Annotated in this window: 167 protein-coding genes, 2 tRNA genes, 1 pseudogene and 1 riboswitch (2 of these 171 only partly in view); of the genes and pseudogenes, 66 read left to right on the top strand and 104 right to left on the bottom strand. The window is 60.2% G+C overall.

The window, feature by feature from the left end:
• From BW967_RS05570 to BW967_RS05590, 5 genes are all read left to right on the top strand, one after another.
• Positions 1–372, top strand: partial view of a TFIIB-type zinc ribbon-containing protein gene (locus tag BW967_RS05570; protein ID WP_076484076.1) — the end only. Its footprint begins 756 nt before the window's first position; 372 of the gene's 1128 nt are visible here — the last part of the coding sequence; its start codon lies off the left edge, out of view; the stop codon is at positions 370–372.
• A gap of 54 nt (positions 373–426) precedes the next feature.
• A complete protein-coding gene (locus BW967_RS05575; RefSeq protein WP_076484077.1) occupies positions 427–1350 on the top strand; it encodes a carbohydrate kinase family protein in 924 nt (307 codons plus the stop codon).
• Positions 1347–1796: a D-aminoacyl-tRNA deacylase gene (gene dtd / locus BW967_RS05580; protein ID WP_076484078.1), complete on the top strand. Its 450-nt coding sequence runs from the start codon at positions 1347–1349 to the stop codon at positions 1794–1796. Before BW967_RS05575 ends, dtd begins: the two co-directional genes overlap by 4 nt.
• A 255-nt stretch (positions 1797–2051) precedes the next feature.
• Entirely contained in the window at positions 2052–3413 is a 1362-nt protein-coding gene (locus BW967_RS05585; protein WP_076484259.1) for a DEAD/DEAH box helicase, read from the top strand.
• A 74-nt stretch (positions 3414–3487) separates the two neighbouring features.
• Positions 3488–4081, top strand: coding sequence for a thymidine kinase (locus tag BW967_RS05590; RefSeq protein WP_076484079.1), 594 nt, complete (start codon positions 3488–3490; stop codon positions 4079–4081).
• A gap of 15 nt (positions 4082–4096) precedes the next feature.
• Here the strand turns inward: BW967_RS05590 and BW967_RS18490 are convergent, their stop codons facing one another.
• On the bottom strand, positions 4097–4279 hold the full coding sequence (locus BW967_RS18490) for a hypothetical protein (protein WP_139327799.1): 183 nt from the start codon (positions 4277–4279) through the stop codon (positions 4097–4099).
• 70 nt (positions 4280–4349) lie between these two features.
• Here BW967_RS18490 and trxC point away from each other — a divergent pair, with 70 nt between their 5' ends.
• The 3 genes and pseudogenes from trxC to BW967_RS05620 all read left to right on the top strand — a co-directional run.
• Complete coding sequence (gene trxC / locus BW967_RS05595) at positions 4350–4817, top strand: thioredoxin TrxC (RefSeq protein WP_076484260.1); 468 nt, start codon at positions 4350–4352, stop codon at positions 4815–4817.
• Between the two features lie 97 nt (positions 4818–4914).
• Positions 4915–4990: transfer RNA gene (locus tag BW967_RS05600), tRNA-Ala, on the top strand.
• A gap of 2511 nt (positions 4991–7501) precedes the next feature.
• A pseudogene (locus BW967_RS05620) lies at positions 7502–7669 on the top strand (IS3 family transposase); the annotation flags it as partial.
• A gap of 177 nt (positions 7670–7846) precedes the next feature.
• On the opposite strand, the gene BW967_RS05625 reads toward BW967_RS05620, so the two are convergent.
• The 8 genes from BW967_RS05625 to BW967_RS05660 form a co-directional block, all read right to left on the bottom strand.
• A complete protein-coding gene (locus BW967_RS05625) occupies positions 7847–8569 on the bottom strand; it encodes an efflux RND transporter periplasmic adaptor subunit (protein WP_083951974.1) in 723 nt (240 codons plus the stop codon).
• Complete coding sequence (locus BW967_RS05630) at positions 8538–10373, bottom strand: preprotein translocase subunit SecA (RefSeq protein ID WP_175610419.1); 1836 nt, start codon at positions 10371–10373, stop codon at positions 8538–8540. The genes BW967_RS05625 and BW967_RS05630 overlap by 32 nt, the downstream gene beginning before the upstream one ends.
• A gap of 133 nt (positions 10374–10506) precedes the next feature.
• Entirely contained in the window at positions 10507–12669 is a 2163-nt protein-coding gene (locus tag BW967_RS05635) for a hypothetical protein (protein WP_139327800.1), read from the bottom strand.
• Entirely contained in the window at positions 12669–14381 is a 1713-nt protein-coding gene (locus tag BW967_RS05640; RefSeq protein ID WP_175610420.1) for an efflux RND transporter periplasmic adaptor subunit, read from the bottom strand. The genes BW967_RS05635 and BW967_RS05640 overlap by 1 nt, the downstream gene beginning before the upstream one ends.
• 146 nt (positions 14382–14527) lie before the next feature.
• On the bottom strand, positions 14528–14854 hold the full coding sequence (locus BW967_RS05645) for a DUF3467 domain-containing protein (RefSeq protein ID WP_076484087.1): 327 nt from the start codon (positions 14852–14854) through the stop codon (positions 14528–14530).
• A gap of 61 nt (positions 14855–14915) precedes the next feature.
• Positions 14916–57467: a DUF4347 domain-containing protein gene (locus BW967_RS05650; protein ID WP_076484088.1), complete on the bottom strand. Its 42552-nt coding sequence runs from the start codon at positions 57465–57467 to the stop codon at positions 14916–14918.
• Between the two features lie 24 nt (positions 57468–57491).
• A complete protein-coding gene (locus tag BW967_RS05655) occupies positions 57492–58997 on the bottom strand; it encodes a TolC family protein (RefSeq protein WP_083951978.1) in 1506 nt (501 codons plus the stop codon).
• A 9-nt stretch (positions 58998–59006) separates the two neighbouring features.
• The gene (locus BW967_RS05660; RefSeq protein WP_076484090.1) at positions 59007–60020 is read right to left on the bottom strand and encodes a BamA/TamA family outer membrane protein; all 1014 of its coding nucleotides are present in this window, start codon (positions 60018–60020) and stop codon (positions 59007–59009) included.
• Positions 60021–60870: 850 nt separating this feature from the next.
• Here BW967_RS05660 and BW967_RS05665 point away from each other — a divergent pair.
• Genes BW967_RS05665 through BW967_RS05685 form a run of 5 tightly spaced genes read left to right on the top strand, consistent with a single transcriptional unit; the run spans position 60871 to position 64667 of the window.
• Positions 60871–61374, top strand: coding sequence for a type III secretion system chaperone family protein (locus BW967_RS05665; protein WP_076484091.1), 504 nt, complete (start codon positions 60871–60873; stop codon positions 61372–61374).
• A 26-nt stretch (positions 61375–61400) separates the two neighbouring features.
• Complete coding sequence (gene proC, locus BW967_RS05670) at positions 61401–62213, top strand: pyrroline-5-carboxylate reductase (protein ID WP_076484092.1); 813 nt, start codon at positions 61401–61403, stop codon at positions 62211–62213.
• Positions 62210–62551: a tRNA-binding protein gene (locus BW967_RS05675; RefSeq protein ID WP_076484093.1), complete on the top strand. Its 342-nt coding sequence runs from the start codon at positions 62210–62212 to the stop codon at positions 62549–62551. The genes proC and BW967_RS05675 overlap by 4 nt, the downstream gene beginning before the upstream one ends.
• Positions 62551–63492 (top strand): 2-hydroxyacid dehydrogenase, encoded by a 942-nt coding sequence (locus tag BW967_RS05680; protein WP_076484094.1) that lies wholly within the window; start codon positions 62551–62553, stop codon positions 63490–63492. Before BW967_RS05675 ends, BW967_RS05680 begins: the two co-directional genes overlap by 1 nt.
• A gap of 56 nt (positions 63493–63548) precedes the next feature.
• Positions 63549–64667: a beta-ketoacyl-ACP synthase III gene (locus tag BW967_RS05685; protein ID WP_076484095.1), complete on the top strand. Its 1119-nt coding sequence runs from the start codon at positions 63549–63551 to the stop codon at positions 64665–64667.
• A gap of 43 nt (positions 64668–64710) precedes the next feature.
• On the opposite strand, the gene gcvP is transcribed toward BW967_RS05685, so the two are convergent.
• The 4 genes from gcvP to gltX form a co-directional block, all read right to left on the bottom strand.
• Entirely contained in the window at positions 64711–67545 is a 2835-nt protein-coding gene (gene gcvP, locus BW967_RS05690) for an aminomethyl-transferring glycine dehydrogenase (protein ID WP_076484096.1), read from the bottom strand.
• A 4-nt stretch (positions 67546–67549) separates the two neighbouring features.
• Complete coding sequence (gene gcvH / locus BW967_RS05695) at positions 67550–67906, bottom strand: glycine cleavage system protein GcvH (protein ID WP_076484261.1); 357 nt, start codon at positions 67904–67906, stop codon at positions 67550–67552.
• 17 nt (positions 67907–67923) lie between these two features.
• A complete protein-coding gene (gcvT, locus tag BW967_RS05700; protein WP_076484097.1) occupies positions 67924–69033 on the bottom strand; it encodes a glycine cleavage system aminomethyltransferase GcvT in 1110 nt (369 codons plus the stop codon).
• A 143-nt stretch (positions 69034–69176) separates the two neighbouring features.
• Positions 69177–69267, bottom strand: a riboswitch (glycine riboswitch).
• Between the two features lie 157 nt (positions 69268–69424).
• Positions 69425–70753 carry a glutamate--tRNA ligase gene (gene gltX, locus BW967_RS05705; protein ID WP_076484098.1) on the bottom strand — a complete coding sequence of 443 codons (1329 nt, stop codon included), beginning with the start codon at positions 70751–70753 and terminating at the stop codon, positions 69425–69427.
• A 98-nt stretch (positions 70754–70851) separates the two neighbouring features.
• On the opposite strand from gltX, the gene BW967_RS05710 reads away from it, so the two are divergent.
• On the top strand, positions 70852–71256 hold the full coding sequence (locus tag BW967_RS05710) for a metallopeptidase family protein (RefSeq protein WP_076484099.1): 405 nt from the start codon (positions 70852–70854) through the stop codon (positions 71254–71256).
• Between the two features lie 69 nt (positions 71257–71325).
• Positions 71326–72246, top strand: a complete 921-nt coding sequence (locus BW967_RS05715; protein ID WP_076484100.1) for an MBL fold metallo-hydrolase — start codon at positions 71326–71328, stop codon at positions 72244–72246.
• A gap of 97 nt (positions 72247–72343) precedes the next feature.
• Here BW967_RS05715 and BW967_RS05720 read toward each other — a convergent pair whose 3' ends face one another.
• Entirely contained in the window at positions 72344–73333 is a 990-nt protein-coding gene (locus BW967_RS05720) for a DUF6976 family protein (RefSeq protein WP_076484101.1), read from the bottom strand.
• Between the two features lie 14 nt (positions 73334–73347).
• Positions 73348–73557: a hypothetical protein gene (locus BW967_RS05725; RefSeq protein WP_076484102.1), complete on the bottom strand. Its 210-nt coding sequence runs from the start codon at positions 73555–73557 to the stop codon at positions 73348–73350.
• A 157-nt stretch (positions 73558–73714) separates the two neighbouring features.
• Between BW967_RS05725 and BW967_RS05730 the strand changes: the two genes are divergently transcribed.
• Positions 73715–74662: a 1-phosphofructokinase family hexose kinase gene (locus BW967_RS05730; RefSeq protein WP_076484103.1), complete on the top strand. Its 948-nt coding sequence runs from the start codon at positions 73715–73717 to the stop codon at positions 74660–74662.
• A 123-nt stretch (positions 74663–74785) separates the two neighbouring features.
• Here BW967_RS05730 and BW967_RS05735 read toward each other — a convergent pair whose 3' ends face one another.
• Positions 74786–76444, bottom strand: a complete 1659-nt coding sequence (locus BW967_RS05735) for an NAD+ synthase (protein WP_076484262.1) — start codon at positions 76442–76444, stop codon at positions 74786–74788.
• A 146-nt stretch (positions 76445–76590) separates the two neighbouring features.
• On the opposite strand from BW967_RS05735, the gene BW967_RS05740 reads away from it, so the two are divergent.
• The 9 genes from BW967_RS05740 (at position 76591) to BW967_RS05780 (ending at position 88494) form a co-directional block, all read left to right on the top strand.
• A complete protein-coding gene (locus tag BW967_RS05740) occupies positions 76591–78027 on the top strand; it encodes an MORN repeat-containing protein (protein ID WP_076484104.1) in 1437 nt (478 codons plus the stop codon).
• A gap of 305 nt (positions 78028–78332) precedes the next feature.
• Entirely contained in the window at positions 78333–79832 is a 1500-nt protein-coding gene (locus BW967_RS05745; RefSeq protein ID WP_139327801.1) for a sensor histidine kinase, read from the top strand.
• Positions 79833–80103: 271 nt separating this feature from the next.
• Positions 80104–81663 carry a 2-isopropylmalate synthase gene (locus BW967_RS05750; protein ID WP_076484106.1) on the top strand — a complete coding sequence of 520 codons (1560 nt, stop codon included), beginning with the start codon at positions 80104–80106 and terminating at the stop codon, positions 81661–81663.
• Positions 81664–81947: 284 nt separating this feature from the next.
• The gene (locus tag BW967_RS05755; protein WP_076484107.1) at positions 81948–82982 is read left to right on the top strand and encodes a rod shape-determining protein; all 1035 of its coding nucleotides are present in this window, start codon (positions 81948–81950) and stop codon (positions 82980–82982) included.
• 41 nt (positions 82983–83023) lie between these two features.
• Positions 83024–83920 (top strand): rod shape-determining protein MreC, encoded by an 897-nt coding sequence (gene mreC / locus BW967_RS05760; RefSeq protein WP_076484108.1) that lies wholly within the window; start codon positions 83024–83026, stop codon positions 83918–83920.
• Entirely contained in the window at positions 83913–84452 is a 540-nt protein-coding gene (locus tag BW967_RS05765; RefSeq protein WP_076484109.1) for a hypothetical protein, read from the top strand. The genes mreC and BW967_RS05765 overlap by 8 nt, the downstream gene beginning before the upstream one ends.
• A 10-nt stretch (positions 84453–84462) precedes the next feature.
• Entirely contained in the window at positions 84463–86397 is a 1935-nt protein-coding gene (gene mrdA, locus BW967_RS05770; RefSeq protein WP_076484110.1) for a penicillin-binding protein 2, read from the top strand.
• A gap of 9 nt (positions 86398–86406) precedes the next feature.
• Positions 86407–87546, top strand: a complete 1140-nt coding sequence (gene rodA / locus BW967_RS05775; protein ID WP_076484111.1) for a rod shape-determining protein RodA — start codon at positions 86407–86409, stop codon at positions 87544–87546.
• Positions 87547–87555: 9 nt separating this feature from the next.
• Positions 87556–88494, top strand: coding sequence for a 2-hydroxyacid dehydrogenase (locus BW967_RS05780; protein ID WP_076484112.1), 939 nt, complete (start codon positions 87556–87558; stop codon positions 88492–88494).
• Here the strand turns inward: BW967_RS05780 and BW967_RS18850 are convergent.
• From BW967_RS18850 to BW967_RS05805, 5 genes are all read right to left on the bottom strand, one after another.
• On the bottom strand, positions 88491–89585 hold the full coding sequence (locus BW967_RS18850) for a lysophospholipase (RefSeq protein ID WP_217696372.1): 1095 nt from the start codon (positions 89583–89585) through the stop codon (positions 88491–88493). The two genes, BW967_RS05780 and BW967_RS18850, sit on opposite strands and share 4 nt — an antisense overlap.
• A gap of 99 nt (positions 89586–89684) precedes the next feature.
• Positions 89685–90392 carry an ATP phosphoribosyltransferase gene (gene hisG, locus BW967_RS05790; protein ID WP_076484113.1) on the bottom strand — a complete coding sequence of 236 codons (708 nt, stop codon included), beginning with the start codon at positions 90390–90392 and terminating at the stop codon, positions 89685–89687.
• Positions 90389–91462, bottom strand: coding sequence for an ATP phosphoribosyltransferase regulatory subunit (locus tag BW967_RS05795; RefSeq protein ID WP_076484114.1), 1074 nt, complete (start codon positions 91460–91462; stop codon positions 90389–90391). The genes hisG and BW967_RS05795 overlap by 4 nt, the downstream gene beginning before the upstream one ends.
• Positions 91462–92961: a histidine--tRNA ligase gene (gene hisS / locus BW967_RS05800; RefSeq protein WP_076484115.1), complete on the bottom strand. Its 1500-nt coding sequence runs from the start codon at positions 92959–92961 to the stop codon at positions 91462–91464. The genes BW967_RS05795 and hisS overlap by 1 nt, the downstream gene beginning before the upstream one ends.
• 70 nt (positions 92962–93031) lie before the next feature.
• Complete coding sequence (locus BW967_RS05805; protein ID WP_076484116.1) at positions 93032–93370, bottom strand: hypothetical protein; 339 nt, start codon at positions 93368–93370, stop codon at positions 93032–93034.
• 86 nt (positions 93371–93456) lie between these two features.
• Between BW967_RS05805 and BW967_RS05810 the strand changes: the two genes are divergently transcribed.
• Together BW967_RS05810 and BW967_RS05815 are read left to right on the top strand one after the other, a co-directional pair.
• Positions 93457–93663, top strand: coding sequence for a SlyX family protein (locus tag BW967_RS05810; RefSeq protein WP_076484117.1), 207 nt, complete (start codon positions 93457–93459; stop codon positions 93661–93663).
• A 45-nt stretch (positions 93664–93708) separates the two neighbouring features.
• Positions 93709–94782, top strand: coding sequence for an AbrB family transcriptional regulator (locus BW967_RS05815; RefSeq protein ID WP_175610421.1), 1074 nt, complete (start codon positions 93709–93711; stop codon positions 94780–94782).
• A gap of 2 nt (positions 94783–94784) precedes the next feature.
• Here BW967_RS05815 and dnaE read toward each other — a convergent pair whose 3' ends face one another.
• Positions 94785–98294 (bottom strand): DNA polymerase III subunit alpha, encoded by a 3510-nt coding sequence (gene dnaE, locus BW967_RS05820; RefSeq protein ID WP_076484118.1) that lies wholly within the window; start codon positions 98292–98294, stop codon positions 94785–94787.
• 204 nt (positions 98295–98498) lie between these two features.
• Here dnaE and xdhA point away from each other — a divergent pair, with 204 nt between their 5' ends.
• The 8 genes from xdhA to BW967_RS05860 all read left to right on the top strand — a co-directional run bounded on the left by xdhA (position 98499) and on the right by BW967_RS05860 (position 109234).
• Positions 98499–99887: a xanthine dehydrogenase small subunit gene (xdhA, locus tag BW967_RS05825; protein WP_076484119.1), complete on the top strand. Its 1389-nt coding sequence runs from the start codon at positions 98499–98501 to the stop codon at positions 99885–99887.
• On the top strand, positions 99884–102172 hold the full coding sequence (gene xdhB / locus BW967_RS05830; protein ID WP_076484120.1) for a xanthine dehydrogenase molybdopterin binding subunit: 2289 nt from the start codon (positions 99884–99886) through the stop codon (positions 102170–102172). Before xdhA ends, xdhB begins: the two co-directional genes overlap by 4 nt.
• Positions 102169–103107 carry a xanthine dehydrogenase accessory protein XdhC gene (xdhC, locus tag BW967_RS05835; protein WP_076484121.1) on the top strand — a complete coding sequence of 313 codons (939 nt, stop codon included), beginning with the start codon at positions 102169–102171 and terminating at the stop codon, positions 103105–103107. The genes xdhB and xdhC overlap by 4 nt, the downstream gene beginning before the upstream one ends.
• Complete coding sequence (locus BW967_RS05840) at positions 103104–104621, top strand: ABC transporter ATP-binding protein (protein WP_076484265.1); 1518 nt, start codon at positions 103104–103106, stop codon at positions 104619–104621. Before xdhC ends, BW967_RS05840 begins: the two co-directional genes overlap by 4 nt.
• On the top strand, positions 104618–105697 hold the full coding sequence (locus BW967_RS05845) for an ABC transporter permease (protein WP_076484122.1): 1080 nt from the start codon (positions 104618–104620) through the stop codon (positions 105695–105697). The genes BW967_RS05840 and BW967_RS05845 overlap by 4 nt, the downstream gene beginning before the upstream one ends.
• Positions 105694–106623, top strand: coding sequence for an ABC transporter permease (locus tag BW967_RS05850; RefSeq protein ID WP_076484123.1), 930 nt, complete (start codon positions 105694–105696; stop codon positions 106621–106623). Before BW967_RS05845 ends, BW967_RS05850 begins: the two co-directional genes overlap by 4 nt.
• A 66-nt stretch (positions 106624–106689) precedes the next feature.
• Positions 106690–107775, top strand: coding sequence for a BMP family ABC transporter substrate-binding protein (locus BW967_RS05855; RefSeq protein WP_076484124.1), 1086 nt, complete (start codon positions 106690–106692; stop codon positions 107773–107775).
• 175 nt (positions 107776–107950) lie between these two features.
• Entirely contained in the window at positions 107951–109234 is a 1284-nt protein-coding gene (locus BW967_RS05860) for an NAD(P)/FAD-dependent oxidoreductase (RefSeq protein ID WP_076484125.1), read from the top strand.
• Positions 109235–109290: 56 nt separating this feature from the next.
• On the opposite strand, the gene efeO is transcribed toward BW967_RS05860, so the two are convergent.
• The 37 genes from efeO to BW967_RS06045 all read right to left on the bottom strand — a co-directional run bounded on the left by efeO (position 109291) and on the right by BW967_RS06045 (position 149033).
• Positions 109291–110097 carry an iron uptake system protein EfeO gene (gene efeO / locus BW967_RS05865; protein ID WP_076484266.1) on the bottom strand — a complete coding sequence of 269 codons (807 nt, stop codon included), beginning with the start codon at positions 110095–110097 and terminating at the stop codon, positions 109291–109293.
• 15 nt (positions 110098–110112) lie between these two features.
• Positions 110113–111396: an iron uptake transporter deferrochelatase/peroxidase subunit gene (efeB, locus tag BW967_RS05870; RefSeq protein ID WP_076484126.1), complete on the bottom strand. Its 1284-nt coding sequence runs from the start codon at positions 111394–111396 to the stop codon at positions 110113–110115.
• Between the two features lies 1 nt (position 111397).
• Positions 111398–112537, bottom strand: a complete 1140-nt coding sequence (locus BW967_RS05875) for a cupredoxin domain-containing protein (protein WP_076484127.1) — start codon at positions 112535–112537, stop codon at positions 111398–111400.
• Positions 112538–112540: 3 nt separating this feature from the next.
• Positions 112541–113374, bottom strand: a complete 834-nt coding sequence (gene efeU, locus BW967_RS05880; RefSeq protein ID WP_076484128.1) for an iron uptake transporter permease EfeU — start codon at positions 113372–113374, stop codon at positions 112541–112543.
• Between the two features lie 178 nt (positions 113375–113552).
• A complete protein-coding gene (locus BW967_RS05885) occupies positions 113553–113987 on the bottom strand; it encodes a cupredoxin domain-containing protein (RefSeq protein WP_076484129.1) in 435 nt (144 codons plus the stop codon).
• A gap of 154 nt (positions 113988–114141) precedes the next feature.
• Positions 114142–116838, bottom strand: a complete 2697-nt coding sequence (locus tag BW967_RS05890) for an EAL domain-containing protein (protein WP_076484130.1) — start codon at positions 116836–116838, stop codon at positions 114142–114144.
• Positions 116835–119930, bottom strand: coding sequence for a CheR family methyltransferase (locus BW967_RS05895; protein ID WP_245826454.1), 3096 nt, complete (start codon positions 119928–119930; stop codon positions 116835–116837). The genes BW967_RS05890 and BW967_RS05895 overlap by 4 nt, the downstream gene beginning before the upstream one ends.
• Before the next feature lie 207 nt (positions 119931–120137).
• Positions 120138–121160 (bottom strand): hydrogenase expression/formation protein HypE, encoded by a 1023-nt coding sequence (gene hypE / locus BW967_RS05900; RefSeq protein WP_076484131.1) that lies wholly within the window; start codon positions 121158–121160, stop codon positions 120138–120140.
• A gap of 31 nt (positions 121161–121191) precedes the next feature.
• Positions 121192–122325 carry a hydrogenase formation protein HypD gene (hypD, locus tag BW967_RS05905; protein ID WP_076484132.1) on the bottom strand — a complete coding sequence of 378 codons (1134 nt, stop codon included), beginning with the start codon at positions 122323–122325 and terminating at the stop codon, positions 121192–121194.
• A complete protein-coding gene (gene hypC / locus BW967_RS05910) occupies positions 122322–122612 on the bottom strand; it encodes a HypC/HybG/HupF family hydrogenase formation chaperone (protein ID WP_076484133.1) in 291 nt (96 codons plus the stop codon). The genes hypD and hypC overlap by 4 nt, the downstream gene beginning before the upstream one ends.
• Positions 122612–124090: a sigma-54-dependent transcriptional regulator gene (locus tag BW967_RS05915; protein WP_076484134.1), complete on the bottom strand. Its 1479-nt coding sequence runs from the start codon at positions 124088–124090 to the stop codon at positions 122612–122614. Before BW967_RS05915 ends, hypC begins: the two co-directional genes overlap by 1 nt.
• A complete protein-coding gene (hypB, locus tag BW967_RS05920) occupies positions 124090–124995 on the bottom strand; it encodes a hydrogenase nickel incorporation protein HypB (RefSeq protein WP_083951986.1) in 906 nt (301 codons plus the stop codon). Before hypB ends, BW967_RS05915 begins: the two co-directional genes overlap by 1 nt.
• The gene (gene hypA / locus BW967_RS05925) at positions 124995–125336 is read right to left on the bottom strand and encodes a hydrogenase maturation nickel metallochaperone HypA (protein ID WP_076484135.1); all 342 of its coding nucleotides are present in this window, start codon (positions 125334–125336) and stop codon (positions 124995–124997) included. Before hypA ends, hypB begins: the two co-directional genes overlap by 1 nt.
• Positions 125329–126213 carry a hypothetical protein gene (locus tag BW967_RS05930; protein ID WP_076484136.1) on the bottom strand — a complete coding sequence of 295 codons (885 nt, stop codon included), beginning with the start codon at positions 126211–126213 and terminating at the stop codon, positions 125329–125331. The genes hypA and BW967_RS05930 overlap by 8 nt, the downstream gene beginning before the upstream one ends.
• Positions 126210–127046 (bottom strand): [NiFe]-hydrogenase assembly chaperone HybE, encoded by an 837-nt coding sequence (locus BW967_RS05935; RefSeq protein ID WP_076484137.1) that lies wholly within the window; start codon positions 127044–127046, stop codon positions 126210–126212. The genes BW967_RS05930 and BW967_RS05935 overlap by 4 nt, the downstream gene beginning before the upstream one ends.
• Positions 127043–127870, bottom strand: coding sequence for a hydrogenase expression/formation protein (locus BW967_RS05940; protein ID WP_076484138.1), 828 nt, complete (start codon positions 127868–127870; stop codon positions 127043–127045). Before BW967_RS05940 ends, BW967_RS05935 begins: the two co-directional genes overlap by 4 nt.
• 3 nt (positions 127871–127873) lie before the next feature.
• Entirely contained in the window at positions 127874–128290 is a 417-nt protein-coding gene (locus BW967_RS05945; protein ID WP_083951988.1) for a thioredoxin domain-containing protein, read from the bottom strand.
• Between the two features lie 7 nt (positions 128291–128297).
• Positions 128298–128618, bottom strand: a complete 321-nt coding sequence (locus tag BW967_RS05950) for a HypC/HybG/HupF family hydrogenase formation chaperone (RefSeq protein ID WP_076484139.1) — start codon at positions 128616–128618, stop codon at positions 128298–128300.
• Entirely contained in the window at positions 128618–129250 is a 633-nt protein-coding gene (locus tag BW967_RS05955) for a HyaD/HybD family hydrogenase maturation endopeptidase (protein ID WP_076484140.1), read from the bottom strand. The genes BW967_RS05950 and BW967_RS05955 overlap by 1 nt, the downstream gene beginning before the upstream one ends.
• Positions 129251–129511: 261 nt before the next feature.
• Entirely contained in the window at positions 129512–130300 is a 789-nt protein-coding gene (cybH, locus tag BW967_RS05960) for a Ni/Fe-hydrogenase, b-type cytochrome subunit (protein WP_076484141.1), read from the bottom strand.
• Positions 130301–130311: 11 nt separating this feature from the next.
• Positions 130312–132105, bottom strand: a complete 1794-nt coding sequence (locus tag BW967_RS05965) for a nickel-dependent hydrogenase large subunit (protein WP_076484142.1) — start codon at positions 132103–132105, stop codon at positions 130312–130314.
• A 3-nt stretch (positions 132106–132108) separates the two neighbouring features.
• Complete coding sequence (locus BW967_RS05970; protein ID WP_076484143.1) at positions 132109–133185, bottom strand: hydrogenase small subunit; 1077 nt, start codon at positions 133183–133185, stop codon at positions 132109–132111.
• A gap of 202 nt (positions 133186–133387) precedes the next feature.
• Positions 133388–135616, bottom strand: a complete 2229-nt coding sequence (hypF, locus tag BW967_RS05975; protein WP_076484144.1) for a carbamoyltransferase HypF — start codon at positions 135614–135616, stop codon at positions 133388–133390.
• A gap of 56 nt (positions 135617–135672) precedes the next feature.
• Positions 135673–137103, bottom strand: a complete 1431-nt coding sequence (locus BW967_RS05980) for a nickel-dependent hydrogenase large subunit (protein ID WP_076484145.1) — start codon at positions 137101–137103, stop codon at positions 135673–135675.
• Positions 137100–138098: an NADH-quinone oxidoreductase subunit B family protein gene (locus BW967_RS05985; protein WP_076484146.1), complete on the bottom strand. Its 999-nt coding sequence runs from the start codon at positions 138096–138098 to the stop codon at positions 137100–137102. Before BW967_RS05985 ends, BW967_RS05980 begins: the two co-directional genes overlap by 4 nt.
• Positions 138095–139501: a sensor histidine kinase gene (locus tag BW967_RS05990; RefSeq protein ID WP_083952002.1), complete on the bottom strand. Its 1407-nt coding sequence runs from the start codon at positions 139499–139501 to the stop codon at positions 138095–138097. The genes BW967_RS05985 and BW967_RS05990 overlap by 4 nt, the downstream gene beginning before the upstream one ends.
• A gap of 194 nt (positions 139502–139695) precedes the next feature.
• The gene (locus BW967_RS05995; RefSeq protein ID WP_076484147.1) at positions 139696–139929 is read right to left on the bottom strand and encodes a HypC/HybG/HupF family hydrogenase formation chaperone; all 234 of its coding nucleotides are present in this window, start codon (positions 139927–139929) and stop codon (positions 139696–139698) included.
• Between the two features lie 9 nt (positions 139930–139938).
• Positions 139939–140484, bottom strand: coding sequence for a hydrogenase maturation protease (locus tag BW967_RS06000; protein ID WP_076484148.1), 546 nt, complete (start codon positions 140482–140484; stop codon positions 139939–139941).
• Positions 140466–141968, bottom strand: a complete 1503-nt coding sequence (locus BW967_RS06005; protein WP_076484149.1) for a Ni/Fe hydrogenase subunit alpha — start codon at positions 141966–141968, stop codon at positions 140466–140468. Before BW967_RS06005 ends, BW967_RS06000 begins: the two co-directional genes overlap by 19 nt.
• A 10-nt stretch (positions 141969–141978) precedes the next feature.
• A complete protein-coding gene (locus tag BW967_RS06010) occupies positions 141979–142557 on the bottom strand; it encodes an NADH-quinone oxidoreductase subunit B family protein (protein ID WP_076484150.1) in 579 nt (192 codons plus the stop codon).
• A gap of 3 nt (positions 142558–142560) precedes the next feature.
• Entirely contained in the window at positions 142561–143286 is a 726-nt protein-coding gene (locus BW967_RS06015; protein ID WP_175610422.1) for a 2Fe-2S iron-sulfur cluster-binding protein, read from the bottom strand.
• Complete coding sequence (locus tag BW967_RS06020) at positions 143283–145070, bottom strand: NAD(P)H-dependent oxidoreductase subunit E (RefSeq protein WP_076484151.1); 1788 nt, start codon at positions 145068–145070, stop codon at positions 143283–143285. Before BW967_RS06020 ends, BW967_RS06015 begins: the two co-directional genes overlap by 4 nt.
• A gap of 572 nt (positions 145071–145642) precedes the next feature.
• The gene (locus BW967_RS06025; RefSeq protein WP_076484152.1) at positions 145643–146344 is read right to left on the bottom strand and encodes an energy-coupling factor ABC transporter ATP-binding protein; all 702 of its coding nucleotides are present in this window, start codon (positions 146342–146344) and stop codon (positions 145643–145645) included.
• Positions 146341–147054, bottom strand: a complete 714-nt coding sequence (gene cbiQ / locus BW967_RS06030) for a cobalt ECF transporter T component CbiQ (RefSeq protein WP_083952004.1) — start codon at positions 147052–147054, stop codon at positions 146341–146343. Before cbiQ ends, BW967_RS06025 begins: the two co-directional genes overlap by 4 nt.
• On the bottom strand, positions 147051–147620 hold the full coding sequence (locus BW967_RS06035; protein ID WP_076484154.1) for a cobalamin biosynthesis protein CbiL: 570 nt from the start codon (positions 147618–147620) through the stop codon (positions 147051–147053). Before BW967_RS06035 ends, cbiQ begins: the two co-directional genes overlap by 4 nt.
• Positions 147617–148252, bottom strand: coding sequence for a cobalt transporter CbiM (gene cbiM / locus BW967_RS06040; protein WP_076484155.1), 636 nt, complete (start codon positions 148250–148252; stop codon positions 147617–147619). The genes BW967_RS06035 and cbiM overlap by 4 nt, the downstream gene beginning before the upstream one ends.
• Before the next feature lies 1 nt (position 148253).
• Positions 148254–149033 (bottom strand): DUF4198 domain-containing protein, encoded by a 780-nt coding sequence (locus BW967_RS06045; RefSeq protein ID WP_076484156.1) that lies wholly within the window; start codon positions 149031–149033, stop codon positions 148254–148256.
• A gap of 139 nt (positions 149034–149172) precedes the next feature.
• On the opposite strand from BW967_RS06045, the gene nikR reads away from it, so the two are divergent.
• From nikR to BW967_RS06060, 3 genes are all read left to right on the top strand, one after another.
• Positions 149173–149691, top strand: a complete 519-nt coding sequence (nikR, locus tag BW967_RS06050) for a nickel-responsive transcriptional regulator NikR (protein ID WP_076484157.1) — start codon at positions 149173–149175, stop codon at positions 149689–149691.
• Between the two features lie 84 nt (positions 149692–149775).
• The gene (locus BW967_RS06055) at positions 149776–151572 is read left to right on the top strand and encodes a PhoX family protein (RefSeq protein ID WP_076484158.1); all 1797 of its coding nucleotides are present in this window, start codon (positions 149776–149778) and stop codon (positions 151570–151572) included.
• Positions 151573–151644: 72 nt separating this feature from the next.
• Positions 151645–153306 carry a hypothetical protein gene (locus BW967_RS06060; RefSeq protein WP_076484159.1) on the top strand — a complete coding sequence of 554 codons (1662 nt, stop codon included), beginning with the start codon at positions 151645–151647 and terminating at the stop codon, positions 153304–153306.
• Positions 153307–153324: 18 nt separating this feature from the next.
• On the opposite strand, the gene BW967_RS06065 is transcribed toward BW967_RS06060, so the two are convergent.
• The 3 genes from BW967_RS06065 to BW967_RS06075 all read right to left on the bottom strand — a co-directional run bounded on the left by BW967_RS06065 (position 153325) and on the right by BW967_RS06075 (position 155473).
• A complete protein-coding gene (locus tag BW967_RS06065) occupies positions 153325–153792 on the bottom strand; it encodes a threonine/serine exporter family protein (protein WP_076484160.1) in 468 nt (155 codons plus the stop codon).
• A 1-nt stretch (position 153793) separates the two neighbouring features.
• Entirely contained in the window at positions 153794–154591 is a 798-nt protein-coding gene (locus tag BW967_RS06070; RefSeq protein WP_083952006.1) for a threonine/serine exporter family protein, read from the bottom strand.
• A gap of 153 nt (positions 154592–154744) precedes the next feature.
• Positions 154745–155473 carry an NlpC/P60 family protein gene (locus BW967_RS06075; protein ID WP_076484162.1) on the bottom strand — a complete coding sequence of 243 codons (729 nt, stop codon included), beginning with the start codon at positions 155471–155473 and terminating at the stop codon, positions 154745–154747.
• Between the two features lie 420 nt (positions 155474–155893).
• On the opposite strand from BW967_RS06075, the gene BW967_RS06080 reads away from it, so the two are divergent.
• From BW967_RS06080 to BW967_RS06130, 11 genes are all read left to right on the top strand, one after another.
• Complete coding sequence (locus BW967_RS06080) at positions 155894–156883, top strand: hypothetical protein (RefSeq protein WP_139327802.1); 990 nt, start codon at positions 155894–155896, stop codon at positions 156881–156883.
• Positions 156883–157527 carry a hypothetical protein gene (locus BW967_RS06085; protein WP_212710037.1) on the top strand — a complete coding sequence of 215 codons (645 nt, stop codon included), beginning with the start codon at positions 156883–156885 and terminating at the stop codon, positions 157525–157527. The genes BW967_RS06080 and BW967_RS06085 overlap by 1 nt, the downstream gene beginning before the upstream one ends.
• Before the next feature lie 45 nt (positions 157528–157572).
• On the top strand, positions 157573–159321 hold the full coding sequence (locus BW967_RS06090; RefSeq protein ID WP_076484164.1) for an OmpA family protein: 1749 nt from the start codon (positions 157573–157575) through the stop codon (positions 159319–159321).
• Between the two features lie 3 nt (positions 159322–159324).
• Positions 159325–159792: a hypothetical protein gene (locus BW967_RS06095; RefSeq protein WP_076484165.1), complete on the top strand. Its 468-nt coding sequence runs from the start codon at positions 159325–159327 to the stop codon at positions 159790–159792.
• 38 nt (positions 159793–159830) lie between these two features.
• On the top strand, positions 159831–160655 hold the full coding sequence (locus BW967_RS06100) for a hypothetical protein (protein ID WP_217696373.1): 825 nt from the start codon (positions 159831–159833) through the stop codon (positions 160653–160655).
• A gap of 20 nt (positions 160656–160675) precedes the next feature.
• Positions 160676–161254 (top strand): hypothetical protein, encoded by a 579-nt coding sequence (locus BW967_RS06105; protein ID WP_076484166.1) that lies wholly within the window; start codon positions 160676–160678, stop codon positions 161252–161254.
• Entirely contained in the window at positions 161254–162378 is a 1125-nt protein-coding gene (locus BW967_RS06110) for a hypothetical protein (protein WP_076484167.1), read from the top strand. Before BW967_RS06105 ends, BW967_RS06110 begins: the two co-directional genes overlap by 1 nt.
• A complete protein-coding gene (locus BW967_RS06115; RefSeq protein WP_076484168.1) occupies positions 162375–163010 on the top strand; it encodes a hypothetical protein in 636 nt (211 codons plus the stop codon). Before BW967_RS06110 ends, BW967_RS06115 begins: the two co-directional genes overlap by 4 nt.
• A gap of 3 nt (positions 163011–163013) precedes the next feature.
• Complete coding sequence (locus BW967_RS06120) at positions 163014–164063, top strand: PASTA domain-containing protein (protein ID WP_076484169.1); 1050 nt, start codon at positions 163014–163016, stop codon at positions 164061–164063.
• A 13-nt stretch (positions 164064–164076) separates the two neighbouring features.
• Complete coding sequence (locus BW967_RS06125) at positions 164077–164760, top strand: PASTA domain-containing protein (RefSeq protein WP_076484170.1); 684 nt, start codon at positions 164077–164079, stop codon at positions 164758–164760.
• Between the two features lie 142 nt (positions 164761–164902).
• Positions 164903–166363, top strand: a complete 1461-nt coding sequence (locus tag BW967_RS06130; RefSeq protein ID WP_245826456.1) for an RsmB/NOP family class I SAM-dependent RNA methyltransferase — start codon at positions 164903–164905, stop codon at positions 166361–166363.
• A 12-nt stretch (positions 166364–166375) separates the two neighbouring features.
• Here the strand turns inward: BW967_RS06130 and BW967_RS06135 are convergent, their stop codons facing one another.
• The 10 genes from BW967_RS06135 to BW967_RS06180 all read right to left on the bottom strand — a co-directional run bounded on the left by BW967_RS06135 (position 166376) and on the right by BW967_RS06180 (position 179433).
• Complete coding sequence (locus BW967_RS06135; protein WP_076484171.1) at positions 166376–168406, bottom strand: YgiQ family radical SAM protein; 2031 nt, start codon at positions 168404–168406, stop codon at positions 166376–166378.
• Between the two features lie 154 nt (positions 168407–168560).
• Positions 168561–169913: an NAD(P)/FAD-dependent oxidoreductase gene (locus BW967_RS06140; protein WP_076484172.1), complete on the bottom strand. Its 1353-nt coding sequence runs from the start codon at positions 169911–169913 to the stop codon at positions 168561–168563.
• Positions 169914–169970: 57 nt separating this feature from the next.
• Positions 169971–171293, bottom strand: coding sequence for an NAD(P)/FAD-dependent oxidoreductase (locus BW967_RS06145; protein ID WP_076484173.1), 1323 nt, complete (start codon positions 171291–171293; stop codon positions 169971–169973).
• A gap of 4 nt (positions 171294–171297) precedes the next feature.
• On the bottom strand, positions 171298–172179 hold the full coding sequence (locus BW967_RS06150) for an ABC transporter permease (protein ID WP_076484174.1): 882 nt from the start codon (positions 172177–172179) through the stop codon (positions 171298–171300).
• Positions 172180–172193: 14 nt separating this feature from the next.
• Positions 172194–173144: an ABC transporter permease gene (locus tag BW967_RS06155; RefSeq protein WP_076484175.1), complete on the bottom strand. Its 951-nt coding sequence runs from the start codon at positions 173142–173144 to the stop codon at positions 172194–172196.
• Positions 173145–173279: 135 nt separating this feature from the next.
• Positions 173280–174944 carry a peptide ABC transporter substrate-binding protein gene (locus tag BW967_RS06160; protein WP_076484176.1) on the bottom strand — a complete coding sequence of 555 codons (1665 nt, stop codon included), beginning with the start codon at positions 174942–174944 and terminating at the stop codon, positions 173280–173282.
• A gap of 106 nt (positions 174945–175050) precedes the next feature.
• Positions 175051–176382 (bottom strand): NAD(P)/FAD-dependent oxidoreductase, encoded by a 1332-nt coding sequence (locus tag BW967_RS06165; RefSeq protein WP_076484177.1) that lies wholly within the window; start codon positions 176380–176382, stop codon positions 175051–175053.
• Between the two features lies 1 nt (position 176383).
• A complete protein-coding gene (locus BW967_RS06170; protein ID WP_108188612.1) occupies positions 176384–177094 on the bottom strand; it encodes an SDR family NAD(P)-dependent oxidoreductase in 711 nt (236 codons plus the stop codon).
• Positions 177085–177612, bottom strand: a complete 528-nt coding sequence (locus BW967_RS06175; protein ID WP_212710041.1) for a MarR family winged helix-turn-helix transcriptional regulator — start codon at positions 177610–177612, stop codon at positions 177085–177087. The genes BW967_RS06170 and BW967_RS06175 overlap by 10 nt, the downstream gene beginning before the upstream one ends.
• Positions 177613–177807: 195 nt before the next feature.
• The gene (locus BW967_RS06180; protein WP_076484178.1) at positions 177808–179433 is read right to left on the bottom strand and encodes an ABC transporter ATP-binding protein; all 1626 of its coding nucleotides are present in this window, start codon (positions 179431–179433) and stop codon (positions 177808–177810) included.
• Here BW967_RS06180 and BW967_RS18495 point away from each other — a divergent pair.
• Positions 179426–179824: a hypothetical protein gene (locus BW967_RS18495; protein WP_139327803.1), complete on the top strand. Its 399-nt coding sequence runs from the start codon at positions 179426–179428 to the stop codon at positions 179822–179824. The two genes, BW967_RS06180 and BW967_RS18495, sit on opposite strands and share 8 nt — an antisense overlap.
• A 13-nt stretch (positions 179825–179837) precedes the next feature.
• On the opposite strand, the gene BW967_RS06185 is transcribed toward BW967_RS18495, so the two are convergent.
• From BW967_RS06185 to BW967_RS06215, 7 genes are all read right to left on the bottom strand, one after another.
• The gene (locus BW967_RS06185) at positions 179838–180788 is read right to left on the bottom strand and encodes an ABC transporter permease (protein ID WP_076484179.1); all 951 of its coding nucleotides are present in this window, start codon (positions 180786–180788) and stop codon (positions 179838–179840) included.
• Positions 180789–180801: 13 nt separating this feature from the next.
• Positions 180802–182067, bottom strand: a complete 1266-nt coding sequence (locus BW967_RS06190) for an ABC transporter permease (protein ID WP_076484180.1) — start codon at positions 182065–182067, stop codon at positions 180802–180804.
• Between the two features lie 101 nt (positions 182068–182168).
• Positions 182169–183239, bottom strand: a complete 1071-nt coding sequence (locus BW967_RS06195) for an ABC transporter substrate-binding protein (RefSeq protein ID WP_076484181.1) — start codon at positions 183237–183239, stop codon at positions 182169–182171.
• Positions 183240–183356: 117 nt separating this feature from the next.
• On the bottom strand, positions 183357–184460 hold the full coding sequence (locus BW967_RS06200; protein ID WP_076484182.1) for an ABC transporter ATP-binding protein: 1104 nt from the start codon (positions 184458–184460) through the stop codon (positions 183357–183359).
• Between the two features lie 93 nt (positions 184461–184553).
• Positions 184554–188168: a Hint domain-containing protein gene (locus BW967_RS06205; RefSeq protein WP_076484183.1), complete on the bottom strand. Its 3615-nt coding sequence runs from the start codon at positions 188166–188168 to the stop codon at positions 184554–184556.
• 266 nt (positions 188169–188434) lie between these two features.
• Positions 188435–188521 (bottom strand) — tRNA-Leu (locus BW967_RS06210).
• Between the two features lie 184 nt (positions 188522–188705).
• Positions 188706–190532 carry a peptidoglycan-binding domain-containing protein gene (locus BW967_RS06215; protein WP_076484184.1) on the bottom strand — a complete coding sequence of 609 codons (1827 nt, stop codon included), beginning with the start codon at positions 190530–190532 and terminating at the stop codon, positions 188706–188708.
• Positions 190533–190671: 139 nt separating this feature from the next.
• On the opposite strand from BW967_RS06215, the gene lipB reads away from it, so the two are divergent.
• From lipB to BW967_RS06240, 4 genes are all read left to right on the top strand, one after another.
• Positions 190672–191349, top strand: a complete 678-nt coding sequence (gene lipB, locus BW967_RS06220; RefSeq protein ID WP_076484185.1) for a lipoyl(octanoyl) transferase LipB — start codon at positions 190672–190674, stop codon at positions 191347–191349.
• 283 nt (positions 191350–191632) lie between these two features.
• The gene (locus tag BW967_RS06225) at positions 191633–192049 is read left to right on the top strand and encodes a c-type cytochrome (RefSeq protein ID WP_076484186.1); all 417 of its coding nucleotides are present in this window, start codon (positions 191633–191635) and stop codon (positions 192047–192049) included.
• A gap of 322 nt (positions 192050–192371) precedes the next feature.
• Positions 192372–192812, top strand: coding sequence for a YeeE/YedE family protein (locus BW967_RS06235; RefSeq protein WP_076484188.1), 441 nt, complete (start codon positions 192372–192374; stop codon positions 192810–192812).
• Positions 192812–193243, top strand: a complete 432-nt coding sequence (locus BW967_RS06240; RefSeq protein ID WP_076484189.1) for a DUF6691 family protein — start codon at positions 192812–192814, stop codon at positions 193241–193243. Before BW967_RS06235 ends, BW967_RS06240 begins: the two co-directional genes overlap by 1 nt.
• Here BW967_RS06240 and BW967_RS06245 read toward each other — a convergent pair whose 3' ends face one another.
• The gene (locus tag BW967_RS06245) at positions 193244–193696 is read right to left on the bottom strand and encodes a GatB/YqeY domain-containing protein (protein ID WP_076484190.1); all 453 of its coding nucleotides are present in this window, start codon (positions 193694–193696) and stop codon (positions 193244–193246) included.
• Positions 193697–193865: 169 nt separating this feature from the next.
• Here BW967_RS06245 and carA point away from each other — a divergent pair, with 169 nt between their 5' ends.
• Both carA and BW967_RS06255 read left to right on the top strand, forming a co-directional pair.
• Positions 193866–195032 carry a glutamine-hydrolyzing carbamoyl-phosphate synthase small subunit gene (gene carA, locus BW967_RS06250; RefSeq protein WP_076484191.1) on the top strand — a complete coding sequence of 389 codons (1167 nt, stop codon included), beginning with the start codon at positions 193866–193868 and terminating at the stop codon, positions 195030–195032.
• A 193-nt stretch (positions 195033–195225) separates the two neighbouring features.
• Positions 195226–197304, top strand: coding sequence for a glycosyltransferase (locus BW967_RS06255; RefSeq protein WP_083951994.1), 2079 nt, complete (start codon positions 195226–195228; stop codon positions 197302–197304).
• An 18-nt stretch (positions 197305–197322) separates the two neighbouring features.
• Here BW967_RS06255 and BW967_RS06260 read toward each other — a convergent pair whose 3' ends face one another.
• On the bottom strand, positions 197323–197958 hold the full coding sequence (locus tag BW967_RS06260) for a GntR family transcriptional regulator (protein ID WP_076484192.1): 636 nt from the start codon (positions 197956–197958) through the stop codon (positions 197323–197325).
• Positions 197959–198115: 157 nt separating this feature from the next.
• Between BW967_RS06260 and BW967_RS06265 the strand changes: the two genes are divergently transcribed.
• The 4 genes from BW967_RS06265 (at position 198116) to BW967_RS06280 (ending at position 200791) form a co-directional block, all read left to right on the top strand.
• Positions 198116–198775 carry a pyrimidine 5'-nucleotidase gene (locus BW967_RS06265; RefSeq protein WP_076484193.1) on the top strand — a complete coding sequence of 220 codons (660 nt, stop codon included), beginning with the start codon at positions 198116–198118 and terminating at the stop codon, positions 198773–198775.
• A gap of 159 nt (positions 198776–198934) precedes the next feature.
• Positions 198935–199156, top strand: coding sequence for a hypothetical protein (locus tag BW967_RS06270; RefSeq protein ID WP_076484194.1), 222 nt, complete (start codon positions 198935–198937; stop codon positions 199154–199156).
• A 152-nt stretch (positions 199157–199308) separates the two neighbouring features.
• The gene (locus tag BW967_RS06275; RefSeq protein WP_076484195.1) at positions 199309–199491 is read left to right on the top strand and encodes a hypothetical protein; all 183 of its coding nucleotides are present in this window, start codon (positions 199309–199311) and stop codon (positions 199489–199491) included.
• A gap of 85 nt (positions 199492–199576) precedes the next feature.
• Positions 199577–200791 carry a UbiH/UbiF family hydroxylase gene (locus BW967_RS06280; RefSeq protein ID WP_076484196.1) on the top strand — a complete coding sequence of 405 codons (1215 nt, stop codon included), beginning with the start codon at positions 199577–199579 and terminating at the stop codon, positions 200789–200791.
• 25 nt (positions 200792–200816) lie between these two features.
• Here BW967_RS06280 and urtE read toward each other — a convergent pair whose 3' ends face one another.
• The 8 genes from urtE to BW967_RS06320 form a co-directional block, all read right to left on the bottom strand.
• A complete protein-coding gene (urtE, locus tag BW967_RS06285; RefSeq protein ID WP_076484197.1) occupies positions 200817–201512 on the bottom strand; it encodes an urea ABC transporter ATP-binding subunit UrtE in 696 nt (231 codons plus the stop codon).
• Position 201513: 1 nt separating this feature from the next.
• Positions 201514–202254: an urea ABC transporter ATP-binding protein UrtD gene (gene urtD, locus BW967_RS06290; protein ID WP_076484198.1), complete on the bottom strand. Its 741-nt coding sequence runs from the start codon at positions 202252–202254 to the stop codon at positions 201514–201516.
• Positions 202251–203477, bottom strand: a complete 1227-nt coding sequence (gene urtC, locus BW967_RS06295; protein ID WP_076484199.1) for an urea ABC transporter permease subunit UrtC — start codon at positions 203475–203477, stop codon at positions 202251–202253. The genes urtD and urtC overlap by 4 nt, the downstream gene beginning before the upstream one ends.
• Positions 203478–203565: 88 nt before the next feature.
• Complete coding sequence (urtB, locus tag BW967_RS06300; RefSeq protein WP_076484200.1) at positions 203566–205548, bottom strand: urea ABC transporter permease subunit UrtB; 1983 nt, start codon at positions 205546–205548, stop codon at positions 203566–203568.
• A gap of 62 nt (positions 205549–205610) precedes the next feature.
• Positions 205611–206903 carry an urea ABC transporter substrate-binding protein gene (urtA, locus tag BW967_RS06305; protein WP_076484201.1) on the bottom strand — a complete coding sequence of 431 codons (1293 nt, stop codon included), beginning with the start codon at positions 206901–206903 and terminating at the stop codon, positions 205611–205613.
• 233 nt (positions 206904–207136) lie between these two features.
• A complete protein-coding gene (gene ureG / locus BW967_RS06310) occupies positions 207137–207763 on the bottom strand; it encodes an urease accessory protein UreG (protein ID WP_076484202.1) in 627 nt (208 codons plus the stop codon).
• Entirely contained in the window at positions 207760–208407 is a 648-nt protein-coding gene (locus BW967_RS06315; RefSeq protein WP_076484203.1) for an urease accessory protein UreF, read from the bottom strand. The genes ureG and BW967_RS06315 overlap by 4 nt, the downstream gene beginning before the upstream one ends.
• On the bottom strand, positions 208394–208903 hold the full coding sequence (locus BW967_RS06320) for an urease accessory protein UreE (protein ID WP_076484204.1): 510 nt from the start codon (positions 208901–208903) through the stop codon (positions 208394–208396). The genes BW967_RS06315 and BW967_RS06320 overlap by 14 nt, the downstream gene beginning before the upstream one ends.
• Positions 208904–208981: 78 nt before the next feature.
• On the opposite strand from BW967_RS06320, the gene BW967_RS06325 reads away from it, so the two are divergent.
• Positions 208982–209323, top strand: a complete 342-nt coding sequence (locus tag BW967_RS06325) for a hypothetical protein (protein WP_076484205.1) — start codon at positions 208982–208984, stop codon at positions 209321–209323.
• Between the two features lie 5 nt (positions 209324–209328).
• Here BW967_RS06325 and ureC read toward each other — a convergent pair whose 3' ends face one another.
• The 6 genes from ureC to BW967_RS06355 all read right to left on the bottom strand — a co-directional run bounded on the left by ureC (position 209329) and on the right by BW967_RS06355 (position 213526).
• Positions 209329–211035, bottom strand: coding sequence for an urease subunit alpha (ureC, locus tag BW967_RS06330; RefSeq protein ID WP_076484206.1), 1707 nt, complete (start codon positions 211033–211035; stop codon positions 209329–209331).
• Entirely contained in the window at positions 211035–211340 is a 306-nt protein-coding gene (locus BW967_RS06335; RefSeq protein ID WP_076484207.1) for an urease subunit beta, read from the bottom strand. Before BW967_RS06335 ends, ureC begins: the two co-directional genes overlap by 1 nt.
• Positions 211341–211349: 9 nt before the next feature.
• Complete coding sequence (locus tag BW967_RS06340) at positions 211350–211652, bottom strand: urease subunit gamma (RefSeq protein ID WP_076484208.1); 303 nt, start codon at positions 211650–211652, stop codon at positions 211350–211352.
• 9 nt (positions 211653–211661) lie between these two features.
• On the bottom strand, positions 211662–212474 hold the full coding sequence (locus tag BW967_RS06345) for an urease accessory protein UreD (RefSeq protein ID WP_076484277.1): 813 nt from the start codon (positions 212472–212474) through the stop codon (positions 211662–211664).
• A 138-nt stretch (positions 212475–212612) separates the two neighbouring features.
• The gene (locus BW967_RS06350) at positions 212613–213071 is read right to left on the bottom strand and encodes an Lrp/AsnC family transcriptional regulator (RefSeq protein WP_076484209.1); all 459 of its coding nucleotides are present in this window, start codon (positions 213069–213071) and stop codon (positions 212613–212615) included.
• Positions 213068–213526 (bottom strand): Lrp/AsnC family transcriptional regulator, encoded by a 459-nt coding sequence (locus tag BW967_RS06355; protein WP_076484278.1) that lies wholly within the window; start codon positions 213524–213526, stop codon positions 213068–213070. The genes BW967_RS06350 and BW967_RS06355 overlap by 4 nt, the downstream gene beginning before the upstream one ends.
• A gap of 126 nt (positions 213527–213652) precedes the next feature.
• On the opposite strand from BW967_RS06355, the gene ilvC reads away from it, so the two are divergent.
• Positions 213653–214675, top strand: coding sequence for a ketol-acid reductoisomerase (gene ilvC, locus BW967_RS06360; protein ID WP_076484210.1), 1023 nt, complete (start codon positions 213653–213655; stop codon positions 214673–214675).
• Between the two features lie 62 nt (positions 214676–214737).
• On the opposite strand, the gene BW967_RS06365 is transcribed toward ilvC, so the two are convergent.
• The gene (locus tag BW967_RS06365) at positions 214738–215358 is read right to left on the bottom strand and encodes a hypothetical protein (RefSeq protein WP_076484211.1); all 621 of its coding nucleotides are present in this window, start codon (positions 215356–215358) and stop codon (positions 214738–214740) included.
• A gap of 256 nt (positions 215359–215614) precedes the next feature.
• On the opposite strand from BW967_RS06365, the gene BW967_RS06370 reads away from it, so the two are divergent.
• A complete protein-coding gene (locus tag BW967_RS06370; protein WP_076484212.1) occupies positions 215615–216901 on the top strand; it encodes a DUF2254 domain-containing protein in 1287 nt (428 codons plus the stop codon).
• Between the two features lie 59 nt (positions 216902–216960).
• The gene (locus tag BW967_RS06375; RefSeq protein WP_076484213.1) at positions 216961–217329 is read left to right on the top strand and encodes a hypothetical protein; all 369 of its coding nucleotides are present in this window, start codon (positions 216961–216963) and stop codon (positions 217327–217329) included.
• A 3-nt stretch (positions 217330–217332) separates the two neighbouring features.
• Here the strand turns inward: BW967_RS06375 and glmM are convergent, their stop codons facing one another.
• The 8 genes from glmM to BW967_RS06415 form a co-directional block, all read right to left on the bottom strand.
• Positions 217333–218679 carry a phosphoglucosamine mutase gene (glmM, locus tag BW967_RS06380; protein WP_076484214.1) on the bottom strand — a complete coding sequence of 449 codons (1347 nt, stop codon included), beginning with the start codon at positions 218677–218679 and terminating at the stop codon, positions 217333–217335.
• Positions 218676–219692: a dihydropteroate synthase gene (gene folP / locus BW967_RS06385; protein ID WP_076484215.1), complete on the bottom strand. Its 1017-nt coding sequence runs from the start codon at positions 219690–219692 to the stop codon at positions 218676–218678. The genes glmM and folP overlap by 4 nt, the downstream gene beginning before the upstream one ends.
• Before the next feature lie 48 nt (positions 219693–219740).
• Positions 219741–220655, bottom strand: a complete 915-nt coding sequence (locus tag BW967_RS06390) for a dihydroneopterin aldolase (RefSeq protein WP_076484216.1) — start codon at positions 220653–220655, stop codon at positions 219741–219743.
• 90 nt (positions 220656–220745) lie between these two features.
• The gene (locus BW967_RS06395) at positions 220746–221420 is read right to left on the bottom strand and encodes a cell wall hydrolase (protein ID WP_245826460.1); all 675 of its coding nucleotides are present in this window, start codon (positions 221418–221420) and stop codon (positions 220746–220748) included.
• A 274-nt stretch (positions 221421–221694) separates the two neighbouring features.
• Positions 221695–224232 (bottom strand): putative PEP-binding protein, encoded by a 2538-nt coding sequence (locus BW967_RS06400; RefSeq protein WP_076484218.1) that lies wholly within the window; start codon positions 224230–224232, stop codon positions 221695–221697.
• A 102-nt stretch (positions 224233–224334) separates the two neighbouring features.
• The gene (gene glyS, locus BW967_RS06405; RefSeq protein ID WP_076484219.1) at positions 224335–226467 is read right to left on the bottom strand and encodes a glycine--tRNA ligase subunit beta; all 2133 of its coding nucleotides are present in this window, start codon (positions 226465–226467) and stop codon (positions 224335–224337) included.
• A complete protein-coding gene (locus tag BW967_RS06410) occupies positions 226468–226896 on the bottom strand; it encodes a DUF6446 family protein (RefSeq protein ID WP_245826462.1) in 429 nt (142 codons plus the stop codon).
• Positions 226893–227822, bottom strand: a complete 930-nt coding sequence (locus BW967_RS06415) for a glycine--tRNA ligase subunit alpha (protein WP_076484220.1) — start codon at positions 227820–227822, stop codon at positions 226893–226895. The genes BW967_RS06410 and BW967_RS06415 overlap by 4 nt, the downstream gene beginning before the upstream one ends.
• Before the next feature lie 182 nt (positions 227823–228004).
• Here BW967_RS06415 and BW967_RS06420 point away from each other — a divergent pair, with 182 nt between their 5' ends.
• Both BW967_RS06420 and BW967_RS06425 read left to right on the top strand, forming a co-directional pair.
• Positions 228005–229834, top strand: a complete 1830-nt coding sequence (locus tag BW967_RS06420) for a trypsin-like peptidase domain-containing protein (RefSeq protein WP_076484221.1) — start codon at positions 228005–228007, stop codon at positions 229832–229834.
• Between the two features lie 148 nt (positions 229835–229982).
• A protein-coding gene (locus BW967_RS06425) for a pyruvate carboxylase (RefSeq protein WP_076484222.1) crosses the window boundary here: on the top strand, positions 229983–230686 show its beginning. The gene runs 2731 nt beyond the window's last position; the window shows 704 of its 3435 coding nt (coding positions 1–704); it begins with the start codon at positions 229983–229985; its stop codon lies beyond the right edge, outside the window.

Here is a 230686-nt window from a genome sequence, read left to right on the forward strand (position 1 = left end):
CGCCCCGATTATCTCGCGGGGTTTGAGGCCGAAGGCTATACGGTGGAACTCGCCCAAGGCCACGCCGAGGGACGCGCCGAGATGGCAAAAGTGATCGCCTCGGATGTGCGTCGCGATATTGGCGGCGATGAGCAGCGCATCCACAGCATTGATACCGCCTTCTCGGAAGAGACCTTCAAACACATCCTGCTGCCCATCTGGACCGCCGCCTATAAATATCGCAACAAGTCCTATCGCTTTGTTGTGAATGCACAAACCGGCGAAGTGCGGGGGGACAGACCGTGGTCGGCATGGAAGATCGCCTTTGCCGTTTTGGCTGCGGCCGTGGTGATTGGCTTGGGCATCTGGATCGGAAATCTTCAACAATACTGAATTATTGCACCCCTCCCCGCTTGGCGCTATGGATCGAAAAAACGGGAGGGCAAAATGATCCTGAGTTGTGGCGAAGCGCTGATCGACATGTTGCCGCGAGTAAGCACCGAGGGTGAGCCTGCTTTCGCCCCCCATGCGGGCGGCGCGGTTTTCAATACGGCGATTGCACTTGGTCGGCTTGGCGCGCCTGCGGGGTTTCTGTCCGGCATCTCTACAGACATGTTTGGCGAGGTGCTGATTGAGACCCTGGCCGCCTCGGGCGTCAATGCCGATCTGGCAATCCGCTCTGACCGGCCAACGACGCTTGCCTTTGTGAAGCTGGTCGATGGCCATGCAAGCTATGCGTTTTACGATGAAAACACCGCTGGGCGGATGCTGGTACCTGATGATCTGCCGGACATTCCGCGCAATGTGCAAGCGCTGTTCTTCGGCGGGATTTCCTTGCCGGTCGACCCTTGCGGCGGTGCTTATGAAGCGCTGTTGATCCGTGAAGCCGCGCTGCGTGTTACGATGATAGACCCGAATATTCGCCCCGGTTTCATCCGCGACGAGACGGCCTATCGCGCGCGCCTCGGACGGATGATGGCGCTCTGCGATATTGTCAAAGTCTCCGACGAAGACCTGCGTTGGCTGGAAGGCCCGGGCGAGATTGAGCTACTTGCTCGGCAACTTTTGGTCCGCGGGCCGAAGGTGGTGTTCGTTACCGAAGGCGCAAAAGGCGCGCATGCGTTTACCGCCGATCTTTCCCTTTTCGAACCAGCACGCAAAGTGACAGTGGTGGACACTGTTGGTGCGGGCGACACGTTCAATGCTGGCGTTTTGGCCGCGCTGGACCTGGCCGGTGCGCTTGACAAAACCGCCCTTGCGGCCGCAGATGCGCCCATCTTGCAAGCCTGTTTGCAACTTGGTGTGGCAAGTGCCGCGATCACCGTAAGCCGCGCAGGCGCCAACCCGCCTTGGGCAAAGGAATTGGAATGAGAGCGCTTATCCAACGCGTCAGCCAAGCAAAAGTTGAAATCGGCGAGCGCCTTACGGGCAAAATCGGCAACGGCATGCTTATCCTTGTGTGTGCCATGCAAGGCGATACAGAGGCAGAAGCCGAGAAACTGGCCGCCCGCATTTCCAAGCTGCGCATTTTCAAAGATGAGGCGGGTAAAATGAACCGCGCGATCGGCGATATTGGCGGGGCTTGCTTGGTGGTCAGCCAATTCACCTTGGCCGCAGATACCTCGCGCGGGAACCGCCCCGGCTTCTCCACCGCCGCCGCCCCCGAAGACGGCAACCGGCTTTACGAGCACTTTTCGAACGCGCTGCGCGGGCAGGGCCTTGCCGTTGAAAACGGAGAATTCGGCGCCGATATGGCGGTGAGCTTGGTCAATGACGGCCCTGTCACGATCTGGATGGACACGCAAGACCGCGCTTAAATCGCGACGATTTGTCAGATTTCCTTGACTTTGGGGCGCAAAAGCCCCACCTCGCAACCATCCCGTGTTCGCTGCCGCGTGAGCAGCCGCGCCGATCAGGCGCCTGAACCGGGTCATTGGCCTCACATTCACGCGGGGGGCCGGGTGCAGGTTGCACCACCCGCCCGCCTTCCCCCGGTTATCCGGGGGCTTGATCCCGTGCGCTTGCGCGCACCCTGCCCTTTTGCGCTTTGGCGCATCACGAAAGACAAACCTTTGGAAAACTTCAACGACCTCGGCCTTGCGCCGATGCTTTTGCAAAATCTGGACGGCTTGGGGCTGCACAAGCCCACGCCGATTCAGGCAAAATCCATCCCCCATATCGTGCGTGGGCGCGATATTTTGGGTCTTGCGCAAACCGGCACCGGCAAAACCGCCGCCTTTGGTCTGCCAATGCTGACCCGCATCATCGCCTATGGCAAACGCCCCACGCCCAAAACCGTTCGCGCGCTGGTGCTTGCGCCAACGCGCGAACTGGCGAGCCAAATCCATGACAACCTCGCCGCTTATGCCAAAGACGCGCCGGTGCGGATTCAACGTGTGGTGGGCGGTGCCTCGCTGAATGTGCAGGCCGAACGGCTTGCCAAGGGCTGCGATGTGCTGATCGCCACGCCGGGCCGCTTGATTGACCTGATCGAGCGCCGTGCCGTCGTCTTGAGCGAAACGAAATATCTGGTGCTGGATGAGGCCGACCAGATGCTCGACATCGGGTTTATCCATGCGCTACGCCGCATCGCCAAGCTGATCCCGGCAAAACGGCAAACGCTGCTGTTTTCCGCGACAATGCCGAAGCTGATGGATGAGCTTGCGCAAAGCTACCTCAACGACCCCGTCCGGATCGAGGTTGCAACCGCTGGCAAGGCCGCAGATAAAATCGACCAAGGCATCCATTTCACCACCCAGGGCGAAAAGGCGGCCCTTCTGGCGGAATATGTTTCGCGCCATCCGGGCGAATTAGCAGTGGTGTTCAACCGCACCAAACATGGCTCAGACAAGCTCGCCAAGCTTTTGGAAAAATGGGGCTTTTCAGTTACGGCCATTCACGGAAACAAAAGCCAAGGGCAACGGGAACGGGCGCTGGCCTCGTTCCGCGCGGGTGAGGTGCAGGTGCTCGTGGCAACGGATGTGGCTGCGCGCGGGCTCGATATTCCGCAGGTTGCGCATGTCTATAACTATGACCTGCCGAATGTGCCGGAAAACTACGTGCACCGGATTGGCCGCACAGCGCGCGCGGGCCGTGATGGCCGGGCCGTCGCCTTCTGTGGCCCGATGGAAATGAGCGATTTGCGCGCGATTGAGGCCGCGATGGGTGCGCGTATTCCGGTGATTGGGGGCGAAGTGCACCCCGAGGGCGGCACACGCCCGCCGCCGGGCCAACAAAACCGGGGCAAGAAACCGCATCGCGGCCAAGGGCCGAAACCGGCGCGCCCCGCGCAAGAGAAGCCCGCTGCAACTGATGCAAAACCCGCACAGAAACCCACGCAAAAACGCCGTGGTCCGCCGCGGGGCAAAGGGAAACCTGCGCAAGGTGGAGGGGATGCCCCGAAGCGCCCGGCCCGCGCGCAACGCGGCCATTGATCTAGCGCGCCGGGCAGCCCTCTGCTCGGCGCCTGCCCTCTTGCCACAGCGGCGCGGCATTGCCATAAGCCCGCATGGCCAAGCTTTACTTCCACTTTTCGACGATGAACGCAGGCAAAAGCACGCTTTTGCTGCAAGCCTCTTACAACTATATCGAACGCGGCATGGACACGCTGCTGATCACCGCACGCCTTGATGGCCGCGCGGGGGAAGGACAGATCGCCAGCCGCATCGGCATTGGCGCGAAGGCAAGCTGCTTCAGCGAAACAACTGATATGTTCGATTTGATCAAGCGCAGGCTCGATCAAGGCGCTTGCGCCTGCGTTTTTGTTGATGAAGCACAATTCCTGACCGAAGCGCAGGTCTGGCAATTGGCCCGTGCAGTGGATGATCTAGGCGTGCCCGTGATGTGCTACGGGCTACGGGTAGACTTTCGCGGCCAACTCTTTCCCGGCTCGGCAGCGCTTCTGGCCCTCGCCGATGAAATGCGCGAGGTCCGCACGATATGCCATTGCGGGAAGAAAGCGACGATGGTTGTGCGCCTTGGCCCCGATGGCAAAGCGCTGCATGACGGCGCGCAGGTGCAGATCGGCGGCAACGAAACCTATGTCTCGCTCTGCCGCCGCCATTGGCGCGAAGCCATGGGCGAGGACTTACCCAAATGCTGATCAAGGCGCCCCGCCCTATCGGCCACGTGTTGGCCAATCCTCAAGCGCAAAGCTGATCCCTTGCGGGGCAAGCCATGCCGCGAACCGCGTGATTTTCTCATGCATCTCGCAGGTGTGTGTGTGACGTGCCATCTCTGCCGCATAAGCGATTTGCAGCGCCACCTGACGTTCCTTGGGAAGGCCTCGCCATCGTGTCACGCCGGGGCTCCTTGTAATTCCTGCAATGCGCTCCGATATATTCCATAACACGAATGCAATGGAGACCAAGATGACAGAAGGGCTGCGCATGACCTGTCTGGACTGCGGGCAGGCGAACCGGGTTCCGGCCGACAAGCTGGGCGCGGGTCCGAAATGCGGTGTTTGCGGCGCGGCATTGATGACCGGGAAGGTCAGCGCGATTGACGCCGATGTGCTTAGCAAAGCCGCGCGTGATGACGTGCCGCTCATGGTGGATTTCTGGGCGCCGTGGTGCGGCCCCTGCCGGCAAATGGCGCCGCAATTTCAAACGGCTGCAGCGCAATTGGCTGGGCAGGTTCGGTTAGCGAAGATCGACACGCAAGCGCATCCGGAAGCGGCGCAACGCTATCGCATCCAAGGCATCCCAGCCTTCATCTTGTTCGCGAAAGGCCGCGAAGTGGCCCGCGCCGCAGGCGCCCGCCCTGCCGCTGATCTGGTGTCTTTCGCACGCGCCAAACTCAGCGCAAAGAGCAACGGCAAGCAAGGCGCCCGCGCCTGAAGCCCTTTCCCAAGGCGCGATGAAAAAATTGTTCAAGAACTTCACGAGAGCCGCTTGACAATACCCGCGCCTTGGGCGAAACACCCCCACACGGCGAGGGGCTGTAGCTCAGTTGGGAGAGCGCATCGTTCGCAATGATGAGGTCAGGGGTTCGATTCCCCTCAGCTCCACCAAGCCGTCCAACACCTGAAAAGCAGCTGCAAAATCAGTGACTTAAAAAAAGTTGCTGACCATGCTGACACCACCATGCTGACCAACTATGTTTGAAGCCTCCCTGATCAGTGGACAGTTCTTCCCGAGACCGCAGACGCGTCCACGACTCACGCTAGATCGCACCTGATTACCCGCTGTGCGAGGCTCTACGCCGCCCGAGATGCGCGGAGCGAGAGACCAAAGACCCAGCCCCAGAGAAGCGCACAGGGTGTCCAAATTGGCCATGTCAGGGTGGACAGATGGTGCCACCTTTGCGCCCGTTCAGGTTCACCCAAGAGGCTCCGGCAGGTCGAGGCGCAGGCAAGAGTTCCCCCCCGTCCCGCGCCGCTGCTGCGACAACTTTACGTTGCGCATTTCCCGACTTCCTCATTAGGCTTCTTCGCATTGGCACTCTTCGCATGCGCCCTCGTTTCGCGCCGCGTTGGAAGGAGTTCGTTTGTAATGACGATCAAGTTTATCCCGCCGGAACGCCATCGCGATTATATCGGTGCCCTCACCGCTGTCCTGAGTGCCGCTGCGGGGGTCTACACGCTGAACCCTTTCAGCACATCCGCCCAAGCCTCCAATATCTGGAAGGCGTTCAAGGGCGTCGAAACGGCCACGCCCGAGAACCTCGCTTGGGTCTGGTTGAATGCAACGATCACCCTTGCGGCGAACGAGTTCCTAGCCTTCATCGCGCGCGAGAATGAACTGATGCTGCAGGCGCGGGATGGCGCGGTGGAAGCCTTCCTGAAAGCCGCAATTCCCGAAGAGATCACCGCAGAATTCAACGATGGCGCACTCCGCAGCCCGGTGACGCATGAGGCGTTCCAGCCTGCCCGCAAGGCGATCATCGCCTTCGTGTTGGCCCTGACGCGCATCACCCTGTTCGACGAAGAAACCAGCCAGAAGGAACGCTATCAGCGCGAGTTCGACCGCCACCTGAACCGCGCTTCGGCCTATGTCTTCTCGGCCCATTATGATCGGCTAAAGCCGCTCGAGACTGCGGTTACCGGCCCCGCAACCGAAGCCATGCGCCGCGAGGCGGCTTGGGCGCGGCACTACGACTGGATTCACCGCAAGGTCGATACCGAGCCTGTGTTCTCTCCCGACGGCACCGTGACGACCCCCTTGAAACCCCTTTACCTGCGCCCACGGGCCTATTGGCACGAACTGCTGCGCGAAGATGACGAGGCTGGAGACAAATCCCGCTACCGCGCACATCTTGGCGATCTGCACCAAACGCTCGAAGACTGGCTCGCCACCGACGATGCGAAGGGGATGAACACTTTGCGCCTCATCGCGGGCGGCCCCGGCTCGGGCAAATCCTCTTTCGCCAAAGTCTTCGCTTCCGAGTCCATCCTGCGTGAGCGTTATAGGGTTATCTTCGTCGAGCTACAGCACATGCGCTCGATGACAGGGGAACTCCTGAGCGACCTCACGAGCTACCTGAAAAGGCGGCCCCCTTCAAAGGTGACAGAAGGGACGCCGGGGCTCCCCGACAATGCGCTTCAATGGGCCAGCGACGAAAACCGCCCGTTGCTTTTGATTTTTGACGGGCTCGATGAACTCAGCTTCGTGGGCGATCATGCGGCAGAACTGACCCGCAAGTTTATCCTCAGCGTCCGGCAAATGCTGATTACGCAAAACGCCGAGGGCACTTGGCTTCGCGCACTGGTGCTTGGGCGCAACGCCGCCATCCAGTCGGGAATGCGAGAGGCGGATATCCCGATGCATCTTTTGCTCAACGTCGCGCCTATCCGGAAACTTACTCAAGATGACCTAAAGCCTCCACGTTACAGCTCACCTGATGAGCGACGTGATAAATGCGAATTCCCTGACCTATCCAGACTCCCATCGAACCTCACACGCGACCAGCGCCCCGCATACTGGCTCAACTGGGCCAAAGCGCAGGGCGAAATCGCCCCGACGCCAAAGGCGGTCACGGATGAAAGCCTTTCCGATCTGAATGTCGAGCCCCTGCTTCTGCACCTGCTCATCCTTTCAGACTATTGCGGCGAACAATGGAAGGAGGCCGCAGAAAACCGGAACTTGGTCTACGAGGATATTCTCGCCAAGGTTTACCGTAGAAACGCGGAAAAGCCGAATAACCCGCGTGCATGGAGTGAAGACCAATTCTTCCATCTCATGGAAGCCCTTGGCATCGCCGCATGGCGCGGCAATGGACGAGCCGGGACAGAAGCCACCTTCGACGCGGTTTGCAAGCGCCATGCGCGGCATCTTTTCAAAGGCGCGTCTGGGCCGCAGGTGCCCGATATGGACAGCGTTATCCTTCAAACCCATGCGCGCCCGATCGATGGCCCCGACGCCGGGTTCGAATTCATTCACAAAAGCTTCGGCGAATACTTAGTCGCGAGAGGGCTCGTGACTGCGGCCATTAGGTTGCACAAAAGGTGGACATCTGAAGCGAATGAAGAGGAGGAGAGCTATTTCGCCCTTATTTGGGCGGAACTGGTTCGCGATGCGGCGCTCACCGCCGCGGCCCTTGGCGCAACTTCGAAGCCGTGGAATACGCAACGCTCGAATGGGTGGATTGGTTCAACAACCGTCGCCTGCTTGAACCAATTGGGAACATCCCGCCGGCAGAAGCAGAGGCCAATTTCTACGAAGCTCTGGAAGCTGAAGCCATGGCCGCGTAACTAACCCAAATAAGCCTCCGGCAAACCCGGGGCGGTTCATAGCCTGCCCCTGCACCATGATTTATCCCACCATGGCGACTCGGCGCAGTCCCTACCCCAAGGCACTTTCTCGGAGAGGTCCGCCCCCCCCTATCACCTTGGCGCATTGCGACACCTTCGGGCCGCGGTCTGCCGCCATCACTTCAAAGTGGAAACCAACATACAACTCGTCCCGGCCACGAATTCACGATCCGTGTTTTCGAGAACAGCATTCACGCGAAACGACTTACTTGCCAGATCAATGATAGGATCCGCGAACACCACCGTGGCGGAAACAATCGCGCCGCTCTCGGTGCGGATCTTCACCTCTTGGCCCGCATCAAATTGACCAAAACGCTCTGACGGGACATCGATTTCGACCAGAAGTTGAGACAAATCAACGATCCGCATCGCGGCGGTGTCTTCCAGCATCTCGCCCTCTTGGACGGCGATAGATACAACAATCCCATCATGCGGGGCACGTAGATTGAGGCGCTCGAGTTCAAGCTCCATCTCGCGGGCAGAGGCGGCCTTGACAGCGAGGTCTGTTTCCCGCCGGTCGCGCTCTTCGGCGATCATCACACGGCCCAGCATTTCGGCCCGCTCCATCGCACGCTCGGCTTGCCGGAGTTCTGCAAGGCTGCGCTCGTAGCGCGCCGGCATCCCAGCCCCGTCCAAACGCATGACGATATCGCCCGCATGAACCTCTTGGCCTAATTGAACCACAACCTCCTTGACCAACTCACGCCCGGAAAAAGAGAGGTTGGTATCTTTGATCGGGGCCAGCAAACAATATCCGCTCTCCCCTTCTTGAGCCGCTAAAGGAGAGGCCAGAAACGCGAGTAAAACACTAGTCCGCACGCGTAAATGCCAACAGCTCATTCCGTTTTTCCTCGCTCTTAAGGAGTTTCAGCCGCCGATTGCGGCGATGTTTTTCCAGCCGGTTCCGTCGCCACTCAACGTAGGGGAAATGCACACGCACCGCCAAGGGCTTTGATAGAGACAGTATCCGACTGATCCCCTTGCGCATTGTTTTTCCGATAATCCGCTTCAATTCGGGCTCATCTAGCGCATGCGCAATATCGTAGCTGCCGGGGTCGCCCTGACGCCCCGCACGCCCGAACAGCTGGCGTTCCAAGCGGCTGGTATCGAGCGCATCAAGGATGATGACATGCAGCCCGCCAGCATCCTTAACCCCCTGCGGCAACTTAATATCTGTTCCACGGCCTGCCATGTTGGTCACAACCGTCACACGACCGGCTTGGCCTGCCGTCGCGACGATCTCTGCCTCTTCTTCCAAACGTCGCGCGTTGAGAACGTCATGCGGCCGCCCCACTGCGGTCAAGGCATCGCTGACCTGCTCGGAAAGAAGAACACTGGACACGCCGATCAAAATAGCGCGCCCCTCCGCAGCCATCCGGTCGGCGCGCGCAATTGCCCAGTCCAGCTTCTCCGCTGTGGTCTCAAAGACGTGCCGCTCCAGCATTTTCCGCTGAACGGGGCGATGGGTTGGCACCTTGGCGATGGGCGTTGCATAGGTTCCGGACAATTCTCGGCGGACCTCTTTGATCGTGCCGCTCATCCCCGCAAGCTTGTGATACCTGCGGAAAAAGTTTTGGAAACTCTGCTTCGCAATCACAGCGCGGTTTGAACTGACCTCAAGACCTTCGCGGTATTCGATGACCTGCTGAACACCCCAAGGCAGCGTGCGGTCGGGTGTCGGGCGCCCCGTCTGCGGATCGACCAGAACGATTTTATCCTCTTCCACGATATAGTGGACATCTTTGGTGAAACGGTCCTGCGCCATACGCGCTTTGGAGATCATCTCTTCCGCGATGGCGAGTGACTTCCATTCAGGCGCGGCATCGGGGATTTCCCGGATCAATCGGATCAATGCCTCGGGCCGCAAGCCACGATACCCCAAAGCATCGGGTGCTTCCCAAACGTCCTCTGACGCGGTCGCCACCAAGTCTATCGCTTGCCCCACGAAAGCTTGTGACAAGGTATCATCGACAGGTTCGGTCAAAATCAGCGGGATATTTGCCTCGTCGATCAGCACCGAATCCGCTTCATCAATCAGCACAAAATCGAGGCGATGCACCAAGGGCCCGCTCTGTTCAAAAACCCGACCAATCCCCGCAAGCTGCAACCGATAGGCCAAGGGGGAGGCCCGCTCAACACGGGCGCGTTCGCGCAAATAATCGAACACCAGTTCTTTGTTCGCGCAGTAGGTGACATCACAACCGTAGGCCTGCTTTTTGGCGGCAGGCTCCATATCGTGAATGGCGCAGCCGACGCTTAGGCCCAATTGCTCCAAGATAGGGGTGACTTCCTCGGCATCGCGTTGTGCGAGATAATCGTTCACGGTCACCACATGCGCCCCACAGCCGGCCAAACCATGAACCGCAACAGGCAGCGTTGCGGTGAGTGTTTTCCCCTCACCGGTCGCCATCTCCGCGAAATGCCCGGTCGAGAGCAGCAAACCCGCCTGCAATTGCGTATCGTGAAACCGGAACCCGCGCGCCCGGAACAGCGCCTCATCCACGACCGTCATCACGGCCGCCAATTTACGGAGCGTCACCGGGCCAGACGCCAAGGCTATGCCAGCCGCACGGGCTTGGTCGCGCAAGTCATCGGGGGACAGATCGGCCAGCGAACCACGGGCCGTGGTGACCCGTTCAACCAAGCTGAGCCGCGATCTTTTGGTGCGAAACCGGAGCTTGCGCCATCGGTTCAACAAACCCCATTCCCGCTTTTCGCTCGCCAAGATTTCCCGCTCAGGCGGGAACAGAGACAGCGCATCACGCGGCGCAGGGATATCAGGCGCCAGGACCAAAGCGCGCCCCCACAGCCGTCACAACGCGCGGCCAATACCGGTTGAACAAAGATGTCGGTGGATGGGACAGTTTCAACTGAACCACCCGCCCAATCGCCAAATCCTCTAGCGGAACCTCAATCACCAGATTGAAAGCGGGATTGAGTGCGTAAAACTGATCATCAGGGCTTTCTAGATCGGTCATGATCGGCCCGCCCATCCGGTCCGCCAACAGCGGATCTGGCAAAACACGGCTCGCATCAGAGCGAACGCTAATATCCTGAGCATCAATCTGCCGGACATCGCCAGCCGACACCATGATCCGCGCGCCCGTTATCCCGGACCGCACCGCTGGGCCGTTCGCCTGCGGAATTTGAGCGACAATCCGTCGGTCATCAGGGCCAATGATCCAACCGAGTTGCTGACCTCGGGTCACCATCATTCCAAGCGCGACAGGTCGCAAAGCAGGCATCCACTCCCCTGCCCGCTCCGCCGTGATGTTTATCGCCGCAATCTGCGCCTGAAGTTGCTGCAAACCGTCCGCGATTGCGCTCAATTCGGTTTGAATCGCATCGACCAAGGGGATTTCGTTTGCATCCTGCGCGGCCCGCAAACGTGCCTCTGTCGCGAGTTGCCGCGCCTCAAGCGCCTCAAGTTCTGTGCGCATAGCCTCACGGTCAAGCAGCATAATCGGATCCCCCACCGCAAGAACCGTGCCCTCGGTGACCGATAGCTCTTCGACAAATCCTTCTGCGCGCGCGTAAACGGCCGCATTCGGGCTTGGTGCAATCACAGCAGAAACCGTTGTGCGCAGCGGCAGCGGGATCACTGCAATCACAAGAACAAACAGGGCAATAAGAGCCGAGGTGCGTTGCATCACTGTCCATTTCCGCTTCAACGTCTCCGGCGAGGTTGAAAGCGTCCGAAGAGATTTAAGGTTTGGCCAAATTAACCCACCGATGATCACCCAAACACCCAAAATCTGCCCCGCCATTCCCAGCATATCCGCCAGACCAAAGGCGATGGAAAAGACAATAACCACCCGGTAAATGCCCGAAGCGACCGCATAGAACAAAAGCCACACCCGTTCGAGCGTGCCCCCTGTTTCGGTATCCGGCCCCGGATCAATCCCCAAAAGGCGCTTGCCGATACGGCCCATCAACGTCTGTCCGCGCGTGGCCAAGCCGGGGGTTCGTGTCAGGTCACTCACCACGTAATACGCATCAAACCGCAAAAGCGGGTTGCCGTTGAAAAAGATCGTCGAGATCGTGCACAGCAAGATCGTGTTGAACAGGATCGCCCGCCAGAGCCCCGGGTCCGCCTCGGCCCAAAGGATCATCGCGACACCTGCAATCGCAAACTCGGCCAAAATGCCTGCCGCCGTGACCAAGGCGCGCGCGCCATGTGAGCGAAAGGCATTGGCCTGAGAGGCATCAACATAAGGCATCGGCACGAAGACAAGAAACATCACGCCCACTTGGGTCACAGTTCCGCCGAAGCGACGCACAGCCAAAGCGTGCCCCAGTTCGTGGATCAGTTTCACCGCAGGATAAACGCAGGCCATGATGAGCAGATTGCCCGGGTCAAGAACCCTGTCACCAAGGTTCGCCGTCAAGGGTGTCCAATAGGACAAAGCGGTAAACCCGCCCCAGATCACCGCAATCGCCCAAAGCAAAAACCCAATTGGGCCGAACACAAAATGCGCGAATGCGGTCACGGCTTCGGTTTCCAAAACCGCCGAAGGGTTCCAGAGCGCGATCTTTTGTGACACCGGCGATTTCAGAAACCGCGCGATCCATTCGCGGGATTTCTCTGTTTGGCCTTTCGCCAACTGTGCCGCACGCGGCACCGCATCAACGGCCACAACACCTGCTTCATAAAGACGGGATAAGAGTTCGAGAAATTCATCCTGCGGGGGAAGATCGCGTTTGTGGCTCCACGCGATGTCATTCCAAATCTGATCAATCCGGGTTTGCCCATCGAAACGGCGCAAAATCTCGAAATCATCGGCGTGGACCCGGAATGTCCTGCCCGAGGATTTATCGGTCAGCACATACCAAGGCTTTCCGCGATAGTCATGCAGCGCCACATCGACCTGAGGTCTCAGCCGCGGACACAGGGCCGAAACCCGATACCAGTCTTCACTGTGAAGCTGGACACGCGCCATTAGGGCATCCAGCGCCAGAGGAACATATAGATGGTCTCGGCAATGGGTTTGAGCCAAACTTCGTAGATTGGCGCCTTGCCCAAAGACAACCGCGCCGTTCCCTGCATCCCGTTTTCGATGTTTGACGAAACCGAGCGCAACTCCCCAAACGCGACAAAGCGAAGTTCGCCGTCAATGGTCTCGGCACCGGGCTTGATCCGCGTCACCCCAACCGTCAGCGGCACTTCAGGCGCCGCATCCAAACGCACCTGCCCCGTCAGCCCCTCGGCCAAACGATCCCCGTCGCGGTTGCGCACCGATAGCTGGAGTTCAATGCCTTGCCGTGGGGCGATCCGTAAAAGCTCCTCACCAAAAGTCACGCGCGCCCCAAGGCGCTGACGCAAATCCCCTTCGAGCACGAGCCCCGCCGTGCGCGCGACAATGACCGTCTGCTCTAACTCACGCTGCGCAAGGGAAAGCCGCGCTTCCGCCTCGCTCCGCTCGGCATCGGCCACTGCGGCTTCTGCCCTGTCGCGATTTGCCCGTGCGACTGCGGCCCGTGCAGTGTGGCGCGCAATCTGCGCCTCAAGCTCCGCAATCCGCAGTTTGATTTCATCATCTTCAAGCTGAACAAGAGGCTGGCCAACGGTGACCATATCGCCGGGAATGACGAACACCCCCTCGATAAAACCATCCATAGGCGCGCTCATCACCCGAAGGTCGGGATCATCAATGACAACATCGGCCCGCAGCGTGTTCTCAATCTTCACGAAGAAAATCGCAAAGAGCGCGATCAAAGAGACAGAAACGATCAGTTTAAGCCTAAACGCCCGCGGCCCGAACAAGCGTTTCAACCACAGCTTGGCCGCATGATAGTTGCGCGCGAATGTGCTCCGTGCCGCGAGGTCTTTTTGTTCAAGGATCGGACGAGAAAGCGTCCAAAGCACGGACCATGCCTTCAGGTCCGGCACCTTGTCTGCGCGCGCCCAATGCAGAACGACAACCTCGTCGATGTCCCCTTTGGCATTCGTCAGCGGCACCGCCATCGCAACGGCATCCCCATGCATTTCCGCCAAACGACCAATGATCGAGGTTTTATTCTGATCACCACGGTTCCAGCGCACGGGCGCACGCCGCAACTGCGCCTCATGCGCCGCCTGACGCGTGAGATCGTTGATCCGCGATTTGCGATCAAAACGGGTTTCCCCAGAAATCGCTTCGATCTTGAGCCCCAAGACACCTTGCCGAACAAGGACAACACGGTCACAGCCAAGGTCTTTGGCACAAAGAGACGCCATCGTCTGACGCGCCTCTAAGGGGGTCTCGGTATCCAGCATTTCGGCGCAGAGCAGAAATGCTTGATCATAGATCGCCATTTCCCGTTTTGTCTGCGCCATCGTATCAAGCGTCAGGTGATGCATCACCCAACCGAGCGAGGTCTCAAGCTGAGCGATCAAAAGCTGAAGCCGGGACGCCGGCATCTCGCCCACACCCACGAGCAAAACGACAGGCGTGTCTAATCCCGGCCCTTTGACGGGCATCGCAATCGCTTCTGCGATGCCATCTTCAGGTCGGTCCAAGGGCACCAAAACCGCCACATTGGTGGCGCGCATGCGCGCGACGGCTTCGCGATAGCCAATCCGCTCCATTGGCATGGTTTCAGGCACGGCAGCGATACGCCCCGCGCTTTCTCCATCCAGACGCAGAAGCCCGACCTCAACGAGGCCAGGCAACCGTTTCTGCAAGTCTTCACACCAACTTTGTAACCGTTTGAGAAGATCAGGGCTTTGCGCCTCCGGACCCTTCTCATCATGCGGGCTCGAAGCTGTTTGCTCCATCCTAGGCCGTATCTTTCACAGATGCCCCCAAAGGCACCCGATTAGTTTTGCACCGCAGTGTTGGTTTCCGGCGACGGCGGTTGTGCAGACGCATCAATGGTGCCGTAGCGTTGCTCGTGTTGGGCAATGGCATTCACGAGCATTGCAGCAAGGCGTTTTGCGGTCTGCGGGGTCATGATCACGCGATCATTGAGATCCACTTCAAACTCATCCCCCTTGCCATGCCAAGAGCGGCCAGTGCCGATCAAAAGCGCAAATTCCTCAGAGGTCGCGGCGACGTTCACGACGTTGCAATAGCTGGTGCGCATATTGCCATCGCGGAACACAACCGTTTTACGTCCCGCCGCCTGATTAGCCTCATTTGCCATTCTTGGTTCCTATCCTTGTCTTTTGTTTAATCTTGCTGGTTATCCCACGACACGCAGGCCATTAAGCGTGCGTGTCATTTCCGTTATCCCCACCGCGAAGCGCAAAGCCCGAAGAGGTCCATTGACGTAGACGCTGCTCGAGGCTGCCGACGCTGCGGGCTTTTCCGTAGTGACGATAGACCGTTGGCATGGACATCGCCATCGCTCCTGCTTCCAGAAGGGTCAGCATATCCTCATCGGTTTCAAGAGAATTCTGAGCGAACTGCGTGCTTTCCTCAGCAACTGGTGCTGCCGCGCGCGCCGTGACCACAATGGCTTCACGACCCGGCTGCACCGCCTTCATCACTGCAACCTTCGTCGGCGTTGCCGCCGCGTCTTGCACCGCTTCAACACGCGCAAGGGTTTGCTCAGCACCACCTGCTGAAACCACGTCAGACAAGAAGGTCTTTGTCGTCCCGCGGGAGGTTCCAGTCGGAGCCGCGCCACCATCCATGAAGGCGCTGTCGATGTTCTGGTTCATGATGTCTTCTTGGCCCGTCAGACCGCCAGCGTATCCGGTTCCGAACTCCGGCTGGCCGTTTTCGCTCCGCGAACCCGAGCCCGGAAGCTGACCATCTTTCACCCGTTCGTCAAGCAAGCTGGAGGAAACACCGAGGTTGAACAGCCGTTCGATCTTTTCGATATCACGGCCCTCTTCGAACAGGATGCGACCAAAGGTTTCAAAGATCACGTCGACCGAAGCGGCCACACCCATAACGTTGAACTGGGTTCCACCAAAGACGAAGTCGCCATCGTAGCCAGTGGTCACAAGGTCGCCTGCCCCCATGAAATACAGGTCACGTTGCGTGATGACATCGCGGATCAGGCCCGCTGCATCGAAGTACATCAGCAGGTAGTCACCAGCGACAAAGTCACGACCGACTTCCCCATGAACCGCATCACGGCCCGCGCCACCAATGACGATGTCGTTTCCAGCACCACCAAAGATTGTATCGTCCCCGAAGATCGCGGGCAGATAGGCTTCGACCTGAACAAGCTCCATGTTGCCCGCCAAGGTCGGATCCGCATCAATATAGCCCGCATCCCCCATGATGACGTGGCGACCATCATCGGTCGCGGCCTCACCTGTTGCGGTGCGCCCCGTGGCGATGAAGTCGTTGCCGCCACCGCCGATGACAAAGCCCCAACCAGTTCCAGCAACAAGGTTATCGTTGCCCCATCCGGTGGTGTGTTCATCTTCGGTGTGGATCAGCTTGCCATTGGTCGCATCTCGCAAAATATAGCCATGATCGAGCAATACCTGAACCGGGCCATCGCCCAGAACAACGGTATCGTCGTCCGCCCCCATGATCGCGACATGCTCCCCATCGCCCGCCGTCCAGCTGTCTTTCGATGCACTGGTGAGCGTAATCGCGTCTGGCAGGGAGACGATCCGCGACAGGATAAAGGCGGGGTTATCTTGATCCAGCGAACCAAGGTCACCGATCACATAGCCCAAACCATTGCCCTGCACCAAAGTATCGGAGCCGATCCCCAAGATCGCACGCATATCGCCATCACCTGTGGTGAAGCTGTCATCGCCCGCCAGATCGGCCCAATCGGAAGACCGGAAGCTCCGCATTTGGGTCAAATACTGACCCGCGGTCGAGGCCGCAAAGACCAGCTCTGCGTGATCACCAGCAAAGTAGCTGTCGTTTTGCGCAAGGGTCGCAACCGGATTACCATTCGCATCCACTTGGGCCAGAACGGTGTCATTGCCCGCCCCACCGAACACAACATGGCGCAGGCCTTCGCCCAGCTGGAAGCTGTCGTCGTCAGAGTTTGCGGCCACGACCGTTTCCATGCCCGCGTTTGGCGTGTTTGACACGGTCCGAAGCGTGTGGTCCGCGTCAAAGTCGATCAGACCCCAATCGCCAAGCGCAACCACTTCCCCGTCTCCGGTTGTCACGCTATCACCCTTGCCGCCCATGATCATGTAGTGGTTCCCGTCACCCGAGAGGACGGTATCGGCCCCATCCCGCACGGAGAGCGCGTCAGCACGGTAAACCATCTGACGTAGCACGTAGATGGAGGGATCAAGCGGGCTCGGCGTCGCGGTGATCGTGCCACCATCCCCAAGGATCGCAGCGAGACCGTCCCCTTTGGTCAGGCTGTCATTGCCATAGCCAAGGATCACCCGCACATCGCCATCACCGGTGGTGAAGCTGTCATCACCCGCCGCCGAAACATCGTCATCCTGAGACGAGAAGCTGATCATTTGGAAACCGGCAACGGTCGGATCAAAGACCAGCGTGGCACGGTCCCCTGCGAAGTAGCTGTCGTTCTGCGCAAGGTTTGCAACCGGAACCCCATTCGCATCGACTTGGGTCACGACGGTATCGCCGCCGCCGCCGCCCATAACGACCTGCACAGTGCCTTCCCCAAGCGTAATCGTGTCATCGCCAGCGAGACGGCCATAAACGGCAGTCTCGCTCGCAGCAGGTGCGTTCGAGACGGTGTTGATCTTATGATCATTGGAGACCGCGAACACCATTTGGCCATGGTCGCCAAGGACAATCGCGCGACCATCGCCGTTCGTGATCGTGTCGTCGCCTTCCCCGCCAATCGCGAGCATATGCCCCGAGCCCAGATCAATCCGGTCTGCGGCATAGCCAGTCGATCCCGGAAGGCCCGTGAAGTGGGTCCGCCCGTTGCTATCGACAAGCGTTTCAAACAGTTGAACAAGGAACGCTTCATCATCCGGTGTCAAAACAACCTGAGCAGAGTCACCCGCAAAGATCGCCGTGTCACGGCTGTTCGCATTCCCTGAGTTGTCAGACCCGAGGGCAGTCAGAACATCGGCCCCGCCACCGCCCATTGCCAGAATACGGCCATAAGACATGTGGATTGTGTCATTGCCACCCGCGACGTTTTCGATATCGGCCGCAGGAACCTCTTGCCACTTCGTCGCATCGGTAAAGTCGACCGATGCCCAATCACTCACCGATGTTGGGAGGTTCGCGATATAGAGGTAGCGCTTACCATTGACCGGATCGTTGACCCGATCATTGACCGTGACCAAGACCGGCACTGCACCATCCGTGCTGAACTCAGGGGCGAGTTCGTAGTCGAAGGTCGAGGCGTTGCCCAAGGTCAGCACATCGAACATATCCGGCACGATGCGGGTCTCGTTCCCGGCAAAGCCGGATGTACCGGTCATATTTAGATCGAACACGAATTGGCCACGCCCACCGATCGCAAAGGCGTTTCCGACTTCATTCTCGGTCATGCCGTTTTGGAGGGTCGCAGTATCGTTGCCAGCCCCCCCAATGAACACAACCTGATTTGCCGCCGAGGTGATGGTGTCATCATCGCCATAAACCGCTTCGCGCTGATCCATGAAGATCATCTGCTGACGGCCTGCGGTCGCGTAATCCGGCGTTGCGTTATATTGAACCGTCGTGAACGACACATAGTCCCCCGCGACGAACTGGCGGCCCTCACCCAGCGTCATAACATCTTTGCCGACGCCACCCGTGACGAGAACATCCCCGCCGCCAATGTCGATGGTGTCATCATTCGACGAAAGGCTGGTGGAAAGCAGCGCGCTGTTACGCTCCATCGTCTCGTAGTAAAGGAGCGACAACGTGTCAGACAGATCCAGACGCGGATCGAACAGCATCGTTGCGCCATCCCCCGACACGATCTGGCGCAGACCGCTTGCAGAAGCATAGGTCGTCGCAACATCAATATCGTCCGCCCCAAGGCCACCGACCACAACATGGTTGCCGATGCCCAAATTGATGGTGTCATTGCCACCACGATAGGCCTGGGATTCATTCTCACCATTCAGGTCCTGCGGACGCACAGGCGTCAGCTCGGCGCTGGTTGAGACACGGATCAACCGCGGGAACTCGGTGACACTGCCAGCGGTGTAACGGCTGTCCGTTTCTGCAATCCGGTGAACCTGCCCCGCATCCCCCATGACGACAAGGTCGCTTGAGGCATCCGCAGATGCCCCCATCGCAACGTTATTGTCAGCGGACTGGATGATGTCGTTGCCTTCACCCGCGATGATCTGACCTCGCGCCGATCCAACGTTGATCGTGTCATGGCCCGCGTCGCCACGGTTCCAACCGCGCAATTCGATCCCAAGTGCCGGCGAAAGATCCGCAAGCACTTTGTCAAAATCGACAGCCGGCGGGACGGATTTCGCGACTTCAACGATAACCACTTCATCGGCTTCGAAAAGATCGGTGGCCGTTGCGGTGTTTTCATAACCATCCGGCAGGTTGTCACCCGCCGCATCGTTATAGACCATCCGCTCGATCTGAGCGTAATCAGACAACAAGGTCATGGTCTGGACCCGACGGGTCGCAGACGAGGTATCAATGACCGAAACCGTCGGTTTCCATGTCCAGCTATCGGGCAAAGTCGCCAAAACGCCTTTGTTGGTGCCATCAAGCAGGTAGGCCGAGGAATAATCCTGACCGTAAACATCGGTCGGAAGAACGTCATAGGCGCGCTTCTCGGTCAGGATCGTCTCAAGGCTAAAGGCCGCCGGGTTCTGCCCCATGATCTCGCGCAACGTGCCATTGACGAATTGGTCGCCATTAGCCTTCCAAAGCTGGAAGCTCGCCGTCTGAGTCAGATCCGTTTCATAGCCAACCCAAATACGGTCGTTGCCACCGCCACCGATCCAGCGAACGTCGTCGTCACCGATCAGGACAGTATCATCTCCATCGGGCTGATCTTCGAGCGATTTCATGAAGTTGAGATCGGTCGTACCTTCGACGAATTTGATCTCGCCCATGCTGGAGACGATGTTGACATCATACTGACCGACCGCGTTGGTCCCGTCCGCGTTCAGACCGCCAAAGATGGCATCATTGCCACGGCCCGACAGAACCTGCGCATTACCGGCCCCGAACAGGATCCAGTCATCCCCACGCGGGTTGTTTTGCGGCGGACGCGCTGCCGCAATATCGCGCAGTTGGAACATGCGACCGCCCGTGTCGTCACGCAGGCGCAGGCGCGCCTCGTCGCCGACAATGACATGACCAAACGCATGAGAGTCATCTGCATTGCCCGCAAAGATGCGGTCCTGACCCGCGCCCCCAAAGATGATGTTGGTGCCGTTGCGGGTCGCTGCATCCGCCAAGGTGCTCAGGCCCAAGCCGCTCGGCAAGGCGACACCAGAGAAGATCAGGTCATCGCCGCCTTCGCCCAAAAGCTGGGTCGGGGAGGCAAGGCTGTTCCACTCGGCCAGCGGATTACCCCCGCGATATTCGGCCTTCAGGATGCCGTCGCCATCGAGGGCAAGGTCAAGATCCATGAACTGACCAGCATCATCGGTGCGGTCAAACAGGTAGACACCACCGCGCTCCATCCAGCGATCATCGAAAGCTTGGCTGTTGACGTCGATATAGCCCGGCAACTGATACCGAACGAGGTTACCGTTGCTCCCTTGGACCTCGAACAGACGGCCAAGGAAGTCACCGATCAGAACCTCAACCTGCTGACCCCAAAGCGAGTGGTCATTCGGGTCGTTGATCAGCTCTGCCCCGTACCCTTCGATCCAGTCATTGCCAGCGCCACCGATCAAGATATCGAAGCCCGTCGAACCGATCAGACGGTCGTCGCCCGCGCCACCATAGGCATGAACGTTTACCAGAGCCTTCGACAGGTCGATCCGGTCGTTCCCGTCGTTGCCAAAGATTTCCAGTTTGTCATGCGGGTTCAGCGAGGGATCGGCGAGGAATTGCAGCCCGTAGTTCTCGCCATTGAGAGACGGCAGAACGGAGGCAATGTCATCCCCTTTGCCGAGGTAAACGCGGGTCGGCGCCTCTTTGCGGATCGACTTGATCTGCACGGACTTATCGTCCCCGTCACCCGTATACACCGTCACGCCACGGTCAAAGCCATTGGCGACATCGGATTTGTAGCTTCCCGCAATGTAACCTGCCGCGGCGGGGTTGAAGGTCGGATCGACCAAGGTCTGATATTGAACTGCGGTCACCAGCGGCGGCAGCGATTTATCGTCTCCAGCGAAGTGATAGATAACCACTTCCCCTTCGCCGATGGACACCGTGCCCGTGCCATCGGTGTCACCACCCCGGCTCACAACCATGCGCGTTGAGCCCATACCACCGTCAACACGGATGGTGGTGTCGATCCCATCAAGGTTGGAGCTGAGCGCATCATCCGGCGTAGAGCCGATAAAGATGTCGTCGTCCCCGCCACCTGTGAAGATGTTTATCGGCTGCAGTGCCGCTTTGACTTCGACCTTATCATTGGCCGCACCAAGGTAGATGGTGCTCATCTCAAAGCTGTTCAGAGCCACCGATCCATCCGGCCCAGCGCCGCCATCGCGTGCCACAAAGCTGATGCGGGTAAAGTCGATGCGTTGCTGCATCGGGTCGGCCGCAATCTGTGCTGGCGTCGCAACGCTTGGATCATCGGGCTGATAGGGTTTCGCCGAGAAGACAACAACCTGCGCCAACACCGCTTCGGCACGCGCGTTGTCATAGATCGAGATCGTGTCGCGCCCCGTGCCGCCGATGAGAACGGCTTTGGACAGGATGCTCTCGATCGAGCCCACAACCCCTGCGTAACGCGGATTTGCACGCTCCCATTTCGCCTGAAGGGCCGGAACGTTTGCCGCAAAGACCTTGAAGTCGATCGTGACGAACCAATTGTTCAGCGCGGTAAGAACATCCGAGATGCTTGCGGTGAAATCGATACCGTCGATCAGCGCCTGCGAATACAGGTCTTGGGACTTCGCATTGATGCGATCAAGCACGCTCTGGTAGCCGACAAACCAATCCCGCAGTTCTGGTTCGAGGTCAGCAACGAACTTCCCATTCAGCGCAAGCTGTTCGGCCTTATCCGCAGCAAGTGCAGCGGCATCAACCGCCGCCATGTCCAGCTCTGCCAGCCAGGCGTCGAGCGCATCGGTATCCGCTTCGACATTTTCATAGGCCGCCTGCATCAGCAGATCACCCACCGTCAGCCCATTGGTCAAGGTGACCGCGTTGAACCAATCCTGAATGGCTTGGCTATAGGCGGTGACATTTGTGGACAGCATCGTGATGCGGTCCTTGATTTCCGACATGGCACCGACTTGAACCACATCGTCCCCGCCGCCAAGCGACAGCACGAGGTAGTCGATGTCTTTATCAACGCCCGACAGAATAAAGTTGTTCTTCGCGTCACCCAACTGGATACGCACCAACTCGAGGTTATCAAAAACGATCCCCTGCGAGTTGCCACCGAAGCCGGTCAGCCAGCCGAAGGTTTCATTGTCTGGGCTATCGGTCGGGATCAGTTCATCTTCGGACGGAACATAAGACTGACCATAGATCGCCTTGAGCGCGCGGATCTGGATCTCGCGGGCCGTTGTGACCCCAAACTCACCATCCGCACGGCTACCGTCTGTGCTGCCGTAAAGTTTGACATCAACGCTGTCCGCCCCTGCCGACCCGTCAAGGGTGACGAGGTTGTCAAACGCGCTCAGGTCATCTTGGCGACCAATCCGGACAGAGTCAGGCGAGAAGCGTTTGCGTTCGCTTTGCGTTGTGGACGCAACCGGAACCATAACCACCGTCGCGACCTGTTTGATCCGGGTGTAGCCCGGAACAACAACCTGCCGCACCGTTTCTGTGCCATCCGCATTCACAATCCGCTCGACACGGGTGAAGCCCGGAACGAACTCTTCCACATCTTCGTAGACAATGGTCGGGACCAAAGCCGCCGCCGCAGTGGTATCAAGATCAATGGTTTGCGAGTCCGGATTGAACACGCGCGCGGGACCACCGATCTGGATATTGTCGTTGCCGCGGCCCGCATTGATCGTCAGACGGGTTTGCGCATTCACGCCGTAAACATAGATCGTGTCATCGCCGTCGATGGAGTTGATCTGGATATTCTCGACGTTCTTGACCGAGCCAAGGTCGACGCCCGCGCCTTTGATCTGCTGAACCCCGTCATCATCCACGAAGACGATGAATTGATCGCCGATCTCCGTGCCTTCAAGGATGAAGGTGTCAAAGCCCGAACCACCGTCGATATGCAAAGGTGCGTTGCGGTTGTAGCCAACCTTGTTCTTCCCTTTGCCGGAACCAAGGTTCGTGATGCCCAGCGTCGCTTTCACAAAGAAGGTATCGTCGCCAGCGTCACCGAAGAGCCATGTCTCGCCCTTGTTGCGGTACACTTGGAAGTAGTCATTGCCGCCGCCACCAAACAGACGTGTATCGGTCGACGTCCCCGCCGTGGTCTCAACAACAGATACGGTGCCTTCGCCATCTGGGTTCGGGGCCTGACGGACCTCGATGATCGACCCGATGTTGAAGGCATCTTTGCCGCCGTGACCGAACGCATAGGTCAGCGCACTGGTGTTATCGAAGCTAAAGACATCCGCCGCATTCGAGCCGTGGATAAAGACCTCATCTGCGCCGAAATAGTTCAAGAAGCGCTGCGATGCTTTGACCGTGGAGGCTTGCAACTCACCGTTTTCAAGACGGTAAGCGATGCCGCCATCTGCCGCGACCGCAATCTGCGTCCGCGACATGTCGAACAGGTAGGAATCCTGCGCCAAATCAAGAAGCGAGAAGGCGCGTTGTTCTTGCCAGCTGACCGCCGTTTCCGGGATCGCGTTGATACCAACAACAATCCGGTCACGGTTGAGGAAGCTGACCGAGCTATAGGCCGCCGTCCGGCTTGTCGACCATTGCGACAAGTCAGACAGGACAAGGATTTTACCAGACCCGGAACCGCCATCGAAGCCAAGCGCAAGACCTTCAAGCGAGACGCTCGTATCCAAAGAGGTCGCCGATTGAATGGTCCCAACACCGTCATACCGGACAGAGCCCAGTCGGATTTCTGCAATATCGAAGGCGGTGTTGCCCTCGGCATCTTGCAGCGCACCGTTCAGGTCCGTTGTATCGGCCGGAAGCACCGTGATTTGCCCCGCAAGCGAGACATTCGCCAGTTGCGCCGTGAAGACGGCAATCGAGAGCAGACCTTTTTCCGGGTCGAAGCTGATCACTTCCCCAACATGGTTCGCGCCGATGTACACTTCGTCGCCCTGGGCCGGGTCAATCTCTGCACGGTTTTTATCGGCCACAACGCTGTTTGCGCCCGGACGATGCAGAACCGCCGAGATCACCGCATCCACGCGCAGGTCGGTGATGGTGCCCGTCACGCTTTGCGGCACAACCGCATCCGAGGTCCACTTGACCCCGATGCCGTTCTCAATCGCGGAGGCATCCATCAGGGCGTCTTTGTTGATCAGCACTTCGTAATAATCGCCACCCGCAGACCCGAGCACGCGGCCAATCTCAACGTCGGTCGTTGCAAACCGCAGGGCTGTCCCTGCCTTCACGGCCGGAGAGCCCGAGAGTTGGACAAGCACACGCTCGCCCACGATAACGGCCCCACTCGCGTCGATGTCACTCGACAGCGTGTAGCCGTTCAGCACAAGCCCGCCCAAGGTGGTGTTCAGGGCCGCCTCACCCGTCAGGTTCGCTTTCAGACCGGCAAGGGTGATTTGTTGGAGTTCCCCATTCCAATCCGTGACGCGGCCCGTTGCGATCGTCGTTGCCCCCGATTTCAGGGTGAACTGCTGGTTCGCAAAGAATTCTTTCGGAGCCGAGCTTTGCAGACCGCTCGCCCGAGAGGTCATGTAATCGGCAAAGCTGAGACGCGTCGTTTTGCTATCCGTTTCGCCGTAAGCAACCGGTGCCGAAATCAAAGATCCAGCCTGCGCCAAGCTCATGCCATCCATCAAGACCGGGTCCTGAAGGTCTTGCCATGTGACTTCGACAAACACGCGGAACTTATACGGGTTCGAGGCATCGCCGAGGTCTTGAATATCCAAGACCGTGGCTTGGTCCGGCATCACCGCACTGCCATTGAAGGTCGCGCCGTTGAACTCCAGACGGTCATTCACAATCGGACGCAGCGGCTGAACGATGCCTTCGCTGATCAGCGTTTCTTTTGCCGTAAGCTCTGCCAGCGGATCTGCCGCCAGCTTCGCAAGAACACTCGCCTCGGACGGGGCCAGCGAAACAGCCGAAACCTTAAATTCGGACGGAGTCGCGCCATCATAAGCCGCAACAACAAGGCTCTGCCCATCCAAAACGACCGTCGAGCCCGCACCAAATCCGGATGTCGAGATCGCACCATCAAGCGAAATCGTGACCATCGAATAGGTGTCATCATAAGAAACGGCCGTGATCGTTTGGCCCGTTCCCACCGCAACGGTGCCAACAAGGGGCGAATGCGGCGTGTAGCTTAGCTCAATCGCGTAAACGTCACGAAGCGCGTTAGACCCAACCTCGACCGACCAATCGGCTGTTTCGCGGTTGTCAGCGGGCCAACCCGCCGCATTATCGACGGGCTCATAGATCTGCGTAATCGACGCCGGGTCAACAACCCAGTCGTTTTGCCCCAGATAGTCGTCCGCGCGGCCAATCTTCAACTCGGTCACGCCATCGAAGATATCGCCATCACGGCGCAGCGCGACAGTGACCGTTTTACCCGCGTTCGACACAGCCGTGACGGTTGCAACGATCCCTTCGGCGGTCAGGACATCGCCGACAATCAGACCGCTATCCGCCGCGAAGGTCAGGTCTTGGGTGATTGTATCAACTTCCCACTCAAGCTCAGAGAGGTTCACTTTGGCGGTGTATTGCTGTTCGGCAGCCTGCACGAAGGCAGAACTGGCGCCTCCAAGGTGGAACGCGGCCACGCGATCTGCCGTTGCGACACGCACCAAGCCCGTGGTCGGGGCCGCAACGCCCTGCCCCAAGGCAACGGTGAGCGTGTAACCGGATGCCATATCGCCCGACACGCTCTCAACACGACCAAAGATCGTATCGGACCCTGCCATTGAAATAACCTGCGCGAAGCGCGGCGTGCCCGTATTCTCGCTGTGTTCGATATAGACAGCCGCATTTGCGGAGAGCGTCACCTCAACGGTCCGCTTGCCGGTTTCTTCATCGGTCGTGACGGCGGAAACCGCGCTCATATTGGCAATCTGATCGAAGGCTTCCGCCAAAACGATCTTCTTGCCCGTCAGATCAATACCGCTCCAACCATTCGTGCTGCTGGCGGCGATGGCTTTCACCACACGCGATCCACCAACCGGGTTGATCGCAGCCGCCGCATCAAACGATGCCTGCGTGGCCGCCGCATCAATCCGCGCCGTTGCGACCAGCGCGCCGGTGGCTTCGTCGAGGACATAGACATTGGTGTAATCCGCATCGAGCGGCCAATTGCCTTCGGCCCGCACCAGCGGGATCGTGATCGAAACATTCACCCCAGAAACCGCGATGCCAAAGTCACCATGGTTGTCGCCAATGTCATCGCTGAACAGAACTTTATCATCCAGACGATAGACGGGCGCTTCCCGCAGGTAGAAGGCATCCCCAAGATTATCCGCGAGGTTCGCCTCAGAACGGTCGCTCTCAACGATTTCGACCATGATGATGCGTTCATTGGGATCCCAGCCAATGATGCGGCCACTGTCCAGACCACGCGCGCCCGAAGCCGTCGGCGCGGACGAGACATAAAGCCCATCCCGCGTCGGATCGGTGATCACCGTGTTGAAGGCGGCAGGATCAATCTCGGTGGTGGAGGTCTGAAGCCCTTCGGCCACCAGATAATCGATAATCGCTTGTTCGAAGCCAGGCTGCGAAATCTGATCAATGCGGATTTGCCACCCCGACGGACCGAAGGACACGTCAAGCGAGCCAGAGCCGACGAAGATCTGCGCAAGACTATCGCTGTAGGTATCCCCCGCACGCGACAAAAGTTCGATCTGTTCGCCCGTATTGAACGGCTGGAACGGAACACGGACGCGGTTAAACGTCAGATCATAGGTGCCATCACCGGTCGGGTTGCCGTAGGCATCCAAATTGCCGCCGAAATAGCCAATATCGAACAGAGTCCGCCCGTCTTCGGAAATGAGGCCATCGCCGGTGACAAAACCGAACTGGTTGATCAAGCTGTTGCCAACACCCGTCCAAACAATCTGCTTGTTCAGAAGCTTGAGGTCGGTAGGCTCCGTATTCACGACGGTACCGGTATGTGCATTCGCGCCGACCGCCACGTATTCGGACCAAATACGATCCCCGAAACCAACCATATTCGTATCGGTATCGTGGTTGAGCGTAACGTGCAGTTCGCCTGCCCCGGCTTTGTAGACTTTGACCTTACCGATTTCGACCGGGGTCCAAGTGCCGGCCACATCAACCATCGAATACACAGGCTGATCTTCGATAAAGATCCCATCGAAGCCCGCAGGCATACGAATAATGGCCGTGTCGAGGTTGATCACGATGCTATCGGTCGAAACGGCAAAACCAAGGCCAGACGACAGGCCAAGTTCGGTCGTTGTCTCTGCCCCGCTATCCCCGATCGACAGGTTCAGCTCGGAGGTATCAATCGACAGCCCCGCAACCGTCGTCAGCGCCGAGGTCACCCCCCCGTTTAGATGCGCCACGGTCAGATTGTTGTAGAGGTTCTGGGTGAGACCAGAGAGCTTCACATCTGTGGTCATTTCAGTCTTGGCCACGCGGTTCGCCGCCATGGTCAATGCCTGCTCAGAACCATCCACCTGCGCCACCAAACGCAGCACAGGCTGATCGGTTACAGCATGCGCTGTCGGGCTCGCATAGAGCGCCATATCGCCATAGGCGAGACGGGCACGCTCTGCGCCAGACTGGGTGATCGACGGGCTCTCAAAGCGGAAGCTAATGGTGCCATCCTCCGTATCCGCGCCCCAGATCAAGACCGCATTGCCGAAGGAATCGTAGAGACGGATCGGGTCTTCCGATGTTGCCGTTTCAAGCACATCGAACACCCGAACGGTGGCCGAGATTTCGAGCGGGGCCGCTTCCACAAACGTGAAGCGACGGGCACCAGAAGCGGCGCCCTCCGCACCAACTTCGCGCTCAAGGCGAAGGGTCGGGCGGATTTCGTCTGTCAGGTCCAGCGCGACCGATATGTTGAAGGTCTTGCCTTCGCCCGCATCATAAAGCGCCACACCCGATTTCAGCAGGGCCGCCGGGCCACTGATGTCGATCAAGCCGAGGGTCACGTTGACCGCCGTCAGCGTGATCGCAACAGGTTTGCCCGTCGCATCAACGGCGTAAAGCGTGACGCTCCCATTTTCGGCCAAACGCTCGGACAGACCTTTGCCGACGGTTTGAACCGCCGCCATGTCACCTTCGACAAGCACTTCATAGGTGTAATCGCGCTTCATCTCTGGCGACAATGCACCGTCGAGCGTGCTGACTCGTGCAGGCGAACGCAGCGTCCAAGTTTCTGCGGTTTCATCCGCAACTTGTTTCAAGACCATGCCTTCTTCGATCATGCCATCGAGCACAGTCACAGACCCGCCGCTCGATTTCACAACCGCCGTCACAGCATTGGTGACGGCATCCCGCGCCACCCAATAATCCGCGACCGCGCCACGCAGATCGGTATCCACCACGACACCGGTGCCAGCACCAGCCGACAGGCCCGCGCCTTTGAGCGAAAGCAGGAATTGCGGGCCCGTGGCCCCAAGGGCCTTCAGACCAATGATCCCTTCGGCATAGGCATTTCCACTCGCGTCTTCGGGCAAAGTGGTATCGGTGATGAAGGGCAGATCGCCATCCAGAAGCTTCGCGGTCAGCTCAGTGCCCAATTGCGATGTCACGAGGATCAGGGCGCTCGTGGTGCCCGTCGACAGTTCGAGGAAATCACCCGCTTGCGGCAGCGCGTAGGCCGCGCCGGTATCGTCTTTCAACGCCTCAATCGGCAGCGTGAACTCCAGCGCATCCGCGTAAGAGCTATCCAGCGCGATCCGGCGCGTTTTCAGTTCGATCGTGTCAGAGGTGCCCAGAACCGTGAAGGTGTCCCCAATGACCGGGCGACCGCTCAGAATTTGGCCTGTGCCCGCTCCGGTAACGTGAATAATCGCGTCACCATTTTGGAGGTAAGTGCCGTCTAGTGATGCCAAATCTTCGGTTTCAAAGCGGATCACCCCGGCGGCAGCGCCCGCAGAAATCGCGGTTTCCCCAAGGGTGATGATCGCGGTCGGCTCTGTCTCGCCAAACTTCGCAATGCCAAACTCATCGACAACCGCAAGATGCTCGACATTGTCGCTGTCAACATAGGTCAGCCGGTCGTCGATAAAGCCCGTACCCAAACGCCCCGAGAGCAGGTCAAACGTGACCGTCGTCGCGGTGACAGCCGTGATATAAATCACCGCATCCACCTGATCATTCACAACGGTCCACACCTCACCAACCGCTGGCAAGGTCGCGGTGGTCGCCCCGGCAAAGGCCTTGAGGTCGAGCGTTGCTGTTGTGAGGGCTCGCGTCGGCGCGGCAAGACCGCTTGCGACACCGTCAAGCGCGGCGGTCCCATCCGTTGTAATCCAGCGCCCTTCAAGCAGGCTCACCGTCACGGTGTCAGCATCATAAGCCTCGACGCGGTAAAGCGCATCCGACCCTGCTGCCGGATCGACAATGATCTGACCCAGCGCAACGTCATCGGCACTCGTCGCAGGATCATCCCAGTTTTCGAGAACGATGATCGGGTTGTCGGCAAAATGCTCCGCATTGCGGATGTTGAGCGTAACAAGCTCCGACGTGCGATCGACGGTAAAGACGTTGTTGCCGCTTTGGATTGTGCCGCTGATCAAGCGACCCGCAAGCGAGCCCAGCGCCGCATCGACAGATTCCACCCGCAGCACCGCATGCGGCGAGACTGTGGCTTCAAGCTGCGACCCGGTCACAAGCGTCTTATCCGCATCCACTTTGACAGTGATGGATTGGGAGCCGACAGCCTCGGTGGTGCCAATCGCTTGAACGGCTCCACCCACATCTTGGTAGACTTTTCCACCAATCGCCCCTGCCGGCGAAACATTGGCGTTCTGGTACTCGACTTTCGCGCTACCGTTACTGACAGAGGTAATCACGATATCAACGACTTGGCTCAGGCCCGTCGAAGACGTCAGGATCATACTATCATCGCCACTGCCGATCCAAAGCGCGTCAGTCTTCGCAAGGGTGATGCTGTCATCCAGATCAACAACCATCGCTTTGGTGGTGTTGTTCCAAAGGGTTACCGTACCGATACGTTCAAACGTCCCGTTGTTTTCACGCCGCAACGTTGTTTCGGAAACGAAGCTTTCCAAGGCGTCATCGGTCACGCTCAGGATAACCCCCTCACCGCTCGCGACCCCGAGCAGGTCAAAGGCGAAGGTGACCTCACCCGAGGCCGTCCCATTCGGCCACAGCTTCAGCGTATCCGCCGCATCAAGGATCACCCCAGCGTTCAGATCGACAGAAATCGACTTGGTGCTTTCCGCGACTTTCCAAAGCGCCGTATCGGCAAAGTTGACCGAGCCCCAATCGGAAACAGCGAGGTTCGCGCTTCCGATGTAGAAATAACGCGCGGCGCCATCTGCGATCAGATCATTGGTTTGCACCGTGATCGAAGCGCCGTCAGCCGTATCGTATTTCGGTTCGGCGGTAGAGATTTCTCTCAACGTGCCGATGATTTGGCCATCCCGCACCAAGGCCGTTTCGAGGCTGAAGTCTGGCGCCGGAACCGCGACCGACCCGTTCACCGTAAAGCCCACGGTGCCACTTGCACTTGTGATGTCGCCGGACGCGACATCAATCGGCGATGTGCGCGCTTCGTCAATGACCAGAAGGTCACCGTTTGCAATTTTCGCCACATCCGCAGCGGTCGGGATAGACATCGACACAAGTGTCCCGTCGATGGCCGCAACCCCAATAACTTCAAAGGCTTCGCCCTGCTCCGGCACGCCCGTCAGATTTTTGAGCAACAACTCACCGGTCTGACGGCTATAGCTCGCAAGTGTCGCAATGACACCAGATTTCACGCCGCGCAGCACCGTACTGTTTTCAACCAAATCAACGAATTCGCCATTCGCTGAATTGACCAAGACGCGCGCGGTTTCCATGCCAACCAGCAAGTCGCCATCGCTGTAAATCGCGTTGTCAGACAAGGTCACGATGTTGTCCGAGAACGCCTCGACGCCAAAGCGGGTTACGCCCGCCGTCGAACGCGCAAGATAGGCATCCGATCCGTCACGACCGTCGATTTCAAGGCGCTGCGTAGTGCCTGTCATGTCGAAGGTATCGTCTTGCGAGGTGCCAGAAAGCTTCAGAACCTCCATATCCCAGAGGTATTCGACCTGCGTAGCACCGCCCTGCTCGATCCGAACCTGTTGGCCATCCACCGTGAACTGAACGGCGTTCGTGTCGCCGCCTTGCGCTTTTGCATCATAGACATAGGTATCGCGGCCACCGCCATCGATGATCACGTCGATGCCAAGACCCGCATCAACGGTATCGTCCCCATCCCCAAGCGAGATGATCTCATCTTGCTTGGAGCCGATGAAGTAGTCGTCGCCGTCGCCCAGCTCGATTGACCGAACCAGACCACCCGCGCCACCTTGCAAGATCTGCTGACCCGACAAGTCGACCGTATCATTGCCTGCGCCGGTTTCGATGCGCACGGTATCTTCTTCACCCGTTCCACGCGCCGTATCACGCAAGGTGATCGACTGGAGGAAGGTGCGATTGCCGTTTCCGTCTTCGATATGGGTTTTGTAGGTGGATTCGTCCGCGCTGACCGCAAGCGAGGTGATGTAATCGCGCTCGGCTTCTTCATCCGCCCCAAGAATACGCACAACATCTGTTGCACGGTCCCCAGGTGCATTTTCAGCGATGGACCCAAGCTGAAGAATGATCTTCGTCGCATCAACACCGGTCGCGGCACGCCGCACAACGATGCTGTCTTCGTAAAGACCGGTTTTGATATCAATGGTCTCAGTGTTCACCGCTGTCAGGGATTCAAGGATCGCATCGCGCCAGTTGATGAGGGTGCTATCGTCTTCACCGCTCAGAATTTCGATGGAGTCTTTTGACGCCGCGCCACCCATAAATTCAGCCGCATAGAGGTCCAGAACGTCAGAGTTCCCGCCGCCGCCGTCAACGACGTCGATATCATCCCCGACGACCCAACGGATCGTATCGGAGCCAGACCCACCCAAGACAGCGTCCTGATCCTCGCCACCGACGAGCAGGTTCACACCGGAGACGCCCATCAAGCGGTCGCGGCCTTCGCCACCATAGAGTTCGTCACGCCCCGACCCTGCGTTCAATTGGTCGTCGCCGTCCTGACCGTAAAGAATATCTGCGCCAGCATCACCGAAGATCACGTCATCGCCGAATTGACCGTAGATCAGGTCGTCGCCGTCCCCACCGTAGATCATGTCGCCGTCACCCAGCTGGCCAGAGTTGGCCGTGCCGTAGAGTGAACCCGCTTCATCGCCGTAAATGATGTCGTTCCCGGCATCGCCGTAAAGCGTATCTGCGCCCGAGCCACCGATCAGTTCGTCGTCGCCCGCGCCACCGAAGAAGGTAACCGCGCTATCGCCGTATTGGACAAGCTTGTCGTTTCCAGCGCCACCGTCGAAATAGATCTCGGCATCCGCATAAGAAATCAGGTTATCGCGCCCGGCCCCCCCACGGATGGTCGCTTTGCGCGTGAAGGTGTCTGCGATGATGATCTCATCATTGCCGTCCCCCCCGTCAATGACAACCCGCACAACATCGTCAAAGCGCTGCAGGTCGCCTGCGTTATCGACCATAACGCGACCGTCTTGCGTCTCGTGAATGGTGATACGGTCCGCACCCGAAGAGGTGTAGACATAGAGCGTGCCGTTATCAACGTAACCCAGCGGCTGGAGTTGGAAGTGTTTGTGGTAGTCGAACCGCCACAACACGACATCGACCAGTGTCGCTTTTTTCGAGAAGATGGTGATCGTCACGAACAAAAGCTTCAGCTTGATCTCGACGAAGGCCCAGATCTTTGCCCGCACCTCGGCGCTGATGTCAAAGAGACCCAGCGGATCGCGTTGGATCATGTAAGCGAGTTCGTCGATATAAACTTTACCGTCGTAAGTCCCTTCGCGGCTTGCAACGTCGTTCATGTCAAAATTGACGGTCGCGAAAATGCCACCGGCAACACCGGCTTTCACCGACATGATGATAAAGTCGCCACCGATCTGTGCGGATGCAAAGACCTCGAACCCGATTTGAAGCTCGATACGTTCCGAACCGTCATCGTTCCAGTCGCGCACGTGGAGCCCGAAGAACAGATATTCCGGGTTGTTCCACCCGCTGTCGCGGAACAGGTTCAGACCGCGGCTGTCGAAGCCGAAGCTTAGGTTGACGCGTGCATAGATCCCCGCGCCAAATGTTGCAGACAGGAACGGCGCCCAAATCCAGATGTCTTTACTGACTTTCCCCTCAACGTAGAGTTCCGGCAGGTCAAAGACGACAAGGTCAACATTGCTTGCGCCGGTGAACAGGCCAATGGCGGTGGCTGGATCATTTATGATCGGGAAGCGCAGCCCTTCGAGCGCCTTCGATTTGTTGAGGAAGCCCTTGGATTTTGCAGAGGCCTTCTTCGTGCTGGTGTCAGACGTCGGGCGCGTGGAGGACGAGTTGGATTTGCCCGTCGATGCCTGCGAGACCGGGTCAATCGACTTGTTGCCGTTTTCTTTCTTAACAGCGTTGTAGTCATATTTTTGCTGTTTGCGCGCATCGCGACTGCCGCCGGAAAGCTGATAATCGCCAAAGCGGATCATCACACCATTCGCGTCATCGGGGTTCGGCAGCGCATTGATCAGGTCAATGATCCCTTTCACCACCTTGAAGAACGCAACATAATTGGCAGCCTTTGCACCGCCAAACATCTCAATCATGTTCAGCAGAGAGGTCGGGCGGCCCATCAGCGTCGAGATGACCGGCAGCGGATCAAGAATGGGGTCAAGCGCATCGCCGACCGGACCGGTGATCTTCTTCACCTCTTTCAGGATCGGCCCTGCAAACTCGGAAATGAACGACCCAAGGTCGAGGCGCATATCGGCGAGCAAAACGTTCGGCGTGCCACCAAACGCACTTTGCTTCACACCCGTGGTCAGGTTGATATCGGCAAAGACCTGACTGTAATGGAAATCGGTCAGGAAGCGCGGGAACTGCGTCGAACCTCCGAACGAGCCGACAAGCGCGAGGCTAACTTCCGCACGCGCTTTGAATTGCGCATCCACAACCTCTTTGAATTTGACACCGCGCAGTTCTTTGACAAGCGACAGACGACCATCATCCAGACGACCACCTTTGCCCGCATTCGGGTCTTTGATGTCAACGGTCAGCGCAGCAGACAGCTCCTTGTGACCGTCTTTGAGCAGGTTGGTCACCTCGAAATCGAGGAAGCCCAACGACGCTTTCATATAAGCATCGTCGTTGAGGTCACCATAGGCTTCGAGGATCAGTTCATTCTGACGCGAAGTGTCGATGTAGAAGTCGAGCGCGCCGTCGATGTAGCTGACACCAAAGCCGAGGTAGAGGTCATATTGCATCCCCAGCGTAATAACGGCATCCGAGTCGAACGAGAGCGGCAGGCCCGGCATAGCACCAGTCACGTCGATATCGACACGGATCGGGTCGAAGATATCCCCCATCGCGCGGATACCGATCTTCAGATCGTCGAAGGCGTCGGACAAGACGACATCAACATCGTCATAGGTGACGATTGCCGATCCATCTGCGGCAACGAAATCAATCCGGCCACCCGTCGCATCTTCGATGGTCTGGAAGAGATCGAAGAGCGCGTATTGCAGCAGATCAACCGTTGTGAACTCGCCATCGCGCTTGGATTTCTCGGTGCGGATGAGGTTTTGCAGATCCCCCAAGGCATCGTCCACCGGGTCGACAAGGGTCGAGCCAATGAAGGACGCACCGCGCCGCAGCGCATCGCCGATGAACGGGAGGTCCATCTTGAACAAAGGCGCTTGGCGGATGGTTTTATCCAGCGCATCCAGCATCCCGCGCAGACCATCAACAAGCAGCAGCGGGTCTTGAATAAACATCCCCAGACCCAGTTGCGGGACAGGGTTCGGGACGTAGTAATACAGGCGATCTTTGCCAATCAGGCTATCTGCGATCAGGTCATCGCTGCCAAGGTCATACCCGATAAAGATCGCGTTGCGCGCGAAGGACGCGCCGCCCTCGTTGATCCAGTCGACCAACTCACCGTAACCGTCCGCATCGTCAGAGGCATATTTTGCATAGCGATCGGCTTCATCGGTGATGAAAGCACCGTTGACAGCCGCACTTGACCCCGTAAGAGCGGTGCCAACCGGGAAGTACACAGGCAAGATAAGCGCGGCGCGCCCCGTCGATTTCAGCTTGAGGGAAATCGTGCCGCCCTGCGCGACATCGGTTTCGGTGACATAGCGAATGCTCGCAAAATCCGTATCGACGAACTTGCCAACGGCATTACGCTGAACGGCACCATCCCCGTCGATGGCAAAGGTCGCCTCTTCGATCGACGCCGAAAGCTTTGCACCGGGGATAAAGGTCAGCCCCGCGGACAGAACAGCTTCATCCATATAGGCACGGGTGGCCATGCCGACAAAGACGCCCGACTCCGCTTTCAATGTGGTCGAGAATGTCGGGCTCGCAACGGTTCCCCCAATGGCCACCGACACGCCGCCCTGGACGCCCGTTGTAAAGGCGAACTGCAGGTCAATCGGGTCCATCTCCACATCGACATCAATCCCCAAGGCGCGCATCGCATTGAGTTCGTTGCGCGGCAGATAATCGCTCGGACGGATCGTTTTGGTGAAGGTTGTGGGGACCGTGACGCCGTAGGCGCCAAGCAACTTGAAGATGTCGATCGAGAAATCGATATCAAGGCGATTGGCAACCAATGCCCCGTCGCTATCGCGCCCGAAGACAAAGCGCGCTTCAAAGACGATGCCAGTCATCGTCTTCGTGCCAGCCGGTTGCTGCAGCAGAGTTTCGTAGAAGAGCGCAATCAGCGACGAAACAGAGGCATTCTCGTTCGCATTCCCCGGCTGCGTCGACACTTTCAAATCGTTGAGCACACCAAGGATCGACGATGGGTCGCTATCATTTCCGATGACGCTCGCCAATTGCGCATCAATCCCCATCAGCTCTGCCAAGGTCTCGTTCACGAACGGAACATCGAAGCTGGTCAGCGCCGTGTTGATGCCATTTACAAGGGTGTAAAGGTTGTCGAACAGCATGGTGAACGACACCGGCTGCGCCGCGATATTCGCAAGCGTATTCAGCACATTGAAGTCGAACGAGAACTCGTCTGAAAACTCATAGGCCGCCGCAAGGAAGCTGTTTGCGCGAAGCGTATCGAAGCCCGTGATCGTATTGGCGGTATCGAACAGCGTCACCCCTGTGAGGCTACCATTGCTGATGATCACCTGCGGATCGAGCGACAGTTTGAAGTCCAAAACCCGCGCACCGAACTCAAGCGCACCAACAGTAACTTCGCCAAGAACCGGAACTTGAACGGCAAGACGCTCTTCAGAAGTCAGATCAAGATCATAGCCATCCGAAGCCATCAGCTTATCGCCAACCGCCGTGCCTTTGGAGGTAAAGCCCAAGGCCAGGAACGAGGTCGCATCTTCGATGGCGACATTGGCACCGGTTGAAGAATTGACCATGCCGATCTTCAGCTTATCGGCCTCAGCCGCCGCCTCAGAAGACGTGCTGACGGACACAGATGCCCCACCAACATCGAAGGCCGCTTCCATCGAGGCGGAGGTCGTCTCAACGCCGACATCCAAGAGCAGTTTCGTCTCTTTCCCGATGAAGGCCTTCGGATCGGTCACATCATTCAGATCGAGACCGAGATCGAGTTTCAGACCCGCCGCAATCGATAGTTTGCCGTCATAATTGCCTTCAAGCTTGAACAGCTGGTCGAGTGCACTCGCGACAGAGGCATCAATGCCGTTGATCTCACCGATCAAGGATTGGATGTCGATACTCTGGTCGATGTCCAGATCGACCTGCTTGCGAATGTCGATACCAAAGACGAGGTCGTTGCGTTCGCCGGAGCCTGTCGGATCGTTGTAGTCGATCCGTTTCAGGGTCACGCGCGGCTGCCCTTCGGTGCCCGCGTCGAAGCCCAGTTTTTCGAACTCTTTGTCGAGGATCGACTGCAATTCCAGCAGGTTATCATCAAGCGAGGTCACCGCCTCGTTGATAACGCGGAACACGGGGATAAGCCCCAACTTGCTGTCGATCGAGAAGTTCAACAGCGGCAGTTCTGTTGTCAGAACCTTGTTCGAAATCCCCGATGGAGAAATCACGTCATCGGTGACGGATTCCACCAGTTCGATCAAGGCCGTGAGCGACGAACCGATATTCAGATCCCCAAACAGCGACGTAAAGTTGAGCGTCGGCAGTTCGAAATTGAAGTCCGGCAGCGACGGGAAGGCGATCAACGACGGGAAGTCCGGCAGGCTCGGCAAGGACGGCAGAGCCGGCAAGGACAAGGTCGGCATATCCGGAAGGCTCGGCAGATAAATCCCCGAGAGCGACGGCAGCGACAGGCCCGGCAAGGTCGGCAGCAGCCCCGCAATGCCGAAATTCACAGACGGCAGCGAGAAGTCGAAATCAAACGGTATCTCGATCGTCGGCAGGTCGACCCCACCGATGCCCCCTGTGATGTCGAGCGGCAGGTTCGCATAGACGCCCGCGCCAGAGAACATGGTCGACAGTTCAGGCGAAATGCCCGTCGCGCTCGACACGGGGATATAGGTGCCCCCCACCAGCGTGAAGTCATTCCCCGATACGGTTGCCAATTCAACCGAACGACCGTTTTTCCCGATAATGACTTTCTTCGTCAGATCGAGCGACGAAGACCCATCAACCGCAGTGATGGTCAGATCATTGGTGGCAGAATCCGAGTCCGGATTGAGCGCATCCACCCGGAATTCGACCCCATCTTGGAAGAGCACATCGCCATTCGCGAAATCACTCAGCGCGACGGTATTCGTGATGGTCTTCAAATCGTTTTCGGTCGGCGCATTGACACGCAAAGCGAACGAAAGCGGGTTGTGAACAACATCTTCTGCGGCTGCAGATGCCAGAACATTCGCGGCACCAAGCGCCGCTGGTGTCGCAACAACCGTTTGGGACGCCCCAGTTTTCAACTGGTTGGCCGTCGAGTTGACGGTCAATGTGCGTTTCGCTTTCGAGAACTTCAGATCATTCGCATTAACCGCCACGCCGTTGAGCGTGAGCCCATCGCTGAGAGAGGCCTTGATCGCCTCAAGTGCGGCCTCGGTGACCGTGGATTTCAACAGATAAACCACGCCCTCAGCGGTCAGGTTCATTTGAGAAACCTCGGTCGCGACCGCATCAACGGTCAAGCTGACGGCACCGCTCGCATAGACAACGTCATGCGCGCTCGCATCGCTTTGCAGCCAAATAAGATCAACAAGACCGGAGGCAACATCCACATTGACGATGCGGAATTTCGCACCGTTCGCGCCAGACATGATCTGACCAACTTGCAACGCATTGAACGCGGCATTGCGTGTGCTGATATCTGCCGCAGAGGTCGGATCGGCCCCGATCGTCAGGCCCAGACGGATTGCATCGCTATCGTCAACCAACGCCGCCGAAGCGATAGCGAACGTATTGCCACTGCCATCGTGGGTCAGCCCGCCCACCGGCACTTCAACGCGCACGCCAACGCCCTGTGCAACCGGGCGCACCGCGCCAATGAAGGCAACGGTTAGAACGTCAGCACCATCCAACGAGGTCACAATGGCTTCGAGACCCGCGATATAAACGCCTGTCCCAACAGCAATAGATGCCGGAAACGCGCCGCTCATTTTCACGGCAGCCAAACCGCTTTGCGCGTCAAAGGCGAACTCGTCGACCGTCAGCCCCTCAGCCAAGGCCGTGGTTCCGATGACACCAACAGATGTCCCGTCAGACAGACGCACCACGCCTTCGCCATTCAGCGCAGCAGTCGTGTTCAGCGTGCCGAACCCGCTGAAATACGACCCTGCGGAGGTGGTGTAGCTCGGTAGGTCTTCGTACCAGCTATCGAAATAGACGTTGCTGCCATCCAGAACCACACGGTTGCCAAAGCTTCCGCCAGTGACGTTGTATTCCACAAGCGGTGTCGCATCACCGCCCACAGGCAGACCGCTGATCCGTTTGATCAACAGCGTGCCGTTGTTTCCGACGGTATCCTCGCGATAGGCCAACACGCGGAACACGCTGGTGCCTTGCACAAGCGTTTTGCCAACAAGGGCTTGCAAATCTGCCGGTGCGATGGCGGTTTCATCGATGTTTTCGATGGTCATTGTGCCCGCATCGACACCAATTTTAGCTGCGGCACCAAGGCTGACCGTGCCCTCAGCAAAGCCAAGGTCTATCGTCGTTGACCCCGTGGGCGTGAGCGAGAAGTCGGTGACGTTCAGCGCAAAGCCGCTGCCATCGCCGACATAAAGTTCAAAGTTCGGCGTCTCACCAATGGGCGTATCGGGGTCGATCCCAAACGCCAAATCGAAGGCAAAATTGGCATTCGCTTGAACGCGCGCTTCGGCTCCGCCTTCAAAGCTCAGCGGGCCAAGATCAACGCCAAGGGCGGCCTCAAGGTCCGCATCGGTCACATCGACACGCACACTTTCATCAAGCTGCATGCCGGTGATCGAAATCGCGGCTTTCATCTTGGTCGGGCCACTCTGCCCGGCTTCTGTGATCGGCGTGAAGACAACACTGACTGTCGCGTTGAACGGGGCCAGCGCGGCGGTCAGCGCGGCCTCTACAGCGTCGAGCGACTGCGCACCCGACGATTTCAGATCGACAATCAGCTGGCGAATACCGTCCAGCCCGATCAACTCATTGAGCGACTTCCCAACGAAGGGGATTTCCTGATCAATCAGACCAGCGTTCCCATCCGCGCCGAAAAGCACATCGATCGCAGAAACGATACCCCCAACAATATCGCCATAAGACAGGGCCGACAGGTTCGCGACCGAGTTCAACGCCGAAGACACGATCGCATCATACTTGGCTTGCAAGAAGTTGACCAAAGTCGACGGAACGGTCAGCTCTGGTGTCGCGAAAGTCGCCCCATCAAGGCCCGCACGGCCGGACAGAATTCCGACGGCACGATCACCGCCAAGGCTGGCAATCATCGGCAAGAAGATACCGATGCTGGCAGACATATCCGCGTCGTAGCCAATTTCATCCGCCACAACGGTCAAGTTGGAGGTCGCCCCAAATGCCGTGGTGCCAATACGCTGCACCAGCACATTGGTGTTGCCACCGACAAGCGACTTCCCAATGACGATCCCACTCGCTCCGGTGACGCTGTCTTTGACCTCCATACCAACCGCCAACCGGGTGCCGGATGCAAAGACCAATTGATCAACCTTGCCCAAGGTCGAGGCCGCAGGCGTATTCGCCGCGCCGACGGCTTTGGTCAGAGCCGTCAAAGTATAGAGCGCGAAATCATCGCTGCTGATCGGGGTGGAAAGCAGCGAGGCTGCCAAAAGATCGACGGAGATGGACTTATCCGCATCCCCCGTCACCACATAACGACCCGCTTTGCCGCCGTCGAAATATTGCGTCGTGGCCGCGTCAGCGTCATTCACAATCGTCAGCGCGGCGATGGCATCCGACAGCGCGAAATCTTCTGTTGTTGAGCCGTTTGAGATCCGAAGCGTCGCCCCTTCCGTCAAAGCGCTGAACAAGGTCGCCATTTCCGCTTTGGTCAACGCGAAGGTCAGACCATCGACGGTCGTGCTCGAAATGCTGGTCGTCGTCGTGCCATCAGCCCCTAATACCAACAAGGTGGTCGCATCCATCACGGTCGTCGGTGCGACGGTGATCGCCATCGACATCCAGCTATCTGCAGCGGCGGATTTTCCATCCTCCGCCAAAGCGTAATAGCTCACCCCCACCTTATCGAAGAAGGACGCCGAAGCACCATCGAGGATCGCACCACTGTCAACGCCAGCCGCGAGCGTGGTGCCGGAAATCAAACCGTTTTGGATGGTCGCCAGAACGCGCGAAGACACAACATTGGAAACCAGCCCATCAGCGCCAATCGCCAATTCGACAACGCGTCCCCCGTCAGCACTGAGGAGCGATGGGTCGGTCACCTCAAAGGTCCGCGGTTGCAACGGAGACGCTGAATCAACCGTCAACGACCCAAGGATCAGCGGCAGACGTACATAGCCCTGCTCGATGCCATAGGTCAAAGACGTCGGTGCGATCACACTCGAGACACCATCGGCAGGCAGAAGCGTAATGGTTTGTTCGACAGGATCGGAAGAGGCCACGAGGAAGGTCGCCGTACCATCGCTCAGCCGTACAACTTTGCCATTTTCAACTTGTTTCAGCCAATCGCCGACAATCGCATTTGTATTCGCGATTTTGACTTTCTGCGCGGGCAAACCGCCCACTTCAACGGATTCGGTTCTGGCAACATCCAACGTTGCCGACACGAGCGTTCCCGTCGCGACGAACGAGCCAGCAATAGAGGTGAACGTGCCGCCCATACGGTCCGCATCAATGGCGTCCAAACGGAACGCATTGCCGTTCGCATCAACAAAGACATTGTTGATTTCATGCGATTGCAGCAGATCAGACCCCGCCGCAAAACGCACAGCGCTATCAATCGGCGCATTTGAGATGGTGCGAAGGCCCGCGCTATCGCCGCGCTGCACACTCACAGAAATACCCGCTTGATCCGCGAGTTGCGTCGGCGTTGCGCTCAAGCTCCCGAGAAGGCTGTTCAGCGCCGCACCCGCGAGGCTGCCCGTTGCCGTTGGCGCCGCTGCTAGATCAAGCGGACGCAGATCAACGCTTCCCGTGACAGCGTTGAAGGCGGCAATTTCAAACCAAGCGTTGTTTGCATCTTGGACCAGACGCAGATCTTCGAGCCAGGTCCCAATCGGCGCCCCGCCCAGACCACTGACGCGCTGAACGCTGCCGTTCATCCCAAGATCAACAGCCGTGTTGCTGGTAAAGGTCACAAACGGACGATAAAGCGCGCCCCCCGCCAACGGCGCCCCGGTGTGCCCAATAGCCGTGATCCACGCCGCGCCGGTTTCAACCTTATCGACGCGGAACCAACGGCCCGATTGATCGACATAATGCCCGCCGACCATCGCCGCAGGCACATCCGTCGTGCCGCTTTCAAACGTGACGCGATAGCGGATAGACAGATCAGGCTGCGGCGCGACAGTTGTAATTTCGGCAATTGCCCGGCTATCGACAGCGCTATCCGCGACATTCGCGCGGGTCAGATCGGTCATCGTGGCGTTGGAGCCGTCTTCGAATTCGACAACACGATCAAACGTCGTCGCCCCGATGGCCGCGCTGACGAGATCCCCCTCAAGGGTATTGACCAGCAAAGTCGCATCGCCCGCAGCAACGTCTGCCATATCGGTCGTGGTGACATCCCCAACCCAGATTTGGTTCCCGCTGGCATCAAAGGCAGCGATGCGCGCATCACTTTGCAACATACGGCTGATGTCGATCCCAGTGACCCCCAGATCGACCGCGACACGCAAATCCTGACCTTCCGGTGCATTGACCGACAGAACCGTTTTCCACGACCCCGAAGCGCTCACTTCCCCCGTGACAGCATCGACCGTTGCGACTTTGTCGGCAGAGGTAAAGACGTTCAGGTTACCGCCGCTAATTGCTGCGGAGGGCGCAAGCAATTCAAGAACACCCGTCTCATGGTTCCACGATTTGACGATGCCGAATTTTGCGGTCGCCGGATCGAAACTCGCGCCGGTCCCCGAGGTGACCAACTGACCAACCTTAAAGGTTGACGCCGTCAGCCCCGCGTCGCGGCGTTTCAGGGTCAGCGTCTGTGTTTGCGCTTCTGCGTTGGAAGACAGCCACATCGACCCGCCCACCATCGCAAATTGCGGGGAGAAGGAGCTAGACCCCGCGAGCGTGTTCAGCATCCCCGCAACATCCGCCGAAAGGCCGATGTTCTCTTCGGTTGTCTGGGACAAGCGCAGCCCCGCCCCCACCGACAGTTCCGAGCTTTCGAGCATGCGCAGCTCAACGGGAAGAAGGCCCTGACCAATGAGTTGCAGATCGAGGTTCAACTGCGCCGCACCATCGATGCGGAGGTTCATATTGATGCCGTCGTCGAGCGCGGAGCCAGAAATCGGCCCAAGGTCGCCGAAGTCGCCCAGAACAATGTCGATGAACCGGTTGTCTTGGACGATGCGGTCGAAATTCACGTTGATATCTACGATCCAACGGCCCGGGAATGTCGCATCCTCGGAGTATTCGAGCGTCAGGAACCCACTCGGCAGACCCACGGTATTCGCGACGGCATCCAGCCAGACGTTCAGATCGAGATCGCTGCCGCCGCTCTGCGTCGGGGGCAATAGATCAAGCACATCACGCAAGATCGTAGACAGGCCGGTCAAATCATCAAGCGACTGGTTGATAAACGGAATATCGGCATTGAGAACCGTCGCACCCGCGCCCTGACCCTCGATCAACGACTCGATCCCCGTGCGCAGATAGTCGATCAGCTGTGCCGGTGTCAGTTGGTTCAAACGCGCGATTGCATTGGTGACAGAGGTCAGTGAGCCTTCGACGTAAGCGCGAATATCCGCGGCGGCTTTCGTGGGATCAAAGATGCCATCAACCGTCCCGCCACCACTCGTGCGCAGATCCGTAAAGAGGTCAGTGATCGAGTGGGTTCCCGAAAGGGCAAGATCCGCAAAGTCCGCCAGATCCAGCGCGCTTTGCAGCGTGCCAATTTCCAGACCAACAAGGTCGGCCTTGGCCACCAGATCAACGGTCAACGCGGCATCAAGCTCCGGGCGGATCGTCGACGGATTAAAGACCGGCGCATTCCCTTGGGTCACCGCCAAAGTGGCCAGCAGCGCATTTACAGCCGCAGCATCCCCACTCCCCAGCGTTTCTTGAATAGCGTCAACCGGTGAATCCAGAACGAGGGTCAGCGTATCGCCGTTGACACCCAGCACACGGCCTTGGACGGAGCCTGCGCCGAAGGTAATGCTTGCCTCTTCCGGCGTTGCCGCATTGGCAACGTCTGAGAACACCGCACCCGCACCGGAGATGGTCACGTCATAAATGTAAGACAGGGCGTCGAAATCACGGACATCCGGCGCCTCCACCAAGGTCGCCAGCGGGGTCAACGCATGAACCTTGACCGCGCCGCCCCAAGCATGGGTGAGCACATCATCCGGCAAGACAACGTCGATGGTATTTGTCGAAAGATCCGACGGAAGAACAACCATCAACGGCACTTGTAACGTCCCCGTCGCCCCGTCCGAGATCTCTAGAAGAACGTGGTCAAGGCCATCAAAGAGCGCAGCCGTGCCATTCGTCAGGGTCAGCGTCGCGAGGTTTGTGCCACGGGACACGCTCGACACATCAAAGGTCGCGCCGCTGATAACCCGCTGCAGCGTATCCCCTTCCGACAGAGCCGAGGTCTGGCCTGACGGAATACCGGTTTCTTGGACAAGGAACTGCGAGGCCCCAGAGACAACGATCCCCACGCGCGATGTGCCAAGGGCCACATACTCCGCATTGGTCGCGCTTGGGGTATTGGCGAGATCATCCGCCCAAGTCACGTTGACGATCTGGGTCGATGACCCTGGCGCCACGGCACTATCAAGCGTCAAACGCGCCAGCTTGGATGTTGCCGAGGCCGCGGTTGTGCCAACAGCCGTAACCGCCCCAGCCGCGGCCTTAAACCCACCATTATCAAGGAGGAAGAACGTCTGTTCCGGGTTATCTTCGGAGGTCAAGGTGAAGGTGAGCGAGGCATCCGCATCCCCGGCTGCATTGGTCAGACCGATGAAGCCATCCGTGATACTTGCGTTCAACGGCTCTCCGCCGATGTTAAAGCCGAGCGTCACATCGACGTTCGACGCCTCAGCACCAAACGAAAGCGACAAGTTCGACGCGCTCCCGATATAGAGGATCGGATCAAGCAGTGTCGACGCGCCTTGAAGAGACCCGAGGCTTTGAAGTGACGCATCTTCGGAGAGTGCGCCCCCAAAGACGAGTTTCCCAGACAGACCAACCCCAGTCGAAAGTTGCGCAGAAAGATCACTGGTAAGGCCAAACGTGCCATCCAACTGGGCGGCCAGCCCCAAAGCCTCGATCAGATCGAGGCTGAGCGCGCTTTGCGCCACAATCGCGTTGTCAAAATCGAGCGCGATTTCCAAGGCGCGGTGCGGAATACCGCTTGTCCAAACATTCCCCGAAAGAGTCGAGAAATTGATCGAGAAGACCGGTGGGCTATCCCAACCGGCAACTTTCGCAATCGCCTTATTGACCTCTTTTTCAATGGTCAGCAGGGCTTCTTGGATCGTGCCGCCCGGATTGTTCACAACTTGATCTGCGGTTTCCAACGCGAGGTGAACCGAGGTGAAAATCTGGTTCAACGGGAGCAGATCATTGATGGTTTGGCCGATGAACGGCAGTTCTGCCGTCAAGTCGCTGCCACTCGGCGCACTCACCGCATTCAAGACCGGCGTAACAATCGCGGCGCCGGTGTAATTATAGGGATAATCGACCCCAAAGACCCAGCTGTAGGCGGTGTCGACCATATTGATCAGGTCGGACATGCCGAAAGACGCAAAATCGTCCAACTGCGGCATCAACAGGCTCCGCAGGTTCAGATCTTCGGGCACTTCGAAGAAGTCGATATTGACCTCGGGAAGTGTCAGTCCATTGGCGATATCTGCCGCAGAACGCGGCAAGAGATCCCCTGCAATGCGGGCCGCCGAGAACTCGCTGATCGGCTGAAGCGCCTCACCAAAGGCACGCGACAGGGCGAGCCCCATACCAAAGCCGCCGACCGTATTGGTGCCGACAGACTGGGTGCCAGAGCTATCCGTTACGGTGAAATCGAGCTGCGCGCCTTTGCTACGCAGTTGATCTGCCAGCGATTTTGTTAGGTCAGGTGTGGTGTTGGACTCCTTCCCGAAGACAAACCGGGAGTCTTCTGCAACAAGGCCAAATTTGCCAAGGCTCCCCGCATCAATCGCAAAGGAGATATCGGTCGGGCCAAGGTCCGCAAGCGCGCGGATCGCGAGCGGCGCAACGGTTTCATCGACAAGATCAACATAGTTGCCCGTCGACAGGTCTTGCTTGACGAACTTAACGCTCGCATCCGAACCTAGTTCGACCGCAACATCCAGATCAACGGACACCGCATAACGCAGCAGGCTTCCGTCGAGCGCGGTGATGCTCAGCAGATCAGGTTGGCTCAGCCCCAGAAGCGACTTCAAAGCCTCAAGGTTAGAGATATCAAAACCGCTCAGATCAAATCCGAGGTCGATTTCCCCCTCGATCAGCCGGGTCCCTTTCATCGTCAGGATGACGGAATCTTTCAACCCACCAACGTCAGTATTGCCTTCCAACAGCGCGACTTGCAGCGCATCAGGGGCAAATCGGAACGGGCTCGACGCATCAGTCATCGCGCTATGGATCAGGCTTGCACCATAATCCAACGCCTCGTCTTTCGCGTCCTTGAGCGTTTGAATGGCAACGCGCAAGGCGTCCTTCAAACCCGTCATATCTTCGATGGACTGACCCACCCCTGGAATTGTCAGGTCAATCAGGCCATTGTCGCTATCAAGATCACCGATCAGGGCTTCTGCAAAGGCCTCGAACCCATCTGCAAAGGTCGAAATGTCAGACCAATTAGAGGTGAACGTGCTCGCTTGGGCGAGCTGCGAGCGCATTGCATCAATCAGCGTTCCCGTGCTAAAGCCCAATTGCGGCAGACCAAACTTACCGTCCTTGAGGGAGGCGGTCAGGGTCGCCGTGCCAAGATCATCAAGAGTGATCGTTTGCCCCGCGATAACGATGGAGGCAGAGACATCCAGATCCACGTCGGAGGCGAATTCAATCGCCGAAACAGGCTTCAGACGAGAGGCTTCAAACGCGGGCACAATACCTTCGTAATCCGGCAGACCATCGTCCATTTTCAGACGGATGGCCGCGCGACCAATGGTCAATGCCTCTGTGTTCGACCCGCCGGTGACATTCACGCGAACCGAGGTTGCGCCAACAAGGCTCGTTTGGAAGTCCAACAAAACACCCGGATTGGCGTCATCCGAGCCGAGGTCCAGCGTGATGTTAGCACCCGCGCGGGTACCAAATTCATCAACCATTTCAAGCGGCAAAGTGCCAACGCTGTAAACAAAGCCCGCAATCCCCCATGCGGACTGATCGCTGAGTTCCAGCGTATCGGCGGCGCGCAGAACGCCATCCAGAACGCTCACCGCGATGCGTGTTCCCTCAACGGCAACGACCCGGCCTTCACCGACTTTGGTCCCCGATGCGTTGAACACATTGATGGTTTTACCCACCCAGTCCTCAGCCGATCCCGTGTTCGGGCCCGACCAATCGAGTTCATAAGACCGCGTCACACCCGCGATGTCGTTGCTCGTCAGACCGTCTGCAGAGAGAACGCGGATCGTGTCCCCGGCCCCGACCGAACCGGACTTCATCACGAGGCCCAGACCGGTTTCGCTTACCCCCGCAACGACGCCACGACCGGTGACATTTCCATTCTCATCAATGATCGCGATCTTCCGACCGACCATCGAACTTGCCGATGTCTGATCATAGCCCGCATATCCAACCTCAACGGAGCGCAGATCAACTTCGAACCGGAAGGCCGCCAAAACCGGTGCCGTCGCCGCGGCATAAACCGCCGTCAGCGCATTCAAGTTGACCGTATTCGAAACGGCTGTCGTGCGATCGGTCGCGAGGTAGTCATGAACAATCGTCGTCGCCGTCGTCTCGTCGAAATCCCGGTCCCATTCGATCCCAAACTGGACCTGCGTGGTGTTGGAATTTTCAACGAAATCTTGGGGAGTATTCGCGGCATCGAGATAATCGACCGTGCGAATGACGCCAACGGCAACGGTTTTCCCATTGGCATCTTGCAACCGCAGACGTGACGCCTCGCCGAGGTCATCAGCCTCCCCCAAGAGGGTCGTGTACTGTGCTTTGGTCAGCGTGAAGGTCGAGTCACGGAATTGAACAGCCCCCGAGAGGTTCAGCGACAAGTCCGCCGACGGCGGGATTTCCGGTGTCGGAATCCCGAAGAATTCGGTGAATTCGCTGAGGTTAAGCGTCAATTCCGGCGACAAGCCAGCCGGAAGCGCGAGCTTGATCACCACCCCCATACGGTTCGGCGAGGAGGCCGCGCCCGCAACAGGCGGGATCAATTCAACAGAAAGCGGTGATCCCTGCGGCAAGGCGTTGGCGACAATGGCGTCCAACTGGCCCAAGGATTTCGCGGGGACATTGGCAATAATCGTCTTGATGGTTTCCAGTTGGTCATCAAGACCGATCAGATCTGCCAAGCTTTTCCCGATGACAGGAAGGTCTTGGTAGAGAACCGAAACGCCGGTCGGCGCGGAGTCAGCAGACAGCAACGCCGCAAGCGCGATGTCGATGGTGCTGGCCAGATCGGTCGCCCCTTCCCCCAACAAGACAGAGGAGAGCCCGTCAATCGCGCCAAACCGCAGGTCAGACAAGGAAGACGCCTGATAATCCATCAGGTTCTGAGCCGCAGAAGCCGCACCAGCCGTCACCAGAGACGGCAATTGCGATTTGATCGCCAATTGTATCGCATCCGTCACGGAGCCGATGGTGGCTGTCGCGCCCGTTGTGCTGAGCACCGCATCCAATTTGCTCAGGTCAAGCTGCGGCAGGCGGTCAGAGGTGAACACACCAACCAAGGCGGCATAGGTCGCGCCCGCCGTTTTCAGATCACCGGTCAGCGTTGTCAGAAGCGTGGTGATGGCCGCGCTATCGGCCCCGTCCAGCGCCGATTGCAGCGCAGTCAGGTTTGCAACGGCAGCCGCCAAATCTGCTTCCAGAGCTGCAACATCCAAGGCCCCCAGTCGCGCGGTGACACTCGTCAAAGACGGGATCAACGGCGAGCCAGCCCCCAAGAGTTCAACGAATGCCGCATTCGCAGTGTCAAGCGCGCCAACGCCCGCCGCCAACACGTCATCGCGCAAGGCTTTCACTTCGGTCAGCGCAACCGTCAGGGCATCCAGCCCATCCGAGAGGGTCGTGATTTTTGCCTGGGCTCGGGTGAGCAAAGTCGCACTCGCCCCTGACGCCAGAGCCGCGATACTCTTGCTTGCAGCCTCGGCCATTTCGGCGAGAAGCGCGACGAGTTCCTCCCCCGCAGCGCTGAAGGCACTTTCGGTCAATGTCACCGTTTCAAAGAGACCGCGAACGACCTCCATCTCGGTATCTACAGCCGCGCGGATTTGCGTGATGTAGTTGACATAGGAAGAGAGCTTGCTCGAAAGCGCCGAAATATGGGCCGCCGAAACCGTTGCGAGAGCCGTCAGAGAGGCCAATTCGCTTTCGGACCCCGCGGGCGCCGTCAATGCGCCAAGGCGTGCGACAAGATCAGCAGCCGAGGTCGCCAAACGCCCCACCTGCCCGTTCAATGTGCTCAGGCCGGTTTTGGCGTCATCAAGCGCAGATTTCACCGCCGTCGCCGTGCCCAGCGGATCAGCCGCCGACAAGCCAATCTGTGCAACAGCCGTTTTTGCCGCCTGATCAACAACTGCAAAGGTCGCCCTACGCGCGGCTTCCTCGGTCAAAAGCGCCTCGACCTCTGCCTTGATTTCGAGGAAGGCTTTGACCGTTTCAAATTCTGCATCGGTTTGCGCGCCATCAATCGCCTGAACAACCGTCAACGCGTTCAAAGTGTTGCCAAGCCGGTCAAAGGCCGCCGTCTGATCCGCAACCAATGTCGCATAGGCCCCACCAACCGATGCGTCCCCGCCCGATTTTTGCAGTGCATCAAGCGCGATCTCAGCCAGCGAATTCCCGGCCACATCCAGCTTTGCTTTCGCGGCCGTGATGTCCGCAATTAACGAGGCCAAAGCGGTTTGCGCGCTTGCAAGCGCAGTTTGTGCGGCAGAGACAGCCGCGTTCGCAGCAACCATGCGGGCCGCAAGCGCCGGGTTGTCCGTTTGGGCGCCAACCAAAGGATCTATGCTCGGATCCGCCAAATACCCTGGCAGCAATTTCGCACGCTGCACCAACTCCGCCGCAAGGTCTTGGGCGTCGCGCAGATCTTGAGAAAGTTCCAATATCTCTGCGGTCCGCGTATCTGCGGTGGCAATGAGCGTTTCAACTTTGGACAGTTCGGTTTGGAGGAGCGTCAGCGAAACATCCGTTTGCGCCTCTTCCACCGTCATCCAAGCGCCGGCATCCGAATTACCCGCGACAGAGAACGAACCCTTGTCTCCCGTCAGGTCCAACCGACCGGACGAGATGGTAAAGTCGGCAGTTTCGGTGCCGTCCCCATTCACGCCGATGTTCAGGTTCTGCACGATCGAGGCACCGTTGGTGTCTTTGAACGACAGATCAATCTGTTTGTCAGCCGCGCTCAAATCGGCGGAGCGGGTCGCCGTGGCATCCCCATTTGCGATGGTAAAGTCGATACGACCATCATCGCCTGTGCCAATTTTGAATGAGCCATCCGCCGCAAATGAGACACGGATATTGGGTTCAACATAAAGCTTTGCCGCGCCCTGCAAAACGCTATCGATCAGCGCGCCATCGTATTCTGGTGTGTCTGTGGTGATCCCAAGAAGAACCGCCAGTTCTTCTTCGCGCAACGCGGCGCGGGCCGTGTAATCGACCACGATTGTCGGGCGGTAATTCATGATCAGATCGCCGGACCGAACGTCAAATTCAAACGTGATCGGGCTCGTGTCTGTCACCATATTGCCATGCGACGCATCAAACTGTTTGGACAGTTGCGCGGCCACATAGCCAATCGTGTTGAGGTCAAGCGCGTCGCTATTGAGCGCGGTGATCAGATCATTGAAACGCAAGGCTTCAGAGATCGAAACAGGGTTTGCGGATTCCGCCCGTGTCAGCACATCCGCGATGGTGAGTTCCCCCGCGAAAGGCAATTTCACTTCGAACAGGTCTGCAAAGACGCCAGACCCAACCTCAAAGGCAGAGGAAAGCGCGGTCACTGCAGCGCGAATATCGCCTTTGAAGGTCAAGGACGAAATGCCACCGGGCAGTTCGTTCAGGTTCTTATCGTTGAAATTCCCAGAGATCACAGCACGTTCGACCGTGCCATCCGCAAAGATCGCGATGCGCTCAAGCGCGCTGCCCGTTGCGCCGATATCAGTCGTGCGGATCGCCGCAGGTCCGGTCAAGGACAGCGGATGCAGTTGACCGATTTCAAAAATACTCGTGTCCGATGCAACGGCAAAACGCGGCGACCAGATGGTCTGCGCGGTGAACATTTTCTGACCGTTTCCATCGCGGATTAGGTTCAGCAGATCGACCAGCGTGATGTAATCCAGCGTCGCATTCGACTGCAGGGTCAGCGTATCGGTCGCGGCATCAAAGGTTGCAACCGGACCCGACACCGTGCTGTCCGCAGGTTTGATGACGATGTTCAAACCCGAATGCGTGATCCCGACATCATTTGCCGTGATCAAAATCGTATTGCCCCCCGCCAGCAGATAACCGCTGCCGGTCGCTCCGGTCAGAATATCGGAAACCGTTCGCTCAGTGCGCTCGACACCCGTGGTAAAGATGCCCTGAAGGCTCATCAGGCTTTCTTGGGACCAGAGGCTTTCGTCACTGAAATCGACCGCAGCCCAAGAGCTGACCGACAGATCGCTGGTGCCAAGGTATTGATAGAAAACACCGGTCGTAGCGTCGCCCGTAACGTCGTTGAGAACAAGTTGGCCTGCCGAGACGGTCGTCGCCGATGTATCCGACATCAGGTGATCGGCAAAATCGGTCGCATTCAGCGAACCAGAGCCCGTGTAGATGTAAAGATCACCGTCACGGGCCGCGCCGGGCAGCAGATCAACCGTGATGATCGGCGCCGCGCCAGCGGTCACCACGTCTAGGCCGAACTGGAAGTTCGCTTCCCCTTCGATATCGGCCGCAATACCGCCCGAAAAGTCGACCGCGCCCGCCACAGGGCGGAAAACAAAACGCGGCGTAAAGGTCAGAACCTGCGTGTTGGTTAGGCCCGAAAAAGTCTTATCGCCAACATTCACCGTCGCCGCGTTGCGGAAGGTGATCTGCGGCATCGGATCAGACACGACGGTCGACGACAGCCAGACGTTCCCCGCCACTTCGGAAAGCTCAATAAACGGCTCGAACTGGCCGCCATCGCGCTTCAAGCCGAAGTCGATGTTGATGTCGAGGTCGGCATTCAACCCAAACTCGTATCCATCGATGTCCCGGTTGCTACCGGTCATCGAGATCCCCATTTCGCTCAGATCAAAGAGATCCGAGATGAAGTCCTCGCCGACTTTTTTCTCATAGGTGACAAGGTCTTGGATTTTGATCCGGTAGCGGACTTCGTCCAGCAGCTTACCGTCCGCAGACAAAGTGTCTTCGAGTTCTTGCACCGTCGACGCAGACCCGGCACCAACATCATTGCCCGTGATCACCTCAAGTGTGATGAGCTTATCTGCGTCCAGCCCCGTGATAATAGACAATTGCTGTGCCAGATCATCCACATAGGCGCGCAGATCACCGTTGTAATCCGTGCCGTTGAAATGCAGCGGCGTGCCGTTCAGCACATAATCATTCAGCGCGTCGAGATGGGCCGTGATGAGCTGCGAAAGGTTGTTGAACGACACACTCGCATCCGGATCTTCGATCAGATCGATAAAGCTCTTTCCGTAGATAAGCGGGATGTCTTGCGTCATGAACCCGCTCAACCCATCGGCGGATGCAACGCTTTGCCGCAGCAACTGGTCGAACTGCGAGAGCGCACCATCGCGTTTCAGCCACGTATCGCTGAACCGTTGCGCGGCTTCGTCGAGCAACAGTTTCATTTCCCATTCGCTATCATTCACAAGCAGCAGGCGGGGATCATCCGCCACGATCTGATCAAACCCAGAGGCGACGAAACGCGGGGCAAAGGTCGTGCCTGCGGCCTGACCGGCATAGTCAATCGGGAGGATGAATTCGTAGAAGGCAACGGCATTCGTCAAACCGCCGACAGGCGCTGTTGTCCCGTCAAGCGGGAGAAAATCGGCGGTCGAGCTATCCCCCGCAATCGCGGTCAAACGGAACTGGTCGCCGTTGGCGTCAATGTAAATTTGGCCAATGTCCGCCGCCGTTGCCCAAGTGACATTGCTGTCAAACGTGACGCGGAACTGATCGCCCTGCGTGACAGAGAAGCTGATATCGTGCTGCCCTTCAAGATCGGAAACCAGCGGCGACAGGCGCGGGCTTTCACCGCCCGGCAAGCGCCCATTCGCGGCAAGCGTTTCGGGCCGGAACGCAACCTTGAGACCAAACGTCGGGTTGGAAACATCTTGTTTGCCCAACTCGCCCAAATCGATCTGAAGCGTTGTTCCCCCGACCCCGGCGCCCGAGAAACCAAGGTCAAATTCAAACATGTTGTCCGTCGCGCCAGCGGTGTCCAGCGGCTCAAACCACGTGTCAAACGTCAGGGTTTCTTCGACGAGAGCGCCCCCGTTGTAAGAAGCCACTTCGTTATTCGCGGCTTGAATACGCGTGCGGACGCGCGCGGCTGCGATTGGCGTCACGCGATAGCTCGCACCGGACAGCAACAGCGTGCTCAGCCGGGAGAAATCAATCAAGATCTGCGGCAGGGTGAGTGCAGAGCCTGAGAAGTCGAGCGTGACACCATCCGCCGCATTGAAGCTGGCCGTGTAGTTGGCGGCCCCGGTCAGCGCGGTCATCAGGCTCGACAGGTCTGCGGTCTCATCAAACGATCCAAACTGGGTCTGCAGAGCGTTGACGAGGTAGTTCTGGAAATCAGCCTGCGTTGCCGTCGTCGGATCGTTGTTGACGATGATTTCTGCAATGCTGTTGCCGACAACAGGGATCAGCCCTTTCAACTCCGGCATCGCCAACAAACCAGCAAGGAACCCATCTTGCATGATGGTGTCCGCTTCGCGCATTTTCAGCCAGTAAAGCGCCTCTTGCACGGTCGCATCATCAAAGAGGCCCGTGTACCCCGTGTTCACGACGCGCAGGTCATTGAACGTGGCCAAAGACAGCGAATAGGTTTTGTCCAGAACGGACTCCGCCCATGTGTTGAACTCGCCACGCGGATCGTTGAAGTCGAGCGCGAAAGAAAGCGTTGCGACGTCGTCTGTATCAGTGGGGTCGAGTTCCCAACCCGTACCCCCAATCACAAACCCCTGCGACATGCCCAGCGTCAGCGTGGACATATCAATGCGCGGTTCCCCCGGCAAATTGATGTCCAAAGCGGCATTACTGGTATCCACCGACACGACCTCAGCTGCGAGATCGACGCTCAGGTTCGTGGGCTTGGCATTGTAGGTGGAGTTGAACTTGACCGTCGCCCCCAGCGACATGTCTGCCGTGCGTTCACCGATTTTCTTCAAGAGCGGGATTTCGCCCCAAACGGCGCGCACGCCCGCTTCTTCGCGGACCAAAAGGCCCGTCAAATCAACGTCGAGCACATCCGCCGCATAAGACAGGCTAAACGCGCTTGCGCCCGCACCGTCGAGCAAATTCGCAGCCGTATAGCCATTCAGCCCCACCAGCGCGAAATCTGTCGAGATTGCAGCGAGAGCCGCAGACAGGGCGGCAGCACTATTCTCGGTCCGGTCAGCCCAACTGCGCGCGATCGCATCAGACAGGCCTTCGAGAATTGCGGCCAGTTCACCGTCTTGCGCGCCAATGCCCGCCAATTCTGGCAAAGATGTCAGGTCCGCAACCTGACGCTCGGCCAAGGTGCGCGTGTCGGACGCGGTGGCGCTGGTGCCCAGCAAGTCACCAAAGCCAGCGTCAGGCGTATCAACAAACGCTTCGCCATCGCGCAAAACCGGGATCTGCAGCGCATTGGTCTGCGATTTATCTGACGCCGGTGTCACAACCTCTTTGGTGAGGGGGGCCGTGATCTCGCGCATATCTTCGACAACGCGCTGAAGACCCAGCAGGGCAAAGGCATCACGGCCAACAGGGTGATCCAAGGACACTTTGGAGGTCAGGCCATCAAGCCACGCTTTGACGGGCGTATCCGCCGCCGTGGGGTTCAACTTGGCATAGACCATGTTCACCGATGGAACGGCGCTGCCATAAAGCTGTTCAGTATCAATGGCGATTGAGGGAGCGCCCAGACCTGCCCCGCCAAAGGTATAGGTGTTGCTGAACTGGGCGCCCATAATAGAGTCGCCAAAGTCCAACGGCATCGCCATGACCCAAGCGCTATCGGTCAGGAAGCTATCAGCCTCCCCGCCAGCCGCGCGGACAAACAGTTTTGTGCGGGCAAGATCAACTTGCGGATCGCGCGCGAAGAAGCCTGTGCCAATCGCGCCATCGAAAAGCGTTGCCTCTTCACGAACATTAAAGCTGAACGAGGCAGCTGCGGTTCCGGTGTTGGTAAAGGTGAGCGTGTTGTCACTGACGACAACGGTCAAATTGGCCGCCGCAGCCTGTGCCACAAAATCAACGTTCGACGCCAAGGCCGCCGCAACAGTCGTGGCGCTGGTATCCAAAACAACGTCGAAGACTTTTGAACCAAATTGGAAACGTACGGGCAAAATAGAAGAGGAACGATCCGCGAAAGCCACGGCCTGTGAACCGCTTGCCGCGATGGTTGCCGAACGCACGCCGGTTTTGTTCAAGATAATCTGGAACGCAACATCGGAGCCGGTGCTGTTTGCAACACTTAGCGTGTTGCCGGAAACCGTCGTCGTCAGGCCAGCCGCCGCAATGGCAGAGGCAAAATCAGCATTCGCGTTAAGGGCTTCGGCCAAGGAAACAGCCGTCGCATCAAGAAGCAGATCGAACGAGGCCGCCCCCAAAGTCACCGAGGCCGGAACCGCAAGGTTCGGTATGTTCGTCAAGACAATGTTGGTCGTTGCACCATTCGTAATCGTTGCGGACACATCCGTAACGGCCCGCAATTCAAGCTCTGCAACTTGGCGAACATCGACACTCCCGGTCGAAATTTCTTTGGTCAGCGCAAGCGTGCCCTGAACCTTGCCAAACCCATTGGTGAGCGACGGCGGCAGGCCCACCCAGTTTCCGCTCAGAGCGAGGTCGAGAACGACCTTATTCGATGCCGCTTCGTCCGGCGAGGCCAGCGTCAGACCCGCCGAAATTTTCGAAAACAACGAGACGATGCGCTTCGTCGCAATCTCGTGACGGTCGGCGAAGTTTGCCTGATCGTAATTCGAAAGGCTCGCTTTGATGTTGGACACAAGGTCCGAGGCATCCGCCCCTGCGAGGGTCGCATAATTGATCGTCTCAGCGCCCGCGTTGAAAGCCGCAACCAAACGGTTCACGTCGGCCGTGGTCAGAACATCCGCGCCCGAAACAGTCGTGGCCGCAAGATAATCGCCTGCCGCGATGACCCCCATGATGCCGCTAAGATGCGCCGCATTCGCCGCGCTGTAAGGTCCTGTCAGGCCAGATTCATCAAAAAGCGCAGTCCGCACTGCCGCCGGAAGCAACGCAACTTCGGCGGCAAGGGCCGCACGCCCCGCCGTCAGGGTCGCTTCTTCAACGATCGCAACGATTTCGTTCAATGCACTCGAGGCATCGCCAAACCACGACAGCGGATCGGTTGCGGTGTAACCGAACACGACCGTGTTGTTGTTCGTTTGGGTGTAGCTGACCCCCAAGGTTGCCAAGGCCGAGGTCACAGCGGTCTGAGCGAAAACGGCCGTTAGGGCGGATTGGCCGCTCAGATTGGCCGAAAAGTTGAGCGTACGGCCTGCGATAATAACCTGAAGGCTCTCGCTGCTTGACGCACTTGAGGCCGATAGCGTGAAGGTATTGTCCGTCGTCGCAGCGCCCGCTTTGATCGTGAAGACCTCTGCGGCAGCACTCCCAACCTTGACGCTAAAGCTCACCTCATCGGCAAGGTCACGCCAAGCGGTCGATGTGGGGAATGTCGCGCCAGCGTAGAGCCCGCCGGCCCCAAAGAGATCCGCAACGGTCTCCGTCGGGGTCTGCGCGTCGGCCAGATACTCATCTAGGTTTGTTGCGGTTCCAAGGGCCGCAATCGCCCCCCCCAAATTCAGCTCTTCGGTTTCGATGGCCCCATATTCGGCCTCAAGGTCCCAATCCCCTTCAGACCCGGTCGTATCCGTCGACGCCGCGACATCCGCCCCAGTCAACACCGCCAAACGCTGCGGCAGACCACCATCCGCAAGATCACAAGCGTAAAGCATCAGGTCGCTGTCGGGACCCATTGCACGTGCCAGCGCATTCACCAGCGGGTCGTCAGCCTCAACATCCGCGCTTAAAAGCGTGTCACCAATCTGGAAGCCATCCGCAGAGCCGTGGCTGATCCAATGGATGGCATCGTAGCGCACACCTGTAGACAGCGCGGCAATGGCTTCGTCTTTGCTCCCGACAAGCGCAACAGTCTTGTTATCGGCTCCGCCAAAACCGATATCTGCAAGCGCTGCTTGAAGGGGCGAAAGATCGCCAAGGGTGGAATCCAAAAGGACCAACTCGCGCGCTGCCTGTTCTTCAACAGATTGCGCGGACTGTTCGACCTCAGGCTGAACGGGTTCGACCTGCCGCTCATAAAAGACGTTATCCTCCTCGCGATCGTCCGGCGCGTAGGGGATCAGATCAACCGAAAGAAGGATTCGCTCTTCTAGGGGTTCAATCGCAATTTTACGACGACCTGCAGAAGAACGAGCCTTCTTGCGCTTCTCAAACATCTTGTTCATGGCGGAACTTTCTGAGAGCTGGGATTAGCGGGCGACACGCCCGTAAACACGCGCGGAGTAACGATTATCCGACAAGACGCGTTCGACAGAAGCGACCAACGCATCATCAATCGACCCGGTCGCGCGCGCACGTGCGATGGTTGCGAGGATATAGTTGCGGCGGGTGCGCTGCTGCAGAACTTCTGCACGCACCAATTCCAGTTTGGCCTCGGCCAAGTCGAGGTCATTGGCGAGCCCAGCCTCGATCTCTTTCGAGATCTCATTCACAGCAGAGCGGCGCAGAGAAATGACCTCGTTCAAAGACCGATCATGCTGCCACAAAGCATTGAGCGCCGATGTCGCGCCGCGCATATCATTGACCGCCGCTTGAAGCTGCGCGTCGTAATCGTGACCAATGGCCAGTGCTTCGTTCAACTGCGCATCCCGGATCGCCCGAAGACGGCCAGAGGTGTAAAGATCCCATTCGAACTGAAGCGTCACATCCTCGGTGTTGGTCAAGCTCGAACCATCAAAGAGCGAACCACCACGGTCACGCTGGGCGACGGCAACTTCCAAGGACAAACGTGGATACATGGCCATACGCGCCTGATCCACCTCGCGCAAAGCGACGTTGACACGGCTCGCCATCGCGCGAACTTCTGGCGAGTTTTCAACGCGATCTAGCTCCGCTTGCGAAATTGCGGTTGGACGTGGAAGCGAAGCGCCATTGCGCGCAGCAGCCGGATACGGGCAGGTCGTGTCATAGGCCATCCCGCAAAGACGATCCGCCCGAATGCGATAGTCCGCAGCCGCAATCGACGCATCTGAGCGCGCACGTGCAAGCTCGGCTGCGGAAACCGATCGCTCAGACGCGCGAAGCTCGCCTGCGTTGGACTGCGTGCGCTCAAATTCGGCGCGCGCGTTGAAATATTGGACCTCAGCATTCGCCAGACGCCAACGTTCGATCGCCTCGGCCGCATCCGCGTAAACCGTCAGAACATTTTGCAGCAAATCTTGTTTCGCCGCTTCAAAATCAGATTGGCGCGCTTCAGCTTCCGAACGCGCCGCGACGATCGCCGCCGACATCGGCAAATCGAGCAAGCGCATATTGGCGGTCAAAGCAATGTTGGTCGTGTCGTAGCGCGTATCATCGCCCGCAAACGACGGGTTCGAGCTTTCCTCGATGACTTGATGCGTATTGATCTTGTCAGCCGTCAGAGCCACTTGCGGATAGAACTCGCGTTCTGCCTCTGTGACCCGTGCTTGCGCCGCCATCATCTGACGCTGCGCGGACGCGACATTGGGGCTTGTCTGTGCCGCGACTGCAGCAAACGACGTCAACGACCCGGACGTGCTTATCCGGCTTGGCGCCATGCTGGACGGGATCGGCACGACGGCACCGTCTTTTTCCATCTGCGCCAAAAGCTCTTCAGCGGATTTCTCAAACTTAATGTTGCCGCCACATCCCGCGGCAACCAGCGCCAAGGACAGCGAGGACACACGCACCGCGTACTTCAGAGCAGACGTCTTTACGAAGGGAGCCTGTAGCATAGCAGTTTCCTAGAATTTACTGGTAAAGTTGATCTGCACTTCTTGCAGATGATCCGTGTCTTCATGCTGGAATGGATGCGCGAGAACCAACTCGACCCGCGCAGGACCAAACTCGCGACTAACGGTCAAACCGATTGACGCCCGCAGGTTTGCACCGTCGTCAATCGCGGCACGCGCAGCATTACCATTGTCGTCAAAACCCCATGCCGAACCTAAATCCACAAACCCACCGATCGCCAATTCGGGCATCGACGCGATTACGCCCGTGCGCCGCGCGTAAAATGACATGACAGCATAATTCGTTGCACCAACCGGCGCGCCATCCAGCACGGACGCGTCCGCCGGGCCAAATCCACCGGCCTCAAAACCACGCAAAGCCCCAGAAGAGGGCAAAAACCGATCATTCACCGTTGTTTGCCCCTCCCACATAGAAATCATACCCGCAGCCAAGCGAACACCGACTTCGGTCTCAGATTGAGGGAAGGCAATTTCATAAGACGCTGTCGTTTCGAGCTTGCCGTAAGACAGATCGCGACCGTCGGTGATGGCTTCCCCGCTGATGCCATAAGACCAGCCCGCGCGCTTGGCCGAGTAGTCAAGACCCAAGCCATAAAGGTCTCGCGCGCCCTGCTCAGCCTGCAAAACAGCAGGCGCGGCTGCAACATTCGAGATTTCGTCGTGGCCAAAAATAGCCTCAACCGTCAGCCGGGAGTTCGGATTGGCAAAAACCGCCTGCGGTCTAAAAAACGTCTCTGTCGTATCAATTCCCATCAGCGATTGTCGATCACCGGTAACGTGGCTCAAGACAAAAGCAAATTTCGGATTTCCGTTGCCAATTCCGTTGTTTTGAAACAGCAGGTCGTAGGAGTGTTCGTCTTCTGAGACGTCAAAACCAAAATCCAGTGTTTGGTCATAGCCTAAAAAGCGGTCATGCCTAAAACGCCCAGATACGGATGCACCTGCATCCATATTATAGCCGACCCCAAAGGCGAGCGAGCCAACCTTTTCAGCTCCGAGGTCCATGTCCTGAGCGTGGACAGAAGGCGCGAAAAAACACACCAAAACACATGATTTTACCAGACTATATCTTCGCATATTCCCCCTCGCATTTTTACAACCTCAATCACGTTACGAAGGGTCGATCGCTGGCAGCCTTCATTTTCCGGGGAGTTCATCCCTCAGGTCACGTCTCTGGACCCAAAGATATACCCAGATTTCAGGTTCAGACCGAAATCGTTCGTCTTGTTAACGTGATCTAAAGGTATCTTCTGCGCACCCGAAGGTATGTTCTACGCGCAGGACTGAAGAAAACAGATTGCCTCACCTCAATCAGGCAGGCATCCGCGAAATGATTGGGGCGCCCGCAGTCGCCCCATGTCCTCCCTCTCTCCCCGGCACCGCAGACCCACACTCCCCAAGTGGCTCACCGATTGACGGTAAACTTGCCTGAAACGACCCGCATGACAAGCGTTTTTCCGCCGAATTAACACCTGCGGTTGCAAAGGCTGCGGGAATGGGGCGGATCAGAGGCGGTGCTCTGGTTCCGCCAGACAGTGTCAGAGCCGCCCCCAACGCTGCCGACGAATAGCTTGATGCCAATATCGGCCTCTTGTCCTGGCCCCCCTGCGCAGGAGCATCCCGCACGCGCCCAGTCCGGGCCAAAGGTGCAGAACAGTCGCCGAAACTCCTATTTCCTGTGCATTTCTTGTGGGTAAGCCGCGCATTCACGACTTATCCACCATAATCTACTTTACAGACCTCGCCGCAGCCCGCACGATATCTGGTAGGGGCGCTGTGGATAACCGCCGTGCCTAGTATCGAATTCGATTTCTTGGGGACATTCCTCAAACCAGTACAGGCAAGCGGGGGCAGCATGGCACTGAGCGAAGACTATCTCGATAGCACCGAGATCCATCCGATCGACGTGGTCGAGATGCTTGCCCAAGCGCATGACTGGGATTTTGACCGCCTCGCCCATGACCAGATCGCGATGTCGGTCGAGGGACAGTGGCGCAGCTACGCGCTCACCCTTGATTGGTCTGAGCAAGATGAAACGCTGCGGTTGATCTCGACCTTTGAACTTGAACCGCCCGAGGCGCGGATGGGCGCGCTTTACGAATTGCTCAACCGCATCAATGACCAATGCTGGACCGGGGCCTTTACGTGGTGGCCGGAACAGGGGCTGATGGTCTGGCGCTACGGGTTGGTGCTTTCGGGCGGGCAGATCGCGAGCCCAGAGCAAGTCGACCGAATGATCCGCGCGGCACTCAGCGTTTCGGAGCGTTTCTATCCGGCGATGCAACTGGCGACATGGGGCGAAGAAACGCCCGAAGCGGCGATGAAAGTCGCCATTGCCGAGGCTTACGGGCGCGCCTAATCTCCCCCGCGACAAGGGAGATTGCGATGGACTTTTCCGAAATCGAAAAACGCGGGCTCGTGCTTTTGGGCTGTGGCAAAATGGGCTCGGCGATGCTGGCGGGCTGGCTCGGCCAAGGGCTAAGCCCCAAAGCGGTGCATGTGGTCGAGCCTTTTCCGTCAGATTGGCTGAGCGGCACCGGCGTTGCGCTCAATGGCAAACTGCCCGAAGCGCCTGCCGTGGTGCTGGTCGCCGTCAAACCGCAAATGATGGGCGAGGCGCTGCCCACACTTAAAGCGATGGGCGGGGGCGAAACGCTGTTTGTGACCGTGGCCGCAGGCACGACGCTCGCCACCTATGAAACCATTCTTGGCGCGGCCACTCCGGTGGTGCGCGCGATGCCCAACACCCCCGCCGCGATTGGCCGGGGCATCACCGCAATTTGCGGCAATGACAGCACGACCGAGGCGCATCTGGCTTTGGCCGAGGGGCTGCTTTCGGCGGTCGGCCAAGTGGTGCGGCTTGAGGGTGAGCATCAGATGGATGCCGTCACCGCCATTTCCGGCTCCGGCCCGGCCTATGTCTTCCATATGATTGAGGCTTTGGCGGCCGCGGGCGAAGCCCTAAACCTGCCCGCAGAGCTAGCCATGAGCCTTGCCAAAGCCACCGTCGGCGGCGCGGGCCAATTGGCCGAAGACAGCGATGTCTCGCCTGCGCAATTGCGCGTCAATGTCACCTCGCCGGGCGGCACCACCGCCGCCGCGCTGGCGGTGTTGATGGACCCGGAAGCCGGCCTGCCACCACTCATGCAACGTGCTACCGCCGCCGCCGAGGCGCGCGGCAAGGAGTTGGGGAAATGAGCGATCCGATCACCTATGATGATTTCGCCAAGGTCGATATTCGCGTGGGCCGTGTGGTCGATGTGCAGCCCTTCCCCGAGGCCCGCAAACCCGCCTACAAGATCTGGGTCGATTATGGCCCTGAAATTGGCGTGAAAAAATCCTCCGTGCAGATCACCGTGCATTACACGCCCGAGGATTTGATGGGCCGCCAGGTGCTTGGCGTCGTCAACTTCCCGCCGCGCCAAATCGGCCCCTTCATGTCCGAGGCTTTGGTGCTCGGCCTGCCCGATGCCGATGGCGCCGTGGTGCTGATTGGTCCGGGCCAAGAGGTGCCGCTTGGCGGGCGGATGTTCTGATGCGGCTTTTGGTGAGCCGCGCGCAAACTGCACGTGTGAGCACGATTCTGCGCGAGGAATTCGGTGCGGAATTTCGCGAAAACGATGCACCAATGGGCGTGGCCGAAGCCCGTGCCGCTTTGGCGGAGTATGACGCGCTTTTGCCCACTTTGGGCGATGCGTTCGTGGCCGAGGCCTTTGCCGGGCCGGTCCGCGCAAAACTGCTGGCCAATTTCGGCGTTGGTGTGAACCATATTGATCTGCAGGCCGCCCGCGCGGCGGGGGTCAATGTCACCAACACGCCGGGTGCGGTCACCGATGCCACCGCCGATATTGCGATGACGCTGCTCCTTATGTCTGCCCGCCGTGCCTCGGAGGGGGAGCGAATGCTGCGCGCGGGCGACTGGTCCGGCTGGGCGCCGACGCAAATGCTGGGCGCCCACGTCACGGGTAAGCGGCTTGGCATCATCGGCATGGGGCGGATTGGCCAAGCCGTGGCGCGCCGCGCGCATTTTGGCTTTGGGATGGAAATTGCCTATGCCACCCGCAGCCCGAAAGACTTGCCGTTCACGGCGCGCCCCCTGCCCTTGCCGGACGTGCTGGCTTGGGCCGATTTCGTGGTGCTCGCCGTTCCCGCCACCGCAGAAACCCGCAACATGATTGGCGCGGCGGAATTGGCGGCCATGCGCCCCCATGCGCATCTAATCAATGTCGCGCGCGGCGATGTGGTGGATGAAGTTGCGCTGATTACGGCGCTTGAGGCTGGCCAGATCGGCGGTGCGGGGCTTGATGTCTATGCCCAAGAACCGCTGGTGCCCGAGGCCCTGCGTAGGCTCAACAACGTCACCCTCTTGCCCCACCTTGGCACCGCCACCGAAGAGGTGCGCGACGCAATGGGGATGATGGCGATTGAGAATTTACGCGCCTTCCGTGACGGCAAAGCGCTACCCAACCCCGTCTGAACGCTTGACCTTCCCCAAAAGCGGGCCGAACGTGGCGCAAATTTGGGGGAGCATGCATGTATCAGCCAGCGATTACCGCGACCGGAGTTTTTGTCCCACCTGAGGCGATTTCAAACGATGATTTGGTTGCCGCGTTCAACGCCTATGCTGACCGGGTGAATGCCGAGAATGCTGCCGCGATTGAAGCGGGGGAAATGGCCGCGATCCCGCATTCATCTTCTGAGTTTATCGTCAAAGCCTCGGGCATTGAAAACCGCTATGTGATGGACCGCTCGGGCGTTTTGGACCCTGCGCGGATGTACCCGAACCTGCGGCAACGCTCTGACGACGAACCCGGTATCATGGCCGAAATGGCACTTGCGGCCTGCGAAGCCGCGCTGAGCAAAGCAGGCCGCAAAGGCGACGAGGTCGATCTAGTGATTTGCGCCGCCTCCAATATGGAGCGCGCTTATCCGGCTGTTGCGATTGAAATTCAAAAGCTTCTGGGCGCGGGCGGCTTTGCCTTTGACATGAATGTGGCCTGTTCCTCGGCCACATTTGGCATTCAGGCGGCGGCGGATATGATCCGGTCGGGCTCGGTCCGGCGCGCGCTGGTGGTGAACCCCGAAATCACCTCAGGCCATTTGGAATGGCGCGACCGCGATTGCCACTTTATCTTTGGCGATGTGGCCACCGCCACGCTGATTGAGCGCGCCGAGGATGCCGAACATGGCTTCCTGATCCGCTCCACCCGCTGCGCGACCGAATTTTCGAACGCGATCCGCAACAACAACGGTTTTTTGCGCCGCAACCGCCCCGATGGGATGCAAGACCGGCGCGACATGCAGTTCATGCAAGAGGGCCGCAAGGTCTTTAAGGAAGTGCTGCCCTTGGTCTGCACGCATATCGGTGCACATCTGACCGAAGAAACCGTGCCAGCGGATAGCCTGAAGCGCCTTTGGCTGCACCAGGCAAACAAAACGATGAATGATTTCATTGGCCGCAAGGTGCTAGGGCGTGACCCAGAACCCGGCGAGCAGCCCAATATCTTACAAGAATTCGCGAATACCTCATCCGCCGGCTCGATCATTGCCTTTGATCGGTTCTCATCAGACCTAAACCCTGGCGACAAAGGGCTGATCTGCTCTTTTGGCGCGGGCTATTCGGTAGGCTCTGTGATCGTCGAACGGTATTAAAGCACGCCCAGAGCCGCCGCGCGCGGCTCCGGGCAGGATCAGTTTACTCTGCCGCCCAAGCCTCGACTGGCGGGCAGGTGCAGACCAGATTCCGGTCGCCATAAGCGTTGTCGACCCGGCCCACAGGCGGCCAGTATTTATCCACTCGGAACGCACCGGGCGGGAAGCAGCCTTGCTCGCGCGAATAGGGGCGATCCCACTCTGCCACCAAATCCTCGACTGTGTGGGGCGCGTGGCGCAGCGGGCTATTTTCTGCCGAAATCCGCCCCTCGGCCACGTCGCGCACCTCTTCGCGGATCGCTTCAAGCGCGGTGACAAAGCGGTCGATCTCGGCCTTGGTTTCGCTTTCGGTGGGTTCGACCATCAAAGTGCCCGCAACCGGCCAAGACATGGTCGGCGCATGGAACCCATTGTCGATCAAGCGCTTGGCGATATCGTCCACCGTCACGCCCACCTCTGCAAAGGGACGGGTGTCCAAAATGCACTCATGCGCGACCCGGCCACGGTTCCCCATGAAAAGGATCGGATAGGAGTTGCGCAGCCGCGCGGCGATGTAGTTCGCGTTCAAAATCGCCACCCGCGTCGCCTGCGCCAGCCCCTCGCCGCCCATCATCAGGCAATAGGCCCATGAAATCAGCAAGATCGAGGCGGACCCATAAGGCGCCGCCGAAACAGCGCCGGGCTTGCCATCGGTCTCGGAATGCCCCGGCAAGAAGGGGGCGAGATGCGCTTTCACCCCAATCGGCCCCATGCCGGGCCCGCCGCCGCCATGCGGAATGGCAAAGGTCTTGTGCAAGTTGAGGTGGCTCACATCCGAGCCGCATTCGCCCGGGCGCACCAGCCCCACCAGCGCATTCATATTCGCGCCGTCTAAATAAACCTGTCCGCCGTGGTCGTGGGTGATCTGGCAGATCGTTTTCACCGTTTCCTCAAACACGCCATGCGTCGAGGGGTAAGTGATCATGCAAGCGGCGAGCCTATCGCCCGCCTCAGCGGCCTTCGCGGCGAAATCTTCAATATCGACATCGCCATTCGGGGCAGATTTCACCACCACCACCTTCATCCCCGCCATCGCCGCCGAGGCCGGGTTCGTGCCATGCGCCGACATCGGAATGAGGCAGATATCGCGCTGGTCATCGCCCCGTGAGCGGTGATAGGCGGCGATCGTCATCAGCCCCGCATATTCGCCCTGCGCGCCGGAATTGGGCTGCATCGAAAAGGCATCATAGCCGGTGATCTCGCACAATTTTGCCGTCAGATCCTCGATCATCTCGGCATAGCCTGCGGCTTGATCTGCGGGCACGAAAGGGTGGAGCGAGTTGAACCGATGCCACGTAAGCGGCGCCATTTCCGCCGCCGCATTGAGCTTCATCGTGCACGACCCAAGCGGGATCATTGCCCGGTCCAGCGCCAGATCGCGGTCAGACAAACGGCGCATGTAGCGCATCATTTCGCTTTCGGCGCGATTCATGTGAAAGACCGGATGGGTCAGATACTCCGTCTGCCGCAGCATCTCTTCGGGGAAGCCCAGATGCGTGCCCGCAGGCGGCGGCTGCAAAATCCCAAACGAGGCCAGAACGCGCGCGATCACATCGTCATCTGTCATCTCATCAACCGAAATGCCAACGCGCCCTTCGCCCACTTTGCGGAAGTTGAGCCCATGCTGGCGCGCCGCCGCCATGATCCCCATTTGCCCCACGCCCACGCGCACGGTGATCGTGTCAAAATAGGCCTGCGGCGCCACATCGGCGCCTGCGGCGACCAACGCATCATGCAGCCGAACCGCATTGAAATGCACCGTTTCGGCAATGGCGCGCAGCCCCATTGGCCCGTGGAACACGGCGTAGAAACTCGCCATCACCGCCAACAGCGCCTGCGCGGTGCAGACGTTCGAGGTCGCCTTTTCGCGGCGAATATGTTGCTCGCGGGTTTGCAGGCTCAGGCGGTAGGCCTTGTTGCCGCGCGCATCAATGGACACGCCAACAATCCGCCCCGGCATGGTGCGCTTGAGCTTATCGGTACAAGACATAAAGGCCGCATGCGGGCCGCCATACCCCATCGGCACGCCAAAGCGCTGCGCCGAGCCCACCGTGATATCGGCCCCCATCGCGCCGGGTTCTTTGAGCAAACACAGCGCTAGAAGGTCGGTCGCCATCACCGCAATGGCACCCGCCTCATGCAACATGGCGATGTAATCGGTAAAATCACGCACGTGGCCATAGGTGCCGGGATATTGGAAAATCGCGCCAAAGACTTGATCAGGCACCATTTCATCGGGCTGACCCTTGAGGATTTCAATGCCAAAGGGCGCGGCGCGGGTTTCCAGCACGTCAATCGTTTGCGGATGCAGGTTGAGGTCGACAAAGAACGCCTTGGCCTTCGATTTCGCACCGCGCTGCGCCATCATCATCGCCTCGGCGGCGGCAGTGGATTCGTCGAGCAAACTGGCGTTGGCGACAGGCAGCCCGGTAAGGTCGGCCACCATCGTTTGGAAGTTCAAAAGCGCTTCCAGCCGCCCTTGAGCAATTTCGGGCTGATAGGGCGTGTAGGCGGTATACCACGCCGGGTTTTCCAAGATATTGCGTTGAATAACCGGGGGCGTGGCCGTGCCGTAATAGCCCTGCCCAATGAGCGAGGTCATCACGACGTTCTTTTGCTGCACCTCGCGCAGCTTATTGTGCAGCCCGTGTTCGGTCATTGGTGCCCAGCTCAGCGGTTTTGCCTGCCGGATCGTGGGCGGCACCGTTTCGTCAATCAGCGCGTCAAGCGAGGGCACCCCCACCACCTTCAGCATCTCTTCCATCTCCGCCGGACTCGGCCCGATGTGGCGACGGTTGGCGAAATCATATGTGTTGTAGGTCGTGGGGGTGAAGGTCATGATTTTACCCGATGAAATTCGTGTAAGCGGCTTCATCCATGAAGCCTGCAAGCGCTGCCGGATCGCTGATCCGGATCTGGAAGAACCACGTGCCAAGCGCATTTTCATTCACCGCGCCGGGGGTGTCGGGCAGCACCTCATTCACCGCGACGATCTCCCCTGCGACCGGGGCAAGAATGTCGGAGGCGGCTTTGACGGATTCGATCACGCAAATCTCTTCGCCCTTTTCGACGATGCGCCCGACCTCGGGCAGTTCAATAAACACAACATCGCCCAACTGTTCAGAGGCATGGGCGGTGATGCCCACGGTGACCAGATCGCCCTCGGGGCGCAGCCATTCATGCTCTTCGGTAAACAGGATCGTCATGGGGGTGCTCCTCAGCGTTTGTAGCTTGTGGGATGGAAAGGCAGGGGCGTGATCCGCGCGGGCAGGCGTTTGCCGCGCATTTCGCCATAAACGGTGCTGCCCTCGGGCAGGTCAGCGGGCAGATAGGCCATCGCCATCGGCCCTTCGATCGAGGGGCCAAAGCCGCCCGACGTCACGGTGCCAATGGGCGCGCCGCCCTCGGGCGCAGCGTAAATCTCAACGCCTTCGCGCATCGGCGCGCGGCCTTCCGGGCGCAGCCCCATGCGCTTGCGACTGGGGCCATTGGCCAGTTCTTGCAAGATGCGCGCGGCCCCCGGGAAACCGCCTTCCCGCGCCCCGCCCGCACGACGCGCCTTTTGCAGCGCCCACGTGAGCCCGGCTTCCACCGGCGAGGTGGTGGTATCAATATCATGGCCATAAAGGCACAGCCCCGCCTCAAGCCGCAAACTGTCGCGCGCACCAAGACCGATGGGGGCCACGGCCTCATTTGCCAAAAGCGCGCGCGCGAAGGCGTCAATCACCTCATCGGGCACCGAAATTTCATAGCCATCTTCACCCGTATAGCCAGAGCGAGAGACCCAAAGATCATTGCCTTGCCACAGGAAGGTCGCCGTTTCCATGAAGCGCAGTGCGGCGGCACCGGGGACAATTGCCTCCAAGACGCCCTCCGCGGCAGGGCCTTGCAGCGCCAAAAGCCCGCGCCCTTCCACCACGGTGACACCCTCGATATGCGCTTTCAGATGGGCGATATCCGCCTCGGCACAGGCGGCATTGACGACCAAAAACAAATGATCGCCGCGGTTTGTGACCATCAGATCATCCAAAATCCCGCCCGCGTCATTGGTGAGCATCGCATAGCGCTGGCGGTTCAAGCCAAGCCCGGCAATATCCACCGGCACCAAAGCCTCCAGCGCCGCCACGGCGCCGATCGGCAAGATCACCTGCCCCATATGGCTGACGTCAAACAGCCCGGCCTTGACGCGCGTATGCAGATGCTCTTTCAGCACGCCCATCGGGTATTGCACGGGCATTTCCCAGCCCGCAAAGGGGACCATCTTCGCCCCCAATTCCACATGCAGATCATAAAGCGACGTGCGTTTGCACCCCGTATCCCCGGCCATGTCATCCCCCTTAGCCGGTTCCCCGGCACCGATTTCTCGGGCAATGCGCCCGCTCGATGCCCCCCCTGTCCGTGCCTGTCACAGGCGCCTGAGATCATTATCCCTTCGGCGGGTCCGCGATGGGCGGGCCTCTCTCCAGAGTTTTTGTCAGACCGGTCCTTTTGCCTGAGAGTTTACCGGGGCGGTTGCTCCTTCGGCCCTGACCTTGCGGCCAGTGTCTCCCGTTCCTGACTTCCCTCGCATAACCGAGGCAAAGCGGCACTTGCAAGGAAGAAAATCAAATCCGACGCTTTACGGATAAAAACGACCAAATCAGGTCGCTATTGCACAAAAAAGAACAGGGCCGGCAGTGCCGACCCTGTTTCAATAGCCTTTTGGCGTGATGCCGTGCTTAGCCCTTGGCGCGCACTTTTTGCAAAAGCGGCATCAGATCGGCCATCTCCGGGCCATGGCTTTGCCCGGTCAGCGCTTTGCGCAGCGGCATGAAGAGGCCCTTCCCCTTGCGCCCGGTTTCCGCCTTCACTTTGGCGGTCCATTCGCTCCACGTGGTGGCGGTGAAGGGCGGCTCGGGCAAAAGCGCCATCGCGGCGGCCACAAACTCGGCATCTTCGGCGTCAATCACCGGCTCGGCACCTTCCAGCACAAGTTCCGCCCAATGTTTGAGGTCCGACAGCTTGTCGATGTTTTGCGAGGCCACGGCCCAGAACTGCTCGGCCATCGCATCGGGAATGCCCAGCGTGCGAATATCGGCTTCCACCGCCGCATAGGGCAGTTGGTGGTTGCGCGCGCGGGTGAGCGGGATCAGATCCTCGGGGTCGAACTTCGTCGGCGCCGAGCCAAATTGCGACAGTTCAAACCCTTCGGCGATCTCATCAAGGCTGAGCTTGAGTTCCACCGGCTGGCTGGAGCCAAGCCGCGCCATCAGGCTCAAGAGCGCCTCGGGCGCAATGCCATTTTCACGCAGATCACGGATCGACAGCGTGCCAAGGCGCTTGGAAAGCTCCTCGCCCTTCGCACCTGTCAGCAAGCTGTGGTGGGCGAAGGCCGGGGGCGTGCCGCCCATCGCCTCAATGATCTGGATTTGCGTCGCGGTATTGGTGACGTGGTCGCCGCCGCGCACAATATGGGTGACCCCCATATCCATATCATCGACCGAGGAGGCAAAGGTATAAAGCACTTGCCCGCCCGCCTTGATCAGCACCGGGTCAGAGACCGAGGCCGCATCAATCGAAATGTCGCCAATGATGCCATCTGTCCATTCGATCCGGGTCAGATCAAGCATGAAACGCCAATAGCCCTCGCGGCCTTCAGCGCGCAGCTTTTCTTTGTCTTCTGCGGTGAGCTTCAGCGCCGCGCGGTCATAGACCGGGGGGCGGTGCATGTTCAAAAGCTTCTTGCGCTTCAGGTCCAGCTCGGTCGGGCTTTCAAAGCATTCATAAAGCTTGCCCGAAGCACGCAGGCTTTCCGCCGCCGCTTCGTACCGATCAAGCCGCAAAGATTGCCGCTCTTCGCGGTCCCAGGTCAGGCCCAGCCATTCAAGGTCGGCTTTCAGCGCATCGACATATTCTTGTTTCGAGCGCTCCTGATCGGTGTCATCAATACGCAAAATGAAGGTGCCGCCATTTTTGCGGGCGGTCAGATAGTTCATCAGCGCGGTGCGCAGGTTGCCGACATGGATATAGCCGGTCGGCGAGGGGGCGAAGCGGGTCACAACGGTCATGGCGATCTCCTGTTGCGTGATCCTCTTTCACAGGCGGGCCGTTTTGTCCATATCGAGCAGGGCGCGCAAACGGGTTGCGCCGCGTTGGGAGGCAGAAAATGAGCCGTTGGAAAGACTGCGAAGCGCCAAGCCTTGCAGAGATCGAAGCGATGGCGGAGGCCGCACGAGCGCTTTTGCCCGAAGCGTTCCAGGCGTCTGCGGCGCAAGTGGTGCTGCGGGTCGAGGATGTGGCCCCCGATACGTTTCTCGAAGAGTTAGAGATCGACGACCCTTATGAGCTGACCGGGCTGTATGAAGGCGTGCCGATGACCGAGAAATCCATCGCAGACCCGAGCGGGCCGGATGTGATCTGGCTTTTTCGGCGCGCGATCTTGGATGAATGGGTGGCGCGTGGCGATGTTGGGCTAAATGAATTGGTGGCCCATGTCTTTGTGCATGAGATGGCGCATCACTTCGGCTGGTCAGATGACGATATCGCCGCCATCGACCGCTGGTGGGAATAACAGCTCCGCGAGGCGGCTGGACCGAAACCGGCCACCACCTATCTGGTAGCGCCCAGACAGGAGGCCCCGATGACGACACTCACCCGCCGCGCCACGCTGATTGCCGCCGCAACCGGTCTTGCCACCCCCGCGCTGATTTCTGGCGCATCCGCCCAAACCGTGCCCTCCGAAACGCCCCCGCGTGCGCCCTATCGTCGGCTGAAACTCGGCGAGTTTACCCTGACCACGCTTTTGGCGGGTACGCGGCCAATGACGGAGCCGCAAACGATCTTTGGGCTCAACGCAACGGCTGAAGAATTTGCGGCGCTTTCGGCTCAGGCCTTTATTCCGGCTGATGCCTCTCTCAACGGGTTCACGCCGACTTTGGTGGAAACCGGCTCAGAAGTGGTGCTCTTTGATACCGGGCTTGCCCCAGAGGGGATCACTGCCGCGCTCTCCGCCGCAGGTGTTGCACCCGAAACGGTGACGCTTGTCGTGCTAACCCATATGCATGGCGACCATATTGGCGGCTTGAGCGATGGCACCACGCTCACCTTCCCCAATGCGCGCTATGCCACCGGCAAGGTGGAATATGACTATTGGGCCGGGGCGGGGAATGCGGGCTTTGACGCCAAAGTGCGCCCGCTCGCCGATCAGATGACCTTTTTGGCAGATGGCGACAGCCCAGCCGAAGGGCTGACCGCGATCTTTGCGCCGGGGCACACGCCGGGCCATATGGCCTTTCGTATCGACAGCGCCGGGCAGAGCCTGATCCTGACGGCCGATACCGCGAACCACTATGTTTGGTCGCTCCAGCGCCCCGATTGGGAGGTGAAATACGATATGGACGCGCCCCAAGCCGCCGCCACCCGCCACAAGCTTTTGGGGATGATCGCCGCCGAACGGCTGCCCTTCATCGGCTATCACATGCCCTTCCCGGGCGTTGGCTTCTTGGAGGCGAAGGGCGAGGGCTTCCGCTTCGTCCCAGCCAGTTATCAATTCGACCTCTAAGCCTATCCCAAAACGCCAAACCCCGGCGTGGTGGCATCAGCCATCACGCCGGGGCGGGCGCGTCCCCGATTGAGAGACGTAGTTTAAAACCGGGCGCTTAGGCCGCGTCGTTGATATCCATGCGCACCAAGGTTTGGTTGAGCAGGATATAGGCGATTTCGCCGAAGGTGACCGGGCCGGTGAAGCCACCGGTACGCTGGCCTTCCAACTCGCCATAGAGATAGTTCAGGATGCAGTTGCACGAATATTGGCCCGTGCCACCGTCGCCCGCGCCTTGCGCGAAGGCTTGCGAATAGGAGCCAAGCGCATTGGCCATGCGATATTCGACGCCCGCAACGACCGGGGCATAGAATTTCACTTCGCCGGTTTCGGTATCAACCGATTGGATCGAGACGTTCACCAGCGCGCCCGAATAGTTCGCCACAAGCGGCAGACGAGTGTCGATCTTGTTGTCGGTGATGTAGTCGGCCAGTTTCACTTGCTCGCCGTTCACCATCGCAGTTTTGGCCGAGAAGCCATTGTCTTCGAAGGTGAAGCTCAGCTTCGCATCGTCGCCTTGGGCAAAGATGTTGAGAATATCGAGGTCGATCTGCGCGCCTTCGGGCAGCGCCACGTGCAACAGCACCGCACCTTCGTCATAGCCCACACCGGTCGAGCCATCGAACACTTTCGGGGCTTTTTTGCCGATGTCATCCAGATGCACGCCGGTAATCCATCCCGCAAGCGGCTGGTCAAACAGGCCCGGATAGGTTTGGCCATCCACGGCAAATTGCGAATGCGCCACCGAGAACGCCGGGATCATGATCATCGTCACGCCGCCCGCTTTATAGCCCTCGGAGATCGTCGGCAGGCCCGCAACATCCACATGGCGCGGCGTGGCGCCGGTCGCTTTGGCGAAGGTGGTGCAGAAAAGCTTGTCGCGCACCACGGCACCGCCGTTTTCAGTCACGAAATAAACGGTGGTGCCACCGATCCACGCGCCCTTGGGCAGTTGCACCAGCAGAGCCTCGTCGCCCGCGATCACCATGACATCGCCCGCGTCGATCCGGGCAGCAGCCTCGGTGACGGTCAACATTTCATTTTTCATACGCGTCTCTCCCGTCAAAATTTCGCAACGTCAGCAACGGCGAAGCTGTTCTTCGCCACAAAGTCCCGCAACTCGCCCATTTTGGCCGAAAGAGTCGCAGGCGCGTCCGCCACCTCACGGCGCAGACGGGTAATCAAAATGCGCGTGGCCAGAGAGGCCGAAGACAGGTCAGAATCGTTGGTCAAAACCCGCTTCCAGCGGGGATCGTTCAGATCAGGAATCATGGGCGCTCCTCCATAGAGATCGCGACGAAATAGCGCAGCAATCTGTTAAGATGGCGTTTCTAAAAAATGGAAATTCCTACCTTTGACATGTGCGCTGAACCTGCCATGTTAGCGCCGAAGCATTTGAGATGGGCCCTGAGGCCCGGGAAGGCCCGGTATGACAGCCATATTGACCGTTACCCTTAACCCCACCGTAGATTTATCTATTTTTGCTGATCAGGTCGCGCCAGAGCGCAAGCTGCGCTGCTCGCGCCCCGATACGGACCCCGGCGGCGGCGGGTTGAATGTGAGCCGCGCCATTTCCGCGCTTGGCGGGCATTCGACCGCTTTTGTGGCGCTTGGCGGCCCCACTGGGGATAAGGTGATGCACCTGTTGGCAGAGCAAGGGATTGGTCTTTCCCCCTTCCCCGCGCCCGGCGAAACGCGGCAAAGCCTGACCGTGACCGATGCGAAAACCGGCGAGCAATACCGGTTCGTGATGCCGGGTCCGACGTGGTCGGGGCGCGATGTCACCAAAGTTCTGGACCGGATCGGCAAATCGGCCCCCGAAAACGGGATCGTCGTGCTTTCAGGCAGCCAGCCCCCCGGCGTGCCAGAAGATTTCCCGGCGCGTCTGGCGACCCGCATCGCGCGCACGCGAGCGCGGTTCTTTCTAGACACATCCGGCAAGGCGCTGCATCACCTGCTGGAAGCGCAAGCCAAACCGGTTGATGTGCTGCGGATGGATGATCTCGAGGCCGAAGAACTGGCCGGGCGTCGCCTGCCCACCCGCGCCGATAGCGCCGATTTCGCACAGGAGTTGGTGCAAAAGGGCATCGCTCATGCCGTGGTGGTGGCGCGCGGGGCCGATGGCAACGTGCTTGCCACGCTCACCGAACGTTGGGTGGCGCAAGCCGTGCCCGATAAGGTGATCTCTAAAGTCGGTGCGGGCGATAGTTTTGTGGCCGCTTTCACGCTGAGCCTTGGGCGCGGGCTGAGCCTGCCCGAAGCGCTGCGCTGGGGTGCCTCCGCCGCAGCGGCAGCGGTGACGACCCCGGCCACCGACCTGTGCACCGAACGCGATGTGAAACGACTGCTGCGCGGCTCGACGCTGGAGCGGATCTGATCTTCAATCGGTGGTGCGGATGCCCGCGCCACCGCTGAAAAAGCCCGTCATCTTCGACTTGGTGCACATATTGCCCCCGGGGAATTTCTCCGTGGGACAAGTGGGGGCTGCGCCCCTGCCCCGTCAGGTCCGGTCGCGCCAGCGGTTGACCATCGGATAGCGCCGATCAAGCCAGAAGGCGCGGGTCGTAAGCCGTGGCCCCGGCGCGGATTGGAAGCGCTTCCATTCGGAAATATAAAGCAGATGTTCGATCCGCTGCACCGTCGCGCGGTCAAAGCCCGCGGCGGTGATTTCGTCGATTGATTGATCTTCTTCGACCAGCCGCTCCAAGATCGCGTCCAGCACCTCATAGGGCGGCAGGCTATCTTCATCTTTTTGGTTGTCGCGCAACTCGGCTGAGGGCGGCTTCTCGATGATCGACACCGGCACCGCAACGCCCGCGGGCCCCTTCATCCACGCCCGATGGTTTTCATTGCGCCAACGGCAGGTTTCAAAGACGCGGGTTTTATAGAGGTCTTTGAGCGGGTTATAACCGCCCGCCATATCGCCATAAATCGTGCAATAGCCCACCGCGACCTCGGATTTATTGCCGGTGGTGAGCAGCATGCCGCCAAATTTGTTAGAGATCGCCATCAGCATCACGCCACGCAGGCGCGATTGGATATTTTCTTCGGTCACATCCGGGTTTGTCTCCGCCAGAACATGGGCCAGCGCGCCCTCCACCGCATGGCGGCTCTCTTCAATGGAAACCGTATCAAGCTTGCAGCCAAGCCCCATCGCAGCCGCCGCCGCATCCTCAAGCGAGGCTTGCGAGGTGTAGCGCGAGGGCAGCATCACGCAATGCACATTTTCCGCGCCCAAAGCATCGGCAGCAATCGCCGCCACCAGCGCAGAATCCACCCCGCCTGAAAGGCCGAGCACCGCTTTTTTGAAGCCCGACTTGCCAAGGTAATCCGCCAAGCCCAGCACCATTGCGCGATAATCTTGTTCAATATCGCCGGGCTGCAGCGCCATTGGGCCGGGGCACGGGGCCCAACCCTGGGCGCCTTTTTCAAAATCCAGATGTTCAATGGCTTCTTCAAAGGCCGGAAGCTGCGCAACCACATCGCCTTTGGCATCCAGCACGAAGCTTGCCCCGTCAAAGAGCTGATCATCCTGCCCGCCGACCATATTGAGGTAGACAAGCGGCAGCCCCGTTTCAGCCACCCGCGCACGGGTCACATCCAGACGTAAGTCCAGCTTTTGGCGACGATAGGGCGAGCCGTTGGGCACAAAGAGCATCTCCGCCCCCGCGCCTGCCAATGCGGCCGCAACATCAGCGTGCCACGCATCTTCGCAAACCGGCAGGCCAAAACACAAAGGCCCCAGCGTCACCGGCGCGCCGATGGGCCCCGAATCGAACAGGCGCATTTCGTCAAAAACGTCGTCATGCGGCAGGTGATGTTTGAGCACCTGTGCCGCGACTTGGCCGTCTTTCAAAATCCAATAGGCGTTATAGCTGCCCGTTTCATCCCACCACGGGCCACCAATGCCCAGCGCGGGGCCATCTTCGATCCGTGCGGCAAGCGCCGTCATCGCCGCCATCGCATCGCGCACGAAGGCGGGTTTGAGCACCAAATCCTGCGTTTGATACCCCGTCAGGAACATTTCGGGCAGCATCACAAGGTTTGCCCCCGCCGCGCGACCCGCCTCCCAAGCGGCAAAGGCCTTCTCGGCATTGGCATCAAGCGCGCCCACGGTGGCGTTGAGCTGGGCAAGGGTCAGGCGGAAGCGGTCGGTCATGGGCATCCCGGAATGGTTTTTCTTCATGTAGCCGCCCCAAGCGGCAGAGAAAAGCCTTGGCCGCCCATTCCCACCCTTTGGGTGCGCTTGTTTCTGCCGCGCCTGCACACTAGGCTAAGTGCATGGGATCTGATCAGGGAACCACCATGAAGCAGGCACGTCGTTTCGGACTGGCACTGGCGGTGGCGCTTGTCGCAACCTCTGCGGGGGCACAAGACGTCATCACCAAGCAATACGAGGATGGCGGCATCTATGAAGGCACGTTCCGCGATGGAAAGCAGGACGGCTTTGGCAAGTATAGGCTCCCCTCGGGCTATGAATACGAGGGCGAGTGGCGCATGGGCGAGATTGTCGGCCATGGGCAGGCCCGCTTTCCTGACGGATCGGTCTATGTCGGCGCTTTCGCCCGCGGCAAACCCGATGGCAAAGGCAAGATCACTTTCGCCGATGGCAGCACCTATGAAGGCGATTGGGTCGCGGGCGCGATCACCGGGCAAGGTGTGGCGCATTATGCCAATGGCACGACCTATGAAGGCCAATTCATCAATGCGTTGCATCACGGCAAAGGCGTTCTGACCGGCCCTGATGGCTACCGCTATGAGGGCACATGGGACCAAGGCGTCAAGGCCGGGCGCGGTAAGATCACCTACCCCGATGGCGCAAGCTATGAGGGGGACATGGCCGCGGGCCAACGCCATGGCAAGGGCAAGCTGACGCTGGCCACGGGCGTTGTTTATGAAGGCGATTGGGTCAATGGCCAAATGCAGGGCGAAGGTGTCCTAACCCAACCCAATGGCGACCGATATGAAGGCGGCATGCGCGCTGGCAAACGCTCGGGCGAGGGCAAAGTGCTTTACGCCAATGGCGATGTCTATGAAGGCCAGTTCCTGCTGGATAAACCGAATGGTATCGGCACCTTCCGTGGCACGGATGGCTATGTCTACACTGGCGACTGGGTCGAGGGCCGGATCGAAGGCAAAGGCCGCGCCGAATTCCCCGATGGCTCGGTCTACGAGGGTGAATTCAAATATGACATGCCCGAGGGCACGGGCCGCATCACCTACCCCGATGGCGCCACCTATGAGGGGGACTGGACCGCGGGCGTGATCGAAGGGCATGGCGTGGCGCGCTACGCCAACGGGCTTGTTTATGAAGGCGATTTCTTGGCCGCACGCCAGCACGGGAAGGGCAAAATGACCTATCCCGATGGCTACACCTACGAAGGCGATTGGGCCGATGGCCAGCGGCAAGGCGAAGGCACCGCCATTCATCCCGATGGCACAATTTATACCGGCGGCTTTGTCGCTGGGCAGCGCGAGGGCTTTGGCACGCTGCAAATGCCCGACGGCTTCACCTATGCGGGCGCTTGGGTCGATGGCGAAATCGACGGGCCGGGCAAAGCCACCTATGCCAATGGCGATGTCTATGAGGGCATGTTCGTCCGCGGACGCCGCCAAGGCAAAGGCGTGATGCGCTACGCCTCGGGCGAGGTCGAAGGCGGCGTTTGGGAAGAAGATCGGCTGGCAAAACCCGCCGAATTACTGCCTCCGGCCCCGGTCGACACACAGGCGCCCAAAAACTAGGCAGATGCGGCGATTTGCTCCATCGCCGCCTTTTTCAACATGCCATGCCTCGGCAAGCCTGAATCCTGACACCACTTGTTTGGCGCGCCCTTTTAAAAAAGGCAGATCGCCGTTGTTTTGACGCAGTTTTGCCCTAATTTCCTATCGGAAAAGCCAACTCCCGGTTGTGGGTGACCAAGTGTTAAGGAACTAGTAGTAGAGTGTTGGGTGCGGTAGGAAACAAGTGACGTCCGGGAATCGGTTAACAGAATCGGTGATCGGAATTTGTTTGCTCTTGCGCCTATTGGAACAGGTTCGGTGGTAAGGTGAGCAAGCACTACGACGAAGATCTGACGATGGATCCCCGTGCGGAAATCGATCGTCTGTTCGACCTCGAATATGGGCGTAGGGTCGACCTCGCCTTCCGGTTCGGGTTGATCATTCTTGGTGGCGTCACGCTGAACTTATACACCGGCTTACCGATGTCACTCTACTGGATGGCAGGGCTTATCGTTCTGCATCTGATCCATTTTCTCTACATGCGCACGCGCGGCGAAACCTGTTCGCGCCGCGAGCTGCTGATTAGCGGCGCGACCTATTGGGCGGTCGTCGCGGCCTTCATCTGGTTGCCCGCTTGGATGATCGTGCAAGAAGACCCTGCGCTCCGCATTGGCGGCGCGGCAGGCATTGGGGCGCTCCTTGTCTTTTTGATCCACCGCGCCGACCGCGTGCTGACGGTCATGTTGGGTGAGATCGCGGTGATCGGCGCGGCGATTGTCTGGATTCTTTACGAAACGCTGCTGAAGATCGACTCGCTGAGCGCGCAGATCGGCGTGGCGGTGACCGGCGGCGGGCTTTGGATCTATTTCTCGGTGACCATGTTCACCAACCGTCGTATCCGGATCGAGGCTGAACGCGCGGCGCAACGCTCGGTTCAGGCGCAAAAGATGGAAGCGATCGGCCAGCTTGCGGGCGGTGTGGCGCATGATTTCAACAACATCCTGACGGCGGTGATCGGCAATCTGGACCTTTATGAGGGGCTCGAAACCGATGCAGATCGTCAGGCGGCCGTGAACGAAGCGCGCATGGCGGCCTCTCGCGCCTCTGACCTTGTGCAACAGCTTCTGGCCTATGCACGGCGTTCGCCGATGCAGGTGGCCCGCCGCGATGTGGGCGCGCTTTTGGAGCAGCTTGAACTGCTCACGCGGCGGCTTTTGCCCGCGCGCATCACGCAAACCTTTGAAGCGCCGCGCGACCCGCTTTGGGTGGCGCTTGATGAAAGCCAGTTTATCACTGCGTTGGTGAACCTTGTGGTGAACGCGCGTGATGCCATGCCCGATGGGGGGACGCTCACCGTCACAGCCCGCCCGGTGCATTTGTTCACGGAAGACCAACTGGCCGATGGCACGGTTTTGGCGGCAGGCGAATACGCTGAGGTCACCGTGGCAGACACCGGCACCGGGATCCCGGACGAGATTTTGCGCCGCGTGACCGAACCCTTCTTCACCACAAAAGAGGTGGGTCAAGGCTCTGGCCTCGGGCTCAGCATGGTCGAAGGCTTCGTGCGCCAATCTGGCGGCAGCCTCTCGATCAATTCCTCGGATGAGGGCACGGCAATGCATCTGTTGCTGCCAATTGCCGCTTCCGATGGCGCGCTGGATGACACGGCTGCGGCGATGAATGCCAATGTGCCGCCTTCCGCTTCTGTCCCCTCAATCTCGTTTCATGATGCTCATTCGGCGGCCAAAGCCGAAGGCGAGCCTGCGCCAGAGCCGAACGGGCGCCGCCCGCAAAGCCTGTTTCCGGGCCTGCGCTATTCTGCCTGAGGCGGCTTTTGGGGGTTTTCATTTCCCCCGCGCCTCGGCATAGTCGCCCCATGACACGGATGCCGATCAGTTTGGCTTGCACGACCGGGGCGTTTGCGCCCTGTCTTCCCGTGTCCGGTCTCCTTCTTCTGAGCCTGCTCTGAGCGTGCCCTTGGGCGCGACCGCTCAGAGATGGACAGCGCCCAACATCCCAAACCACAAGCGAGATGCTGGCATTTGGGACCGAGCAAGGCTAAGACACTGAAAAATCCGACTGACCGAGACCCAGACCATGACCGATAAATCCCGCGTTCTGATTTTCGACACCACTTTGCGCGACGGCGAACAATCGCCCGGCGCCACCATGACCCATGAAGAGAAGCTCGAAATTGCGATGCTGCTCGACGAGATGGGCGTGGATATCATCGAGGCCGGTTTCCCGATCGCCTCGGAAGGCGATTTCGAGGCGGTCTCCGCCATCGCCAAAGCCTCCAAAAACTCGGTGATCGCCGGGCTGTCGCGCGCCAATTACAAAGATATTGACCGCTGTTGGGAGGCGGTGAAACACGCGGCCCGCCCGCGCATTCACACCTTCATCGGCACCTCGCCGCTGCATCGGGGCATTACCAACCTCGATCAAGAAGAGATGCTGACCCGCATCCAAGATACTGTCGCCCATGCGCGCAACCTGTGCGACAACGTGCAATGGTCGGCGATGGACGCGATCCGCACCGAGCGCGATTACCTGTGCCGCGTTGTAGAATGCGCGATCAAGGCGGGCGCCACCACGATCAACATCCCCGACACTGTGGGATACACCCTGCCCTCAGAAAGCGCCGAAATCATCGCCATGCTGATGGAAAAGGTGCCCGGCGCGGATGAGATCATTTTCGCCACCCATTGCCACAATGACCTTGGCATGGCGACCGCGAACGCCTTGGCCGCTGTTTCGGCAGGGGCGCGCCAAATCGAATGCACGATCAACGGCTTGGGTGAACGTGCGGGCAACACCGCGCTCGAAGAGGTCGTGATGGCGCTCAAGGTCCGTAAGGATCTGATGCCCTATCAAACCGGCATCGACACCACCAAGATCATGCATCTGTCGCGCCGCGTGGCGCAGGTGTCCGGCTTCCCGGTGCAGTTCAACAAAGCCATCGTCGGGAAGAACGCGTTCTTGCATGAAAGCGGCATCCACCAAGATGGCGTTTTGAAAAACGTCGAAACCTTCGAGATCATGAAACCCGCCGATATTGGGATCACTGAAACCAATATCGCGATGGGCAAGCACTCTGGGCGCGCCGCGCTGCGCTCCAAGTTGAATGATCTCGGCTTTGAACTGGCCGATAACCAGCTCAATGATGTCTTCGTGCGGTTCAAGGCCCTCGCCGACCGGAAGAAAGAGATCTATGACGACGACCTGATCGCGCTGATGACCGACAGCGCCGCCAACACCGACAGCGACTATCTGCAGGTGCAATGGCTCCGCGTGACCTGCGGCTCGGATGGCCAAGAGGCGGAACTGCAATTGCTGGTCAACGGGGTGGAAAAATCCGCTCGCGTGCCGGGCGATGGGCCGGTGGATGCCTGCTTCAAAGCGGTGAAGGCGATCTACCCGACCGATGCGCATCTGAAGCTTTATCAGGTTCATGCCGTGACCGAAGGGACCGATGCGCAAGCCACGGTTTCGGTGCGGCTTGAAGAGGCCGGTCGCATCGTCACCGGATCGGCAGCGGATACCGATACGATCTTGGCCTCGGTCAAAGCTTATGTCGGTGCGCTGAACCGCCTGCGGGTGCGCAGCCAGAAAACCGCGCCCGATGCAGATGTAAAATCGGTCAGCTACAAGCTCTGATCGCAGATCCAAATCCCGAAGGCGCCCTAATGGGGCGCCTTTTTTCTGCGCTCACCGCAAAAAGCGCACGAATTCGTGAGAAGTTGCAAAAGTGACTCTTTGGGCGACTTATCGAGATTTCTACCTCAATATAAATCGAGAAAAGGTAAGCCCTTCGCGGATTGCCGCCCGCCCCTTTTGCCTATTTCGGGAATCGTCTTCCCCCAAAGCGCGGCTTTGAATATATGGTCCCGGCACCGGACTCGGGCGGCGAGTCGCGGACCAATCACTATGGGAACAGATCTATGGGCCTTGGCGGCATTTTCTCCTCCGATATGGCGATCGACCTCGGTACGGCGAACACGCTCGTCTACATCAAGGGCAAAGGCATCGTGCTCAACGAGCCCTCGGTGGTGGCTTACCATGTGAAAGATGGCAAAAAGCAAGTCTTGGCCGTCGGCGAAGACGCCAAGCTGATGCTCGGCCGGACGCCCGGTTCGATTGAAGCCATTCGCCCGATGCGCGATGGCGTGATTGCCGATTTCGACAGCGCGGAAGAGATGATCAAACATTTCATCCGCAAAGTGCACAAACATACGACGTTCTCGAAGCCGAAGATTTTGGTCTGCGTGCCCCATGGCGCGACCCCGGTGGAAAAGCGCGCGATCCGTCAATCGGTGCTTTCGGCAGGCGCACGCCGCGCGGGCCTCGTGGCCGAACCGATTGCTGCCGCGATTGGTGCCGGCATGCCGATCACCGACCCCACGGGGAACATGGTCGTCGATATCGGCGGCGGCACCACCGAGGTGGCGGTGCTTTCGCTCGGTGATATCGTTTATGCGCGTTCGGTCCGCGTCGGCGGTGACCGTATGGACGAAGCGATCATTTCCTACCTGCGCCGCAACATGAACCTGTTGATCGGGGAATCCACCGCCGAGCGGATCAAAACCACCATCGGCACCGCACGGATGCCCGATGATGGCCGCGGCTCCAGTCTTTTGGTGCGTGGGCGCGACCTGCTGAATGGTGTGCCGAAAGAAATAGAGATCAACGGCGCGCAAGTCGCCGAGGCGCTGGCCGAACCGGTGCAGCAAATCTGCGATGCGGTCATGCAGGCGCTCGAAACCACGCCGCCCGATCTCGCGGCCGATATTGTGGACCGTGGCGTGATGCTCACGGGCGGCGGCGCCCTGCTGGGTGAACTTGATCTGAGCCTTCGCGAACAAACCGGGCTTTCGATCTCGATTGCCGATCAATCGCTCAATTGTGTTGCTTTGGGCACCGGCAAGGCGCTGGAATACGAAAAGCAACTGCGCCATGTGATCGACTACGACAGCTGACGCCCCAAGCGCCAAGTGCCGAGCCGTGAGCGGAGGGTTTCGTGGCGAAAGACCGTGATGAAGATTACGCCGGACCGCTGCGCCGCATTCTGATTGCGGTGCTTGCGCTTTTGCTGGCAATCACCTTCTTGGCGTGGCGCATTGATAGCGTGCGCGTGGAAAGGCTGCGCGCGGGCTTCATTGACCGTTTTGTGCCGACGTTTGACTGGGCAATGGTCCCTGTGACCAAAGCGCTTGGCATGGTTGAGGGCTTCCAAAGCTACGTTCGAATTTACGAGCAAAACCAAGAACTGCGCCGCGAATTGCAGCAGATGAAGGCTTGGAAAGAGGCGGCGGTACAGCTTGAGCAGCAAAACGCCAAGCTGCTGTCGCAAAACCAAGTGCGTCTTGACCCGAAACTGACCTCGGTCTCAGGCGTGGTGCTGGCCGATAGCGGCTCGCCCTTCCGGCAATCGGTGCTTTTGAACGTGGGCGCGCGCGATGGCGTTGTGGATGGTTGGGCCACGATGGACGGGCTTGGCCTTGTGGGGCGCATTTCGGGTGTAGGCAAATCCACCAGCCGCGTGGTGCTTTTGACAGATACCGCCTCGCGCGTGCCAGTCACAATCCAACCCTCGGGCCAGCGCGCGATGCTGACGGGCGACAATTCGATGTTGCCGCCGCTCGATTTCTTGGAAAATCCCGATCTTGTGCGCCCCGGTGACCGGGTGGTGAGTTCAGGAGACGGTGGCGTCTTCCCGGCGGGGCTTTTGGTTGGCCAAGTCGTGCAAGGCCAAGACCGCCGCTTGCGGGTATTGCTGGCCGCAGATTACGAACGGCTCGATTTCTTGCGCGTGCTCCGCTCGCATCCGGTGGAGCCGATCACCGAAATTGGCCCGCTGGTCGCCCCCTCAGAAGCGCCGCTGCCCACCGATGCAACGGAGGATACGGATGGTTGATCCGATCACCTCCCGGCGCGTCATGCATATGGGGCTTTACCTCGCTATCGTGCTGCTGCTGCTCTTTTTGCGGCTTTTGCCGACCAATCCGGTGTCAACAGGCATTCCGGGACCGGATCTGACACTCGCGCTCACCATCGCTTGGGTGATGCGCCGCCCCGATTATGTGCCTGCCTTGCTGATTGTGGCGGTCTTTTTGCTGGAAGATCTGATGCTTTGGCGCCCGATTGGCCTTTGGACGCTGATCGTGCTCTTTGGCACCGAATTTCTGCGCGCCCGAGAAGAGGGCTCCCGCGACCTGCCCTTTGCGCTGGAAATGGCATTGGTGGGCGGTGTGATGGTGGCGATGCAGGTGCTCGACCGCTTCATTTTGGGGCTTTTGATGGTCGATCAACCGCCACTGGGGCGCGAGCTTTTGCGCATGCTGATGACGCTGATCGCCTATCCCTTCGTCGTGGCCTTCTCGGCATTGGCCTTTGGCCTGCGCCGTCCCGCCACCGGCGAGGTGGATGATTTCGGCCGACCGATCTGAGGGGGGTAGCATGAAGGGACTGCGTCGCCGCAATACCGCCGCCACTCAGGCCAGCCGCACCACGATCACCCGGCGTGGCCTGATGTTGGGCGCGGCGCAGGCGGCCATCGTGGCCACCTTGGGGCTGCGGATGCGGCATATGCAACTCGACCAAGCCGATGAATACCGGATGCTGGCCGAGGGCAACTCGGTCAAAATCCGCCTGATCCCCCCGGCGCGCGGGCTGATTTATGACCGAAATGGCGTGTTGCTTGCGGGCAATGAACAAAACTACCGCGTGACCATGACGCGCGAAGATGCCGATGATGTGGAGCAGGAGCTGGCCGATCTACGCCGCTTGATCCCGATCACCGATGATGAGGCCGAAGAGCTTTTGGATGAGCTGAAGCGCCGCCCTCCAAATGCGCCGATCACCTTGGCGGACCGGTTGAGTTGGGAAGAGTTCTCGCGTGTCGCGGTGAATGCGCCTGCTCTGGCAGGGGTGACACCCGAGGTGGGGCTGTCGCGCTTTTACCCGCATGGGCCAGATTTTGCCCATGTGATCGGCTATGTCGGCCCGGTGTCGGATTATGACCTTTCGAAGCTGGAAAACCCCGACCCGCTTTTGCGTATCCCACGGTTCCAGTTGGGGAAATCGGGGGTTGAGGCGAAGCTCGAAGACGATCTGCGCGGCAAAGCCGGGCAGCGCCGCGTGGAAGTAAACTCCGCCGGGCGCGAGATGCGTGAATTGGGCCGCCGTGAAGGTGATCCGGGCACGGCCTTGCAATTGACCCTCGATACACGGCTTCAAAACTTTGCCCTTGCCCGGCTGGGCGAAGAAAGCGCCGCTGCCGTGGTGATGGATGTCACGAATGGCGATGTGCTGGCGATTTCCTCCGCGCCCTCTTTCGATCCCAACCTCTTCGTGCGCGGTATTTCATCGGCCGATTACAAGGCGTTGATGGAAGACGATCACCGCCCCTTGGCCGACAAAACGGTGCAGGGTCTCTACCCCCCCGGTTCCACCTTCAAGATGGTCACGCTGATGGCTGCGCTCGAAGCGGGCGTGATCGGCCCCGAAGAAACGGTGCGCTGCCCGGGCTATGTCGAATATGGCGGTCGGCGATTCAATTGCTGGAAACGAGCAGGCCACGGCCGGGTGAATGCGTGGCAAAGTCTCGAGCAAAGCTGCGACGTTTATTTTTACGAAGTCTCGCAAAAGGTCGGGATCGAAGCGATCTCGGCGATGGCGCGCAAATTGGGGATCGGCGTTCGCCATGATCTGCCGATGTCGGCGGTGGCCGAGGGCAATGCGCCAACCAAGGAATGGAAGGCCGCACGCTACGGCAAAGACTGGCTTGTGGGCGACACGATCAACGCCTCGATCGGGCAAGGATATGTGCTGGCCTCGCCTTTACAGCTTGCGGTGATGGCTTCGCGGATCGCTTCTGGCCGAGCGGTGAAACCGCGGCTCTTGCGCGCGCGCGATGGGATCGAAGTACCCGTTGAGGACGCCCCAGAGCTGGATGTGAAAGACACCAGCCTAGCGATGGCACGCAAGGGCATGTGGGCGGTGGTGAACGGATCGCATGGCACGGCGGGCCGTTCCAAAATCGCGGCGGCGGAATGGACGATGGCGGGCAAAACCGGCACCTCGCAGGTCCGCTCGACCGTGGTGAACAACAATTCCGTGCCATGGGAACAGCGCGACCATGCGCTTTTTGTCTGCTTCGCCCCGGTCGATAACCCGAAATATGCCGTTTCGCTGATTGTGGAACATGGCGGTGGCGGCTCCACCGCAGCGGCACCGATTGCGCGCGACATCATGCTTTTTGCGCTGGCCGGTGGCTTACCCCCGCTCGCGGCTTACCCTTCGAGCCAACGCGAGCAAGCCCGGCGCCGTCTTGATGATCTTGATCTGATCGACCCGGAGACAATCGCGCCACCAACGCGCAGCCGGGCGTAAGGAGCGGCCATGTCTTACCTTGAGAGCAACCTCAAAACCATGCCCGCAGGCCCGGCGAAGGTGCTGTACCTGAACTGGCCGCTGATCATCTTGCTCACTGCGGTGGCCTGCGCGGGCTTCTTGATGCTTTACTCCGTCGCGGGCGGAAATTTGGAGACTTGGGCCGAGCCACAGATGAAACGCTTTGGCGTGGGCATGGCGGCGATGCTGGTGGTGGGGCTGACGCCGATTTGGTTTTGGCGCAACATCTCTGGCGTGGCCTATGTGGTGGCGCTTTTGCTGTTGCTGGCGGTGGAGTTTTTTGGTGCCATCGGCATGGGGGCGCAGCGCTGGCTGGAAATTGGCCCACTCCGCATCCAACCCTCTGAATTGATGAAGATCTCCATCGTGATGCTGCTGGCGGCCTATTACGATTGGCTGCCGGTGGAAAAGGTCTCGCATCCGCTTTGGGTGGCCATTCCGGTCGCGCTGATCTTGCTGCCTACCTTCTTGGTGCTCACCCAGCCCGACCTAGGGACGGCGGTGATGCTGGTGATGGGCGGCGGTTTTGTCATGTTCGCCGCAGGCGTGAGCCTTTGGTATTTTGGCACCGTCATCGCGATGGTGGTTGGGCTGGTCTTTGCCGTTTTTGAAAGCCGTGGCACCTCTTGGCAGCTTTTGCACGAATACCAGTTCAAGCGCATCGACACCTTCCTTGACCCCGCGGCGGACCCGCTTGGCGCGGGCTATAACATCATGCAGGCGCAAATCGCGCTTGGCTCGGGCGGCTGGTCGGGGCGCGGCTTCATGCAAGGCACGCAAAGTCACCTGAACTTCCTGCCTGAAAAGCACACCGACTTCATCTTCACCACTTTGGCTGAGGAATTTGGCTTTGTGGGCGCCTTTGGGCTTTTGATGCTCTATGTCGGTATCATCGCCTTCGCAACCTATACCGCGCTTGCCACCAAAGACCGCTTTGCCTCGCTCGTTTCGCTCGGCGTGGCGGGGACGTTCTTCTTTTTCTTCGCCATCAATATGGGCATGGTGATGGGGCTGATGCCGGTGGTGGGCGTGCCTTTGCCGCTGGTCAGCTACGGCGGCACGGCTATGATGATCTTGCTGGCCGCCTTTGGCCTTGTGCAAAGCGCCCATGTCCACCGCCCAAGATAAAGGCCCCCAATGCTCACCCTTCTCTTCGCCGATCGGATCGAAAACTGGCCCGCCTATGAGCCCGCGCTGAAGGCGGTGCTCTCCGAGGCCGGTATCGCGGCGCAGATTCTGCTGCCACCAGTTGATCCGGCCAGCGTCGATTACATCATCTATTCGCCCCTTGGCCCGGTGCAGGACTTCACCGCCTATACCAACACCAAAGCGGTGATGAACTTATGGGCCGGTGTGGAGCGCGTGGTGGGCAACGCCACGCTGACGCAACCTTTGTGCCGCATGGTCGATGAGGGGCTAGAACGCGGCATGATCGAATGGGTCACGGGCCATGTGCTGCGCGCACATTTGGATATTGATTTCTTCCTCACCCACCAAGATGGCCTCTGGCATCACCAAGGCCATGTGCCCCCCCTCGCCCGCGACCGATCCGTGGTGATTTTGGGGATTGGCGCCTTGGGCGGGGCCTGTGCGACCACGCTGGCAGGACTTGGATTTAACGTGACAGGCTGGAGCCGCACACAAAAGGCGCTGCCCGGTGTCACCTGCCTCTCTGGCCCCGAAGGGTTGCGCGACGCGCTAAGTAAAGCGGAAATCCTTATTACCGTGCTGCCCAATACGCGAGAAACAACCGATCTGCTGAATGCCGAAACACTGGCGCTGATGCCCAAAGGCGCGGTGATCCTCAACCCCGGGCGTGGCAATCTGATTGATGACGACGCGCTTTTGGCAGCGCTTGATGCGGGCCAGATCGCTCATGCCACACTGGATGTGTTTCGGGTAGAGCCTTTGCCGCCCGAGCATCCCTATTGGGCGCATCCAAAGGTCACCGTGACCCCGCATATTGCCGCCGAAACCCGCCCCGCCTCTGCTGCACGGGTAATCGCCGAGAATATCCGCCGTTTTGAGGCAGGTGAGGAGCCGCTACATTTGGTCGAGCGCGGGCGCGGCTATTAAGGCAGATAGGGCAGGATCGGTGCGACCGCGCGACCGTCGGACCATTGCCCCATATCGAAGGTGAGCTGGTCTGCACGAACGCCTTGGGCGACCACCTGATCCAGCCCACGCCATAGGTAGGCGTAATCCAACGTATCAACGCTGCCCACACCATCCAGCAACAGCGTGGCCAGCCACGGGCGGAAAAAGCTTGTATCATCGGTGGCTTGTTCGTGGTTCGCGAAAAGCCCCGGGCAGCCATGCCTATCGCTTTGCGACAGAAACATTTTCTTGTGCGGCGTTGCGATCCAGCCAAAGGGGGCCTGCCAATGCTCCTTCGGCACGATCCAATCATCCGCCCCGTGCAAAATGGCCACCGGCATCGTCAACGCCGCCCCGGTCACTTGCAAATCAACATCGCTTTGCGTGCGCGCCAGTGCCGCGCCAAGTTGCATTGGCGCCTGCGCCTTGGCGGTGGTCGTTCCGCTCGGGATCGGATCAGCTGTCAACACTTGCAGCGGCATCAATTGCGCCGGATAACCGCCCGCCTGCACATAATAGGGCCAGCTCAGCGCAAAGAGCCCCCCAAGCGAATGGCCATAGACATAGGTATCGACCTCCGTCCCCGGACCAAAACCACAGCGTGCATACGCCCCGGCCACACTCTCCAAAGCGTTTTGTAGCCACTTTTCTTGTGACGGGCGTCCCTCTCCTATCACCTCATCCAAAAGCTCGGCCAAGGTCATCAACCCGGTATCGGGGAAGCTACAAAAGCCGGTTTGGAAATTGGGGAAAAACACGGTCGTGCCCTGTTTCACCAGATGCTCCAGATGCGCGCGGTAGATTTGCGACGCACCAAGCACGAAGCCATGCAAAAAGATCACCGCCCGCATCCGCCCCTGCGAATCGCGCCAAGGCGTATCGGGGCGGTAAACCTCTATGTAGCTGCCTTTTTGACAATCCCCGAACCGCTCCACGGTGAAGGTTTCCGAGCTGTAATTATAGCTCGGCGCAGCGGGAGGCTTTGGTCGCCAGCGCCCGACAAGGCGGCAAAGCGTGGCCTCTTTATAGGCGGCAAGGGTGGTGCGCAGAATGCTGAAAAGCTGGGACATGGCGCGGGCCTCTTTCGCTGGGGCTCTCCCCATGAAATGCGGCCCGCCCCAACTGGGTCAAGCAATAGTTGCGTGACACTGCCCGCTTACAACCTTCGCTTACAGCGTAGGCAGGTCCACGCCCAATTGCGCGCACAGCTTGGCAAAGGGCCTCTCAAGCCCGCCCCAATCCGCGCCGCGCGATGCAAAAAGCGTGGCTTGAGATTGATGGATCAACCCATCCGACAAGATCTTCAGGTGGTTCGCCCGCAGCGTTTCCCCCGAAGAGGTAATATCGGCTACCGCCTCGGCGGTGAGGTTTTTCACCGTGCCCTCGGTCGCGCCTTGGCTATCGACCGACTGCCAATCCGCCACGCCCTCGCGCGTCAGGAACTCGCGCAGAAGCCGATGATATTTCGTGGCAATCCGCAGCCGATGACCATGCGCGGCACGAAATGCATGGGCCACGGCATCGAGGTCTTCGAGCGTGTCGACATCATCCCAACAGGCGGGCACAGCAATGATAAGATCGGCATGGCCAAAGCCCATCGGCGCAAGGTCGCAGACCTGCGTTTCCCAATCGGCCAGCTTTTCGCGCACAAGGTCCGACCCAGTAACGCCCAAATGAATCCGCCCCGCTGCCAATTCGCGCGGGATTTCCCCCGCCGACAGCAGCACCAGTTCCACGGCCTCCGCGCCTTCAACGGCGCCCGCATATTCCCGCTCGGACCCGGTGCGGCGCAGGGTCAACCCCCGGTCGGCAAACCAACCAAAGCACTGCTCCATCAGCCGCCCTTTGGAAGGCACGCCCAGCTTGATCGCGCTCATGACAGCCCCCCCAAATCGGCGACGAGGCCGGGGCGAATGACGCCGCCCACCGCCGGAATTTCACGCCCGCCGCCCAAAACGCGGGTCAGCGCATCATAGCGCCCGCCCGAGGCAACGGGGGGCAGCGCCGGATCGGCGGCTTCAAAGCTGAACACAAAACCATCGTAATATTCCATCGTCGCGCGACCGTGGCTTGCCTCGAAGGCGAGCGCGGTCAGGTCAATGCCTTTGGCATCCAGCGCGGCGAGACGTTTTTCCAACCGTTCAATCGCGGGGCTCAAAGCCGCAATGCCGAGATCCGCGAGCATCGCCGGGGCGCGGTCCGCGGTGCAACGCAGCGCAAACAACGCATCAAGCCGCGCCACATCTTCGGCCGCAATCGACGCAGTTTCAGCATCGGCTTTGAGCGTTGCGATCCGCGCGGCCATTTCTTCGGCGCTGCGCAGGCCGATCCACGGCGCTCCGCTTTGCGCCGCACCAGAAAGAAGCGCGACACGACTTTCCGGCACTGGGCTCAGCCCCGCATAGCGTTGCAACAACTGATGGAACCGCTTTGGGCGCCAAATATGGCGCGAAAGCGCGGCTTTGCGGGCGGGCAGCGTGTCGAGCCCCTCGACCGCCGCCCGCAAAAGCCCAATGTCGCCAATGGTGGCATTCAGATCGAGTGGCTTCAGCACCCCGGCAAAAAGCGCAAAGACCTCGGCATCCGCGGCTTCCGGGTCGGTGCGGTCAAAGACCTCATAGCCCGCTTGGAAATACTCAGCCACTCGTGCGGTGCCGCGATGGTCCTGCTTACGGAACACCTCGCCCATATAGGCATAGCGCGCAGGTTCTGCGCCTTCGGCCATATGCGCTTGCACCACCGGCACAGTGAAGTCAGGGCGCAGCATCATCTCGCCATGCAGCGGGTCCGTCGTCACATAGGCGCGGGCGCGAATATCCTCGCCGTAAAGGTCCAAAAGCGCCTCGGCGGGCTGCAAGATGTCGGGCGTGACTTCGGTGGCCCCTGCCGCCTCAAAGGCCGCAAAAATGTGCTGCCCCACGGCCCGCGATTGCGCTTTTCCGGCCATCAGTTGCCCCCGTTGCGGGCAAGGATCTCTTGCACTTTTGCAACCATATGAGCCAGAGGAACCTCAAATTGCGCGGGTTGGGATTTCCATTCTTCAACAGAAGCGGAGGCCGCGATCTTCGCGCCCAAGACCAGATCCTTGATCTGAACCACGCCACGTTCAGCCTCGTCAGCCCCTTGGATCACCGCAACCGGGCTTTGCCGTTTATCCGCATATTTAAGCTGGTTGCCGAAGTTTTTCGGGTTGCCCAGATAGACTTCCGCCCGGATGCCCGCGCGACGCAACTCCGAGGCCATCGCAAGGTAATCACCCATCCGGTCGCGGTCCATCACCGTCACCACAACGGGGCCAGCGGCCTCGCCGCCAATCCGGCCCTTCGCGCGCAGCGCGGCCAGCAGTCGGTCCACCCCGATCGAAACGCCCGTCGCCGGCACTTCTTGCCCGGTAAAGCGTTTGACAAGGTCGTCATAACGCCCGCCACCCGCGACCGAGCCAAAGCTGCGCTTGCGGCCCTTTTCGTCCAAAATTTCAAAGGTCAGTTCGGCTTCAAACACCGGGCCGGTATAATAGCCAAGACCGCGCACAACGGAGGGGTCGATCACAATCCGATCCGGGCCATAGCCTTGGGCCTCAAGAATTTGCGCAATATATTCAAGCTCATCCACGCCCTGCGCGCCCAGATCCGAGCCTGCCACCAATTCACGCAACCGCGCCGCGGTTTCCGCGCCCGTGTCGCGCTTGGCGTTCATGAAGCCCATCACCACATCGGCTTGCGCATCCGAAAGCCCCGCGCCTTTGGTAAAATCGCCCGAGGCATCCATCCGCCCCTTGCCCATCAGCGCGCGCACGCCCTCTTCGCCGAATTTGTCAAACTTATCGATCGCGCGCAGCACAATGCCGCGCTCCTCGGCAAATTTCTCAGGATCGGTCGGGTCGAGAACCCCCGCGACTTCCATCACGCCGTTCAACACTTTGCGGTTGTTGACCCGCACGATGTAATCGCCGCGCTCAATCCCCACGGCTTCCAAGGCGTCCGCCAACATGCCGCAAATCTCGGCATCCGCGGCCACGGAAGACGCGCCAACCGTGTCAGCATCACATTGATAAAACTGCCGAAACCGCCCCGGACCGGGCTTTTCGTTGCGCCAGACCGGACCCATCGTATAGCGCCGATAGGGCGAGGGCAGATCGTTGCGGAACTGCGCCGCCACACGGGCCAAGGGGGCGGTCATGTCATAGCGCAGCGCCAGCCAATCGCCGCCCTCATCTTGCCAAGCAAAGACCCCTTCATTCGGGCGATCCACATCGGGCAAGAACTTCCCCAAAGCCTCAACCGTTTCCACGGCAGAGGTTTCAAGCGCCTCAAACCCATGCGCGCGATAGACCTCGGCAATCTGTGAGAGCATCTGCGCCCGCTCGGTCACCTCAGCGCCGAAATAATCGCGGAACCCTTTCGGGGTCTCGGCGCGCGGACGACGAGGTTTTTTATCCTTGGCCATGGTCTTTACCCGTTGATTTCCTGCGCGAGGGTCTAGCGGGTAAAGGCCAGACGGGCAAGCGGCCCGGGCGCTAGCCGCCCGATTTCCCGCGCCAATCGACATAGCAAATATAGTTCACATGCACCCAGCCATGCGGGCCATTGCCGTGCCAATCGTTGATGTCGCGCATCACGGTCACTTCACGCCACGCGCCAACCGGATCAGGCGACCATGTTTCAAGGAAAGTGCCGGGCCCCAATTTCATCAGCCGCTTGGAATTGATATTGGGCCCAGCCTTCAGTGCCAACCAGTTATCGCCGTTGGGGTTGAGGTTGCACACAACATATTGCTCACCCGAATAAGCCCAAAGCGCTGTAGCCACCCCGGCGGCCAAAGCGAAGGCTGCCGTGATCGTAAGGGATTTGCGCATCTTCTCCTCCCAAATCTGCGTTCCCGTGGCCAAGCCGTGGCATATCGGCGCGCAGCGCGCTATGAGATGGGTCAAGGAGATCCGACATGGCGCAAGACACCACCCGTTTAGAAGAGATGCTGGCCCATCAGGCCAAGATGCTGGATGAGTTGAGCGAGGTCGTTGCACGCCAAGGCCGCGAATTGGACCGCCTGACCCGGTTGACGGGCCTGCTGATGGAGCGCGAGGCGGAGCGCGAATTTACAGCGGGCGGACAAATCCCCTTGGCCGATCAAAAGCCGCCGCATTGGTAAGCGCAAGCGCTTGCGGCATCACGCCGCATGCGCTTAGAAGGCCTTATGCGCCCGATCCCACGGTTTACACCTGATCTGCACCCTGCAAGCCTTGTAGCCACGCTGGCCCTTGGCACGGTGGGCGGCTTTGTGGCTAAAGCGCTGCATCTGCCGCTGCCAATGCTCGTGGGCTCGCTTTTAGCGGTGGGAACGGCGGCACTCGCCGGGCTCAAACCCCTTGGGCGCGCGGTGCAATTCCCCGCCAAGCTGCGACTTTTCTTCATTCCGGTGATTGGGGTGGCGATTGGCGCCTCGTTCACGCCGGAAATCCTGCGCGGCGCGGTGGCGTGGTTGCCCTCGCTCGCTGCCTTATGCCTCTTTATTCCGCTCGCGCATTACCTGAGCTTTCGCGCGCTTCGCGCCACCGGCACTCTGGACCCGATCACCGCTTTTTTCGGCGCAGCCCCCGGCGGGCTGATTGAAACGGTGCAGATGGGCGAGGAAATGGGCGGCGATGCGCGCATGCTGACGATGCTGCAATTTCTGCGCCTGATCACCACGCTGATCGCGGTGCCGCTCTTCTTCACGGCCCTTTCGGGCCATGCCGTGGGCTCTGCGGGCGGGGCGAGCATGAGCCGCACGCAACCGGGAGCCATTGATTTGCTTTGGCTTTTGGGCGCAGGCGTCACGGGCGGGCTGATCGGCTGGCGGCTCAAAATTCCGGGCGGCATGGTCACCGGGCCGATCCTGATTTCCGCACTGGTGCATTTGTCTGGGCTGGCCCAAGGGGCCCCACCGGGCTGGCTTGTGGCGCTGACGCAACTCATCATCGGCACCTCGCTTGGCGTGCGCTTCGCGGGGATGGAATTGCGTCGATTTTGGCTCGCCTTACGGCTGGCGGGGCTTTCGACCTCGATCTCAATTGGGCTGGCGGCGATCTTTGCTTTCGCCCTCGCGCGTTGGGTGGATGAGCCTATCTCCGCCGTATTCCTCGCCTTTGCACCGGGCGGGCTGGTGGAAATGTCGCTTGTGGCGCTGTCGCTGCAACTCAGCGCGGTCTTTGTGACCGCGCATCACGCTTTGCGCATTGTTTTGGCCGTGGCCGCCGCGCGCGCCTTGGCGCCACGGCTCGCCAAATAGGGCTAGACCTCTTCCACCTGCACCACACCGCGCAGGCTCCGCAACGCGCCTTTGACCTGCGGGTTGACCGGCAGATCACGCCCCGCAGCAATTTGGTAGCGGCAGCGTTTTTCAAGGTCGAAGACGGAAAATGTCACCGGACCGCGCGATTTCACCCGCCCTTCGGCCAGAATGCGTTCGAAAAGTGCTGCAACCGAAGTCACCGCCTCGGGCGTTTCTAGGTGAATGAGCAACCCCGAACTGCCATCACTTTCCGCCGCCACTTGGTCGATCGGCGTCGCGGCATTGCACAGCATCTTCACCGTTTCGCCTTCAACATCGACCTTAACGGTGAGCACCACCGCTTGCCCCGGCTCCAAATGGCTGCGGCAGGCCTCAAGCGTATCAGAGAAAACTGTCACCTCATAAGGGCCGGTCGGGTCGGAAAGCGATACAAAGGCAAAGCGGTTGCCCTTGGCCGACTTGCGCTCGGACCGTGCCGCGACCTGCCCCGCGATCTTGCCCACAAACGGCCCAACATTGATCGCTTTGGCAGTCACATCCGCCAGCGTCAGCACTTTTTTGCGTTTGAGCGCGGGAAGGTAGTCATCAAGCGGGTGACCTGAAAGATAAAAGCCAATCGCCTTGTGTTCCTCCGCCAGCCGTTCGCCGGGCAGCCAATCGTCGGTATCGGCCATGCGCGGCGGCGGCAAATCATCGCCCGCTTCGCCAAAAAGCGACACCTGAGCCGAGGCTTTGGCCTCTGCCACCGCGCCCGACCATGCCATCAACCCTTCAAGGCTTTCAAACACGCGCTTGCGGTTCGGATCGAGTTGATCAAAGGCCCCCGCCCGCGCCAACATCTCGAGCGGCCGCTTGCCAATGCGTTTCAGATCACAGCGCCGCGCAAAATCCGTAAGGTCACGGAACGGCTGATCTTCTCGCGCCGCCACGATCAACTTCATCGCATCAACACCGACGTTTTTGAGCGCTCCCAGCGCATAGATCAACTTTTGATCGACCACATCAAAGGTGGCGAGCGAGCGGTTCACGCAAGGCGGCACCACCTCGATGCCCAGCCCCCGCCGCGTCTCGGCGGTATAAACGGCAAGCTTGTCGGTCAGGTGAATATCGCAGTTCATGACCCCCGCCATGAACTCCACCGGGTGGTTCGCCTTTAGCCAAGCGGTTTGATAAGACACAATCGCATAGGCTGCCGCGTGCGATTTGTTGAAACCGTAGTTCGCAAACTTCTCAAGCAAGTCAAAGACTTCGCCCGCCTTTTTTGCATCAATATTGTGCGTCGCCTTGGCGCCCTCAATAAATTTCGGGCGCTCTTTCGCCATTTCTTCGGCGATCTTTTTCCCCATCGCGCGGCGCAGCAGGTCCGCGCCGCCAAGGCTATAGCCCGCCATGACCTGCGCGATCTGCATCACCTGTTCCTGATAAACGATGATGCCCTGTGTCTCTTTCAGGATGGGGTCAATCGTCGGATGCAGGCTTTCGAGTTCCCGAACCCCGTGCTTCACCTCACAATAGGTGGGAATATTTTCCATCGGGCCGGGGCGATAAAGCGCCACAAGTGCCACAATATCTTCGATACAGGTGGGCTTCATGCGCCGCAGCGCATCCATCATCCCCGTCGATTCCACCTGGAAGACGGCAACCGTTTTGGCCCCCGCGTAAAGCGCGTAAGTCTTTGCGTCGTCGATCGGAATCGCGTTGATCTGGTTCTCGGCCCCCTCGGCAGGGGTATAAAGCGTTTCGCCCGAGGCACTCACATGCAGCGGCCGGTTTGACTTCAAGATCAGGTTCACCGCGTTTTGGATCACGGTGAGCGTTTTCAGGCCCAAAAAGTCGAACTTCACCAAGCCCGCCTGCTCGACCCATTTCATGTTGAACTGGGTCGCAGGCATGTCAGACCGCGGGTCTTGATAAAGCGGCACCAACTCATCTAAGGGCCGGTCCCCGATCACCACCCCCGCCGCGTGGGTGGAGGCGTTGCGCAACAGCCCCTCAATCGCTTGGGCATAGTTCAAAAGCCGCTGCACGACCTCTTCGGCCTTTGCGGCCTCGCGCAGGCGCGGCTCATCGGCCAAAGCCTTTTCAATGCTGACCGGTTTCACCCCTTCAACGGGGATCATTTTGGAAAGCTTGTCGACATGCCCATAGGACATTTGCAACACGCGGCCCACGTCACGCACCGCAGCTTTGGACAAAAGCGCACCAAATGTGATGATCTGGCCAACCTTATCGCGGCCATATTTCTCCTGCACATAACGGATCACCTCTTCGCGGCGGTCCATGCAAAAGTCGATATCGAAGTCCGGCATCGAGACCCGCTCGGGGTTCAAGAACCGTTCGAACAGGAGACTGTAGCGCAGCGGGTCAAGGTCCGTGATGGTAAGCGCATAGGCCACCAGAGAGCCCGCACCAGAGCCCCGCCCCGGCCCGACCGGAATGCCCTGCGCCTTCCCCCATTTGATAAAGTCGGCCACGATCAGGAAGTAGCCGGGGAAGCCCATTTGCTCGATGATGCCAAGTTCGAATTGCAATCTTTCTTCATATTCAGAGACCGGCACCGCATGGGGGATCACATCAAGCCGAGCGCGCAACCCCTCCCACGCTTGGCGGCGCAATTCTTCGACCTCATCATCGGCAAATTTAGGCAAGATCGGCTTACGCTTATAGGTGGCAAAAGCACAACGGCGTGCGATTTCAACCGTGTTTTCAATCGCCTCCGGCAAATCGGCGAAAAGCGCAGCCATCTCGGCTTCGGATTTGAAGTAATGCTGCGGCGTAAGGCGGCGGCGCGGCTCGCTTTGGTCCACATAGGCGCCCTCGGCGATGCAGATCATTGCATCATGCGCCTCATACATGTTCGATTTCGGAAAATAGACATCATTGGTGGCCACCAGCGGCAGCCCCATATCATAGGCCATTTCCACGAAAGGCCGCTCGGTGGCGCGCTCAGGCTCTGGCAGCTTGCCGCCTTCGCCCGGATGGCGCTGAAGCTCGACATAAAGCCGATCTGGATAGGCTTTGGCGAGCCGTTCCATCAAAAGCCGCGCCTTACCGGCTTGGCCTGCCTGCAAAAGCTTGCCCACCGGGCCATCGGCGCCGCCAGAGAGGCAAATCAACCCGTCAGAATGGGTTTCCAAATCTTCGACGGTGACTTGGGGCAACTCCCCATGCTTGTCTACATAAAGACAAGAAGACAGCTTCATCAGGTTCATATAGCCTGCTTCGGTCTGCGACAGCAGCACCACAGCCGCAGGCATCCGCGGCTTTTCACCCGGCGCGGCAGGGTCATAATTGACTGAGACCTGACAGCCCACAATCGGCTGCAACCCCGCCCCTTGCGCCAAAACAGAAAATTCGAGCGCCGAGAACATCACGTTCGTGTCGGTCACGGCAACGGCGGGCATATTCATGCCATCGCACATCTTGATCAGCGTCTTCACCGGCACCGCGCCCTCAAGCAGCGAATATTGGGTGTGCACGCGCAGGTGAATGAATCGGGGCTTCGTCATAGCCGCAGATTAGGCGGCGGGCGGGGCAAGCGGAAGGGGTTTGACTGCCCATTTTCTGACCATGTGGTGCAATATACGCCAGTTCAGGGGCCGAAAACCTTGCCACCCCGTTTTCCATCGGCAAAGCTAGCCCGATGGGAGCGCCCCCGTTCTACGCCGCATCGAGCGGGGAGGCGAAAATCAGGTATCGCGGCGGAACATGTCATGGAAATCGCGTTTCTTCTCAACGGAGAAACCCGCCGGGTGACGGTTAAGACCCCCGTGCAAAGCGTGCTGGATTGGCTGCGCGCAGAGGGGCTGACCGGAACGAAAGAGGGCTGCAACGAGGGCGATTGCGGCGCCTGCACGGTGATTGTGACCGATGAAACCGGTCCTCGCGCGGTGAATGCCTGCCTAATGATGATGCCGCAATTGGCGGGCAAGGCCCTGCGCACGGTGGAAGGTGTGGCTAGTCTACAAGGGGAGCTGCACCCGGTACAACAGGCGATGATCGACCATCACGGCAGCCAATGTGGGTTTTGCACGCCGGGGTTCATCACTTCAATGGCCGCCGCGCATACGAACCGGCGCACAGATTACGATGATCTTTTGGCCGGGAACCTGTGCCGTTGCACGGGCTATGCGCCGATCATTCGCGCGGCGGATGCGGCGGCGGAAGCGCCGGTGCCGGCGTGGATGCAAGGCGATCTCAACTTTGATTTTGCACAAATATCTTCGGGGTTGCCGGGGCAGAAAGACCCTGCCTTTTTGCCGCAATCCGTAGATGAGCTGGCCGATTGGTATGAAGCCCACCCGGATGCGACCTTGGTTGCTGGTGGCACCGATGTGGCGCTTTGGGTCACCAAGCAGTTGCGCGACCTGCCCGAAGTCGTGTTCTTGAGCCATTGCAGGGACTTGGCGCAAATCCGTGAAACGGATGTCGGCTATGAAATCGGCGCTGGCGTCACCATCGCCGCGCTGCGCGCGTGGGCCGAGGGCCCGCATCCGGCCTTGGCCGGGCTCTTGCGCCGCTTTGCCTCTGAACAAGTGCGGCAGGTGGCGACGATTGGCGGCAATATCGCGAATGGCTCGCCCATCAGCGATGGCCCGCCCGCGCTGATCGCGATGGGGGCGAGCCTTACCCTGCGCCGTGGGAACGTGCGCCGGAACATGCCGCTTGAGGATTTCTTCCTCGATTATCGCAAACAAGATCGGTTGCCGGGGGAATTTGTAGAAAGCGTTACGCTGCCCAATGCCGCCCCAGATCTGGCCTGTTACAAACTGAGCAAAAGGTTCGATCAAGACATCTCTGCCGTCTGTGGCTGCTTCAATATCACGGTTGAAGGTTCGATTATTGAAAGTGCACGCGTTGCCTTCGGCGGCATGGCAGGGGTGCCGAAGCGCGCCACGGCTTTTGAAAACGCCTTGATCGACCAACCTTTCACAGAAGAAAGCTTTGCCGCCGCGCTGCCCGTACTTGAGCAGGATTTCACCCCCATGAGCGATATGCGCGCCTCGGCAGCCTACCGCATGAATGCCGCGCAGGCGATGGCCTTGCGCTACAGCCGCGAACGTTCGGGCGCTGCCGTTTCGGTTCTGGAGGTGACGCCATGAGTGTTGGCAAGCCGCTCCCCCATGACTCCGCTCGGCTGCATGTGACCGGGCAGGCCCGCTACTTGGATGACATCCCCTGCCCTGCCGATACGCTTCATTTAGCCTTTGGGCTGTCGACCGAAGCCTCGGCCACGATCACCGCGCTCGACCTAGACCCCGTGCGGCAAAGCCCCGGCGTGGTGGCCGTGTTCACCGCCGCAGATCTACCGCATGCCAATGACGCCTCCCCCGCGCCCGAACCGGAGCCCGTTTTGGCCGAGGGAACGGTGCATTACCTTGGCCAACCGGTCTTTCTGGTCGCCGCCACCAGCCACCGCGCAGCGCGCATTGCGGCGCGTAAAGCAGGCATCACCTATGCGCCCAAAGAGCCCATTCTGACGATTGATCAAGCGCTTGCGGCCGAGAGTTGGTTTGAGGGCGGCCCCGTCACTTGGGCGCGCGGCGATGTAGACACCGCCTTGGCAACGGCCGTGCATATTGCCGAAGGCGCGTTTGAGATGGGCGGGCAAGAGCATTTCTACCTTGAAGGCCAAGCGGCCCTCGCGCTGCCCGGCGAAGAGGGCGTGACGGTGCATTGTTCCACCCAGCATCCCTCTGAAATCCAACACAAAGTGGCCCATGCGCTTGGGCTCGCGTTCCACGATGTGCGGGTCGAGATGCGGCGCATGGGCGGCGGCTTTGGCGGCAAGGAAAGCCAAGGCAACCATCTGGCGATTGCTTGTGCCGTGGCCGCACGCGCCACCGGGCGGCCGTGCAAAATGCGCTATGACCGCGATGATGACATGACCATCACCGGCAAGCGGCATGATTTCCGCATCCGTTACCGGATTGGCGCCGATGCGGATGGCAAGCTTGTGGGCGCCGACTTTGTGCAACTGGCGCGTTGCGGTTGGGCGCCAGACCTGAGCCTACCGGTTTGTGACCGCGCGATGCTGCATGCCGACAGTTCCTATTTCGTGCCCGCGCTGCGGATTGAAAGCCATCGACTGCGCACCAATACCCAATCCGCCACAGCTTTTCGGGGCTTTGGCGGGCCGCAAGGCATGTTAGGGATGGAGCGGGCGATGGATCATCTCGCCCGCGTCATTGGTTTAGAGCCCGCAGAATTGCGGCGGCGCAATTTCTACGTGCACCCCGGCTCCGCGCCCGTTCAAACCACCCATTACGGCCAAGAAGTTGATGATTTTCAGCTTCATGAGATGATCGAGGCGCTACAAAAATCCAGCAATTATGTGGCTCGAAAAGCCGAAATAGCGGATTGGAATAGCACAAATCCAACATTGAAGCGGGGGATCGCGCTTTCACCCGTTAAATTTGGCATCTCCTTCACGCTGACCCATCTCAACCAAGCGGGTGCCTTGGTGCAGATCTATTCCGATGGCTCCATCGCGCTCAATCACGGTGGCACCGAAATGGGCCAAGGGCTGCATCGCAAAATGGTGCAGGTGGCAAGTGCGGTTTTGGGTGTTGCGCCTGAAACCGTGCGGATCACCGCCACCGATACCGCAAAAGTGCCCAACACCTCGGCCACGGCGGCCTCGTCCGGCGCGGATATGAACGGGATGGCGGTGAAAGCGGCGTGCGAAACCTTGCGCGGGCGGCTGGCTGATTTCTTGGCCGCGCGGGAAGGCTGCGCACCAGAAACGGTAATTTTTGAAGGTGATGCGGTGCAGGCCGCAGGCAAGTCTTGGCCTTTTGCGGAGGTCATTTCAGCGGCCTATCAGGCGCGGATTTCGCTTTCGGCCACAGGGTTTTACGCAACGCCGAAAATCTCGTGGGACCGGGTCGCGGGCCGGGGGCGGCCCTTCCTTTACTTTGCCTATGGCGCGGCAGTGACAGAGGTGGTGATTGACACGCTCACCGGCGAAAACCGCATTTTGCGGGCGGATATTTTGCATGATGCTGGCGCAAGCCTGAACCCCGCGCTCGATATTGGGCAGGTTGAGGGCGCCTATGTGCAGGGCGCGGGCTGGCTCACGACCGAGGAACTCGTGTGGGATGACAAAGGGCGACTGATGACCCATGCGCCCTCGACCTACAAAATCCCCGCCTGTTCAGATCGGCCACGCATCTTCAACGTGGCGCTGCACGATGCTCCCAACCGCGAAGATACAATCTTTCGATCCAAAGCGGTGGGAGAACCGCCGTTCATGCTTGGTATTTCAGCCTTTTTGGCGCTGGGGGAGGCTTGCGCCGCTTGCGGGCCGCATTGGCCCGACCTGCAAGCCCCCGCCACACCTGAAGCGGTCTTGGCCGCCGTCCACCGGGCCGAGGGGCGGACATGAGCATACGGCTTGACCTTTTGACTGAGGCCACCAAGCGTGGCCCGTTCGTGCGGGTTTTGGTGATAGAGGTCAAAGGCTCCGCCCCGCGCGAACCGGGGGCGGAAATGCTGGTTTGGGCCGATCAGACGCAGGGCACGATTGGCGGCGGCACACTGGAATATGAAGCGATTGCCCGCGCGCGCGGCCTGCGCGCGCCGAAAGTGGAGCGTTTCGCGCTGGGGCCAGATATGGGGCAATGCTGTGGGGGCGCTGTGACCTTGGCGTTTGAGCCCGTACACGCCGAAACACTTGCCAAAATCGACGGCCCCGCCTTCGCCCGCCCTTTTGGTGGCGCGCCAGATATGCCCTTGGCCGTCCGCCAAGCCTTGGCCGAAGCGCGGCGCGGCGCACTTACCGCCCCCGTGTTGCGCGAGGGCTGGCTGATTGAGCCAATCGCCCCGCCGCCCGACCCGCTTTGGATTTGGGGCGCAGGCCATGTCGGGCGTGCGCTTGTCAACGTGCTTTCCCCCCTGCCCGATTGGGCGATCTCTTGGGCCGATACCGGGGCGGAACGGTTCCCCGACACGCTGCCGCCCAACGTCACGCCCCTCATCGCGGAAAACCCCGCTGATCTGGTAAGCCTCGCCCCGCCGCAGGCCCGGCACCTGATCGTCACCTTTTCCCATGCGCTCGATTTGGAACTTTGCCACCACATTTTGGGCAGGGGATTCGCGGGCTGCGGGCTGATTGGCTCGCAGACCAAATGGTCAAGATTTCAGCGGCGCCTTACGGAACTTGGCCATTCTTCCGCCCAAATATCGCGCATTGCCTGCCCGATAGGCGACCCTTTGCTCGGAAAGGCACCACAGGCCATTGCGATTTCGGTCGCCGCCGCGCTACTGAGAGAACGCAACATCAGAGCCGGAACGGCCGCAAAAGAAGGATGCACCGGGTGACGGGAGCATTGCTCAAGATCGAAGGGCTGACGAAGGCCTATCCGGGCGTCGTGGCAAATGACGGGGTCGGCTTTCAGGTCGCACCGGGGGAAGTTCACGCGCTTTTGGGGGAAAATGGCGCGGGCAAATCCACACTGGTCAAGATGATCTATGGCCTTGTGAAGCCCGATGCCGGAACGATGCAGTTCCAAGGCGCGCCCTACACGCCGCCCGAACCCCGCGCCGCCCGCGCCGCTGGCGTGGCGATGGTGTTCCAGCATTTTTCGCTATTTGAAGCGCTGCGCGTGGCGGAAAATGTGGCTTTGGGGATGGAAAACCCGCCGCCCATGCGCGCGCTCTCCACCCGCATCCATGAGATTTCCACCGCCTATGGCCTGCCGCTTGATCCCGCGCGCACGGTCGGCGATTTGTCGGCAGGCGAACGGCAACGGGTCGAGATCATTCGCTGTCTTTTGCAAGACCCGAAGCTCCTGATCATGGACGAGCCCACCTCTGTGCTGACGCCGCAAGAGGTGGAAATTCTGTTTGGCACGTTGCGCAAGCTCGCCGCCGAAGGCACGGCGATCCTTTATATTTCCCATAAGCTTGAGGAAATTCGCAGCCTCTGCGACAGCGCCACAATCTTGCGCGGCGGCAAGGTGGTCGCCAGTTGCACCCCGCGCGAAAATTCGGCCCGCGAATTGGCAGAACTGATGGTGGGCGGCGAGTTTGCCGCGACCGACCGCGCAGGCCGCAAACTTGGCGCAAAAATCTTTGAGGTCGCGCATCTCAATCTCGCGCCCATGAGCCAATTTGGCCCGGCGCTGAAAGATGTGTCTTTCACCTTGGCTGCGGGCGAGGTGCTCGGCATTGGCGGTGTCGCGGGCAACGGGCAGGAAGAGCTCCTTTCTACCCTTTCAGGTGAAAGCCCCTCTGCCCCCGGCACGGTCAGCCTCCATGGCCAAGACATTGCCGATTTGGGGCCGAATGACCGGCGCCGTTTGGGGCTTCTGGCTGCGCCGGAAGAACGGCTCGGCCATGCCGCTGTGCCAAACCTGAGCCTAACGGAAAACGCGATCCTCACCGGGACCGTGCGCCGCCCGCTTACCCGCAATGGATTTTTGAACATGGGCGCGGCGAAGCGCTTTGCCGAAGAGATCATATCGGGCTTTGACGTGCGCACACCGGGGCCGCATGTGGCCGCGCGCGCGCTCTCAGGCGGCAATTTGCAGAAATTCGTGATTGGCCGCGAGGTATTGCAAGCGCCCGAAGTGTTGGTGGTGAACCAACCCACATGGGGGGTGGATGCAGCCGCCGCCGCCTCGATCCGGCAATCGCTTCTTGATCTTGCCTCCAAGGGGGCGGCGGTGATCGTAATCAGCCAAGACCTTGATGAACTTATGGAAATATCCGACCGCTTCTGTGCCTTGAACGAGGGGCGACTTTCCGCCCCGCGCCCGACCGAAGGGCTTAGCATGGAAGAAATTGGCCTGATGCTCGGCGGCGCGCATGGGATGCAGGAGGCGGCACGATGATCACCCTCGTCAAACGCCCCACGCCGTCGCAATTTTGGGCCTATGCCACGCCGCTTTTGGCCGTGTTTGCCACGATGGTGGCGGGGGGAATTCTCTTTGCCGCTTTGGGCAAAGACCCGATCGCCGCGATCAAGGTGATCTTTTATGATCCGCTCTTTGGCCCGAATGCGGCCTATTTCCGGGGCCAATTGCTGGTGAAAGCGGGCCCGCTGATCTTGATCGCCTCGGGGCTTGCGGTGGGCTTTCGTGCGGGCATCTGGAACATTGGGGCCGAGGGCCAGTATATCATGGGGGCGCTCGCGGGGGCCTCTGTTGCGCTTGCGGCCTATCCGGCGGAAAGCCACTTGCTGTTCCCGGCGATGGTGGTGGCGGGCGCGCTTGGCGGCTGGCTTTGGGGGATGATCCCGGCGCTTTTGAAAACCGCTTTTGGCACCTCCGAAATTCTTGTTTCCCTGATGCTCGTCTATGTGGCGCAGAACTTTTTGGCTTATGCCGCCTTTGGCCCGCTCAAAAACCCGGACGGCTACGGCTTTCCCGGCTCGCGCAACCTGCAACAATATCCTTCTGCCCATAACCCCGAACTGATCGCCGGCACCGGCATGCATTGGGGCGTGGTGGCGGCATTTTTGGCGGTGATTGCCACTTATGTGCTGATGCAACGCCATATCGCGGGCTTTCGCATCCGCACGGCAGGCGAGGCCCCACGGGCCGCGCGGTTTGCGGGCGTTGTGCCCGCAAAACTGGTGATGTTCTGCCTTGGCCTTTCAGGCGCGTTCGCGGGCTTGGCGGGGCTTTTCGAGGTTGCCGGGCCCAACGGGCAAATCACCGATAGTTTCAACGCGGGCTATGGCTTCACCGCGATCATCGTCGCCTTTCTTGGGCGCCTCAATGCGGTGGGCATCTTGCTGGCCGGGCTTTTGATGGCGCTCACCTACATTGGCGGGGACATGGCGCAGCTGATGTTGGGCCTGCCCACAGCGGCGATTCAGGTGTTCCAAGGGATGCTTTTGTTTTTCCTCTTGGGATTCGACCTGCTCACGCATTACCGTCTTCGCCTCGGGAGGGCGCGCGCATGATCGGCGGCATTGATATCGTCACCCTGATTGCTGCTTTGATGGCGGCATCAACACCGGTGTTGCTGGCGGCCACGGGCGAGCTTGTGGCCGAAAAGGCGGGTGTGCTGAACCTTGGCGTGGAAGGTATGATGATCTTGGGCGCGGTCGCCGGTTTTGCCACCGCAGTCACCACCGGCAGCCCCGTTTTGGGCTTTATCGGCGGGGCGATTGCCGGGGCGCTTTTGGCCAGCCTGTTTGCGCTGCTCACTCAGATTTTGCTCTCGAACCAAACCGCCACGGGCCTTGCGCTCACGCTTTTTGGCTTGGGGCTTTCGGCGCTTTTTGGCAAAGGGTTTGAGGGCATTCGTCCGCCGCCCACCACCAAGATCGACCTTGGCCCCTTAAGCGATATGCCAGTGCTTGGCCCGATCCTCTTCCACCATGACTGGGTGGTTTATCTCTCGCTGATCCTTGTCGCGGTGACTTGGGCTTTTCTCAAATACTCCCGCATGGGGCTGATCATTCGCGCCGTGGGCGAAAACCACGATGCCGCCCATGCGCTTGGCTATCGGGTGATTGCCGTGCGGTTTGCAGCGCTGGCCTTTGGGGGCGCGCTTGCGGGCATGGGGGGGGCTTACCTCAGCCTTGTGCGCGTGCCGCAATGGACCGAGGGCATGACCGCTGGCGCGGGCTGGATTGCGCTGGCCATCGTGGTCTTTGCCAGCTGGAAGCCTGAGCGGGTGCTGATTGGAGCTTACCTCTTTGGCGGCATCACCGCGCTGCAACTCCAGCTTCAGGCCGCGGGCTATGCGATCCCGGTTCACCTTCTGTCGATGGCCCCTTATGTCATCACCGTGCTTGTGCTGGTGATTTTGTCTGCCACCCACCGCCACGGAGCCCCGGCCGCGCCGGCGGCGCTGGGGCGGTCGTTCCACGCCTCCAACTGAGGCACAAACCCCGCCTCGTGCGAGGCAACCACCCGGGCGATGCCGCCCAAAGCAAGGGAAGTTCCCATGGACCGCAGATCCTTTCTGAAAACCACCGCCGCCACCGCGACGCTTGCCGGGCTCGGCCTGCCCGCTTGGGCCTCGGATGAGCCGCTGAAAATCGGCTTCATCTATGTTGGCCCCGTGGGCGACATGGGCTGGTCGTATCAGCATGATGTGGGCCGCCGCGCGATCGAAGAAGCGCTCGGTGACAAGGTTCAAACCACCTATATCGAGAACGTGCCGGAAGGCCCGGATGCCGAACGCGCACTGACCCAGCTTGCGCTCGAAGGCAACCAGCTGATCTTTGCGACCTCGTTTGGCTTCATGGATGCCACCGTCAACGTGGCCGCGAAATTCCCGAATGTGAAGTTTGAGCACGCCACCGGCTACAAGCGCTCGGAAAACCTTGGCACCTATGACGCGCGCTTCTACGAGGGCCGCGCGATCCAAGGCACCATCGCTGGCCGCATGACCAAAACCAACAAAATCGGCTATATCGGCTCCTTCCCGATCCCGGAAGTGATCCAAGGCATCAACGCCGCCTATATCCACGCCAAGAAGGTGAACCCGGATGTGGAGATCAAAGTGGTCTGGGCCTACACTTGGTTCGACCCTGCGAAAGAAGCCGATGCCGCCGCCGCGCTGATCGCCGAAGGCTGCGATTTCGTGCTGCAACACACCGACTCGACCGCGCCGCAGGCCAAAGCGCAAGAAGCGGGCAACGTCTACACCTTCGGCCAAGCCTCCGACATGGAAGCCTTCATGCCGAGCCCGCGTGTCGCCTCGACCATCGACAACTGGGCGCCCTATTACGTCGAACGCGCCACCGCCGCGCTCGAAGGCACCTGGAGCGCCGACGCGACTTGGGGCGGCATTGGCACCGGCATGGTGAAAATCGGTGAGATCACCGAGGCCGTTCCTGCCGAAGTGAAAGCCGAAGCCGAAAAACTGATCGAAATGATCGGTTCGGGCGAATACCACCCCTTCACCGGCCCGCTGAACAAACAAGACGGCAGCGTCTGGTTGGCGGAAGGCGAAACCCCCGATGATGGCGCGCTTGCGGGCCTGAATTTCTTTGTGGAAGGCGTTTCGGCTGAAATGCCGAAGTGACCAACGAAAAAATCGTGCTAAGGTTGAAGGGTGGACTTATGTCCACCCTTTTTCGTTTTCCTTGAAGGCAATGCGACACATCTTCGCAACTCGTGCTTGACAGCCGCACCCTTCATATTCAGAGATATGCATGAAAATGGGCTTTGGCCCACAGCCAGTTCAGGGGAGGGACAGCATGGCTCATATCGTGGTTCTTGGCGCCGGTCTTGGAGGTGCCATTATGGCCTACGAATTGCGCGAACAGGTGCGCAAGGAAGACAAGATCACCGTCATCACCAAAGACCCGCATTACCACTTTGTGCCTTCGAACCCGTGGGTCGCCGTGGGCTGGCGGAGCCGTAAAGAAATCACCGTCGACCTTGCGCCGACGATGAAAAAGAAAAATATCGACTTCATTCCGGTGGCTGCCGAAAAGCTGCATCCGGAGGAAAACCGGGTTGAATTGGTCAACGGCCAATCGGTCAGCTACGATTACATCGTCATCGCCACAGGCCCGGAACTCGCCTTTGATGAGATCGAAGGCTTTGGCCCCGATGGCTTTACCCAATCCATCTGCCACATCGACCATGCCGAAGATGCGCGCGTGGCCTTTGAGCGGTTTTGCGAAAACCCCGGCCCGATCATCATCGGTGCGGTGCAAGGCGCAAGCTGCTACGGCCCTGCTTATGAGTTCACCTTCATCCTCGACACCGCGCTGCGCAAAGCCAAAATCCGCGACAAGGTGCCGATGACCTTCATCACCTCGGAACCCTATGTGGGCCACCTTGGTCTTGATGGCGTGGGCGACACGAAGGGCCTTCTCGAATCCAACATGCGCGAGAAGCACATCAAATATATGACCTCGTGCCGCGTCAAAAAGGTCGAAGACGGCAAGATGATCGTTGAGGAAATCAACGATGATGGTTCCGTCAAAGCCGAGAAAGAAATGCCCTTTGGCTATGCGATGATGCTGCCCGCCTTCCGCGGCATCAAACCGCTGATGGGGCTTGAGGGGCTGGTAAACCCGCGCGGCTTTGTGATCGTGGACCAGCACCAGCAAAACCCGAAATACAAAAACGTCTTTGCTGTGGGCGTTTGTGTGGCGATCCCGCCTGTGGTGCCGACGCCCGTGCCCTGCGGTGTGCCGAAAACTGGCTTCATGATTGAATCGATGGTCACCGCCACCGCCCATAACGTGGGCCGGATCGTGCGTGGGCTAGAGGCCGATGAGGTCGGCACTTGGAACGCGGTCTGTCTGGCCGACTTCGGCGACCAAGGCATTGCTTTCGTGGCGCAACCGCAAATCCCGCCGCGCAATGTCAACTGGTCGGCGCAAGGCAAATGGGTGCATTGGGCGAAAGAAGGGTTTGAGCGCTACTTCATGCACAAGCTGCGCCGTGGCACCTCGGAAACCTTCTATGAAAAGGCGGCGATGAAGGCGCTTGGCATCGACAAGCTGAAAGCCGTCAAAAAAGGCTAAGCGCAGCCCTTGCAAAAACGACGGGCGCAGCCTTAGCTGCGCCCTTTTTCATGTGATCAGATCAGACCAAGGCGGCCGCGCAGGGTGGAAAGATCTTCCGCCAGCGTGTTGACCAGTGCCGAAAGACGGCGGCGATCCTCATCGCTGAGGTGCTCATAGCTCACGAACCCCTCACCCTCGCGGTATTTGCCAAGCGTGTCGCGGACCTTGTCAAAGTTCCCCTCGACCGAGTTCAGGAAGGCTTCGTCTTCCACATGCGGGGCAAAGAGCTCGACAATCTTCCACGCGCCATCAAAGTTGCCGTGGAAATCCCACAAATCGGTGCGCGAATAGCGGTCTTCCTCGCCCGAGATTTTGGTGGCGGCGACTTCTTCCATCAGCACCGAAGCCCCGCCCACAACAACAGCCGGCGGGAAGGTCAGGCTGTCGATCCGGCGGGCCAGTTCTTCAATATCGGCCTGAAGCTTGTCCGCGATTTCCGTCACATGGTCGGTTTTGCCTTCGACCCAAAGCGCATATTCCAGACGGTGGAAGCCGGTGAATTCTGGATCCGCCTCGGCCTGTTCATAATCATCGGCGCGCGCATCAATCGGCGCATCAAGATCGGCAAACAGTTCTGCCACCGGCTCGATCCGCTCATAGCTGAGCCGGGTGGGGGCAAAAAGCGCTTTGGCTTTTTCAATCTCACCCGCTTTCACCGCTTCGGTGAAGGCGCGGGTTTCCTCGACCAACACATCGGTGTTTTCCGAGACATAGAGTTTGTATTCGGCAATCGGGCCAACAAGGTCGAGCGGCGCTTGTTCGGCGAGTGCGGGCGCGGTGGTCGTGGCCAGAAGGGCAGCAAAAAGCGGCAGGGTTTTCATCGGTTGCATCCTTTCTCAGGTCTTGCTTGGGGTGCGGCCAATGGCGTCGATCAGCTGGCGGCCAAGATAGTCATCGGGGGCGTTTGAAAAGCCGGGCGGGGCAAAGAAGTAGCCGCCCCCAACGGGTTTGATATATTCTTCAAGAGGTTCGCCATTGAGGCGCGTTTGCGCGGCAATGAAGCCCTCGTTCAAGCTCGCTTGATAGGCGATGAACAACAGCCCCTGATCGAGCTGGCCCGAACGCGTCACCCCGTTGGAATAGTTGAAGGGACGACGCAGCATCAGATGCCGTTCGCCGCCTGCATCACGCGGGTTCGCCAGCCGAATATGACTATCAAGCGGGGTCAGATCGCCTGCCGGGTCGGCAGCATATTCGGGGGTGTCTGCCTCAGAGCCGGTTGGATGATCCAGCGGCGCGCCGGTCACTTTGGTGCGCCCCATGATCCGCTCTTGCTCCAACAGCGGTGCACGGTCCCAGCGTTCAACAAAATTGCGGATCACGCGCACCGCCATATAGCTGCCGCCTGCGGCCCAGCCCGGCCCCTGCACCCAAAGCACACGCTCCATCAGCGCAGCATCCGCCGGGTCGGGGTTCGCCGAGCCATCGCGGAAGCCAAGGAAATTGCGCGCCGATTCCACCACACCGGGCGGTTGCGGCGCGATCACCGGCACATTGCCCTCTTGCTTCCAGCGCAGCACCAATTGGTCGGGCAGGTTCTTCAAGATATCGCGCAAGGCGTGGATGATCGTGTCTTGCGTATTGGCGCAGATTTGCAGCGCAATATCACCGTGGCACTGATCAGCGTCGAGCGCGTCATTCGGGAAGGAGGTCATCCGCGCCAATTGCGCGGGGCGATGCGGCGCCAGCCAAGGATGGCGTTCAAACAGCGAAGCCCCTAGGCCCAGCGTGATGGTGAGTGCGTCCGGGCGCAGCACCGGACCCAAAATGCCGCTATCGGCAGGCGGCAGTTTCGGGTCGAGTTCGGGCACCGCGCCACCGCTTGTCAGAAAACGAATGCGCTCGGTCAGGCGGCGCAACAACCGCTCCAAATCCGCAGGCGTATCTACAATGGCGTCAAAGCTTGCCACCATGCCCCAAGCCGGGCGGTTGGTTGCAATACCGGGCTGATGCAGCCCATAGGGTGAAACCCTATCCTCCGCCGAAGCGGCGCCTTGTTGCGGTGCGGCTGTGACTTGTGCTGTCTCCGCCCGCGCTGCCCCCAAAGCGAAGGGACAGGTTGCAAGACCCAAGCCCAGCCCCTTGAGCAGGGCTCGGCGGCTTTCGTTCATCTCGGACATTTTAAATCTCCAACGACAAGGCCCGGTTGACCCGTGAAAGCGCATCGGCCAAGGCGCCAAAGGCAGTGGCGCTGGCAACAGGGTCATAGGGGGTTGCGGTGACAATTTGCTCCGCCGCGCCGAAGGCGGCCTCGATGGCTTGGCCTAAAGCAGCATCGGCCCCGGCAATCAGCGGGAGTTCCGCGGCCATGGAGCGTTTGAGGCCGTCGAGCGCTGCGCCGAGCAAAGCGGCATCTGCCCCCGCATGGCGCGAAAGCCCCGCCGCAATTTGCCCCTCGGCCAGAATACTTGCCTGTTTCGCAGCATCCGCCGCCATATCTGCAGGGGCAGCTTTCAAGGCTTTGATCCGGGCTTGCAAAGCGCTTGCATCTTCGACCAAGGCATCAGCCAGCGGGGCAAGACCCGCAGCCGAGCCTTGCGCAAACAACGCATATTCGATCCGAGTGAGCCCGATAAAGCCGAGATCAGTCTCGCCATCCACCAGCATTTCGGGATGTGGCGCGATACGGTTTGTCAAATCTGCCGCGCGCAAAGACACCGGGCCAAGCCGTGCCCAATCTTGCGCGGCGCTCAGCCATGCGGTTTTCGCCCCATCCAAATCACCGGTCACCAATGCCGCATGCAAGGCTTTGGTAGATTTTGCGAATTTGGAACCTGCGCGCATCAATTGCACTTTCCGCTCGGCCAAGGGGCCGACAAATTCCGCCACCGGCGGGGCCGTTCGCGCCGCTTCACTGGCTGCGGTGGGGAGCACTTCAAGGCTTCCACGCGGGCTTGAAAGAAGCCCACAGGTGATTTCATAGCTGCCGGGTTTGAGCACTTCGGTCAGGCTGGCGGAAAAACCCGGCGCAATGTTTTCGCGCTCGGCTACCACCATTACCCCATCCAGAATTTCCCATTCCAAGGGCCGATCCGAGGCATTGATGATCTGAAAGGTCGTTTTACCGGCGGGCAGTTCAAGCGCGAAAGGCGCGCAGGTGTTGCCATCGACGGTAATCACCGTCGCATCGTCTGTAACCGGATTGATGCCCGCAGACACGCTCCAGAAAATCCCAATGCCGCCCATCGTCGCGATCACGCCTGCGGCGATCAACGTGTTCGACAATTTGCTCGACGGGGCCTGTTGCTCAGACGTGGTCATGGATCAAGCCTCTTGCGGTTGGGCAACGGGGGCGGGGCGCAGGAAGAACGGCAAGGTCAGCGCCAAGAACACCGCCCAAGCCAGAACCTCGCCAAGGCTGGGGGTTTCGTGATAGCCAAAGAGCGCGGCAAGGATGGAGCCCAAGACCGAAGACATCGGCAGCACTTGGCTCAGATCCCATGCGGGGGTGAGCGCAAGGTTCCACAGCCCCGCCTCATGCAGGCTGCGCAGCCCGCCCGAAAAGAGCCCCGCCGCCACGAAAAGGATGAAGAGCCCCGAGACGCGGAAGAAAAGCCGCAGGTTGAGCCGCAAGCCGCCCGCGTAAATGCCCCAACCGAGCGCGATGGAAAGAACAATCCCGGCCAACGCCGCCAAAGGTGCCTCTGGCCCCGGTGCTTGCTGGAAGATGGCGAGCAGGAAGAAAACCGATTCCAGCCCTTCGCGCGCCACCGCAAAGAACGACATCGCAATCAACGCCCAAACGGTGCCCTGCCCCGGACCCGACCGCGCAAAGGCCGCCTCGACCCCGCTTTCCAGCGTGTCACGAATTGAGCGGGCAGCAGCACGCATCCAAAACACCATCCACACCAGCACGCCCACTGCGATAAAAGCGACCACCGCTTCAAACGCCTCTTGTGCGCGCTGCGGGAAGCCCGCCTGCATCGCCTGAAGCCCCGCGCCGACAAAAAGCGACAGCGCCACCGCAAAGAGCACCCCCACCCAGATCGTTTTGATCCACGCGCCGCGCCCGGTGCGCTTGAGATAGGTGGCGATGATCGCCACCACCAGCGCGGCCTCTAGCCCTTCGCGCAGCATGATCAACAAGGGGGCAAGCATGACGGCTCCGACATTCCTTACTTTTCCTGTCGGATACTTTTTCAAAGTGATTTAGTCAACAAATATGTTTGAACGTGAGATTCATCGTTTCATCGGCATGTCGATAAGATCGGCGTGAAACAAAACGGGCGCAGCCTTGGCCGCGCCCGTCCAATCCTTCGCTTTTTTCGCCAATCACTCAGCGCTGGATGATCGTCACAGGCAAGACTTCGATCTCCCCCTTCGGCGCAGCGGTCGAGCCGCAAATGAGTTGGTAGTCTCCTGCGATCATCTCTTGGGTGACGGCGGCGGCGGTGCCCGGGGCGATACCCGTTTGTCCGGCGACCACCTCGCCATCGCGCAAGATTTGCCAATCGAGCGGCTGGGCGGAGCGATTGACAATATTGTAAGTCGCTGTGCCCGCACGCATTTTGAGCGCAGAGGGTGTACAACCGCTGCCATCGACCGAAATCGTGATCCCTGCCATCGTCATGGCGGTATTGCGGGCATGAACGTTCCACGCCATCTCAAACCCGCCGATGGCGAGCGCGATGCCGATGGCGATGCCATAGCTATAGGTATTTCCGATCCCGCGGCTTGCCGCCATCGTGCTGGCAGGTTTGGTGGTGTCCATCTCAGTCTTTGAAGTGTCTGAGGTCGTCATTCGTCAGGCCTCTTCATGGTTGGAAAATCGGTGCAGACGCAAGAAAAGCCGATGCGTGCTTTTCTTGAGGATAGAGCGCATCGGCTTGCTGCCAAGGCTCGGGCGGCGCAACAGGCGGCTTCGCTCAGGTTTTGGGCGCCTGCGGACGCAAAAACAGGCGCTCAAACTCGGCAAGCGGCAAAGCAGGGCTGACAACGAACCCCTGCCCCAATTCGCAGCCCATCGAGTCGAGCAAGCGCGCCTCGTCCTCGGTTTCGATCCCCTCGGCCAAAGTGGCGCAGCCAAATTGTTGCGCAAGCCCGGTGATGGTTTCCACGATCAACTGCGCATTGGGGTCTTTTTCGATATCGCGCACAAATTCCGATGCGATCTTGAGCATCGAAACCGGCAGCCGGGTCAAGTAGGCAAGGCTCGAATATCCCGTGCCAAAATCATCAATCGCAAGCCGCACCCCCATGGTGCGCAGCCGCATCAAAGTTTCAACAGCACCGGGCATCCCATGCGCCAGTTGCTCTTCGGTTAGTTCAATTTGCAAGCCAAGCGGTGGCGCACCGGGGGCGCATTGATGCGCGTGCACCAAAGCATCCGTCAGCGCCTCGGCCCAGCCGGGTTCGGCCAGATCCGCTGCGGTTTGGTTGATCGAAAGCTTGAACCCTTCATGCAAGGCCCCCGCATCGCGCCATTTAGAAAGCTGGGCAACGGCTTCACGCAAAACCCAACGATCCAGCATCGGCATCAACCCGGCGCGCTCAGCCACGGGCATGAAATCTCCGGGCTTTTCCAGACCAACGCCCGGTCGGTTCCAGCGCAAAAGCGCCTCTGCCCCGTAAAGGCTACGGTCTGCCAAACGAAAGAGCGGCTGATAATGCAGCACCAATTCGCCCCGTTCCACCGCGCGAGAAAGCGCCGTGCGCAACTCCAATTCGCGCAGCGCTTTCACCCCCATCTCATGTTCGTAAAGCACCACAGAGCCGTGCGCGCGCTTGGCTTCGTACATCGCCAAATCGGCGTTGCGCAAAAGCGTTTCCCGGCTGTCCCCATGCGCCGGGTAAGAGGCGATCCCGATGGAGCCTGCGGGGTGGTATTCATGCAGCCCCGGCAAATCCAGCGGGCGCGCCAAATCCGCCAAAAGCGCACGCGCGAAAGCCTCTGGCTGATCGGCCAATGCGCCTTCCAGCAAGATCACGAATTCATCCCCGCCGATCCGCGCCACAAACTGTTGCCCGTCGACCGCGATCTGCAACCGCCGCGCCACCGCCTTGAGGAGAAGGTCCCCAATGTCATGGCCCAGAGAGTCGTTGACCGCCTTGAACCCGTCCAGATCAAGGAACAAAACCGCCAAGCCTCGCCCGCGCTGCTCGGCCGAGGCAATGCCGCCATCAATCCGCTCTGACAAAAAGGGGCGGTTTGGCAAACCGGTCAACAAGTCAAAATTGGCCAGCCGCCGATTGTCGGCCTTGGCCTGCCGCAATTGGCTCATGTCCGACAGAAGCGCGACGTAGCCAAGCACTGTTCCAGAGGCATCGGCCAAACGCGACACCCGCCCCAAGCAGGGCACAATCCGCCCCTCTGAACTGCGCAGGGCTATCTCGCCGCTCCAGTCGATGCCATTGGCGAGCGTATCGCGCAATTGCATCGCAAGCCCAGTGTCCCCGCGCAGCCTTGCACCGCCCGTGTCGAACAACAAATCGACCAACGGACGCCCGTCAATTTGTGCAAAGCCAAAGCCTGCCAACTGCTCGAAAGCCGTGTTAACGCGCAAGATCCTTAGGTCCGGATTGGTCAGCGCAATCGCATCGCTTGCATACTCAAAAACCATATCGGCAAGCTCACTGACCCGCCGCTCCTCGGTCACATCCCGCGATTGAGTGACAATGCCCATGACCTGCCCAGCCGCGTCAAACAGCGGACGTTTTTCGACGCGCACCCGACTGCCAGCCTCAAACAGGCTGCCACTGGAACGCGTTTCTTCAAACGAAAAGGGGCTTTGCGTGGCGCGCACCCGCGCATCTAGCTGATCATGCTTCAAAGCATCAATCAGCGGCATGAACTCGCGCCGCATATGGCCGATCACATCAACCGCAGTGCGCCCAAGATGCGCCAGATAAGCGCTGTTGACCTCAACCATCCGGCCTTCGGTATCTGCCACACAAAGGGGATCTGGCGAGGCGTCCAAAAGGTGGCGATACAAATCCACCTCGGGCCCGATGCCTTCCCCGGCGGGGTCCAGCACAAGCCACCATCTGGGCTCGGCCGCCGGATGGCTTTTACGGCAGCGCAAGGCGCTGAGCTGAACTGCGACCGTCTGGTCCTTATCCGAAGCCACATGCAACACGAGCGCACCGAGCGGATCATCGGCGCTCAGTTGAGTGCCCTCATCCGTAGGCAGACGCGCCACAAGCCGTGCTGCTTGCTGGCGGGTCAAAGCATGGCGCAGGGCTGCCGCGCCATCATCGCGCCACCGCGCCCCAAAGAACGCCTGTCCCGCCCGATTGGCAAAATGCAAATCCAACCCCGGACCGATGCACAAGACGGGCGCTGGCATCAGTTCCAGAAGATCGCGCAATTCCTGCATTTCAGCACGTTGGCGCAGATCATGTTCCAGCAAATCCAGCATCGCCATGGATTGCTCGGCCACATGCACGCGCAGCCGCGCCAACATTCGGCCAACCCCCTCGGCCATGCCAGCATGGGCAACCAGCGTTTCAACTTGCTCGAATTGCGTATCGATCGAGGCGCCTTGACGACCAAACCTCCCCTCCTCCGCTGTGGTGCGAACCGGCCTTGCCGTCGAACCTTGCGCAGGGGGGCGTTCACTCATGTCACAGCGGGCTCCTCAGAACTGTTTTCGCGCCAGCGGGTGATCTCAATATGGCTGACCACCGCGCCTTGGATCGGATCATCAAGCGGGCGCACATGCATCACGAACCAGCGCGGGCAATCGGGCGCATCGCAGGGATATTCGAGCGAGAACCGGCTTAAGCGGCCTTGCAAAACCGCGCGAATACCATCCACCGCACGGGTCGCGTAGCCACTGTCAATGGCCGTATCGCCCAGATCGCAATGCCCCACATAATTGACACCAACCCCGGTATGCTCGCTTCCCGGATCACCGTTTTCAGCGGCAAAACGGGTCCATGCGGCATTGACCAGCATAATGTCGCCCTTGTGATCCAGCACGGCGACATGCTCGGCCAGACCGTCGATCACCGCTTGCAAAAGCTGCAAGTTGCGCGTCTGGGTGATGTCGACAAAGGTCAGCACCACACCCTGTGCCGCGGACGAAGGCACCTTATAGGGCAGCATCCGCACCAGATAATGGCGCCCGTTGAGCCCGGTCACCTCACGCTCGGTCCGGGTCTGGCCCTTGATCGTGCGGCGCAAATCGTCGAGTAGCGCGGCATAGTCGAGCCGATGCGTGATGTCGCCCAAGGGCCGGCCAATATCCACATCGCGGATGCGGAACAAGTCCACCGCATCGGGGCTAAACCGGGTCACCCGCAGATCGGCATCCACAAAGATCGCCCCCATCGCCATGATCCGCGTGAGGCTATCAAGGTCAGCGTTGGAGCGGTTCAGCAGGTCGATCTTTTCTTGGTATTCGGCGTTGACCGAGTTCAGCTCTTCGTTGACCGACTGCAATTCCTCGTTGGCCGATTGCAGTTCCTCGTTTGAGGCCATCATCTCTTCGTTGGTGGCCTGCAATTCCTCGTTCGAGGTCTCAAGTTCCTCGATCATCGCCTGCAGGCTCTCGCGCGTCATCGCGAGTTCGGCCTCCAGCATTTCGATCCGTGCGCCCACCTCGCGGTCAATGTCGATCGCGGGCACATCATCTTCGTCCGAGGGCACCGTCTCAAAAGAGAGCAGGTAAAGCTTCACATCATCCGCGACCGCTTCTTGCTGCGCCGCCACCGGCATCACCTTCAGCCGCACCCAAAACGGCTCCGGCCCAGCCACGCCCTCGGCCAAGTGCAGCGGGTCTGACATGGCTTCTTCGCCCAGCCGCGCGGCCTTAAACAAAAGCGCCGAGGCCACGGGCAGAAGCGGCTCAATCAGCATCCGTCCGATCTCAAGCGTGGCCACGCCCTCGCGCAGCTTCATAAAACCGCTGATATCGCCATAAGAATGCAAGATTTCATGGCGTGCGTTGATCAACAAAGACGGCGGCGGCGCATAGGCTTTTTGCAGCGCCGCAAAGCCCCGCTCCATCGCGGTTTGCGGCGCATTTTCGCTCCGGCTGCGCGGCGGGCGCGGGTTGACGTAAAGCCCGGTTTTCCGATCCGTAAGCGGCGCCGAGCCAGAGCGCTGCGCCTGCCAAATCCGGTGGCGCGCCGAAAGCACGGTGAAATCGTCTTGCACCTGCACCAGCGCCTCGGACCCACCAAGGAACAGATAGCCGCCGGGGCGCAAGGCGTAATGCATCCGCTTCAGCGCGCGCTCTTGCGCCTCGGGGCGCAGATAGATCAGCGTGTTGCGACAACTGACCAAATCCATCCGCGTAAACGGCGGGTCGGAAAGTAGGTTATGGCGCGCAAAGACAATGGATTGGCGCAATTCAGGCCGCACCACAAATTGCCCCCCGCGCGGCGTAAAGAACCGCTCCAAGAAGGTACTGGGCAGATCGGCGGCGATGGTTTCGGGGTAAAACCCAGTCGCCGCCTGTTCAATATTCACCGGCTCCACGTCGGTGGCGAAAATCTTCAGCGTTGGCCAGCGCCCTGCCCGCTCAAACGCATCAAAGAAAAGCATCGCGATCGTATAAGCTTCTTCGCCCGTGGCGCAGCCCGCCGACCACACCCGCAAGGTGGAGCCCACAGCCGCCTCGGCCACCAAAGGCTCGATCACACGCTCAGAAAGTTCCGCAAAAGACTCAGGATCGCGGAAGAACGAGGTGACCGGGATCAGCATTTCGCGGCGCAAAGTGGCCAATTCGGCACGGTCTTGCGTTAGCAGTTCAAGGTAAGAGGAAAGCTCCGTGATCTGGCGCACGCCCATGCGCCGCTCAATCCGGCGCTGCACCGTGCCCGCTTTGTAATCGGTGAAATTCACCTCGCCAGAAAGCGAAAGAATTTCGACAATCCGCCCCAAAGCCTCCTGCGGCTCCAGCCCCTCAAATTGGCGCGGCAAGGCGGATTTACTGTCAGCCCCGGTTTTCGGCCCATCGGCGGCATCCGCCGCAGCCGCAGCCGCCAAGGCCGGGCGGCGCACAAGATAATCGGCAATCCACGGCCCGATCCGGTCGATATTCATTGAACTGTCAATGAAGCCTGTCGCGATGGCCGAGCGCGGCATACCATCAAAGCGCGCATCGCGCGGGTCTTGCGCAATCGCGACCCCGCCCGCCGCATGCACCGCAGAAACCCCGCGCGTGCCATCAGACCCCGTGCCCGAAAGCACCACTGCCACAGCGCGGTCGCCATAGCCCGCCGCCATTGAGGTGAAAAACGCATCAATCGGCAGCGAGAGCACGCGGCGATCTTTGGGCGCAAGCCGCAAATGCCGCCCCTCCAGCGTCATGATCGTGGCCGGTGGGATCAGAAAGACTGAGTTCGGCGCAAGCGCCATCTCATCTTCCACCGTCACCACCGGCATTTTGGTATGACGCGCCAAAAGCGAGGCCATGATCGATTTATGATCGGGCGACAGATGCTGGATCACCACATAGGCCGCACCCGTATCGGACGGCAGACCGGAAAACAGCCGCTCAAGCGCATCAAGCCCACCGGCAGAAGCCCCAATGGCAACGACGGCCTGCGGTCCTACAGCGGGATCTTCCATCATAAGAAGCGGAGGCTGCTCCCCCTCGGCAGAAGGCGTTCCGGCCTCTTCCGATAGAGCTTCCTTCCCCTGCCCAGTTGCGTTGGGTGCGGTGTCTTCCGGGGCTTCGGGAAGGGTCTCGTTCGTGTCGTCCATCGCCTCTTCTTTCCGGACTAGCCGCAGACGAAACCGCCGTGGGCTCCAGCTTTGCGCGCCTTCAAATTTTCAAGCCACAAGGGCCTGACCTACAAAGAGTTTGCGGGAACTTCCACCCTATGAGAGAGGCGGAACCCCAAATCTGTCAACTGAATTATCGCGCGCGGGTTGTAAGAGCCGCAATTCCCGCCACCCGGCGCGATAAGGTCAACAAATCCGCGGCAATTGTTCCCCCACCAGCATATCGACAATGCGCGATCCGCCAAAGGCCGTGCGCATCCGCACTTGCCCAGCGTGTTCGGCCACCGCGCGGCCCACGATGCAAGCCCCCGCGCCCTCGGGCCGCGCGCGCATCGCGGCAAGCACGGCCTCGGCCTGATCTTCGGGCACAAAGGTGACCAGCCGCCCCTCATTGGCGAGGTATAGCGGATCAAGGCCCAAAATCTCGCACATGCCCACCACTTCGGCACGCAGCGGCAAAGCTTCTTCCTCGATCACAATACCACAACCCGCCGCTTGCGCGATTTCGTTGAGCGCCGAGGCCAAACCGCCCCGCGTCAAATCCCGTGCCGCGCGCATATCAGGCGCGGCTTGCATCGCATCGGCCATAAGGTGGCCCAGCGCCGCGCAATCGCTTTCAATCGCGCTTGAAAGTGCCAAATCGCCCCGCGCGGCCAAGATCGTCGCGCCATGATCGCCCAGCACACCATTCACGATGGCCACATCACCGGGGCGCACAAGACCCGCCGCCATCTCACAGCCCGGCGCAATCACGCCCACACCGGCGGTGGTGACAAACACGCCATCGCAAGCGCCACGCCCCACCACTTTGGTATCGCCCGTCACGATGCGCACACCTGCGGCCTCCGCCTCGCGCGCCATCGTCGCCACAATCCGGCGCAACAGGTCAATCTCGGTGCCTTCTTCGATGATGAACGCGGCCGAGAGCCACAGCGGCTTGGCCCCGCCCACCGCCAAATCATTGACCGTGCCGCAAACGGCGATCTTGCCAATATCACCGCCCGGAAATTCAACCGGGCTGACAACGTAACTATCGGTGGTAAAGGCCAGCCGCGCACCGGGAACCGCCAAAGCCTCCGACGTAAGCCGCGCCTGATCTTCCATTCCCGGCGGCTGGAATACCGCCGTAAAAACCTCTTCAATCAGGTCCCGCATCGCCTTGCCGCCGCCGCCATGCGCCAACGTCACCCGCGTGTCTCTGAGTGCCATTTTCTTTGCTCCTGCAACGCGCTGCGGCTGTTCACTCCGCCGCCCGCGCGCCCCCATATTGCCAATAGGCCGCGCAAGCGCCCTCAGAACTTACCATCAACGCGCCCAGCGGCATTTCGGGCGTGCAGCCCTTGCCAAATTGCGGGCAGGCCGGCGGCTTCATGCGCCCCGTCATCACCGCCCCACAAGCGCAGCCCTCGGCCTCTTCGACGACAGCGCGCACGCCCGCATAGCCGATGGCGAATTTCTCTTCGGCGTCAAAGGCGCGATAGGCCTCCCGGATGCGCAGGCCAGAGGCATCAATCTCGCCCAAACCCCGCCATTCAAACGACGGGCGCTTTTCATACACATCCGCCATCGCGGCGATGCTGACCTTATTGCCATGCTCGGGCACCACGCGGGCATATTGGTTTTCCACCCGCGCCACGCCTTCAGCGATCTGGCGCAATACCATCAGCACCGATTGCAAAAGATCGGTCGGTTCGAACCCCGCCACCACGATCGGCTTGCCATAGTCTTGCGCAATGAAATCATAGGGGTGAATGCCAATCACCATCGACACATGGCCCGGCCCGATAAAGCCATCAAGGCACATATGCGGGTCATCCAGCAGCGCCTTAATGGGTTCCGGCACGGTGATGTGGTTACAAAAAACGCTGAAATTCGTCAGCCCCTCGCGCGCCGCCGCCTGAATGGCAAGCGCGGTGGAAGGGGTTGTGGTCTCAAACCCCAGCCCGAAAAACACCACTTCCCGCGCGGGGTTGCGCCGCGCAATTTCCAGCGCATCGAGCGGGCTATAGACCATGCGCACATCCGCGCCCTCGGCCTTTGCCTGCAAAAGGCTCAGTTTCGAGCCCGGCACCCGCATCGCATCGCCAAAGGTGCAAAAGATCACACCGTCTTTTTGCGCGATTTCGATGCATTCATCGACCCGCGCGCGCGGCAAAACGCAAACCGGGCAGCCGGGGCCGTGGATGAACTCGACCCCTTCATGGATCAGCTTATCGAGCCCATAGCGGAAGATCGAATGCGTATGCCCGCCGCAAATCTCCATAATATGCACGGGCTTTTCTTTACTGGCCCCGATTTGATCCGCCAGCTTGGCGATTTCGGCCAAAAGTGCCTTGGCCAGCGCCGGATCGCGGAATTCAGAGGCGAATTTCATGCCCGCCCCTCCAGCGCCGCATCGCCCGCCGCCATCTGCTCCAGCGCCTCTTGCGCCTCGCCCAAATCGCGCAGCGCGTCCAGCGTTTTCGCGGCTTCTTCTTCATCAATCAGGCTCATCGCAAAACCCACATGAATGAGCGCCCATTGACCAATGAGTCCCTCAAGCGGGCCCTCGGCCACGCAAGCCACATTCACCTCGCGCCGCACGCCCGAGACCTCGGCCATCGCGGCCATGCGCGCGGGATCGGTGATCTCAACGATCTGCCCCGGAATGCCCAGACACATCAGCTTTCCTCCTCTTCGGACACCCGCCCCGAAGGGTCGATGATGCCGTATCTTTCCAGCTTGGCGCGCAGCCCGACCCGGCTGAGCCCCAGTTCCGCCGCCGCGCGGCTTTTGTTCCAGCGGCAACGCGTCAGTGTTTCGCGCAAGATCCGCATTTCAATCAGTTCAACACGGTCTTTGAGCGTGCCAGAGGCCGTCATCACCTCTTCAGCCGAACGATCTGCGCCCTCTTCATTCGGAGCGGCCTGCAAAATGTGGCGCGAGATTAGATCAGCCCCAAGCGTATTTGACTGCGCAAACATCAGCATCCGCGTAACCTCGTTAGAAAGTTCGCGCAGGTTGCCCGGCCAATCGTAATTCTCAAGAAAATCAAGCGCCGGGCCATCAAAGCCTAGAACCGGCTTGCCGTGCCGCGCCGCCGCCTCGGCCAAGAAGTTCTGCGCCAAGATCGCCACATCTCCCCGCCGGGCACGCAGCGGCGGGATCGTCACCTCCCCGGTGGAGAGCGCATAATAAAGGTCCGAACGGAAGCTGCCCTCTGCCACCAGCGCGCGCAAATCGGCTGATGCGCCAGTGATCAGGCGCAGGTTCGTGCTCGCGGTTTCCTGCCCGCCAAGGGGGGTCACGGCACCTTCGGTCAACATACGGATCAGCGCGAGCTGCAGCGCCGGGCTCGCCGTCTCGATGCCGGCAATGAACAGCGTGCCCCGGTCAGCCTTTTGCGCAAGGCCAATCTTGGCGACGCCACCGGGCAAAATCCCCCGCCGCGCGCCGAAAAGTTCTACCATTGCAAGCTCTTCTGGCATGCCCGCAAGGTTGAGTTCGTAAAACGGCTTGTCAGAGCGCAAGGACACATAATGCATCGCCCGCGCCATTTGCGCGCGACCAGAGCCCGGCTCGCCGCGCACCAAAACCGGCACATCGAAACTGGCAAATTGGCGCGCCAGCGTCACCGCCTCATTCATCGCCGAATGCGGACTGCGCAGGATCGTTTCAAACCCCATCCCTTCGCGCAGCGCCCGACGACGCTTTTCCACCCGGCTTTCCTGGGTGGAGTTCAGCAGCCGCATCTCAAGCGAGAGGCGCTCGTTTTCGCGCGCCAACGCAAACATTCGCGCCGCGTTGCGGGCCGAGGCCAAAAGCTGCTCAGGATGCCAAGGCTTGGTCAAAAACTGGTGGATACCGGCTTCATTGATCGCCGTCATCATCGAGGCGCTATCGGTATATCCCGTAAGGATCACCCGCACCGTTTCGGGCCAGCGCTCGCGCACCTCGGTCAGAAAATCAACGCCCGTGCGCCCCGGCATCCGCTGGTCGCAGATGATCACCTGCACCCATTCTTCTTCCAAGATCGCCAGCGCCTCAGCGGCCCCCTTGGCGGTGAGGATATCAAAATCATCCTCCAGCGCGAGTTTCATCGCGCTGAGCGAATGCGGCTCGTCATCAACGAGCAATATCGCGGGGGCCGTCGCCGACATCAGCTTGCCTTGCGCGCAAGTCCGGCGCGCAGCCACTCAATCCAAGCCTGCATCCCCTCGCCGGTGCGGGCGGAAACGCGCAGCACCTCAATGGCGGGGTTCACGCGGCGAATGTTGGCTTCGTAAAGATCGAGATCAACGTCACAATGCGGGGCAAGATCGACCTTATTGATCAGCGCGAGCCCGGCCGCCGCAAACATATCCGGGTATTTCAGGGGCTTATCTTCGCCCTCGGTCACAGACAAAATCGCAACCTTTGCATCTTCGCCCAAATCAAAGGCCGCCGGGCACACAAGGTTGCCCACGTTTTCAATGAACAAAAGCGCGCCATCCGGCAGCGGCATCCGCGCCAAGGCCTGTTCGATCATCGCACCATCAAGATGGCAGCCCTTGCCGGTATTGACCTGAATCGCGGGCGCGCCGGTGGCCCGGATACGGTCCGCATCATTAGTGGTTTGCTGATCGCCCTCAATCACCGCCAAGGGGGCGCCCCCCAGCATTTCGATGGTTTTCACCAAAAGCGTGGTTTTGCCAGAGCCGGGAGAGGAAACGAGGTTGGTTGCAAAAACACCCTTTTTCGCGAGGTTTTCACGGTTCCGCGCGGCGTAGTTGTTGTTTTTGGACAAGATGTCCGTCTCAATCTCGACCAAACGCGCCTGTGTCATGCCGGGCACTTCGGTGCCAGCCGGGCCGTGACCAAGGTGAATGTCATGTGTGCACTCCGCGCCATGGGCGTGAATGGTGCCATGATCATGGGAGTGGCTGTGCGATGCAGCGGCGCCTGCTGCGGTAGCCAGCACAGCGAAGGGCGCTTTCGGGGCCGCCATCGCCTGCCCCGTCTTTTCCAGATGCGCCTTGAATTGATCTTCGACGCTATGGCCACCACAGCCGCAAACCGTGCACATCAGAGCACCTCCAGATCTTTGATCCGCATTTCGTCGCCCCCTTGCACCAACAGGCGCGCGCCGCCGCAATTGGGGCAGGTATCGAGACGATGTTCAACTTCTACTGTTTTTTCGCAGTCAAAGCACAAAGCTTTGCCCGGAATGTTGAGAATTTCGAGTTCGGCCCCTTCGGCGATGGAGCCGTTCATCACCACGTCAAAGGCGAATTCGAGCGCGCCGATCTCTACCCCCGACATGCGGCCAATTTCGAGCCGCACCTTGGTGACCCGCTCAAACCCTTGCGCGCGGCCTGCGTCTTCAATGACCGAGCGAATGCCCTCAACAATCGACATCTCATGCATTGGCAGCCATCTCCAAATGCACGGGGAAGCACGGGTCCAGAATATCCACGACCAAGGCCGCCAGCTCGGCCTTATTTGGCGGCAGCGCGGCAAGGCTTTGGTCCAAAGCCCCCCCTTCGACCAGCAAATGATCGGTGGGGGTCACGCGCGCCAAACGCGCCAAGCGGCCCTCTTCAGCATCCGCGGCCAGTGCATAGGCGCCGCGTGCCGCCGCCACAACGGCAGTGCCATCTGGGCGCAATTCAGAGGGCAAGGGCGCCTCGGCCAAGCGATGCAAATCAATGATCCGCCCCAGCACGCGCCACAACGGCCCCCGCCCCCAAAGGGTTTCTGCTTGGTGCATCAAGGGCGCATCCGCCACCCGTCCTGCGGGCGAGTTTTCTTGCGGGATCAAGGTCATCGGATTGGTCAGCGGCGGCAAGTCGGCCACCGCATCACCGGGCGAAAACCGATGCGCAACCTCGGCCAAAAGCGGCGCGACCCCTTTGCCAGAAACCAGAAAAGCCGCCAGTCGCTCGGGCTTCGGCCCGCCCCAAATCCAGTCTTGCAACACGGCGCCACCTTCACCCCAATTCTCGGGCAGGGGGCGGGGGGGAAGGTCCAACAAACGCGGCCAGATCAGGCAGATTTTGGCAAGGTGGTCGCGCAAAATCTCGCGCTGCGCCAATTCCGCTGTGCCGTGCAACCCCAAAGCCAGCCGCGCGGCATGACCTTGCGCCGCGCCACAGAGGTTGAAAAGACGCGGCAGCAGTTCTGCCGCCTCTTCAACCGGGCGCCCAATCAGCAATTGCGCCAATGGCAACGGGTCGGGCGGCGTGATCTCTGCCACCAGCCGTGCCCCGTCCGAAGCCAGTCGAATACCGAGATCGGCGCTCACGCCGTGCCCTCCTCCGGCTTGTCGCTCGCAAGCCCCGCTGAAATCAACTGACGGCGGCTGGGTTGCGCCAGCGCCTCGGCCCGGGCTTGCGCCTCTGCCTCTTCCGTCTCAGCCGCTTCAACCGCAGCCAATTCCGCCTCCCGCGCGGCGCGAATATCGCCCGAGCGGGTGGTTTCGGCGCGGTTTTCCTCTTTGAAGAGTTCCCCCATCACCGCGCGGGCGACATCGCGCGCCTGCATCTGGGTCTGGAAATCCCCCATAGCGGAAAAGAGCGCGCAAGCCTTATAGCCGCCCACCATTTCACGCCGGTTGTGAATGAATTCATAGGTGCCCGAGGGGAAGCGCAGATCTTCCTTATCGCCCGGCGTCAGGGTGGACCAATCCTCCCCCTCGCCCGGCAACAGCACAAGGTTCATGAACCAAGGCGACATCAGCACGCCCAGACCGCGCCCCTCATAGGGCATAAAGCCCACCGCCTCGATCGAAAGAGCCTTGTTCACCAGCGGCACATCACGCATTTTCGCGTGCCAAATCTCGCGGAAATCGGCGACCAAAAGCGCGACTTGGTCGTCGATGCGCTTTTGCTCAATCAGCCCCGGCGCGCCGGGGTCTGACTGCACAATGAACTGCTCTTTCGGCGCATCGCAATTGGGGCAATGCCAATCTTCAGGCAGCCCCGCAAAGGGCGTTCCGGGCAGGACTTGACGAAAATCATCGCCCTGCGCCGGGTCATAGGGCGTCCAACAGATTTTGCATTCCATGATCGCCTGATCAGAGATGCGGTCATTGGCGCCCAAATAGCTGCCTTCAAACCCAGCGCGTGGGGCGGTCATCGAATGGCCTCCAGCACTTCGCGAATGCGGCCCGCGCTGTCTTCCAGATCTTCGCGCGCGGCAAGCGCCACTTCGGGCATGGTGGTCACCTCAAACGTATCAAGGATCAGCGCATCCATCGAATTGAAGAACTGCACGCGCCACACATGCGGCAGCGCGGTCGCGGTGATCCGGCAATTGCCATAGCCGCGCGACAGGATCGTGACCGCGCCTTCGCCCGCCGTTTCATCAAGCCAAACAAGGTCTTGCTCGGTATGGGGCAAGAGCGAGAGGTTGATCACATGCGGCTCGCCACCCATGTAACTTGCCGATTTATCGAGCAGTTCGGCCAAGAGCGCGGGGGCGTTCACAACGCCTTCGCCACGCGGATGGCTGGCCCCTTTGGCGGCACGGAACGGCTCGAAAGCGCGGCTAAGCGAATCTGCGGGCACGTTCGCCACTTCGATCCGGTCCACGCCCGCGCCTGCTACGTTCCAAACACCCGCAAAGACGGATTCTTGCACCATCAGCGCGGGGATACCGCGGATCTTCATCGCGACTTCGCCCTGCCCCATCGTCTCAGCAATCAAGGCACGGTTTTGCGCATCAAGCCCCGTCAGATCAAAGCTCGCCATGCCGCCCACGGCCACGGCTTCACAAGCCGCCGCAATGTCAGACAACAGCTTCAGCGCGGGCGCCACGGCAGAGCTATCTTCGACCTCAGGCAGATGGCTTTCATAGGTGCGCATCCCCTCGGGCAGTTGCATGTAGCCCAGCTCTTCTTGCTCTTCGGGCTGCGAACCGGGGCCAAAGCCAACGGGGGGCAGATGGAAATTCGAAACCATGGCTCAGCCTTTCGCAGTCAGAATATGGGAGGTGCGGGCGATGTAATCATCCCAATCACGGATCTTTTCGATGCCGCCCAAAAATTCGCCTTCCCGAAAGAAGATAAAAGAGGGCGTTTTCAACACGCGGGTTTCCTCCCGCAGGGTGGTTTCGATGCCATCGCCCACCACGGCGCAGTCAAAGCCGTTTTGAAAGGCTTGGCGCAGTTCGGGCAGCACCACGGCGGCATCGGGCGTTTCAAGGTTGCGCGCCGCATCACCGGGCACAAAGAGGCAATGCACGCCGGGGCGGCGGGTAAACTCGGCAAGATCCGAGCCGTTTTCGAGCCGAGGATAGGCGAATTCTTCGGTCAGCCGCGTGACCAGCGGGTGGATTTTACCCGATTTGGGCGCGGTATCGGGCATGGCAAAATCGTGCATGGGAACCTCAGGCAGTGGTCTTGCCGGCATCAAGCGCGGCTTGCAAATGGGGCGGAAGTTGCGGGCTGCGGCTTTCAAGGTCAGCGAAGGCTTCGCCCAGATCGCCGCCCTGCATCAGGCTGCGCAAGCCCCCCAAAGCGGCAGAGATTTTTTCGGCTTCCTCCGCCGAAATGACCTCGCGGGCGGCGCCCAGAAAGGCCAAAATCCAATCACCGGGCTGCGCCTCGGGGGTGAGCGACAGATCGACCATGCCGGGGACACCATCTTCGATCACATCGCCGCGGATGCCATCCACCGCGATCAGTTGCACAGGCACACCAACGCACATCAGGCACGGACCTTTGCTGCGCTGGGGAAGAAGCGGTAATCGCCAATGCGGCAGGCATCATCTTCGGCGGGGCGACCTTGTTCATAAGCATCGCGGGCGAGCGAAGGGTCGACCAGATCATTGCTGGGCGTCGCGCCCTCGGTGACGGTGATGCCCCAGCTGGCGAGTTCGCGCACCGCTTCGGCAAGCGCGTGGGGGATTTGCGCGGAAACGGCGGGGCGCAGGCTGCCTCCGTAATCCTCGAGCTCCACCGGCTGGCAGCCGATCAGCGTCATATGTTCTGGGCAATAGCCCATCAGTTGCGCGGTCGCGATCACGTCTTGGAAGCCGGTCTGATGCAGGCTCATTTTCTTCGCCCCCATGAAGGCAGGCACATCGCCATCGCGCATCGTCACCAAAGTGCCGGGCGTCAGGCCAAAATCGACCGCATCAAAAACCAAGAGCGCATCGGCCTCTTCCAGAAACGGCAGCAGGTAGAGCCCCTGCGTGCCACCATCCAGCAGGCGAACATTTTCGGGCAAAGCATGGGTTTGCGACATGGTTTCAACGCAACGCACGCCGAAGCCCTCATCGGCCCAAAGCACATTGCCAATGCCAAGAACGAGCACCCGTTCGGGCCTGATTTCTTGCATGAGTCCCCTCCCTGGACCTGTCTGCGACCGCGCGCAGATGCGCCGCGAAATCTGAGGCTACGGACACACCTTCCCGGCGCCGCAAAACTGCAGCGTTGCCACCGTCACCCCAATAGGCGCGGCGCAAATAGCGGGAAAGCGAGTCGCAAAGACCCCTCTTCGGAAACCTTGTTACCAAGTTAGCGCGACAATTGGAAGCATGATTTCCACGAAAAAGCCGGGCGTGAGAGACTCACGCCCGGCCCAAATCTGTTCTTCAGATCACTCGATCCGGTCGTCTTTGAAGGTCCGATGGCCCGAAATCATGGTGGAAACCATGGATTGACGGCTCATCACATCTTCGCGGATCGCGGCATAGATATGGATGATCGCAAAGACCACGATCGACCACATGCCAAGGTGATGCAAGGTGTGCAGCCGCTGGCTGTTTTGCACGAGCCCCAACACCCAACCAAAGAGCGTATCGGGAAGGCTGCCCTGCCCCGCACCTTCGGCATAAAGCGCCCAGCCGGTGATCATCATGAAGGTGATGCCCAACGTGATGAAGGTGAACATCGCCATATGCGCCAGAGGGTTGTGGCCGATGTATTTCTTCGGCTCTTCCTCAAGGAACATGTACCACTTCAACTCGAAGATAAATTCCTTCCAGTAGCGCAGGTTGAAGATCGGCACATAGAACATCTGCCGGGCGTGGCTGTTGCCCACAAAGGCCCAGTAGATCCGCGCCAAGAACCCGATCGAAAGCACCGTGCCCGCTGCGAAATGGGCAAAACGCATATAGCCCATCACGAATTGGTTCGTGGCTTCCGAAAACTCCATGCTCGGCAGCGGGGCCCCGATCAGGTAGCCCGTCACGCACAGGATGGTGATGCACAGGGCGTTGACCCAATGCCAGATCCGCACCGGCGCCTCATACACATATACAGACGTGCGGCGACGGATGCTTTCAAGGTCTTCAAGGGTGGCGTCCCCGGTCAGACGAGACGCCTCAAGCATCTCCTCCGGCCGGACCTTTGGTTCGTAGATCCTTTCGTCAGTAATCTTCCGCATGGCGCCCCCCTTTACCGCACTTTGACGGTGGTGAGCGGCGCGCCATCGGGCGACATCACATGGGTCGAGCAAGCAAGGCAGGGGTCGAAGCTGTGCAGCGTGCGCAGAATTTCCACCGGCTCTTCGGGACGCTCCATTTTGGTGTCCAGAAGCGAGGCCTCAAAGGCGCCGATATTGCCCTGACTATCGCGCGGCGAACCGTTCCAAGTCGTCGGCACGACGCATTGATAGTTCTCGATCCGGCCATCCTTGATGCGGACCCAGTGGCCAAGCGCACCGCGCGGCGCCTCGGTCATGCCCACACCTTTGGCCTCTTTCGGCCAGGTTTTCGGATCCCACTTTTCGACATTGGCGGTCGAGCTGTCGCCGTTTTTGATATTGGTGATCAGCTTGTCGAAGAAGTGCTTCTGCAAACGCCCGCAATATTCGGATTCGAGCGCGCGCGCCGCGGTGCGGCCCAACGTCGAGAACAGCGCCTCGACCGGCAGGTCCATCGTGCGCAACAAGCCTTCGACTTGGTTCTTGATGTCTTCGTGACCCTTGGCATAGCCGATGATGTAGCGCGAGAGCGGCCCCACCTCCATCGCATGGCCGCGCCAACGTGGTGCCTTGATCCACGAATATTTCGCGCTTTCGTCGATTTCTTCGATATGGGTCCGGGTGCCTTTCAGGTTCGGGCCCAGTTCGAATTTCGGGTTCGTCTCGCCATCCCACGGATGCAGACCTTTGCCCGGCTCGCCGTAGTCATACCACGAGTGATCGACAAATTCCTGAACCTGCTCGGGGTCACGCACATCAACGTCATGCACCTCATTGAGGTTGCCATTGATGATCGCGCCGCGCGGCAGATGCAGTTGATCGGCGCTGAAATCATTCGGATGCTCCGGAATATCGCCGTAAGCCAGAACCGATTTCGACGACAGACCACCGCCATAGAGCCAGTTCTTATAGAAGCCGCCAATCGCCACAACGTCGGGCAGATAGACGTTCTTGTTGAACTCCATGCATTTGTCGATGATCGAGGAAACGAGGTTGAGCCGCTCCATGTTGATCGCGCCAACCGCGCCCACGCCGTGCACGTTGATCGCGCAAGGCACGCCGCCCACAAGCCAGTTCGGATGCGGGTTCTTACCGCCAAAGATCGTGTGGACCTTGACGATTTCTTTTTGCAGATCAAGCGCTTCAAGGTAGTGCGTCGTCGCCATCAGATCGGCTTCGGGCGGCAGAAGATAGGCCGGGTTATCCCAGTAGCCGTTCTTGAACAGCCCCAACTGCCCGCTTTCGACGAACTTTTTGAGCCGGTTCTGCACATCGCGGAAATAGCCCGGGCTCGACATCGGGTGGCTCGGGCTGACCATCTGCTGCAGCTCCGAGGTCGCCTTCGGATCGGCGCGCAACGCATTGACCGGGTTCACCCAATCGAGCGCGTGCAGGTGGTAGAAGTGCACGATGTGGTCGTGAATTTGCAGCGCCAACTGCATGATGTTGCGGATCGAGTTGGCGTTATCGGGAATGGTGATCCCCAACGCATCTTCCACCGCGCGGACCGAGGTCAACGCGTGGGTGCCGGTGCAGACACCACAGATCCGCTCGGTGAAGGCCCAAGCATCGCGCGGGTCGCGGCCCTTCAAGATCACTTCAAGGCCACGCCACATGGTGCCGGTGGACACCGCATTGGTGATGATACCTTCATCGTTGACGTTCACTTCGCAACGCATATGGCCTTCGATCCGGGTGACAGGATCAACGACGACACGCTTGCCGGAATTGTCGAGGGTGAAGCCGTTCGGCGTTTGGGTCGTCATGGCTTACGCCTCCTCGGTCTTTTTCTGGGCGCGTTTGAGCGCGGATGCAGCGGCATGAACGGCAACGGCACCGCCCACGACGGCGGTGGTGGCAAAGCCGATCTGGTCCGCCGTCGCCTCAATGCCGAATTGCTTGATGCCGGTCACACGCTCATAGAAGCCGTGCTGATCCCAGAACCCGTCTTCCGAGCAGCCAATACAGCCGTGGCCCGATTGGATCGGGAAGCTGACCCCTTCGTTCCAACGCACCGTCGAGCAGGCGTTGTAGGTGGTCGGCCCTTTGCAGCCCATTTTGTAAAGGCAATAGCCCTTGCGCGCGGCCTCATCGTCCCATTGCTCGACGAACTGCCCCGCGTCAAAGTGCGGACGACGGTAGCATTTGTCGTGGATGCGCTGGGAATAGAACATCGCCGGGCGGCCTTGGCGGTCAAGCTCCGGCATCCGGTCAAAGGTCAGCATATAGGTGATCACCCCGGTCATCACCTCAGCAATCGGCGGGCAGCCGGGCACTTTGATGATCGGCTTATCGGTGATGACCTTATGCACCGGGGTAGCTTGGGTCGGGTTCGGCGCGGCGGCCTGCACACAGCCATAGGACGCACAGGCCCCCCAGCTGATGATCGCTTTCGCGTCTTTCGCAGCGTGGCGCAGCTTTTCAACGAACGGCTTGCCGCCGGTGATGCAGAACATCCCATCTTCGTTGAGCGGCGGGTTGCCCTCAACCGCGAGGATGTAATTGCCCTTGTATTTCTCGATCGTCTCTTCAAAGGCGGCTTCGGCAGCATGGCCCGCAGCAGCCATCAGCGTGTCGTCATAATCGAGCGAGATCATCGACAGCACGACATCTTTTGCCAGCGGATGCGCCGAACGGATGAAGCTTTCCGAACAGCAGGTGCATTCAAGACCATGCACCCAGATCACCGGGGTACGCGGTTTCGTTTCCATCGCATGGGCGATTTTCGGCACAAAGCTCGGACCAAGCCCCAGCGCCGCAGCGGTCAGAGAACAGTATTTCATGAAGCTGCGGCGGGTGATCCCCTGACGCCGCATGACATCATAGAAGGTTTCGATTTGCGACAATTGTCCCTCCCTTGCCTGGGGCCGGCCAGACATCCCAGGCGCGCCCTTGGTAGGCTTCTGATTGTGCCGATTGACCAAGGTAGAGCCATTAAGAACTGACAAAATGTCGCAGAAAAAATTATTGTTTAAAAACAATGTCGTGTGATTTTGTCACCGCAAATTTCCGAAAGAATACTATCCGATTAACTTTCCACTTCGAAAGCTATGTTTCCAATTTTGTCGCCGCGACCAGCGCCTGACCGAAGGCGAGCCCCCCGTCATTTGCGGGAATCTGACGTTGCGTCAAAAGCGGAATGTCAAAAAGCTTTTCAGCCATAAGTTGTGACATCAGCGCGTTTTGGAAAACACCACCAGACAGCGCCACCGCCTGCGCCGCGCCGCTCTGCACAAACGCACGCGCACGGACCGCAAAAGCCTCGGCCAAAGCTTCATGCGCGGCATAGGCGAGCCCGGCCGCATCGCCCCCCTCGGCCAACTGCAAAAAGAGCGGTGCCGGGTCAATCTCTGCGCCCTCCCCCGCGAACCTGATCTGCGGCGAGGCCTCGGCGCGGGCGGCCAAGGCTTCCAACCGCATCGCCGCCTCGCCCTCATAGCTTTGTCCCGCCGCGCACAGCCCCAAACAGCCCGCGACCGCATCAAAAAGCCGCCCCGCACTCGAAGAGAGCGGCGCATTCACCCCTTTGGCGGCCATTTGGCGCGCAATTTCGCGCGGCGCTTTGGGAAAGAGCGCATCGGCCCAATCTGACAGCCCCGCCGCATCAAGCCGCACCAGCGCATTGCGCCACGGCTCCATTTGCGCGCGATCCCCGCCAATCAGCGGCGCGGGCTTAAGCCAGGCGCGGCGCTCAAACCCTGCATAATCGCCCAAGAGCAACTCGCCCCCCCAAACGGTGCCATCGGGGCCAAGACCCAAGCCATCGAGAATGATCCCGGCCACTTTGCCACCATCGCGCGGCCAAAGGTTTTCGCCCAACACCGCGGCCAAATGGGCGTGGTGGTGTTGCACCTCAATAAGCTGCAACCCTTCGCGTTCGGCACGTTCCGCCCCGTGGCGGCTTGCGCGGAAATCAGGGTGCAGATCGACCGCCACCGCTTGCGGCTGGTGGTCAAAAAGCGCGGCATAATCGGCATCGGCCTGAAGATAGGCTTCCCATGTCAGCGCCTCATCCAACTCGCCCAGATGGTGGCCCAAAAGCGCTTGCCCGTTTTTGATCAGACACAGCGCTGCTTTCATCTGCCCACCACAAGCCACGATCTGCGGCGCATCTTCAAACCCCGGCGGCAACGGCAGCGTGCCCGGCACCTGACCACGCGCGCGGCGCAACACCATTGGCGGGTCAACGCGCAGCACACTATCATCCAGTCGCCGCGCAATTGCCCGGTCATGCATCACGAACGCATCGGCAAAGGGGGCAAGTTTCTCGCGCGCCTCGTCATTGCCCACCACCTGCGGCTCTCCCGAAAGGTTGCCCGAGGTCATCACGAGCACACCCTGAAAGGCATCCAGAAGCAAATGATGCAGCGGCGTATAGGGCAGCATCACTCCCAGTTCCGTCATCCCCGGCGCAACATTGGCGGGGAGCGTGCCAAGCGTCGGCATCAACACAATCGGCGCGGCGGGGTCTTTGAGCGCGCTCAGCGCCTGCGGAGAAACGGTCACGATCTGCGCCAGATCACCTTCCCGGCACATCAGCGCAAAGGGTTTGGCCGGGCGGCGCTTGCGGGCGCGCAACTCTGCCACCGCGCGCGGGTTGGCGGCATCACAAGCCAGATGAAAACCACCCAACCCCTTGATCGCCAACACCTCGCCCGCGTGCAGCCGCGCCACGGCGAGGGCCAGCGTATCGCCCGGCACCTCTTGCCCGCCCACCTCCAGCCAGATGCGCGGCCCACAGGTGGGGCAAGCAATCGGCTGGGCGTGAAAGCGCCGATCAGCCGGGTTTTCATATTCAGCCCGGCATTCGGGGCACATCTCAAACGGGGCCATCGTAGTGCGCGCCCGGTCATAGGGCAGGCTTTGCAGAATCGTGAAACGCGGCCCGCAATGGGTGCAATTGGTGAATGCATAGCCGCGCCGCCGCCCGTGGCCACGGATTTCCTCTAAACATGCCGGGCAGGTCGCGGCATCGGGTGTCACCCGCGTTTCCGCCCCCGGCTCGCCCGAGGCGATAATCTCAAACCTGTTCGGTAAAGCCTCAAATACGGCGACAGACACCTCGACCGCATCCACCCGTGCCAAGGGCGGGGCCTGCGTTTTGAGCGCCTCGGGCAAATCGCCCACAGGCCCAAGCACGCGGATCAGCACCCCTTCGGCATCATTGAGCACCGCGCCGCGCAGCCCTCGTGCCTGCGCCAATTGCCAAACGAAGGGGCGAAACCCCACGCCCTGCACCTGACCGCGCACGCGGATCTGCCAGCCCTGCTCTTTCATCTTGCCTCAAATCTCTCGGGGGTCCGGGGGCAGCGCCCCCGGCTTTCCCGACAGTGTCAATGCACTGTGCAGACCATGCAAGGGTCGAAACTGCGCACGATATGCTGGACCGACACGGGTGTGTCTTCCCCCTCCATCACTGGCGCCCCAACCAGCGCGGCCTCCAACGGGCCGGGCACGCCCTGCGCATCACGCGGCGAGAAGTTCCATGTGGTGGGCGCGATAATCTGGTAAGAGGCGATCTTGCCCCCGTCGATCCGCAGCCAATGGCCCAAAGACCCGCGCGCCGCCTCCACCAGCCCCGCGCCGGTGCCGTTTTCCGGCACAGCACCATGGTGCATAAACACGCCTGCGGGGTCGATTTGAGCCGCCCATTGCTCCATCAATATCTGCGTGCGGGCAAGCTCCAGTAGCCGCGCGGCCACGCGTGCCAAAACGCCGCCACCCGCCAGTTCACGCGCGAGCGGATGACCATCAATCACCTGCCGCGCCAGCGCGCCCACCTCAAGCGGTTCGCCCTTCATGCGCGGCGCCTTGCACCATGTATAGGCCACTTCGCGCATCGCCTCATCCGGCTCGGTCTGACCCTCGAACGGATGCGCGGCCCCGCCCAGCATCCATGCATGGCTTAGGTCTTCAACAATCCCGCTCGGATCAACTGGGCTGAGCGTACCCGCACACCACAGACCCGGCGCAAACCCATGCCCTTCGGCCAACGGATAGGCTCCAAAGCTCAAATACCGCCCTGAGCCCCGGCCCAAATCGGCAAGCCCCGTCTCGGCTGCGATTTCAAGAAAAAGGCCCACATCGCCATGCTGCCAGCGCATCAACGCGTCAATGCTGCCCAGCGCGACGAACTCTTCGAGCGATCCGCCAAACACCTCTCGCTCAAGATATTTGCGGAACTGGCGCAGGCTGGTTTCGATACGAAGCTTGTCACGCGGCCCCGGCGCGCGGGTCACGCCCCCCGGCTGCAAGGCAAGCGTATGCGGCCATTTTCCCGCCATCAGCCCCAAAATATGCATCAACTGCGTGCGCGCCTCAATCGCCGCACGCCCCGCCGCGCCATTGATCGCGGCAAAGCGCTCCACCGCCAAACGATACCATGGCTGCGCCGCATAAGCGGGCCGCGTAAAATCGGGCATGAAAAACAGGTTGAAATGGAACAGGTGATCTGCGGCGTTTTCCACCGCATGGATCAGAGCCGCCATCAGCGCCCCTTGCGGCGTCGGCACCAGCCCCGAAGCCGCCGCCAAAGCTTGCGCCGCCGCCGCCGATTGCGAAATCGAGCAAATCCCGCAAATGCGCGGTGTCACCGTTAGCGCATCGCTTGGTGCGCGCCCCTCCAGCATCCGCTCAAAACCCCGGTAAAGTGGCGCGTTGACTTGGGCCGAGGCCACCCGGCCCTCCGCCAGATCAAGCTGCACCTCAAGATCGCCCTCAACGCGGTTGAACGGCCCCACGACCAGCCTTGGTGTCTCGCTCATCGGCGCCCCTTCGGTTTGCGATGCGTGGGGGCCACCTCGACCCGCGGCGCCACGGCGTTTTTGGCGATCCGCTCGGGCGTGGCCGCTTTGGAAAGCGAAGCCAGCGCCATGAACCATGCTTTGGGCATATCGGAAGGAAGCCCCACCGGAATGCCCGCGACTTTGGGCGTTTCCACAAAGGGGTGGCGTGGTTCTTCAAACTCGGGCGCAGTACAGGCAATGCAGGGGTAGCCGCCGCGCGTGCAAGAGCCCTCCCCATTCCACGGGCGAATGTTGCAATCCCCCACCGCTTGTGTGCCCACGCAGCCAAGGTTTTCCATCATGCAGCCATGATCGGAAAGCTGCACAGCGGAGGCTTTATACTCGTAATATTCGTTCTTCGGGCAGCCGTGGTGCACAAGGTGCTGCGCGTAAAACAAGGGTCGCGCAAAATCATCGAGATCCGCCTCGCGCAGCCGACCCGCCGCCAAAAGCATCAGCGTTTCCGTTACCCAACCCGGATGCGTCGGACAGCCAGAGACATTCACCACCGGCAGGCCTGTCGGGTCGCGATAGTCCTCGGCCAGAACCCCGCCGACATGCGCACCTTCATATTGCACGCCAATCGCGTCTGAGGGGTTGCCGCCCGCCGAGGTCATGCCGCCATAGGTCGCGCAGGTTCCCACCGCCACCACATGGCGCGCGCGGGGCGCCAAGGCCCGCACCCAATCCAGCATCGACCGCCCAGTGCCCGAAACCATCTGAAACCGGCCCGTGCCCATCGGCCCGCGCGCAATCGCGCCCTCGATCGCCAGAATATCCAGCGGGGTTTCGCCGCTTTCAACGCTTTCAAGGAGCACGCGCACCTCTGCCCCGCTTTGCAGGCTCAGCGCCGGATGCCACAGAAATTCCAGCCCCGCCCCTTCGAGCGTCTCCAAAAAATCGGGCGCCTCTGCGCAGAGCGCAGACATCGTACAGCCGCCGCAACCGGCGGCCTGAAGCCAAAGGATATTCATGGGTCTTCCTTGCCGGGGTTTGGCAAATGATCAGGCAAAGGCTCTGCCCCGGGCTGCGCTGTGTGCCGCGGCACGATCCAATCAAGTGGCGCACTCTCTTGCCCGCTCGCCCCGAGCGGCAGATCAAAGCAGAAGCTCGCCCCTCCTAAGGGGCTTTCATTTTCCAGCCGCAACCGCCCGCGGTGTTCTTCGACAATCTTGTAACTGATCGACAGCCCAAGCCCGGTGCCCTTGCCCACCGCTTTGGTGGTGAAAAACGGATCAAAGATCGTTGCGGCAACCGCTTCGGAAACGCCCGGCCCATTATCTGCCACACAAAGCTCGCCGCGCGCCCCCGCACGCCGCGCCGTGATACGGATTTGCGCACCGCCCATATCTTCAAGCGCATCAGAAGCGTTCTGGATCAGGTTCATCACGACCTGCTGGATATGGCCGGGGCGCCCGCGCACGATCAGTTCAGATTCGCCCTCAAAACTCACATCAACCAGTGTTTTTGAGCCGCGCCGCACCCAGTCAGACGCCACTTGCGCCACCGAGACCAGATCGAAATCGACCATCTCGCCGCTGCCTTCTGCCGAAAGCCGACGCAAATCCTCGACGATGTCGCGCACCCGCTCGGCCCCATCGCGTGCGCCCTCAATCGCGGTGCGCAGGTTCGTCACCTCGCGGTCGAGCTTCATTTCATCGCGCAGTTTGATCAGCTCATCACGCGAGGCGCCTTGCTGAACTGCGGCGAAATAGGTTTCAAACTTGCCCGCGTAGCGTTCCAACGCGTGGGCATTGGCGTAGACAAAGGAAATCGGATTGTTGAGTTCATGCGCAACCCCCGCCAAAAGCCGCCCCAGCGAGGCCAGCTTTTCGTTGCGCACAAGCTGCGCCTGCGCCGTAATCAGCGCCTCATGGCTGCTTTCAAGCTGCGAATAGGCTTGCCGCAACTCCCCCAAAGGCCGGCCCGTCAGCACGTAGCCAATGATCCGTTCCCGCTCATCACGGCGTGGGCTGATCGACAGTTCCAACGGCGCCGGGCCATCGGGGCCGATCAACGCGACCTCCACGGTCACGGTGGTGCGCCGGTTCGTGGCATCGGCCATTGCGCTTTCAATTTGCGCGCGCGCAGCAGGTTCAAACATCTGCAAAAGCGCGCGCCCCGCCCATGCGCCGGGCGGCTGGCCGGTCAGCGCATCGACCGAGGCGGAAGTTTCCAACACCTCTCCCGCGCGCGAGGCCACAATCAACGCGTCTGAGACCGACGCGAGGATAGAACCCAGAAATGACCGCAAATCCTCTAACTCGTGGTTTTGCCGCTCTAGCCGTTCCTGATAATCGACAAGCTCGGCCCAAGTACGGTCCACCGCCGAGAGCACCTCTACCCAAACATTATCGCCCGCTTCCGGTGGCAGCATCGCGCCAAGCCGGGCCGGGTCGAGACTGGGCAAGTCGTGGCGGGGCAAGCTTTCCTTGGTGGGCATGATGTCCTGCGCAGCGAAAGGCTCTGCGGATTTTGGCTGAAGCTAGCATATCCCCTGTCGGTGATCGCGCAAGGGGTGAGAGCACACAACTTTAGGCTTAACCGGCCCGTCCGCTCGGGAAATGCCCCCTAGACAATCGCGCCGGGCGGCAGGCAAGCAAGCTCAATGGCGGCAAGAATTTCTTGTGCCTCTTCGGGCTCAAGCTTGTCCCAAGCCATGCCCGCATGGACAGTGACGTAATCGCCAAGCGCGGGAGCCTCGATCATCGCGACAGAGATTTTCCGCGCGTTGCCCTCAAGCGTGACCTGCGCCATTTGCCCTTCCAAAAGCGCCTCGATCTGAACTGGAACCCCAAGACACATGACCGCCCCCTATTCTGCCGCCGGGCGCAATTCTTGCGCCGTCGGGGGGACGATCGTTTCGGCCCCACCTGTCTGCGCGGTGTCCCACTTTTCAAGCTCGGGCGAAGACAGAAGCGGGATCAAAAAGCCCCAAGCATCCGCGAGGTTAGAAAGCGCCTCGGGGCTAAGCCGTTCTTCAAGATCAAAGTTTTCTCCCCGCAGGCACAAAACGAACGAGGGCGGCGGGTCGTCGTTCATCACCTGCCGATAGGCCTCAAGCACCGATTCCGGGCCCACCCCGTGGCTGGTGTGCGTCATGATCCGATGCGGCGCAGTGCGGGCAAACACATAGGGCCCCGGCGTGCCGCGCCCGGCATCAATGAACAGCACGAAATCTTGGCCCACCAAGTCGAGCGCGTGTTCGACCTGAAGCTGAAAATCCTCGATCAAGGTGATATGCGTCCAGCCAGAGGCCGCAATCCGCGCCGCCATCCGAGGGCCCAAGCCATCATCGCCCCGGGTCTCATTGCCCCAGGCGAAAATCACCACGCGCGGGCTTACCCCGGAACGGAGCATGAGACACCTCCGTCCATGCCGCGCCGCACATCTGACAAAACGATCCCGTCGGCATCGACCAATTCCACCTGCAAGGGCATCAGCCCCAGTGCGTGGGTCGCGCAAGAAAGACAGGGGTCATAGGCCCGGATCGCCACTTCGATGTGGTTGAGAAGCGGCTCTGTGATCTCATGCCCATCCAGATATTGCACGGCGACCTTGCGGATCGCCTCGTTCATCGCCTGATTGTTGTTGGTGGTGGAGACGATCAGGTTGCAATAGGTGACCAGATCATCTTCGCCCACCTTATATTCGTGGAACAAGGTGCCGCGCGGCGCCTCGATCACCCCCACCGCATGGAAGCGGCGCTCCCCCTTATCGGCCATCAGATCGGTGGCACAGATCGTCGGATCGTCCAGCAGATTGCGGATCAATTCTGCCGCGTGCAGCAACTCCACCAGCCGCGCCCAATGATAAAACAGCGTCCCATGAAGCGGCTTGCCGCCCCCTACAGCCAGGAGCCGCTGGCGTTCAGCCTCTGCCCTCTCGGAGGTTAGAAGATCACAGACCTGAATCCGTGCCAGCGGCCCCACCCGGTACCAGCCCTCCTCCGAGCCGATCGCCTTGATATGGGGGAATTTCATGTAGCTCCAGGATTTCACTTCCTCCTCAAGCACATCCCGGTAGCTTGCGTCTTTCACACGGTCGAAGATGATAGTCCCGGCCGCGTCGCGGGCGCGCAACGTGCCGTTGTAGTAATCGGCCGCCCCCGAGGCATTGACGAGGCCGAGCATATTCCCAGCCACTTCGCCGAAGTGGTTGTAGAACGCGGGCTTCGTCTCATGCAGCCGTTCCACCATGCGAATGGCGCCCACCGTCCAGTCGATCACCTGATCGACATCGGCGCGCAGCATTTCGCGGTCATCGCGCGACAGCGCTTTGTTCATGCCACCGGGAACCGCCCCTGTGCCATGTACCCGTTTACCTGCGGTCGCGCGGATCACCTCTTGCCCGAAGCGGCGCACCAAAACGCCCTCGGTCGCGATTTGCGGGAAGTCTTCCAGAACGCCCACGATGTTGCGCCGGGTCGGTTCGCTATCGAACCCCAAAAGCAAATCGGGCGAGGCCAGGTGATAGAAATGCACCGCGTGGCTTTGCACCATCTGCCCGTAATGCATCAGCCGACGCAGTTTTTCCGCCGTGGGCGTAAGCAGGTCATAGCCCGCGATTTGGTCCATTGCCTTGGCTGCGGCCAGATGGTGGCTCACCGGGCAAATGCCGCACAAACGCTGCACCGAGACCGGCACTTCCCAATAGGGGCGGCCTTCGATGAATTTTTCAAACCCGCGCACTTCGACGATATGCAGGCGCACTTGATGCACCTTATTGGCCTCATCAAGCAAGATCGTCACCTTGCCATGCCCTTCCACGCGCGTGACCGGGTCAATCGCGACACGGCGCAACTTGCGCGGTTCGGAGGCAGTTTCAAGAGAGGCGGCGAACATCGGCAGGCTTTCAGTCGTAGCGGAACAGGTCGTAATCAAGGCGCGGCATCCGCCCCCCGATCAGATCGGTGAGATATTTCCAGAGCGTGTCCCCTGACGGCGGGCAGCCGGGGATGAAATAATCGACCCGGACGACCTCGTTGACTGGCCTTACCCTGTCGAGCAGGAGCGGCAGTTCTGGGTCGTCCGGGACGCAAGGCAGCCCCTCGTCAATGTCGCGGTAGACATCTTCAAGCATCTCGCCCACATCGAGATGGTTGCGTTGAGCAGGCAGGCCACCATTCACCGCGCAGGCACCAAGCGCGATGAGTATCTGGCAGTTGGCGCGTAACTCGCGCAGCACATGTACATTTTCCGAATTCGCCACGGCCCCTTCGACAAGGCCAATATCGCAAGGCCCGCAGGTCTTGATATCGGTGATCGGAGAGCGGTCGAATTCGACCAGTTTCACAAGCTCGGTGATGCGCGCATCAATATCGAGCAAAGACATATGGCAACCAAAGCAGCCAGAGAGCGACGCCGTGGCGACCCGCAATTTGCGCGTGGTCTCGGCGGTATCGGGGCTGCGGTCCAGCGTGGGGGCTTGCATCGCTTAGCCCTCCTGCGCCGGTGCGGGATGCTCGATCTGATCACGGATCGAGGCCCCGTCATATTTGCGTCTGCCGATGGGGGCGGTGAAGCCGACCCGCTTCACCATAATCGCCCCCACCGGACAGACCTCTGCCGCCTTATCGGTCGCGGCGAACGGCGTATCGCCCAGCAGACCGGAGGCAGCGTTGACCACAAGGTGCGATGCAGGACCACGACCGGCGAGGGAGAAGACCTCTTTACCGTCGATGTCGCGGCTCGCGCGCACACACAACTCACACTGGATACAGCGGTTCCGGTCGAGCATCACTTCGGGGTGCGATGCGTCGACGGGGCCGCGATCGGGGAAAAAGTGTTGGAAATGGTCGTTGAACATCTCCAGCTCATAGGCCATCGCCTGAAGCTTACAATTCCCCGATTTCTCACAGCCGGGGCAGAAGTGATTGCCCTCGACAAACAACATTTGCAAAAGCATCCGGCGGCGCTGGTTCAGCTCGGGCGTGTCCGAACGCACCTCTTGCCCCGGCATGGCCGCGATGGTGCAGGCAGAGCCGTTGCGCCCGTTCACCACCACAGTGCACAGCTTGCAGCTGCCATGTGCGGAAAATTCCGGATGGAAGCACAGATGTGGGATGAAAACGCCTGCCGCGAGCGCCGCTTGCAAGATCGACTGGCCGGGCTCGAAATCCACCCGCTCGCCATCAATGGTGAAGCTGTTGCGGATGCTCATGCCACGCCCTCCAGATGCGCTTGCGCATCTTCGCGGCTCGTCACTTGGCGCGCGCGTTCGAGCGCCGCATCAAGATCAAAGGCAGGGGCGAAATCACCCGCCATCAGGCGGCGCTCATAATCGGGGCGGAATTTTTGCAACGTATCGGCCACCGCATTGCCAGCGGTTTGCCCCAAACCGCAATGGCTTGAGGTCCGCATCACCGCGCCAAGGCGGGTGAGTTCATTCAGCTCATATTGCGCGCCAAGCCCCGCCGCGATCTTATCCATGATCGAGGCCGAAAGTGCACAGCCCACCCGGCACGGCGTGCAGAAGCCGCAGCTTTCATGCGCAAAGAAATGCATGAAATTGCGCGCCACCTCGAACATATCGCGCGAGCGGTTGAACACCATGAACGCGCCCGAGGTCGGCACATCTTCAAAGGCAATCCGGCGACCAAATTCATGCGGGGCAAGCGTCATGCCCCCCGCGCCCGAAATTTGCACCGCCGCAACATCGGTCGCGCCGCAGTCATCGAGCACGGTCTGGATGCGCACCCCAAAGGGATATTCGTAAACGCCGGGCCGCGCCACATCGCCCGAAACCGAAATCAACTTGGAGCCGGTGGATTGCTTGGTGCCCAAAAGCGCATAGGCCCGCCCGCCGATGCGCATCACCTCAACCACTTTGCACAGCGTCTCGACGTTGTTCACCACGCTTGGCATGTCGTTATAGCCGCGCGTTACCGGGAAGGGCGGGCGAATACGCGGGCGACCCGGCTTGCCCTCAAGGCTTTCGATCAGCGCGGTTTCTTCGCCGCAGATATAAGCGCCCGCGCCCATCTGGATTTCGATGTCAAAATCAAACCCCGGCACGCCCAGCACATTGGTGCCTAGAAGCCCGCGTTGGCGCATCGCGGCAAGCTTCATTTCCAAAGGCGCGCGCAGATAATCATATTCGCCGCGCAGATAGATCACGCCGTGGCGCGCACCAATCGCATAACCGCCAATCGCCATACCCTCAAAAATGCGTTCGGCAAAGGAATTGAGCAGCACCCGGTCTTTGAACGTGCCCGGCTCGCCCTCATCGGCATTGCAGATGATGTAGCGCGTCTCAGCTTCAGCCTCGGCGCACAGCTCCCATTTCATCGCGGTGGTGAAGCCCGCGCCGCCGCGGCCGCGCAGATTGGAGCGGCGCAGGTCATCGAGTACGCCTTGGGGACCCAGCTCGATGGCCTGCGCCAGTGCCTTGCCGGGCACATAAGAGGTGCCCAGCAGGCTCTCGGCCCGGCGGATACGGTCCGAGATCGTAAAGTAGTGACTTGGCCAGTCTTCCAACGGCGCACCATCGCGCATCAGATCGCAAATCTCGTCGATCCGTCGCGTGGTCAGCCGCACAATCTGGCGGTTGTTGATCATCAGCGCCGGACCTTGGTCGCCCATGCCGGTGCAAGATGTGGTGTCGATGCTCACCAACCCATCGGCACTGACTGCGCCGCGCCCCACTTTCATGCGGCGCTGCATATGCTGGCGCAGCGCGACAGAGCCCAGCATCCGGTCGATGATGTTGTCCGAGAACAACACCCGGTAACGGCCCACCGGGCGGTCATAAAGGAAGGCGTAGAATTGCACGACCGCATGGATGCGCGAAATCGGCATGCAGAGTTCGTCCGCCAAGAAGGCGGCAATCTCGGGCGAAATCCAACCCGCCTCGCTTTGCGCCGCGCGCAGGATCTGAACGAGCCTGCGCGGGTCCTTGCGATGCGCGGTCAGTATCTGGCCGAGCGTGTCATCGAGACCCTGCAAAATGGTCCTCCGCTTAGAACACCTTAAAAATGCGCCTTGGCGGGGGGGCGGTTCAAACGAAAACACCGGGCAAAATTCGGCCCGTCGGGGCCCTAAAAACGGAGCCGCGCGACCGTCAAAAGGCGTTAGGTCATGCGGACTGACATTTTCGTCAGTTTCGGTCATAACGGCGGCCGCGCATTTGGGCGGAAGCCCTGCCACTGACCGCCCCACCCGCACAAAAACGCCCGAAGGCAGCGCGCAAAAAAAACGAAAGCACGCTTTATTTCACAGGGCTAGATGAAGGTGCACAGGCGCAGAGTGAACCGCCAAGAATATGGCACCGCTTCGGACCTATCCCCCTGCCAAACGGGCAGCATCGGCCACGGAAACACATTCACGAATTGCATTTTGGAGTGCGGATTGCGCAATTTTTCAGCTAAAAGCTGTAATAGCTTTTGAAATATACGCCTCCAAGGCGAAAATCGAGGGTGGTTCAAAATCTTCCACCAAGACCCCAAGGCCGGAAGTAAACCTTCCACAAGGCCAAATTGCACCATTTTTTTATAGAGATTCGAGGTGCGCGCTCGCCCTCAGACCGGGTGGATATGAGGGTGGGCGTGGAAATGCGGATGGGCATGGATTTCCGCCGGGTGCAGCACGCCCTCGCGCAGCACCATCGCACGGGTCGCGATCTCAGCCACAAACGCATCATCATGCGACACGAGCACCATCGCGCCCTCAAAGGCGGCCAGCGCCGCGCGCAGCCGCGCGCCGTTTTCGGCATCGACCCCATTCGTTGGCTCATCAAGCAGCAACACATCGGGGCGCATTGCCAAAAGCCCCGCCAAACAAACGAGCCGCTTTTCCCCGCCCGAGAGTTTATGCGTGAAGCGCTCCGCCAGATGGGCAAGGCCCAACCCCTCAAGCGCCGCAAGCGCAGTTGCCCGCGCCTCTTTCTCAGAAGCGCCAAGGTTCAGCGGGCCGAAAGCCACATCTTCCACCACGCTTGGGCAAAAGAGTTGGTCATCACTGTCTTGGAACAAAAAGCCGATGCGACGGCGGGCGGTGCGGAAATCGGCCTCGCGCGCGCAGTCTTGCCCAAAAAGAACGACCTTGCCCGCCGCTGCACGTTCCAAACCAATGATGGTGCGCAAGAGCGTGGTTTTGCCCGCGCCATTCGGGCCGACAATGGCGAGCCGCTCGCCCATCTTCAAACTGAGGCTCGCATGGGAAATCACCGCCCGCCCCTCACGGTGGATTTCGACATCGCTCAAAGTGACAAGCGGGATCATATCAGCCCCCAGATCAAGATCAGGAAAAACGCCCCCGGCAGGGCGATGGCGCGGATCAGGTCCGCTTTGCCAACGAGTGGCGCGGCCCCATGAGGCAGCCGCCCGGCATAATGGCGCAGCCGCATCGCCTCTTCCACCCGGTCGGCACGGGCCAGCGCGCGCAACAGCATCATACCAATCAACCAGCCATAGGCGCGCCATGTGTGCAGGTTGGTGCCGGGGCGAAAGCTGCGCGCGCGCATGGCTTGCTGCAGTCGCGCCATTTCCCCCCTGATCAGGGCGAGGTAACGCACCAGCCCAAGGAAGATGCGCACCAAAGGCTCGGGCACGCGCAAGTCACGTAAGGCGCGGCCCAACTGCTCGGGCACGGTCTCCGCAAACAGGGCCGAGAGCAGCAGCACCGAAGCGGTGACCTTGGCCGCCAGCGTCAGCGCGCGCAAAAGCCCCTCTAGGCTTGCGGTGAACGGGCCAAGGGTGAGCAAAGTTTTGCCCGGCAGTGCAAACGGCACGGTGATCAGCACAAGAAGCAGAAAGGCTTCCAGATGCAGCAAACGCCGCCACGGCAGCGCGCGCCGCTCAAGCACATAAAGGGCGAGCACAAGGACAAGCGCCGCCAGCGCAGGGACGAGTGCGGGAAGCGGCGCGATGCACAGGAGCGCCGTAAAACCCGCCAAAAGGCGCGCACGCAGATCCTTGGGCCAAAGGGTCACTTGCGCCGACCGCGCGCCCAAAGCGCCATGCCTGCCAGCCCGATGATCAGAAAAATCCCCGACATCAGATCGGTCACCCGCATCCGATTGTCCATCTGCTCAAGGCGCTCCATCAGCGGCGCAACTTCGCGGGCAACGGCGGCTTCAACGAGCGCGGCAACATCGGGCGCGGCAACTTCGGGCGCAGGGGCCGCCGGGGATGGTGCATTTTCCTGTTGCGCAGGCAGTGCAACGGGAGCCGCGCCAAAGCGCTCGGGCCCCAAGGTGGCGCGGGCGATATGGCCATCGCCGGTGTTGAGCGTGATGATCACCGGCGCCGTGACCGCCTTGGGCGCGGCAAAAGCAAAGGCGCCCATCGCATCGGTTTGCCCCTCGGCCAAAGCGGTCGCGCCCATATCGGCCTGCCATGCCACACCTTGCGGGCGCCCGCCGCCAATAAAGAAACCATAGCCCGAAACCTCGCCCCCAACGACTTTCGCAAAGACCTTCATCCCATGCGCGGCGGCGGGGCTTGCGATGGCCATCGTGGCGATGAGCGTCAGCGGCAAAAGGGTCAGGCGGGTCATGCGGGCTGGTCTTCGACAGAATGCAGGTTTGGATGTAGCGCGTGCGGCTCGACCCGCGCAAGGAAGGTGACAATCGCCCCGCTCACCCCCGCCTCGACAAGGGCCAAAGGCAGATAGGTCAGACCCAGCACTTTCACCGCCGGGGTGAATTCGGGCGCAGAGAGGAACAGCGCCAAAGCCACCCCCGCCGCCGTGCCCGCCACCGCCAAAACCGCGCCCAGCGCCGCCAAGGCCCCAGCGCGTGCGGGGCTGGTGGCAGAGCGGATCATCGGCCCCAACACCATCCCCACCAAAGCGCCGGGCAAGGCAATGTTGAGCGTATTGGTGCCAAGCGTCGTGAGCCCGCCCAGGCCAAAGAGCGCCGCTTGCAAAGCCAAGGCGACCAAAACAGCGGGGAATATCCCCCAGCCCAGCATCACCCCCATCAGCCCCGAAAGCATCAAATGCACGCTGGAGGGCCCAACCGGCACCGCCACCAAGGAGGCGGCAAAGAATACAGCGGCCAAAAGCGCCACGCGCGGGATCGCCCGATCATCCAGCGCGCGCAGGCCAAGCGCCACACCGCCCGCCGCGAGCGCGCCCGTACCAATCAGCACCGGAAGGGTCAGCAATCCGTCAGGAATATGCGCCATCTTATTGCCCCGGCGCCGTCGTATGCACCCAGATGAGCGCGCCTTCCTCCACCGGGACCTGTTCGCCCGTGGGGGCGGTCATCGGCGCATCCGCCTCGGTCAGCGCGGCAAAGCCCCACCAGCCCGCAAAGGGCATGGCATAGGAAAAGGTGCCATTGGCGTCAGCCGTAATCACCTGCGTGACAAAGGCGTCATTCGGGGCGCTCAGGCTGCCGTCATTCACCCATTCCACCTCGATCTCGGCGAAAGGAAGTGGGGCATTCCCCTTCATCACCACACCATAAAAGAGATTGCCGGCCCAAAGCCCTGTGGGCCGCGTCAGCGGGCGAATTTCAACCGGCAGGCCAATCATCTGATCCCAGCCCTCCCCGCTGGCCCAGCTATCCACCACCACCTTGGCATGATGCACGATCATCTTGCCCTCGGCCGGTTCCCAATAGGGCTGCGGGGTGACCCAGAAGACCGCCGCCCCCGGCTCTGGCAGATCGGCCTGAAGCTGCCACGCCATCGCGTCGCCCTGCGGGGCCTCGGTCAAAGCCGAGGAAAGATCACTTGCCACACCGCCCGCGACCACACCCACTGCGGCGGGGCGATCGAGTTGCATCACCGGCCCCCCTTCAAACGGATGGGTGAAGGTGAGATCGAGCGTCACCACCCCCCCTTCGGGCAGCACGTCGGCATCGGGCAGGATTTCTAAAAAATGCGCCTGCGCCGGGATAGCTGCGAGAGCCAGAAGCGGCAAAGAGGTCAGCGCGACGATGCGGACAGCTTTGGATGGCATGGACTCCCTCCGGGTCGTGTGATTTTTTGAAAGATTAGTCATACCGCAAAGGCACGCAAGCAAAAACCATTGCCTGACGCACGAATTTACAGGAAAATCAAAGCGGTAAGTCAGTGACCACTGGAAAGAAAGGGTTTCCATGCAGCGCATCACGATCACTTTGACCGATGAAATCGCTGAAGAGCTTGATCTTTTCATGGCGCAAAGCGGCGCGGGCAACCGCTCGGAAGCGATCCGGGATCTGGTGCGGCGCGCGCTTGCCACCCGCCCCGACGCCCCGCCCGAGGCGCCGTGCTTGGCGGTGATGTCCTGCACGGTCGATCAATCGGTGCGCAATTTGGGCGCGCGGCTTGCCCAGCGCCGCTTGGATACGCATGACCGCACCGTCGCCGCGCTTTCGGTGCCGCTGGACCATACCACCTCGCTTGAAATCGAGGTGACGCGGGGCACGCTCGGCACACTTACCCGCGCGGCAGAGGCGCAATTTTTGGAACGTGGCGTGGCGCATGGGGCGCTTGCCCTTATTCCGGTGGGGCACGATGGGCCACGCCACAGCCATACCCATCCGCATGGGGCGCATGGCCACGAACACGGTCACGAGCACAGCCACACTGTGGTGCAGACAAGCTTCCGCCCCGGCCCACCGGACGCGTCGTGAAACCGTTACACAAACGTTAACGGAGCGTCGCATAGCCCCTCTAGGGACAGCCTCACCCCAACCATATTGGAACAGGTGAGTCCCATGACCTTCAAATCTGCCCTGCTTGGCGCCACCGCGCTTTTGGCGCTGCCGACGCTGGCCTTTGCCGCCGATATCAGCTTTTCCGAAGTGCCCTTCGCCGCAGATGATGCAGCCAAACGCGCGGTGATCGCCTCGGACAAAATCGTTATCGACGGCACCGAATATGCCATCGGTTACAATGTTCTGGCCCGCACTGGCGACAAAATTGGTGACGGCACCTTTGGCGCGCTGGTCGATGAGAACGGCGCGATCGTGACCGAAGAAGATGGTTCTGAGGCGCTTTCGGTCGATGCCGACTTCACCTCGCTCCTGCCGGTGGGCGACAAGCTTTACTCGATCACCCATTTCGAATCGCGCCCCGGTGCGATGTATGTCAGCGAATTGCACCAAGACGCCGACGGCAAACTGACCCCGGTGTCGACCAAGCCGGTTGAGTTCAAAGATCTGGGCGGTCTTTGGGTTCCCTGCGCGGGTTCGGTGACGCCTTGGGGTACGCACCTCGGTTCGGAAGAATACCCCGCCGATGCCGAAGCGATCGAAAAAGCTGCGTCGCTCGAAGACATTGATGACTACTACTTCCCGATGGTCCGCTTCTTCGGCGTTGACCCGGCGAAAATGGACATCGCGCAATTCCGCACGGTCTTTAACCCCTATGCCTATGGCTTCCCGACCGAGATCACCGTTTCGGAAGATGGCACGGCCAAAGCCGCCAAGCATTACGCGATGGGCCGCGTTGCGGTTGAGCTTGCCTATGTGATGCCCGACCAAAAAACCGCCTATATCTCTGATGATGGCACCAACGTCGGCCTGTTCAAATTTGTCGCCGACGAAGCGGGCGATCTGTCGGCGGGCACGCTTTACGCTGCCAAATGGGTGCAAACCTCGGCCGAAAGCGGCGGTGCGGCAACGCTCGAATGGGTCGATCTGGGCCATGCCACGGATGCCGAAATCGCCGAAGCCATCGCGAAGAAACCGGCATTCTCCGACATCTTCGAAGCGACCGATCTGGGCGAAGGCGATACCTGCGCCGACGGTTTTGCCCCCTCGAACGCCGAAGGCGTGAAGCAATGCCTGAAAGTGAAACCGGGGATGGAAGCCGTGGCCTCGCGCATCGAAACGCGTCGTTACGCTTCGATGATGGGCGCGTCGACCGAGTTCCGCAAAATGGAAGGCATCACCTTCAACCCCGACACCAACCAGCTTTACGTGGCGATGTCGGAAGTGGCCAAAGGCATGGAAGCGGGCGACAAGCGTGACCTTGCGAGCCGTGACGCGATCCAACTGCCGGAAAACAAATGCGGCACCGTCTTCGCGCTGGATGTTGATAGCGATTTCAACGCCACTACGATGAAAGCGCTGATCTCGGGCAAACCGATGAGCGAAGAAGCCATCGCCGCGGCGGCGGACCCGAACTGCGACGCGGCGCACAATATGTGCGGTGCGGCGGCCGAGGCCAATAGCTGCGATATCAACGGCATCGCGAACCCGGACAACATCACCTATATGCCGGGCACCAACACGCTGATCATCGGCGAAGACACCGGCTCGGGTCACCAAAACGACGTGATCTGGGCGATGAACCTTGGTTCGGGCGAACTGACCCGTGTGTTCTCGACCCCTTATGGCTCGGAAACCACCTCGCCTTACTTCTACCCGAACATCGGTGGCCACGCCTACATCATGGCCGTCGTGCAGCACCCCTATGGGGAATCGGATGAAGACAAGATGCAAGACGCCGCCGATGCGCGCGCCTATGTGGGCTACATCGGCCCGATGCCGGCCCTCGACGCGAAGTAAGACTTTGCAATGACGTGTGCGGGGAGGGTTCGACCTCCCCGTTTTTCATTCCCCAATCCTGCGAGAGACCCGATGAAGACCCTGTCTGCCGGTGCGACCCTGATGCTGCTGGCCGCGACCGCCGCTGCCGGACCGATGACAGTGGATCTGAAATCGACCCTTTTGCACAACCGCACCGCCTATATTCCGCCGCAGTGCTACACGAAAACCGAAGATGACACCGGCGCGGTACATAACCCCTGTTTCACCTGCCATGTGCGTTCGCGCGCGCCGCATTACATCAATGATGATGATCTGCAAACGGCCTATAGCTTCCCCGAACCGGCGCTTGAAAACCCTTGGACGAATCTATTAGTCGATCGCCACGCGGCTGTGGCGCAGGTGAGCGACACCGAGATTTTGGACTACATCCGGCAGGGCAATTACCTAGATGAAAACGGGCGCAACCTTTTGGCCGAGCGGCTGGCCGATCTGCCGCCCGACTGGGATGTGGATGGCAATGGCACCTGGGATGGGTTCACCCCCGATGTGACCTATAACTTCGATCGTGACGGCTTTGACATTGGCTCCGATGGGCAAATTACCGGATGGCGCGCTTTCGCCTATTATCCGCTCAACGGCGCCTTTTGGCCAACCAATGGCGCAACGGATGATGTGATGATCCGCCTACCTGAGGCTTACCGCCAAGCCGAAGATGGCTCCGAAAGCCGCACTGTTTACAAGGTGAACCTTGCGATCACCGAGGCGCTCATTCGCCGGGCGCCGGTGCCGATTGAACCGACCGATGAGCGCGCCTTGGGCGTCGATCTTGATAAAGATGGCACGCTGGGCCAAGCGCTTAACATCGCCTTTGACTGGGCCCCGAAAGAGGGGCGCACGATGTCTTACGTGGGCCGCGCACGGCTGCTGCAAGAAGCAGGCGAAGCACCTTTGTCGGCTGGACTTTATCCGCTTGGCACCGAGTTTTTGCACACGGTGCGCTATATTGATGTCGATGACGCGACCGGCCAAATCCGCATGGCGGCACGGTTGAAAGAGTTGCGCTACATGCGCAAAACCCGCTGGCAGACCTATTTCGACCGCAAGGAAGGGGCGCTCGCAGAATCGAAAGAACGGGTCGATTTTCCGGACCGGATTGCGCTTTTCTTTGGCTCTTCCGAAGAAGGTGTCACCAATGGAACCGGCTGGCGGCTGCAAGGGTTCATTGAAGATGCAACGGGCGACCTACGCCCGCAAAGCTTTGAAGAAACGGTCTTTTGCATGGGCTGCCACGGCGGCATTGGCGCGAATGATGATGATACCTTTGCCTTCCCCCGCAAGCTGCCCGCCACGCTTGGCCATGGAGGCTGGTGGCATTGGAGCCAGCGTGGGCTTTACGATATTCCCGAGATGATCCGCACCGATGGCGCGCCCGAATATGCGCATTACTTGGCGCAAAACGGCGCAGGGGATGAGTTGCGCGGGAATATGGAAGTGATCAGCCGCTATCTGACAGAGACGGGGGAGTTGACCCCGGCGCCTGTCGCGGCGTTCCGCGCCGATGTCTCGCAGCTGCTCTATCCCTCCCCCGCCCGCGCGCTGGCGCTCAACAAAGCGTATCGGGAGATCGTGCGCGAACAGAGCTTTGTGAAAGGCCGCGATGCAACGGTGGCGGTGCAAACAAACGTCCACCGCAGCGTCACGCAAGACCAACCCACTGGGATCACGCGGCCCGTGAAGGCGTGGTATCAGTAGGCTCAGAGCAAAAGCCGCTCAGAAGTCTTGATTGCGCAGGAGTTGTGCCGGAATGGCCAAGCCTGCGCCAATCGCGCCAAGGGTAAAGATCACCCGGATCATGCTCACCGCCGCATCGGTCAGCAAAACATGGGGCTCGGCCACATTGGGGGCGGTCAGCGCAAAAAGCCCCAAGAGCGCCTGCCCCAAAAAGGCTCCCGGCACCATCGGAATGCAACCCGCCAGCGCCACGGCATTGCACGCAGGGCCCAATTGGCGATGCAGGAACGAGACGGTGAAGCTGGTGACAATGGCTGCGGCAAAGGTCGCGCCTTCAAGGCTCCATGCAAGGTCTTGGCCAAAGGTGCGCACCGCCAGCGCCAGCGCCCCCGCCGCAGCGCACCAAGGCAAGGCGCGCACCCCGAAGTTAAAGAGCACGCCAAAGCCAGCAGCGGCCAAAGCCCCGAACAGCGCCTGATGCAGAAGATGCGGAATTAGCTCGATCATCTTAGCCCCCCATGCCCCAAAGCGATTGCGCGAACCAAACGCCGACGGAGGCAAAGATCATCACCATCAGCACCCAGACCGCCCGTGCACTGCCCATCGTCGGGTAGCCATTCATGATATCGGTCTGTGCATTGGTTGAAGGCACGCCGGGCACCAACAGTAGGATCGAAGCCATCATCGCCAGCTGCGCCGTATCGCTGCCCGTAGCCAAAGCGCCCAAGCCACCAAGAGAGGCGGCAATGAAGGCAATCGCCCCAGCCACCAAAAACACATTGGTGCCGCGGTGCATCAGATGGTGGCGAATGTATTGGCCAATCGTCCCCGCCGCCAAAACCGGCAAAAACGCCGCCCAGTCGATGCCCAAGAGCCGCCCAAAGGCCGCGCAAGCAAGCCCAACAGCAACCGAGATGAACCAAACCGGGTGGCGCGGTGTCACGCGAACGAGCCGCTCAAGCTCCGCCTCCACTTCTTCAACGCTCATCCGCCCCGCCTCGGCGCGCGAGCACAATTCACGCACGGCCAAATCAAGCCGGTGGTTCACGCCAAGCCGCCCCACCTGCAGCATCCGGGTGATCGTGTTGCCCTCGGCATGCAGGGTCATAGAAATCGACGCATAGCCCGAGCGCAGGCCAACCGTTTCTGCCCCGAAGCCCTTGGCAAGCATGGTAATCCCACGGTGCACCACGCCGACCGAGGCCCCGCTTTCCATCATCACGCGCCCCGCCTTCAGCGCCGTGGTCGCATAGCGCTCCAGCATGCGATGGCGCACCACCACAGGGTCGGTCGTTGCATCAGTCATGGTCATTACCCGCATTATCTTCGCCCTGCCCTATCAGCCGATATAGGGCCGGACAACAGCGCAAGATCACCTGCATGGCGGGTATGCCGCGATGCGGCAGCTTGGCGCGAAACAACGCGCCCTATCGAGCCACGGCCCGAGAGTTATGCGGCATCAGTATTCGTTTGTCGTGAGTTGCCAGTCCGCTTGAGAGGTGACCATCTTGCGTGGATACGGCCCCCCAACGCTCGGCAAACGCGCCCCCAGCAGACGATCTTTCTTGAGACTTGTCACAGAGATCTTGTTCGACTGATTGCCGCCCAGCACATGATAAACGTCATCATCTTCGGAATAATAAAAGCCAACATGGCCGCTTGTCCCCGAACGCGAGCCGCGCCAGAAAACCAAGATCGCCCCGAAGCACGGATTGACGGTCTGACCAAAGTGCAACCAGTTGCGCGCAAGATAGGGATTGTTGGGCACAATCACCTCGGGCATCGTCACCGCAACACAGGTCTCCACAAAGTCACCGCACCACGGCAAACTGGCCGGATCCCCAAGCGTTTTCCCATCAGACCGCAAAAAGGCCCGCAACTCGGCATTATCGCGGCCTTCATGCAGCCCCTTTTTCCGCAAAGCCAGCGCCATCCACGGAAAATGGTCGAGCAAATCCTGACGCGGCGGTTCAGCAGAGGGCGTGGGGGGCGGTGCCGTTTGCTGGCCAGGCGTCGCGCGCAAAGCCGCGACAGTGGCCTCGTTCAAGGTGCCCGTCGCGGGCAGATTTCGGGAGGTCTGAAACGCCATTGTCGCCGCCAACGTGTTGCGCCCCCAGATCCCATCCACGATCCCGGGATTGAACCCATGCGCAATCAACCGTCTTTGAACCCATTCAAGAAAGGACATTTCGACACTCCCTAACCTACTGTTATCTATTTTATTTCCTCTGTTTCGCCTGTTGTTCCGGCTAAGGTTTCCACCTTCCCGGCAACACCTATCAGTGTAGGGAGCGAATCATTTTTCGGTCCAACAAAATTTGTAACGGGGGTTTTAGGGGCGCGTTTGACGCCGCACCGCAGAGACTAAAAACCTTGACGCAAGGGGGGATTCCCCCACACGCTGAGAAAGAGAATGCCGCGTGGCCTTCTATTTCGTGGCGAGTTTTTCATGTTCGGAGGGGGCTGCATGACGCAGGCGCTCGCTTCCTATTCCGCGTCGGACGAAGCCGGACCCAAATGTCGGCTGATCATCGAGTCAATCGGGGGCGCTGCGCCAGCAAATGCCGCGGCAATCGCGCATGGGCTCGGCCTTTCTGTTCAAGAGGTCATGGCAGCCATTTATCGGGCTCCATGTGTGTTGGTGGAAGGCCTTCCCGAAACCTTGGCGGGGCAGATGGCGGGCCTGTTACGCAACCTTGGCTGCGAGATTTCTATTTGCGGGGAAGAAGAGCCCTTACCTCCCGCAGCAGAACTCTTCGATGTCGCGCTGCATGTGTCCGACGCTGGGCGTTATGGTGAGATCGTTAAAGCTCTGGGCACGTTTCTGGGCATGACGGAAAGTGCGGCAGCACAGCTTATGGCCAATACCCCTTGCGTGGTCTTGGGACGTGTTAGTCCGGCAACGATCTCTGCCTTGGAGGAACGGCTCGGCCCCGGTGCGAGTTTGATCGTATCCAACCCAGACACGGCACAATATGACCTGTTCTTGGGCGAAACCGATACGGCAGTGCAGGCGCGGCTTTTGGCAGATTTGCGCCGCCGTGGGGTGCCGCTTCTTGCCGAACAAGGCTGCCTTGCCGCCGGGCTTAGCCGCACCGAGGCCGATGCGATTTGGTCAGTGCATCACCGCATCAGCGCCCTGCGGATCGTGAATGCCGCTTTTGAACGGTTTGACCTTGTGTTGACCGGCGGCGCCCCAACCGATGCCGCGCTGGCGGCTTTGGCCGATCTGACAGAGGTTCCGCCCGAGATCGCCCCCCAACTTTTTGAAACGCTCCCGATCATTATCGCCGATGCGCAACCCGCCGAACAGGTCGGGCCGATGCTGGAGCATTTTGGGGCCGCGGGGCTAGACGTCCGCGCAGAACTCGTGACCTTCCTCAATCTCGGGATCGAAATCATTGCGGCCCCGAACCCAGCCGATTTGGCGCGTCTGCTGCAAGACCTTGGATTTGATCTGCCCGACACCGGGCAGCGACGGTTCCCAATGCGCTTGCCTTTCGCACTGCCGGAACTGCAAGCGCGCATCCTGCGTGAGGCGCTTTCCAGCGCAGGCATCCATGCCGAGCTTTTTGATCCGGCAGAGGAGGTCCGCTGATGCAGCGCACAAAATCCAAACCTCCCCCGGAAGCGGAAGCCGAGACGCGCCACGCCGAGAGTGCTGGTTCTTATGCTCTGCAACACCACATGGGCATTGCCGAAGCAGGCAAACTGGCTGCGCTGCGCGGCGATTATGCCGAAGCCTTGCGACATTACCGGGAAGCGCTCCGCCTTTCGCAAGCGAGCCGCGCGCCAGAGGTGTTCTTTCGCCATTACACGCAATGCGTGCTGGAGGCTTTGGAATGTTCGGGCGCCCATGAGCCGGTGATCGAATTTTGCGAAAGGGCTGATGCGCATTACACCGCGCAGGGGGCTCCGCTTGCGGTGCAGCAACGCGACCATGCCACCATTTTGGAGCGTCTCGGGGTGAACCTCGCCTGCGCGGGACACACCAAACCAGCAAGGCTTGCGCTTGAGCGCGCTTGCGCGCTTTCCACAAGCCAAGCGCCGCTAAAGGTGGCGGAAACGCTGCTCGCATGGCTGCAACGCGGCCTTGCCATTGAACAACGCCGCCTGCGCGACCTGCAGCGTCGCCACGATTATTTCACCGTCCGTCCGGGGAAAGTCTCGGCCGAGCGCGCAACCCCATTGCCCAAAAGCCGGGGACCGGCGCCAAGAAAGGAGGCAACCGGTCTTCCCTGATCCTGCACCCGCTTCATGCCGGGGCTTTCCAGAAAGGATAGCGACATGCCCGATATCGAAGATATGACCCCCGGCGAAGTTCTCGCCGATGCCAGCGTGGCCGAGTTTATCAAGGCGCTTGGCCTGTCTATCGCAGAAGCGCAAAAGGCGCTGGACGAAAACTCGGTCGATCAGATGGGCGAATTTCTGGCGCCGCGCGACAATCTGGGCGGCAAGTCGCTATATGAAATGGGGCTGATGCCCGCTTTCTACCACTACCAATATGCAGATATCGCCTGTTCGCTACAGTTGTCGCTACGGGTGGCCAAAGATCTGAGCCTTGGCGTGCATCTGGATGGTTCCTACTCCAGCACCTCGACCGAGAACGAAGAGAGTAATGAAAGCAGCAGTTCGACGGAAAGCGGTTCTTCCACCGCGACCCGGACCCGTTCGGCACAAATTAGCATTTCCAATACATCGACCGGCGCCCTCACGGTCGGTGGAGAGAATTATCAACTGGCGGGAACCACGGCGCGTGAAAGAGTTGAAGCGTTGTCAGATACGTTGCGTGGGCGCAGCGGCATCAGCCGTGCCATCCCCCAAAGTGAGTGCACCCCAATCGACCCGGTACCCACCACCACGGCTCCTGCAGACAAGGTGATCTGCACCGCCAATGATGTAGCCTTCGTTGGCGCGGGCTTTGACCGGGGGTTGATCCGCATCCGCGCGAACCCAGATGCCGATGAAACTTATGTGCTCAACAATGCGACCAGCGTCACCGTTTCACGGTCCAATTCGCTGGCGAATTATGCGGCGAAGGTGCGCGACGCGATTCAGGGCGCGGGGTTCAACACACGCCTCATTGCACCGGGAATGCCGATGCATTCGGTTTATTTCGACGTCGACAAAGAATTCATTCGTCCGGCACATGATAGCTCACTGCTGAATTTCGCAGGCTACATGCGCGCGCGCAATCGGCCCGTAAAGGTGCGGGGCTATGCAAGCCGCACAGGCTCGGATCCCTACAATCAGCGCCTTTCGGAACGGCGGGCAGAGGCCGTTCGGGCGCGGCTCGTGGCCAATGGTGCACCAGCGGGAAATATCACCGTCGAAGCATTGGGCGAAAGCGAATGGCGCGCGATGAACGTGCCTGACGAAACCGAGATGCAAGCACATCGGGTGGTGCATCTGATCGTCGACGGACCCGACTATTACATCTGGGTGGACGGTGACGCCTCACATCAGATGTCGAATGTCTCGCCCGATCAACGCGCCGGGGATCAAGGGAACGGCAATGGCTTTGTTTATCTTTATGAAGCGGTTGGGCTCTCCGATGTCGCCGGCAAAAAGGTCACGATCAAATCTGTTGATTTCACCTTGCGCGGCGCGGCTATCGGAGGTGCAGCAGCAGAGAGTGCCGAGGCCTTTGCCCTCAATCTAGCCAATGATGTCAACGCCCATGCCAGCGTGCGCGTGCAGGCCAGCGCCAGCGGCAATGTCACACATTTGTGCAACGAAGGCGACAGCTTCACGCTGGTGCTTATTACCTCCAGCTCAAGCAATATCGCGCTTTCGGGCAGCGAGGGGATCACCGTCACGCAAGAATTTTCACGCAGTTCGTCGGCCAGCATGGTGCAGCAAAACACCGGCAACCGAACGATCGCGGTCGGAGCCTCGCTGGATGTGCGCTACGGCAAACAGTTCGAGACCAATATCACCGGCAATTCCACCATCTCGGCCCGGCTTGTCTCGATCCCCGCGCCACCGCAATTCCTTGAGACGGTAAAAGAATTCCTCGCGCAGAGTGGGGGCTAAGCCATGGCCGTCGCCTCCAAAGTGACCCGGCAATTGCTTTCGGCGCCACTGCCCGAAATCGTTGAACGACTGGGCAGTTCGGTCGCGCAGGCGCAATGGGCCTTGGATCGCAACTCCGTGGCCCTCGCCAGCGAGATGGCGCAAACCGAAGTGGAAGTTGGCGACAAAAGCTACAACCTGCTGACGCTTGGTTTCGTGCCCGCCTTTTACAGCTTCACCGAAGCAACAGTAGAGGCAAAGCTGTCTTTCACGATCACCGAGAGCAAGGAAATCTCGCTCAATGTTGGGGTTCAGGCGGGCGTTGGCGTGGGGGTTTTCATGGCGGCGGCAAGCGTCGATGTGGGGTACGCACGCAAATATTCGGTTTCGGCGGAAGGCATGTCGTCCATTGCGGCGCGGCTGGTCTCTTTGCCGCCTCCAGACATGCTGAGCCAAGTCCTCAAGCGGGCTTACGAACAAGACATAGAGTGACGAGTTGAAACGCGCCTTCGGGCGGAAAGGAGCATATCATGGGTATTGGACAGGAACTGCTCAACGTCCCGATGGGCGACATGATCCGCGAAATGGCCTTTGCCATCGCAGATGGCCAAACCAAGCTGGATGCCAATTCGATCAACACCGCCGAGATGATGGGCGGCCTCACCACCGTTTACGACGAAGAAGGCAATGTCACCTTTGACGATAGCCGGGTGTTCTTTGGCTATGAATACATGACCCCGAAAGAAGCCATGGCCTACGCGATCATGGATGATGCGGTCAGCGGCAATGTGAAACCCGATCAGACCGGCGTGATGATCGACATGATGAAAAAGGTGATCACCGAAGTCGGCGGGCAAGTCAGTGATGACGGAAACCATGATGTCACGATGCCCAACGGCAAAGAAGATATCGAGATCCGCGTGCCGGTGCGGCATTCGATGATGGAACTCGGCTTTGCCCCCACCTTCTACCAATTTGTCGATACGATCATCGAAGTGAAGATCGCCATCAAAATAACCCGCGAGCGCAGCTATGAACACAAATCGCAGGTGAATACCAAGGGAAACAAGAAAACCACCTCCGTCATCGGCAAGTTTTTCACCAAAGGCGGAATTTCGATCAGCAAGGACAAAACCGTCACAACAAGCCAAGTCGATGCGACTTACGCCAGCAAATATTCCTATACCGCCGAGGGTGCCTCGATCCTGCGCACCAAATTGGTGCCGGTCCCTGTGCCAGCCGTGCTGGAAGAACGCATCCAATCTTTCATGCAAACCGAAGAGGCACGGCGCACCGCCGCCTTGGAGAAACGCCAACAGAGCCAAAATCCGTCAACCCCCTCGAACCCGTCGTAACCCTGTGAAGGAGACGCACCATGTCGGTTAGCACCGAAATGATGAATACCCCCTTCCCGGAAATGGTACGCCTACTGGGGATTGGGATTGCGGAAGCGCAGTATCAACTTGATCTGGTCTCGCTCAAGATCGCGCGGATGATGGCAGGCTATGCCCCCCCGGATGAAACCGATGAAGAACCCTCACTATTTGAGGAAGATGACAGCAAGCCTGACCGCGACCTGCTGGTAAAACTGGGAGACGGGCACGAATATTCGTTGCTGGAACTTGGGTTTACGCCCACCTTTTACCAGTTCGTCGACACGTTGATTGAATTGAAACTGTCGATCTCAATCTCGCGCGAAACAAACTATTCGCGCTCAAAAAAGACCGTGAAGGCGAGTGCGGCAGGCGGTTGGTTCGGGTTCGGCGGCGGCGCGACGATGCGGGCAAGCTCTGTCTCCTCAAGCTATTCGTCGAAATACCAATATAGCGCGGAAGGGTCGTCGCTTTTGCGCACCAAACTGGTGCCCGTGCCCCCCCCTGCAGTTTTGGAGGAACGGATCCGCGCGATGATTGCGGCGTCGGATAAGGCTGCATCGGGCTCAGGGGGCACGTAATGCCGCGCAGAAACTGGCGTGATCTGCAGGCAGCCTCGTCGGCGGCCCCCAAAACGCCGGGCCAAGGGGCCGCGACGCTGCCAAAACCGCAATTGGGCTCTGGAACGGACTTGGCGCAGGCGGCCGCTCTTGCGCCCGATAGCCGTTTGGGCGCGCTTTTGGAGCAGCGCAAATTACTTGAAACGCGACTGCAAGGGCTCACCGGAATGCCGCAGACCCCGACCGATACCATCGGGCGTCGCTTTGATGTGGCCAGCTTTGCGGAGCGACGCAACGAGCATAACACTTGGGTGCAAGCTCATGAGGCACGGCAAGCATCTTTACGCGAACGGCTTGCCGAACACCGCGATCGTACTGCGGAGTTTGGCCATCGCGCATACGGCACGGATCCGGAACCGATACGCCCCTCAAGCGCCAAAGATCGCTCTGACCATCCGTCCTCGGAAATCGCTGGGCTGCGCGCCTTGGGGCAGACGGATTTTGGTCGGCGTATCAAGGATGGCCTAGCAGAACGCGCGGGCTCGGGCTTGGGGGCCTCTGGGCTTGGTGACATAATTGGAAAAGCACGCACCAACCTCGGCGATATTGGGTCAAGGCTGCGCTCTGGGGCGAATGATCTGGCCAGTCTTGGCTCTGACTTGCGCCGAGGGACACGCGACAAAATCGACGATTATGATCGGCAATTACGCGACCTAGATACGAAACTCGCCGCTGAGGGGATAAGCGCGGAAGAGCGCGCGCAGATCCGTCGCGACCTCGGCGGGGATAAGCTGGATAAACTCGATAAGACTGGCGGGCGCATGGATCGGGCAGCCAAAGCGCTGGAAGCACCGAAAGAGCTTGCGGGCGGGCTGGAGCGTGGTTGGGGCAAACGCAAAGATGCGCTGACCGCCCCGATGGATGAGCAAGGCCCTTACGCGGAAATGCGCAAGCGTCGGCTTTCCAGCGAAACCGGGGGCTCGGGCGATCTGTTCACACGTATGGCTCGCAACCGCGCAGCCGCCCTGGAGCGCCGCCGTGCGGCAAAGTCAGCGGAACAGCGCGACGAAGCCCGCCGCGACCGAGCGCGCCAAGCCAAGGCGCAAAAGAAGGCGGAAGAGACCGGGGGGAGTAACCGCACATGAGCGACTTCGTTTCAGACACGATAGAAGGGCTGATCGTGGGGATGGCTGAAAGCCTACGTGCCGCGCAAGAACAACTGAACGCAACGCCCCCGCTTGATGGCTGGGGGCGCCCCACGCAGCAATACCGCATCCCACATCTGGATTTCGAGATCAACTTCACCCTCACCCATGACGAGGCCTCGGGGCGTCAAAAGATAAAAAGGATCGGCAAAACCGATGGCACCACACATTCCGAAGGGAATGCGAAAATCTCAGGCCGTTTTGTGGCTGTTCCCGCCGGTGATGGGATGCCATTGCCTGTGCTGGCACTACGACGCGTGCCGGAGAAGAAGCAAAAACCGCGGCTCGTCGTTGTGGCTGGGAACACCGCGGGCGAGCTTTTGATCGGTGCACGGGTCGAACTTAACATCGACCAAGCTGCGTCGGCGGCGCTTTCGGAGGCTGCGGGGGTGCGCGGAATCCGTTTTTCAGACCATGTGCAGTTTGAAACAGCGGTGTTGGACACCGGAAATGACGGCACGGCCGATACTGTGGTTACCCTGTCCAACCGTCTGCCCGATAAAGCTCTCGTCGTCATCACGGCAGCACTCGGCCCAGAGACCGCTAGCCTCGTCCTTGGCAAGGAGGGCTAGACGATGCGGGCAATCAAGGTTTCGGTGTTATTGGCCGATGGGGCCGGCAAGCCGCGCGCAGATGTTTCGCTGACGCTCGAAATGGCCGAATTGAGCGATCAGCTTTGGAAACCGATCCGCCGCAGTAAAACGAATGCTAGGGGCCAGTTCTCTCTGGCCATAAAGCCCGAGACACTCGGAAACCCGCAGCAACCACCGCTTCTGCGCCTTTGCGATGCGCAAAAGCGGGTATTGGCCCAGGGCGGGCAACTCAGCTACGACGCCCGCTCGCAAACACTTGAGATCGACTTTGGGCAACTCGAATACCTCGAAAAGGCAGCTTTTCCCATCATGCTAATGCGCGGAACCGAGGCGGCGGCACCTCTGGCAGCGGTGCCGCTCCGAAGAGAAGGCGGTATCGCTGATCTTCTCTCTGGAAATGCCGCAGTGGAGGCCTCGGCGACACGCGCCCAACTCAATGATCTGCGGGGGAAGTTAAGCATCAGCGAAAGCGCGCGGAATGACCTCCAACGCAGCACAAAAGTGCTTGAGGCACAAATCACGACACTCACGCAAGAACGCGACGCGGCACGCGCTGCGGCAGAGGCCAGCCGCGCGGCAACCCCTCAGGTGCTCCCGCGCAAAGTCGGCACGCCCGCAAAAGTCGACGATGTGTTCAAGCAGTTCAACTCCAGCATGGTGGAGGCCGACAAGTCCCTGCAGGGCAGCCGGTTTCGTATTGGCAAGGTCAAGCTTGATCTGCGCGGCTCGCTTTTGGCCGATGGCAAGATCGAATTGGGAGGTGAGCACCAGATTGATCCCGGTGGGCTGAGTGTGGAGCTGAACACGGATGAGACCACGCCCGACGCCGCGCAACCGCGCGTGCCGGATCTCTCGGGCCTTACGCGCGGTGCGGCCTTGCGGGTGCTACAAGCGCTTGGGCTTCGGTTGCGCGCCTCGACCCATGCGGGCAGCGGGGGCACCCCGGGGCAAATGGTGATGCAAACCCCCGCAGCGGGGGAACAGGTGATTTTGGGCAGCGAAGTGCTCGTTGTCTTTGCGGCAGTGGAGTGAAAGGTGCGCAACAATGTCTGATCTAAAATCACTGGTAACCGATGTTGTGGCTGCTCCGTTGGGCGATGTGATCGCCTCGGTCGGGCGCGGCGTCGCCGAGGCACAGCAGGCGCTGGACGAAGGCTCGCTCGCCACCGTCCTCGAGATTTATACCGAAAGCGACGACGCGAAACTGCAGCTTTTGCAAGAGATCGGATACCGCCCCACCTTTTATACCATTCCTGAAGCGACCGGAGAGGTGAAAGTTTCGCTGACGATGGGCACGGGGGCTGCGGGAACCCCTGTCACCAGCACTGTCGGCACGGCCAAAGCCACTTCAAAGCGAGCAGCTCTACCAACCAAGCGCGAAACGCAGGTCTACGCTACGCCCGTCGATGCGGCCTATGCCAATCGCTTTGGCTATCAAGCGTCTATTTCGGCGACACTCAGCTTCAAGATTGTGCCCGTGCCCGCCCCCGAAGGCGCGGATGAACTGCGCCAAATGCCGGACCTGATGCATGATGCGGAGGGGAATTTGGCCCCCCGAACCGGGGCACAAGCTATCGCAACGCTCGCCAAGCTGGGGCTAGAAACAGTCTTCGTTGATAAGACCGGGCAAGAAGTAAGCGATCCAGACTTGGCGAAAAAGATCAGCGGGCAGGACACGGAGCCCGGAGCGATCTTGCGTTTGGGGGATCGTGTGCAGGTGAAGGTCTAGGTTTGTACAACTCCGATTTCGGGGACTGAAGCGTGAGCGACTGCGTCCAAGAAGACCCGCGTCAGCGCCCGTTGCATACTTTGCGCAAGTTGATCACTCACGACCGGGCGCGCCATCCCTCCCCTTGCAGACGGCGTCAAGAATGCCCGGTTTCCAAACGCCGTTGTTGCGGGTAGATACGCCGACGGGGCCGTCAGGCCCTTCACGCTGGCCGCCGCGGCGAACACTGACCAAAGGCGCGCGCACCCATGTCTTTTCACGCTTCCAACTTGGCTGTCTTACCGTGACCCCTGCTGCCCGCCTGCAAGCTGCCCTTGATCTTATTTCTGACGTTGATCGCGCTACGCGCCCTGCGGATGCGGTGATTTCCGCTTGGCTCCGGACCCGGCGCCAGATCACGGATCAAGATCGCGGTGTGATCTTGGATCTGCTGCAAGCGTTGCTGCGCCATTATGCGCGGCTTGGCTGGTGGCTTGAGCGGCATGGGCGCCGCGATACACCGCGCCATCGGCTGATCGCTTGGCTCACGCTGGGTGAGGGCAAAACGCCGGACCAGATGAAGCGCCTGTTCACAGGGGGAAAATTCGCGCTCTCTCCTCTCAGCGAGCAGGAATATACGCTTCTGATCAAATTGCAGGGCGCCGCGATTGAGCATCCCGCCATGCCCGAAGAGGTGCGCCTTGAATGCCCGGCTTGGGCGGCAGAACCGCTGCGCCGCCGCTTTGGCGCGGATTTTGCAACCGAAATGGCGGCGCTTCTGGTTCCGCCGCCGCTTGATCTGCGCGTCAATGCGCTCAAGGCAGAGCGCGCGGCGATGTTGCGGGAATTGCAAGGCCTTGGCCTGCAAGCGGAGGCGCTCACGCGCGCCCCCGATGGCATTCGGCTTGAAGAGCGGCTCTCGCTTGCGCGCCTGCCGGGGCTGAAAACCGGCACGCTTGAAATTCAAGACGAAGGCTCACAGCTCGTGGCGCGCCTCGTCGATGCCCAACCCGGAGATCGCGTCGTCGATTTTTGCGCAGGCGCAGGTGGCAAGACTTTGGCGATTGCCGCGCAAATGAACAACAAAGGGCGGCTTATTGCCTGTGACGTCAGCGAGGGGCGGTTGAAACGCTGCGCCGAGCGGGCGCGTCGCGCGGGGCTGCAAAATGCAGAAACGCGGCTGCTCACAAGCGAAACCGACCGTTGGGTAAAACGCCACAAGGCGAGTTTTGACCGGGTTCTGGTCGATGCGCCCTGTTCTGGCACCGGCACTTGGCGGCGCAATCCAGATGCCCGTTGGCGCGCCCCGGAAGAACAGGGACTTGAGGGCCTTGTTGCGCTGCAGGGGCGCATTTTGGCAAGTGCCGCGCGGCTTGTGAAGCCCGGCGGGCGGCTCGTTTATGCGACCTGCGCCCTCCTACCAGAGGAAAATGAAGGGCAAGTGGCGGCCTTTCTTGTCACCCATCCGATGTTCTCGGTGGTGCCGCTTTGCGAGGCTGCGCCAGAGCTAACAGGCTCTGCGCATCCAGATTACCTCTCGCTTACGCCCGCACGGCACGGCACAGATGGCTTCTTTGCGGCCGTGCTGCAACGCGCGGCGGCACCTGTGGATGCGCCAGCCTAATCGGTTTACGGCTCACTTTTTGGGTTTTGGAAACGGCACGCCCTTGGTGGTGAATTTCCGCCCCCCCGGCCCCGGTCGCGAGGAACTCCGCTTCGGCATCCCCTTGCCGGTCCCGGCGGGTTGATGTGCCGGGATCAACTGATGCGCGCCCGGCCCGATCAGATCGGCGCGGCCCATGGATTTGAGCGCCTCGCGCAGAAGCGGCCAGTTTTCTGGATCGTGATAGCGCAAGAACGCCTTGTGCAAGCGGCGCTGCCGCCCGCCTCGCACCGTGCCCACCTTTTCAGACGCCCCACGCCGCACACCTTTGAGCGTATTGACCCCGGTGTGATACATCGCCGTTGCGGTCGCCATCGGAGACGGCAGGAAGGTCTGCACCTGATCCGCGCGGTAGCGGTTTTTCTTCAACCAAAGCGCAAGGTTGAGCATGTCTTTGTCGGTCGTGCCGGGGTGTGCGGCAATGAAATACGGGATCAGATAGTATTTCTTGCCCGCCGCTTTCGCCGCCGCATCGAACATTTCCTTAAACCGATCATAGGTGCCGATGCCCGGTTTCATCATCACATCAAGCGGCCCGCGCTCGGTATGTTCGGGGGCAATCTTCAGATAGCCGCCGACATGATGCGTGACGAGTTCCTTTATATATTCGGGGCTGCGCACAGCCAAATCGTACCGCACGCCCGAAGCGACCATCACCCGCTTCACGCCCTTCACCTCACGCACCTTGCGATAAAGCCGGATCAGGTCGTCATGCGAGGTGTCAAGGTTGGGGCAGATGTCGGGGAACACGCAAGAGGGCAACCGGCACGCGGCCTCGATCTTCGGGTCTTTGCAGGCCATGCGATACATATTGGCGGTGGGGCCGCCAATGTCCGAAATCACGCCCGCGAAGCCCGGTGTCTTGTCGCGGATATTCTCGATCTCCCGCAGGATCGAGCCTTCCGAGCGGCTTTGGATTTTGCGCCCCTCGTGTTCGGTGATCGAACAGAAGGTGCAGCCGCCAAAGCAACCGCGCATCACCGTGACCGAGGTTTTGATCATCTCCCAAGCGGGGATTTTCGCATCCCCATAGCTCGGGTGCGGCGCGCGGGCATAGGGCAGTTCATAAACCGCGTCCATTTCCTCTGTGCTCAGCGGAATGGGTGGCGGATTGAGCCACAAATCCCGGTCTCCATGGCGTTGCACCAAGGGGCGCGCATTGCCGGGATTGGCCTCGCGGTGCAAAACGCGTGAGGCACGGGCATAGGCCTCGCGATCTTCTTCCACCACTTCAAAGGATGGCAGCCGGATCACCGTATTGCCGGGCATGCGGGTTGCGGCTTCATCCGCCGAGTCCAAATCATCGGCAGGCAGTTCCGTCGTGCCTTCGGGCACGGCGCGAAATAGCGCAACGCCCCGAATGTCATCCAGATCGCGCGCGCTTTCCCCGGCCGCCAGCCGGTTCGCGACTTCAATCACCGCGCGCTCGGCATTGCCGTAAAGCAGCAAATCCGCCTTGGCATCGGCCAAGATCGAGCGGCGCACCTTGTCCGACCAATAGTCATAATGTGCGATGCGCCGCAACGAGGCCTCGATACCCCCCAGCACGACGGGCACATCTTTAAATGCCTCTCGGCATCGCTGAGTGTAAACGATGGTGGAGCGGTCCGGCCGTTTGCCGCCTTCGCCCCCTGCCGTATAGGCATCGTCATGGCGCAGCCGCTTGTCGGAGGTGTAACGGTTCACCATGGAATCGAGGTTGCCGCCCGTGACCCCCCAAAAGAGCCGCGGCTTGCCCAGCGCCTTGAACGGCTCAACCGATTGCCAATCGGGCTGCGAAATGATGCCCACCCGGAAGCCTTGGGATTCGAGCAAGCGTCCAATGATCGCCATGCCAAAGCTTGGGTGATCGACATAGGCGTCCCCCGTGACCAGCACGATGTCACATTCCTCCCAGCCCAGTGCAGCCATCTCAGTGCGGCTCATGGGCAGGAAAGGCGCGGCGCGCATGTGGGCGGGCCGTTGGCACGAAAGGGGGGCGATGGGATTATTGATGGAAGTCATATGCACGTATAGGTCGCCTGCAACGCGAATTCAATCTGACTCGCGTTGCACGCTGGCCCCGAGACCCTGCTTGCGCGAGGCAAGCGTCTCGCGTCAGGCACCTCCCGACCATGAGATTTGGGGCGCCTGAAGCGCCCCAATATCTTGCGCGAGGTTATCGCCGCAAAATGCCCGCCATCGGCGCGATTTTCGAGCCGTCGGTGAAGCGGTGCAGGCGGAACGGTTTGGGGTCCACAATCGGGGTCGACCCAAGGATCAGATCGGCACCAAGACGCCCTGCCCCAGGCCCAAGACCGAAGCCATGTCCCGAATAGCCCGTAGACACGAAGAGCCCCGGCATACCTCCCTTGACCCCCTCAGTCCCCGAGATCACCGGGATCACGTCGGGCAGCACATCGATATAACCCGCCCAGCGCTGCACAATCTCGGCGTCGCGAAATGCCGGATAGGCCGATTGCACGAAAGCAAAGACCTTGTCGATCATGGCTGTATCCGGTTCTGGGTCCAGAATACGGTTTGTCTCAAAGGGGGTTATATCATCTGGCCCCCACCGCCGGGGCGTGCGCAGCCCTTCGAGGAAAGACGGGCCAATGCTCAAGCTCAGGCTGCGCCATTCATTGCGCAATGTGGGTAAGAAGGCGCGCATCAGCCGGAAGCTGTCTGGGGTGAGTTGATAGCTGCTCGCGGCGGCCGAAGCGATGGTATAGCCCCCATCGGCGCGCCGACGCATCGCAAATTCTTTGAATTTCAGCGTCTCTTGCGGGCCATCGGGCACGGGCGAGGTGCGCATCACGGTGTTTTTGGTGCGCAATTGCGGCAGGTAAATACCCATATTATCCAAGAACAAGCGTGACCAGACACCGCCCGCCACCAGCACCGCATCGCAGGCAATCCGGCCCTTTTCCGTCACCACGCCCGAAACTCGGCCAGCCGCAGTTTCGAGCACCCGCACCGCGCAATCTTGATGCACCGTGCCCCCCAAAGCCTGCACCGCTCGGGCTATTGCCGGGGCCGCCAATTGGGGCTCGGCCCGCCCGTCATGCGGGTTCATCATCGCGCCACGAATGTTGATATCGAGCCCCGGAAAACGGCCCAAGGCCTCGTCCCGGCCCAGCATTTTCGCCGGGATCTGATATTCTTGCAAATCATCGACCCATTCGCGCTCTTCTTCGAGCGCGGTGTTATCGGCCGAGGTAAAAACGACGCCGCATTGGTCATAGCCGGTGCGCGCGCTGATCCTTTGTTCAAGCCCTTTCCAAATCCGCACCGATTCCACCATCAATGGCATTTCGCGCGGGTCGCGATGGCTGAGCCGGACCCAGCCCCAGTTCCGGCTGGATTGCTCGGCCCCGATCTTGCCCTTTTCGCAAATCGCCACCTTCAGCCCGCGCTCGGCCAACTCAAGCGCCGTGCTTACCCCTGCAATCCCGCCGCCAATGATCACAACATCGGCTCGCGCGGGCAATTGTGAATCGCTCTCAACAGGTTCAGGTTTCGGTCCTGGCATCGTCTTATCCTCTTTCAGGCGGCTCTGCGCCCGGGGTTTGAATCTTAAGTATTGGGCTCAAAAATGCGGCGGAAGCTGCGCGCCTTGCGTAAGTGCGCGCAGATCGTCGCGTAGCCGATAGCCGCGCAGCGCCAGTTGCGGGGCAAAACTCATGTAGCGGGGTTGGAACGAGAGCGGCTCAAGCCGCAGATCAAGATCGGCGAGCGCTGTCCCGCGCGCCCAATCGGCCAAGACCGCCCCCAGCATCGAAGCGGTAGGCACGCCGCGTCCGGAAAGCCCGGTCATCGCCACCACGCCCGTCGCGAGTTGATAGAGCCGCGGAATGGTCAACCGCTGCATGTCGACTTCGCCAAACCAGAAATACTCCCAGCGGGGTTCCTCGCGCAGGCCGGGATGCAACCATTTGAGCCGCTCATTGAGCACCCTCACGGTATGGGCCGCATCGCGCCCGCGCCGCCCCATTGGGAACATCGAGGCGACAAGGCGGTTTTGCGCACTGAATTTATAGACCAGAATATCGCCACGTCCGTCATGCAGCGTTGTGCGCGCGGGCAAGATCGCGGCGCGGCTGTCTTCGGAAAGCGGCTGGGTGGCGGCCACAAAGACCCGCATGATCCGAAAGGTCTCTTCAAGCCGGGGCCAACCTGAGACGGTATAAGCCCCCGTCGTATAGATCACCTTATCGGCCAAGACCGCGCCTTGCGCCGTTTTCACCCGCCATTTGCCAGCCGCGGGCGTACAGCCGGTGACCTCCGCGCCTGTGAAAATCCGCCCCCCTTCAGCCATCACTGCCCGGCCCAGCCCCCGCGCATAGGCGAGCGGGTTCAGCCCGCCGGCCTCGGCGTGATACCAACCGCCATAAAACCGCGCGGACCCGGTGATCTTTTCCACCTCGTCGCGATCAAGGAGCCGGGTTTTGGCACCAACGGCGTTATATTCCTCGGCCCGCTTTTCGAGCGTTTTCATGTGCGAGGGAAAAAGCGCGCCCTGCACATAACCGTTTTGCTCCCATTCGCAGTCGATCCCGTAGCGCGCGATCAAACCGCCCACCGTGTCATTGGCGCGGGTCTGACGCCGGATCAAACGCTCCGCCCAAGGTGCGCCCAGAACTCGGCGCAGATCGGGTAGGCTGTAATGGGTGAAGGTGGGGGTGCAATGGCCCGCATTGCGCCCTGAGCCCCCAAAACCAATCTCTTCGCGTTCGAGAACCGCAACAGAGACACCCGTCTGCGCCAGTTCAAGCGCCGTGGTCAGCCCGGCATAGCCCGCGCCCACAACACAAACATCGGCCCGGATCTCACCTTGCAAGGTCTCAGCTTGCGGAGCCGCTGGGGCGGTTGCAAACCACAGGGTGTCTTGGAACGGGGAAAACCGGGCCATTGTCTTATTCTCCGGCGGTTCGGCTGTCGAAGGCGTCGCGCAGCCCGTCACCGATGAAGTTGAAGCCCGTCACCGCCACGGTGATTGCCACACCGGGCACGATCGCCAGCCACGGGGCGCTCGCGAGGTATTGCTGCGCACCGTTGAGCATGTTGCCCCAGCTCGGCAGCGGCGGTTGGATGCCATAGCCCAGAAAGCTGATATAGGCTTCAAGCAAGATCGCACGCGCCACCGTCAGCGTGGCAGCTACGATGATCGGGCCAATGGCATTGGGCAAAAGCTCGCGGAACATGATCCAGCTTTTGGATAGGCCGAGCATCCGCGCGGCTTGCACGAAATCGCGGTCGCGCAGGGATTTAACCTCTGCCTCAACGATCCGGGCGACTTCCATCCAACTGGTGGCCGAGATGATCAGCGCGATCATCACCGGGCCGGGCTGGATAAAGGCCGCCAGCGCCAAGAGCAGGAACACCGAGGGGAAGGATAGGAAGGCATCGACAATGCGCATCAGCACCGCAGCGACCTTGCCACCGTAATAGCCAGAGACCACGCCGACGACCGAGCCGATGGTGGTGGCAATCGCCATCACCGCAAAGCCCACCGCCATCGAGATTTGGCCAGCATGGAACAAACGCGCGGCAATATCCCGGCCCAGCGGATCGGTGCCAAAGATATGCGCTCCGGTGCCGGGTGGCGCAAAGCGGGCGCGTAGGTCGATAAAGAGTTCATCATAGGCGAGCAGATAGGGCCCAAAGAAGCAGGCCAGCGTCAAACTGAGCACCATCACCAGACCGATCATCGCCAGTTTGTGGCGCACGAACCGGCGCAGAGCGCGCGAGCCCAAAAGAACCCGACGAGGCGCAGATGTGGAAAGCGTTGCGGTCATGACAGATCCTTTCGTCAATTGAGGCGAATGCGCGGATCAATCAGCGCAACAATCATATCGGCGGCGAGGTTGCCGACCAAAACCAACAGGGCCGAAGTCATCAACAGCCCCATCACCACCGGGTAATCCGAATAGCCAAGGCTATCGAGGAAGAGACGCCCCATGCCGGGCCACGTGAACACCGTCTCGGTGACAAGCGCGCCCCCCAGCACCATCGGCAATTGCAGCCCTGCCAAGGTAACCATCGGCACCAGCGAATTGCCCACGACGTGACGCAAGAGCACCCGGCGCCGGGTGAGCCCTTTCGCACGGGCGGTGCGGACGAAATCTTGACTGATGACAGTGAGCGTGGAGGTGCGCATGTAGCGGCTCCAGATCGCCACATCGACAAGCGCCAAAACGCTTGCGGGCAGGATCAGGTGGCGCACATAGTCCAGCACCGACCCATCGCCAACGGTGTACATATTGCCCGCAGGCAACCAGCCCAGATTGAGCGAGAAAATGTAGATTGCGACAAGACCGAACCAAAAGGTCGGGATCGAAAGCGCAATCATCGCCAGAACGGTGAAGGTGTGATCAAAGATCGAGCCACGCCGCACGGCGCTGAAAATGCCGATCGCCGCGCCAAGGCTGATCGAGATCGTGGTGGCCGTGCCCATCAGCAAAAGCGTGGCGAACAGATGGCTGCCGATCACCGCCAGAACCGATTGGCCGTCGCGATAAGATGTGCCCCAATCGCCGCGCACCATATGCCACAGCCAATCGAGATATTGCATCACCAAGGGGCGATCGAGCCCCATCTGCGCGGCGATCTTGTCGATCTGCTCTTGCGTCATGCCGGGGCTGAGCGCGAATTGCGACAAGGGTCCACCGGGTGCGAGGTTAAGAACCATAAAGCCGATGCAGGAGACCAGCAGCAGCAGGATAAGACTCTGGCCGAGCCGGGAGAGGAGATAACGCAGCATGAGGGGTGCGCGCCTTTCTTGCGGAGGGTCAGGGCAATTCGAAAACGGCCGGAACCGGTGCCGATCGGCAAACCGGGCAGGTCGACGGCAACCTCAGTTGCCGTCGAGAAGATCATTTAGGCCGAGGGCCTATGATCAGACGCGTTTCCAGTCGCGCACGTTCCAAGTGTCGATCCGGTTGTTGACGTTGGGCGCTGGCCCTTCGACATCGTCTTTCCAACCTTTGACCACCGCATATTGGAACATCGGCAGGAACGGCAGGTCTTCGCGCATCACCGCTTGTTGCTCTTGATAGATTTTGCGGCGCTCTTCGGGCACGAACATCTTCGCCCCCTTGGCAAGCAATTCATCGACCTTTTCGCTTTGATACACGAAGGTATTTTGCCCTGCCCCGCCCAGCGCCGGGCTCATCGTCGACATGAAGTAATCCGAGCTATCGGGGTCCGCGCCCGCGAGGCAGTTCAGACCGACGATCACCGAGTCAAACTGCGATTTCATCCAGTAATCGCCCCACATCACCGCGGGCGGGAAGTTTTTGATCTCCATCGAGACACCGATCTCAAGGAAGGTCTGCTGAATGAATTGCTGGGTTTGCTCACGCAGGTGGTTGCCCGCCGTAGTCGAGTTGGTGAAGGCGAGCCGCACCCCGTCTTTTTCGCGGATACCATCGGCGCCGGGCACCCAGCCTGCTTCGTCCAGAAGCGCTTTGGCCTTCTCGATCGAGAACTCATGCTTGGGCAGGTCCGGGTTATAGTAGAAGGATTCCTGCGGCATGTAGGTTTCGGTGGGCGTCGGCACGCCATAATAGAGCGCGTCGATGATCGAGCCTTTGTCGAGCGCCGCATAAAGCGCCTTACGCACCGCGGGATCTTTGAATTGATCGCGCATCATATTGAGGCCGAACGATTCAAACGTGCCGGTGCCCGCGACTTTGATCACCTTGCCGTCCAGCCCCTCGGCCTCGGCCAAATGGTCGGGCGAGATATATTGCAGACCGACCACGTCGATATCGCCCGATTTGAACTGCGTATACATCACGTTCAGGTCGGGAACGTATTTGATGATCAGCGTCTCAAGATAGGGACCATCCATGTGATAATCCGGGTTGGCGACCAGTTCGATATGGTCGCCGGCCATGCGCTCTTTCCACTTATAAGCGCCGGTGCCGATGGGCGCGTTCATGAAGGGGGCGGTGTTTTTGTCTTCAACACCGTCGAACGCGTGTTTCGGGATGATGTAGGTGGAAGCCAGAATGCCCGCCATCGGCGCGAAAGCTTCGCTCATTTCCCAGGTCAGCTCAGTATCCGAGACCACGGTGATGTTGCGCATGAATTTGTAACCGGTCGAACGGAACGAGCGGAAATCCGGGTCCATCGTCAGTTCGAGCGAGAATTTCACGTCAGCCGCCGTGAAGGGCGTGCCGTCATGCCATTTGACTCCTTCTTTGAGCTTGATGCGCCAGGTCAGACCGTCTTCCGAAATCCCGCCATTGGCGACAGTGGGGACTTCGGCCGCAAGGATCGGGAAGAAATTGCCAGCCGGGTCGAAATCAAAGAGCGTATCGAAGATTGCATAATAGACGCCTTCATCCACTTCGATATGCGGCATCAGCGGGTTGAACACGGTGGGTTCTTGCGAGCAGGCCAACACCAATTGCCCAGACGGCGCGGCATTGGCGGCGAAGGCTTGGTCGCGCCCCAAGATCGCGGGGCTCATCACCCCCACAGCACCTGCGGCGCCCAAGAGCATCAACGCCTGACGGCGCGTCGGCCCGGGTTTCGCGTGTTTTTCGTTGGTCATGTCCGATACTCCCTGTCGGATGCGCAGGATGGGGAGGGGCGGCAAGCCCGCCTGCGCTTCGGACCCGCCCATTTGGCCAAACCCGCTAGGCGGGCTTGGTCATTTTTTAGAACCCGCTGATGATCTCGATCTTCGTTCCGTCGGTGAAACGGTTGAACGAGAAGGGTTTGGGGTCCACCACCGTGGGCTTGCCCGCCACCAATTCAGCCGCGAGCCGCCCTGCGGCGGGGCCAATGCCAAAGCCGTGGCCCGAAAAACCAGTGGCCATGTAGAAACCGGGGATGCTGTCCACGCCCGAGATCACCGGGATCGCATCGGGGGTGACGTCAATCGCCCCCGCCCAGCGCTGCGCGATTTCCGCCTTTTCAAACACCGGGAAGGCTTTGCGCAGATTGGCCAGTGCCTTGTCTTGCAACGAGAAAGAGGGTTCTGGGTCGAGCACGCGGCAATATTCAAACGGACTGGCCTGATCGAGTGACCAGCGGTTCGGGATACGCACCTCGTCAAAGAACCGTCCGCCGACCCGCAGCATCAAGGACCGCCATTCCGCCCCAAAGGCGGGCAGGAAATCGCGCATGTAGCGGAAGCTGTCGGGCACGATATCGACGATGTTGCGGAACCCATCGGCAATTGTATAACCGCCGTCCTGGCGTTTGCGGATCGAAAATCCGTTGCTCCAGATCGCGGCTTCCGGCCCGCCTTCCAGCGGCTTGGTGCGGATCACCGAGTTCTTCACCTTCAACTGCGGCAGCCGCAGCCCAGTGTTGCGGGCAAACAGGCTTGACCAAGCGCCGCCCGCCAAAACCACCTGTTCACAAGCGATTTCGCCGCGTTCCGTCACCACGCCACAGACCGCCCCCGCCTGCGTTTCGATCCCACGTACGGCGCATTCGGTCAGCACATGCGCGCCGCGATCACGGGCGGCTTCTGCAATCGCGGGCGCGGCCCATTGCGGCTCTGCACGACCATCTGCGGCAGTATAAAGCGCACCCTTGACCGGAAATTTCGATCCCGGAAATGTTTGCGCAACTTCTTTGGCCGAAAGCATCCGGCTATCAATCTGGTAGTCTTTGAGGTTGTCGAGCCAGCGTTCATGCTCGGCAAATTCCTTATCGGTGGCGCAAGCGAAAGCGATCCCCGCCCGCTCATAGCCCACGTCGCGCCCAGTACGCTCATTCATCCCCGGCCAGATGCGCAGAGCCTCGGCCATCAGCGGAATCTCGCGCGGGTCGCGCCGGGTGATCCGCACCCAACCCCAGTTGCGGCTCGATTGTTCGTGGCCGATGCCGCCTTTTTCACATAGCGCCACCTTGAACCCGCGTTCGACAAGCTCAAGCGCGGTAGAACAACCGATGATCCCCCCGCCAATCACCACCACGTCGACTTTTTTCGGCAGGTCGGCATCGCCGTGGAACGGGTTGACATATGGGCCGGGCATCTCAGAAGGACTCCTCAAGTTGACAATTCACGCAAAACTCAGCGACGCTTGCCTCATTGGGCAGGTCGATCAGCATTTCGATGATGCGCGCGAGATCTTCGGGCTGGGTCATCGCCGCAGCGGCGCGGTCGCTCAGCCCCAGCCCCATATCGGTGGCCACAAAGCCGGGGCAGACGGCGGTGGCGCGAATGCCATCTTCAAACCCTGTGTGGCGCAGCGCATGGGCAAGCCCGACCGCCGCGAATTTGGTCATGGCATAAGCGCCCGAACGCGCGCCTTTCACCCGTTTGCCCGAAAGCGAAGCCAGAACAATCACCCGACCGCGTCCATATGATTTAAGCCCGTCCCAGCAAGCCTTGGCGAGCCGCTGCGGCGCTTGCACGTTGATCGCCAACATGTCTGCCATCTCTGGGTCGGAAATCTCGATCACGTTTTTGGGCACCATCACCCCGGCATTGGCGATCACCGCATCAATCCGACCAAAACAGCTTTGCGCGGCCTCTGCCCAATTGGTGGCGGCCTCCGGACTGCGCGCATCATAGCTGAAAAGGTGGACTCGCTCTGGCGCCGCCTGCGCCCAATCCGGAAGCACGGGCGCGCGCATTCCGAGCGACACGCCCCAACCCGCTTCAAACAGGCGCTTTGCAATCGCGGCACCAATGCCACGGCTTGCCCCGGAAATCAGCGCGACACGCGCATCGGTCAACTGCATTTCGTCCTCATGTTCAGGTAAGCGCGCTTGAGCATGCGCATGAATTGGGCGCGATCTTCGGGGGCGATGAAGTCGAAGAATTCCTCTTCTTGCGCGCGGATGATCGCGCGCACTTCCTGCGCCAACGCCTGCCCTTTTTCGGTGATGAAGAGCGATTGCGCACGCTGATCGGCCGGGTCTTCCTCGCGCCGGATCAGCCCAGCAGCGACCATGCCTTCAATGATCCGTCCCGTGGCGGGTCGGTCGCGCATCAACACCTCAGCAATTTGCGATGGTCGGATGCCGGGATAATCATCCACCAGCAAGATCGCGGTGATCTTGCCCTTGCCGCGGGCAATTTCCAGATGCGCCATCCGAGCATCCAGATCACGCGAAACGACGCTATCTAGGCTCCGAATATACCAGCTGAACGCCCCTTCCAGAACGTCGATTTGCAGCCCCCCGATGGTGACCTTGAGGTCATCTTCCACTGCGTTTTCAGGCAGGCTCGTCATTGCAGAGTTGTCATCCGTATTCATTGGTCACCTCATCTTTTGGCGCTAACGGCAGCGCCACAATAAGTAAGTTGCATTTCACAACCAAAGTGGTTGTGTTTTACAATTACTGCACAAAAGTTTCGCATTTCTCGGCGCAAATGGGTCGGCATGCGTCGCTTTGTGACAAAAGAAAAAGGACGGCCGGAGCCGTCCTTGGAAAATCGGAGCCGCGCCACCTTAGGCAGCCTTGGCACCGGGAATCGCGGCAACAAGCGAGCGGGTATAATCGTGCTCTGGCGCATGAAAGATGCGCGACGGCGGACCGTATTCGACCATTTTGCCACGATGCATCACCAAAATCTCGTCGCTGATTTGGCTCGCCACGCGCAGATCATGCGTAATGAAGATCATCGCCAGCTTCCGCTCTTTGCGGATTCGGTCCAAAAGTTCCAGCACTTGCGCCTGTATCGACACATCAAGCGCCGAAACCGCTTCATCGGCCACGATCACCTCAGGGTCGAACATCAGTGCCCGGGCAATACCCACACGCTGTCGTTGTCCGCCACTAAATTCATGCGGATAGCGATCATAGGCAGAGGCATCGAGCCCAACCTGCTCCAGCAGGTCTTCCGCCTTGGCGCGTGCATCGGCATGGGTGAGCAAACTATGCGCGACCGGCCCGACCGTCAGCGCCTGACCGATGGTGAAACGCGGGTTGAGCGAGGCGAAAGGATCTTGGAAGATCATCTGGATGCGAGCGCGCAACGGGCGGAATTCTTCTTCCGTCATCTTCGCGACATCCTCACCCTGAAAACGGATCTCTCCCCCATCGGCCTCGATCAACTTCATCAGCACTTTACCCATTGAGGATTTCCCCGAGCCGGATTCCCCAACGATGCCGAGCGTTTCGCCCTTGTGCAGATCAAAGCTGATGCCGTTGACGGCATGCACCTCGCGCATCCGGCCCAGAAAGCCGCTGCGCGTCCGGTAGGTCTTTTGCAGATCCTTGACCTGCATCACCACATATTTCGCGGTCTCGCGGGCACGATCTTCTTCGCGCAAAGAGGGCACGGCCGCGATCAGTTTTTGCGTATATGGATGTTCGGGGGCATTCAGCACCTGCTGCGCGGTGCCCTGTTCGACCATGCGCCCCTTTTCCATTACGATCACCCGATCCGCGATCTCGGCCACGACGCCAAAATCGTGGGTGATGAACATCACGCTCATGCCCTTGCGCTGCTGAATGCGCCGGATCAGATCAAGGATTTGCGCCTGCGTTGTCACGTCAAGCGCAGTGGTCGGCTCATCCGCAATCAAGATGTCGGGGTCAAGCGCCAATGCCATGGCGATCATCACCCGCTGGCGCTGCCCACCGGAAAGCCGGAACGGGTATTGATGCTGGATCAGCGTGGGTTCGGGCAAGCCCACCTCCGTAAGCATCTCAAGCACCTTTGCCGCACGACTTTCGACAGTGCCGATCGCATGGGCGTCCAGTACTTCGCGGATCTGATCGCCCACCGTCATTAGCGGATTGAGCGCCGAAAGCGGGTCTTGGAAGATAATCGAGACGGCGCGTCCGCGCAGTTTGCGCAACTCCGATTCCGGCAGCCCTAAAAGCTGGCGCCCACGAAACGCGATTTGCCCGTCGGTGACACGCATCACATCTGGCAGCAAGCCCATCACCGTATTGGCGGTGACAGATTTCCCGGACCCGGATTCGCCAATGATGCAAAGGATTTCGCTTGGCTGCAGGTCGAAACTTACGTTTTCGACCGCAAAGGGGCGATCAAGATTTCCGGGCAGCGCAACAGTCAGATCGCGCACGGAAAGGACCGGCGTAGCGCCGGGGGAGGTGATGGTCATAGATATCTCGTCGTTTATGGTTTTTGTTACCCGACCAGAAGGCCATGACGAAGGACAGAGAGGCAAAGCTGCTCCGCGCTTTACCCGCCTGAAAGGGCCAAAGAAGATCACATTGGCGCATTACGGTGATGATTTAAGCGCTAATGTTCATGAATTGGGCATCCATAAGCCAAGCGACGCGAATGAAGTCCAAATCGCGAAGCACACTTATGGCAGCAATCATATTGGGGCGGGCGACGCTTTGCTGGATACCGCTAAAGTCCTTCAGCGAAGCGTAAATGAAGGACTGCCCTCTTCCCCTGCCGAGCCCTTACATTTTGCGCAAATATCCTTGGGGCTGAATGATGTAAAAAGGGAGGCAAACAGCCCCCCTTCTCGGTTTCTCATATAGAAAATGCGTTCGCTTAGCTCGGCGACATGCCGCGCAGGCGTTCCGAGCGGCGGCGCAGAAGTTCCACCACGGTGAGCAGCGATACGGACAAGATCACTAGCAACGTGGCCACCGCCAAGATCGCCGGGCTGATTTGTTCGCGGATGCCGTTCCACATTTGCCGCGGGATCGTTTGCTGGGTGTGGTCCGCGATGAAGAGCACGGCCACCACCTCGTCAAACGAGGTCACAAAGGCGAAAAGCCCACCCGAGATCACGCCGGGCATGATCAGCGGCATTTGCACTTTGAAAAACGCTGTGCGCGGGTTGGCCCCAAGCGAGGCGGCTGCCCGTACCAGCGATTGGTCAAAGCCCGACAGCGTCGCCGTTACCGTGATGATCACGAAGGGAATCCCCAGCGCGGCGTGGGCAAGAATGATGCCCGCATAAGTGCCCGCAAGGCGGCCCCATTCGAACCCATCGGACCCGACCGTCGGCACCCATTTGCCCGAGTAGAAGAAGAACATCCCCGTCGCCGAGATGATGATCGGCACGATCATCGGCGAAATCAGCACGGCGGTGATCTGCTTGCGGAAGGGCATTTCCGGGCGGGTCAGGCCAAGGGCGGCGATGGTGCCCAGACCGGCAGCCAAGATCGTCGCAAAGACACCGATGATCACCGAGTTTTTGGCGGCCTGCATCCAAGCGGCATGTTGCCAGAAATCGATCCAGAACGACATGTCACGCGGCGCATCCGGGTTGACCATGCCAAACGTGATCAGCTTGTCATACCAGCGGATCGAATAGCCCTCGGGATCGAAGGCAATCATCTTGTCGGTGAAGGTGAAATAGGGCTCGGCGTTGAAGCTCAGCGGGATGATCACGATGATCGGCGCGATCAGGAAAATGAAGATCCCTGCGCAAAGCACGATGTAGGTGTAGTGCCAGAGCTTTTCGAGCGGGCTTGCATAGACGGGAAGTGCCATAGGTGTCGTCCTCTCAGCCGAGCTTCATCTTGTCGATGCCGACGAGCTTGTCGTAGATCCAGAAGAAGATCAGCACGACAGCCAGCAATTGCGCGGCAAGGGCGGCCGCGAGCGACCAGTTGAGCGATTTTTGCATGTGGAAAGCGATCATGTTGGAGATCATCTGACCGTCTGCGCCACCGACCAAGGCCGGGGTGATGTAGTAGCCCATCGCGAGGATGAAGACCAAAAGCCCCCCTGCCCCGATGCCGGGCAGCGTTTGCGGCAAGTAAACCCGGCGGAACGCGGTCCAAGAGGTCGCCCCAAGCGAGCGCGCCGCACGCACATAGCTCGGCGGGATCGTTTTCATCACCGAGTAAAGCGGCAAAATCGTGAAGGGCAGCAAGATATGCGTCATTGCGATGATCGTGCCCATCTCGTTGTAGATCATCTGAATCCGGCCCTCGTCATCGACGATACCAAGCCAAACGAAGATATCGTTGAGCACCCCTTGGCTTTGCAGCAGAACCATCCACGAGGTGGTCCGCACCAGAAGCGAGGTCCAGAAGGGCAGCAGCACCAAGATCATCAAAAGCATGGCTTTGCGCATCGGCAGGGTGGCGAGCAAATGCGCGATCGGGAAGCCCAAGAGCAAGCACAGCGCGGTGATCTCGATCGACAGCACCAAGGTGCGGAACATCAGCTTTTTATAGATCGCCTGACCTTCGTCCACGGCGGTGATCGCACCGCTTTCATCGCGGGTCAGGTCGTTCGCCGCAAGGTAGAAGTCAATCGTGAACGGGTTCGAGGCGGAGCGCATCGCACGCCAGACATTCGGGTCGCCCCAATCCTTGTCGGCATCAATGAAGGCCTCTTTATAGGGCGGCTCCATCTTTGCGGCTTTGCGCGCGCCACCTGTGAACAGCGAACGCGTGCCCGAAATGTCATAGTTGATCCGCGTGCCGGCCTCGCCTGCGGTTTTCTGCTCGCGCATCAAGATCAGGTCCGAATGAAGCGCGGCATAAGCGCTTTCGTCGATCTCGGCACCTTTCGGATGCTCTTTGAACCACTGCACCAAGGCCGGTGCGTTTTTCGAAAAGCCATCGTTATAGACGGATTTGAACAGCATCTGGCCAATCGGCACGATGAAGCTGATCGTGATGAACAGAAAGAGCGGCGCAACGAGCATGAAGGCGCGGCGGCGTCGCACAGCCAGCGAAGCAGCAAGCGCGGCCTTGAGCGGGCGGCCATCGGCCGTCGTCAATGGGCCGGTTGAAATATCAGTAGTTGCGTCGGTCATTCGGTTCCCCGGTCATGAGCGGTCACACCACCGCGGGGGAGCGGCGGGAAGGGAGGAGGAAGGTCGGGCGGGGAAACCCCCGCCCGGATAGCTTCAGCGGATTAGCTGGCGAGCCAAGCGTTGAACTTCTCGTTCAGCTCGGTGTCGTGGTCGGCCCAGAAGGTCGGGTCGGTCCAGATCGGCGAGGTCATGTTCGCCGGGTTGGTCGGCATGTAAGGCGCCATTTCGGTCTTGCCGTCTTGATAGAGACCAACAAGAGCGTTCGACGATTTACGCGCCGGACCGTAGGAGATGTATTTCGCTTGATCGGCCAGACGCTGGGTGTCGGTCGAGAAGGCGAGGAACTTCATCGCATCTTCCATGTGCGGCGCATCTTTCGGGATCACCCACAGGTCATAGTCCATGTAGGAGCCATCCCAGATGGTGCCGAACGGTTTGCCTTCGGCAACTTCCGCCGCGAAGAAACGACCGTTGTAGCCATTGGTCATGACGACTTCGCCATCGGCCAGCAGTTGCGGCGGTTGCGCACCGGCTTCCCACCAGACAACGTCGTCTTTGATGGTGTCGAGTTTGGCAAGCGCACGGGCCACACCTTCATCGGTGCCGAGCACGTCATAGATGTCTTCCGGGGCCACGCCATCAGCGTAAAGCGCCAGTTCCATCGTGCGTTTGGCCGCTTTCAGCAGGCCGCGTTTGCCCGGATATTTCTCGGTATCGAAGAAATCGGCAATCGTGGTCGGCGCGGTGTCGAACTTGGTTTTGTCATAGGCGATAACCGTGGCCCAGACGATGTTCGCAACGGCGCAATCTTGAATGGCGCCCGGAACGAAGTCTTCGGTCGCGGGGGTGCCATCGGGCGCCGGCGGCAAGATCGCCGGGTCGATTTCGGCCAGCAGGCCTTCGTCACACATCTTGATCGCATCCGACAGTTCCACGTCGGCGAGGTCGATCGAAACGTTGCCCGCTTCAGCTTGCGCTTTGAGCGGCGAAGCCGGGTTGTCAGCGTCGATCGAGTTGATCTTGATGCCGGTCATTTCGGTGAAGGGCTTGTGATAAGCCTCAACCTGGCTGACCGTGTAAGCACCGCCCCAGGACACGACGTTGAGCTCCTGCGCTTGCGCGGCAGCTCCCATAGCGACAAGCGCCGTGCTCAGGATCAGAACTTTTTTCATTGTGTTACTCCCTTGTTGATTAGTTGGTGGCCGCCTGCGGATGTTTCCCCGCTTTGCAGCCGATGCGGCGGGGCCGCCGCATCGCATGGATGGTTTCTCTGTCCCTATCTTCTATTCTTACATCGGATCGAGTGCGCGCGCATCGGCCGGGTGCCAACCGATTTGCAGTTTTTCGCCGGGGCGCAATTTGGTTTGCCCAAGCGTGTTACGCGATTTCATCACGAATTCTTCGCTGCCTGCAACCTTCATCCGGGTGCGGAAGATGTCGCCCATATAGATCACTTCGAGCACTTCGGCGTTAATCATATGCGCGCCTTCGGGCATCATCTCGGGCTTGAACTCGACACGCTCGGGACGGATCGACACGAGCGTTTTTTGCCCTTTGTGACGAATGTTCACCGGCGTGGCGTCGATCAGTTCGCCCGTCTCCAGACGCACAAGACAGGTTTCGTCGGTCAGTTCTTCAACGGTGCCGGGGAGCTTGTTGTTTTCACCGATGAATTGCGCGACGAAGCTGTTTTTGGGGCGTTCATAAAGCTCATCCGGCGGCGCAAGCTGCTGGATACGGCCATCGTTGAACACCGCGACGCGGTCCGACATCGTCAGCGCCTCGCCTTGGTCGTGAGTCACGTAAACCACAGTAATCCCAAGCGTTTCATGCAGGTGCTTGATCTCGAACTGCATATGTTCGCGCAGCTGTTTATCCAGCGCGCCGAGCGGTTCGTCCATCAGCACGAGGCTCGGGTCGAACACCAGCGCGCGGGCGAGTGCGATCCGCTGTTGCTGGCCGCCCGAAAGCTGGGCCGGGCGACGGTTGGCAAAAGCCCCCATCTGCACCATGTCCAGCGCGCGCATCACTTTGACTTCGCGCTCAGACTTGCCCATGCCACGCACTTCCAGCGGGAAGGCAAGGTTTTCGGCAACCGTCATATGCGGGAAAAGGGCATAGTTTTGGAACACCATGCCAATGCCACGCTTATGGGGCGGCATTTCGTTGATATTGGTTCCATCGAGCAAGATGCGCCCGTGCGTCGCCGTTTCAAACCCAGCCAGCATCATCAGGCAGGTTGTCTTGCCAGACCCCGAGGGGCCAAGCATCGTCAGGAATTCACCCTTGGCGATTGACAGGTTCAGGTCTTTCACGACCAGCGTTTCGCCGTCGTAGCTCTTCTGGACATGGTCAAATACGACGAAACCTTCGTCGGTCGGTGCAGCAGTCAATGCGGGCTCCCCGTGATTTTTGTGGTTCGTTTGCTCCCGTGGCGGCAACTAAAACAGCCACTTTTGAATAATTCAACAGTCATTTCCGACAGATCACAAAGCGCGGGCAGACGCGACCGGTTCGGTTACAAAACCGTCAAAATCCGCCATCTTGCAGGTAATGCGCGACCAGTTCGCGCAGACCAAACGATCAATTTGACGGCGTTTTAAAAACCTTGCTGCAGGCGCGGAATAGACCTTTTCGACAGGTTCCCCCGCCCAAACGACCCGTGCGAGCCGTGGCAATGCGCGAATCAGTCGCATCCTTGCGGCTTGGTCAAGCCCTTTGAGCCCCTGTTTGCCCGGCCAGAAGCTCTCCACCCAAAGCCCTTCCGCAGAGATCAGCGCATGATGCGGCAAGAGCAGGTGGTGATAGCTCACCCCCTCGTCATGCCGCACCACCCCGCGCATTTGCCGCGCCCCGCCCCATCCGCACGCCGCCATATGACCCGCACGGGCGAGCGCCCCATCGGGCCCTTCGGGCACATAAACCCCATGCAACGCCGAAAGCCGGACCGGTCGGGCATTGCCCAACCGCCCGGCTGAAATCTCAACAGGCAGCAACTTCGGGTTGTTTTGCATTGTTTTTGGGCAAACATGCCGTTTTCCCGCCCAAAGCACAGGCATAGGCGGACCGGCGCGCGTATTGACGAGATCACCCGGCTTCAAAAGCTCCACAGGCACCATTCCTCCCGGCGTCGCAACCCGCGTGCCCGCAACGAGACAAGGAATGCCCATCGCATGCAACACCGGCGCCGAGGACACACTTGCCGGAGAGACCCCCAAAAGCGTGACCGTGGTGCCATCCGGGAAGCCCAGCACCGCATTGCCCGAACCGTCATCGCTAACCGTCACGTCCCAGGTGTTCACCGGGTTGGCGCTAAGGTCTTGCAGCGCGCTGACATCAAGCTGGTCAGTGGTGAGCCCCCCCACCACGCTCATGTCGAAATCGGCGATGAAATCGGCCCCGTCGCCATCGGAGAAGACGTAGGTATCCGCTCCCGCCCCGCCGGTGAGCGTGTCTGACCCCGTGCCGCCGATCAGCGTGTCATCGCCATCATCACCATAAAGCGCATCGTCATCGGCCCCGCCCCAGATCAGGTCATTGCCGGCGCCGCCAGAAATCGTGTCATTGCCCGCATCGCCCGACAGCGTCTCGGCATCGCTGCCGCCGGTGATGCTGTCATTGCCATCCCCGCCCGAAATTTCGTTGGCCCCGGCCCCGGCAACGATGGTGTCGGCCCCGCTACCGCCATCCACCGTGTCATTGCCGTCCCCAGTCGAGATGCTGTCATCCCCCGATCCGCCAAGGATCGAGTTCGCCCCCTGCCCCGCCTGGATCGTGTCATTGCCATCGCCGCCATCCAGCGTATCGGCACCCGTCGTCGTCGAACCGATCAGAAGGTCATCGCCCACCCCGCCCGACATGTCATTTGACCCAGAGCCCGCGACAAGCGTGTCATTCCCATCGCCGCCTGAGAGCGTGGTGTTGCCGGTGCCGCCATGGATCGAGTCATCCCCCGCTCCACCATCAACCACATCATTGCCGCTGACTGTCAGGATCGTGTCATTGCCATCGCCACCGGTAACGGTATCGGCGCCGGAGCCGGTGGAAATGGAGTCGCCGAAATCGGAACCGATGATGACATCGCTACCGCCCCCGGCATCGACATCAACACCGTCCAAGGCGCTGCTGGCATCGAAACTATCGGCAAGATCGGTGCCGACGACCTTTTCGATCTCCCAGAAGTAATGGACGGTCGGATCGCCATCATAGGTGATCGTGCCGGTTTCCCATCCGGTCCAAGTGACCGTCGCCCCCGCCCCCGACAGAATGATCGTGTCGCTATCGGTACCGCCCTCACCGCCGTAAATCGAGGTGGCACCATCCCCAAAGTTGAGCAGGAAGGTGTCAGCATCGTCGTCGCCATGAAGCTCATTCAGCCCGGTGCCACCGGTCAGCGTGTCATCGCCTGCCGCGCCATGCAGCGTGTCATTGCCCGCGCCGCCATCAACATAGTCATCGCCCGTATTGGCCCAGACCGAGTCGTCGCCATCGCCGCCGTAGATCGTGTCATTGCCGTCGCCGCCGTCGATCGTGTCATTGCCGGCATCGCCATAGATCAGGTCGTCGCCCGCTTCGCCATGCAACTGGTCGTCGCCGGCACCGCCGTAAATCGTGTCGGAGCCGCCGCCTGTAAAAACGGTGTCATTGCCGGTGCCTGCATCGACATAGTTTGCATAGGTCTCGGCGCGCACGCCGCTTAGGTCATCAATGTAATCGTTGCCGTCGCCACCATAGACGGTGTCATTGCCGAGCCCCGAATAGATCGTGTCGTCGCCAGTGCCACCCAGAATGAGATCATGGCTCGAACCGCCGACGATACTGTCATTGCCAGCCGCACCATCAAGCGTTAGGCCCGAGCTATCTGCCGAGGCATTGATCGTATCCCCGAGGCTGGAGCCGTAGATTGCCTCGATGTCATAGAAGGTGATCGTGTTTGAGCCTTGGGTGACGTTGCCGTCTTCCGACCCGGAATAGATGACCGAAACGCCCGCCACACCGCTGAAATAGCTGAAATCGAGCGTATCGTAATCCGACCCGCCCGCCGTGGTGGTGTTGCCCCCGTAAACGGTGTCATGGCCCCAGTTCGCCTCGAAATAGAACCGGTCGGCATCGGCATCGCCATAGAGCACGTCATCGCCGTAATCCCCGGCCATACTGTCGGCGCCGTCGCCGCCACGGACCGTATCGTTCGCGTCGCCCGCAATAATGACATCTGCGCCCGCGCCGCCGTCGATGCTGTCGGCGCCCCCGCCCCCCTCGATCCAGTCATTGCCAGTGCCGCCAAGAAGCGTGTCATTGCCGTCTTCGCCAAAAATCGTATCGTTGTCGGCGCCGCCATCGACATAATCATTGCCATGCCCGGAATAGATCGTGTCATTGCCCGCATCGCCATAGATCGTGTCGTTCCAGACATAACCGGTCGAGCCCGCATAATCGTCGATGTAGTCATTGCCATCGCCACCGTGGACCTCATCGCCGCCGGTGCCATATTCGATGCTGTCATTGCCCGCGCCGCCGTCGATCGTATCGGAGCCCGCGCCGGTGTTGATCGTATCGTTCCCCGCGCGCGCAAGGATCGAGTCGTTGTAATCTCCGCCTTGGATGTTGTTCGCGGCACCTGGGTCAAAGCTCATCGAGGCGAGCGAGGTATAGGTAGGACCATCGGTTACGTCAGGCGTCGCCGTCACATGGTAAGTAACGCCCGGCACCAGCGGGGCCGAAGTAATCTCCCCCACGACCGTGCCGTTGATCTCGAGCACATACATGGTGATGGTGGAGCCATCGGGGGCGGTAAATTCCGCGGCCCATTCGGCATAGACTTGGCCGGAAAAAAGCTGTGTGCCGGTCGCATCATAGACCGTGGCATTTTGAGTGGAGTCGTTGCCAACCTCGTTGTTGAGATTGTCCCCCTCAAGATTGGTGCCGTCATCCTCGATGACAAAGGTGCGGCGAGACGTGTCATAATCCCACGTCGGGTCAATCATGAAGTTCGACCCGGTCGCGAGCGTAGAGCCGCCTCCCTCGATCAGGATCTGCGCCCCATAAAAGCCCTGTATCGTGTAGGTCGCCAAGTCGCCTGCCCCAAGTCCATCGCGCCGCATGCGCGGAGTCACCCACGGGAAGGATCGGATGAGACGGTAAAGGCCGGGTTAATTTCCACAGGCCGAGGTTTGCCATTTAAGGACGAATCCAAGGCAATTCAGAAACGATCTGGTCACGAAAGGTCAGCCAACGGCCAGAAAAGGAAACAGTGCCCGTGCTTTTGGCGGAAACGGCGCACAGGCGCAGCGGGCCGAGCGAAAGACAAGGCCCGAAGCAAAAGACAAGGCCCGGGGCTTGCGCTCCGGGCCTATGGCCATCCGGCCAGTGGTGCGGTTGAAAAGACTCGAACTTTCACGGGAGTTACCCCACAGCGACCTCAACGCTGCGCGTCTACCAATTCCGCCACAACCGCACGTTCTGGCTTGGTGAGGGGCATTTAGCCGAGCCCGTCAGGAATGAAAAGCCCCATTTTGCCGCTTTGAACAATTCTGGCGAAAAAATTTTCAACGGCGGGAAAGTTGCGCCCGCCCCAAAAGCCTGGCGCCAAAAGCAAAGGGGCGCCGAAGCGCCCCTCGCACGTCCTTCAAAGCCCTCTATCAGGGCTGCGCGGGCAGTTTCGAGCTGCCTTCGGCCACGAAGTTGGCCGCGCCCGCCGCGAAGCTTGCCAGCCCCGCGATCCCGCCCGAGGCCGATTTCGTCGAAATCGTGCCGCTCGGGGCAGAGGCCGGAATCGCCGGCGCGGTGGGCGCAACGCTCGGCGCCGCGGTCACCGGGATCGGCAGCACCGGAATCGCGCTCGCACGGCCATTCAACGCCATCGAGGCTTTCTTGATCAGGCTCGCACGGTCGCCTTGCTCGGGCAGGAAGACCGGGGTTTGGCCGACCGAAAGCGCATTGGCGCCAAGCTCATACCATTCAAGCGCCAGATCGGGATGCGCAGCCATGCCCACGCCCGAAGTCAGGTGGTGGCCAAGCATTTCAGCATAGACCATCTGGCCCGCACCGGTCAGCACCAGCGCCGAAGCAATCGCCATCTCGGGCTCGTCCAAGCCATAGCCCATCGACAGGCAAACCTTCGATGTCGAGATCAGCTGATCTTCCGCCATGCCCGATTGCCCGATCCAGCTTTGGATCGACGAGACCACATCATCACGCGGGGTGGTGCCCAGCTTGGCGACCTGATCTTTCAGCGCCGCGCTGAAGCCACGGCATTGATCGGCGATCTGCTCGGGCGTGAAGCCTTGGATCTGGCCCGCCAGCACCTCGCCATCGGCCTTGGCCGCGGCAGAAACGGCGCAGAACTGTTCGCCTAACGCCAGTGCCGGATCGGACATCGCGGCAACCGTTTGCGGGCGGCCATTGGCACCCGATTTTGCCTTCACGCCAGAGCAATAGCTGACCAGCGTCACCTTCGGCGGCGCCATGGCCGAGCCAAAGTTCGGCATCACCGGAGCGGGCGCAGGGGTGGTCGCTGCGGCGAAGCTCGGCATCGGCGGAGCCGCCGGCGCAGTCGGCTGCGCGGCCATCATCGTGTTGGGAAGCGCAGCCCCCGGGCTCGGCATCGGCAAGGCCGGGTTCGCCGCCATCGTGCCACCGCCCTTCACCTCACACAGGCCATGACGGCAGGTGAAGGAGGCGGGCGTCGCCCCTGCAACTTGGAAGTCGTTGCGCTGATAGCCCTGCGGCGTCGAGGCAAAGACCCGCACCGTGCAGGCCGGACCGTTGCACCAGAAGCCCGAGCCGGTGACTGAAGTGTCGATCATATAATCGGTGCGCCCATCGGCGTTCATATCGGCCAGTTGCACGAAGCCCGCGCGTTGCAGCAGTTGATCGGGCTCGACATTGGTGTTGCGCGCAATCTCAAACACCGCTTCCGAGACTTCCGGCGGCAGCCCCCCGATGGTGCCGCCCGAATAGCCCGCATAGCCGGTGTTGGCGCCGCCGCCCATCATCTCGTCACGCTGGGCAAGCAGCATACCGCGCACACCTTGGGGGCTGCGCGCGATGATGTTTTGCACCTGCGGCCCGCCCAATTGGGCGCGGTTATAGGCGGTCACGAGGATGTTGCGTTCCATCTCGGTCAATTGCCCAGTGGCCGGATAGCCCAGAAGCACCTGATATTGCGAAATCGCAGACCGCGATTTACTGCCCAGCACACCATCGGCGGTTCCGACCGGATAGCCAAAATAGTTGAGCGAGTTTTGCACTTCGCGGTTTTGTTCGCGCTGCGCGGAAGACATGGTGGAGCGGCGTGTCGTGGTGCGGCGCGTCGTGTGCGAGCGGTTCGCTTCATTGACAATGGCCGCCCCGATCATCCCGCCGATCAGGCCACCGACCACATCGCCCCCGCCCGCGAGAACCGGTGCCCCGGTCAACCCAACACTCAAGGCCACGATGCTCGTGAGAATATGACGCGATTTCATGCTTTCCTCCAATTCCGGGGCCTAGCCCCTGTGCGGCCCCATGGCACCGCAGCTGATAAAACCTTTGTGAGTGTTCGCCCGAATCGGGCTTGTGGCAAGATTTTTGTGTGCTTAACACCCAAAAGGACAGGAGGCGGCCATGCCCGAATGGATAAAATCCGATACGCCCGTGGGCTATGCTGAGGCTTTAGCCTTTATGGAGGCCCGCGTCGCCGCCATTGCGGCAGGCGAGGCAGATGAAGCGATCTGGCTTTTGGAACATCCGCCGCTTTACACAGCAGGCACCTCGGCCAAGCGCGAGGATTTGGTCGATCCGGATCGGTTCCCGGTCTATGAGGCCGGGCGCGGTGGGCAATATACCTATCACGGGCCGGGACAGCGCATCATCTATGTGATGCTTGACCTCAACAAACGCGGCCGCGATGTGCGCTGTTTCGTGCGTGCGCTCGAAGCTTGGGTGATTGCGGCTCTGGCCGAGTTCAACGTGAGCGGCGAAATTCGCGATGGCCGCGTGGGTGTTTGGGTCAAGCGCCCTGAAAAGGGCCTGCAAGCCGATGGCAGCCCGCAAGAAGACAAGATTGCCGCGATTGGGGTGAAGCTGCGCCGCTGGGTCAGCTTTCATGGCATCTCGATCAATGTCGAGCCGGATCTGAGCCATTTTTCCGGCATTGTGCCCTGCGGCATCCGCGAACATGGCGTGACCTCGCTCGTGGATCTTGGGCTCCCTGTGACGATGGATGATCTGGATGTGGCGCTGCAGGCCACCTTTGAAACAGCCTTCAAAGCCGAATGCGCCGCCGCGCCCCCATCTGCCTGAAAGCACAGTTAAACCACCCGGCACGACGGTTGCATGACAGCGCGACGACAGAGGCGTTGACCTTCGTGATGCAATTTGAACAGATAGGACGCGCCCCGACTCTGGGGCGAAAGGAAGTATGTGTCTCAGCACCCCTCAGGTAACGAAGTTTTGTGCATACACATGGAAATGTAATAATGTGAGATGCGCGACCTTATGCCCTGTGGTAAGGGGGAAACCGGGCACAAAGACTGCCTTACGATCCCGGGCGCTCCGGGCAAGCAAACAGACCAAGGAACCAGCGATGAAGATCAGCCTCTATGCCACCCTCGCCGCGCTCGCTCTGGCCACGCCCGCGCTCGCCGAGGGCGATGTTGCCGCCGGTGAAAAAGAATTCACCAAGTGCAAAACCTGCCACTCGATCACTGCGCCCGATGGCACTGATATCGTCAAAGGCGGCAAAATCGGCCCGAACCTTTATGGCGTGATCGGCCGTCAAGCCGGCACCTACCCGGATTTCAAATACAAAGACTCGATCGTTGCTCTGGGCGAAAGCGGCTTCGTCTGGACCGAAGAAGAAATCGCCACCTACATGACCGACCCGACCAAGTTCCTCAAAGAGAAACTGGACGACAAAAAAGCCAAGTCGGGCATGACCCACAAGCAGTCGAAGAAACAAGAAGACATCGTCGCCTATCTGGCGTCTGTCGTCGCCGAGTAATCGACGCTACAGAAATGACGGGGCCCGGTCGTGCATCGACCGGGCCTTTTTCATTGCGGCACGGCGGGCGCCAAATGGGGGCCAGATTGCTGCGCGCAACGCCTTCTTAAGAATACAAATGCCGATATCCGCATAAAACAGGCGGAACGCTTTCCCGGTTTCTTCTCTGTGCGCAGACGCATCTTCGCCGCTTGCAACGCCTAGGCCCTGCGCTGTTCGCCCCGGCTGCGGCCCTGCCCCGACAGCCTTCTTATTTCCCGGATCGGCTTGTTCCTGCCCGCGGCAACTGCGATTTAAAGGGGGACGAATACGGAGCCCCCTCATGCCGCCTCTTTTCACCCAAACCCATCTGCTTGGCCTTGCTGGCGGGCTGATGATCGGCTCTGCCGCAGCGCTTTTGCTTTTGGGCAACGGTCGCATCCTTGGTGCCTCGGGCATTTTGGGGCGGTTTGCCACGCGCACCACCACTGGCGCCGACTGGCGCGATCACGCCGCCTTTGTTGCCGCGCTGGTACTGGTGCCGGGGCTTGCCGCGCTGATCTGGGGCGTGCCGCAGTTTGAAACGCTCGCGCCCTTGCCGCTCTTGGTCGTGGCGGGACTGGCCGTTGGCCTTGGCACGCGGATGGCGAATGGCTGCACCTCGGGCCACGGCGTTGTTGGTATGACGCGGTTCTCGCGCCGCTCCATCGTGGCAACGCTTGTCTCGCTCGCTGTGGGCTTTGTCACCTTCCACCTCGCCCATCATGTTTTCGGAGTGCTGTGATGACCCGCTTGATTTGGACCGCATCTGGCGCGCTGTTTGGGCTGGGCCTTTGGCTTTCGGGCATGACCGAACCGGCCCGCGTGCAAGGCTGGTTTGATGTTGCGGGCGCTTGGGACCCGACGCTCGCTTTCGTTCTCACAGGCGCGCTGATCCCGATGCTGGTTGCATGGCGCGTCGCCGCGCGGCGCAAACGCAGCTTCACCGGGGCGCCCCTACCTGCCGCTCCCGAAACGCAGATTGATGCGAAACTGGTTGGCGGCTCGGCGCTTTTTGGCTTTGGTTGGGCGCTTGCGGGCCTTTGCCCTGGCCCCGCGCTCGCCGCGCTCGGATGGTCTGGTGTGCCGGGCTTTGCCTTTAGTGCCGCGATGGTCGCGGGCATGGCACTTTGGAACCTGATCGGCGCGCGCCGCCCGCGCGCCGTGGCCGCCTAATCAGCTCAGGCGCTCTTTCACCTTCGGCCCCACGGAACCGAAATCCATCTGACCGGTATGGGCCGCTTTCAGTTCGCCCATCACCCGCCCCATGTCGCGGATCGAGGTGGCGCCCAGCTTCTCGATCGCCGCAGCAATCGCCGCTTCAACCTCTTCTGGGGTGAGTTGGCGAGGCAGGAATTCCTCGATCACAGCAATCTCGGCGAGTTCCTTCTCGGCCAATTCCAGACGCCCGCCCTCTTCATAGGCGCGTGCTGATTCTTGGCGTTGCTTCACCATTTTGCTCAGAATCGCCATGATCTCGGCATCGCCGACCGTCGCGCCCTCGCCCTCAGAGCGCAGCGCAATTTCGCGGTCTTTGATGGCTGCGTTGATCAAACGCAAGGTCGACAGCCGCGCCGCCTCCTTGGCCTTCATCGCCTCTTTGAGCGCCGATGCCAGCTTCTCGCGCATACTTGTGATCCACCCTTGATTGATCCAGCCGACACTCTAGCTTGAAGCTTTGCGCGGCACAACTGCGGCAAATTATTGATTTCATTGCATTTCATCATTTTCCCAAAAGCCTTGACGCCCTCACCGACTGCCCGTAGGTTCGGCCGGATTTTTGCCCGGGAGTCGCGCCATGCCCACTAGCCACCAGCCGTCGGAAAAACCCACCGCGCTGATCGCAACCGCTGATGGGCAGTTGTTTTACGGTCAGGGCTTCGGCGCGACCGGCGAAACGGTGGCCGAATTGGTCTTCAACACCGCGATGACGGGCTACCAAGAGATCATGACCGACCCGAGCTATGCGGGCCAAGTCGTGACCTTCACCTTCCCCCATGTCGGCAATGTCGGCGTCACCCCGGAAGATGATGAAACCAACGAGCCAGTGGCGGCAGGTCTGGTGGTCAAATGGGACCCGACTGAACCGTCGAACTGGCGCGCAGCCGAACATCTTGTTGGCTGGCTTGAAAAACGCGGCCGCATTGGTGTGGGCGCGGTAGATACCCGTCGCCTGACCCGCGCGATCCGCCAGCAAGGCGCGCCGCATGTGGCGATTGCCCATAACCCCGATGGTGTCTTTGACATTGAAGCGCTGGTGAAAAAGGCCCGCGACTGGAAAGGCCTTGTGGGCCTTGACCTCGCGAAGGAAGTCACCTGCGCGCAAAGCTACAGCTGGAACGAAATGCGTTGGGCTTGGCCGGAGGGCTACAAGACCCGCAGCGAACCCGGTTTCAAAGTCGTGGCGATTGACTACGGCGCAAAGCGCAACATCCTGCGCTGCCTTGCCTCAGCCGGTTGCGATGTGACGGTCCTGCCCGCCACCGCCACCGCCGAAGAGGTGTTGGCCCATAACCCCGAGGGCGTGTTCCTTTCAAACGGTCCGGGCGACCCGGCTGCGACCGGGGCCTATGCGGTGCCAATGATCAAGGGAGTGCTGGAGACCCAGCTTCCTGTCTTTGGAATTTGCCTTGGCCACCAAATGCTGGCGCTCGCACTTGGCGCAAAGACCATCAAGATGAACCACGGCCACCACGGCGCGAACCACCCGGTGAAAGACATCACCACCGGTAAAGTGGAAATCACCTCGATGAACCACGGTTTCGCGGTCGATGCGCAAACCCTGCCCAAAGGCGTGGCGGAAACGCATGTGAGCCTGTTCGATGGCTCGAACTGCGGCATCGCGCTGGAAGATCGTCCGGTCTTTTCGGTGCAATACCACCCCGAGGCGAGCCCCGGCCCGCAAGACAGCTACTACCTGTTCGAGCGCTTTGCCGCTGCGATGGCCGCTCGCCGCGGCGCCTAAGCCACGCCCCAGCACAGACCCAAAAGACCGGCCCCACGCCGGTCTTTTGCATTTTGGGCCCGTCGCTCACCGCAATCGCATATCCCGCCGCACCCCAAAGAATAGCGCGCTACCCTTTCGAATTAACGAAGCCTTAACCAAAGGTTTGGTATCCCTAAGGAATGGTTAATCGCCTAGCAGCGAAAGGGACAAGATGGCCGAGCGGGCGATCATACCTGTCGATTTTGGCTCAACGGCGCGTCGGGCGGCTGTGCGTGAAAAACTCGAAGCTGGGCGCAGCGCCGCAGATACGCCCGATCAGCTTTCGAGCTTATCCGCAAAAGGCGACACACAAAAGCCCCCGTCGCCCCGCCCCACGGCAGACCGCGCTCCACTTGGGCAGATCTTGCTGGAAATGGGTGCCGTTGCGCCGGGGGATCTGCTCAAGGCCATCGCGATGCGCGCACGGCAGGATGTTCGGTTGGGGGATATTTTGCTGAGCCACGGCTGGGTAGAGGAAGCCGCGCTCATGGCCGCGCTCTCACGGCAATGGCGCACCTCCGTCGTAGACCTATTCGCGCAACCGCCCGACCCGCGCCTGATCGACATCGTCGGCCCGGAACTGTGCCTCCGCGAGCGGATGGTGCCGTGGTGCAAGATCGGCGGCGTGACGCTGATTGCAACCGCGCGGCCCGAAGATTTTACCGCCCTGCGCGCGCGATTGCCCCACCGGCTTGGCCCGTTTCGAATGGTGCTCGCGCCCGAGGCCGATGTGCACAAAGCGCTTTTGGCACGGCGGCAAACTGCCCTGATCCGGCGCGCGGAAACCAAGGTGGAGCCGACGCAAAGCTGCCGCGCCCATAACGAAGCGCGCGCCGCAAGGCTGGCCCTTGGGGCGCTTGTCGCACTCGCACTAGGGCTGATGGTGATGCCCATAGGCGTCTTCGGGCTTTTGTTCCTTTGGGCGATCATGACGCTCTTTGCGACAACCGGCCTAAAACTCGCGGCGTTTCTAGCGCATTGGCGTGCTACCCGCAGGTCATCAGCCCCGCAAACAACACGCCCGCCGCATCGGCTGCCGATGATCTCGATCATGGTGCCGCTGTTTCAAGAACGCGATATCGCACCCCGGCTGATTGCAAGACTTGCGCGGCTGCACTATCCGCGCGAATTGCTTGATATCGTGCTGGTGGTCGAGGAAAGCGACAAGACCACCGCCGAGGCGCTACGCGATGTGCGGTTGCCGCGTTGGATACGGATTGTGACTGTGCCCAACGGGCCGATCCGCACCAAGCCACGCGCGCTCAATTACGCGCTGAACTTCTGCCGCGGCAGCGTGGTCGGCGTTTATGACGCGGAGGATATGCCCGAGCCCAAGCAACTGCATATCGTTGCGCGCCACTTTGCGGAGACCGGGCCGGAAGTGGCCTGCCTGCAAGGCCAGTTGGACTACTACAACCCGCAAACGAACTGGCTCGCGCGCTGTTTCACCATTGAATATGCGGCATGGTTTCGGGTGTTTCTGCCGGGGTTGGCACGGCTTGGCCTTGTTGTCCCCTTGGGCGGCACCACGCTTTTCTTTCGTCGTGAGGCGTTGGAAAAGCTGGGAGGATGGGATGCGCATAACGTCACCGAAGACGCCGATCTGGGCATTCGGCTCGCGCGCCATGGCTACCGCACCGAGTTGATCCCCACCGTCACCCATGAAGAAGCGAATTGCCGCCCCCTGCCTTGGGTCAAGCAACGCTCCCGCTGGCTTAAGGGCTATGCGATGACTTGGGCCGTGCATATGCGCAATCCGCGCCAGCTTTGGCGCGACCTAGGGACAAAGCGCTTCATCGGCCTGCAAATCCTTATTCTTGGATCACTCTCGCAATATCTGTTGGCGCCGCTCTTGTGGAGCTGCTGGGCAATTCTGTTTGGCTTTTGGCACCCGGTCGCGGCGCTCCTCTCACCGGAGCTTGAGACGCTCTTGCTCTTCGCCTTCGTGATGACGGAGTTGATCAATATCGGGGTGGGCGCTTGGGCGGTGCGTGGGGGGACGCACCGCCCATTGGTAAAATGGGTTCCCACGCTCCAGTTTTATTTCGCACTTGGTGCCATCGCGGCATGGAAAGCGCTTTATGAGGTGATCACCCGGCCCTTTTACTGGGACAAGACGGCCCATGGCCTGTTTGACGGGCTGCGCCACATGTCGGCTCCGGGACTTCGCTCGCCCCTTGTGGCAGAAGTCGCCACACTCAACACGCCACCCGAACCGGTGCGCGTCGCGCGCGCCCCGCTCATTGACTAAGGCTTAGGGGACTATGGCTTAGGGGTGCTCGCCGCGGCTCTCTGCATCCAGCTTGAGGCGCGTTTCAAACGCTTGCGAGATATGCGCTCGCAACGCCATAGCGGCGGCATCTTCATCGCCTGCACCAATCGCATCGACAATCGCTTGATGCTCATCAAGCGCACGCGTCCCGCGCCCCTCGGCGGCCAGCGAGGTGGTGGCCAAAAGCGCCATGGAACGATGCACAAGGTCCAATTGCTGCACCAGATAGCGGTTGTGCGAGGCAAGATGCAGTTGCCGGTGGAAGCGTTTGTTCGCTCGCGCCAGCGCCACCGGGTCATTGAGCTGCCCGCGGTCCATATCGATCATTTCTTGCAGCACGCGAATTTCTTCGGGCGCGGCGTGTTTGGCCGCCAAGCGCGCGGCCAAGGCCTCAAGCTCGGCGCGCACCACGTAAAGCTCAGCCAGTTGATTATGATCAAGCGAGGCCACAATCAGTGAACGGCCATCGCGCGCCAGCATCGCCTGCGTTTCCAGCCGTTGCATTGCCTCACGCACCGGGGTACGGGACACGCCAAAGCGCTCGGCCAGTTCAGATTCAACAAGCCGGTCGCCGGGCCGATAGAGCCCCGCGTCGATCGCTTCGAGAATGAGCGTGTAAGCATCCTTCTGCATTGGATCTTTGGCCTTTCGCTGCTGGCCCCATTGTATGCCGCAGTATGCGGAAAGTCGAGGCGCCGACAACTTAGGCGTTGCGCCGCCCCGTGACAACCCGCCACAGTCGCAAATTCTGCCCATTGCGTCGCATCGCTTGCGCAATTAGCTTCGCGCCATGCTTGCAGATGCTTTTTCCCATGTCGCGCACTGGGTGTTCGACCTCGACAACACGCTCTACCCGCCCTCGGCGCGGCTGTTTGACCAAATCGAACGGCGGATGACCGATTTTGTGGCCCGCACGCTTGAGGTGCCCCAAGAAGAGGCGAACCACCTGCGCGACCATTACTGGCAACTTTACGGCACCACGCTCGCCGGTTTGATGCATGAACATGGGCTGGAACCCGGCCCCTATCTTGATGAAGTGCATGACATCGACTTTGACGTGCTAGAACCCGACCCGGATTTGCGCGCCGCCATCGCCGCGCTGCCCGGCCACAAGATCGTCTTCACCAATGGCTCGGCTCCCTATGCCGAGCAGGTGCTCAAAGCCCGCGGGCTGGCAGGCCTGTTTGATGGGATCTTTGGCGTTGAACATGCCGATTATCACCCCAAACCGCAACCTGAGGCCTTTGCTGCTGTCTTTGCGAAGGCGGGTGTGGTTCCTAACCGTGCCGCGATGTTTGAAGATGATCCGCGCAACCTTGCTGTGCCGCACGGGCTTGGCATGCGCACGGTCCATGTTGCGCCGAGCCCGGCCCCCGCGCCGCATATCGAGCATCACACTGCCGATTTGCCAAAATTTTTGAAAGCCTTGCGCGCGCAGCGGCACCGCTAAGCAGCTTGCGCGTCGCTTTTCAGCCCGCTCAAGCGAACACAATGCCGTGCAGATTAAAATAATTCTAACCACAACCTCCGCGACAACTTGACGCGAATCTCCCTTTGCGCGTATGCAAACGCATACCGCCGTCAGGGAGACGGCGAAGGGAGACTTGCCATGACCATGACCACCGCCGACACCGGCATGATGTCGGCTGCCTCGCACGGCCACGACGAGAAAAAAGACTACACTTTCGCGATGTACATCATTGCAGCCGTCGTGATCGGGATCATCGCAACCCTCGTCGTCACGATGGGCCTTGGCGGTCTGATCCTGTTCGGCGTTGGCGCGACCTGGTTCATGCTCGCCCTTCTCGTGGTGATGACCGCGGGCGGCTGAGCGCCTTTTGACAGTTTCGAAAACGGCCCGGGCTTGCCCGGGCCTTTTCATTTTCTGCGACCATTTGCGACATGGCCCGAATCCAAATCACGATTCAATTATTCATATATTGATCATGCATAAATACCCGCATTGCGGGGGAAAGGATCACTATGAGCACGGCACAAGCGACTTCGGGCAAAGGCGGCGCCTTTGTGATGTATTTGGTGGCGCTGATCATCATCGGCGGCGCGGTGGCGGGCTTCATGATGGGCGGGGTCTTCTTGATGACCGTCTGGTTCGTGATCCTGACCTTCCTGATGCTGGCTCTGATGGTGTTGATGTCCATTTCCTGACGCGACACGCGCTTCTTGCATGCGGACAGATTGAATTCAGGTCCACCTCGGGCCATCTTATGGCGGGACATCAAGGGAGACCGCCATGACCGATGCCACTGCGCCGCGGCAACAGACTGATATTGTAATTTCCGGCGGCGGTGTCGCGGGCCTTGTGGCCGCCGCCGCCTTCGGGGCGTCTGGCTTCACGACGATCTGCGTTGATCCCGCGCCACCTGTCACCGAAGAAGGCGCGGCGGGGGCGGATATGCGCACCACCGCCTTTTTGCACCCGTCCCGCGTGATTTTAGAACGCGCCGGGCTTTGGGCGCGGCTCGCCCCTCATGCGGCGCCCTTGCAAGTGATGCGGATCATTGATGCGGGCGGCGAAACGCCTGTCGCACGGCTCACCCGGGATTTTGACGCGGCGGATCTGTCTGACGAGCCCTTTGGCTGGAACTTCCCGAACTGGCTCTTGCGGCGCGAAATGGTCGCCCGGCTCGCCGAATTACCGCTTGTCGATTTCCGGCCCGGCGTGGCGACCACCGGGCTTGTGACCCGTGATAGCGGTGCGGAAGTCAGCTTTTCGGATGGCACGCGAGTTACGGCGAAGCTGGTGATTGGCGCGGATGGGCGCAATTCCTTCATCCGTGAAGCGGCAGGGATTTCCGTTAAAACAACGCGCTACGGGCAAAAGGCGCTGGTTTGCGCGGTCACCCATGAGCGCCCCCATGAAAACGTTTCAACCGAGGTGCACCGCTCAGGCGGCCCCTTCACGCTGGTCCCACTGCCTGACCGCGATGGCGTGCCCTCTTCCGCCATTGTCTGGATGGAGCGCGGGCCCGAGGCGGAACGACTGGCAGAACTCCCCGCGGCAGAATTTGAAGCCGCAATGACCGAACGCTCGACTGGCGTTCTGGGGCCGCTCACACTCGTCACGCGCCGCGCGCTTTGGCCGATGATCACGCAAATCGCCTGCCGCTTCTCGGCCCAGCGCGTGGCGCTGATTGCCGAAGCCGCACATGTGATCCCGCCCATTGGCGCGCAGGGGCTGAACATGAGCCTCGCCGATCTGCGGTGCCTGCTTGATCTCGCCGAAAAAGACCCCGGCCATCTGGGCGAAGAAGCGATGCTGAGCGCTTACCATCGTCGCCGCTGGCCCGAGGTAAAGGCGCGTGAGGTGGGGATTGACCTCTTGAACCGCGCCTCAATGCTCGAACCGCGCCCGCTGCGCGATTTGCGCGCCGGGGCCTTGGGCGCGCTTTACGCGCTCAAACCCGTGCGCAAGACGCTTATGAAAGCGGGGCTCGGCGTGCGCTGACAGGGTGACAGGGGGCAGCGCCCCCTTACACGCTCACCACTTCGCGCAACGCTTCGCGCGACAGGCTTTCTTTCGTGCCTTCCATCGCCACCGCACCGCGTTTGAGCACATAGAACCGATCCCCCAAGTCATGGGCGAAATCGAAATATTGTTCCACCAGCACAATCGCCATGCCTTTGGTATCGCGTAGATATTTGATCACACGGCCAATTTGCTGGATGATATTGGGCTGAATGCCCTCGGTCGGCTCATCAAGAAGCAGCAGTTTCGGCTTCATCAGCATCGCGCGCGCAATGGCCAATTGCTGTTGCTGCCCGCCCGACAAATCGCCCCCGCGCCGATTGAGGAACTCTTTAAGGATCGGGAACAGCTCATAAATCTCGTCCGGGATAAACCGTTCCGAGCGCGGCAGCACCGCAAAGGCCGTTTCCATATTCTCGCGCACCGTCAACAGCGGGAAGATCATCCGGCCCTGCGGCACATAGCCAAGGCCGCGCCGTGCCATCGCTTGTGGTGGCACCTTGCCCACCGTCTGCCCATCGAGCGTGACCGACCCGCCCGAGCGTGGATGCGCCCCGGCAATCGCCTTGAGAAGCGAGGTCTTGCCCACGCCGTTGGTGCCCATGATGCAGGTCACCTCGCCCGCCCGGGCCTCCAGATCAATGCCATAAAGGATCTGTGATCCGCCGTAATGAAGCGTAAGCCCTTCGGTTTTCAGCATCTTATCGCCCCAAATACACTTCGATCACTTGTTGGTTCGCGGTGACATGGTCAAGCGAGCCTTCGGCCAGCACAGACCCTTCGTGCAGCACCGTCACCTTGCAATTGAGCCGCCGGACAAAGTCCATATCGTGCTCGACCACCACCACAGCATGGGTCTTGGCCAAATCCACGAGCAGGCTTGTGGTCTGCTCGCGCTCCGCCAAAGTCATGCCTGCGGCGGGTTCATCCACCAGCAAAAGGCGCGGTTCTTGCGCCAAGAGCATCCCGATTTCGAGCCATTGCTTTTGCCCATGCGAAAGCTCACCCGATTTGCGGGCCAGCGCCTCGCCCAAGCCCACCTGCACGGCGAGTTCTTCGACCCGCGCATGATCGGCACCGGCGGGTTTCCAAAACAACACCCGCCACGGGCTGCGATGCGCCTTCAGCGCCATCATCAGGTTTTCGGCCACGGTCTGATCTTCAAAAACCGTGGGGCGTTGGAATTTGCGGCCAATACCTTCGCGGGCGATTTGCGCCTCGTCGAGCTTCAGAAGGTCAATCGAGCGCTCCCCCCACAGCACCCTGCCCCCGTCCGGCCGGGTTTTGCCGGTCACGATATCCATGAAGGTTGTCTTGCCTGCGCCATTTGGCCCGATCACCGCGCGCAACTCCGCCGCGCCGATGGAGAAGCTGAGGTTGTTGATCGCGCGGAACCCATCAAAGGTGACCGAGATACCAGAAACTTCCAGAAGACCGCTCATTCCTGTGCCTCCCGTTCTTGCAGCGCGCCATCATCGGGCCCAAGCGGGGCGCCCCGCCGTTGCGGCGGGCGCAACCCGTCAAACATATCCACCAGCCCTGAAAGCCCCTTGGGCGCGAACAGCGTGACCATCACGAAGCTGAGCCCCAACAGCACCTGCCACCAATCAACCCATTTGACCGTGTAAAAGCCAAGGTTGAGGTCAGGCGCGCGCCCTCCGGTGAACCATGTGGAAACGAGCGACACAAAGGCCGCGCCAAGCACCGCGCCCCAAAGCCGCCCCCGGCCCCCAATCGCCACCCAAACGGCAAGGTAGATCGAGGCAATGGGCGCAATTTCAGCCGGGTTGATGATGCCCGCTTGCGGGTAATAAAGCGCGCCCGCAATGGCGGCGATCAGCGCGGTGAGGGTGAAGACGAAAAGCTTATAGCCCTCGACCGGGTAGCCCAAAAAGCGCACGCGTGCCTCGTCATCGCGGATTGCGCGCATCACCGAACCAAACTTGCCAGACACGGTGAAAGCAGCCGCCAAGTAGCCCAAGCCCAGCGCCAGGGCCGAGGCCCACAGGAACCAGACCGAAAGCCGATCTTGCCCGGCCCAAGCCAGCCCGGGGATGTTTTGCAGCCCCGAAAGCCCGTTGTTGCCGCGCAAGCCAGAGTCATTTTGGAAGAGGTAAAGTGCCAGCGCGAGCGTCATCGCTTGGGTGAGGATCGACAAATAAACCCCCGTCACCCGCGAGCGAAACGCGAGCCAGCCAAAAACTAGCGCCAAGAGCCCCGGCACCAAAAGCACCAGCGCCAGTTGGAAAGGCAGCGACCCCGCAAAGGCCCAGATTGCGGGCAATTCCGAGGTGCCCACGACACCAAAGATTTGGCTGGCGATGGCATCAGAAAGCTCTTGCGGGGTGAGCGGCAGGCCAGCGCTGGATTGCATCACAATATCGCGCGTGCGGGCATACATGAGCCACATCCCAACCATGTAGCCGCCAAGCCCGAAAAAGGCGAAATGGCCAAGGGACAGGATCCCCATATAGCCCCAGACAAGGTCCATCGCGATGGCGATCAGGCACAGGCAAAGCGTCTTGCCCAGCGTCTTCACCATCGAGGTGGAGATCAACTCCGCCCCATAGGCGTTCGACAGGAAGGTGATCACCAGCGTGAAGATCGCCAAGGCCGAGAGAAAGATCAGAACCGAAGGGTTCTTGGAAAGAAAACCTTGGGTCATGCGCGAGCCTCCACCGGCCGGGGGGCCAGCCCCCCGGTTCCCCCGAGATATGTGCAGCAAGATGAAAGAGCGGGTGTGTGTTGCATGATCAATCCCCCGCCGCGCGGCCCTTGAGCGCGATAATCCCACGCGGCCGGAACTGGATGAAGATGATGATGAACAAGATCATATAAGTCTGCGCGGCAAGCGTGTTGGAAGGGTTGAGCGCCTCAATCCCCTTTTGCAACCCGCCCACAAGCGAGGCCCCGGCGAGCGTGCCCCAAATGTTGCCAACACCGCCCACAACCACCGTCATGAAGCTTTGCACGATGTAATCGGCCCCAAGCTCGGACGTGACCTTGGCAAAAAGCCCGATCGCGACGCCCGCAATACCGGCAATGCCCGAACCCAAGCCAAAGGTAAGCATGTTGATCTTGTCGGGGTTGATCCCCATCGAGGCCGCCATTGAGGGGTTTTGCGTCACCGCGCGCACCTCGAGCCCAAGCCTTGTGCGGCTCATCACGAACAAGAAGAGGCCCAGGAAGATCAGCGCCAGCACAAAGATCGCAATGCGGATATAGCTGATCCCCACGATGTCATTGAGCACCCAAGCCCCGTCGAGCCATTCGGGGGCGGTCAGCGGGCGCGCCTGTGTACCGAAGATGTTCTTGAAAAGCTGTTGCAGCGCGATCGATATCCCGAAGGTGGCGAGCAGAGTTTCGAGCGGGCGCCGCACCAGATGGCGGATCACTAGGCGCTCCATCGCCACGCCCGCCGCAAAGGTCACGGCAAAGGCCAAGGGCAGCGCGACCAAGATCGAGAGCGTGTAATCCGAGATATAAAGCTGCACCACATAGCCGGTGTAAGCGCCCATGGTGATGAATTCACCATGCGCCATGTTGATGACCCGCATCACCCCAAAGGTGACCGCCAAGCCAATCGCGGCGAGGAAGTAGATCGAGGCAAGCGAAAGCGCGTCGAGCGCGAGGTCCGCGCCCTGCATCGCCTCCACTTTGAAGGACACCGATTTCAGCGCCGCCGCGGCCGCGGTGGTCACCGCAGCATCGGGTTCGGCATAAATCTCGGCGTAGCGGTGCGCGGCAACGGTTTCAGCAACCTCTGCATCCGTCGCGGCAGCAGGAACCAGACCTGCGGCTTCCAGCGCATCATAAGCTTCATCGCGGCGGGCGGGGGTGTCTAGCTCGGCGAGCGGAATGCCCGCAACGGCACCATTTTCGATATGCGCTTCCAAAGCGGCGCGCAAATCGGCGCGGGTCAGGCGTGCGGGGGCGCGGTTTTCGGCCACCAAGAGATCATAGGCTTCTTCGGCGGTGAAACCGGGCTTTCCGGGGCGAAGTTCTTGCGCCACGTTACCCTCCGGCGCGCCCTCAAAAGCGCGCCGAGTGGTGGCGAGAAGCGGGTTGAGGCTTGCACGGAAATCAAGCCCCAGATCAGCCCCAAAGCTTTCAATCGCGGCAACACGGTCCGCCGAGCTTTCGCCATAGCGAATGGTCAACAGCCCCAGAAGGCGTTCCTTCTCGGCCTTAATCTCTGCATCCGGTTCAGTCGGGATAGAGGCTGCCAGCGGCGCAAGATGCTCGGCGCCGCCATCGCGCGAAAGCGCCACCAGCGCGGCACGGCGTTTGGCAATATTTGCGTCCGAAAGTTGGAATTCGATCAGCGCAGCGGCAATAAGGCCGCGCACCCCGGCATTCGGTTTGATCTCAGAAATCTCTTTGCGCGGCGCTTCCCCCATGAGCGCGCCCGTCACCGGGTCGCTAAGCAGGTAGACACTGCCCTTACTCTCCACAAGGAAAATGCCGTTGTCGGATTTTCGCTCCCCCAACCGCTTGTCGGCCCAGGCCTCAAGGAATTCGGGCGCACCGGGCCCCGCCGCGCCAATGGCCGCGATGATCGGACCAATGGTTTTGCGCGAGGGTTTGGCGATGGATTTCGCGTTTTCGGCAATCACCGCAGCAAGCCCAGTAAGGGGCGCTTCAGCCGTGACGGGCGACTGGGGCGGGGCCTCTTGCGCATGCACGGGCATCGCAAGGGCAAAGCTGGCGGCCAGCGCCAGAAGCAAGCGTCGCATGGGAGATCCGGGGTTGGGGAAGGGGGCCGAAAAGCCCCCTTCGATGAGCGTTTGAAATCAGATCAGTAGTTGGATTTGATCTGCACGCAGGTCTCGGTCTCGGTGTTGTACATCCCGCAGCCAAGCGTTTGCCAATCCGATTTCAACACCGCCGATTCCGGCAGGAAATCGGTCCAAGCATCGCCCGGCACCGGGTCGGTTTCGCTGATGATGTCGAACTGACCATCTTCCAAGATCTCGCCGATCAGCACCGGCTTGGTCAGGTGGTGGTTCGGCAGCATGGTCGCGGTCGAGCCGGTGAGGTTCGGGAACTCTTGCCCGATCATCGCAGCGGCCACGGCGTCGGTCTCGGTCGAACCGGCTTGCTCCACCGCATTCACCCACATGTTGAAGCCGATATAGGTGGCTTCCATCGGGTCGTTCGTCACGCGGTCCTCGCCCATTTTCGCCTTCCACGCGGCGACGAATTCGGTGTTCGCTTCGCTTTCGGCGCTTTCAAAGTAGTTCCACGCAGCCAGCTGACCGACGAGGTTTTTCAGATCGCCCTCGCCAAGGCCGGAAAGCTCTTCTTCGCCAACCGAGAAGGCCACAACCGGGATATCTTCGGCAGTGATGCCCGAAGCCGCGAGTTCTTTATAGAAGCCGATGTTGGCATCGCCGTTGATCGTCGAGATCACGCCGACCTTTTTGCCATCCGCACCAAGCGCTTTCACGTCGGCGACGATCTTCGACCAGTCGCTGTGGCCAAAGGGGGTGTAGTTGACGAAGATGTCCTCCGCCGCGATGCCCTTTTGCTGCAGATAGGCTTCGAGGATGTTGTTCGTGGTGCGCGGGTAGACATAGTCGGTGCCGAGCAGCGCGAATTTCTCAACGCCAAGTTCGTCAAGGAAGTAGTCAACCGCCGGAATCGCTTGCTGGTTCGGCGCAGCACCGGTGTAGAACACGTTTTTGGAGCTTTCTTCGCCCTCATATTGCACCGGGTAGAACAGCAAGCCGTTCAGTTCTTCGAGCACCGGCAGAACCGATTTCCGGCTGACCGAGGTCCAGCAGCCAAAAATCACGTCCACATCATCAACGGTGATCAGCTCACGCGCTTTTTCCGCAAAGAGCGGCCAATCGGAGGCCGGGTCCACGACAACCGCTTCGAGTTGCTTGCCCATCAAGCCGCCCTTGGCGTTTTGCTCGTCGATCAGCATCAGGACCGTGTCCTTCAGCGTGGTTTCCGAAATCGCCATCGTGCCCGAGAGCGAGTGCAGAACGCCCACTTTGATCGTGTCGCCTTCGGCCGCGGCCATGCCAGCGGTGAGCGCAAGGCCGAGCGCGGCCCCCGAAAGCAGTTTGCCAATCCCTGTCATACGGTCCTCCGTGGGCGCCAAAAGGCAGCGACGCCCCGTTCATTGTTCGTGTTGATTTTCGTGTCGGGTCACACCCGCGTGACAGAGAAGACCGAAGGCGCTGCGGCGCGGCAAGTTGGCGGTCAAGCAGGGAAGAGGCCAAGATTAGTATTTGTTCATTATTTAAGCAAACGCCCGAGACTTGCGCAAAGCTCGGGCGAGAAATTAACAGATTTGGCACAGCCCTTGCGTCATTACGCAGGAATCGGCGCAAGCTCCAATCCGCCCTCCTGCACCAGAAATGCGACAATTTGGTCGATTCCGGTGCCGTTTTTAAGCTGCGCCATCACATAGGGGCGCGGGCCACGGGCGCGTTTGGTGTCTTCCTCCAAAAGCACCGGGTCCACGCCGACATAGGGCGCGAGGTCGGTTTTATTGACCACCAGCATATCGGAGCGCGCGAGCCCCGGCCCGCGCTTGCGCGGAATGTCCTGCCCGGCGGCGGTGTCGATCACATAAATCGTCAGATCGGCGAGTTCTGGGCTGAAGGTGGCGGCAAGGTTATCGCCCCCGGATTCCACCAAGACCAGATCGAGATCGGGGATCTCTTTTGTCAGCTCCGCAATAGCCGCAAGGTTGATCGAGGCATCTTCGCGAATGGCGGTATGCGGACAGCCCCCCGTTTCTACGCCCCTGATCCGCGCGGCGGGCAGCACTTGGGCGCGCATCAGCGCCTCGGCATCCTCGCGGGTGTAGATGTCATTCGTCACCACGGCCATCGAACACCGCTCTGCCAAGGCGCGGCACAACTGTTCGGTCAGCGTGGTTTTGCCAGAGCCGACGGGACCACCGATCCCAACGCGCAAAGGTCCATTGCTCATGTCTTGAAGATCCTTACATCCAGCGTTTCATGCGCGGCTGATTGAAGCTCAGCCCGAAAGGCGGTTTGGGCCAGATCCGCGGTCGTTGCCGTGGCCGCCCGTTGTGCGATTTGGGCAATTGGCCCGTGCAGCGCCGCCAAAACCCGTTGCCCCGCCGCTTGTCCCAAAGGGATAAAGCGCACCCCGGCAGAGACAAGGTTAGAGGCAAAGGAATGTTGGAAAAGCGCAATCACCTGCTCTGTTGGAATAGCCAAGTCGCGCGCGGCTTCCGCTACCGCCAAGGGCAAGGGCAAGGGCATCGCATTTGTGCTGCCCTCAGTCATTTCGGCCCGCGCCTTGGCAAAGGCCGCGCCTTGCTCTTCGGTTTCTTTCAGCCGCTCGGCGGTGCCGGCGAGAGCGCGCGCCAGATCGGCCAGCGCGCCTAAATCTTCGCCGCGCAACCCACTGGCCAAAAGCACCGCATCATTCCATCCCGCGCCATGCTCCAAAATGTCCGTCAGCCAGTCCAGCAAGCTGGCCTCTGACGTGACCTCCCCTTCACTGACCGCCTGCTCCAGCCCGTGGCTATAGGCAAAGGCCCCGGTTGGGAACGCGGGCGAAAGCCATTGCACAAGGCTTAAAAGCGCCAGATCAGGAGTGGACATGGAACCCGCCGTGGCCATGCGCGTGGCTGTGGCCGTGATCATGCCCCCCATGGTCGTGCCCCATCGTGCGGCCCGTGCCATAGGCGCCACTTTCCGGGCGAAACGGCTCCATGTGTTTTTCGACCTTGGCGCCGAGGCCTTTCAGCATCGCCTCCAGCACATGATCATCGCGAATGACCAGCCGCCCCGCTTCAATCTGGCAGGGCGTGTGGCGGTTGCCGATATGCCACGCGAGCCGCGTCAGATCGCCGGTGATCACCAAGACCGGCTCCAGCCCACAACGCACCTCGATGCGCCGACCATCCTCAAGCGCGAAAGCTTCGCCGCCTGTCAGGTTCACCACCTCCGGCAGATCGACCAGAAAATCGGCGCCAGAGGCCGCGACCAGCCGTTTGCGGCGCAAAAAACGCCCCTCGTAATCCAGCGCCACATAGTCCGCCGCGTCAGACCAGCTTCCCGCAGCCAAAACCTTCGTGGCGCGTTGCGTGATCGTCATGGTTTTTCTCCGCCTTTAGAGCTTTCTTAAACATGAATCGGCAAGCTGAGAGGCGTTCACCCAGCCCGGGAGCCCGCCATGACCGCAACTGCCGCCCCCTCACCCGCCGAGGAACTCACCCAAATCCGCGCCGAAATCGCGCGGTTACGGCTGCGCGAGGCAGAGTTGAGCGAAATCGTGCTGCGCGACACCGCCTTGCCGAAGATCGCCACCATGCACAAGGCCACACTTACAACCCGGCGCGAGCGTGTGTTTGATCCCCGGCTTTTGCCTTCTGAGATCCGCCTCGACCCGGCTTACAGCCGCGAAAAGGTTCGCCGCGTCTTGCGCGAAGGCCCCGCCACGGCCACTGACCCCCTTGAGGCCGCCGAGGTGCCCGCGCGCGCCACACCGCGCACGCGGTTCCTCGCTAGCCTTTAACCCCCTTAGAACAGGAAGTAGCGCTGCGCGAGCGGCAGGCTTTCCGCCGGTTCGCAGGTCAGCAACTCGCCATCGGCGCGCACCTCATAGGTTTCGGGGTGCACCTCGATTTGCGGCGTCGCAGTGTTGAGCTTCATATCCGACTTGCCGATCTTGCGGGTATTCGCCACCGCCAACACCTGCTTTTCAAGCCCGAGGTTGCCTGCAACGCCCTCAGCCTCTGCCGCGGCAGACACAAAAGTCGCGCAGCTTGCAAAGCGCGCTTTTCCAAAGGCCCCAAACATCGGCCGCGTATAGAACGGCTGCGCCGGGATCGAGCCATTCGGGTCGCCCATTTGCGCCGCCACGATCGAGCCGCCCATCAGCACCATTTCAGGCTTCGCGCCGAAGAAGGCCGGGTGCCATAGCACCAGATCGGCGCGTTTGCCCACCTCGACCGAGCCGATGTGATCGGCCATGCCGTGCGTGATCGCCGGGTTGATCGTGTATTTCGCCACATAGCGGCGCGCACGCATATTGTCGTTTTCGCCGACCTCTTCCGCCAAGCGCCCGCGCTGTTTTTTCATTTTATCCGCGGTTTGCCAGCAGCGAATGATCACCTCGCCCACACGGCCCATGGCTTGGCTGTCCGACGAAATGATCGCCATCGCGCCCATGTCGTGCAGAATATCTTCCGCCGCGATGGTTTCCTTACGAATGCGGCTTTCAGCAAAGGCCACGTCTTCGGGCACTTTGTTATCAAGGTGGTGGCAAACCATGAGCATATCGAGATGCTCTTCGACCGTGTTTTTGGTATAGGGCCGGGTCGGGTTCGTCGAAGACGGGATCACGTTTTGCGCCGAGACGACCTTCAAAATATCGGGCGCGTGGCCGCCCCCTGCCCCTTCAGTATGGAAAGCGTGGATCGTGCGGCCCTTGAAAGCGGCGAGCGTGTTTTCCACGAAGCCCGACTCGTTGAGCGTGTCGGTGTGGATCATCACCTGCACATCCATATCGTCAGCCACACTCAGGCAATTGTCGATCGCCGCAGGGGTGGTGCCCCAATCTTCGTGCAATTTCAGCGCCGAAGCGCCTGCCTTCACTTGTTCCACCAACCCTTCGGGCAGCGACGCATTGCCCTTGCCCGCAAGCGCAAGGTTCATCGGGAAAGCTTCAAAACTTTGCAGCATCCGCGAAATATGCCACGGCCCAGGCGTGCAGGTGGTGGCAAGCGTGCCATGCGCGGGACCCGTGCCGCCGCCCAGCATCGTGGTGATGCCAGAGGCGAGCGCATCTTCGATCTGTTGCGGGCAGATGAAGTGGATATGTGCATCCATTCCGCCGGCGGTTAGAATTTTTCCTTCACCGGCAATGATTTCCGTGCCCGGCCCGATGATCAGCGTCACCCCCGGCTGAGTATCGGGGTTGCCCGCCTTGCCGATGCCCGCGATTTTGCCATCGCGCAGGCCCACATCGGCTTTGTAAATGCCGGTGTAATCGAGGATCAGCGCATTGGTGATGACGGTATCCATCGCCCCGCCGGACCGCGGCGTTTGGCTTTGGCCCATGCCATCGCGGATCACTTTGCCGCCGCCGAATTTGACCTCCTCGCCATAGGTGGTGAGGTCTTTTTCCACCTCGATGATCAGATCGGTATCGGCGAGCCGCACCTTATCCCCCGTGGTGGGGCCAAACATATCGGCATAGGTTGCGCGCGAAATCAGGCTCGGCATCAGAGATCCCCCATCACTTTGGCATTGAAGCCGAACACCCGGCGGTTGCCCGCAAGCGGCACAAGGCGCACTTCGCGCGATTGGCCGGGTTCAAACCGCACGGCGGTTCCAGCTGCAATATCAAGGCGGTAGCCGCGCGCGGCCTCACGATCAAAGCTCAAGCCAGGGTTGGTTTCTGCGAAATGGTAGTGCGAGCCCACCTGCACCGGGCGGTCGCCCGTATTGGCAACCATCAGCGTGACCGCCTCGGCGCCTTTGTTCAGCTCAATATCCCCATCGGCGGGGAAGATTTCTCCGGGAATCATCGGCTTACCTCAGCGGATCGGGTGGTGAACGGTGACAAGCTTGGTGCCATCGGGAAAGGTGGCCTCGACTTGGATCGAATGGATCATTTCCGGGATGCCATCCATGCATTGATCACGGGTGATAACGCTTGCACCCGCTTCCATCAGATCCGCGACCGAGCGGCCCTCGCGCGCACCCTCGACCACGAAATCCGAAATGATCGCAATCGCTTCGGGGTGATTGAGCTTCACCCCACGCTCCAGCCGATTGCGCGCCACCATAGCGGCAAGGCTGACCAGCAGCTTTTCCTTTTCGCGCGGTGTCAGGTTCATCGCTTTCCCTCAGGTTTGCCAGACGCGCGGCGGCGGGCTGCCCCGGCGCAACGCATTCATCAGTTTCAGAATTTGTTTGCGCAGCGGCCAGCCATCTTCGGCCAAAAGCCGCACCACGCATTTGCCATCAAAGCCCGAGGCCGCCGCCTCGACACCCGGTTCGCTGAGCACTGTCCGTGCCGCGCCCACTGCATCTTCGGCCCCCGGTGCGCAAAGCACTAGCGTTGCAAAGGCGCGAGCCGGGCCCAAGAGCGCAGAGCGCGGACCTTTGGCAAGAATGTTGGAATTGAGCAAGAAGGGCTCAAAAAACACTGGTTTTCCGGCGCGCTCAATTCGGCGCATGTCGGAAAACTGCAAGTCCTGCACAACCTCACCCATTGCGGCGCGGCCCAGAACCACCGCCTCGAGCAGCAAACAGCCCGCATCAGAGGCGAGTTCAACGGTGGTTTCGCGCGCCAGATTGGCACGGTCAAAGAGAATGGTTTCTTGCGGTAGCCAATCCAGCCAGCCCCCTGGCCCGATCTGATGCAGAACTTGCACCTTTGCAGCGCCCGCATCAGCGCGATAAGCGCGCTCGGCCGCTTGCGTTGTGGCCACCGCCCGCGTGCCGCCTTTAAGATCAAGCCCATAGTGGAGGGTGTCGCCCGAGGTCAGCCCGCCCGAGGTGTTCAGAAACACCACCTCCGGCACGCCGCGCACATGCGGCAACAGCGCCTTGGCCGAGCCTTGCTGGCGGAGCGTGGTGAGCCGCCCAGCATCAAAACCCACGGCGGCATGGCCGTGGCTGCGCTGATGGCGGACGGGGCGCGCGGTGTCGAACATCAAAACCTCCGGGCCGATCTGACGCAAGGAAGTGGGCAGCGTCCATGCCCCGCGCGACAGCAGGGGCCAGCAAGAAGGCGGCCAGATCAAACGCGCCCAACTTTACAGCCACTTGCACAAAAAATACGCCACAATGAATCACCCCAAGGGGCCGGGGCGCCGCTCCTCGCTCAACATCACATTGGCCTCGATCTGCCCCGCCCCCGGCAAGGTCATGATCCGGCGCCGCAGCACCCGCTCAAAATCTGCGATGTCACGCGCCACAACTTTTAGCCGATAATCGAACCGCCCCAACACGTGCTGCACCACCTGCACCTCTGGGATGGCGCGCGCCGCGCGTTCAAAATCTTCGAAAGAAATCCGCCCTTTGATCGCCAGCTTCACGCCCAGAAACACGGTCACCCCAAAGCCCAAAGCGGGCAGATCCAACACCAGTCGCCGCCCTGCCAAAACGCCCGCATCTTCAAGCCGTTTCACCCGACGCCATGCGGCGGGCTGAGACAGACCAAGCCGCCGCCCCAACTCCCCGGCCCCAAGCCCCGCATCTGCGGAAAGCGCACGCAAGATCGCACGATCGGTATCATCCAGCGCGATCATAGTGGCAGCTCCGCACTGTCTTTGAGCGTAGAGATCAGCATCAGCGAATCCATATCCGCGATATGCGGGAGCGCCAGAATCTGCGCGCGGTATATTTCTTGATAATGCGCCATATCGCGCGCAATCACGTTGAGCCGCACATCGGTTTGCCCGGTAAAGGTCTGTATCTCAATCACTTCGGGCACATCGCGGGCAGCCGCGATGAATTCATCAAAGGCGCGCGGATGCGCCTTTTCCAACGTGAAACGCAAGGAAACCTCGACTTCCCAGCCGAGCTTGCGCCAATCGATCACCGCCTCTTCCCCCCGAATAACCCCGCCCGCGCGCAGCTTTTCCAGCCGCCGCCACAGGCTCGCGGGCGTCACCCCGGCCCGCTCGGCCAATTCTGCACGCGCCAGCCCCGGAGCGGCCAGCATCTGCCGCAAGATCCGCCGATCCACATCATCTACTTGCATGATATTTTCGCCAATCAAGTTTCTTGAGCATGACTTTTACTGAATGAGCCCAATTTTTACAAATAAAGAACGCATCCTCTTTGCAGGCTGCCTATTGTTACGGCATCGGATAAATGGAGGAACGCCATGCGCGTCTATTACGATCGCGATTGCGATGTGAACCTGATCAAGGACAAAAAAGTCGCCATCGTTGGCTACGGCAGCCAAGGCCACGCCCACGCGCTGAACCTGCGCGACAGTGGCGCGAAAAACGTTGTCGTCGCGCTGCGCGAAGGCTCCGCCACGGCGAAAAAATGTGAAGCTGAAGGCCTGACCGTGATGGGCATCGCCGAAGCCGCCGCTTGGTGCGACGTGATCATGCTCACCATGCCCGACGAACTCCAAGCCGAAACCTACAAAAAATACATCCACGACAACATCCGTGAAGGCGCCGTTTTGGCGTTTGCCCACGGCCTGAACGTGCATTTCGGCCTGATCGAGCCGAAACCCGGCGTTGACGTGGTGATGATGGCGCCGAAAGGCCCGGGCCACACCGTGCGTGGCGAATATGTCAAAGGCGGCGGCGTGCCCTGCCTCGTGGCCGTCGACACCGACGCGACCGGCAAAGCGATGGACGTTGCGCTTTCGTACTGCTCCGCCATCGGCGGTGGCCGTTCGGGCATCATCGAAACCACCTTCCGTCAAGAATGCGAAACCGACCTGTTCGGCGAACAAGCCGTGCTCTGCGGTGGCCTTGTCGAACTGATCCGCATGGGCTTTGAAACCCTCGTGGAAGCCGGTTACGAGCCGGAAATGGCCTATTTCGAGTGCCTGCACGAAGTGAAGCTGATCGTCGACCTGATCTACGAAGGCGGCATCGCGACGATGAACTACTCGATCTCGAACACCGCCGAATACGGCGAATACGTTTCGGGCCCGCGCGTTCTGCCCTACGACGAAACCAAAGCCCGGATGAAAGGCGTGCTGACCGACATCCAAAACGGCAAATTCGTCCGCGACTGGATGCAAGAATGCGCCGTGGGTCAGCCTTCGTTCAAAGCGACCCGCCGCAACAACGATGCGCACCAAATCGAAAAAGTCGGTGCCGAACTGCGCGCCATGATGCCTTGGATCGCCAAAGGCAAAATGGTCGACAAAGAGCGCAACTAATTCAGTTTTCCTCCTTGAAAAGAACGGGGGCGGGCCATGGCTCGCCCCCGTTTGCTATGCCACTAATGCGCGGGCACGGCGCCAGTACGCATCGCCTCATCGCGCAGCATTCGCGACGCCTCCATAAAATCCGCATGGCGCACAACGCAAAGCGGCGCGGCGCTTCGACCAAACAGGCCAGCAGCCGGATCCTTCCAGTATTTGTCTTGGGTGATGTTGTGGGAAACAGGGTCGTAGCGGTCGCGTTCGCCGGTGCCAAGCGTGCCCAAATTATTGAACCCGCGCACAGTGATATGACCGGCTCCGCGCTTTTGGCGCAGCACCATCGTATGCATGGGCCAAGCGGCCAATCCCGCAATCAGCACGTCGCCCACCTCAACCATGCCATGCAGGGAATTGCGATCTGGGATCAAAACCGCACGGCGGCAAAACAAGTGCCCATAGGCTGTGGTGGACACCGAGGTGTGCACACCACTGCCATTGGCTTTGCATCCCGGGCAATGCAGGCGCGTGAACACGCCCACAATCTCATTCGCCCGCATCTGCGAGGCCCCAAGCGCCATCTGCGCCCAATGCATCGCCGCCATATGGCAGGTGTACCCAATGTTGCCAGCCCCCGGATGGGCAACATGCCAAGGGTCTGGGGCGATCTTCGATAGTCTGGAAAAGGCCAAGGCCGTCATCTCTGGGATCCTCCATCCTCCGATTCCGCTTCCCAGCATAGCCTAGAAAATACCGATTCTGCGTGCGGACGGGCACATCGAACGAGGCTTTATCATCGCGACATCGGGGGAGCCTCGCGCCCCCGAACCGGTAAAAATCACTTATTCAATGTTAATCGGGGCGAACCTCGTCAACTTGGCGACAAAACCAGCCTTTTTCTGCATCCGTTCTGCGCCATCTATAAAGATAGAAGCGGACCACAAACCCGGAGAGACCATGAGCGCTTTGTGGAAATGGAACCTGCGCCAGATCTCTCGGCAGATCTGGGTGCCGATTGCCGCCTTTGCCGCCTTGGGGCTGGCAACGGCAGCGGGCGCGGTTCTGGCCAAGCCCTTCCTACCCGCGGATCTGGGTCTGAAGATTGGCGCAGACTCGGTCGGCACGCTGTTGCAAATCCTTGCGTCATCAATGCTGACGGTCACGACCTTCTCGCTCTCAATCATGCTTTCGGCCTTTGGCTCGGCTGCCGGGTCTGCCACACCGCGCGCGATCAAGCTTTTGCAAGAAGATGACGTTTCGCGGTCGGTGCTTGCCACGTTCATGGGGGTGTTCATCTTTGCGCTCGCAGGGCTGATCGGGCTGCAAAGTGGCGTTTATGATGCCTCCGGTCGGCTTGTCCTGTTCATCGTCACGCTCGCAGTGGTGACGGCGGTGGTGGTGCAACTGGTGCGCTGGATCGGGCATTTGGCCGATTTCGGGCGGCTCGGCGATACGCTTGCGCGGCTCGAAACCGCCGCAACGGCAGCTTTGCAAGAAAGGCTCGCCAACCCGTTTTTGGGCGGGCACCGGCTGAGCCTGACCGAGGCTGCCACACCTGGCCATATCATTCCCGCACCCACCACAGGATATTTGCAAACCCTTGATATGAAAGGGCTGGAACAGGGTGCCAAATTGGCAGGCGTGCGGCTTGCCATCACCGTTTTGCCCGGCCATTTCGTGCATGAAAGAGCCCCCGTCGCCCATGTCTTGGGGGACAAAGCGCTGGATGAGAAGACCGAGCGCTTCATTGCTTCGCGCTTCGTTGTGGCCGAAACCCGCACCTATGAGCAAGACCCGCGCTTTGGTATTTTGGCGCTCTCAGAGGTCGCCTCGCGCGCGCTGTCGCCTGCGGTGAATGACCCGGGCACCGCGATCGGTATTTTGGGGCGGCAGGTGCGGGTGCTTGCGCACTGGCACATCCGGCCCGAACCGGAGCTGATTTATCCCAGCCTCTCGGTCGCGGAACTGAGCCTTGGCGATATGATGACCGATGCCTTTGCCGCGATTGCGCGCGACGGGGCCGGGCTGATCGAGGTGCAGATCCGGCTGCAAAAAATGCTGATGGCGCTATACGATATTGATCCGGCGCTCTTTGGCCCCGAGGCGCTAAAGCTCTCTGATCGGGCGCTGGCGCTGGCCGAGGCTGCACTCGTTTTGGACGACGATAAGAACACCTTGCACGCGCTTAATGCGCAACTGCATGCGCGGCGCCTACCGGCCGACCCGCTCGGCCGCGCCACCTGAGCCCGGTTGCGGGAACAGGCGTTTTGCGGCAGGGTCGCGACAAATCGCAGGAGGGGCGGATGAGCGAACTTGATCAAAAGCAACTGGAAGCGCTGGAAGTTGAGCGCGCCAAGATCTTCACCCCCGGCTGGTTCGGTGATCTGATCTCGGGCCGGCTGAGCTTTGGCGATACGTTCTGGCTCGGCCTCTTTGGCGTTTTGATGTTTGTCGTCCCCGCCGTGGTGTTGGTTGCGGGCTTGCTCTACGCCCAAGCCACCGCTGCGATGATCCCATTTTTGAAAGTGATCGCTGGGCTTTATGGGATTTGGGCCCTCGCCGTTTCGCAAGCCCTGCTCCGTATCGGGGCGCGTGGCGGCTGGCCCATCACAGGCATCGCGCTGGCGGCGGGCATGGCGCTTTACGCCCTTTACACCGCCGCCACGCTTTAAGTCTTAGGCCGTTTCGCGTTCCACCGCCGCAACGATACCCTCAACCGTCTGCGCCAGCAGATCGGCGTCTTCGCATTCGGCCATCACCCGAATAAGCGGCTCTGTACCCGATTTGCGGATCAAAATCCGGCCCTTCCCAGCCACCGAAGCCTCGGCCGCCGCAATCACTTTTTGAACATTCTCGGCCTCAAGCGGTGCCTGACCCGCCTGATACCGTACATTTTTCAACATTTGCGGCACGGTTTCGAATTGCGTCGTCAATTCAGAGGCGCGCGCGCCTGTCTCGGCCATTGCAGCCAAGAACTGCAGACCCGCCATCAGCCCATCGCCCGTGGTCGCGTAATCGGTCATCACAATATGGCCCGATTGCTCGCCCCCAAGGTTGAAGCCGCCCGCGCGCATCCGTTCAACCACATAACGGTCGCCCACGGCCGTGCGCTCAAGCCCCAGACCGCGCCCTTGCAAGAAGCGTTCAAGCCCAAGGTTGGACATCACCGTCGCCACCAGCGCATTGCCGCGCAGCTTACCCGCCTCGGCCCAACGCGCGGCGAAAAGCGCCATGATCTGATCGCCATCGGCAACCATGCCGTTTTGATCAATGATCATCACCCGGTCGGCATCGCCATCCAACGAAATGCCAAGGTCGGCCCCATGCGCCACCACGGCTTCTGCTGCGGTTTGGGTATAGGTCGAACCGCATTTATCGTTGATGTTCAGGCCATTGGGCTCCACGCCGACGGGGATCACATCACAGCCCAGTTCCCACAAAACCTGCGGGGCCGCCTTATAAGCGGCACCATGCGCGCAATCGACCACAACCTTTAGCCCCTTAAGGCTATCACGCGTGGGGAAGGTCGTTTTCGCATATTCGACATAGCGGCCAAGGCCATCATCAATCCGCTTGGCGCGACCAATGTTTTGCGGTTGCGCGAGGCGAATTTCGCCAGCCACAATCGCTTCAATTTCGGCCTCGGCTTCGTCGGACAATTTGAACCCATCGGGGCCGAAGAATTTGATTCCATTGTCTTTCGCCGGATTGTGGCTGGCCGAGATCATGATGCCCAGATCCGCCCGCATCGAGCGCGTGAGGTAACCCACAGCAGGCGTCGGCACCGGACCCAAAAGCAGCACATTCATCCCGGTAGAGGTCAGCCCAGCGGTCAGCGCGTTTTCCAGCATATAGCCCGAAAGCCGCGTGTCTTTGCCAATTACCACGCGGTGGCCGTTGCGGCCATCACGGCGGAAATAGCGCCCCGCCGCAGCGCCAAGGCGCAGGGCCAGTTCGGCGGTCATCGGGGCGGTATTGGCTTCCCCACGCACCCCATCGGTGCCAAAAAGCTTCCGCGTCATTGCTCGTACCCTTTTGTTATTGCGTTATAAAGGCGGATGCCTTGGGCGATTTCGGCAACATCATGGACCCGGTGCATTTGCGCGCCTTGGGCAAGCCCCGCAAGCGTCACCGCCAAAGTGCCCGGCGCGCGGGCATCTGCCGCCTCCGCCCCACCGATGGTGCCAATGAACCGTTTGCGCGAAACGCCCAGCAAAATCGGGCAACCGAGCGCGTGAAACAGGCTCAGCCTGCGCAGCAGCACCAGATTATGCTCGAGTGTTTTGCCAAAGCCGATGCCGGGGTCGAGCATGATACGCGCACGCGCGATTCCGGCGGCCTCGGCCACGGCCAAACGCGCGGCCAAATGATCATAGACATCTAGAAGAACGTCATCATAGCTGGGCGCGGCTTGCATCGTGGCGGGCGTGCCTTGCGCATGCATAAGGCTTAGCGCGGCGCCTGTGGCCGCAACCGTCGCCGCCATATCGGCATCAAAGAGCATGGCGGAGACATCATTCACCAGCCCCGCGCCCGCCTCGACAGCCGCTTTGGCGACCGGGGCTTTGCGCGTATCAATCGAGATCGGCGCGCCGTAGCCTTGCGCACGCAGAGCCGCAATGACCGGAGCAGTGCGAGAGATTTCGTCCGCCACCGGGACTTCTACGGCACCGGGGCGGGTGGATTCCCCACCGATATCAAGCATATCAGCCCCAGCTTGCGCCAAAGCTTGTGCTTGGGTAAGCGCGGCTTCGGGCGCATCGAACCGCCCGCCATCCGAGAAGCTATCGGGCGTGACGTTCAAAATGCCCATGACCGAGGGGCGCTCAAACGAGACCCCGGCCAGTGGCGCACGCGGAGCGGTGAGGCGACCTCGCACATCTTCAGGCAGATCAGCGGCAGCTATCAGCCCTTGGCTGCCCGCGCGGGTCAGCACCTCGACATGGGTGAACCAGCACCAGCCACCAGCCAGCGTCAGCGCCCCCGCAGGGCGGCAAGGATCGGTTTGCGCAATCGGTCGATAATAGAGCGTCATGCGCCTGTCTTGGCGCGCAAGGCCGCCAATGGCAAGGCTAAGGAAGCGTTAACGCGCGACAGTCTGAACCGGCACGCGACTTCCCGCCGGAGCTGAAACATCACCGTGAAGTTCCAGCCGCACGGCTGCCAGTTGTTCGGCAAGCCAGATGATCAGATTGCCCGCCTCGCGCACCGCGCCCTTGGGGCCATCAACGGCATCCAGCACGATTTTCGAGGGGGCCCAAACCAGCATTTGCCCATGACGCATCGCCCAATCAATCTCGGTCCGGGTCGCCACCACCACGCAGCGCGGGTCGCGCGCCGCCAGCACCCACGCATTTTGCTCAATCGCCAAAAGGTCAATCCGGCGCTGGGTCGGGCGATGCCCGGTTTCGGGCGGCACGCCTTCGGGCATACCCACCGCCAGAATCACCGGCGCGCCCGAAGCCGCGAGCGCATCAAGTCGGGCCGAAAGATCCGGCGCGGCAATCACATCATTGGAGAGATAAGCCACCACCGGGTGCAGTGCGGCATCATCTTCATGCAAGGCTTGCACCGGGGCCGAGGCGCGAGCCCGCACTATCTCCACCCCCAGCGCGCCGGGGCCACGGTCGAGCTTTTCGATCCGCACAAAAACCCGCATTGCACGCGGCTCAAGCAAGATCCGCTCCGCCACGCGTTCGGCCAATGTTTCCAAAAGGTTGAGCCGTTCTGCGGCAAGCTCCGCCGCAATCGCCTCTGTGATCCGGTCATAGGAAAGGATCCGATCAACATCGTCGTCCAGCGGACCAGACGCAGGCCGCACCTCGACCACAACGTTGAAATTCAGCCGCTGGCTATGGCCACGCTCTTGCTGAAACGCGCCGATATCAGCCTCGACCACATGATCGCGCAAGCTGATCCGGTCGCGCGGATCGGCAGGGGCCGAGGCAAGCGCGCGCTCCTCGGGATGGGCGAAGGCAAGGGAAGTGTCGGATGTCATCGGGCCGCCTTTTTGCCCCCTGATATAGAAAGGGGGCGGACCGAAGCCCACCCCGAAACGTCATTTGCGACCGCTCTTGCGACCTCGCGCTTAACCGCCCGCCGTCTGCGCGGGGCGTTTATAGAAGGTATGCGCCCCAATCCGCACGGTGCGTTCGAACCGGCGCGACCACGAAGGGCGCACGGCGCGGGTGTGGAAGAAGGTGGCTCCATCGGTCAAATTGCGCGGCGCGCCATCCAGCATCGCACGGGCAATGCGCGCGGCACGATCCCAAGCAGCGCGGTCGCGAATCCGGTCCGAACGGCCATCGCAGGTCCAGCTGAACTGGCAGCCACGCGAATTGCCTTGATTGACCACGCCACAGACCGAACGCGGGAACCGCGGATCATCAACACGGTTCAGCACCACTTCGGCCACGGCCACTTGCCCGGCGATCCCCTCGCCACGCGCTTCGTGATAAAGCGTATTGGCAAGGCATTGAAACTGCTCGCCGCCTTTCGGCGCGGGCTGCGCTTCCAGCCAAGCGGCTGTAATTTGCGCCGGCGGCTCATCTTTTTTGCGCGCCCAAGGCCAAAGCGACGCTTTGCGCGGGGCTCTCGGCGCGGTGGTCAGCGCCTCGGCCCGCTCTGCGGACACCGTCTCAAGCGCCACACGTTCTTGGAACAGGAGCGCCATCAGGCCCTGCTCCGCGATCTCCGTCGGATCATTCGACTGGCTTACCGTCGTATCGGCACGCGAGCCTGAGGCGAGAGCCAAGAGGATCATTGCGCCCCCCGCCCAGCTTTTCAGCACTGACATGGTCTTCTTTCGATAAGGTCAAACGCCCCGGCCTAAGCCGCGACCGGGCGGGCTTAGCGAAAGGAAGTTACCTTGTCTATAAAGCGAAATGGCGCGGGCAATTTCCGCCCACAAAAGTGGCGGAAATCCGCGCAAAATCAACCGCCGCTCGCGGTTTTCTCACAGAAATGCGACTAAAGGTAACGCGACGCGATTACCAGAGTCTTGTTGGCGTTAACCTTATTTTCAGCGGTTTTCCGCCTCAGAATCGATTCCGTGGCGCCAGAAGGGCGAAATGCGCAGCAGCGAGTCGTGCAACTGGCACGCGAAAAGGCGAACAGGAAACATAGTCGAATCCCGCCGCGCGGCAGAACGCGATTGATTCGGGGTTGCCGCCATGCTCGCCGCAGACCGAAATCGTCACATCGGACCGCGCCGCCTTCCCGCGCGAGGCGCCCATCAGCAGCAATTCCCCTACCCCTTCCACATCCAGAATATGGAACGGGTCTTCGGCATAGACATGCTGATTGACATAAGCCGACATGAAGCGACCAGCATCATCGCGTGAAAGACCATAGGTCATTTGCGTAAGGTCATTGGTCCCGAAGCTCAGAAAATGCGCGTGTTCGGCAATTTCACCGGCCCGCAGTGCGGCACGCGGCGTTTCCACCATCACGCCAAGACGGTAGGCGAAATCAGCCTTCATTTCTGTGCGCACGGCAGCGGCCACCGCGTCGATGCGGGTTTTGACGATTTCCACCTCACGCGCCGCAGAAACCAGCGGGATCATCACCTCAGGCACCACCGGCGCGCCACGACGGCTGGCCTCTACCGTCGCCTCAAAAATCGCACGGGCCTGCATGTCGTAGATCTCGGGCACCGTCACGCCAAGCCGCACCCCGCGCATGCCGAGCATCGGGTTGAATTCCGAAAGCGCCTCAACCCGGCGCGTAACCTCTGACAGCGGCCGCCCCAAAGCCTCGGCCAGATCGCGCAGCCCTTCGCGGTCATGCGGCAGGAATTCATGCAAGGGCGGGTCAAAGAGCCGAATGCAGACAGGCTGGCCCGCCATAATGTCGAAAAGCGCGCTGAAATCGGCCTTTTGCATCGGCAAAAGCCGTTCCAGCGCCACGCGGCGATCATTGGCCGTATCGGCAAAGATCATCTCGCGCATCACCGTCAGCCGGTCTTCGTCAAAGAACATATGCTCGGTACGGCACAGCCCGATCCCATCGGCATCAAACATCCGCGCGGTGCGGGCATCATCGGGCGTGTCAGCATTGGCGCGAATGCCAATGTCACAGACCGTTTCCGCCCAGCGCAAAAGCGTGCGGAACCCATCATCGAGCGCAGGCTCCAGCATTTCGGCTGCGCCCACCAACACCTCGCCATTGGTGCCATCCACGGTGATCTGATCGCCCTCATGGAACATCCGCCCACCGGGGCCGCGCAAGCTGCGGTCGCGCCAGGAGATTTGAACATCCGAACAGCCGACGATGCAGGGCAAGCCCAACCCGCGCGCAATCACAGCGGCGTGGCTGGTCATGCCGCCGCGTTCGGTCAGCACGGCAACGGCGGCATGCATGCCGCGAATATCCTCTGGCCCGGTTTCACGGCGCACCAAAACGCAAGGCTCACCGCGCGCGGCACTGGCCTGCGCGGCGGTGGCAGAAAACACGATCCGGCCCACAGCGGCGCCGGGGCTGGCGGCAATGCCAATCGCAAAACGATCACGCGGCCCGCGCGGGTCCACCTGATAGTGCAACAGTTCCGAGAGCGCGCGCGGCTCCACCCGCAACAGCGCATCTTCGCGCGAAATCACCTCATCCTCGGCCAGGGCCACAGCAATTTTCACCGCCGCACGGGACGAGCGCGCCACCCGCACCGCGTCAATCACCGCGACGCGGCCCCCTTCCACGGTGAATTCGATCTGCATTTCTTCGCGCAGCCGCTTGCGGCAAATCGCGCCGTAATGGCGCAATTCCTCAAACACCGCTGGGGCGAGTTCTTCCAGCGCCCCACCGCGCGGGTCGCGGGTCAGGAAAAACGTGTCTTGCGCCGCCGCCCGGCCCTGACTTTGGCCGCGAAACCGCCCCATGATGCGGGGCATACCGGTCACGCTATCGACAAATTGCATCGTGCCCGAGCCACAAACGCCAGGGCCAACCCCCAAAGCCATGCGCTGCACCAAAAGGCCAAGCGCGGCATCTGGCGGCGCGCCTTTCGCCTCGCGCAGAAGCCTTGCCGTTGTACCCTCCCATGCCCGCGCCATCGAGCGCAGCACTTCGGCCAATTGCCGCGCCGCATCTTGCGGGAAAGGCGCTTCCATCTCGGTCTCGAACGCGGCCAGCGCCTCGTTCAGCGCGCCGGGGCCGGGACCCGCATCAAACATATCGGGGTCTAGGCGCGCGACATGCACCGCGTAGCTTTGCACAAAACGCAGATAAAGCGCATCGGCGGCCTCTTGCCCGTGGCTGTCGGCAAGCTTGCGATGCATCGCATCATTCATGCCAACATTGAGCACCGTGCCCGGCCCGCCCCATTCTGGGTTGCCGGGGCTGGACCGTACCGAGACCAAGAAGTCCTCGCCAAAATGCGCCACCATCGCGGCGGTATCGGGCATCACCCCCGCCGCAATCGCCCGCACGGTTTCAACCGGCAGCGACAACGTCTCGGGCACCGGCATATCCAGCCGAATAAGCCGTTGCAGGCATTTGGCACGCCAACCGTGCCGCGCGGCCTTAACCTTGGCGGAAGGCGTCAGCGCGACAAACTCGGTCACATCGGCGTTTTTTGACATTCTGGCACGTCCTTGGCCCGCTTTTTGCAGGATAGGCAGATCGCCGCCCGGCGCAAGTATGAACGGAAGGTAACAGCCCGCCGACAAGCGGCGGGCCGGGGCTTAGCCTTCAAGCTTCGTCAGATCCGCCACAGAGAGGCAAATCTGGCGGATGCGCGAGAGCAGATTAAGCCGATTGCGCCGGACAATGGCGTTCTCGGCATTGATCTGGACGGCGGTGAAGAAGGCATCAATCGGCGCGCGCAGCTTCGCCATTTCGGCCATCGCCGTGGCGAAATCTTCTGCTGCCATCGCGGGCGCAAGCGCGGCTTCGGCGGCATCAAGCGCGGCGAAGAGGGTTTTCTCTTCCTCGGCCTCGGCAAATTTGACATCGGCGCCGTAGCTGTATTCCACCCCATCCTTCGCCTCGGCTTGGGTCAGGATGTTGTTGGCGCGTTTGAAGCCTTGGATCAGGTTGCCGCCATCTTCGGTTTTCAGGAAGGCCGAGAGTGCCTCCGCACGTTTGACCACCAGCGTGAGATCGTCAGAGCCGGGCATGGCGAGAACGGCGTCGATCACATCGTGGCGGATGCCTTCGTCTTTCAGGAAGACTTTGAGGCGGTCATGTAGAAACTCCAAGACATCACGTGCAACGAACCAAGCAGGTTCTTTTTGCTCGATGATCTCATTCGCCCCCCACGCAATCGAGCCCTTAGCTGGTTCGGGGTGCCGCGAAGCACCTTCACGCAGTGTCTCTAAAGCTGGAAGCCGCAACCCATTTGCCAGCACCAACCGAATAACACCCAGTGCCGCGCGGCGCAGAGCGAACGGGTCTTTCGAGCCGGTGGGCTTTTCATCAATCGCCCAGAAGCCGGTGAGCGTGTCGATTTTGTCAGCCAGCGCCACGGCGACGGTCACGGGCTCAGACGGCACCTCATCGCTCGGCCCAAGCGGCGAATAATGGCCTTTGCAGGCATTGGCCACTGCATCCGGCAGGCCCGCTTCGCGCGCGTAATAGCTGCCCATCAGGCCTTGAAGTTCGGGGAATTCGCCCACCATCGCGGAGCGCAGGTCGGATTTCACCACCCGCGCGGCCTCTGCCGCCAAATCGGGTTGCGCGCCCACGCGCGGCGCAATTTCGCGCGCCAAAGCCTCGATCCGGTCGATCCGGGCTTTTTGGCTGCCAAGCTTGTTGTGGAAGGTCACATTAACGAGCCCCGCGCCCATGCCCTCCAGCCCCTCGGATTTCACCAGCCGCAGGTCATGTTCCCAGAAGAAGCGCGCATCCGAGAGCCGCGCCGAAAGCACCTTGAGGTTACCCTTCAAGATGGTCTCGCCGTGATCCGCCGTCTCGCGGTTGGCCACGGTGACAAAGCCCTCAATCCGGCCCGTTTTCGGATTTTTGACCGAGAAGAACTTTTGGTGTTCCTTCATCGAGGTTTGCAGCACCTCGGGCGGCAGATGCAGGAAATCTTCCGCAATCGCCCCCATCAAGGCGACGGGGAATTCGACCAGCCCCGCAACCTCATTCAAAAGACCTTTGTCTTCAACAAGTTCCAGCCCCTGCGCAAAGGCCATTTGGCTTGCGTCATGCCAGATCATTTCGGCGCGCTCGGCGGAATCGAGCACCACTTTCGCGGCTTTCAATTTGGCGGCGTAATCCTCAAACCCGGTCACGGCAAAGGGTGCAGGCGCCATGAAACGGTGGCCCGCAGTGGTGTTGCCCGCCACGATGCCATCAACAGTGAGCGGCACCACGGTGCTGCCCGCTTCATCGGACAACAGGCACAAGATCGAATGCAGCGGGCGCACCCAACGCAAGCTGCCCGCGCCCCAGCGCATCGCCTTGGGCCACGGGAAGCTGCGGATCACCTTTTCCAGCACTTCGGCAATAATTTCGGGCGCTTGGCGGCCCGGCTTTTCCATCACCGCAAACCAGACCTCGCCCTTTTTATCGGCGCGTTTTTCCAACTGGTCGAGCGTCAGCCCGGTGGAGCGCAGAAAGCCCTCAAGCGCTTTTTCCGGCGCGCTGACAGAGGGGCCTTTGCGTTCTTCGCGAAGCGTCGGGCTTTCAGAGGACAACCCATCCAGCACCAGCACCAGCCGCCGGGGCGTCGAAAACGCCTGCGCGCTGGCATAGGTGAGCCCGGCCTCTACCAGCCCGTCGGTCACAAGCTTTTTGAGGTTGTCGCGGGCCGCGCCCTGCATACGGGCGGGGATTTCCTCGGAAAAGAGTTCAATCAGAAGCTCGGGCATTTACTCGGTCCCCGCAAGGTCGCTTGGTTGTTGCCAGACGAAGGCCCGGCCATCGGGATAGACAGCGACAACACGATCCACGCCGGGGGCGATGTCGCGCGCGCTAAGGAAAGCAATCGCCACACCGGTGGCAAGATCCGCCCCGATCCGGCGCGCATCATAGCAGCCAAATTCGGGCGGCGCGGCCAAAGGATGGGCGGCGTCATAGACGGTGAAAGTCTCGGTCAGAAGACCAAGGCTCAAGGGCGTGCGAAAACAGGCGCGGAAATCGACCGGCGCACTGTGCTCGCCCACTGCCTGCCAGTTTTCCGACAAGATCGGCTCGGGCAATCCGGTGATGAGCGAGGTCAGCTCCACCGCCTGCGGCACGGCCGCCATCGCCGCCCCCGCGAAACCAAGGCCCGCCAAAGTCAGGGCGAAGGGTTTCACGCCTGAGCCTCCGCCACATAGCCGCCCGCTTCTGTTTGCACGAAAGCATCGGCGCATTTTTTGGCAAGCGCCCGGACCCGGCCAATATAGGCTTGGCGTTCGGTGACCGAAATCACGCCGCGCGCGTCGAGCAGGTTAAACAGGTGGCTTGCCTTGATGCATTGGTCATAGGCCGGATGCGCCATGACGATGCGCTTGCCGGTGTTGGGATCATCTGCCGGGAACGACAGGATCTTTTCACATTCGGCCTCGGCATCTTCAAAGTGGCGCAGCAACATTTCGGTCGTGGCCGCATCGAAGTTGTGGCGCGAGTATTCTTCTTCCGTTTGCCGGAACACATCGCCGTATTTCAGCGGGATCGGGCTGTCGGGGTCGTTGAAAGGCATGTCCATCACATGGTCGATGCCGAGCACATACATCGCCAGACGTTCCAAACCATAGGTCAGCTCGCCCGAGACGGGGTGGCAATCATGCCCGCCGACCTGTTGGAAATAGGTGAACTGGCTGACTTCCATGCCATCACACCAGACTTCCCAGCCAAGCCCCCAAGCGCCCAGCGTCGGGCTTTCCCAGTCGTCTTCGACAAAGCGGATGTCGTGCAGGTTCAGGTCAATGCCAATGGCTTCGAGCGAGCCAAGGTAGAGCGCTTGCAAATCCGGCGGACTTGGTTTGATCAGCACTTGGTATTGATAATAGTGCTGCAAACGGTTCGGGTTTTCGCCGTAGCGGCCATCGGTCGGGCGACGCGAGGGCTGGACATAGGCCGCCGCCCAAGGGCGATTGCCCAAGCTGCGTAGCGTCGTGGCCGGGTGGAAGGTGCCTGCGCCCACTTCCATGTCATAAGGTTGCAAGACCGCACAGCCTTTTGAGGCCCAATAGGTCATGAGCCGCAGGATGATTTCCTGAAACGAGCGGGGCGCTGCCATGGTCTGTCACCGATCTGTTCTCTAAGCTGCCCCCTCTTAGGCAAGGGGCGGCAGGCGGTCAACGGGGCCACCGGGCCGCAGCGGCGCCCTAGCACGATTTATCCGGCTTTTAGGGGGTGACGGGGGCGCGCTTCGTGCCTAATTTGCCGCAAAAGTTTCACAACAGGATTTTCGGGGATCAAATGCAGGCAGGAAAACGGGCCAAGCTGATGGCAAGCGCGCTGGGTTTGGCGGCAGTTGTTTGGGCAACCGTCGCGCAAGCACAAGAGGCTTGGGTGCAAATTGAGGCCCTGCCGACGCTCGATCAAGCCGAGGGGCGGCTGCGTGATCTTTCTGCCAGCTTCCCCGATTTGGCAGGCTTCGCGCTAACCGGCGGCTGGTATGGTGTGGCGCTTGGCCCCTATGCTACCCCCGAAGCGGCGCAAGAAGCACTGCTGAACCTACGGCGCGCGCGGCAAATCCCCGGCGACAGCTATGTGGCCGACCCGAACACCTTCCGGAGCCAATTCTGGCCGGTGGGCGCGAATTTGACCGCACCGGCGCCGCAAGTTGCCCCAACGCCCGAAGCGCCGCCGGAACCTGTCGCCGAAGCGCCCGAGGCCCCTGCCCCGCAAACAGCCGAAGTCGCGCCGCAGCCCGAACCCGTTGTGGAGCCGGTCGCGGAACCCGAACTCCCCCCCGAACCGGTTGAAACGCTCGCCGAGTCGCGCCGTTTGGAAGCGGCGCTGAGCCGCGAAGAGCGAATGGATATTCAGCGCGCGCTGCAATGGGTCGGGCTTTATAACAGCGGGATTGATGGCGCCTTTGGCCGTGGCACGCGCAGCTCCATTTCGGTCTGGCAAGAAACGCAAGGATTTGAGCCCACCGGCGTTCTGGCCTCTGCCCAGCAAGCGCATCTGCTCGAAACCGTTGCCGCAGAGCGCGCGGCACTTGGCATCACCCCGGTCGATGAGGTCAAAGCGAGCATCGCCATCGACCTTCCGTTGGGACTTGTCGAATTTGACCATTACGACCCGCCGTTCGTGCATTTCCGCGCAAAGAACGGCTCGGGCGTGCAGGTGATCTTGATCTCGGAACCGGGCGACCAAAACACCCTTTTCGGCCTTTACGATGCGATGCAAACGCTTGAAATCGTGCCGCAAAACGGGCCGCGTGAGCGTTCCAAATCCGGCTTCTCGCTGGTGGGCGAAGATGCGCGCATCCATTCGGTGACCGAGGTGAAGCTTTCCAAAGGCATGGTGAAGGGCTTCACGCTGGTTTACCCCGCCGATGAGGGCGCGCGGATGCTGCGTGTTCTTGATGCGATGAAAGCGAGCTTCCGCGCGGTGGGCGATTCTGCGCTTGATCCGACTTTGGGCCAGCCGATGGGCGTGGGCCGTGCCGATCTGATTGGCGGGCTCGACGTGCGTCACCCGGAATTTGCCCGCTCTGGCTTTTTCATCAATGAAAACGGTGCCGTGTTGACGGCTGGCGAAGGTCTTGGCACCTGTGGCAAGGTCACGATCGAGGGGCTGCCTGCCACGATTGCCTTCAGCGATGCGGGGCTGGGCGTGGCTGTGCTGACGCCCGAAGACAAACTCGCCCCTTCCGCAGTCGCCGCCTTCGAGACCGAAACCGTGAACCGTGGCGCCGCGATCGTGGTGGCAGGCTTTTCTTATCCCGAGGCGCTTTCGGCCCCGGTGCTGAACTTTGGCACGCTGTCGGACCTGACTGGTCTTGCCGGTGAAGCGGAGCGCGCACGGCTCGCGGTGCCGACACTTGCGGGCGATGTGGGCGGGCCCGTGCTCGATTCGATGGGTGCGGTGCTCGGCCTTGTACTGCCGCGCGGCGATGCGGCCACGCAATTGCTGCCTTCTGAAATGACCGTGGCGGTGCAAACCGCAGCGCTGGTGCCGGTTTTGGCCGAAAACGGCTTTGCCCCGGTGGCGGCAGATGCCCAAACCCACCTTGCCGCCGAAGACCTTGCGGCCTTGGCCGGAGGTTTCACCGTCCAGATTGAGTGTTGGAAATAAGGGGACTTTGCAAACTCGGGTGAATTGGACAGTAAATTTGCCCGATTTTGCAGTTTTGGCCTTGCGCCGCGTTGCGGCACCGCTAGGTTTTCCGTCAACCTTTCGTCACACGCGCCTGTGGGACGTGCCGGTTTTCAGGGAGACCTAAATGTTCAAAAAAATCCTTGTCGCCAACCGCGGCGAAATTGCCATCCGCGTGATGCGCGCCGCCAACGAACTGGGCAAGAAGACGGTCGCGGTCTATGCCGAGGAAGACAAGCTTGGCCTGCACCGCTTCAAAGCCGATGAAGCTTACCGCATTGGCGAGGGGCTGAGCCCCGTAGGCGCTTACCTGAGCATCGACGAGATCATCCGCGTTGCGCAAGAGGCGGGTGCGGATGCGATTCACCCGGGCTATGGGCTTTTGTCGGAAAACCCTGATTTCGTGGAAGCTTGCGCCAACGCGGGCATCACCTTCATCGGGCCCAAAGCCGAAACGATGCGCTCGCTTGGCGACAAAGCCTCCGCCCGCAAAGTTGCGATTGCGGCGGGGGTTCCGGTGATTCCGGCCACCGAAGTGCTGGGCGACGATTTTGACGCGATCAAAGCTGAGGCCGCCGAGATCGGCTATCCGCTGATGCTGAAAGCCAGCTGGGGCGGCGGCGGGCGCGGGATGCGCCCGATCAACGGCCCTGATGAGCTGGTCGAAAAAGTCCGCGAGGGCCGCCGTGAAGCCGAGGCCGCCTTTGGCAATGGCGAAGGCTATCTGGAGAAAATGATTACCCGTGCGCGCCACGTTGAGGTGCAGCTTCTGGGCGATACGCATGGCAACCTTTACCATCTGTTTGAGCGTGACTGCACCGTGCAGCGCCG

The organism is Rhodobacter aestuarii, from assembly GCF_900156655.1.
GTDB lineage: Bacteria > Pseudomonadota > Alphaproteobacteria > Rhodobacterales > Rhodobacteraceae > Rhodobacter > Rhodobacter aestuarii.

What these genes read in the sequence shown, in the direction of transcription:
- BW967_RS05575 (WP_076484077.1), top strand. Translation starts at nt 427, where the DNA reads ATGATCCTGAGTTGTGGCGAAGCGCTGATCGACATGTTGCCGCGAGTA.
- dtd (WP_076484078.1), top strand. Translation starts at nt 1,347, where the DNA reads ATGAGAGCGCTTATCCAACGCGTCAGCCAAGCAAAAGTTGAAATCGGC.
- BW967_RS05590 (WP_076484079.1), top strand. Translation starts at nt 3,488, where the DNA reads ATGGCCAAGCTTTACTTCCACTTTTCGACGATGAACGCAGGCAAAAGC.
- trxC (WP_076484260.1), top strand. Translation starts at nt 4,350, where the DNA reads ATGACAGAAGGGCTGCGCATGACCTGTCTGGACTGCGGGCAGGCGAAC.
- BW967_RS05625 (WP_083951974.1), bottom strand. Translation starts at nt 8,569, where the DNA reads ATGAGCTGTTGGCATTTACGCGTGCGGACTAGTGTTTTACTCGCGTTT.
- BW967_RS05635 (WP_139327800.1), bottom strand. Translation starts at nt 12,669, where the DNA reads ATGGCGCGTGTCCAGCTTCACAGTGAAGACTGGTATCGGGTTTCGGCC.
- BW967_RS05645 (WP_076484087.1), bottom strand. Translation starts at nt 14,854, where the DNA reads ATGGCAAATGAGGCTAATCAGGCGGCGGGACGTAAAACGGTTGTGTTC.
- BW967_RS05650 (WP_076484088.1), bottom strand. Translation starts at nt 57,467, where the DNA reads ATGAACAAGATGTTTGAGAAGCGCAAGAAGGCTCGTTCTTCTGCAGGT.
- BW967_RS05655 (WP_083951978.1), bottom strand. Translation starts at nt 58,997, where the DNA reads ATGCTACAGGCTCCCTTCGTAAAGACGTCTGCTCTGAAGTACGCGGTG.
- BW967_RS05660 (WP_076484090.1), bottom strand. Translation starts at nt 60,020, where the DNA reads ATGGACCTCGGAGCTGAAAAGGTTGGCTCGCTCGCCTTTGGGGTCGGC.
- BW967_RS05665 (WP_076484091.1), top strand. Translation starts at nt 60,871, where the DNA reads ATGGCACTGAGCGAAGACTATCTCGATAGCACCGAGATCCATCCGATC.
- proC (WP_076484092.1), top strand. Translation starts at nt 61,401, where the DNA reads ATGGACTTTTCCGAAATCGAAAAACGCGGGCTCGTGCTTTTGGGCTGT.
- BW967_RS05675 (WP_076484093.1), top strand. Translation starts at nt 62,210, where the DNA reads ATGAGCGATCCGATCACCTATGATGATTTCGCCAAGGTCGATATTCGC.
- BW967_RS05680 (WP_076484094.1), top strand. Translation starts at nt 62,551, where the DNA reads ATGCGGCTTTTGGTGAGCCGCGCGCAAACTGCACGTGTGAGCACGATT.
- BW967_RS05685 (WP_076484095.1), top strand. Translation starts at nt 63,549, where the DNA reads ATGTATCAGCCAGCGATTACCGCGACCGGAGTTTTTGTCCCACCTGAG.
- gcvP (WP_076484096.1), bottom strand. Translation starts at nt 67,545, where the DNA reads ATGACCTTCACCCCCACGACCTACAACACATATGATTTCGCCAACCGT.
- gcvT (WP_076484097.1), bottom strand. Translation starts at nt 69,033, where the DNA reads ATGGCCGGGGATACGGGGTGCAAACGCACGTCGCTTTATGATCTGCAT.
- gltX (WP_076484098.1), bottom strand. Translation starts at nt 70,753, where the DNA reads ATGACCGTTGTGACCCGCTTCGCCCCCTCGCCGACCGGCTATATCCAT.
- BW967_RS05710 (WP_076484099.1), top strand. Translation starts at nt 70,852, where the DNA reads ATGAGCCGTTGGAAAGACTGCGAAGCGCCAAGCCTTGCAGAGATCGAA.
- BW967_RS05715 (WP_076484100.1), top strand. Translation starts at nt 71,326, where the DNA reads ATGACGACACTCACCCGCCGCGCCACGCTGATTGCCGCCGCAACCGGT.
- BW967_RS05720 (WP_076484101.1), bottom strand. Translation starts at nt 73,333, where the DNA reads ATGAAAAATGAAATGTTGACCGTCACCGAGGCTGCTGCCCGGATCGAC.
- BW967_RS05725 (WP_076484102.1), bottom strand. Translation starts at nt 73,557, where the DNA reads ATGATTCCTGATCTGAACGATCCCCGCTGGAAGCGGGTTTTGACCAAC.
- BW967_RS05730 (WP_076484103.1), top strand. Translation starts at nt 73,715, where the DNA reads ATGACAGCCATATTGACCGTTACCCTTAACCCCACCGTAGATTTATCT.
- BW967_RS05735 (WP_076484262.1), bottom strand. Translation starts at nt 76,444, where the DNA reads ATGACCGACCGCTTCCGCCTGACCCTTGCCCAGCTCAACGCCACCGTG.
- BW967_RS05740 (WP_076484104.1), top strand. Translation starts at nt 76,591, where the DNA reads ATGAAGCAGGCACGTCGTTTCGGACTGGCACTGGCGGTGGCGCTTGTC.
- BW967_RS05750 (WP_076484106.1), top strand. Translation starts at nt 80,104, where the DNA reads ATGACCGATAAATCCCGCGTTCTGATTTTCGACACCACTTTGCGCGAC.
- BW967_RS05755 (WP_076484107.1), top strand. Translation starts at nt 81,948, where the DNA reads ATGGGCCTTGGCGGCATTTTCTCCTCCGATATGGCGATCGACCTCGGT.
- BW967_RS05765 (WP_076484109.1), top strand. Translation starts at nt 83,913, where the DNA reads ATGGTTGATCCGATCACCTCCCGGCGCGTCATGCATATGGGGCTTTAC.
- mrdA (WP_076484110.1), top strand. Translation starts at nt 84,463, where the DNA reads ATGAAGGGACTGCGTCGCCGCAATACCGCCGCCACTCAGGCCAGCCGC.
- rodA (WP_076484111.1), top strand. Translation starts at nt 86,407, where the DNA reads ATGTCTTACCTTGAGAGCAACCTCAAAACCATGCCCGCAGGCCCGGCG.
- BW967_RS05780 (WP_076484112.1), top strand. Translation starts at nt 87,556, where the DNA reads ATGCTCACCCTTCTCTTCGCCGATCGGATCGAAAACTGGCCCGCCTAT.
- BW967_RS18850 (WP_217696372.1), bottom strand. Translation starts at nt 89,585, where the DNA reads ATGTCCCAGCTTTTCAGCATTCTGCGCACCACCCTTGCCGCCTATAAA.
- hisG (WP_076484113.1), bottom strand. Translation starts at nt 90,392, where the DNA reads ATGAGCGCGATCAAGCTGGGCGTGCCTTCCAAAGGGCGGCTGATGGAG.
- BW967_RS05795 (WP_076484114.1), bottom strand. Translation starts at nt 91,462, where the DNA reads ATGGCCGGAAAAGCGCAATCGCGGGCCGTGGGGCAGCACATTTTTGCG.
- hisS (WP_076484115.1), bottom strand. Translation starts at nt 92,961, where the DNA reads ATGGCCAAGGATAAAAAACCTCGTCGTCCGCGCGCCGAGACCCCGAAA.
- BW967_RS05805 (WP_076484116.1), bottom strand. Translation starts at nt 93,370, where the DNA reads ATGCGCAAATCCCTTACGATCACGGCAGCCTTCGCTTTGGCCGCCGGG.
- BW967_RS05810 (WP_076484117.1), top strand. Translation starts at nt 93,457, where the DNA reads ATGGCGCAAGACACCACCCGTTTAGAAGAGATGCTGGCCCATCAGGCC.
- BW967_RS05815 (WP_175610421.1), top strand. Translation starts at nt 93,709, where the DNA reads ATGCGCCCGATCCCACGGTTTACACCTGATCTGCACCCTGCAAGCCTT.
- dnaE (WP_076484118.1), bottom strand. Translation starts at nt 98,294, where the DNA reads ATGACGAAGCCCCGATTCATTCACCTGCGCGTGCACACCCAATATTCG.
- xdhA (WP_076484119.1), top strand. Translation starts at nt 98,499, where the DNA reads ATGGAAATCGCGTTTCTTCTCAACGGAGAAACCCGCCGGGTGACGGTT.
- xdhB (WP_076484120.1), top strand. Translation starts at nt 99,884, where the DNA reads ATGAGTGTTGGCAAGCCGCTCCCCCATGACTCCGCTCGGCTGCATGTG.
- xdhC (WP_076484121.1), top strand. Translation starts at nt 102,169, where the DNA reads ATGAGCATACGGCTTGACCTTTTGACTGAGGCCACCAAGCGTGGCCCG.
- BW967_RS05845 (WP_076484122.1), top strand. Translation starts at nt 104,618, where the DNA reads ATGATCACCCTCGTCAAACGCCCCACGCCGTCGCAATTTTGGGCCTAT.
- BW967_RS05850 (WP_076484123.1), top strand. Translation starts at nt 105,694, where the DNA reads ATGATCGGCGGCATTGATATCGTCACCCTGATTGCTGCTTTGATGGCG.
- BW967_RS05855 (WP_076484124.1), top strand. Translation starts at nt 106,690, where the DNA reads ATGGACCGCAGATCCTTTCTGAAAACCACCGCCGCCACCGCGACGCTT.
- BW967_RS05860 (WP_076484125.1), top strand. Translation starts at nt 107,951, where the DNA reads ATGGCTCATATCGTGGTTCTTGGCGCCGGTCTTGGAGGTGCCATTATG.
- efeO (WP_076484266.1), bottom strand. Translation starts at nt 110,097, where the DNA reads ATGAAAACCCTGCCGCTTTTTGCTGCCCTTCTGGCCACGACCACCGCG.
- efeB (WP_076484126.1), bottom strand. Translation starts at nt 111,396, where the DNA reads ATGTCCGAGATGAACGAAAGCCGCCGAGCCCTGCTCAAGGGGCTGGGC.
- BW967_RS05875 (WP_076484127.1), bottom strand. Translation starts at nt 112,537, where the DNA reads ATGACCACGTCTGAGCAACAGGCCCCGTCGAGCAAATTGTCGAACACG.
- efeU (WP_076484128.1), bottom strand. Translation starts at nt 113,374, where the DNA reads ATGCTTGCCCCCTTGTTGATCATGCTGCGCGAAGGGCTAGAGGCCGCG.
- BW967_RS05885 (WP_076484129.1), bottom strand. Translation starts at nt 113,987, where the DNA reads ATGGACACCACCAAACCTGCCAGCACGATGGCGGCAAGCCGCGGGATC.
- BW967_RS05890 (WP_076484130.1), bottom strand. Translation starts at nt 116,838, where the DNA reads ATGAGTGAACGCCCCCCTGCGCAAGGTTCGACGGCAAGGCCGGTTCGC.
- BW967_RS05895 (WP_245826454.1), bottom strand. Translation starts at nt 119,930, where the DNA reads ATGGACGACACGAACGAGACCCTTCCCGAAGCCCCGGAAGACACCGCA.
- hypE (WP_076484131.1), bottom strand. Translation starts at nt 121,160, where the DNA reads ATGGCACTCAGAGACACGCGGGTGACGTTGGCGCATGGCGGCGGCGGC.
- hypD (WP_076484132.1), bottom strand. Translation starts at nt 122,325, where the DNA reads ATGAAATTCGCCTCTGAATTCCGCGATCCGGCGCTGGCCAAGGCACTT.
- hypC (WP_076484133.1), bottom strand. Translation starts at nt 122,612, where the DNA reads ATGTGTCTGGGCATTCCGGGGCAGATCGTTGAGATCACCGATCCCGCG.
- BW967_RS05915 (WP_076484134.1), bottom strand. Translation starts at nt 124,090, where the DNA reads ATGTCGGCGACGGCCCCCGCGATATTGCTCGTTGATGACGAGCCGCAT.
- hypB (WP_083951986.1), bottom strand. Translation starts at nt 124,995, where the DNA reads ATGTGCACGGTTTGCGGCTGTGGTGGCCATAGCGTCGAAGATCAATTC.
- hypA (WP_076484135.1), bottom strand. Translation starts at nt 125,336, where the DNA reads ATGCATGAGATGTCGATTGTTGAGGGCATTCGCTCGGTCATTGAAGAC.
- BW967_RS05935 (WP_076484137.1), bottom strand. Translation starts at nt 127,046, where the DNA reads ATGACCGCCCCACGCGCTGGGTTTGAAGGCAGCTATTTGGGCGCCAAT.
- BW967_RS05940 (WP_076484138.1), bottom strand. Translation starts at nt 127,870, where the DNA reads ATGGTTTCGAATTTCCATCTGCCCCCCGTTGGCTTTGGCCCCGGTTCG.
- BW967_RS05945 (WP_083951988.1), bottom strand. Translation starts at nt 128,290, where the DNA reads ATGCACGATTTTGCCATGCCCGATACCGCGCCCAAATCGGGTAAAATC.
- BW967_RS05950 (WP_076484139.1), bottom strand. Translation starts at nt 128,618, where the DNA reads ATGTGCGTTGGTGTGCCTGTGCAACTGATCGCGGTGGATGGCATCCGC.
- BW967_RS05955 (WP_076484140.1), bottom strand. Translation starts at nt 129,250, where the DNA reads ATGCAAGAAATCAGGCCCGAACGGGTGCTCGTTCTTGGCATTGGCAAT.
- cybH (WP_076484141.1), bottom strand. Translation starts at nt 130,300, where the DNA reads ATGCGGAAGATTACTGACGAAAGGATCTACGAACCAAAGGTCCGGCCG.
- BW967_RS05965 (WP_076484142.1), bottom strand. Translation starts at nt 132,105, where the DNA reads ATGACGACCCAAACGCCGAACGGCTTCACCCTCGACAATTCCGGCAAG.
- hypF (WP_076484144.1), bottom strand. Translation starts at nt 135,616, where the DNA reads ATGAAAGAGCAGGGCTGGCAGATCCGCGTGCGCGGTCAGGTGCAGGGC.
- BW967_RS05980 (WP_076484145.1), bottom strand. Translation starts at nt 137,103, where the DNA reads ATGAGCGAGACACCAAGGCTGGTCGTGGGGCCGTTCAACCGCGTTGAG.
- BW967_RS05985 (WP_076484146.1), bottom strand. Translation starts at nt 138,098, where the DNA reads ATGAATATCCTTTGGCTTCAGGCCGCCGGTTGCGGCGGCTGTACGATG.
- BW967_RS05990 (WP_083952002.1), bottom strand. Translation starts at nt 139,501, where the DNA reads ATGCTGCCACCGGAAGCGGGCGATAATGTTTGGGTAGAGGTGCTCTCG.
- BW967_RS05995 (WP_076484147.1), bottom strand. Translation starts at nt 139,929, where the DNA reads ATGTGTCTTGGGGTTCCAGTTCAGATCGAGGCGCTTTTGGAAGGGCAA.
- BW967_RS06000 (WP_076484148.1), bottom strand. Translation starts at nt 140,484, where the DNA reads ATGCTCCGTTCCGGGGTAAGCCCGCGCGTGGTGATTTTCGCCTGGGGC.
- BW967_RS06005 (WP_076484149.1), bottom strand. Translation starts at nt 141,968, where the DNA reads ATGTTCGCCGCCTCTCTTGAAACTGCCTCCGAACCGCGCAAGTTGCGC.
- BW967_RS06010 (WP_076484150.1), bottom strand. Translation starts at nt 142,557, where the DNA reads ATGCAAGCCCCCACGCTGGACCGCAGCCCCGATACCGCCGAGACCACG.
- BW967_RS06015 (WP_175610422.1), bottom strand. Translation starts at nt 143,286, where the DNA reads ATGAGCATCCGCAACAGCTTCACCATTGATGGCGAGCGGGTGGATTTC.
- BW967_RS06025 (WP_076484152.1), bottom strand. Translation starts at nt 146,344, where the DNA reads ATGATCCCGCTTGTCACTTTGAGCGATGTCGAAATCCACCGTGAGGGG.
- BW967_RS06035 (WP_076484154.1), bottom strand. Translation starts at nt 147,620, where the DNA reads ATGACCCGCCTGACCCTTTTGCCGCTGACGCTCATCGCCACGATGGCC.
- cbiM (WP_076484155.1), bottom strand. Translation starts at nt 148,252, where the DNA reads ATGGCGCATATTCCTGACGGATTGCTGACCCTTCCGGTGCTGATTGGT.
- BW967_RS06045 (WP_076484156.1), bottom strand. Translation starts at nt 149,033, where the DNA reads ATGCCATCCAAAGCTGTCCGCATCGTCGCGCTGACCTCTTTGCCGCTT.
- nikR (WP_076484157.1), top strand. Translation starts at nt 149,173, where the DNA reads ATGCAGCGCATCACGATCACTTTGACCGATGAAATCGCTGAAGAGCTT.
- BW967_RS06055 (WP_076484158.1), top strand. Translation starts at nt 149,776, where the DNA reads ATGACCTTCAAATCTGCCCTGCTTGGCGCCACCGCGCTTTTGGCGCTG.
- BW967_RS06060 (WP_076484159.1), top strand. Translation starts at nt 151,645, where the DNA reads ATGAAGACCCTGTCTGCCGGTGCGACCCTGATGCTGCTGGCCGCGACC.
- BW967_RS06065 (WP_076484160.1), bottom strand. Translation starts at nt 153,792, where the DNA reads ATGATCGAGCTAATTCCGCATCTTCTGCATCAGGCGCTGTTCGGGGCT.
- BW967_RS06070 (WP_083952006.1), bottom strand. Translation starts at nt 154,591, where the DNA reads ATGACTGATGCAACGACCGACCCTGTGGTGGTGCGCCATCGCATGCTG.
- BW967_RS06075 (WP_076484162.1), bottom strand. Translation starts at nt 155,473, where the DNA reads ATGTCCTTTCTTGAATGGGTTCAAAGACGGTTGATTGCGCATGGGTTC.
- BW967_RS06080 (WP_139327802.1), top strand. Translation starts at nt 155,894, where the DNA reads ATGGCAGCCATTTATCGGGCTCCATGTGTGTTGGTGGAAGGCCTTCCC.
- BW967_RS06085 (WP_212710037.1), top strand. Translation starts at nt 156,883, where the DNA reads ATGCAGCGCACAAAATCCAAACCTCCCCCGGAAGCGGAAGCCGAGACG.
- BW967_RS06090 (WP_076484164.1), top strand. Translation starts at nt 157,573, where the DNA reads ATGCCCGATATCGAAGATATGACCCCCGGCGAAGTTCTCGCCGATGCC.
- BW967_RS06095 (WP_076484165.1), top strand. Translation starts at nt 159,325, where the DNA reads ATGGCCGTCGCCTCCAAAGTGACCCGGCAATTGCTTTCGGCGCCACTG.
- BW967_RS06100 (WP_217696373.1), top strand. Translation starts at nt 159,831, where the DNA reads ATGGGTATTGGACAGGAACTGCTCAACGTCCCGATGGGCGACATGATC.
- BW967_RS06105 (WP_076484166.1), top strand. Translation starts at nt 160,676, where the DNA reads ATGTCGGTTAGCACCGAAATGATGAATACCCCCTTCCCGGAAATGGTA.
- BW967_RS06110 (WP_076484167.1), top strand. Translation starts at nt 161,254, where the DNA reads ATGCCGCGCAGAAACTGGCGTGATCTGCAGGCAGCCTCGTCGGCGGCC.
- BW967_RS06115 (WP_076484168.1), top strand. Translation starts at nt 162,375, where the DNA reads ATGAGCGACTTCGTTTCAGACACGATAGAAGGGCTGATCGTGGGGATG.
- BW967_RS06120 (WP_076484169.1), top strand. Translation starts at nt 163,014, where the DNA reads ATGCGGGCAATCAAGGTTTCGGTGTTATTGGCCGATGGGGCCGGCAAG.
- BW967_RS06125 (WP_076484170.1), top strand. Translation starts at nt 164,077, where the DNA reads ATGTCTGATCTAAAATCACTGGTAACCGATGTTGTGGCTGCTCCGTTG.
- BW967_RS06130 (WP_245826456.1), top strand. Translation starts at nt 164,903, where the DNA reads ATGCCCGGTTTCCAAACGCCGTTGTTGCGGGTAGATACGCCGACGGGG.
- BW967_RS06135 (WP_076484171.1), bottom strand. Translation starts at nt 168,406, where the DNA reads ATGACTTCCATCAATAATCCCATCGCCCCCCTTTCGTGCCAACGGCCC.
- BW967_RS06140 (WP_076484172.1), bottom strand. Translation starts at nt 169,913, where the DNA reads ATGCCAGGACCGAAACCTGAACCTGTTGAGAGCGATTCACAATTGCCC.
- BW967_RS06145 (WP_076484173.1), bottom strand. Translation starts at nt 171,293, where the DNA reads ATGGCCCGGTTTTCCCCGTTCCAAGACACCCTGTGGTTTGCAACCGCC.
- BW967_RS06150 (WP_076484174.1), bottom strand. Translation starts at nt 172,179, where the DNA reads ATGACCGCAACGCTTTCCACATCTGCGCCTCGTCGGGTTCTTTTGGGC.
- BW967_RS06155 (WP_076484175.1), bottom strand. Translation starts at nt 173,144, where the DNA reads ATGCTGCGTTATCTCCTCTCCCGGCTCGGCCAGAGTCTTATCCTGCTG.
- BW967_RS06160 (WP_076484176.1), bottom strand. Translation starts at nt 174,944, where the DNA reads ATGACCAACGAAAAACACGCGAAACCCGGGCCGACGCGCCGTCAGGCG.
- BW967_RS06165 (WP_076484177.1), bottom strand. Translation starts at nt 176,382, where the DNA reads ATGCCCGGCCCATATGTCAACCCGTTCCACGGCGATGCCGACCTGCCG.
- BW967_RS06170 (WP_108188612.1), bottom strand. Translation starts at nt 177,094, where the DNA reads ATGCAGTTGACCGATGCGCGTGTCGCGCTGATTTCCGGGGCAAGCCGT.
- BW967_RS06175 (WP_212710041.1), bottom strand. Translation starts at nt 177,612, where the DNA reads ATGAATACGGATGACAACTCTGCAATGACGAGCCTGCCTGAAAACGCA.
- BW967_RS18495 (WP_139327803.1), top strand. Translation starts at nt 179,426, where the DNA reads ATGGTCATAGATATCTCGTCGTTTATGGTTTTTGTTACCCGACCAGAA.
- BW967_RS06180 (WP_076484178.1), bottom strand. Translation starts at nt 179,433, where the DNA reads ATGACCATCACCTCCCCCGGCGCTACGCCGGTCCTTTCCGTGCGCGAT.
- BW967_RS06185 (WP_076484179.1), bottom strand. Translation starts at nt 180,788, where the DNA reads ATGGCACTTCCCGTCTATGCAAGCCCGCTCGAAAAGCTCTGGCACTAC.
- BW967_RS06190 (WP_076484180.1), bottom strand. Translation starts at nt 182,067, where the DNA reads ATGACCGACGCAACTACTGATATTTCAACCGGCCCATTGACGACGGCC.
- BW967_RS06195 (WP_076484181.1), bottom strand. Translation starts at nt 183,239, where the DNA reads ATGAAAAAAGTTCTGATCCTGAGCACGGCGCTTGTCGCTATGGGAGCT.
- BW967_RS06205 (WP_076484183.1), bottom strand. Translation starts at nt 188,168, where the DNA reads ATGCGGCGCGATGGACTTGGGGCAGGCGACTTGGCGACCTACACGATA.
- BW967_RS06215 (WP_076484184.1), bottom strand. Translation starts at nt 190,532, where the DNA reads ATGAAATCGCGTCATATTCTCACGAGCATCGTGGCCTTGAGTGTTGGG.
- lipB (WP_076484185.1), top strand. Translation starts at nt 190,672, where the DNA reads ATGCCCGAATGGATAAAATCCGATACGCCCGTGGGCTATGCTGAGGCT.
- BW967_RS06225 (WP_076484186.1), top strand. Translation starts at nt 191,633, where the DNA reads ATGAAGATCAGCCTCTATGCCACCCTCGCCGCGCTCGCTCTGGCCACG.
- BW967_RS06235 (WP_076484188.1), top strand. Translation starts at nt 192,372, where the DNA reads ATGCCGCCTCTTTTCACCCAAACCCATCTGCTTGGCCTTGCTGGCGGG.
- BW967_RS06240 (WP_076484189.1), top strand. Translation starts at nt 192,812, where the DNA reads ATGACCCGCTTGATTTGGACCGCATCTGGCGCGCTGTTTGGGCTGGGC.
- BW967_RS06245 (WP_076484190.1), bottom strand. Translation starts at nt 193,696, where the DNA reads ATGCGCGAGAAGCTGGCATCGGCGCTCAAAGAGGCGATGAAGGCCAAG.
- carA (WP_076484191.1), top strand. Translation starts at nt 193,866, where the DNA reads ATGCCCACTAGCCACCAGCCGTCGGAAAAACCCACCGCGCTGATCGCA.
- BW967_RS06255 (WP_083951994.1), top strand. Translation starts at nt 195,226, where the DNA reads ATGGCCGAGCGGGCGATCATACCTGTCGATTTTGGCTCAACGGCGCGT.
- BW967_RS06260 (WP_076484192.1), bottom strand. Translation starts at nt 197,958, where the DNA reads ATGCAGAAGGATGCTTACACGCTCATTCTCGAAGCGATCGACGCGGGG.
- BW967_RS06265 (WP_076484193.1), top strand. Translation starts at nt 198,116, where the DNA reads ATGCTTGCAGATGCTTTTTCCCATGTCGCGCACTGGGTGTTCGACCTC.
- BW967_RS06270 (WP_076484194.1), top strand. Translation starts at nt 198,935, where the DNA reads ATGACCATGACCACCGCCGACACCGGCATGATGTCGGCTGCCTCGCAC.
- BW967_RS06275 (WP_076484195.1), top strand. Translation starts at nt 199,309, where the DNA reads ATGAGCACGGCACAAGCGACTTCGGGCAAAGGCGGCGCCTTTGTGATG.
- BW967_RS06280 (WP_076484196.1), top strand. Translation starts at nt 199,577, where the DNA reads ATGACCGATGCCACTGCGCCGCGGCAACAGACTGATATTGTAATTTCC.
- urtE (WP_076484197.1), bottom strand. Translation starts at nt 201,512, where the DNA reads ATGCTGAAAACCGAAGGGCTTACGCTTCATTACGGCGGATCACAGATC.
- urtD (WP_076484198.1), bottom strand. Translation starts at nt 202,254, where the DNA reads ATGAGCGGTCTTCTGGAAGTTTCTGGTATCTCGGTCACCTTTGATGGG.
- urtC (WP_076484199.1), bottom strand. Translation starts at nt 203,477, where the DNA reads ATGACCCAAGGTTTTCTTTCCAAGAACCCTTCGGTTCTGATCTTTCTC.
- urtB (WP_076484200.1), bottom strand. Translation starts at nt 205,548, where the DNA reads ATGCGACGCTTGCTTCTGGCGCTGGCCGCCAGCTTTGCCCTTGCGATG.
- urtA (WP_076484201.1), bottom strand. Translation starts at nt 206,903, where the DNA reads ATGACAGGGATTGGCAAACTGCTTTCGGGGGCCGCGCTCGGCCTTGCG.
- ureG (WP_076484202.1), bottom strand. Translation starts at nt 207,763, where the DNA reads ATGAGCAATGGACCTTTGCGCGTTGGGATCGGTGGTCCCGTCGGCTCT.
- BW967_RS06315 (WP_076484203.1), bottom strand. Translation starts at nt 208,407, where the DNA reads ATGTCCACTCCTGATCTGGCGCTTTTAAGCCTTGTGCAATGGCTTTCG.
- BW967_RS06320 (WP_076484204.1), bottom strand. Translation starts at nt 208,903, where the DNA reads ATGACGATCACGCAACGCGCCACGAAGGTTTTGGCTGCGGGAAGCTGG.
- BW967_RS06325 (WP_076484205.1), top strand. Translation starts at nt 208,982, where the DNA reads ATGACCGCAACTGCCGCCCCCTCACCCGCCGAGGAACTCACCCAAATC.
- ureC (WP_076484206.1), bottom strand. Translation starts at nt 211,035, where the DNA reads ATGCCGAGCCTGATTTCGCGCGCAACCTATGCCGATATGTTTGGCCCC.
- BW967_RS06335 (WP_076484207.1), bottom strand. Translation starts at nt 211,340, where the DNA reads ATGATTCCCGGAGAAATCTTCCCCGCCGATGGGGATATTGAGCTGAAC.
- BW967_RS06340 (WP_076484208.1), bottom strand. Translation starts at nt 211,652, where the DNA reads ATGAACCTGACACCGCGCGAAAAGGAAAAGCTGCTGGTCAGCCTTGCC.
- BW967_RS06345 (WP_076484277.1), bottom strand. Translation starts at nt 212,474, where the DNA reads ATGTTCGACACCGCGCGCCCCGTCCGCCATCAGCGCAGCCACGGCCAT.
- BW967_RS06350 (WP_076484209.1), bottom strand. Translation starts at nt 213,071, where the DNA reads ATGATCGCGCTGGATGATACCGATCGTGCGATCTTGCGTGCGCTTTCC.
- BW967_RS06355 (WP_076484278.1), bottom strand. Translation starts at nt 213,526, where the DNA reads ATGCAAGTAGATGATGTGGATCGGCGGATCTTGCGGCAGATGCTGGCC.
- ilvC (WP_076484210.1), top strand. Translation starts at nt 213,653, where the DNA reads ATGCGCGTCTATTACGATCGCGATTGCGATGTGAACCTGATCAAGGAC.
- BW967_RS06365 (WP_076484211.1), bottom strand. Translation starts at nt 215,358, where the DNA reads ATGACGGCCTTGGCCTTTTCCAGACTATCGAAGATCGCCCCAGACCCT.
- BW967_RS06370 (WP_076484212.1), top strand. Translation starts at nt 215,615, where the DNA reads ATGAGCGCTTTGTGGAAATGGAACCTGCGCCAGATCTCTCGGCAGATC.
- BW967_RS06375 (WP_076484213.1), top strand. Translation starts at nt 216,961, where the DNA reads ATGAGCGAACTTGATCAAAAGCAACTGGAAGCGCTGGAAGTTGAGCGC.
- glmM (WP_076484214.1), bottom strand. Translation starts at nt 218,679, where the DNA reads ATGACGCGGAAGCTTTTTGGCACCGATGGGGTGCGTGGGGAAGCCAAT.
- folP (WP_076484215.1), bottom strand. Translation starts at nt 219,692, where the DNA reads ATGACGCTCTATTATCGACCGATTGCGCAAACCGATCCTTGCCGCCCT.
- BW967_RS06390 (WP_076484216.1), bottom strand. Translation starts at nt 220,655, where the DNA reads ATGACATCCGACACTTCCCTTGCCTTCGCCCATCCCGAGGAGCGCGCG.
- BW967_RS06395 (WP_245826460.1), bottom strand. Translation starts at nt 221,420, where the DNA reads ATGATCCTCTTGGCTCTCGCCTCAGGCTCGCGTGCCGATACGACGGTA.
- BW967_RS06400 (WP_076484218.1), bottom strand. Translation starts at nt 224,232, where the DNA reads ATGTCAAAAAACGCCGATGTGACCGAGTTTGTCGCGCTGACGCCTTCC.
- glyS (WP_076484219.1), bottom strand. Translation starts at nt 226,467, where the DNA reads ATGCCCGAGCTTCTGATTGAACTCTTTTCCGAGGAAATCCCCGCCCGT.
- BW967_RS06415 (WP_076484220.1), bottom strand. Translation starts at nt 227,822, where the DNA reads ATGGCAGCGCCCCGCTCGTTTCAGGAAATCATCCTGCGGCTCATGACC.
- BW967_RS06420 (WP_076484221.1), top strand. Translation starts at nt 228,005, where the DNA reads ATGCAGGCAGGAAAACGGGCCAAGCTGATGGCAAGCGCGCTGGGTTTG.